The following is a 175,282-nucleotide window of genomic DNA, read 5'->3' as shown; positions in this document are numbered from 1 at the left end:
TGCTGCCGAAGCTGCCCGGGAAGTTCCCGATCGGCATGCTGGCCCGGTAGATCTTGCCGTTGTCCCCGGCGAAGAACAGGTACATGTTCGTACCGTCGCCGATGAGAGTCTGATCGATCGGGCCGGTACCGGAACCGGTGATGCTTCCGGTGAACAGCGTCTGCGCCGCGGACCACCCGTTCGGGTTGGTCGGGTCACTGGAGGTCCGATACGAGAACGCCGTACCACCCCACTGATAGGCCAACACCCAGATGTTTTTCGGCGCGAAGTAGAACAACGACGGCGCCACAGTCGCCGAGTTCATCGCGTTCTGACTGGCCGACGCCATCTCCGAGTAGTTCGTGAACAGGCCGAAGTTCATCGAACCCCACCTGGTCCCGAAGTCGTGCGTCGTCGCGTAGACCAATTGCTTGCCGTTGTACGGGGCGACGGTGAAGTCCTTGAGCGACACCCAACCCGACCTCGGGGTCGCCAGCACGCCCGTCGACGACCACCGGTACGTCGAGGGAAGGTTGCACGTGCCACCGGGCGGCGGGGTCGTGGGAGGTGGAGTTGTCGGCGGCGGGGTCGTCGGGGGTGGCGTGGTCGGCGTCGTGTCGCCGGTGCACGTCACGCCGTTCAGAGCGAAGCTCGTCGGCGCCGGGTTGCTGCCCGTCCACGAACCGTTGAAGCCGAACGACACCGTGCCGTTGGTCGCGACCGCTCCGTTGTAGCTGACGTTTGTGGCCGTCACCGCCGAACCGCTCTGCGTCAACGACGTGTTCCAGGCCTGCGTCACCGTCTGCCCGGCGCTGTACGACCAGGTCAACGCCCAACTGGTCAGCGGGTCACCCAGGTTCGTGACCGACACGTTGGCGCCGAAGCCGCCCTGCCACTGCGACGACACGGCGTAGGTCACCGAACAGCCCGCAGCCGTGGCGCCGGCCGGTAACGCAGCCACGACCGTCGACGACACCAGTAAGGCGACGCCGGCCGACACCAGACCGACATTGGTGGCTCTGGATCTGGTCATATAGCACCCTCCTGACGGGATGGCGGCCCATGCATTGGTGGTGGTCGCTGCAAGTGGGGGCTTGTGAGCGTTAACAGGCCGCGTCAGGTATGTTACGGGAGCGCTCCCACAGCATCAACCACAAGTAGATGCAGGTCAATTGATCGTCGGGGTGGCGGCACCGACCTGATTGCCAGAGCGGGTCAGTCTCCGCTGGACCCGCCGGTCTCGACGATCGAGACCGGAGAGCCAAGCTCGACGGTACGGGAGACCGTGCAGAGTCGATCGTGCGACTGTTGCAGCGAACGGGGCAGCGCCTCGCGTGCCCGGTCGCCGTCCGCGCCCTCCGGGAACGTCACGGTGAACTCGACTCGGATGTTCTGCATCCGGTTGCCTCCGGTCTCGTCCCGGATCTTGTCGCCGGTGACCTCGACGGAGAACTGGGTCGGCTCGGCACGGCGGCTGGTGATGTAGTCCACGTCGACCGCGGTGCAGCCGGCGATGGCGGCCAGCAGCAACTCCACCGGCGTGAAGCTGGTGTCCTCCCCCGTGCCCAACGACATCGACCCGCCGCGGACGTTGCGTGCGACGTAGTTTCCCACGCTGGTGCGCTCGATCTGCACCGAGCGGAAGCTGTCCTCACTCATGACAGGAAAACTACCCACGCCGTCCCGGGGGCGTACACCGGATCCGGATCAGGTGTCGGCTTCGAGGGCGAAGGTGTTGCCGTCCGGATCCTGGAACCAGGCGATGCGGCCACCACCGGCCCGAGGCGTGATCCCCTTGGCGTCGTGTTCCAGCTGCTCGTAGCGGATGAACTCGACACCGGAGGCGACGAGTTCGTCGACGGTCTGGTCGAGATCGTCGACGTACCAGGTCGCCAGCGTCGCCGGGGTCTTCCCGGCGGTGGCCGACTGGTAGACGTTGAGTGCCGGCCCGCCGCCAGAACCATAGACGCGGCTGCCGCCGGCGACATGGGCGCTGGGACCGGACTGCAGCACCGGCAGGCCGAGTGTGCCTTCGTAGAACCCGACGGCCCGCTCGATGTCCGAGACGGCGATCGAAGCTCTGAGGTGATACCTGCTCAGCGGCATGAACCACTGTGGCACGCTGCGGCGTCGCCGGTCGTCGCCGACACGACCCGCGGGCTCGGTCAGCCACCCCGTCCGCAGCCGATGAAGTCCCGACGCACTAGCATTGCCGCCGTCCACGACGGCTCTGCTGAAACGAGGCGACATGCGTTGGCTCCGGCGGTTGCTGGGCGGTAGGCGGGTCCAGCTCGACCCTGGACGACAGCAGGCGCTGCTCCGCGACGTCCAGTCCCGGTACGGCACCCACGCACAGGTCCGGTTCCCCGAGCAGGTCGAGGCGCTGACCGCGGCGCTCAACAGCGACGACGGCCTGGTGGTGGCGGCCCGGATCGTGAGCCAGGTCGCCGACGAGGCCCACGCGGACCTCCAGGCCCAGGCCCAGGAGATCCACCGGCGGACCGGCCGGCGACTGCTGGTGCACCGCCGCAACTACCGGCCGCTGTGGATGGAGGCCGGCCACGCCCTGCGCTGGCCACTGTTCGCGTTGCCGTGCGGCTTCCACCCGTACGCCCAGGTGGCTGCCGCTGTCGCGGTGGTCGGCAGCCAGGCGCCCCGGCTGGACCGGGTGACCGACCCGAACCCGTTGCTGACGCGCGTGTTCGAGGTGCTCGACCTCACCACCGCGGCCTGGGAGTATGGACGGGTGCGGGTGGACACCGACGCGGCGGCCCTGGCCGATCGACTGATCCTGAGCGCCGGGCAGGTCATCGCGGCGATGGACGACCCGCCCCGGCTGCCGCCCGCGGTCCGTGAGCTGATGCGGCGCAACAACACCGTCAGCGTGCACGACCCTGCCGGGCCCCGCGCTGTCGGTGGCATCAATCTGGGCGCGAGGATGCGAGAGAGCTTCCTGGTCTGAACGCCCACTGGCGTTACTGCTCGGTGCGCCGACGCGCGAGATGCACGACGATGTCGGCGGAAAGCTCGACCGTCTCGGGCAGGATCCGCATGATCTGGCCGAAGACCTGCTCCTGCTCCGAGGTCGGCAGTTCGAGATACGCCGAGATCGTCGACAGGTGCCCGACGTAGTCGCGCGCACTCATCGTCAGGCGACGCTCGACCACGATCTGCTGGACGTCGGCGAACCAATCGGAGCGTTGGAGTTCGCTGCCCGGCCACTGCATGGCATGCCCCGGGGGCGTGCCATCGGGAGATGGGACCTCGTCGCTCTCCAGGAAGGGCGCCCGGGCGGCGCGGACCGCGTCCGCCACCGCCGGATCAGCCAGCTGGGTTGGCCCGCCGAACGAGGCGAACACGCCGCCGGGTTCCAGCAACGCGGCCATGCTCGACCATCGGCCCTCCGGCTTCGTCCAGTGCAGTGCCGCCGCCGCGTAGACCAGGTCGTACCGCTCCCCCGGCCGCAGGTCCTCGAAGGCGGCCTGCATGGTCCGGACGCCTGCTGGCACGTGCTTGCGCAGCTCGGCGAGCATGGCGCCGTCCGGCTCGGTCGCGGTGACCGTCACCTCCCGTCCGGTGAACAGACGGGTCGCCTTGCCCGTCCCGGCACCAATCTCCAGGGCCGTTCGAATCGGCCGACCCGCGTACGTCAGCACCAGGTCGAGAAGCTCGGCAGGGTAACCGGGCCGGTACCGCTCGTATTGTTCCGCCACCATCCCGAAGCTCAGTGCGCGAGCAGACATGCCGACAATCCTGTCACGACTCACGTCGGCGATGCTCGATCTTCCCCCCGCAAACCGGTCGTATTCCACCACTTCCGGGGTCGGGGGCAGGGGTGGGCGGGGTGCGTCGGCGCCCAACGGGCCGGGCCCGTCCCGGTTGGGACGGGCCCGCTCCCCCGATGCGGGATCCGGCGCCGTCAGAGCCCTCGATGCGGGATCCGGTGCCCTCAGCCGCCGATCGCGATGGCGAAGATGTGCATGGTCGGCACGTTGGCCGCGGGCCGCGCGCTGATGTTGGGCAACACGACCGAAGCCACCGCCTTGCTCTGCAGCGCGACACCCACGTAGTAGATGCAGGCGGCGGTGTTCTGCCGCTGGTTGTTGGGCCGGTTCTGGTATGCGGACACGATGGCGGCGGTCCCCCCGGAGTGCGGCCCGCCGTACCAGTCGGGTGTGCTCAGCGTGAACGTCTGGCGGGTGCCGTCGGCGTACACCACAGTGCCGGTCCCCGACACCGTGCCGTAGGTGCCGGTCAGCAGGAAGCCGAGCGTGCTGCCGGTGCCGGTCACGCCAATGGACTGGCCCGAGGCGATGGCGTTGTCGGCGGCCCCGGAGCTGACGTTGGGCCAGCGGAAGGTGACCCCGTTGCGGCTGACCGTGCCGCCCGGGCTGGCGCCGGCCTGCGCCAGGGCCTGCGCGGAGAGCGAGGCCCCGCCACCGTCGAAGTTCCCGACGTTGGTGTTGCTGTCACTCGTGATGCCGACGTTGCTGAAGCTCTGTTCCAGCGTGGGCGTGGCCACGCCGGAGCTGGTGACCCGGTAGGTGCGCCCCGCCTGCACCGTGATCTCGATCAGGTCGGACTCGATCCGGGTGACCCGCGCCGCCGTACCGTCGCCGGTGTCGACAACGGTGACGGTGCCGGTGAGGATCCGGGCGCGCAGGCGGACGGTGCCGGCGCGGTCCGGTCGGATGAGGATCTCGGTGGCCTGACCGTTGCTCCACGTGATGCCGACCGTGTGCCCGCCCCGACCCCGCAGACCGGAGACTCGCCCGCCCGGCCAGGCCGGCGGCAGCGCGGGCATGATGTGCAGTTCCCCGACGTGGCTCTGCAGCAGCATCTCGGCGATGCCGGCGGTGGCACCGAAATTGCCGTCGATCTGGAACGGCGGGTGCAGGTCGAACATGTTGGGGGCGAGCCGGGCGGTGGTGGCGAGGTAGCGGATCAGGTCGTGGGCCCGCTTGCCCTCCTCCATCCGCGCCCAGAAGTTGATTTTCCAGGCCAGCGACCAGCCCGTTCCGTCGTCGCCGCGCAGCGCCAGGGTCCGACGGGCCGCCTCGAACAGCTGTGGGGTGCCCCGCTTGGTGATCTGGTTGCTGGGTGCCAGCCCGTACAGGTGCGAGATGTGTCGGTGGTTGGGCTCGGTCTCCACCCAGTCGTAGAGCCACTCCATGATGTTGCCGCGCGAGCCGATCTTCATGGATGGGAGCCGGTCCCGGGTGGCCCGAACCTGGGCCCGGAAGGTGCTGTCCACGTTGAGGATCTCGCTGGCCCGCGCGCAGCCGTCGAAGAGGTCCCGCAGGATCTGGTTGTCCATGGTGGGGCCGGCGCACACGCTGGCGTTCGCGTGGTGGCTGAGCTCCGGTGAGTTCGACGGGTTGGTCACCAGGTAGCCGAGGGTCGGCTCGGTCACGAGGGTGTTGAGGAAGAACTGCGCCGCGCCCTTCATGGCTGGATAGTTCGCCCGCAGGAACTCGATGTCACCGTTGAACAGGTAGTGGTCCCAGATCATCGTGGCCAACCACGCGCCGCCGGTCTGCCACATGCCCCAGAACGCGCCGTCCACCACCGCGGTGGCCCGCCACGCGTCGGTGTTGTGATGGGTGACCCAGCCGCCGACGCCGTACTGCACCTGGGCGGTCCGCGCCCCGGCCACGGACAGATCGTTGATCATGGCAAACACCGGGTTGTGGCACTCGGCGAGGTTGGTCGTGTTGGCCGGCCAGTAGTTCATCGGCAGGTTGGCGTTGATCGTGTACTTCGAGTCCCACGACGGGGCCAGCGAGTCGTTCCAGATGCCCTGGAGGTTGGCCGGCTGGGTGCCGGGCCGCGACGACGAGATCAGCAGGTACCGGCCGTACTGGAACAGCAGCGCCGAGAACTGCGGGTCGTTGACGCTGTTGTGCTGGGCGATCCGGACATCCGTCGTCTGGTCGGCGGCGGACGTGCGGCCCAGATCCAGGCTGACCCGGTTGAACAGCGCCTGGTAGTCGGCCACGTGCCGGCTGCGCAGCTGGTCGTAGCTGCTCCCCCGCGCGGCACTGAGGCGCTGCCGTGCGATGCCCCCGTAGTCGCCGCCGACGTTGCGGTAGTTGACGTAGCTGGAGCCGATGGAGAGCAGCAAGACCACGCTGGTGGCGTTCGTGACCCGCAGGGTGCCACCGGAGCTGGACACCGAACCGCCGGTGACGGTGGCGTTGGCCAGGGCGAGGAAGCGGACCGCGCCGGTGATGCCCTCCATGTTGCCGGAGACACCGTCGAGGCCGATCGTGCTGCCGTCCGGACTGGACACCGTCGTGCGTTGCGGGCTGTCGAAGGTGGCGGTGAAGCTGATCGATCCGCTGCGGTCGGCGGTCAGTCGCATCGCGATGACCTGGTCGGGCGCGCTGGCGAAGACCTCGCGCTGGTATCGGACGCCGTTGAGCACGTACGTCGTGGTGACGGTGGCGGTGGTGAGATCGAGCGTCCGGTCGTACTGGGACGCCCCGCTGGCGGATCCGAAGGCGAGCCGGAGGTTGCCGACGGTCTGGTAGGCCAACTGGCCGCCGGGGTTTCCCATCATGGTCTGGTTGATCAGATCCTGGGCCTGGGTCCACTGGTTCGCGTTGACCAGCCGCCGGATCTCCGCCAGCGCCCCGGCGCCCCTGGGGTTGCTGGGGTCGTGCGGCCCACCGGCCCAGACGGTGTCCTCGTTGAGCTGGAGTCGTTCCGTGTCCACGTTGCCGAAGACCATGGCGCCGAGCCGCCCGTTGCCGATCGGCAGCGCCCGTAGCCAGTCGGTGCCGGCACCCTCGTCGTACCAGAGTGCGAGGTCCCCGGCGGCCAGCACCTGCGGAGGCGCGGCCGAGTCTGCTCGGGCCACGGCGGTCCAGGGCAACGGCAGCAGAGCGCCACCCGCGCCGGCCGCGCCGACTTTGAGGGCCTGCCGTCGGGTCAGGTCGGACATCGATCCTCCAAAACGCCTTAGACAGTCAGACATCCGATGTGTTTCGCGAAGGTTACTCCGAGGCGACGGAATAGGCAATGGTCGATCGATGGGTGGAATCGGCAGCGTCTGCGCCCATCGGCAGGGCTCCGAGCAGCGCGTCGAGAACGGGTCCGTCAGTGGTTGGCAGGCGCGGACCAGCCCGGAAAGGCCACTTCAACCGCACATACATCAGATGTACGCCGAGTGTCGGCGCGGTGGTGTTCGTGCGTCGCGCGGGGCTCTGCCGTCGCCGCAGCGGCCGAGAAACTGGACCGGGTGCCGGGCACGCGGGTACGCCTGCTCGGCAGCCGACAGGGTCGAGAAAAAACCCGACACTCGGACCGGCAGTCGGCCGCAACCATGACCGACCGCAGGGCGTCTAGCGGGAGACCCATCCCTGCTGGACTGGAGGACCTGATGACACCGACAGCGCTGCGTGCCCTGGTGCCGATCACCGTACTGGCGGGCCTGGCGGCCTGCACCACCACCTCGCCCGCTCCGCTGGCCAGCGGAAACACCACACCGCCCGGCTCCTCCGCCGCGTCGCCGACCGGCAGCGCGTCGCCCGCGACACCCACCTCCCGGGCTGCCTGTCCGGTGAGCGCGGCCACCCTGCACCGGGCGTCAGGGCTGGGCGACACCCACCGGATCGACCCGGATCACATCAAGTGCGCAAGTCGGTGGGCGACCGCCGGGGTGATCGCTGTCGACCCGAGAATGCAGGGCGACGGTGTGCTGGTGTTCGAGTACACGGGCGGTGGGTGGAAGAAGCTGGGCGAGGGCAGCGCGCTCGAATGCAGCCCGTTCGGCATCCCGAACGAGCTCGGCGACCAGCTCGGCTGTCGTGACCAGTGAGCGCACGGGCTGCCCGGCGCGCCGCGGGAACCGGAGGTGGACGCGGGTGGCGCGACTAGACTCGGCACCGGCGTCGATCGGGGGAGCGTGCGCAGGTGAGTTCGTCCCAGCTTCTCGTCGCACTGGACCGCGCCAGTTCGGTGCCGTTGCAGCAGCAGCTCTGCGACCAGATCAGCGGGTCCGTCCGGACGGGTCGGCTGCGCCCCGGCGACCCGGTGCCGCCGAGCCGTGAGCTGGCGCACCAGCTCAGGGTCTCCCGGACCGTGGTGACCCGGGCGTACGAACTGCTGCGGGCCAACGGGGTGCTCACCTCGCGGCGCGGATCCGGCACGCGGGTCAGTGACGCGCTGGCGGACACGCCGCCACCCGCCAAACGCGCCGCCACCCACGCGCACCTGTGGCCGGAGCCCCCGCTGGCCACCGACGCGGGCAGCCCACTGTGGAAGCCCTGGGAGCCAGCGCCGATGCACCGGCCGGACGGGACGTACGACTTCCGGCACGGCACCCCGGCGCTGGCCAGCTTCCCGGTGACCCGGTGGCGACAGTCGCTCACCGAGGCGGTGAGTCGGGCCGACGCGGTGGCGCTGGGATACGGCCCGGCCGAGGGCTCCCCGACGCTGCGTGCCCAGATCAGCGCGCTGCTGCGGCGCAGCCGGGCACTCGACGCCCCGCGTGAACACACGGTCGTGACCAGCGGCGCCACCCAGGCCATGGACATCCTGGTCCGGTTGCTCGTCGGCCCCGACGACGTGGTGATCATCGAGGACCCGAGCCACACGGTGCTGCGGCAGATCTTCGGCTACTCACGGGCCGCTGTGGTGCCGGTCGCTGTCGACGAGGAGGGCCTACGGGTCGACGACATCGATTCCCAGGTCCGCGCGCACGGCCTCGACCCGGCCCGGGTACGCCTGATCTACGTCACTCCGTCGCACCAGTTTCCGACCGGGTTCATCATGTCCGAGCGGCGGCGACGAGCGCTGCTGCGCTGGGCCCGCGAACACGCGGCCACGGTGCTGGAGGACGACTACCACAACGAGTTCACCTTCGCCGAGGAGCGGCTGCCGTCGCTGGCCGCCGACCCGCAGGACGCGGACGTCGTCTACGTCGGCAGCTTCAGTAAGACCCTCTTCCCCTCGCTGCGCATCGGCTACGCGGTGCTGCCGCCGCACCTCGTCCGACCCTTCCTCGGCGTCAAGTGGATCACCGACCGGCTGACCGCGACGCTGACCCAGGAGGCACTGGCCGAGTTCATCTCCTCCGGCGCGTACGCCCGGCACATCGGCCGGATGGACCGCCTCTACCGGCAGCGACGCGCCCGGCTGCTGGAGGCGCTCTACGAACACTTCGGCGCGGGGGTGCGGATCTCCGGCACGGCGGCCGGACTGCACGTGCTGGTGACCCTGGGCGGCGCGCCCGACGCCGACGAGGCGGCGATCGTGCGCGCCGCCGCCGCGCGGGGCGTCCGGATCTACCCGGCCTCGGGCTACTTCGTCACCCTGTCGCCGGCCGAGCCGACCTTCCTGATCGGGTACGCGGCGCTGCCCACCGCCCGGATCACCGAAGGTGTGGCGCTGCTGGCCGCCGCGGTGCGGGAAGTGACGGCTCGGTGAACCGGGGCCGCTGGAACCGGGCGCGCTGGGCGTACGGCACTGTGCAGTCGAAGACCGCCTTCGCCGTCCGACCGTCGGCCGAGAGCGACGGGGAGTAGCCGGTGTGCTGGCTCGGGTCGAGGGGGAAACCCTCCCGGTCCGGCAGCACGTGCAGGTCCTGGTCGGCCTGGAAGCGGGTGACCATCGCCCACCACAGGTCCTGATCGGACTCGATGTCGACGTCGTCGCCCACGCACAGCACCAGCTTGGCCATCCGGAACTGCTCCAGCACGGCCTCGGCGGCGACGCGTACCGCCGCGTCGTCCTCCGGGCCGCGCTTCGCCGGCCACTGGAGCACCACCATGAGCTGACCGCCACCTGCGGTGTGACAGTGCGCGGCCAGCGCCGGCGTGCCCCGGCGGCGCAACAGGTCCAGCACCGCGGCCTCCATCCCGAAGCCGAGCAGCACCGACTGCTCGTGCCCGGGGCCGGACACCGCCTGCAGGATCGGGCTCTCCCGGGCGGTGATCCCGGTGACCCGGATCAACGGCAACGAGGGGTGCGCCCGGCCCTGGTAGCCGAGGAACTCCGGTGTGGCGACAGTGCCGTGCCGGCTCTCGGGTGCCCGGTCGGCCAGCAGCTCCCCCTCGATGACGTACTCGGCGTGCGCGATGAACTCGGTGTCCACAGTGCGGCAGGGCAGCAGCTCCACCGGCTGCCCGGCGAGAGCACCGGCCACCGCCAGCTCGTCGAGGTCCGGTGGCACCAGTGAGGTCGGGCAGCAGGAGGAGAGCAGCACCGCCGGGCACAGGCCGAGGTGGATGGCCACCGGCAACGGGCTCCCCCGGCGCAGCGCGGCCTGGTGCGCGAGCTCCAGGTCCCGTCCGGGCACCATCCAGATGGTCAGCGTGTCCGGACCCTGCACGCACATCCGGTGCACGGACAGGTTGCGGACCCCGGTGTCCGGGTCGGTGGCGAGCACCGCGCCGAGGGTCAGGTAGGGCCCGGCGTCCTCATCGGTGAGCACCGGCACCGGCAGCGCGGTCAGGTCCACCGGCAGCGTCTCGCGAGGCCAGCGGGCCGGGTCGGGTGCGGGCACCGGCGGGCGGGGCGCGGCGACCGCGTCGAGCAGCCGGTGCGGCAACTCGGCCGGTGTGCAGCCGAGCAGGCCGGCGGCGCGTCTGCGGGTGCCGTACAGGCCCATCAGCACCGCCCGGGTCGGGCCGTGGTCGGGGCGTACCCGGTCGAAGAGCACCGCCGGGCCGGCGCCGGTGGGCGGGGCGGCGGGCGCGCCGGCCCAGCGCGCGTAGTGGGCGGAGACGCCGTAGCGGGCCGGCAGCTCCGTGGCGACCCGGACCAGCTCGCCGGGGAGCGGGTCGAGGGTGGCCAGGGCGTGCCGCAGGTCGACGGGCGGGCGGCTCATCGCTCGTCCACCAGCGGCGCCGCCGCACGACGGGCGGCCAGCATGTCGAGCTGCATCCGGGTCAGCTCGTCGATGAGGGCACGGTAGGTGCCGACCGCCACCTCGGGCGGCATGCCGTGCCGGCTGGCCAGGTCGTGCACCCGGTCGAGCACCTGCCGCACCCGGTCGGGTGACCGGACGGTCGCCTCGTCCGTCTTGTGCGCGGTCAGCTCCTGTACCACCCGGGTGCGCTCGGCCAGCAGGGCGATGATCCGCTGGTCGAGCCCGTCGATGGCACCGCGCAGCTCGGCGATCCGGGCCGGGCCGTCGGCGGCGCCGGCCGGCGGGGAGCCGGCCGGCGCGGTGATCCGGTGCTGGTCGCTCACGGTTGGGGAACCTGGTCGACCACGAAGACGACTGTGGGCTCGGCGTCGCTGCCCTGGGACCGGTGCTCCTCGTCGTCGGGGATGACGAAGCCCATCCCGGGGCGGCACGGCACCGACCGGTCCCGGAAGTGGATGGTGAACTCGCCCTGCAGGACGTAACCGGTGTGCCCCCGCAGGCACCAGTGCTGCTCGTCGAAGCCGGGCGGCAGTTCCAGCAGGCGCAGGCGCTGCCCACCGACGTACGAGATCTTGACACGCCCCTCGGCCCCCGGCTTGTCCCACCTCTCCCACTCGGTGGCCGGGAAGTCGATGCCGACCGGCGCGGCAACCTGCTCAGTGGACATTCTCGATATCTCCTCTGGTCTGGACGGATTCGTTGCGGCGGGGCCGCGGAACGCGCTCGTTGCGGTCCCGGCGCGGAAGCACCGGGTCGCCGTCGACCCGCTGGTGTCGCTTGAGCAGCTGCACCATGTCGAGCATCCGGTGCACCATCCGCTCCAACGCGTCGATGCCCTCGGGGTCGGTCAGGCCGGGCGTGCCGGTGGTGTTGCGCAGCAGGACGGGGAACCCGCTGCCCACCAAGATCATCCGGTTGAGCAGCAGGTTGTTGACGATCTGGTTGTGTACGGAGGAGTCGCTGTAGCGCCGTCCGGTGACGATGATGCCGCCCACCTTGTCCGCCAGCGGACGGGTGAACCGCAGGTAGCCGACGCCCGCACGCTCGATGAAGACCTGCATGAGGTGGGCCAGGCCGAAGCCGTGCACCGGGGCCGCGTAGATCAGCCCGTCGGCGTTGGTCATCTGCTCCACCAGGGCGGGGACGTCGTCGTCCAGCTGGCAGGGCACTGTACGGCTGTTGCAGTCGCCGCACGGGCTGCACGGCGAGATCCGGTGCTCACGTAGCTGGATGGTGCGCAGGATCGCACCGCGCTCGGCGATCAGCCGACCCGCGTACGCGATGGCGTGGTCGGTGTTGCCGCCGACCCGTTCCGATCCGTTGATGGCGAGGATGGTCCCTGCTTCGCTGTGCACATTAACCCCCGGTGCGAGGCAGGGGGTGAGCGCCGCACGGCGCCCACCCCCTGCGAGGTCAGTCCGTCAGCTTTCCGGCGAAGTAGTCGATGTAGGCCTGCATGTCGAAGTGGCCGTGCCCGGACAGGGAGAAGACGATCGCCTTCGACTCTCCCGTCTCCCGGCAGTGGATCGCCTCGTCCACCGCCACCCGGACCGCGTGGGTGGACTCCGGCGCCGGCACGATCCCCTCGCTGCGGGCGAACAGCACGCCCGCCTCGAAGCACGCGGTCTGCGGCACCGCCCGCGCCTCGATCAGGTCGATCTCCCGTAGCGCGCTCACGATCGGCGCCATGCCGTGGTAGCGCAGCCCGCCGGCGTGGATCGCCGGCGGGTGGAAGTCGTGGCCCAGGGTGTGCATCTTGGTCAGCGGGGTGAGCCCGGCGGTGTCGCCGAAGTCGTAGTCGTAACTGCCCTGGGTCAAAGACGGGCAGGAGGCCGGCTCCGCCGCGATGAACCGCACCGTCGGTCCGCCGCCCCACTGCCGGCGCAGGATCGGCAGGGCCAACCCGGCGAAGTTGGAGCCACCGCCGGCCGCGCCGATCACGATGTCCGGGTAGTCGTCGGCCATCGCCAACTGGAGCAGCGCCTCCTGGCCGATGATCGTCTGGTGCATCAGCACCAGGTTGAGCACCGAACCGAGGGCGTACTTGGCGGCGCCGCCGCTGTGCATCGCCGCCTCCACCGCCTCGGAGATGGCCAGGCCGAGGCTGCCACTGGACTCCGGGTCGGCGGCGAGGGCCGCCCGGCCCGCACCGGTACGGTCGCTCGGGCTCGCGGTGACCGACGCGCCGAACGTCTCCATCAGGCCCCGCCGGTACGGCTTCTGGTCGTAGCTGACCCGCACCATGAAGACCTCGCAGTCGAGGCCGAAGTATGCGCAGGCCATCGACAGCGAGCTGCCCCACTGGCCGGCGCCGGTCTCCGTGGTAAGCCGCTGCACGCCGTCCTGCTTGCTGTAGTACGCCTGCGGGACCGCGGTGTTCGGTTTGTGGCTGCCGGCGGGGCTGACCCCCTCGTACTTGAAGTAGATCCGGGCCGGCGTGCCGAGGGCCTGCTCCAGGCGACGGGCCCGCACGAGCGGGCTGGGCCGCCACTGCCGGTAGATGTCGAGCACCGGCCCGGGGATGTCCACTTCCCGCTCGGTGGAGAACTCCTGCTCGATCATGCCGCTGGCGAAGAGCGGTTCGAGGTCCGCCGGCGTGATCGGCTCCCGGGTGCCGGGGTGGAGCATCGGGGGCAGACCCTTGGGCAGATCGGGGACCACGTTGTACCAGGTCGTCGGGATGTCACTGTCGGGCAGCACGAACTTCGTCGCGGTCATGGCCTCTTCCAGGGATGGGTGTCAGGAACTGGCGGTGGCCGGCTCGGCGGGCGTCGGCACGGGCCGGGCAGCCGGTCGGATCCGCAGCACTGCGAACGCGACCACGCCGACCACCGGGGTCAGCAGGAGCAGGAAAAGGACGGGGCGGTGCCCACCGGCCTGCCAGACGAAGCCGAGGCCCATCGGCACGACCAGCCGGGCGGAGCTGAGCACGAAACCGTTCAGCGCCATGAAGCTGCCGACCCGGTGCTCCTGGACGTGGTCGGCGATGTAGGTCGGAATCACCACCGAGGCGATGATCTCCCCGAGGGTCCAGACCACTGTCGACAGCAGCACGGCGGGCAGCGAGAACGCGAAGACCAGGATGGCCATCCCGATCGACCAGAGCAGGCCCGCCGTGATCAGCAGGGCCCGGGTCGAGTACGCCTTCATCCGCTTCTCGATCAGCAGACTGGCACTGACCACGACCACGCTGTTGATGGTGTAGACGGCACCGACCACCGCCACCGACGAGTGCAGCACTGTGGTGACCGCCAGGGGCAGCGTGTATTCCAGGCCGATCAGCGGCGCGACGAAACAGATCGAGACCACCACCAGCACCGCCACGTCGATGTCCCGCAGCAGGCCGGCCCGACGGGTGGCGCCGGCCGGCGAGGCCGTTGGCACCCGCCGGGTGTCCGCCGGTACGAAGAGCCAGATGGTGGCCGCCGCGAGCAGGCCGAGCAGGATGTTCCCGGCGAACATCAGCTGGTAGGAGTAGGCCGCCGCGAACCCGCCGAGCAGCGGGCCGACGCCCATGCCGAGATTGTTGGCCAGGTAGCTGACCGTGTACGCGAAGGGGCGCTGTTCGGGTTGGGTCAGGTCGGCGATCAGCGTGTTCGCCGCCGGGGCGAACATCCCCATTCCGACCAGCGCGACGAAGAGCAGTGCCGCGTACGTCCAGGTCGGACCGTCGAGCACTGCGAGGCCCAGGTAGCCGACCGCGTTGAGCAGCAGGCTCGACACCAGCGCGGCACGTCGACCGGCCCGGGCGCAGACCGGGCCGCTGAGCAGGCTGCCGGCGAGCAGGCCGGTGCTGCCCACGGAGATCAGCACACCCGCCTCGCCGGTGCTGAGGTGCCGGCTCTGCACCAGGTAGACCGCGAGCAGCGGGAAGACGAACATCCCGGCCCGGTTGATGAACGAGGCGTAGACCAGCATCCGCAGGGGGCGCGGCAGGGCCCGGAACCTGCTCAGCCACATGACGGATCACCGGCCGGCTCGGTGAGCACCTCGAAGGCGTCCCGGATGACCTTGAACCGGGCGCGTACGTCGTCGAAGTCGCGGCCCTCGCAGACGTACCAGCCGAGCACGTCGTTGGAGGCGGTCGGCACGGCGAGCACGTCCCCGACGGTCTTCCACACGTCCGCGTCGAGCACCGAGTCGAGCGCCCGCAACTCCTCGGCGGTGGTGATCGCGGTGATCCGGCCGTACCGGTCGGAGCAGAGGTATTCGGTGCCGATCTCCGGGCCGAGGGTGGTCGCCGGCACGTGCCCCGGGTCCAGCTCCAGCCGGCACCACTCCCCCGCCAGGTTGATGCCCCGCCCGGCCTGGATGGCGGGGACGATCGAGCCGCCGCCGGCCCGGGCGGCCGCCTCGCCGAACACCAGCTCGCCGTCGTCGCGCAGGAAGAACTCCACGTGCGCCACCCCGGTACGCATCCCGAAGCCGCGCAGCACCGTGGCGCTGGCGGTCAGGATGCGCCGCTCCGCCGGGGTCAGGTCGTGCTTGCGGGAGACAGTGCCGCCGGGCTCGTCGCGGAACTCCAGCACCGAGTACGTGTAGCGGGACAGCTGCTCGAAGACCACCTCGCCGTCGCGCAGCAGCGAGTCGACGTGGTATTCGGCGCCCCGGACGTACTCCTCCACCCGGTAGTCGTGCCGGTCGTCGGCGACCAGCGGCCAGACCCGGGCCAGGTCCTCGGTGGAGTCCACCCGGTGGGTGTCCCCGCAGGCCCAGCCCGCGTACGGCTTGATGACCACCGGCCAGCCCACCTCGGCGGCGAACTCGGCGACCGCGCCCACCGTCTCGGGGCGGCACGAGCGGGCCACCGGCACGCCCAGCTCGACGGCCCGGCGGTGCATCACGTTCTTGTCCCGGAAGGCCAGCGCCTGCTCCGGGTCGAGCCCTCCGATGCCGTGGTCACGGCGGCAGCGCGCGGCGGTGAGCACGTCGCCTTCGAAGAGCGGGAAGATGCGCTCCACCGGGTGCGCGGCGAGGATCGTCGTGACAGCCGAGCGGACAGCCTCGGAGTCGTCGAGGTCGGCGTGATAGCAGGGCAGACCAGCGGCTTCGGCGGCCGGCTGCCCGGTCGGCAGCAGCGCGACGGTCGCCACGCCCAGCTCGGTGGCGGCGGCGACCACGCTGCGGAACTGGGCCGCGTACCGGCCTGCCGCCGGTCGGTAGATCACCAGGATCGCGCGGTTCACGATCGGCTCCCACTGTCGCTGGCGACCGGGCCCGCGGTGCGCAGGACGGCGCTGGTCGTCGCGCCGTCGAGCACCGCCTCCTGCCGCGTGCCGTCGGACAGCTCGTCGAGGGCGGCGGTGAGCCGGGCCAGCGCGTCCGTCACCTCGGCCCGGCCTCCGGGGTGGGCCGACTCGACGGTGAGCAGCAGCCGGTGCCGGCCCAGATCGGTGCGGACCAGGTGGCCCTGCCGCCAGTTCCAGCGGCGCGAGTGGGCCCGCCCGTCGGCGTCGGCGTAGACGACCTCGCCCGGCTCGGGCCGCTCCGGCGCCTCGGGCGTGCCGAGCGGGAGGTAGGTCTCGGTGCCGTCGGCCGGCCGGACGACGAGCTCGGCGAGGCCGTCGACAGCGCACGAGGCCACCGGCAGCGCCGCACCGAGCGACACCGCGTTGCAGAGGTCGACCAGGGCGTTGATCCGGGGCAGCCGGTCACCCTTGGCGACCCGCCGGGCGATCGACTCGGCGGCGCACGGGAACCGGTTGGGGTTCACCCCCACCGCCCGGTACGCCTCCCGCCACGCGGCGATGCCCGGCAGCTCCGCCACCCCCGCCTTGTCCAGGCCTGCCGCGTGCAGCGCGTCCTCGGCGGCGGTCAGCAGTGCCGACACGGCGGGAGGCGCCGGGGCGACCTCGATCGCCGGTATGGCGATCACGCCGAGCACGTAGTCCGGCACTGCGGTCAGCACCCGGTCGTCGATGCGCACGGTGAGGGTGTCCACACCGTCGCTGAGCTGGGTCATCGTGATCCTCGCGTGGTTCGGGTCCGATTGTCGGTCCGACCGTACGCAGCGCGACGACCACCAGGTGTGGCCAATCCGGGGTGATCCGGTGAGGCCAATCCGGCTGTCGGAGGCTGGTCGTCGCGACGGCCGGCACGGGCCCGGGCACCGAGCAGCGTGGTGCCCAGCGCCAGCACGCAGAGTGCCGCGCCGACCGGCCCGAGCAGGTCGAGGGCGTCCGTGCCGCCGTGTCGCAGCAGCCGGTTGCCGAGGAAGCCGCCGAGGGCGATGCCCACGAACGTGGCCGACGAGTTGAGGGAGAGCAGCAGCGGCCCGGAGCTGGGCGCGACAGTGAAGAGCCGGTGTTGCTGGGCCGGCTGGGTGGCCATCGCCGTGATGCCCCACGCCGCCATGGCCAGCGCGGCCGGCAGCAGCGCCTGCCGGGTCAGTGGCAGCGTCACCAGGACCAGGGCGAGCCCGGTGACCGAGACGAGCAGCACCGGCACGCCACCCCACCGGTCGGTGGCCCGTCCGCCGAGCACGGTGCCGGCGACCGCCGGCACACCGAAGACCAGCAGCAGCACCGCGAGCAGGGTTCCGTCGCCGTCGGTGGCCGGCGCGAGCAGCGCCCCGACGTACGTCAGCGCGAGGTAGCCGCCGGTCATGAAGAGCGCAGTGGTGAGCACCGCCAACCCGACCCCACGGTCGCGTGCCGGGGCGAGCCGGGCGGCCAGCGACGGGCTGGGCGGCAGGGTCAGCGCCGGCAGGCCGACGGTCACCGCGACCGCGCAGGCGGCACCGATGGCGGCGAGCAGCCAGAAGGTGGCGCGCCACTGAAGGTCGGCGGCGAGCCAGGTGCCGAACGGCACCCCGGCCACGGTGGCCGCGGAGAGGCCGCCGAGCACGACGGCCATGGCCCGGCCGCGCCGCTCGGGCGGGGCCAGCGCGGCCGCCGACGCGGTGGCGGCGGGGATGTAGAGCGCGGCGCTGACCGCCGTGAGGACCCGGGCCAGCAGCAGCAGCGGCAGGTCGGGCGCCAGCGCGGAGCCGACGTTGCCCACTGTGAACCCGACCAGCGAGACCACCAGCACGGTACGCCGCTCCAGCCGACCGGTCAGGGCGCCGAGCACCGGAGCGGCGACCGCGTACGCCAGGGCGAAGACGGTGCTCACCCAGCCGGCGGAGGCGACGCTGACCCGCAGCGTACGGGCCACCTCGGGGAGCACACCGGCGACGACGAAGGTGTCGGTGCCGATGGCGAAGGCGCCCACGGCGAGCAGCGGGACGACCGGCACGCTCCGGCGCATCACGCCACTCCCGCCCGCTGCCCGGCGCGGTAACGGGTGGCGTCCCCGGCGACCACCCTGCCGCCCAGCAGCACCAGCTCGATCGCCTCCGGCCGGCCCAGCACCGTGATGTCCTCGGCCGGGTCCCCGTCGGTGACCACCAGGTCGGCCAGCCGCCCCGGCTGCACCGTGCCCGCGTCGTCGCCGCGACCCGCGAGCCGTGCGCCGTTGGCGGTGGCCCAGGTCAGCACCACCGGGGCGGGAATGCCGGCCATGGTCACGTACGTCTCCAGCTCCTCGGCGTAGCGGCCGTGCGGGGTCCACGCGAAGCCGAAGTCGTCGCCGGCCACGATCGGGATGCCCATCTGCACCATCAGCGGCAGGATGCGCAGGGTGTTCTCCACCTCGGCCTGGAATTCGAGGGTCTCCAGGTATTCCGGGGTCTTGCCGTACCGGGTGCCGGTGGTGAGCAGCCGGTGCGGCTGATGCAGGCTCGGCACCACGAAGATGCCCCGTTCGGCGATCGCCTCCAGGGCCGCGTCGTCGGCGTACGTGGCGTGGTCGATCACGTCGACCCCGGCGGCGATGGCGTTGCGGATGCCGGCCAGCCCCCGCGAGTGCGCCCGGATCCGGACTCCCCGCCGGTGCGCCGCCCGGGCCGCGATGACCAGTTCCTCGGCGGTGAAGAGCAGCTCGTGCGATCGACCGTTGGGGAAGGTGTCGTCGCCGGTGGAGAAGACCTTGATGATCTCCGCGCCCTGGGCGACCTCGGTGTCGACGTACTCGATCAGCTCTTCCGGGGTGTCGGCCAGCCGCATCAGGTCGCTCGGGATGCGTTGCTTGACCCCGGGGTTGCGGCGCTCCGGCGGGCCGGACACCATCAGGTCCCGGCTGCACGGGGTGATCCGCGGGCCGGGCAGCCGGCCGGCGTCGATCGCCCGGCGCAGGGCCATGTCGATGCCGGCCACCGAGCCCGCACCGACGAAGGCGGTGTAGCCCAGCCGGAGCATGTCGGCCGCGTTGGCGGCGGCGCCGAGGGTGACCTCCGGGATCGTGTACTTGAAGAGCATCTCCCGACCGTCGAGCACGTTCAGGTACGCGATGTGGGTGTGGCCCAGCGTCATGCCCGGCATGACCGTCCGGCCGTCGAGGTCGAGGACGTCCACGTCCGGGTCATGCAGTGGGGCCTGCGCCTCGGGCAGCACCGCGACGATCCGCTCGCCGTCGAGCAGCACGCTGTGGTGCGGGCGGGACGCCACCCCCAGTCCTTCCTGGACCGTGGCGCGGTGCAGCAACGTACGTCGGGACACGACGATCACTCCGGTTCTCTCGGTGTCGGGGCAGGAGAGCCGACGGTGGCTCTAGCAGCGGCCGAACAGGGTCCACACGATCTCGGCGCCCGGGCGGCGGGCCACCCACCGCAAGGCGTGGCGGTGGACCCCGGGCGCGTTGGTCACCGCCAGGTCGGCGCCGCCGGCGGCGAGGATCTCCGCGGCGTGCTGGGTGGAGTCGGCGTCGACCCACCGCATCGGGCGGTCCCGCAGGGCGGGTGGCGCGAGGTCGGTGAAGAGCCGCCGGACCTCCCAGAGTGCGGCCACCGCGAGCTGACCGGCGGCCGGCTCGCGGTCCGGGTCGGCCGCGATGCCGTACTCCGGTGTGGCCTGCGCGAAGTACGCATCCAGCCGCAGGTCGCGGTGCCAGTGGAAGCGGGTGAGCCCCTGGTACGCGCTCGGCACGAGGGCCTGGTCGACCCGGCGGTCCACAAGCGCCGCGAGCACCGCGTCGAAGGTGTCGGACAGCTCGACGCGCAGCCCGTGCCGCTCGGCGAGGAAGGCCGCCGTCAGGTGGCTGGACGTCCCGGGCGGGCCCAGGGTGGCCAGCGTCGTGCCGGGCCGGCTCGCCCACCGGTCCACCACGGCGCGCCAGCGCCGCCCGTACGCCTCGGCGAGCGGGCCGGGCAGCGCCGGCACCCACTCGTCCGCGGCCGTCTCAGGTGGTGTAGCCACGGTTGCCCGCCATCCGCTGCGCCACCCGGGTCTCGTGGTCGACCTCGACGCGCCGGTCGACGATCCGGGCGGCCTTCCAACTCACGAAGGCGCCGGTGCTCGTGATCGGGTCGAGCCCGTCGGTCAGCTCCACCTCGACCGGTACGCCGAGCGCGGCGGCGGTCCGCTGCCGGACGCCGTCGGCGATCCCGCCGGGGTCGTCGACGAGGTCCTTGAGCAGTTCCAGGCGGACCGTCAGCCGGTCGCCGCCGCTCGGGTCGTGGTCGATCACCACCTGGTATCCGCCCGAGCCGACGACCCCGGTCAGGACGGCCATCTCGATCTGCCCGGCGGTGAAACGTCGACCGCCCAGCTCGATCCGGTCCAGGGTGCGGCCCACGATCTGCACCAGGTCGCCGGCCATCTCGCAGTCGCAGTCCGACGACTCGATGATCACCGCGTCGCCCGTGCGGTAACGGACCAGCGGCTTCACCCCGTCGATCAGCATGGTGACGGTGAGTTCCCCGCTGCCGCGCGAGCCGTGCGACACGCCGGTCTCCGGGTCCACCACCTCGATGAGGTAGTTGGTCTGGGAGAGGTGCATCCGCTTGTTGCGGCAGGCGGTGGCGATGACGAACGCCTCCTGCGAGCCGTACAGGATGTTGTAGACGTCCGCGCCCCAGACGGACTCCAGGTTGCGGGCCAGCGCCGGGGTGCACATCTCGCCGGTGACGAAGAGCAGCTTGACGGCGAAGTCCTCGCGCAGCCGGTAGCCGTAGTGTTCGGCCGCCTTGGCGAGCATCATGGCCACGCCCGGCGTGCAGCAGATGACCTCCAGCTCAAGATCCTTCATGAGCTGCAACGCCTTGGCGAACCCGATCACCGGCGAGTACGGCCAGATCTTCGCGCTCAGCGAGCCGACGTTGCGCGCGACGTCACCGAGGGTGTCGCCGAAGGAGTGCACCTCGGTCGGCCCCATCAACCCGATCCGGGGCGCGCGGTCGCCGAAGTGGTGCCGGAAGATCGACGCCCAGGACTCGGTGACGTGCGCGTTACTGGCCACCACCTCCCGGCCGTCGCGGGGACACGGGGTCGCCCGGCCGGTCGTGCCGGTCGTCTCGTAGAAGAAGACGCCCTCGGACAGCGGCCGGCTGAGCACGTCGAGCATCTCCTGGCGCAGGTGCGTCTTCGTGGTGAAGGGCAGCCGGTCGAGGGTCGCCGGGGTGATCGTGGCGAGGTCGACGTCGGCCAGGTGACGGGCGTAGAACGGCGAGCCGGTGGACACCTGGTCGAGCACCGTGCGCAGCTGTCGTGCCCGCCAGGCCTCCAGGTCGGCGGCGTCGAGGGTGCGGTCGTAGAAGGCCTGGTGCAGGGCCAGGTAGTCGGCGGCGAAGTCCGCCGCCGGGCCGGTGGTCGGAAGCCACATGGTCGGATCCTCTCCAGGGGTGAGCCGGCTGCGGTGCTGTCGCCGCCAGCCGTGGCGCAGGTCAGTGCAGGCCACCGTTGACGTCCAGAACCGAGGCGGTGACGTAGCTGCTCTCCGGGCCGGCCAGCCACGCGACGGCCGCGGCGATCTCAGCCGGCGAGCCGAAGCGGCCGACCGGAATCCTGGCCCGGTAGTCGTCCCGGCGCTCCACCGGGATCCGGGCGGCCATCGGGGTGTCGACCAGGCCGGGAGCGACCGCGTTGACCCGGATGCGGTGCTCGGCGAGCGCCCGGCCGAGGCTGCGGGTCAACGCGATGCACGCACCCTTCGACGCCCCGTACGCCGCGTCCGGGCTGCCGGACTGCCCGCTGATCGAGGCCACGTTGACCACAGTGCCGGGCCGGCCGGCGTCGACCAGGCCACGGGCGAACGCCTGGGTGCAGAAGAACGCGGCGCCCAGGTTGACGTCGAGCACCTGCGCGTACGTCTTCGGGTCGTAGTCGAGGAAGTCCCGGGCGTGGTAGACGCCGGCGTTGTTCACCAGCACCGTGGGCTGGCCGTACCGCTCGTGGATCCGTGCGAAGAGCTGCTCCACCTGCTCCGGCACTGCCACGTCGGCGACCAGCGAGGCGTACGCCACCGGGTCACCGGCCGGGTCGACGTCGATGCCGAGCACCCGGTGCCCGGACCCGGTCAGCGCGACGGTCACGGCCCGGCCGATGCCGCCCGCCGCGCCGGTGACCACGGCGAGCGGGACTGACTGGTCGGTCATGGCGACCCCACCGCCCCGGCGCCGGCTGCCGGCACTGCCGCCGACGCGCGGCCCAGGAAGTTGTCGAACAGGCGCAGCCCGTCCTCGGTGAGCACGCTCTCCGGGTGGAACTGCACCCCCTCCACCGGCAGGGTCAGGTGTCGTACCCCCATCACGTAGCCGTCGTCGGACGAGCGCGCGGTGATCTCCAGGGCCGGCGGGGCCGGGTCCGCGACGATCAGCGAGTGGTAGCGGGTGACGGTGAGCGGGGCGGGCGCGCCGGCGAAGACACCTCGGCCGTCGTGGGCGACCACGCTCGTCTTGCCGTGCATCAGGTGCCGGGCGACGGTGACCGTTCCCCCGTACGCGAGGCCGATCGCCTGATGGCCGAGGCAGACGCCGAGCAGCGGCACCTGGCCGGCGAAGGCGTGCACCAGCTCCACGTGCCCGGACTCGGCGGGGTGCCCCGGCCCGGGGCCGAGCACCACCGCGTCCGGCCGCAGGGCGGCGAGCTGCTCGGTGGACCGCGACCGGGAACGGACCACCACGGTCCGCGCGCCGAGGGTTCGCAGGTACTGGTCGATGATGTGGGTGAAACTGTCGTACGCGTCGACGAGCAGGACCTTCACGGCAGCAGCTCCGTACCGGTCAGGGCCCAGAACGTGGCGCTCATCTTGGCCAGCGTCTCCCGCCACTCGGCCCCGGGTGTGGAGTCGGCCACGACCCCGGCGGAGGCCTGGGTGCGGTAGCGGCGACCGTCGTGCACGGCGGTGCGGATGCAGAGCGCCAGCACCGCGTACCCGCGTACGTCGACGAGGCCGATCGAGCCGGCGTAGACGCCCCGGGGTTCGTCCTCCAACCCGTCGATGATCTCCATGGAGCGCAGCTTCGGCGCGCCGGTCATGGTGCCGGCCGGGAAGGCGGCGCAGATCGCCGCCCAGACGTCGGCGTCGTCGGCGAGCTGCCCGGAGACGGTGGACACCAGGTGGTGCACGTACGCGAACGGCTCGACGTCGAACATCGCGTCCACGCTGAGCGTGCCCGGTACGCAGACCCGACCGATGTCGTTGCGGCAGAGGTCGACCAGCATGACGTGCTCGGCCCGCTCCTTCTCGCTGGCCGTCAGCTCGGCCACCAGCCGGCGGTCGGTCTCCGGGTCGGCGCTGCGGGCAGCGGTGCCCGCGATCGGGCGCATGGACAGCCGGCCCTCATCGACGCGGAGGAACAGCTCGGGGCTCGCCCCGATGACGGTCCCGCCGGCCCAGGGCGTCAGGTACATGTACGGCGAAGGGTTGCGGTGCCGCAGCCGCCGGTAGACCTCCAGCGGGGTGAGAGCCGTCTCCACGTCGATCCGGTGGCCGATCTGGATCTGGTAGCTGTCCCCCACCTCGATGTGCCGCAGGCACTGCTTGACCCGGGCGGCGAACGTCTCCTCGTCGACGGTGTCCCGCACCAGGGTGGGCGGTGGGGCGACCGGCACCGCCGCGTGATCGTCGGGAAGCCCGGCGAGCAGCTCCGACAGCCGGGGAGCGCCGCTGTCGGGTGGCAGGTGCGGGCCGCTGGCGGTGAGCTGCCGCACGGTGCCGGCGCGCAGGTCCCACCAGACGGTGTGCCGGAACAGCACGAGGGTGCAGCGTGGGATGTCGTCGACCACCCGGTCGACGGAGAGCTCGTCCATGTCCCGCGCGGCCTCGTACGCCAGGGTGGTGAGGAAGCCGAAGGCGAAGCTGTCAGCGGGGGCGGTGGTCCGCACCGCGAAGGCCCGCTGCACGGCCCGGACCGCCGCCCAGACCTCGGGTGGCCCGGAAACCGACCAGACCCGCTCCGGCGCGCGGTGCCGGGCCGGCTCGCCCAGGACCGCCGTGAGCACGGCGGACAGGGCGTCGCCGAGCGGACCGTCGCAGATCACCTCAAGCCGGTCGGCGATGAACCGCAACTCGGCGAGAGTGTCCCAGCCGACTGCCGCCGCATAGCGATCCTGAGCCGGGCCGTCTAGGCTTTCGAAGAGATACAGATCGTCGTGCGGACGACATTCGGAGAGTGCCGTGTAGAGCGACAATGGATTGATTGCCGACAGTGTGACGGATGTCACCTCTATTGGAATTGAGTTGGCCAGTGGCGTAGGCCGCATCGCCACAGAATGCGACCGAATGGGCCACGTGGCGGTCTTGGTTGACAATGAGGACACTGCGAAACCCCCTCTGAGCAGCCCGATTTCCGCGCCACCGTTGGCGCTGACCCCGCCGCGTGACACGGCAGATCGGACTTTCCCCCCGCACAAAAGGACTCGCACGACCGGCCCGCGCCGGCACCAGGGACGTTAGTGAGGTCCATATTGGACAACTCGGAACGTACGCCCTGATTCGCCGGTCGCTGGACGGTTGCGCGTCCGGACAACACTTTCCTCAAGTACAGATCGCGCTGTCCATACCACTTCGACTACGCCGGAGCGGACCACTTGTTGTTGAATCTAAACCTGTCAATAGATGGTCAGTCGCGTGAAACGCTGGCAGTGCAGCTCCGTAACGCATTTCGTACGCAGATCGAGGAGGGCGTGCTGCGTCCCGGCACCCGCCTGCCGTCGAGCCGGCAGCTCGCCGCCGACCTCGGGGTGTCCCGCAGTGTGGTCGTCGAGGCGTACGAGCAGCTCTGCGCCGAGGGCTACTTCGTCTCCCAACACGGCTCGGGCACCTCGGTGGCGGCGGCGGCACGCGACGAGATCGGCTCGGCGCTCACTCCCGGCGACCGCGCACCGACGGCGGCACTCCGGGACCTGCGCACCGGCGGCCTGCACGCCTCCACCTTCCCCGGGCAGGACTGGATCCGGGCGGTCAGCGCGGTGGTCACCTCGGCCGGCCTCCGCGAGCTGGGATACGCCCCGCCGTCCGGCCTGCCGGTCGTCCGGCACACCCTCGCCGGCTACCTCGGCCGAGTGCGCGGCGTGCGTACCAGACCCGACCACCTCATGATCACGTCCGGCTTCGCCCAGGGCCTCGCGCTGCTGTGCCGGGAGCTGCGCGACCGGGGCCACGACACGGTCGGCGTGGAGGACCCGGGTCACCCGGGCGAGTGGGAGTTCATCGCCGACGCCGGCCTGCGTCCGGTGGGCCTACCGGTGGACGCCGACGGCATCCGGGTCGACGCCCTGGCCGCGAGCGGGGTCCGCGCCGTGCTCGTCACCCCGGCCAGCCAGTTCCCGACCGGGGCCACGCTCAGCGCGCAGCGCCGGGAGCAGCTCGTCGCCTGGGCCGAGGCGGTCGACGGCTACATCGTCGAGGACGACTTCGATGCCGCCTTCGTCGCCCCGGCGCAGCGGATGCCGGCGTTGCAGAGCCTCGCCCCGGACCGGGTGATCTACGCCGGCAGCGCCAGCAAGGTGCTCGCCCCGGCGCTCCGCCTCGGTTGGCTGGCCACCCCGGCCACACTGACCGCGCCGATCGAGCGCCTGCGCGCCGGCTGGGACCTCGGCTGCTCCAGCCTGGAGCAGCTCGCCTTCGCCCGGCTCATCGACACCGGGGCGTTCGACCGGCACCTGCGGCGACTCACCGCCGACATCCAGAAACGCCGTCAGGTGGTCCACCAGTTCGTCGCCCGCGAGCTGCCCGGCACCACCCTGCGCAACGGGCACGGCGGGTTGCAGGCGTACCTGGAACTGCCCACCTGGTGCGCCGAGGAGGCGCTGGTGCAGGCCGCCCGACGCCACTCGGTCCTGGTCCGTGGCGGTCGCTTCTACGCCCTGCGCGCCGACGACCGGCCGCCGGCACTGGTCGTCGGCTACGCCGGGTTGCGCGGCACCGAGCTGGGCCGCGGCCTGGCCGGGATCGCCGGGGCGTTCCGGGAGACGATGGGCCGCACCGGGTCCAGAGCCCCTCGGGTGACTCCGACGGCCGAACCGAGTGGCACCGGGGTCCGCGGTGGACGGTGAGCGCGACCGGTGACCCCTGTCGTCCCGGCGCCGTCACCCTGGGCGGGCTCGCGTCCCAGGCCAAGCTAGGGGTGTCGGCTGCTCCCACGGGCGCGTTACGGTCCGGCCGTGCCCGTACCGCGATGCGCGCGCGGGTCACTTGAGAATCGTCGTCTGTCGAAGCGTCAGGCGTCGGGGGAGGGGTCGACCGGTGTTCAGGCGTATCGCGATCATCAATCGGGGAGAAGCCGCGATGCGGCTGATCCATGCCGTACGGGACCTGTCGGCGGAGTCGGGTGACCACGTCGAGACGGTCGCCCTGTTCACCGACGAGGACCGTACCGCGACGTTCGTCCGGGCGGCCGACCTGACGTATCCGCTGGGTGCCGCGGCCACCCGCCCGTACCTCAACCACGAGCTGCTGGAACGCGCCCTGGTCGAGACCGGCGCCGACGCGGCCTGGGTCGGCTGGGGATTCGTCGCGGAGGACCCGGCGTTCGCCGAGCTGTGCGAGCGGATCGGGGTCACGTTCGTGGGGCCGAGCGCGGAGGCGATGCGCAAGCTCGGCGACAAGATCGGCTCGAAGCTGATCGCCGAGGAGGTCGGCGTCCCGGTCGCCCCGTGGAGCCGGGGCGAGGTGGCGACCCTCCAGGACGCTCTTCGCGCGGGCGACCAGATCGGCTACCCGTTGATGCTCAAGGCGACCGCCGGCGGTGGTGGGCGTGGCATCCGGCGGGTCGACTCGCCGGTGGACCTCACCGACGCCTATGAGCGCACCAGCCAGGAGGCGTTGCGGGCCTTCGGCTCCGGCGTGGTCTTCCTGGAACGCCTGGTGACCGGCGCCCGGCACGTCGAGGTGCAGATGATCGCCGACGGGCAGGGTGGCGCCTGGGCGCTCGGGGTGCGGGACTGCTCGGTGCAGCGCCGCAACCAGAAGATCATCGAGGAGTCCGCGTCGCCGGTGCTGGCGGCGGAACAGGTCGCCGAGGTGAAGGCCGCCGCGGTGCGGCTCGCACTGGCGGTGGGTTACCGGGGCGCCGGCACTGTCGAGTTCCTGTACCACCCGGCCCAGAAGCTGTTCGCCTTCCTGGAGGTCAACACGCGGCTCCAGGTCGAGCACCCGATCACCGAGATCACCACCGGCACCGACCTGGTCAAACTCCAACTGCACGTGGCCGGCGGTGGCCGGCTCGACGGTCCGGCACCGGTGGAGGCGGGTCACGCGGTCGAGGCCCGACTCAACGCCGAGGACCCGGACCGCGACTTCGCACCCTCCCCCGGCCGGATCGTCCGGCTCGCGCTGCCGGCCGGCCCGGGCATCCGGGTCGACACCGGTGTCAGTGAGGGCGACAGCATCCCGGCGGCCTTCGACTCGATGATCGCCAAGATCATCGCGTACGGCCGGGACCGTGACGAGGCGCTCGGCCGTCTGCGTCGCGCCATGGCCGAGACCACCGTCATCATCGAGGGTGGCGCCACCAACAAGAGCTTCGTGCTGGACCTGCTCGACCAGTCCGAGGTGATCGACGGCTCCGCCGACACCGGCTGGATCGACCGCGTCCGCTCCGAGGGCCGCCTCGTCACCCACCGCCACTCCGCGATCGCCCTCGCCGCGGCCGCCATCGAGGCCTACCAGGACGAGGAGGAGGTCAGCCGGCAGCGCCTGTTCACCACCGCGCACGGCGGCCGCCCGCAGGTGCGCCACGAGACCGGCCGCCCGCTCGACCTGAAATTGCGCGGCGTCGCCTACCGGGTGGCGGTGTCCCGCGTGAGCCGCAGGTGTTTCCGCATCGGCCTGTCGGCCGGCGGGGACGTCCACCGCGTCGACGTGCAGATGGAACGGTTCGACGAGCACCGCGGGCAGATGCTGGTCAACGGCAACCGCTTCCGGTTGGTGACCGCGACCCACGGGCCGATCCACACGATCGAGGTCGACGGCGTCACCCACCGGGTCAGCAGGGACGAGGGCGGCGTGGTCCGCTCCCCCGCGCCGGCCCTCGTCGTCGCGACTCCCCTGACCGTCGGTGACGAGGTCGAGGCCGGCGCGCCGATCCTGGTGCTGGAGAGCATGAAGATGGAAAACGTGCTCCGGGCCCCGTTCAAGGCCCGCGTGCGCGAGTGCCCCGTCGCCGTCGGCAGCCAGGTCGAGACGGGCACCCCCCTGATGCGCCTCGAACCACTGGCCGACACCACCACCGAGGAGAGGACCACTTCGGCCGAGGTCGTCGAGATCGACCTGCCGGCGGCACCGGCCGGGCCGTCGGCGGAGCAGGTCCTGGACGATCTGCGCGCGCTGCTGCTCGGCTACGACGTCGCCCCGGGCGAGATCGGGCGTTGCCCAGCCGTGCGTACCGGGGCGCCGGCCGGTCACCTCGACCTTCTGACGATCTTCGCGAACCTGGCGGAGCTGGCCCGCAACAAGCCGCGTCGGACCGCCGACGCCCAGCCGGGCAGCGCCGTGCACACCCCGCGCGAGTTCTTCCACAGCTACCTGCAGAGCCTCGACGCCGAACGGGCCGGCGTCTCCCCCGGGTTCGTGGCACGCCTGGAACGGGTCCTCGCCCACTACGGCGTGACCGGGCTGGACCGCACACCGGAACTGGAGGACGCCGTCTTCCGGATCTTCCTGGCCCAGCAACGGATGGCCGCCGCGACGCCGGTCGTCTCCGAGGTGCTGCGCCAACTGCTCGCCGGGCCCGCACCCGTCGGCGACCTGCGTGAACCCGCCGGTGTCGTCCTCGAGCGCCTGATCGAGGCGACCCAGGTCCGCTTCCCGGTGATCGCCGACCTGGCACGTGGTCTGGTCTTCCGCTGGTACGCCCAGCCCCTGCTGCGCCGCACCCGCGCCGAGGTCTATGCCGAGGTCCGTGCCGACCTGCGCCACCTCGATGAGCACCCGGACGCCCCGGACCGGGCCGACCGCATCCAACGCATGGTCTCCTGTCGACAACCCCTCGTGCGGATCATCGGTCAGCGCATCCGACGCCCCGGCCACACCGAGCACGGCCCGCTGCTGGAGGTGCTCACCCGCCGCTACTACGGCAACCGGGGCCTGACCGCGGTGACCGCGCGGGGCGGGTTCCTCACCGCCGAGCACGGCACGACCCACATCGTGGCGGGCGCCACCGACATCGCCCGTCTTCCCGGCACCCTCACCGCGCTCGCCGAGCTGGCCGCCGACGCCCCGGCCCCACTGGTCGCCGACCTGTACGTCGCGGTGCAGGACCAACCCGACGACGACGCCGTCGCGGTACGCCTCGCTGAGCTGTTCGCGGCACACCCGCTGCCGTCGACCGTCCAGCGGGTCACCGCGACCGTCGCCAGCTCCAACGGCGCCGTCATGCACCACTACTTCACCTTCCGGCCCGGCGAGGCCGGCTTCACCGAGGACCGGCTGATCCGTGGGCTGCACCCGCAGATCGCCCAGCGCCTGCAACTGGAGCGGCTGCGCGAGTTCGACCTGACCCGGCTGCCCTCGGCCGACGAGGAGATCTACCTCTTCAAGGCCGTGGCGCGCAGCAACCCCGCCGACGAACGGCTCATCGCCATGGGCCAGGTCCGCGACCTGACCCCGCTGCGGGAGACCGACGGACGCCTGGTCGCGCTGCCCGCCCTGGAGGAGGCCACCACCCTGGCCCTGGACGCGATCCGCGACATCCAGGCGCGGCGGCCGCAGGACAAGCGGTTCGACACCAACCGGATCCTGATGTACGTCTGGCCGCCCACCAACCTGTCGCTCGACGAGCTGAACGCGCTGGTCCAGCGGATCCTGCCCACCTCGACCGGGGCCGGGCTGGAAGAGGTGCAGTTCATCGCCCGGCAGCCGCACTCGGCCGGGGACGTGGCGGTGACGATCACCCTGGACCCGGGCAACGGCGCTCACCTCAACGTGGGCGCGCCGTCCACCGAGCCGGTGCGACCGCTCGACGACTACCGGCAGAAGGTGCTGCGTGCCGCACGTCGGGGCACCACCTACCCGTACGAGCTGACCGGGCTGCTGGGCCGCTTCACCGAGTACGACCTCGACCCGTCCGGGACGCTCGTACCCGTCGAACGGCCGAAGGGGAAGAACTCGGCGGCCATCGTGGCCGGCGTGGTGACCACCCCGACCGAGCGCTACCCGGAGGGCGTCACCCGCGTGGTGCTGCTCGGCGACCCGACCAAGGCGCTGGGCGCGCTCTCCGAACCGGAGTGCGCCCGCGTCATCGCCGCCCTCGACCTGGCCGAGACCATGCGGGTGCCCCTGGAGTGGTTCGCCCTGTCGGCGGGCGCCCGCATCTCGATGAGTTCCGGAACCGAGAACATGGACTGGGTCGCCGCGGCGCTCAAGCGCGTCGTGACGTTCACCCAGGCCGGCGGTGAGATCAACATCGTGGTGGCCGGCATCAACGTCGGCGCCCAGCCATACTGGAACGCCGAGGCCACGATGCTCATGCACACCAAGGGCATCCTGGTGATGACCCCGGACTCGGCGATGGTGCTCACCGGCAAGCACTCGCTGGACTTCTCCGGTGGTGTGTCGGCCGAGGACAACTTCGGCATCGGCGGCTACGACCGGGTCATGGGTCCGAACGGGCAGGCGCAGTACTGGGCACCCAGCCTGCCGGCGGCACGGGACGTGCTCATGGCCCACTACGACCACACCTACGTCGTACCCGGGGAGACCGGGCCGCGGCGGGCCGACACCGATGACCCGGTCGACCGGGACGTCTCCGACTACCCGCACCTCGTCGACGGCAGCGACTTCACCACCGTCGGGCAGATCTTCTCGGCGAGCCACAACCCGGACCGCAAGAAGGCCTTCGACATCCGTACGGTCATGCGCGCCCTGTCCGACCAGGATCACCCCGTCCTCGAACGCTGGGCCGGGATGGCCGACGCCGACACGTCCGTGGTCCAGGACGCCCACGTCGGTGGCTATCCCGTCTGCCTGATCGGCATCGAGTCGCGCCCGGTCCCCCGGCGCGGGTTCCCGCCCACCGACGGGCCGGACACCTACACGGCAGGCACCCTGTTCCCCCGCTCGTCGAAGAAGACGGCACGGGCGATCAACGCGGCCTCCGGCAACCGCCCGCTCGTCGTGCTGGCGAACCTGTCCGGCTTCGACGGATCCCCCGAGTCGATGCGCAACCTCCAGTTGGAGTACGGCGCCGAGATCGGCCGGGCGATCGTCAACTTCGAGGGCCCGATCGTCTTCACGGTGATCTCCCGCTACCACGGCGGCGCGTTCGTGGTCTTCTCCAAGGCCCTCAACCCGAACATGTCCGTGCTCGCTTTGGAGGGCTCGTTCGCCTCGGTGCTCGGCGGCGCCCCGGCCGCAGCCGTCGTCTTCTCCGGTGAGGTCACCAACCGCACCGCGAAGGACCCCCGCGTCGCCGAGCTGCACGCGCAGGTCGCGGGCGCGACCGGCGCGGAACGGGCGTCCCTCAACGTCCTCCTCGCCGAGGTGCGCTCGTCCGTCCGCGCGGAGAAGCTGGGCGAGGTGGCCGCGGAGTTCGACCGGGTGCACAGCATCCAGCGAGCCGTCCAGGTCGGCTCGGTCGACGCCATCGTCAGCACCGCCGAGCTGCGGCCCCGCATCATCGAGGCGATCGAGCACGGCCTGAAGAGGTGACGCCCTCCCCGCCCTGGCATCGGGGTGCTAGGGGTCTGTGTCGGCACCGGCGACGCCCCCATGCTGAAGTCGGAGCGACGAGGCTCCGTGGCAGAGAGGACCGATCCGATGCCTCAGTACCTGACACTCGACCCGCCGGCCCTGGCACCGTCCGAGCCCGTGCTGGTGTTCCTCCAGGGTGGACCTGCCGACATCCCCCGCACGGTGGTGGCCAGCGTCGAGCAGCTGGTCTACGGAAAGATCAAAGTGCCCTACCTGGCCGGTTACGAGCACTTCGAGCGCCGTTTCGGCGACGGCTCCCCGCTGTTGTTCACCTGGACCGCGCGGACCAAGATCGCGGAATGACGCGGGACGGATCGCGGGTCGCACTCTGGGCGTCGGCGCCGGGGCGGCGGCCCGCGATCGGAGGCCCACCGACTGCCCGGGCCCCTAGCCGGGAAGGGCGATCCCTTAGCTGCGCGAGCGCGGCCCGTGAAAGCCGCAGCGTTCGTTCCCTACGGCTACCAGCGTCGATACTGTTGAAGCGTGACCAATGCCAGCCGTGCCCGTGCACTGCCGCCCGAGGGCGTCAGGTCGGCCACCGCTGACTCCGGAACCGTTTCTCCGGCGCGGAGGAAGCCATGATCGAGTCCATCCTTCCCGGCGCCGTGACGGCCGTCGACACCTTCGTGGACCCGCCCGGCGCCGACCTCTTCCCCGAGGAGGAGGCCGTCGTCCGCAAGGCCGTGGACAAGCGCCGCCGCGAGTTCACCACCGCCCGCTGGTGCGCACGCCAGGCGATGCGCCAGATCGGGATCGCTCCCGCGCCGGTCCTGCCCGGCACCCGCGGCGAGCCCCAGTGGCCCTTCGGAATGGTCGGCAGCATCACCCACTGCGCCGGCTACCGCGCCGCAGTCCTCGCCGAGCAGGAGAAGGTCACCACTGTCGGCATCGACGCCGAACCCAACGAGGCTCTCGCCAACGGTGTGCTCGAAGCCGTCTCCCTGGCCGAGGAACGGGACCGCATCGCCGTCCTGCTGCGCGACCATCCCGGTGTCGCCTGGGACCGGATGCTGTTCAGCGCGAAGGAATCGGTCTACAAGGCCTGGTTCCCGCTGACCGCACGGTGGCTCGACTTCGAGGACGCGAACATCGTCATCGACCCGCTGAACGGCACCTTCAACGCCACGCTGCTGGTGACCGGGCCGTGGGTGCACGGGCGGCGGCTCAGCGGGTTCAGCGGCAGGTGGCTCGTCGAGCAGGGCCTCGTCGTCACCGCCATCACCGTCCTCGCGCCGGTGGTCCCGAAGACCCGGCCCGTCGGCCGCCTCGCCGCGCACCGCTGAGCCCGGTCGGCGCTGTCGCGGCCGGTCCCGGCGGGCGTCACCGCCGAGCGGTACGACCAGCTGATCAAGTACGCGCCCGCGATCCGGGCAGCATCCATAGTCAGGTACGGCTGATTCATGTCCGACCATGGCCCGGGCGCGGGTGTCTTGGAATCAGGTCGTGTGGCGGATGATCGAGTCGGCGATCCGCTCGGTGAGCCCCGGCGCGAAGAACGGGTGGTGGCCCATTCCCCGCACGATCTCCAGGCGGGCCGCCGGGATCTGCGCCGCGAGGGCTTCACCGTGGGCTTGGGGGAACAGCGGGTCATCGCTGCCATGCAAGACCAACGTGGCGGCGGCGATACGAGACAAGGAGGCCCGCCGGTCGTCCTCCCAACGCCGACCGGCCAGATCGTGGTTCAAGGCGGCAGCGAGGTTGTCAGCCCTGGCGTAGCACTGTTCGACGAACCGCCGCGCGGCGGGCTCATCGAAGGGCAGGACATCGCCGTTGAGCACCCGCCAGGTCTGTACGTCGGCGGCCCTGCGCTGCTGGGCCGTCGTGCGAGGTGCCGTCGCGGAGGCCATCAGGTGGTTGAGGAACTGTGCCGTCGGAGGTGGAAGTTCGCCGGCCTCAGCCGGTTGGCCTGCCATTGCCCTGGCCCAGGCCGGGCCCGGATTGTTCCCCATCGGAGAGGATGCCATTGCCGTCAGCGTGCGGACGCGGGCTGGCTGATGCACAGCGAGCCACTGCCCGATCGCCGCGCCCAGCGACGTCCCGACGATGTGCGCGGCCGTGACGACGTAACCGTCCAGAACGGCTGCCGTGTCGGCTGCCATGTCGGCGAGCGCGTACGGATGCGTTGTGAAGTCGACGGAGTCGGAACGGCCGGTGTCACGGTGATCGAACCGGATCACCTGCCGGCCGCTGCCCACGAGAGCTTCCACAAGCTCATCGGGCCAGCCGATGCCCTGCGTAGAGGTGCCCATGACCAACAAGACGGTGGGGTCATCGGGGCGACCGAATCTCTCGGTCCACAACCGAACCTGCCCGGAACGAACGAACTTCTCCTCACCAGTAAGCATGCCGGGCACCGTAGCGGTCACCGGATAGACCGGAAGCGGCTACCCGTTGTAGCCGAAAAAGGTGCTCGTGAGATAATGAACAGGAAGGCGAGAGCGTGTCGAGCCTCCACGCACAGCAGCGGCTTCCTCAGCGAATGACCAGCACAAGTCCCACTTATGGCCGCCCGGAAGCGCTCGACAATCAGCCCGCACAGCACGGTGGCCGCCTCCCGAGTGGGAGGCGGCCACCGTGTCGTCCGGGGTCAGCCCGCGACCGTACTCATCGCTGAAGCCGTTCCAACAGGTCCACCGCGGCCTCGGCGAGGACAGTGCCGGGCGGGAAGACCGCCGAGGCGCCAGCCCGGCGCAGCGCGGCGATGTCACCGGGCGGCACCACCCCACCGACCACGATCATGATGTCCGCGCGGCCCAGGGCTGTCAGCGCCGCTCGCAGCGCGGGCACCAGGGTGAGGTGGCCGGCGGCGAGCGAGTTGACGCCGACGATGTGCACGTCCGCGTCGGCCGCCTGCCGGGCGACCTCGTCCGGGGTCTGGAACAGCGGACCCACCTCGACGTCGAACCCCAGGTCGGCGAAGGCCGTGGCGACCACCTTCTGACCACGGTCGTGACCGTCCTGGCCCATCTTTGCGACCAGGATGCGGGGACGGACCCCGCGTCGGTCGGCGAACGCGTCGGCGGCGTCGCGGGCCCGGGCGACGCCGGGATCGGTGCCCGCCTCGTCGCGGTACACGCCCTCGGTCGTACGGATGTGGGCGACGTGCCGGCCGAACGCCGTCTCCAGGGCCGTGGAGATCTCCCCGACGGTGGCGTGCGCCCGGGCGGCGGTGACCGCCAGGTCGAGCAGGTTGGCCGCCGGGTCGGTGGCGCCCCGGGTGAGGGCGGCCAGGGCGGCGTCGCAGGCCGGCTGGTCGCGTTCGGCCCGCAGGCGGCGCAGCTTGGCCACCTGCTCGGCGCGCACCGCCGTGTTGTCCACCTTGCGCACCTCGATCGGGTCCTCCACGACCGGTCGGTGCCGGTTCACACCGATCACCGGCTGCCGACCGGAGTCGATCCGCGCCTGCGTACGCGCGGCGGCCTCCTCGATCCGCAGCTTGGGCAGCCCCTGCTCGATGGCGCGGGCCATGCCGCCGGCCTGCTCGACCTCCCGGATGTGACCCCACGCCCGCTGGGCCAGGTCGTGGGTGAGCCGCTCCAGGTAGGCGCTGCCGCCCCACGGGTCGATCACCTGGGTGGTGCCCGACTCCTGCTGGAGCAGCAGTTGGGTGTTGCGGGCGATCCGGGCGGAGAAGTCGGTCGGCAGTGCCAACGCCTCGTCCAGCGCGTTCGTGTGCAGCGACTGCGTGTGGCCCTGGGTCGCCGCCATCGCCTCGACGCAGGTGCGCACCACGTTGTTGTACGGGTCCTGCGCGGTCAACGACCAGCCGGACGTCTGGCAGTGGGTACGCAGCGACAGCGACTTCGGGTCGGTCGCGCCGGCGTCGCGCAGCAGCCGTGCCCACAGCAGGCGGCCGGCCCGCAGCTTCGCCACCTCCATGAAGAAGTGCATGCCGACCGCCCAGAAGAACGACAGCCGGGGGGCGAACGCGTCGACGTCGAGCCCGGCGGTCTTGCCGGCGCGCACGTACTCGGCGCCGTCGGCGAGGGTGTACGCCAACTCCAGGTCGGCGGTCGCCCCCGCCTCGTGCATGTGGTAGCCGGAGATCGAGATCGAGTTGAACCGCGGCATCCGCTGCGAGATGTAGGCGAAGATGTCCGCCACGATCCGCATCGACGGCTCCGGCGGATAGATGTACGTGTTGCGGACCATGAACTCCTTGAGGATGTCGTTCTGGATGGTCCCCGCCAGCTGCTCGGGCGTGACCCCCTGCTCCTCGGCGGCGACGATGTAGAGGGCGAGGATCGGCAGCACCGCGCCGTTCATGGTCATCGACACGCTGATCCGGTCCAGCGGGATGCCGGCGAACAGCTCCCGCATGTCGAGGATCGAGTCGATCGCCACGCCGGCCATGCCCACGTCACCGGCCACCCGGGGGTGGTCGGAGTCGTAACCACGGTGGGTGGCCAGGTCGAACGCCACAGACAGTCCCTTCTGCCCGCCGGCCAGGTTGCGCCGGTAGAAGGCGTTGGACTCCTGCGCGGTGGAGAAGCCCGCGTACTGGCGGACCGTCCACGGGCGGGTGGCGTACATGGTCGGGTAGGGACCACGCACGAACGGGGCGATGCCCGGCAGCGAGTCGAGGAAGTCCACACCGGCCAGGTCGTCGGCGGTGTAGAACCGCTTGACGCCGATCCCCTCCGGGGTCTGCCACACATCTGTCGACTCCGGGGCGGGGCCGCTCGGTGCGGGTGGGGTGCCGAGCTCGACGTCGGCGTACGAGGGGATCATCGCGGGACTCCGAGGTCGTCGAGGGTGGTCTCCAGCACGCGGACGGCGTCGCACCCGGCGTACAGGTGGTCGTCGACGCCCGCCTGGCCGCCCGGCCGCCCGGCCAGCCAGATCTTCGCGGCGCCGGCCTGCCGGAGCGCGGCCGTGACCGACGCGGCCTGCTCGGCGTAGAGACGGTTGGACGAGCAGACGCACGCCACGGCACCGGGCGGGACCGGCTCGTCGGCAGCGGTCGTCACGGTGCGGATGCCGCCGGCCGCGAACAGGTTCGCGGCGAAGGCGACCCGGGCGCCGTGGTCGGACGCCCGGCCGATCGTGACCAGGTGCACCACCGGCGCCGTGGTCGCGCCGTCGGCCCGTCGGCGCAGCTCCTCGAACCGTTCCGCGTAACGGTGGCGGGGCAGACCGCCCACCGGAGCCGGTGGCACGGCGTGGCGGGCCGGGACCTGCTCGTCGAGATCGGGGAACTCGCTGACCCCGGTGATCGCGTCCTGGCGGCGGGCCACACGCGTCGCCCGACGCTCCCAGGTCGCGGCCAGCCGGTCCGCGACCAGACCGCTGCGCAGCGCCGTCCCGATGCCGCCCGCCCTCTCGATCGTGGTGAACCACTCCCACGCCACCCGGGCCAGCTCGTCGGTGCGCGACTCGACGTACCAGGACCCGCCGGCCGGATCGGTGACCCGGTGCAGGTGCGCCTCGTCCAGCAGGATGAGCTGGGTGTTGCGGGCGATCCGCTGGGCCGACTCGTCGGGCCGACCCAGGGCCACGTCGAACGGCTGCACGGTGATCGCCCCGGCGCCGCCGACGCCCGCGCCGAAACAGGCGAGCGTGGTGCGCAGCAGGTTGCTCCACGGGTCCCGGGCGGTCATCATCGCGCCCGAGGTGACGGCGTGCTGCCGCTGCGCCGACTGTCGGTTCGCGCCAGCGACCTCGGTGACCCGGTGCCAGAGCCGGCGGGCCGCCCGGAGCTTGGCGATCGTGGCGAACTGGTCGGCGGTCGCGGCGTAGCGGAACTCGAGTTGGTCGAGCGACCTGGTGAGCGGGATCCCCCGGTCGCTCATCGCCCGCAGGTACGCGACACCGGTGGCCAACGCGCAGCCCAGTTCCTCGGCGTCGCTGCCGCCCGCGTCGTGATACGTGGTCACGTCCACGGTCAGCGCCCGCAGCTCGGGGTGTGCCGTCACCGACTGGGCCGCCAGGTCCGCGGCGACGCCGAGTTCCGGTTCGATGCCGGTTGCCGCGAACGCGCCGTACGGGTCGGCGCCGAGGTTCCCCCGCAACACGCGGGGCTCGATGGTCTGCCGAGCGGCCACGTCCAGCAGGGCGGCGGTGGCCTTGTCGGTCTCGGTGCCGGCGTCGAGCACGATGCCGGTGCGGTCCAGCGGGATACCGCTGAGCAGCTCGCCCAACTGCTCGGGGGCGGCAGCCCGCAGCCACAGCGAGGTCGCCCCGCCGTGCAGGTCGGCCCGGGCCGCCGCGGCGGTGCGTACCGGGTCGGGGTCGGTGTGCACGGTACGCACGTCCCACCGGCCGGCGACGCCGCCGCCCCGGGTGAACGGCGCCTGCCCGGGAAGCCCGTCGGGCGCTGTGGTGTCCCGCGAGGTGTAGAGCGGCGCCAGCGGGAACCCGTCGTACGTGGTGGTGGCCAGCAGGTCGGCGGCGTCGCCCGCGGCGGTGTTCTCGTCCGCTCTTCCGGACCTGCGCAGCACGCTGAGGGTGAGCCGCTGCCAGTCCTCGATGGCGGGCACCGGGAAGTCGCGTGTCATGAGTGTGTTCCTCCTTGTCCCGGCGCGTTCAGGCGCGACCGAGCTCACTGCGGATGAAGGCGAACAGTTCCTCGTCGCTGGCTTCTTCGAGCGGTGGTGCCTCCTCGGTGACCGGCTCGACGACGTCGTTGAGGCGGTTGATGAAGGCCTGGAGTCGCAGGACCGTCCGGCTGCGGGTGGTGTTGTCCGGTGTGGACACGGCGAGGCCCGCTTCGAGACGGTCCAGTTCGGCGAAGAGCCCGCCGGTCAGGTCCAGACCATCGCCGATGACCGTGTGCCGGATATGACCGGCGAGGGCCAGCGCGGTCGGGTGGTCGAATGCGGCCGTGGGCGGCAGGTTGAGGCCGGTGACCCGGCCGAGCCGGTTGCGCAGCTCGACCGCGGTGAGCGAGTCGAAGCCGAGTTCGGTGAAGGCCCGGGTAGGTGGGACGGCTTCCAGGGTGCCGTGCCCCAGGACGGCGGCGACGGTGCCGCGTACCAGGTCGAGGGCCGCCCGATCCTGTTCCGGTTCGGTCAGGGCGCGCCACGCGTCGCGTAGCGCGGCGGTGGCTCCGGCGTCCCCGGCCGGGGCCTGCTCTGCCGCCGAGACGGGCACCTCGGGCAGGTCGGTGAGCAGCCGGCTGGGCCGGGTGCCGGTGAAGGCGAGTGCGAACCGGGGCCAGTCGACGTCGGCGAGGACGACCCGGCCGGCCGTGGCTGCCGCTGCCGCCATCGCGTCGAGGGCGGCGTGCGGTGCAAGTGCGGCCAGGCCGTGGCGGCGCAGGCGTTCGTCGCTCCCGGTCCACGGTCCCCAGGCGATCGCGGTGCCGCCGGCCCGCTGGGCGAGCGCTTCCACTGTGGTGGCGGCCACCGCCGCGGCGGCCTGTAGACCGCCGCCCCAGGTGCCGGCGACCGAGGTGAAGACGACGAACGCGTCCAGGTCCTCGTGGATCAGGTCGGTCAGGTGCCGGGCCCGGCGTACCGCCGGGGTGTCCCAGGCGTCGGGGTCGGTGTCGGTCAGGGGCGTGGGGGCGGGCTCGGAGCGGTCGGCGAGGACGACAGCCGTCAGCGCGACGCCGTCGGCCCGGACGCGGGTCAGCAGGTCGGCCAGGTCGGCGCGGTCGTTGCCGGTGCAGGTTTCCAGGGTGACCACGCCGTGGTCCACCTCGGTGATGCTCTCGGTGACGATCACCCGGTCGGCGCCCTCGGCCGCCGCCCAGCGGGCGATGTCGCCGCTGGTGTCGCCGACTACCAGGACCGTGCCGCGCGGGCGCCACCGGCCGACGGGCGCGGGAGCGTGCCGCAGGCGCCGGGCGAGCACCCGGTCGCCGCGAATGGCGAGCTGGTCCTCACCGCCACCGAGCGCGGCGGCGAGGTGCTCGCCGGCCCAGTCGGCGGGTACGTCCAGGAGGCCACCCCAGCGGTGCGGCAGTTCCAGGGCGGCGACCCGGCCCAGCCCCCACACCGCCGCGGCGGACGGGTCGAGCGGGTCACCGGGGTCGGTGGCGACGGCCTCGGTGGTCACCATCCAGAGCGGCGCGTCGACAGCGGCGTCGGCGTACGCCTGGACGAGGACGAGCGCGGCCTCGGGGGTGCCAGCGGACGCGACGGCCCCGGCGATCGGGCCGCCGGCGTCGGCCAGGCGGAGCTGGTCGGCCACGGCGGCGCGGTCCAGGCCGAGGACCGGGACGCCACGCACCTCGGCGCCGGACGCGGCGAGGGCTTCAGCGGCGGCAGTCGGGTACGCGTCGGCGCCGAGCACCAGCCACGCCCCGCTGACCGTCGTGGCGGTCGGGGTCGTCGGGGTCCACGCCTCCTCGTAGCGCCACGAGTCACGGGCTCGGGTGGCCCGCCGTTCCTGACGCCACGCGGTCAGGGCGGGCAACAGGTCGCTGACGTCTCCGGTGATACCCAGCGGGCTGAGGTCACCCTCCTCGACGGCCTGCCAGAACTCGCTGTCCACCGGGTCGACGGAGGCCCGCTCGACCGGGGACGGCCAGAAGCGGACGCGCTGGAAGGGGTAGGTGGGCAGGTCGACGCGCCGGCCGCCGGGGCTGCACGTGTCCCAGTCGACGGCGATCCCGCGGACGAAGGCGCCGGCCAGAGCCGTCAGGAAGGTGGTGGGCTGGTCCCGGTCGGCGCGTTGCGCCGGCACAAAGGCGGCATCGGTCACGCAGTCCGCGCCCATCGCCGACAGGACCCCGTCCGGGCCGATCTCCACGAACGTGGCGACACCCAGGCCCTCCAGGGTGGCGATGCCGTCGGCAAACCGCACCGACTCCCGCACGTGCCGCACCCAGTACGCGGCGTCCTGCGTCTCACCAACCTGCCCCGTCACGTTGGACACGACCGGAATCCGCGGAGACGCGTAGGTCAACGTCTCCGCAACCTGTGCGAACTCCCCCAGCATCGGCTCCATCAACACCGAGTGGAACGCGTGAGAAACCTGGAGCCGCTTCGACTTCTCGAACTGGGCGGCCACGGATGCCACCTCGTCGGCGGCACCGGACAGCACCACCGAGCGCGGACCGTTGACCGCCGCGACCGACACGCCGCCGGTCAACAGCGGCAGCACCTCGGCCTCGGTGGCCCGCACCGCGACCATGACACCACCGGCGGGCAACGCCTGCATCAACCGACCGCGCGCCGCGACCAGCTTCGCCGCGTCGGCCAGCGACAGCACCCCGGCGACGTGCGCGGCGGCGATCTCCCCGATCGAGTGCCCCACCAGGAAGTCCGGCGTCACACCGAACGACTCGACCAGCCGGAACAGTGCCACCTCGACCGCGAACAGGGCGGTCTGCGTGTAGACGGTCTGGTCCAGCTCGCCGCCGTCGGCGATCACCGCCCGCAGCGGACGGTCGAGGTGACGATCCAGTTCGGCGCAGGCCGCGTCGAACGCCTCGGCGAACACGGGGTACGTGGCGGCGAGTTCCAGGCCCATGCCCGGGCGCTGCGACCCCTGCCCGGAGAAGACGAAGGCCGTCCGTCCACGCACCGCCGATCCGGTGACCAGCGCGGCGTGGTCGCCGCCAGCGACCAGGGTGTCGAGCGCCGCGACCAGGGCGTCGGTGTCGGCGCCGACCACCACCGCCCGCTCCTCCAGGACACTCCGGGTGGTGGCGATCGAGTGGATCACGTCCTTCGGATCGGCCCCCGCCGAGAGCCGCTGCCGCAGCCGCGCACCCTGCTCACGCAGCGCGGGCTCGGTACGCGCCGACAGCGGCAGCGCCATCACCGGCGCCTGCTGCGGCTCGGGCTCGGCGGCAACCGACGGCTGCGGGGTTGGCGGTTCCTCCAGCACGGCGTGCGCGTTGGTGCCGCTGAACCCGAACGACGAGATCGCCGCCCGACGCGGCCGGTCGCCGGTCCGCGCCCACGGCTGCTCCTCGGTGAGCAGCGCCACCGCTCCCGCGCTCCAGTCCACGTGAGGGCTGGGCTGGTCGGCGTGCAGCGTACGCGGCAGGGTCTCGTGCCGCATCGCCTCGACCATCTTGATGATGCCGGCGACACCGGCCGCCGCCTGGGTGTGACCGATGTTCGACTTCACCGACCCCAGCCACAGCGGCTGGTCGGTGGACCGGCCCTGCCCGTACGTCGCCAGCAGCGCCTGCGCCTCGATCGGGTCGCCGAGTTTCGTTCCGGTGCCGTGCGCCTCCACCACGTCGACGTCGGCGGCCGACACACCCGCGTTGGCCAGGGCCGCCCGGATCACCCGTTGCTGCGACGGTCCGTTCGGGGCGGTCAGCCCGTTCGACGCGCCGTCCTGGTTGACAGCGCTTCCCCGGACCACCGCGAGCACCGGGTGCCCGTTGGCGACGGCGTCGCTGAGCCGTTCCAGCAGGAGCATGCCGACGCCCTCGCCCCAAATCGTCCCGTCCGCGCCAGCGGAGAAGGCCCGGCACCGGGCCGTGGCGGACAGGCCACGCTGGCGGCTGAACTCGATGAACGCGCCCGGGGTCGACATCACTGTGACACCGCCGGCCAGGGCAAGGTCGCACTCGCCCTGCCGCAGGGCCTGACTCGCCCAGTGCAAGGCGACCAGCGACGACGAGCAGGCGGTGTCCACAGTGACCGCAGGGCCCTCCAGCCCGAAGGTGTAGGAGATCCGCCCGGAGACGACGCTCGCCGCGTTGCCGGTGCTCACGTACCCCTCGGCGGCTTCCTGCTCACCGGTGAGCAGCGGAGCGTAGTCGAGGTTGTTGGTGCCGACGAACACCCCGGTCTGGCTTCCGCGCAGCGCGTCGGTCGGCACACCGCCGCGCTCGAACGCCTCCCACGCGGTCTCCAGCAGCAGCCGCTGCTGCGGATCCATGGCCAGCGCCTCCCGGGGCGAGATGCCGAAGAACCCGGCATCGAACTCGGTGGCCCCGGCCAGGAAGCCACCCTCGCGGACGTAGGTGGTGCCGACGGCGTCCGGGTCCGGGTCGTAGAGGGCGTCCAGGTCCCAGCCCCGGTCGGTGGGGAAGGCGCCGATGGCGTCACCACCGTCGGCGAGCAACCGCCACAGCTCCTCGGGCGAGCCGATGCCGCCGGGGAAGCGGCAGGACATCGCCACGATCGCGATCGGCTCGTCGGTGCGGCCCGCGACGGCGGCGGCCGGCGTCGTGTCGGTCACCCCGGCAACCTCGTTCTCGAGGTACGCGGCGAGCGCCTCCGGCGTCGGCTGATCGAAGATCAGCGTGGTGGGCAGCCGCAGCCCGGTGGTGGTGCCGAGCCGGTTGCGCAGCTCGACGCCGGTCAGCGAGTCGAAGCCGATCTCGGTGAACGAACGGCCGGGGTCCACCGCGTGCGCCGACCCCAGCCGGAGCACCTCCGCGACGTGTGTCCGCACGGTCTCCAGCACCGCGTGTGTCCGCTCGGTCCCGGTGAGGGCCAGCAGCTCGGTCCGCCAGCCGTCGTCCGTCTCGGATTCCGGCTGGGCGGTGAGGGCGTGGACCTCCGGAACACCGTCGAGCAGCGGGCTTGGCCGGACGGCGATGAACGCCGGGGCGAACGTCGCCCAGTCGACGTCGGCGACGACGACACTCGTACGGTCGTCGGTGACCGCCGAGCGCAGCCCGCGCAGGGCCCGTTCGGGGGCCATCGGGCGCAGGCCGCGTCGGCGCAGTTGCTCGTCCACGGCGTTGTCGGCGGCCATGCCGCCGTCCGCCCAGGGGCCCCAGCCGATCGAGGTAGCGGTGAGCCCTCGGGAGCGGCGCTGTTCGGCGACCGCGTCCAGTGCCGCGTTGGCGGCCGCGTAGGCGGCGTGGTCTCCGCTGCCCCAGACACCGGCGATGGACGAGAACAGCACGAAGGCGTCCAGCGGCGTGTCGCGGAACAGCTCGTCCAGCTGCGTCGCGCCGAGCACCTTGGCGGCCATGACGTCGGCGATGGCGTCGGCGGTCAGCTTCGCGAGCGGGGCCTGGGTGGCGACGCCTGCGGTGTGCAGCACCGCGGTGACGGTGTCACCCGCAGCGTTCAGATCCGCGACGACCGCACCGAGAGCGTCCCGGTCGGCCAGGTCGACGGCGCTGATCGTGACGCGCGCCCCGGCGGCGGCGAGTTCGTCGCGCAGGTCGAGGGCCCCGGGTGCCCCCTCCCCCCGGCGGCTGAGCAGGACCAGGTGGTCGGCGCCGTGGCCGGCGGCCCACCGGGCAGCGTGCGCGCCCAGTGCGCCGGTGCCGCCGGTGATCAGGACGGTGCCGCGCGGCTGCCAGGGTCGACCCGTACCGGCCGACGGGACGAGTCGCCGGCCGAGCAGCCCGTCACGGACGGCGATCTGGTCCTCGCCCCCGGAGCCGGTCAGCGCGGCGGCGAGCAACCGTCCGTCGACCGGGCCGGCGGGCAGGTCGACGACGCCGCCCCACCCACGGCGGAGTTCCAGGGCGGCGACTCGGCCGAGACCCCAGACGGCTGCGGCGGGCGGGGTGGGCGCCGGGTCGTGCGGGCCGGTGGCCACGGCGCCGCTGGTGATCAGCCAGAGCGGGCTGTCGGTGCGCAGGGACTGGTGGGTCTGCACGGCGTGCAGGGCCTGCGCGGGGTCGTCCACCACGGCGGCCACGCCGGTGACGTCCCGCATCGTGGCCTCGTCCGGGGTGCCGCGCCGCAGGTCCAGGCCGGCTGCCGCGAGGGCGTCCGAGACGCGGGTGTCATCGGCCGGTTCGGCGATCAGCCAGGTCCCGGTGGGTGCGGCGGTCGACGGCAGCGGGGCCCAGTCGATGCCGTAGCGGCCGAGCGCCCCGGCGGTGTTGTCGCGGCGCCAGGAGGCCAGGGCCGGCAGCAGTGGGGTGAGGGCGGCGCTGTCGTCGAGTTTCAGGGTCGCGGTGAGGGCGTCGAGGTCCGCCCGTTCGACGGCGTCCCAGAAGGCGGCGTCGGTGGGGTCCGTCGCCCGGGTGCCGGGCGTCGGCCAGTAGCGCTGGTGTTGGAAGGCGTAGGTGGGCAGGTCGACGCGCCGCGCGCCGGGGTAGAACCGGGTCCAGTCGACCGCGATGCCGCGCACGAAGACGTGGGCGAGGGCGGTGAGCAGGGCGGTCGGTTGGTCGCGGTCAGAGCGTTGCACGGGTACGAACACCGCGTCGGTGACGCAGTCCGCGCCCATCGCGGAGAGGACCCCGTCGGGGCCGATCTCGACGAACGTGCTGACACTCAGGTTCTCCAGGGTGGCGATGCCGTCGGCGAACCGGACCGCCTCCCGCACGTGCCGCACCCAGTAGCCGGCGTCCTGCGTCTCCGCGAGCTGCCCGGTCACGTTGGACACGACCGGGATCCGGGGCTGCGCGTAGGTCAACGTTTCGGCGATCTGTGCGAATTCGGCGAGCATGGGCTCCATCAGCACCGAGTGGAACGCGTGACTGACCCGCAGCCGCTTGGACTTCTTGAAGTTCGCCGCCACTGCGGCGACCTCGTCGGCGGCGCCGGACAGCACCACCGAGCGCGGGCCGTTGATGGCCGCGACGGACACGCCGTCGGTCAGCAGCGGCAGCACCTCCGCCTCGGTGGCCCGCACCGCGACCATCACCCCACCGGTCGGTAGGGCCTGCATCAGCCGACCCCGGGCGGCAACCAGCTTCGCCGCGTCGGCGAGGGACAGCACCCCGGACACGTGCGCGGCGGCGATCTCACCGATCGAGTGCCCCACCAGGTAGTCCGGGGTGACACCGAACGACTCGACCAGCCGGAACAGGGCCACCTCAACCGCGAACAACGCCGTCTGCGTGTAGACGGTCTGATCCAGGTCGCCGCCCTCGGCGATCACCTCGCGCAGCGGACGGTCGAGGTGACGGTCCAGTTCAGCGCAGGCCGCGTCGAACGCTTCCGCGTACACCGGGAACGTGTCGTAGAGGTCCAGACCCATGCCCGGCCGCTGTGACCCCTGACCGGAGAACACGAACGCCGCCTTGCCACGCACCACCGACCCGACGACCGGACCCAACTCACCAGCGGCAACCGCCGCCAACTCCTCCGACCTGAACACCACCGCCCGATGCGCGTGCAACGACCGCGACGACACCAACGAGAACCCGACATCCACCGGATCCACACCCGCCACCGACGCCAACCGCGACGCCTGACCCCGCAAACCCTCCGGCGACCGGGCCGACAACACCCACGGCACCATCTCGTTGGTCGGGGGCCTCTCCTGGGCCGGGGCCGCTGTCGAGGGGGGTTCCTCCAGGATGACGTGGGCGTTGGTGCCGGAGATCCCGAAGGACGACACCCCCGCCCGACGTGGGCGCCCGTCGGCGGACCACGGCTGGGCTTCGGTCAACAGCCGGACCGCACCGGCCGACCAATCCACCTGCGACGTCGGCGCATCCACATGCAACGTGCGCGGCAACACCCCATGCCGCATCGCCTCAACCATCTTGATGATCCCCGCAACACCCGCGGCGGCCTGGGTGTGGCCCACGTTCGACTTGATCGAACCGAGCCACAACGGCCGGTCGTCGGGCCGACCCTGACCGTAGGTGGCGAGCAGTGCCTGCGCCTCGATCGGATCACCCAACGTCGTCGCCGTCCCATGCGCCTCCACCGCGTCGACATCGACGCTGCCCAGGCCCGCGTTTGCAAGAGCGGCCCGAATCACCCGCTGCTGAGACGGACCATTCGGCGCCGTCAAACCATTCGACGCACCATCCTGATTAACCGCACTCCCCCGCACCACCGCCAAAACCCGATGCCCACCCCGCACCGCATCCGACAACCGCTCCACCAACAACACACCCACACCCTCAGACCAACCCGTCCCCTCCGCACCCTCCGCAAACGACCGACACCGACCATCCACCGACAACCCACGCTGCCGCGAAAACTCCACAAAAGCCGACGGCGTCGCCATCACCGTCACCCCACCAGCCAACGCCAACGAACACTCACCACCACGCAACGCCTGCACCGCCAAATGCAACGCCACCAACGACGACGAACACGCCGTATCCACCGTCACCGCCGGACCCTCAAACCCAAACGAATACGAAACCCGACCCGACACCACACTCCCCGAATTACCCGTCCCCAAAAAACCCTCGAGGCCGTCCGGGCTCTGCTGTGCGAATGGCCCGTAGTCGTGATACATCAAGCCGGCGAACACTCCGGTGTCGGATCCGCGCAGGGAATGCGGGTCGATTCCGGCCCGTTCCACGGCTTCCCAGCTCGCCTCCAGCAACAACCGCTGCTGCGGGTCCATGGCCAACGCCTCACGCGGTGAGATCCCGAAGAACTCCGCGTCGAACTCGGCGGCGGTGGAGAGGAAGCCACCCCGGCGCGTGTACGAGGTGTCTGTCCGAGACTCGTCCGGGTCGAACAGCGTCTCCAGGTCCCAGCCGCGATCGGTCGGGAAGTCGCCTGTCCCCTCACCGTCGGACTCGACCATCCGCCAGAGGCTCTCGGGGGAATCCACCCCGCCCGGGAAACGGCAGGCCATCCCGACGATCGCGATCGGCTCATCCACAGCCACCGCCGCCGTCATCGACGCGACCGGAGCAACCGTCCCGACCAACTCCCCCACCAGATGATCAACAAGCGCATCCGGAGTCGGATAGTCGAACACCGTCGTCGCCGACAACCGCAACCCGGTCACCGCCGACAACCCATTCCGAAACTCCACCGCCGTCAACGAATCAAAACCCAACTCACCAAACGCCTGACCACCATCCACCGACCACCCCTGCGGATGACCCAAGACCACCGCCACCCGCGACGACACCACATCCAAAAGAACAGACCGACGAGCCTCATGGTCAAGGTTGGCGAGCCGGGCTCGCAGCGACGACGTGTCGGTCGCGGCGGCGGCCACCCTGCGCGCGGGCCGGACCAGGCGCCGCAGGAGGGCGGGCACGCTGCCGGACGCGGCGACCGCCGCGAGGTCCAGGAGGATCGGCACGCTGACCGGCGGTGACGACACACAGCCGGCGTCAAGCAGGGCGAGTCCCTGCTCGGCGGTCAGCGGGAGCACCCCGCCACGGCCGAGGCGCCGCTGGTCGGCGTTCGCGCTCAGGTCGCTGGCGTCGGCCCAGAGCCCCCAGGCGAGAGAGATCGCTGGGAGTCCCAGCCCGTGGCGGTGCTGTGCGAGGGCGTCGAGGAACGCGTTGCCGGCCGCGTACGCGCCCTGGCCCGCGTTGCCGAACACCCCCGCAGCCGACGAGAACAACACGAACGCCGACAACTCCCGATCGCGCGTCAACTCGTGCAGATACCACCCCGCATCCACCTTCGCCTGCAACACCGCCGACAACCGCTCCGCGGACAGCCCGGTGACGACGCCGTCGTCGAGCACACCGGCGAGGTGTACGACGCCGGTCAGCTCCGGTGCCTCGGCGATGGCCTGGGACAGTGCGGTCCGATCGGTCGCGTCCGCGGCCACCAGCCGGGCGGACGCACCGAGCCCTGCGAGGTCCGCCAGGAACTCGGTCGCTCCGGGGGATTCCGCGCCGCGACGGCTGACCAGCAACAGGTCGCGCACACCGTGGGTGGTGATCAGGTGTCGCACCACGAGTCGGCCGAGCGTGCCCAACGCGCCGGTGACCAGCACCGTCCCGGTGCCAAAGGAGAACGGGCGCGGTTCCTCGGCCGGCGGTCGGACGAGTCGCGGCACGCTGACCACTCCGCCGCGGATCGCCAGCTGCGGCTCACCGCAGTGCGCGGCGGCGGGGAGCAGCGCAACGGACCCGGGCCCGTCGTCGATGTCGACCAGCACGAACCGGTCCGGGTGTTCGGCCTGGGCGCTGCGCACCAACCCGTGCACGGCGGCACCGGCGAGATCGGTCAACGGCTCGTCGCCGGTCTGCACGGCGTGCCGGGTCGCGACGACCAGCCGCACACCGGCGAGCCGCTCGTCGGCCACCCAGGACTGCAGCACCTCCAGGGCGCGGGTGGTGGCGGCGTGCGCGGCGATCACGGGGTCGGCGGCGGGGCCGGGCTCGGCGTACCAGAGGACAGGGCCGGCCGGCACGCGGCCGGCGGCCAGCGTCGCGGCCAGATCCGCGTGGTCGGTGAGCAGTGTCGCGGGGACGTCGAGCTGGGGGATCGGCGTCCATTCCATCCGGTACGGGCGCAGCGTCGCGCCCGTCGTCGGCGTGTAGGGGCGGAGCATGAGCCGGTCCACCGTGGCGACGGGCCGGTTCTCGGCGTCGCGCAGATCGAGGGTGACCGCGTCGGTGCCGGCCCGGCTGATCCGTACCCGGGCCGCGCGCGCCCCGGTGGCGTGCACGGTGACGCCGGTCCAGGAGAACGGGAGGCCGGTCGTGTCGCCGTCGAGGACACCGAGGGCGAGGCCGTGCAGGGCGGCGTCGAGGAGCGCGGGGTGCAGCAGGAAACCGTCCGGGGTGAGGTCGTCGGCGAGGGCCACGTCGGCGAGCAGCTCACCGTCGCGGCGCCACGCACCGTGCAGGCCCCGCAGGTGCGGCCCGTAGTCGAACCCGACCTCCGCGAAGCCGGGGTAGACGCCGTCGACCGGCACCTCGTCGGTTGCTCCCGGAGTCCAGTGACCCGGGGTGTCGACCGCCTCGACGGTGGTGAGGGTGCCGGAGGCGTGTCGCTGCCATTCGCCGGTGTCGTCCGGGCGGGCGTAGAGCGTGATGTCGCGCCGTTCGCCGTTCGCGGCCGGGTTGTCCCCGGTGAGCGGGCCGACCAGGGCGCGGATGGTCAGGGTGCCGCCGCTGGTGGGCAGCACCATCGGGGCTTCGATGGTGAGTTCGTCGAGGTGGTTCAGGCCGGCGTGGTCGCCGGCGGCCAGGGCGAGGTCGACCAGCGCGGCACCGGGCACCAGCAGTGCGCCGCCGATCACGTGGTCGGCCAGCCAGGGCTGGGCGCGGGCGGAGAGGCGGCCGGTGAGCAGCAGGCTGTCCTGCTCGGGCAGGTCGGCGGCGGCGGCCCAGAACGGGTGGTCGACGGTCGCGAGTCCGATGCCGGCCGCGTCGGTGGCGGTGTCGGGCGCGGTCGGCCAGTAGCGCTGGTGTTGGAAGGCGTAGGTGGGCAGGTCGATCAGTTGTCCGCCGGTCAGGCACTGCGTCCAGTCCACCGCGACGCCGCGCACGAAGACCTGCGCCAGGGCGGTGAGCAGCGTGGTCGGTTGGTCGCGGTCAGAGCGTTGCACGGGTACGAACACCGCGTCGGTCACACAGTCCGCGCCCATGGCGGACAGGACCCCGTCGGGGCCGATCTCCACGAACGTGCTGACACCTGCGGACTCCAGGGTGGCGATGCCGTCGGCGAAGCGGACCGCTTCCCGCACGTGCCGCACCCAGTAGCCGGCGTCCTGCCTTTCGGCTACCTGCCCGGTCAGGTTCGACACGACCGGAATGCGCGGCTGCCCGTAGGTCAACGATGCCGCTACCTGTGCGAACTCGGCCAGCATGGGCTCCATCAGCACCGAGTGGAACGCGTGACTGACCCGCAACCGCTTCGACTTCTCGAAGTGGGCGGCGACTGCAGCGACCTCACCTTCCACGCCAGAGAGCACCACGGAACGCGGACCGTTCACCGCCGCGACGGACACGCCGTCGGTCAGCAGCGGCAGCACCTCAGCCTCGGTGGCCCGAACCGCGACCATCACCCCACCGGTCGGAAGGGCCTGCATCAGCCGACCCCGGGCCGCAACCAGCTTCGCCGCGTCGGGCAGGGACAGCACCCCGGACACCTGCGCCGCCGCGATCTCACCGATCGAGTGCCCCACCAGGTAATCCGGGGTGACGCCGAACGACTCGACCAGGCGGAACAGGGCGACCTCGACCGCGAACAGGGCGGTCTGGGTGTAGACGGTCTGATCCAGTTCGGTTCCCTCGGCGACCACGTCGCGGATCGGCCGGTCGAGGTGGAGGTCCAGCTCGGCGCAGGCCGCATTGAACGCCTCCGCGAACACCGGGAACGACGACGCCAACTCCAGACCCATGCCCGGCCGCTGTGACCCCTGACCGGAGAACACGAACGCCGTCTTCCCACGCACCACCGACCCGGTGACCGGACCCAACTCACCAGCGGCCAGCGCCGCCAACTCCTCCGACCCGAACACCACCGCCCGATGGGCGTGCGTCGTGCGGTGTGCGGCCAGGGTGAACCCGACATCCACCCGGTCCGCCTCCACCGACACGAGCCGGGAGGCCTGCCCCCGCAACGCCTCCGGTGACCGGGCCGACAGCACCCACGGCACCACCTCGGGTGCTTCCGGCTTCGCCTCGGAGGAGACGTCGACCGTGGGCGGCTCTTCGATGATGATGTGTGCGTTGGTGCCGGAGATCCCGAACGACGACACCCCCGCCCGGCGTGGACGCCCGTCAGCCGACCACGGCTGGGCCTCGGTCAACAACCGGACCGCACCGGCCGACCAATCCACCTGCGACGTCGGCGCATCCACATGCAACGTGCGCGGCAACACCCCATGCCGCATCGCCTCAACCATCTTGATGATCCCCGCAACACCCGCGGCGGCCTGGGTGTGGCCCACGTTCGACTTGATCGAACCGAGCCACAACGGCCGGTCGTCGGGCCGACCCTGACCGTAGGTGGCGAGCAGTGCCTGCGCCTCGATCGGATCACCCAACGTCGTCGCCGTCCCATGCGCCTCCACCGCGTCGACATCGACGCTGCCCAGGCCCGCGTTTGCAAGAGCGGCCCGAATCACCCGCTGCTGAGACGGACCATTCGGCGCCGTCAAACCATTCGACGCACCATCCTGATTAACCGCACTCCCCCGCACCACCGCCAAAACCCGATGCCCACCCCGCACCGCATCCGACAACCGCTCCACCAACAACACACCCACACCCTCAGACCAACCCGTCCCCTCCGCACCCTCCGCAAACGACCGACACCGACCATCCACCGACAACCCACGCTGCCGCGAAAACTCCACAAAAGCCGACGGCGTCGCCATCACCGTCACCCCACCAGCCAACGCCAACGAACACTCACCACCACGCAACGCCTGCACCGCCAAATGCAACGCCACCAACGACGACGAACACGCCGTATCCACCGTCACCGCCGGACCCTCAAACCCAAACGAATACGAAACCCGACCCGACACCACACTCCCCGAATTACCCGTCCCCAAAAAACCCTCGAGGCCGTCCGGGCTCTGCTGGGCCAGGCCGGCGTAGTCGTGGTACATCAAGCCGGCGAACACTCCCGTGTCCGATCCGCGCAAGGAGGACGGCTCAATTCCGGCGCGCTCCAACGCCTCCCAACTCGCCTCCAGCAACAACCGCTGCTGCGGGTCCATGGCCAACGCCTCACGGGGCGAAATGCCAAAGAACTCGGCGTCGAAATCGGCCGCGTTCGGCAGGAAACCGCCCCGGCCGGTCAGGGACGTCTCCGCCAATGTCTCCAGGTCCCAACCGCGATCGGTCGGGAAGTCGCCTGTCCCCTCACCGTCGGACTCGACCAACCGCCAGAGACTCTCGGGGGAATCCACGCCACCCGGGAAACGGCAGGCCATCCCGACGATCGCGATCGGCTCATCCACAGCCACCGCCGCCGCCGCAACCGGAACAACCGCAGCCGCCCCGACCAGTTCACTTATCAGGTGGTCCACCAGCGCATCCGGAGTCGGATAGTCGAACACCGTCGTCGCCGACAACCGCAACCCGGTCACCGCCGCCAACCCATTCCGAAACTCCACCGCCGTCAACGAATCAAAACCCAACTCACCAAACGCCTGACCACCATCCACCGACCACCCCGGCGAATGACCCAAAACCACCGCCACCCGCGACGACACCACATCCAAAAGCACAGCCCGACGAGCCTCATGATCGAGGTTGGCGAGGCGGTCACGCAGCGGCGCGGAGGCCGCAGCGGTACGACGGACGCGTACCAGGTGCTGGAGGACGGCCGGGACGGCCCCGGCGGCCCGGATCGCCCGCAGGTCGAGCCGCACCGGCACGGTGACGGCCGTGTCCTCGGCAGCCGCCCGGTCGAAGAGCGCGAGGCCCTGCTCCGCGGTGAGTTCCCGGGCGCCGCCCCGGAGGAGGCGTTCCCGGTCGGCGGCGTCGATGCCGGCCGCCATGCCGACGTCCCAAGGCCCCCAGGCCAGCGAGGTGGCCGGCAGTCCGAGCCCGTGGCGGTACTGTGCGAGGGCGTCGAGGAACGCGTTGCCGGCCGCGTACGCGCCCTGGCCCGCGTTGCCGAACACCCCCGCAGCCGACGAGAACAACACGAACGCCGACAACTCGCGATCCCGCGTCAACTCGTGCAGATACCAACCCGCATCCACCTTCGCCCGCAACACCGCCGACAACCGCTCGGGCGAGAGCCCGGTGACGACGCCGTCGTCGAGCACACCGGCAGCGTGCACCACACCGGACAGCTCCGGGGCGTCGGCGACCACCTCGGCCAGTGCCGCCCGGTCGGCCACGTCCACCGCGACCAGCCGCGCGGACGCCCCCAGCTCGGACAACTCCGCCAGGAGTTCCGCCGCACCCGGTGCGTCAGCGCCACGGCGGCTCAGCAGCAGCAGGTCACGTACGCCATGCGCCGTGACCAGGTGCCGCGCCACGTACCGGCCGAGCTGCCCGGTGGCGCCGGTGACCAGCACCCTGCCGTCGGCCAGATCGAGAGCCCGCGGCTCGCTGCCGGACGGTGGTCGGGTGAGCCGCGGCGTGGTCGCGTCGCCGTCGCGCAACGCGGCCTGCGGCTCCCCGGTGGCGAGCAGCCCCGGCAGTGCCGCCTCGGACTCGTCCGTGCCGTCGACGTCGACCAGGACGAAGCGACCGGGGTGCTCGGACTGAGCCGCCCGGACGAGTCCCCAGACGGCTGCGGCCCCGGGGTCGGTGACCGGCTCGCCGGCAGTGGCGACCGCGCCGGTCGTGACGACGACCAGCCGCTCGCCTTCCTGCGGCCCGGCGCCCAGCCAGGACTGGAGGGTTTCCAGGACGGCGGCGGCGCGGTCGTGGGTGCCGGTGACGACGTCGTCGCCGGCGGGGTCGACCCGGTGGATCACCACCGGGCCGGTGACGCTCGCGGCGGACGGCGCCAGCGGAAGCCAGCCGAGGTGCAGCAGCGCGTCGGCGGTGGCGGCGGCGGCGGTCGGGGTGGTGAGCGGGCGCAGGACGAGACGGTCGACGGTGAGGACCGGCTGGCCGGTGGCGTCGGCGAGGTCCAGTCGGACGGCGTCGGCGCCGAGGGAGCGGATCCGGGCGCGGACGGCGGCGCCGCCGATCGCGTGCAGTGTGACGCCGGTCCAGCTGAAGGGCACGCTGGCGCCGTCGGCGTGGGCGGGCAGCAGGTCACCGGCGCCGATGGCGTGCAGGGCGGCGTCGAGGGCAGCCGGGTGCAGCTGGAAGCCTTCGGTCTGCACGGTGTCGTCGAGGGCGATGTCCGCGTACACCTGCTCGTGGTCACGCCACGCGGCGCGCAGCGCGCGGAAGGTCGGGCCGTAGACCAGGCCGCGGTCGGCGAAGGCCTCGTAGAGGCCGTCCAGGGCGACGGCGGCCGCGCCGGACGGCGGCCAGGTGGTCGGCGGCGGGTTCGCCGAGCCACGGTCAGGCATGAGTACGCCGGCGGCGTGCTCGACCCACGACTCCCCGTCGGGGCTCGCGTGGATGCCGACGGCACGACGCCCGTCGGTGTCGGCGGGTCCGACCCGGACCTGGACGTGCACGGCGTCGCTGCCGAGGGTGAGCGGTGTTCCGGTGGTGAGTTCCTCGACCCGGTCGCAGCCGACCCGGTCGCCGGCGGCGAGGGCCAGGTCGACGAGGGCCGCTCCGGGGACGACGACCGTCCCGGAGAGGGCGTGGTCGGCGAGCCAGGGCTGGGTGGCGAGAGTCCACCGGCCGGTGACGACGAGTTCGTCCGCGCCGGCGAGGGTGATGGCGGTGTCCAGCATCGGGTGGCCGGTGCCGCCGCTGCCGGTGGGCGTGCCGGTGCCGACCGGCCAGAAACGCTGGTGGTGGAAGGCGTAGGTGGGCAGGTCGACGCGCCGCGCGCCGGGGTAGCAACCGGTCCAGTCGACCGCGACACCGCGCACGAAGGCCTGGGCGAGGGCGGTCAGCAGCGTGGTCGGTTGGTCGCGGTCAGAGCGTTGCACGGGTACGAACACCGCGTCGCTGACGCAGTCCGCGCCCATGGCCGACAGGACCCCGTCCGGGCCGATCTCGACGAACGTCGCGACGCCCAGGCCCTCCAGGGTGGCGATGCCGTCGGCGAAGCGGACCGCTTCCCGCACGTGCCGCACCCAGTACGCCGCATCCTGCGCCTCCGCGACCTGCCCGGTCACGTTGGACACGACCGGGATCCGCGGCTGCGCGTAGGTCAACGTTGCCGCGACCTGAGCGAACTCGGCCAGCATCGGCTCCATCAATACCGAGTGGAACGCGTGACTGACCCGCAGCCGCTTCGACTTCTCGAAGTTCGCCGCCACCGCGGCCAACTCATCGGCGGCGCCGGACAGCACCACCGAGCGGGGACCGTTGATGGCGGCGATGGACACCCCGTCGGTCAGCAGCGGCAGCACCTCAGCCTCGGCGGCCCGAACCGCCACCATCACCCCACCCGACGGCAATGCCTGCATCAGGCGACCCCGGGCGGCGACCAGCTTCGCGGCGTCGGCGAGGGACAGCACCCCGGACACGTGCGCGGCGGCGATCTCACCGATCGAATGACCGACCAGGTAGTCCGGGGTGACACCGAACGACTCGACGAGGCGGAACAGCGCCACCTCGACGGCGAACAGGGCGGTCTGCGTGTAGACGGTCTGATCCAGGTCATCGCCCTCGGCGATCACCTCGCGCAACGGACGGTCGAGATGACGGTCCAGCTCCGCGCAGGCCGCGTCGAACGCCTCCGCGAACACCGGGAACGTGGACGCCAACTCCAGGCCCATACCCGGCCGCTGCGACCCCTGACCGGAGAACACGAACGCCGTCTTCCCGCGCACCACCGACCCGATGATCGGCCCCGGCTCACCGTTGGCCAGCGCCGCCAGTTCCTCCGGCCCGAACACCACCGCGCGCTGCGGGTGTGCCGTGCGGTGCGCGGCCAGGGTGAACCCGACATCCACCGGGTCGGCCTCCACCGGCACGAGCCGGGCGGCCTGCCCGCGCAACGCCTCCGGGGAGCGCGCCGAGATCACCCATGGCACCACCCCGCCGGCCGGGGGCCGCTCCCCCGCCGGGACGGCGGCCGGCGCGGGCTCTTCGAGGATGATGTGGGCGTTGGTGCCGGACACGCCGAACGAGGAGACACCCGCGCGGCGGGGTCCGGGGCGTTGCGGCCACGGCTGGGGCTCGGCGGCGACGCGGACCGCTCCGGCGGTCCAGTCGACGTGCGTGGACGGCTGGTCGGCGTGCAGGCTGCGGGGAATCCGGCCGTGGCGCATCGCCATGACCATCTTGATGATGCCGGCGACACCGGCGGCGGCCTGGGTGTGGCCGATGTTCGACTTGACCGAGCCGAGCCACAGCGGCTGGTCGGCCGGACGGTCCTGACCGTAGGTGGCCAGCAGCGCCTGCGCCTCGATCGGGTCGCCCAGCGTCGTGCCGGTGCCGTGGGCCTCGACCGCGTCGACGTCGGCGGTGCCCAGGCCGGCGTTGGTCAGCGCGGCCCGGATGACGCGTTGCTGCGACGGCCCGTTCGGGGCGGTCAGGCCGTTCGAGGCGCCGTCCTGGTTGACCGCGCTCCCCCGCACCACGGCGAGCACCGGGTGCCCGTTGCGGACCGCGTCGGAGAGCCGCTCCACCAGCAGCATGCCGACGCCTTCACCCCAACCGGTTCCGTCGGCGTCGTCGGAGAACGGCTTGCAGCGGCCGTCCGGGGCGAGGCCCCGCTGGCGGGAGAAGGCCAGGAACGCACCGGGGGTGGCCATCACCGTAACGCCGCCGGCCAGCGCGAGGTCACACTCACCCTGGCGCAGCGCCTGGGCGGCCAGGTGCAAGGCGACCAGGGACGACGAGCAGGCGGTGTCGACGGTGACGGCGGTGCCCTCAAGGCCGAACGTGTAGGCGATCCGGCCGGACGCGATGCTGCCGGTGCTGCCGGTGCCCAGCGAACCCTCAGCGGAGTCGCCCAGCTCGCCGACCAGCGCGGCATAGTCGTGGTACATCACCCCGGTGAAGACCCCGGTCCGGCTGCCCTTGAGGGCGACCGGGTCGACCCCGGCGCGCTCGAAGGCCTCCCAGGACGTCTCCAGCAGCAGGCGCTGCTGCGCGTCGGTGGCCAGCGCCTCCCGAGGTGAGATGCCGAAGAACGCGGGGTCGAAGTCACCGGCGTCGTGCAGGAAGCCACCGTGCCTGGTGTACGACGTACCGGGGTGGTCCGGGTCGGGGTGGTAGAGCTTCTCCACCTCCCAGCCGCGTTCGGCGGGGAACTCCCCGATGGCGTCGACACCCGAGTCGACGAGCTGCCACAGCGACTCCGGGGAGTCCACGCCACCGGGGAACCGGCAGCTCATGGCGATGATGGCGATCGGCTCGCGGTGCCGGGCCTCCACTTCCTGCAACCGCTCGCTGGTCTCGTGCAGTTCGGCGGTGACGCGCTTGAGGTATTCGCGGAGCCGATCTTCGTTCGCCATGGGAATCACCTGTCCGAGAGAGTGTGCGAGCCGGTCAGGACGCGCCGAGGCGGCGGTCGATGAACGCGAAGAGCTCGTCGTCGCTGGCTTCGTCGAGCGTTTCGGTAACCGGTGCGGCCGCTCCGGTCACCTCGGCCCACTGGCCGGTGAGTGCTTTCAGCCGGGCCGCGACGCCGTCGCGTACGGCCAGTTCGGCGACCTCGTCCGGCAGGAGGGCGGTGAACGCCTGCTCCAGCCGGGCCAGTTCGTCGAGCAGACGCGGCGTACGGGCCGGGGCGAGCGTGCTCAGCAGGTGGTCGGCGAGAGCGCGCGGCGTCGGGTAGTCGAAGGTGAGCGTCGCCGGCAGGCTGAGCCCGGTGGCGGCGTTGAGGCCGTTGCGCAGTTCGACGGCCGCGAGCGAGGTGAACCCGAGGCCGGTGAACTCCAGGTCCGGGTCGACGGTGTGCGCCGCCCCGTCGCCGATCGTGGCGGCGACCTGGGTGAGGACCACGTTCAGCGCCGCCTCGCTGCGGCCGGCGGGGTCGGTCGCAGCGAGCTGCTCGGCGAGCGTACGGTCCGGTCCGCGCCGGCTGGCCCGGCGCTTCGGTGCCTCCCGCAGCAGGCCGCGCAGCACCGCCGGCACACTGGCCGGGGTGGCTGTCGGGTCGAGCCGCAGCGGCACCAGGGCCGGTTCCGCGGCGCCGAGGCTCAGGTCGAACGCGGTCAGGGCCTGGGTCTCGGTCATCGGCAGGATGCCCGTGCGGGCCATCCGGGCCAGGTCGGCCCCGGCGAGGGTGGCGGCCATGCCGGCCGCCCACGGTCCCCAGGCCAGGGAGGTGCCGGGCAGGCCGGCACGCCGGCGGTGGGCGGCGAGGGCGTCGAGGAACGCGTTGGCGGCGGCGTAGTTGCCCTGCCCCGGGCCACCCACGACGCCGGCCGCCGAGGAGAACAGCACGAACGCGGTCAGGTGCCGGTCCCGGGTCAGCTCGTGCAGGTGCCAGGCGGCCTCGGCCTTGGGGCGCAGGACCGTGGCGACGCGCTCGTCGGTCAGCGCGGTGACTACGCCGTCGTCGAGCATCCCGGCGAGGTGCACGACACCGGTCAGGTCGGGGAGGCCGTCGAGCACCTTGGCGAGCGCGGCGCGATCGGCGGCGTCGCAGGCCACCACTGTGGCGGTGGCTCCGGCGGCGGCGAGGTCGCGGACGAGAGCGTCGGCGCCCGGTGCGTCGGGGCCCTGGCGGCTGAGCAGCACCAGGTCGGTGACGCCGTGCCGGGTGACCAGGTGGTGGGCGATGACAGGGCCGAGCCCACCGAGGGCACCGGTGATCAGCACGGTGCCGGTGCCCGGGCCGGCGGCCTCGTCGCCGCTCGCCACGTACGGCGTGAGGACGGGGGTGAAGACGCCGTCCACACCGATGGCGATCTGGGACTGTTCGGCTGCCGCCGCGGCACGGATCTCCTCCTCGCCGGTGCCGGGTTCGGCGTCGACCAGGGTGAACCGGCCGGGGTGCTCCGACTGGGCGGCGCGGACGAGCCCCCAGACGGCGGCTCCGGAGAGGTGGGTGACGTCGCGGCCGGTGGCGCCGGCGGTGACCACGGTGAGGCGGGTGTCGTTCGCGATGGCCGACTGGAGGGCGCTGAGCGTCCGGGCGGTCGCGGTGCGGGTGGCGGCCAGGGGGTCGCCGCCGTCCGCCGCGATCCGCAGGATCACGGTCTCGGTGTCGCCGGTGTCGGGCAGGTCGATCGGCGTCCAGTCGAGGCGATGCAGCACCGACGGCGGCGCGTACGCCCGCAGTCGCAGGGCGGCCACGGAGGCGACCGGGTCGCCGACGGCGTCCGCCAGCGTGACCTGGACCGCGTCGCCGACGCTCAGGCGGACCTGGGCGGCGGTGGCGCCGGGCTGGTGGACGGTGACCCCGGACCACGCGAACGGCACCTTGGCGGCACCGTCGCCGGTGTGCTCGCCGAGGCCGAGGGTGTGCAGGGCCGCGTCGAGCAGGGCCGGGTGGATGCCGTAGCCGCCGGTGTCCACCTCGTCCGGCAGGACGACGTCAGCGTGCAGGGTGCCGTCGGTGTCGCGCCAGGCGGTCCGGACCCCCTGGAACGCCGGGCCGTAGTCGAGGCCGCGTCGGAACAGCTCGTCGTAGAGTCCGTCCACGTTCAGCGGTGCCGCGGCGGCCGAGCGGCCCACCGGGAGGGCCAATGCGTCGTCGGTGGGAGCGAGGGTGCCGGTGGCGTGGGCGGTCCAGGTGGTGCCGTCGGTGCTGGAGTGGATGGTGACCGGGCGGCGGCCCTCGTCGGTGGCCGCGCCGACCCGTACCTGGATCTGGGCGCCACCCTCGTCCAGGATGAGCGGGGCGGCGAGGACCAGGTCGTCGAGGCGGTCGCCGGTGCCGGCGGCGAGGGCGGCTTCCACCAGCGCGGTTCCGGGCACCAGGAGGGCGCCGTCGACCCGGTGGTCGGCGAGCCACGGCACTGTGGCGACCGACCAGTGGCCGGTGAGGACTCGTTCCCCGCCCGCCTCGGCGAGGGTGACGGCGGTGTCGAAGAGCGGGTGGCCGGTGCGGTCGCGGCGCGCGGCGGCGGCCGGGCCGGCGGGCCAGTAGCGGCGGTGCTGGAAGGCGTAGGTGGGCAGCTCGATGAGGCGTCCGCCGGGGTGGCACTGTGCCCAGTTCACCGCGACGCCGCGCACGAAGGCCTGGGCCAGGGCGGTGAGCAGCGAGGTCGGCTGGTCCCGGTCGGAGCGTTGCACGGGTACGAACACCGCGTCCGCCACACAGTCAACGCCCATCGCGGACAGGACCCCGTCCGGGCCGATCTCCACGAACGTGCTGACACCTGCGGACTCCAGGGTGGCGATGCCGTCGGCGAACCGCACGGCCTCCCGCACGTGCCGCACCCAGTAGCCGGCGTCCTGCGCCTCCGCGACCTGCCCGGTCACGTTCGACACCACCGGGATCCGGGGTTCGGCGTAGGTCAACCTTGCCGCTACCTGAGCGAACTCGGCGAGCATCGGCTCCATCAGCACCGAGTGGAACGCGTGGCTGACCCGCAGCCGCTTCGACTTCTTGAAGTTCGCCGCCACCGCGGCGACCTCGTCGGCGGCCCCGGACAACACCACCGAACGCGGACCGTTGATCGCCGCGACCGACACCCCGTCGGTCAGCAGCGGCAGCACCTCAGCCTCGGTGGCCCGCACCGCGACCATCACCCCACCGGACGGCAGGGCCTGCATCAGACGACCTCGGGCGGCGACCAGCTTCGCCGCGTCGGGCAGGGACAGCACCCCGGCCACGTGCGCCGCGGCGATCTCACCGATCGAGTGCCCCACCAGGTAGTCCGGGGTGACGCCGAACGACTCGACCAGCCGGAACAGGGCGACCTCGACCGCGAACAGCGCCGCCTGCGTATAGGCCGTCTGGTCCAGGGCCTGCGCGTCGTCGGCGATCACGTCGCGGATCGGGCGGTCGAGATGACGGTCCAGCTCCGCGCAGGCCGCGTCGAACGCCTCGGCGAACGCCGGGAACGACGACGCCAACTCCAGACCCATACCCGGCCGCTGCGACCCCTGGCCGGAGAACACGAACGCGAGCTTGCCGTCGACCACGTCACCGGTCACCAGGCCGGGATCCGTCCTTCCCTCGGCGGCTGCGTCGAGGGCGTCCCGCCCGAGCACCACCGCCCGATGGGGGAAGGTGCCGCGCGTGCTGAGGGTGTGCCCGATGTCGGCGGGGTCCAGTCCGGGATGGCTCGTCAGGTGGGCCAGCAGCCGGGTCGCCTGGTCGCGTACACCGTCGGTGGTGGTCGCGGTGAGCGGCCAGATCGTCGGCCCGGTGTGCGGCTGCCGGGGTGCCGGGGTGGGCTCGGGAGCGGCTTCGAGGATGACGTGGGCGTTGGTGCCGGAGACACCGAACGACGAGACGGCGGCGCGGCGGGGACGGCCGTCCACCGTCCACGGCCGTTCCTCGGTGAGCAGTGCGACGGCGCCAGCGGACCAGTCGATGTGCGGGGACGCATCGTCGGCGTGCAGGGTGCGCGGCAGGACGCCGTGCCGCATCGCCTCGATCATCTTGATGATGCCGGCGACACCGGCGGCGGCCTGGGTGTGGCCCATGTTCGACTTGATCGAGCCGAGCCACAGTGGTCGGTCGTCGGGGCGGTCCTGACCATAGGTGGCGAGCAGGGCCTGCGCCTCGATCGGGTCACCGAGCACCGTGCCGGTGCCGTGCGCCTCGACGGTGTCGACGTCGGCGGCGGCCAGGCCGGCGCTGGCCAGTGCGGCCCGGATGACCCGCTGCTGGGCGGGACCGTTCGGGGCCGTCAGACCGTTGGAGGCGCCGTCGGAGTTGACGGCGCTGCCGCGGATGACGGCGAGGACCGGGTGGCCGTTGCGGCGGGCGTCGGAGAGGCGTTCGACCACGAGCATGCCGACGCCCTCGGACCAGCCGGTGCCGTCGGCTCCGGCGCCGAAGGACTTGCAGCGACCGTCGGCGGAGAGCCCACGCTGGCGGGAGAACTCGATGAAGGTGCCCGGGGTGGCCATCACGGTGACCCCACCGGCGAGCGCCATCGTGCACTCGCCGCTGCGGATCGCCTGGATGGCCAGGTGGAGCGCCACCAGGGAGGACGAGCAGGCGGTGTCGACGGTGACCGCCGGGCCTTCCAACCCGAAGGTGTACGCGATCCGGCCGGAGATGACGCTGCCCGCGTTGCCGATGCCGAGCAGACCCTCGACGGCGTCGCCGTCGGGGTCCAGGCGGGACACGTAGTCGTGGTACATCACTCCGGCGAAGACGCCGGTGCGGCTGCCGCGTACGGTCGCCGGGTCGATGCCGCTCCGCTCGAAGGCCTCCCACGAGGTTTCCAGCAGCAACCGCTGCTGGGGGTCGGTGGCGAGGGCCTCGCGTGGGCCGAGCCCGAAGAACGGGGCGTCGAAGTCGGCTGCGTCGGCGAGGAAGCCACCGGAGCGGGTGTACGAGGTTCCGGGGTGGTCCGGGTCGGCGTGGTAGAGGCGGTCCACGTCCCAGCCCCGGTCGGCGGGAAAGTCACCGATCGCGTCGCTGCCGGACTCGACGAGGCGCCACAGGTCCTCGGGTGAGCTGATCCCGCCGGGATAGCGGCAGGCCATACCGACGATGGCGATGGGCTCGTCGGCCCGGACGGGCGCGGTGACCTCCGGGGTGCCGGTCAGGTCGGCGCCGAACAGCGTCTCGTGCAGGTGGGCGGCGAGAGCGGCCGGGCTCGGGTGGTCGAAGACGAGGGTGGCCGGCAGCCGCAGGCCGGTTGCCGCGTTCAGGCCGTTGCGCAGCTCGACGGCGGCGAGGGAGTCGAACCCGGTCTCCTGGAACGCCTTGCCTGGGGCGACGGCCTGACCCGAGCCGTGGCCGAGCACGCTCGCGACGTGGGTGCGGACCAGGTCGAGGAGCGCTTCGCGCTGCTCGGCCGGGCGTAGGGCGCCCAGCCGCTGGACCAGGGAGGCATCACCGGTGGCGGCCCGGGCGGTGCCACGCCGCCCGGCCCGGACCAGGTTGCGTAGGAGCGGGTGGACGGTGGTCGGCGCGGTCCGCCCGGAGGTGAGCCGCAGCGGAACGACAGCGGTGCGCTGACCGGCCGCGTCGAGGAGGCCGAGGCCGTCCTCGGGTGTGATCAGGGCCAGTCCGCCACGGCTGATCCGCTGGACGGCGTCCGGGTCCAGGTCGGCGGCCATGCCGGCGGCCCAGGGTCCCCAGGCGAGCGAGGAGGCCGGGAGCCCGGCGCGGTTGCGCAGGTCGGCCAGGGCGTCGAGGAAGGCGTTCGCGGCCGCGTAATTGGCCTGGCCGGGGCTGCCGAGCAGACCGGCCGCCGAGGAGAACATCACGAACGCGGTCAGCGGGTGCCCGGCGGTGAGTTCGTGCAGGTGCCAGGCGGCGTCGACCTTTGGTCGGAGCACCGCGCCGAGTCGCTCCGGCGTTAGTGCGGTGACCACACCGTCGTCGATCACGCCGGCGATGTGGACGACCCCGGTCAGGCTGCCCGCGCTGCCGATCACCGCGGCGAGAGCGTCGCGGTCGGCCAGGTCACACGCCAGGACGGTGCTGGTCGCGCCGAGCGCGGCGAGTTCCGCGGTGAGGTCGGCGGCTTCCGGGGCGTCCGGGCCGCGGCGGCTGAGCAGCAGCAGGTCGGTGACGCCGTGACGGGTGACCAGGTGTCGGGTGACCAGCCGGCCGAGGGTGCCGAACGCGCCGGTGACCAGGACCGTGCCGGTGCCGAAGTCGTGGCTGGCGGCGGGTTCGGTGACCCGGGCCAGTCGGGGTGCGCGCAGGGCGCCGTCCCGGATCGCGATCTGCTCCTCGCCGGTGGCGAGCACCGCGCCCAGTTGTTCGTCGCCGTCGGTGTCGATGAGCAGGAACCGGCCGGGGTTCTCGGTCTGGGCGCTGCGGACCAGGCCCCAGACGGCTGCGGCGGCCAGATCGGTGACCGGGTCGCCGGGAGCGCAGCCGACCGCGCCGCTGGTGACGATCGCGAGCCGGGTGTCCCGTTCGACGGCGTCGCGCAGCGCGGCCAGGACGGCGGCGGTGGTGGCATGGGTGGCGGTGACCGGGTCGGTGGGGTCGGTGGGGGGTACGCGCAGCACCTCGGTTCCGGTGCGGTCGGACGTGCCGGGCGCCTCGACCGGGATCCAGTCGAGGTGGTGCAGGCCGTCGGTGCTGGCGGTGCGCTCGGCGTAACGGCGCAGCACGAGGGAGTCGGCGGTCAGAAGTGTCCGGCCGACGGTGTCGGTGAGGTGGACACTGACGGCGTCGGTGCCGACGTCGGCCAGCCGGACCCGGGCGGTGACCGCGCCGGCAGCCCGCAGGCTGACGCCGGACCACGCGAACGGCACCCGGGCCTGACCGTCGTCGCTGCCCAGGACGCCGAGGCCGAGCGGGTGCAGGGCGGTGTCCAGCAGCGCCGGGTGCACGCCGTAGCGGCTGCCGTCCACCGTGTCGGGCAGCTCCACCTCCGCGTACACGGCGCCGTCGGTGCCCAACCACGCCTGGCGCAGCCCGCGGAATGCGGGCCCGTAGTCGAGGCCCCGGCGGCGCAGGGCGTCGTAGAGGCCGGTGGTGTCGATCGCCTCGGCCCCGGCGGGCGGCCAGGTGGTCGGCGTGGTGTCGTCGGCGCGCCCGGCGGTGCTGAGGGTGCCGGTGGCGTGGGTGGTCCACCGGTCGCCGTCGGAGCTGGCGTGGATGGTGACGGCGCGGTGGCCGGAGTTGTCCGCCGCGCCGGTGCGTACCTGGACCTCCACCCGTTGCTCGCCGAGGATCAGCGGGGCGGCGAGGACGAGATCGTCGACCTGGTCGCAGCCGACCTCGGCACCGGCGGCGAGGGCGAGTTCGAGCAGTGCGGTGCCCGGGACGACGACGTCGCCGGCGACCTGGTGGTCGCCGAGCCACGGCAGAGCGGTGCGCGACCAGCGGCCGGTGAAGATCCGTTCGTCGCCGTCGCCAGCGAGGGTGAGCATGCCGCCCAGCAGCGGGTGGTCGACCGCGTCGCCGTTGCCGGTGACCGTGGCCGCGGGCCAGTAGCGCTGGTGTTGGAAGGCGTAGGTCGGCAGGTCGATCAGGCGTCCGCCGGTCAGGCACTGCGTCCAGTCGACCGCGACGCCGCGCACGAAGACGTGGGCGAGGGCGGTGAGCAGGGCGGTCGGTTGGTCGCGGTCAGAGCGTTGCACGGGTACGAACACCGCGTCCGTGACGCAGTCAGCGCCCATGGCCGACAGGACCCCGTCGGGGCCGATCTCCACGAACGTGGTGACACCTGCGGCCTCCAGGGTGGCGATGCCCTCGGCGAACCGCACGGCCTCTCGCACGTGTCGCACCCAGTAGCCGGCGTCCTGAGACTCCGCGATCTCCCCGGTCACATTGGACACGACCGGGATCCGGGGCTGCGCGTAGGTCAACGTTTCGGCGACCTGGGCGAACTCGGCGAGCATCGGCTCCATCAGCACCGAGTGGAACGCGTGGCTGACCCGCAGCCGCCTGGACTTGTCGAAGTGGGCGGCGACTGCGGCGACCTCGCCTTCCACGCCGGAGAGCACCACGGAACGCGGGCCGTTCACGGCCGCGACCGACACCCCATCGGTCAACAGCGGCAGCACCTCCGCTTCCGTGGCCCGCACCGCCACCATCACGCCACCGGCCGGCAGGGCCTGCATCAACCGACCTCGGGCGGCGACCAGCTTCGCCGCGTCCGACAGGGACAACACCCCGGAAACGTGCGCCGCCGCGATCTCACCGATCGAATGCCCCACCAGGTAATCCGGAGTCACACCGAACGACTCGACCAGCCGGAACAACGCCACCTCGACCGCGAACAGCGCCGCCTGCGTGTAGACGGTCTGGTCCAAGGCCTCCGCGTCGTCGGCGATCACCTCGCGCAACGGACGGTCGAGATGACGGTCCAGCTCCGCGCAGGCCGCGTCGAACGCCTCCGCGAACACCGGGAACGACGACGCCAACTCCAGACCCATGCCCGGCCGCTGCGACCCCTGGCCGGAGAAGACGAACGCCAGCCTGCCGTCGACCACGTCACCGGTCACCAGGCCGGGATCGGTCAGCCCGCCGGCCGCCGCGTTGAGAGCGTCCCGCCCGAACACCACCGCCCGGTGCGGGAACGAACCGCGCCGGGTGAGTGAGTGACCGACGTCGACCGGATTCGCGTCGAGGTACGGCAGCAGCCGCCCGGCCTGTGCGCTCAGCGCGGCCGGCTCGGCGGCGCCGAACGTCCACGGCACCGGCACCGGCAGCGTCGCCGGCACGAGCACGGCCTGCGGCTCTGGGGCGACCTGCGGCTCCGGCGTCGGGGGCGCTTCCAGGATCGCGTGGGCGTTCGTGCCGCTGATGCCGAAGGAAGAGACCGCGGCGCGGGCCGGACGGTCCACGCCGGGCCACGGCTGGGCCTCCGTGAGCAGGGACACCGCCCCGGAGGACCAGTCGACGTGCGGGGTGGGTGCGTCCACGTGCAGCGTGCGCGGCAGCACCCGGTGCCGCATCGCCATGACCATCTTGATGATTCCGGCGACACCGGCCGCCGCGACGGTGTGCCCGATGTTCGACTTGACCGAGCCGAGCCACAGCGGTCGACCGGTCGGGCGGTCCTGGCCGTACGCGCTGAGCAGGGCCTGCGCCTCGATCGGGTCGCCGAGCCGGGTGCCGGTGCCGTGCGCCTCGACCGCGTCCACGTCGGCCGGGGTGAGGCCGGCGTCGGCCAGTGCCGCCCGGATGACCCGCTGCTGGGCGGGGCCGTTCGGGGCGGTCAGACCGTTGGAGGCGCCGTCCTGGTTCACGGCGGTGCCCCGGACCACGGCGAGGACGCGGTGACCCTTGCGGACCGCGTCGGAGAGCCGTTCGACCAGCAGGAGCCCGGCGCCCTCGGACCAGCCGGTGCCGTCCGCGCCCGCCGCGAACGACTTGCAGCGCCCGTCGGCGGACAGACCCCGCTGGCGGGAGAACTCCACGAACGCGTCCGGGCTGGCCATCACCGTGACGCCGCCGGCCAGGGCCAGGGAGCACTCGCCGGACCGCAGCGAGCGGACCGCCAGGTGCAGCGCCACCAACGACGACGAGCAGGCGGTGTCCACTGTGACGGCCGGGCCCTCCCAGCCGAGGGTGTACGCGATGCGGCCGGAGGTGACGCTGGCCGCCGTTCCGGTGAGCCGGTAGCCCTCGACGCCGTCGGCGATCTGGTCACCGGTGCCGTAGCCGGAGAAGGACGCCCCGACGAAGACACCGGCGGGCTCGCCACGCAGGCCGGCGGGGTCGATTCCGGCCCGCTCGACCGCCTCCCACGCGGTCTCCATCAGCAGCCGCTGCTGCGGGTCCATGGCCAGTGCCTCGCGCGGTGAGATGCCGAAGAAGGCCGCGTCGAAGCCGGCGACGTCGGCGACGAAGCCGCCGGCCCGGGTGTAGGAGGCGCCGGGCTGGTCCGGGTCCGGGTCGTAGAGGGAGTCCAGGTCCCAGCCACGGCCGGTGGGGAAACCGACGATCGCGTCGGTGCCGGACTCGACGAGCCGCCACAGGTCCTCGGGTGAACCGACGTCGCCCGGGTAGCGGCAGGCCATCCCGATGATGGCGATCGGTTCGTCGGAGACGCCGACGGCCGGCGCGACGGTGTTCGCGGTGCGATCCGCGCCGGACAGCAGGGCGTCCAGCTCGGCGGCCAGGACGGCGGCGTACGGGTAGTCGAAGGCGACGGTGGTGGGCAGGCGCAGGCCGGTCGCGGCGGCGAGGCGGCTGCGCAGTTCCACGGCGGTCAGCGAGTCGAAGCCGAGTTCCCGGAACGGGCGGTCGGCCGGGACCGCGTCGGCGGACTCGTGGCCGAGGACCGCGGCGGCCTCGCTGCGCACCAGGTGCAGCAGGTACGCGCGGCGCTCCTCGACGGTGCGGCCGGCCAGGAGATCAGCGGCCGGACCGCTGGGCTGTGCCTCGTCCGGCGCGCTGGCGAGCAGCGGCGTGAGCAGAGGGCTGTCGCGTCGTACCGTGAAGGCGGGTCCGAAGCGCGACCAGTCCACGTCGGCGACCACGACAGTGGCGTCGCCGGCGGAGACGGCGTGGGCCAGCGCGGCGATGGCGCGGGTCGGGTGCATGGCGGTGATGCCGCGCCGGGCGAGGTGGGCGGAGACGTCGGCGTCGGCCATGCCGCCGCCGGCCCACGGACCCCAGGCGATCGCGGTGGCGGGCCGACCGTGGGCGGCGCGGCGGGCGGCGAGGGCGTCGAGGTACGCGTTCGCGGCGGCGTATCCGCCCTGGTCGCCGCTGCCCCACACGCCCGCGATCGACGAGAAGAGCACGAAGGCGTCCAGGTCGTCGCCGAGGATCTCATCGAGGTGTCGGGCACCGAGCACCTTCGCGGCGCCGAGTTCGCTGATGTCGGCGGGGCTCAGGCCGGTGAGCGGGGTCAGGTGGGCGACACCGGCGGTGTGCACGACCGAACGGACCGGTGTGCCGTCCGCGCGGAGCGTCGCGACGAGGGCGGCGAGGGCGTCGCGGTCGGTGACGTCGCAGGCTGCGGCGGTGATCTGGCACCCGGTTTCGGCCAGTTCGGTGGTCAGGGCGTCGAGGCCGGGCGCGTCCGGGCCACGGCGGCTGACCAGGACGACCCGGTCGGCGCCGGAGTGCGCGGCCCAGCGGGCGACGTGGGCGCCGAGCGCCCCGGTCCCGCCGGTGACCAGGACGGTGCCGGTCGGCTGCCAGGGTTCGGCGGCGGTGGCGGGTGCGCGGTCGATGCGGCGGGCGTGCAGGCCGTCGGCGCGGACCGCGATCTGGTCCTCGCCGGTGGTGCCGGTCAGGACCGCGACGAGCTGGTCGGTGACGTCCCCGGCCAGGTCGACGAGACCGCCCCAGGTGTCCGGGACTTCGAGGGCGGCCACCCGGCCGAGGCCCCAGAGCGCGGCCTGGGCGGGGTCGGGCGCGATGCCGTCGGTTCCCGTGGTGACGGCGCCGGTGGTGACGGTCCAGATCGGTGCGGTGCTGCCGGCGGTGGCCGCCGCGCTGATGAGGGTGAGCAGGCTGGCCGTGGCGTCAAGGTCGCCGGTGCGGGAGGGCACGTGCAGGATGCCGGCCAGCCCGTCGGTGATCTCCGGGGCGATGCCGATGTCCGGGGTGGCGCCGTGCCGGGTCAGCAGGTCGTGCAGCTGCTGGGCGGTCGGGTCCGCCGGGTCGGCGACAATGCCCCACCGCCCGGCGAGGGCCTCGGTGGGCGCGACGTCGACGGGCTGCCAGCTCTCCCGGTAGCGCCACTCGTCGGGCGTGCCGCTCACGGGTTTCGGCAGGTCGGGCCAGAAGTAGCGGCGCTGGAAGGCGTAGGTGGGGAGATCCACAGTGCGAGCGCCGGGGTGGCACGGCGTCCAGTCCACCGGTACGCCGCGCACGAAGACCTGGGCCAGCGCGGTGAGCAGCGCAGTCGGTTGGTCCCGGTCGGAGCGTTGCACAGGTACGAACACCGCGTCCGCCACACAGTCCGCGCCCATGGCGGACAGGACCCCGTCGGGGCCGATCTCCACGAACGTGCTGACCCCCAGGCCTTCCAGGGTGGCGATGCCGTCAGCGAACCGCACGGCCTCCCGGACGTGCCGCACCCAGTAGGCCGCGTCCTGCACGTCGACGATCTGCCCGGTCAGGTTGGACACCACCGGAATGTGCGGCTGCGCGTAGGTCAACGTCTCCGCCACCTGTGCGAATTCGGCGAGCATCGGCTCCATCAGCACCGAGTGGAACGCGTGACTGACCCGCAGCCGCTTCGACTTCTCGAACTGGGCGGCGACGGCGGCGACCTCGCCTTCCACGCCGGACAGCACCACCGAGCGCGGACCGTTGACGGCTGCGACGGACACCCCGTTGGTCAGCAGCGGCAGCACCTCGGCCTCGGTGGCCCGTACGGCCACCATGACGCCACCGGCCGGCAGGGCCTGCATCAGGCGACCCCGGGCCGCAACCAGCTTCGCCGCGTCGGGCAGGGACAGCACCCCGGCGACATGCGCGGCGGCGATCTCACCGATCGAGTGCCCGACCAGGTAATCCGGAGTGACGCCAAACGACTCGACCAGCCGGAACAGGGCGACCTCGACAGCGAACAGGGCGGTCTGCGTGTAGACGGTCTGATCCAGTTCGGTTCCCTCGGCGATCACGTCGCGGATCGGCCGGTCGAGGAGACGATCCAGCTCCGCGCAGGCCGCGTCGAACGCTTCCGCGTACACCGGGAACGTGTCGTGGAGATCCAGACCCATGCCGGGCCGCTGCGACCCCTGACCGGAGAACACGAACGCGAGCGGGCCGCGCGTGACGGTGTCCCGCACGGCGCCGGCCGTGCCGCGTCCCTCGGCGAGCGCCGTCAGCGCGGCGAGCCGTTCCGCGGGGTCGGTCGTGGTGATCGCGGCGCGGTGCCGCAGACCGGCGCGGGTGGTGGCCAGCGAGTGCGCGACGTCACCGGGGTCGGCGTCGCGGTCGGTGAGGTGGCGGGCGAGGCGGGCCGCCTGGGCGTACAGGGCGGCGTCGTCGTGGCCGGAGAGCAGCAGCGGCGCCGGGACGGTGACCGCCTCGCGGGACGGCTCCTCGTCCCCGGGAGGGGCCTGCTCGACGATGACGTGGGCGTTGGTGCCGGAGACGCCGAACGCGGACACCCCGGCCCGGGCCGGGTGGTCGCCGGACGGCCAGGGACGGGCCTCGGTGAGCAGCTCCACCGCACCGGTCGACCAGTCGACATGCGGGGTGGGCGCATCGACGGACAACGTCTGCGGCAGGGTGCGGTGCCGCATCGCCATGACCATCTTGATGATCCCGGCGACACCGGCGGCGGCCTGGGTGTGGCCGATGTTCGACTTGACCGAGCCGAGCCAGAGCGGGTCGCCCGCTACCCGGTCCCGGCCGTAGGTGGCGAGCAGCGCCTGCGCCTCGATCGGGTCGCCGAGCACGGTGCCGGTGCCGTGCGCCTCGACCGCGTCCACGTCGGCGCCGGTGAGCCCGGCGTTCTCCAGGGCTGCGCGGATGACCCGCTGCTGGGACGGGCCGTTCGGGGCGGTGAGGCCGTTGGACGCGCCGTCCTGGTTGACAGCGGTGCCGCGGATGACGGCGAGGACCGGGTGGCCCAGCCGGCGGGCGTCGCTGAGCCGTTCCACCAGCAGCAGCCCGACTCCCTCACCCCAGCCGGTGCCGTCGGCAGCAGCGGCGAACGACTTGCAGCGGCCGTCCGCGGCGAGCCCGCCCTGTCGTTCGAACTCCTCGAACGCGCCGGTGGTGCACATGACGGTCGCCCCGCCGGCCAGCGCCATCGTGCATTCGCCCTGCCGCAACGACTGGACCGCCAGGTGCAGCGCGACCAGAGACGACGAGCAGGCGGTGTCGACGGTGATGGCCGGGCCCTCAAGGCCGAAGAAGTACGACAGGCGGCCGGAGACCACGGCGGCCGCGTTTCCGGTGAGCAGGTGCCCCTCGTCGGCGATCGGCGTACGCATCAGCACCGACGCGTAGTCCTGCGTGTTGGAGCCGACGAAGACGCCGACCTGGCGGCCCCGCAGCGAGAGCGGGTCGACGCCGCCGCGCTCCAGGGCCTCCCAGGCCGTCTCCATGAGCAGCCGCTGCTGCGGGTCCATGGCGACGGCCTCGCGCGGCGAGATGCCGAACAGCGCCGCGTCGAACTCACCCGCCGCGTCCAGGAAGCCGGCCGGGCGGGCGTACGAGGCGGCCGGGTCCCAGCCGCGGTCGTCCGGGAAGTCGGACAGGGCCCCGGCGCCGTCGGCAACGAGTCGCCAGAGGGCCTCGGGCGAGTCGACGCCGCCGGGGTACCGGCAGGCCATTCCGACGACGGCGATGGGTTCCCGCTGCGCCTCGGTGAGTCGGCGGTGCTGGTGGCGCAGACGCTCGTTCTCCTTGAGGGAGGAGCGCAGTGCCTCGACGAGCTTGTCGTTGGAGGTGGCCATCATGAGCTCCGCACGTCGGTGGTTCAGCGAGAGGAATCGAGTGCCAGCCGGATGAGGTCGTCCTCATCCAGTCCGTCGAGGTCGGTGCCGTCGGGCTCCCCGGCGGTTGGTTCGGCGTCGTCACCGGTGCCGTCGGCGAGGCGCAGCAGGGCGTCCAGCAACCCGGCGGCCCGCAGCCGGGCCGGGGAGATCTCGGCGAGCGCCTGCCGGATGCGGGCGTCGTCGTCGAGCTCGTCCGGCCCGAACAGCTCGTCGTGCAGGTGCTCGGCGAGGACCAGGGCGTTGGGGTAGTCGAAGATGAGGGTGGTGCTGAGCCGCAGGCCGGTGCTCGCGTTGAGCCGGTTGCGCATCTCGATGGCGGTCGCCGAGTCGAAGCCCAGCTCCCGGAACGCCCGCTCCGGCTCGACGAACTCGGCCGACGGGTGGCCGAGGACGGCGGCGGCCTCCGCCCGTACCGTCTGGAGCAGGGCCCGGTGCCGCTCGCCGCGGGACAGGTCGCGCAGTCGGGTGTGGAGCGCGGACGCCCCCTGGCCGCTGATGGCGGCCTGGTCGGCCTCACGGATCCGGCGCACCTGCGGCAGTTCGTGCAGCAGCGGCCGGGGTCGGGCCGACTCGTAGGCGGGCGCGAACCGCTGCCAGTCGACGTCGGCGATGGCGACGAAGGTCTCGTCGTGGTCCAGGGTCCTGGCCATGGCGGCGATGGCCAGGTCGGGTGCCATCGCGGCGAGGCCGCGTCGGCGCAACTGCTCGACGATCGCGGCGTCGGACATGCCGCCGCCGTCCCACACCCCCCAGGCGATCGAGGTGGCACGCAGGCCGCGGGCCCGGCGACGGGCCGCGAGGGCGTCGAGGTACGCGTTGGCCGCCGCGTACGCGCCCTGCCCGCCACCGCCCCAGACACCGGAGTTGGAGGAGAACAGGACGAACGCGCTCACGTCTCCGACGAGGTCGTCGAGCAGCGCGGCGCCTGCCGCCTTGCCGTCGACCACGTCGGCGAACTCGTCCAGGCCGGTGTCGGCGAGCGACGCCGAGCGGGCGACACCGGCGGCGTGGAAGACGGCGGTGAGGTTGTCGATGCCGTCAAGCACGCCGCTGAGCCCGTCGCGGTCGGCCGTGTCGCAGGCGGCGATGGTCACGCGGGCGCCGAGGTGTTCCAACTCGGTGCGCAGGTCGTCTGCGCCGGGGGCGTCGGGGCCTCGGCGGCTGGTGAGCACCAGGTGTTCGGCGCCGCGTCCGGCCAGCCAGCGGGCCACGTGTGCGCCGATCGCGCCGGTGCCACCAGTGATCAGTGTGGTGCCGGTCGGCGTCCAACCGGTCGTCGGTGCCGGACCGCTGAGGGGGGCGGGGCGCAGGCGTCGGGCGTGGACGCCGTTGTCGCGTACCGCGATCTGGTCCTCATCGTCGATGCCGGCGACGGCGGCCTGGAAGCGGGTGAGCGCGGCGTTGTCGAGCCGGGCCGGCAGGTCGATCAGCGCGCCCCAGCGGTCCGGCTGCTCCAGGCCGAACACCCGGCCGGTGGCCCAGACCTGGGCGGGCCCGGTCAGTGGCGGCTCGTCGGTGGCGGTGACGGTGACCGCGCCGCGGGTGACGATCCGGAGCCGTCCGGGGATCCCGGCGTCGGCCAGGGCCTGGATCAGCAGCACGGTCGCGGTCAGGCAGGGCGGGACGGCGCCGTCGGTGTCCGGGGCGACCGCCAGCAGGGAGAGCACACCCGAGATGGCGGGTTCCGGGCCGGTCGCCGCGCTCAGTTGTGCGGTCAGGGTGGCCCGGTCGGTCGTCGCTGGGTCGACCTCGACGATGACGGCGGTGCCGCCGGCCTGCTCGATCGCGGCGGTGGCGAACTCGGTCTCCATCCGCGCGATGGGGGTGGTGAGCAACAGCCAGGTGCCGGTGAGCAACGCGTCGGTCGGCTCGGGCAGCGCGGTCCAGCCGACGGTGTAGCGCCAGGTGTCGGTGGTGCCGCGTTCCTTGCGGGTACGCCGCCAGGCGGTCAGGGCGGGCAGCAGGTCGGTGCCGTCGTCGGTGATGCCGAGTGGGGTGAGGTCGCCGTTCTCCACGGCCTGCCAGAACTCGCTGTCCATCGGGTCCACGACCGGAACTGGCGCATCGCCGACCGGCCAGAAACGCTGGTGCTGGAAGGGGTAGGTGGGCAGGTCGACGGTCCGGGTCGCCGGGATGACGGTGGTCCAGTCGACGGGTGCGCCGCAGACCCATGCCTCGGCCAGCGACCGGACCAGTTGCCCGGGGCCGCCCTCACCGCGACGCAACGTGCCTACCGTGGCCACGTCGGCGGTGTCGGCGATCGCGCCGGTGAGCACCGGGTGCGCGCTGACCTCGATGAAGATCCGGTGCCCGGCCGCGTATGCCGCTTCGACCGCCAGGTCCAGGCGCACCGGCTGACGCAGATTGCGATACCAGTAGTCGGCGTCCATCACGCCGCCGTCCTCGACCGTGGAGAACACGGGCACCGCACCGGGCTGCGGTTGCACCCCGTCGAGCAGACGGGCCAGCTCCGCCTCCACGGGCTCGACCAGAGCGCAGTGCGAGGCGTAGTCGACCTTCACCCGCCTGGCCCGCACGCCGGCCGCCTCGGCGGCCGCCAGGAACGCATCCAGATCGGCACCGGCCACGGCGACGCTGGTCGGGCCGTTGACCACCGCAACACTGACCCCGTCGGTCAACAGGGGTGTGACCACGTCCAGGCCGGCGTTGACCGACACCATCCCACCAGTGCCCGACAGCGCGAGCAGCGCTTGGCTACGCAACGCGACGACCTTGGCCGCGTCACTGAGCGACAGCACCCCAGCCACACACGCCGCAGCGATCTCACCCTGCGAATGGCCGATCACCGCGTCCGGGGTCACACCCCTGGCCCGCCACACCTCGGCGAGGGACACGTGCACCGCCCACAGGACCGGCTGCACCACATCCACCCGCTCCAACGGATCGTCCGAGCGCAACACCTCCAACAGATTCCAGTCCACGAACGGATCCAACGCCGCCGCGCACTCCGCGATCCGCGCCGCGAACACCGGCTCCGCATCCAACAACTCAGTGGCCATGCCGACCCACTGCGAACCCTGACCCGGGAACACGAACACCACACCGGCCGTACGCGCCGCACCGGAGATCACCGTGCTGGACGGCAGCCCGTCGGCCAGGGCCGCGAGGCCACTGCTGTGGTCCGGACCGAGCACGACCGCGCGGTGGTCGAACGCCGCCCGCGACACCGCCAGCGAGTACGCCACCTCTCCGGCAGCGCCACCCCACTCGACGAGCCGCTGCGCCTGACCAGCGACCGCCTTCGGGCTGCGCCCGGACAACAACCACGGCACACCCGACTCGGTCACCACCGACTCGACCACAGGTGCGGCCGGCGGCTCCTCGATGATCACGTGAGCGTTGGTGCCGGAGACCCCGAACGACGACACCCCGGCCCGGCGCGGGCGCTGCCCCGCCGGCCACGGCCGCGCGTCCACGAGCAGCTGCACCGCACCCGCCGACCAATCGACGTGCCCGGTGGGCCGCTCGACGTGGACGGTCCGCGGCATGGTGTCGTGCCGCATCGCCTCGATCATCTTGATGATGCCGGCGACACCCGCGGCGGCCTGGGTGTGACCGATGTTCGACTTGATCGAGCCCAACCACAGCGGCTCGTCGGTGGGCCGGTCCTGACCGTAGGTGGCCAGCAGTGCCTGCGCCTCGATCGGGTCACCCAGCCGGGTGCCGGTGCCGTGCGCCTCGACCGCGTCGACGTCGGCGGTGCTCAGGCCGGCGTCCGCGAGGGCGGCCCGGATGACGCGTTGCTGCGACGGCCCGTTCGGGGCGGTCAGCCCGTTCGACGCGCCGTCCTGGTTGACAGCGGTCCCCCGCACCACGGCGAGCACGCGGTGACCGTTGCGCACCGCGTCGGAGAGCCGTTCCACCAGCAGCACGCCCGCGCCCTCGGCCCAGCCGGTCCCGTCGGCGTCGTCGGAGAAGGACTTGCACCGACCGTCCGGCGCCAGGCCCCGCTGCCGGGAGAAGTCGACGAACGTACCCGGGGTGGCCATCACTGTCACACCGCCGGCGAGCGCCATGGCGCACTCGCCGTTGCGCAACGCCCGTACGGCGAGGTGCAGGGCGACGAGGGAGGACGAGCACGCGGTGTCCACTGTGACCGCCGGGCCCTCCAGGCCGAAGGTGTACGCCACCCGGCCGGAGACGACACTGCCGGCGTTGCCGACGCCCAGCAGACCCTCGACTCCGTCAGCCGCCCCGAGACGGCTGACGTAGTCGTGGTACATCACCCCAGCGAACACACCCACCTGCGCTCCCCGTACGACCGCCGGGTCGATCCCGGCCCGCTCGAACGCCTCCCAGGAGGTTTCCAACAGCAGCCGCTGCTGCGGATCCATGGCGAGAGCCTCCCGTGGCGAGATCCCGAAGAATCCCGCGTCGAAGTCGCCCGCGTCGTAGAGGAAACCGCCCTCCTTGGTGTACGTGGTCCCAGGATTGTCAGGATCGGGATCGAACAACACCCCTACATCCCAGCCCCGGTCAGGGGGGAACTCCCCGATCGCGTCACCGCCGGCGTCGACCAGCCGCCACAGGTCCTCCGGCGTGGTCACACCGCCCGGGTAGCGGCAGGCCATGCCGACGATGGCGATCGGCTCGTCGGCGGTGGCCGCCCTGGTCACACCGGCGGTGGGGCTCTCGTCGGAGCCGCCGAGCGCGGTGTTCAGGTGCTCGGCCAGGGCCACTGGGGTCGGGTAGTCGAAGACCAGGGTGGCGGCCAGTCGCAACCCGGTCGCGGAGTTCAACCCGTTGCGCAGCTCGACGGCGGCGAGGGAGTCGAAGCCGAACTCGCTGAACGGGCGGTCGGCGACGACGGCCCGCCCGGAGCCGTGGCCGAGCACTCCGGCCACGTGGGTGCGTACCAGATCAAGCAGTTGGTCCCGGCGCGCCGCCGGCGCCAGACCGGCGAGCCGGCGCACCAGGGCCTCGTCGCCGGACGCGCGGCCCGCGCGCTGCCGGGGGATCGCGCGGATCATGCCGCGCAGCACGCCGGGAACGTGCGACGGGGTCGCCGACGGGTCGAGCCGGACCGGTACGAGAAGCGCCTGGTTGTCGGCGCAGGCCTGGTCGAGCGCGGTAAGCGCCACGTCGGTGGACAGTGGCAGCACACCGGAGCGGGCCATCCGGTCCAGTTCGGCCGGGGCGAGACCGGCCGCCATGCCGTCCGCCCATGGTCCCCACGCGAGTGAGGTGGCGGCCAGTCCGGCGGAGCGGCGGTGCGCCGCGAGAGCGTCGAGGAAGGCGTTGGCCGCCGCGTAGTTGCCCTGCCCCGGCCCGCCGAAGACCCCGGCCGCGGAGGAGAACAGCACGAACGCGGAGAGGTTCCGGTCGCGGGTGAGGTCGTGCAGGTGCCAGGCGGCGTCGACCTTGGGGCGCAGGACGGCGGCGACGCGGTCCGGGGTGAGACCGTCGACCGTACCGTCGTCGAGGACCCCGGCGACGTGCACGACAGCGGTCAGGTCGGGTGCTCCGGCGAGGACGGCCGCGAGGGCGTCCCGGTCGGCCGCGTCGGCGGCGACCACGGTCGCGGTGGCGCCGAGCGCCGTCAGGTCGGCGACCAGCTCGGCGGCACCGGGGGTGTCGATGCCACGGCGGCCGAGCAGGATCAGGTCGGTGCTGCCGTGCCGGGTCACCAGGTGTCGGGTGACGATCCCGCCGAGGGCGCCCAGGGCACCCGTGACCAGGACGGTTCCGGTGCCGAAGGCCGGGCCGTCGCCTGTCGCGCGGTGAGGAACGAGCCGAGGTACGAGGACAGCACCCCCGCGTACCGCGACCTGATCCTCTCCGGCTGCGGTGATGGCCGCCAGCCGGGCGTCGTCCAGGTCGTCGCCGGGTTCGGTGTCGGCCAGCAGGAAGCGGCCCGGGTGCTCGGACTGGGCGCTGCGGATCAGGCCCCAGACCGCGGCGCCGGCCGGGTTCGGGACGGCGTCGTCCGGGGTCGCCGCCACCGCGCCGGTGGTGAGGACGAGCAGACGAGTGTCGTCCTGCGCGAGGACGGCCTGCGCGGCGGCGAGCACCTGCACGGCCAGGGTGTGCGCGGCGGCGGCCTGGTCGCCCGGGACCTGCGGGACGCGCAGCACGGTCAGGTCGTGCGTGGTCGACCCCACGGGCACCGGGATCGGCGACCACGTCAGCGTGTGCAGCACCGAGGGCGGGGCGTACGGCCGGAGCAGCAGGGATTCCACTGTGACAGTGGGCCGGCCGAGGTCGTCGGCCAGCTCGATCCGGACGGTGTCCGTCGCGGTCACTGTCAGTCGGGCCCGGGCCGCGCTGCCGGTCTGACCGTGCCGGGTGACGCCGGTCCACGAGAACGGCACCTTGGCGTCCCGGCCGGCGTCACCGGTCAGGCCGAGGACGTGCAGTGCGGCGTCCAGCAGCGCCGGATGCGCCGCATATCCGTCGGCGTCACCGTCGAGGGCCAGGTCGGCGTGCAGGCTGCCGTCGGAGGCACGCCACGCCGCGCGTAGCCCACGGAAGACGGGACCGTAGTCGAGGCCTCGGTCGGCCAGGTCGGCGTAGAGGTCGCCGACGTCGAGCGGGGTCGCGCCGCGCGGAGGCCACTCGCCGGCCGCCGGGGCCGACAGGGTGGCAGGGCTGACCGTACCGGTGGCGTGCGCCGCCCACCGTACGCCGTCGGTGGTGGCGTGCACCGCGACCGGGCGGCGGCCGGCGTCGTCCGCCGGGCCGACCCGGACCTGGAGCTGCACGCCGCGTTCGCCGGCCACCACGGGAGCGGAGAGGACGAGGTCGTCGACGTGCTCGCAGCCGGCCTCGGTGCCGGCGGCGAGGACCAGTTCGAGCAGCGCGGTGCCGGGCACGACGACCGATCCGGCGATGCGGTGGTCGGCCAGCCAGGGCACCGAACCGGTGGTCCAGTGGCCGGTGTGCACCCGCTCGTCGTCGCTGCCGGCCAGCGGGACCATCGCGCCGAGCAGCGGGTGCCCGCCGGTGCCGGTTTCGCCGACGGCGGCGGCCGGCCAGTAGCGGCGGCGCTGGAAGGCGTAGGTGGGCAGGTCGATGAGGCGTCCACCGGGGTAGCACGGCGTCCAGTCGACCGCGACGCCGCGCACGAAGACGTGGGCCAGGGCGGTGAGCAGCGTGGTCGGTTGGTCGCGGTCAGAGCGTTGCACGGGTACGAACACCGCGTCGCTGACGCAGTCCGCGCCCATCGCGGACAGGACCCCGTCGGGGCCGATCTCCACGAACGTGCTGACGCCTGCGGCTTCCAGGGTGGCGATGCCGTCGGCGAACCGGACCGCTTCCCGCACGTGCCGCACCCAGTACGCCGCGTCCTGTATCCCGGCGATCTGCCCGGTCAGGTTCGACACCACCGGGATCCGGGGTTCGGCGTAGGTCAACTTTGCCGCTACCTGGGCGAACTCGGCCAGCATCGGCTCCATCAACACCGAGTGGAACGCGTGACTGACCCGCAACCGCTTCGACTTCTCGAAGTTCGCCGCCACCGCGGCGACCTCATCGGCCACACCGGACAACACCACCGAGCGCGGACCGTTCACCGCCGCGACCGACACCCCGTCGGTCAGCAGCGGCAGCACCTCCGCCTCGGTGGCCCGCACCGCGACCATCACCCCACCGGACGGCAGGGCCTGCATCAGCCGACCCCGGGCGGCGACCAGCTTCGCCGCATCCGACAGGGACAGCACCCCGGACACGTGCGCGGCCGCGATCTCACCGATCGAGTGCCCCACCAGGTAGTCCGGGGTGACACCGAACGACTCAACGAGGCGGAACAACGCCACCTCGACCGCGAACAGCGCCGTCTGCGTGTAGACGGTCTGATCCAGGTCATCGCCCTCGGCGATCACCTCGCGCAACGGCCGGTCGAGGTGGACGTCCAACTCCGCGCACGCCGCGTCGAACGCCTCCGCGAACACCGGGAACGACGACGCCAACTCCAGACCCATTCCGGGCCGCTGTGACCCCTGGCCCGAGAACACGAACGCCGTCCGGCCGGGCACCGATGTGCCGGTGACCAGGGCGGGGGCCGCCTGACCGGCGGCGAGGGCTTCCAGCGCGGCACGGCCGAACGCCACCGCCCGGTGCGGGAGGCGGGCCCGGCCGGCGAGGGTGTGCGCGACGTCGGCCAGATCTCGGTCACCGTCGGTCAGCAGCCGGGCGGCCTGCGCGGTCAGCGCCTGCGGGCTGCGGGCGGTGAGCACCAGCGGTACGTCGTCAGCGGCGTCCGCCCGCTCGCTGCCCCGGACCGGGTCCGGGTCGGGTGCGGCTTCGAGGATGACGTGCGCGTTGGTGCCGGAGACACCGAACGAGGAGACCGCCGACCGGCGAGGACGCCCGTCACCCGTCCACTCGCGGGCCTCGGCGAGCAGGGCGACCGAACCCGACGACCAATCGACGTGGGTGGTCGGCTCGTCCGCGTGCAGGGTGCGGGGCATCAGGCCGGCCCGCATCGCCATGACCATCTTGATGATGCCGCCGACCCCGGCGGCGGCCTGCGCGTGACCCAGGTTCGACTTGATCGAGCCGAGCCACAACGGCCGGTCGGCGGCGCGGCCCTGGCCGTACGTGGCGAGCAGCGCCTGCGCCTCGATCGGGTCACCCAGCACCGTTCCGGTGCCGTGGGCCTCCACCACGTCGACGTCGGCGGTGGACAGACCGGCGTCGGCCAGCGCGGCCCGGATCACCCGCTGCTGGGCGGGCCCGTTCGGGGCGGTCAGACCGTTGGACGCGCCGTCCTGGTTGACGGCCGTGCCACGGACCAGCGCGAGCACCGGGTGACCGCGCCGGACCGCTGTGGACAGCCGCTCGACCAGCAGCACACCGACGCCCTCGGACCAGCCGGTGCCGTCGGCGCCCGCCCCGAACGCCTTGCAGCGCCCGTCGGCGGCGAGCCCGCCCTGTCGGGAGAACTCCAGGAACATGGTGGGCGTGGCCATCACCACGGCGCCGCCGGCGACGGCCATCGCACACTCGCCGTTGCGGATCGCCCGGATCGCCAGGTGCAGCGCGACCAGCGACGCCGAGCAGGCCGTGTCCACAGTGACGGCCGGGCCCTCGAAGCCGAACGTGTACGCGAGCCGGCCGGAGATGACGCTGGCGGCGGTGCCGGTGAGCAGGTAGCCGGCGCTGGCGTCGCGGCCCTGGAGCAGGGTGTCGTACCCCTGGGCCGATGCGCCGACGAACACGCCGACCGGCTCGCCGCGGACCGTCTCCGGGTCGATGCCGGCGCGTTCCAGAGCCTCCCAGGTGGATTCCAGCAGCAGCCGCTGCTGGGGGTCCATCGCCAGGGCCTCGCGGGGCGAGATGCCGAAGAAGTCCGCGTCGAAGTCGGCGGCGTCGTGCAGGAAGCCCCCACGGTCGGTGGCCGAGCCGCCGTCCCGTCCGGTGTCGAAGAGGTCGGCCCGCCACCCACGGTCCGTCGGGACGGCGGTGATGCCCTCGGCGCCGTCGGCGACCAGCCGCCACAACTCCTCCGGATTGCTGATGCCACCCGGGTAGCGGCAGGCCATCGCGACGATCGCGATCGGGTCGTCGTCGTCCCCGGCGACCTCGGCAGACGGTTGCGGTGCCTCCGGGATCGCGCCGCCGAGCAGTTCGTCGCGCAGGCGGGCGACGAGCGCCAGCGGGCTCGGATGGTCGAAGGCGAGGGTCGCGGACAGCCGGAGCCCGGTCGCCGCGCCGAGCCGGTTGCGGAGTTCGACGGCGGTCAGCGAGTCGAACCCGAGCTCCTTGAAGGCACGACCAGCGACGATGCCGGACGGGTCGTGCCCGAGGACCGCCGCGACGTCCGCCACGACGATCTCCAGGAGGATCCGTTCGACCTCGGCGGGGGCGGCGGCCAGGCGACGGCGCAGCGCGGTCGCCGCGTCGGCCGGTCCGGCGGTGCCAGCCGGGCGGGTGGCGCCGCGGACCAGACCGCGGAGCAGCGGCGGTGGGGTGGTGCCGGCCGCGACCGTGCGGGCCAGCCGCACCGGCACGCTCAACGACTCGTCGATGCCGAGCGCCGCGTCGAGCAACGCCAGTCCCTCGGCGGTGCTGAAGCCGAGCACACCGGTGCGGTCCATCCGCCGCGTGTCGGTGTCGTCGAGCCGCCCGGCCATGCTGGTCGTGGCGGTCCAGGGACCCCAGGCGAGCGAGATCGCCGGCTGGCCCTGGGCGCGCCGGTGCGCGGCGAGCCCGTCCAGGAACGCGTTCGCGGCCGCGTAGTTGGCCTGGCCCGCAGCGCCGAGCAGCCCGGACAGCGACGAGAAGAGCACGAACGCGGCGAGTGGCTGATCCCTGGTGAGGTCGTGCAGGTGCCAGGCGGCGTCGGCCTTGGGGCGCAGCACGCCGGCCAGCCGGTCGGGTGTCATCGCGTCGAGCACGCCGTCGTCGAGGACACCGGCCAGGTGGACGACAGCGGTCAGCGGCCGGTCGGCGGTGCTGGCCGCGACCAGGGCCGCGGCGGCGCTGCGGTCGGCGACGTCACAGGCGGCCACTGTCACGCTCGCGCCCAGGCCGCGCAGTTCGTCGGCGAGGTCGGCGGCGCCGGGCGCGTCCGGGCCACGACGGCCCGCCAGCACCAGGTGCCGGGCGCCATGGGTGGTGACCAGGTGCCGGGCGACGGCCGCGCCGATCGCGCCGGTGCCGCCGGTGAGCAGGACGACACCATCCGGGTCCAGGGCGGGCGGGACGGTGAGGACCACCTTGCCGACGTGGGCGGCCTGGCTGACGTGCCGGAACGCAGCGCCGGCCGAGCGGACGTCCCAGGTGGTCACCGGCAGCGGTCGCAGTGCTCCGGCCTCGAAGAGATCGACCAGGGCGCGCAACATCTGCTGGATCCGGTCCGGTCCGGCCTCGATCGTGTCGAAGGCCTGATAGCTGATGCCGTACGCCGCCGTGATCGCGGCGGGGTCGCGGACGTCGTTCTTGCCCATCTCGGCGAACCGACCGCCAGCGGCCAGCAGCCGCAGCGAGGCGTCGACGTGTTCGCCGGTGAGCGAGTTGAGCACCACGTCGACCCCGTGGTCGCCGGTCGCGGCGCGGAACCTCTCCTCGAACCCGGTGGTCCGGGACGAGGCGATCCGGTCGCCGGCAACACCCAGACCGCGCAGCGTGTCCCACTTCGCGGGGCTGGCCGTGCCGTAGACGGTGGCGCCGAGATGGTGGGCCAGCTGCACGGCGGCCATGCCGACGCCACCGGTGGCGGCGTGCACCAGCAGCGACTCCCCGGCACGCAGGCCGGTCAGGTCGACCAGGGCGTAGTAGGCGGTGAGGAAGACGATCGGCACGGCGGCGGCCTGCTCGAACGTCCAGCCCGCCGGGATTGGCGTGATCAGCCGGTGGTCGGTGACGGTCACCGGGCCGAACGCGCCGTAGAACATGCCCATCACCGCGTCGCCGACCCGCACCCCGTCGACGCCGGGGCCGATGGCGGTGACGACACCGGCGCCCTCGCTGCCGAGCTGGGCGACGTCGGGGTACATGTCCAGGGCGATCAGGACATCGCGGAAGTTGAGGCCGGTGGCGCGGACAGCGATCCGGACCTGGCCCGGGCCGAGCGGTTCGTCGACCTCGGGGCACGGGACCAGGGCGAGGTTGTCCAGGGTGCCCTTCACCGGGACGTCGAGGCGCCAGGGGACGCCGGCCGGCGGGATCAGGGCGGGGCCGGTCGCGGCGCGGGCCAGGCGGGGGGCGAACAGGGCGCCGTTGCGGGCGGCGATCTGCGGTTCCCCGGTGGCGAGCGCGGCGGCGAGCGACGTGTCGTCGTCGTGGCCGTCCAGGTCGACCAGGACGAAGCGGTCCGGGTTCTCCGTCTGGGCGGTCCGGACCAGACCCCAGACCGCCGCCCCGGCCAGGTCGGGTACGTCCTCGTCGGGCGAGGTCGCCACCGCACCGGAGGTGACCACGGCGAGGCGGCTGCCCGCGTCGGTGGTGTCGCGCAGGAACCGCTGGAGCAGGTCGAGCGCGGCGGCGGTCGCGGTGTGCACCGTGGCCACCGGATCGTCACCGGCGGTCTCCGGGCGCCAGACCTGCGCCGGGACGGTGGCCGTTCCAGCGGCGGGCGGCGAGGCGACGATCGGGGCCCACGCGACGCGGTGCAGGGCCTCGGCAACCGGGAGTGCCTTCGGGGTGGGCGGGGCGTACGGGCGGAGCACCAGGGAACCGACAGTGGCGACCGGCTGCCCCGTGGTGTCCCAGACGTCCAGGGCGACGGTCCCGGTGCCGCGCAGCCGGACCCTGATCGTGTCGGCGCCGACCGCGTGCAGGGTGACGCCGTTCCAGGCGAACGGGACGGCGGCCGGTTCGTCGCCGGTGCCCGTGCAGCCGAGGGCGTGCAGGGCGGCGTCGAGGAGCGCTGGGTGCAGCCCGAAACCTGTGGAGTCGATGCTCTCGGGGGCGCGTACCTCGGCGAACGTGTCCCCCAGCGGGCCGCGCCAGACGGCTTCCAGGCCACGGAACGCGGGCCCGTAGGCCAGACCGCGTTCGACCAGCGCGGGATAGAGGTCGGTGAGGTCGACGGGTTCGGCGCCCGGCGGCGGCCACTCGGCCGGGGCGGGCGCCGCGCTGCCGGTGACGGCGAGGGTGCCGGAGGCGTGCACGGTCCACGTCTCGCCGTCACCGCTGTGCACGCTGACGCTGCGGCGGCCGTCGGCGTCCGGGGCGCCGATCCGGACCTGCACCTGCACGCCAGTGGGCGGCAGTACGAGCGGGGTGGCGAGGACCAGGTCCTCGACCGTCTCGCAGCCGATCTCCGCGCCGGCCGCGAGGACCGCCTCGAGCTGGGCGGTGCCGGGGACGACGAGGTCCCCGGCGACCTGGTGGTCGGCGAGCCACGGGTGCCCGGCGGCGGACCAGTGGCCGGTGAAGAGGTGTTCGTCGGCGCCGGCCAGGGAGACGGAGGCGCCGAGCAGCGGGTGGTCGACACCGGTGAGGCCGAGGCCCCGGGTGTCCCCGGCCGACGCGACGCCGGTGGCGGGCCAGTACCGCTGCTGCTGGAACGCGTACGTGGGCAGGTCGACACGGCTGCCGCCGGTGGCCAGCACGGTCCAGTCCACCGCGGCGCCCCGCACGTACGCCTCGGCCAGCCCGGTGATCAGGGAGGTCACCTCGGGGCGGCCCCGGCGCAGCAGGGGCAGGTAGGCGGCTTCGGTGTCGTCGCTCTCCCGTGCCATCGCGGTGAGGACGCCGTCCGGGCCGATCTCCAGGAACCGGGTGACGCCGCGGCCCCGCAGCCAGGCGATGCCGTCGGCGAACCGGACCGCGTCGCGTACGTGCCGGACCCAGTAGTCGGCGTCCTGCGTGCCGGCGAGCTGCCCGGTGAGGTTGGAGACCACCGGGATGACCGGGGCGTGGTAGGTCAGGGTGGTCGCCACCTGCGCGAACTCGGCCAGCATCGGCTCCATCAGCGCCGAATGGAACGCGTGACTGACAGTCAGCGGCTTGGACTTCTCGAAGTGGGCGACGACCGCCGCCACCGCGTCGGGGGCACCGGACAGCACCACCGACCGGGGACCGTTGACCGCGGCGATGTCCACGCCCTCGGTCACCAGCGGCAGCACCTCGGCCTCGGTCGCCCGGACCGCCACCATCACCCCGCCGGCCGGCAGCGCCTGCATCAGTCGGCCCCGCGCCGCCACCAGCGTCGCGGCGTCGGCGAGGGACAGCACGCCGGCGACGTGCGCGGCGGCGAGCTCACCGATCGAGTGCCCCACCAGGTAGTCCGGTGTGACCCCGAACGACTCGACCAGCCGGAACAGGGCGACCTCCACCGCGAACAGGGCGGCCTGCGTGTAGGCGGTCTGTTCCAGGTCGACCCCGTCGGCGATCACCTCGCGCAGCGGACGGTCGAGGTGCGGGTCCAGTTCCGCGCAGACCAGGTCGAGTGCCTGCGCGTACGCCGGGAAGCGCGCGGCGAGCTCAAGGCCCATACCGTGGCGCTGGGAGCCCTGACCGGAGAACAGGAACGCGGTGCGGCCGTCCTGGACCGAGCCGGTGACGGCCCCGGCGGTGGCGACGCCGTCGGCCAGGGCCGCCAGGGCACCCGGCAGGTCGGTGCCGGTGACCACGGCCCGGACCGGCAGCGGTGAGCGGGTCGCGGCGAGCGAGTAGGCGATGTCGGCGTGGGTCGCCGTGGCGGTGGCCGCGAAGGCGCTCAGACGGGCGGCCTGGGCCCGCAGCGCCTCCGGGGTGTGGCCGCTGAGCACCCAGACCGGGTCGGTGCCGGCCGGTGGTGGCGTCGTCGGGGCGTCCGCCGCCGGGGCCTCCTCGATGATCGCGTGGGCGTTGGTGCCGCTGATGCCGAACGCGGAGACCGCCGCACGACGTGGTCGCTCCCCCGGCGCCCACTGGCGCTCGGCGGTGAGCAGTTGGACGTTGCCGGCCGTCCAGTCCACGTGCGGGGTGGGCTCGTCGACGTGCAGGGTGCGCGGCATGACGCCGGCCCGCAGGGCGAGCACCGTCTTCATCACGCCACCGACACCGGCAGCGGCCTGGGTGTGGCCGAGGTTGGACTTGAGCGAGCCGAGCCAGAGCGGTTCGCCGTCCGGACGGCTCTGGCCGTACGTGGCGAGCAACGCCTGCGCCTCGATCGGGTCGCCGAGCCGGGTGCCGGTGCCGTGTGCCTCCACCAGGTCGACGTCGGCCGCGGTGAGTCGGGCGTTGGCGAGCGCGGCCCGGATGACGCGCTGCTGCGCGGGCCCGTTGGGGGCGGTGAGACCGTTGGAGGCGCCGTCCTGGTTGACCGCGGTGCCCCGGATGACGGCGAGCACCGGGTGGCCGTTGCGGCGGGCGTCGGAGAGACGCTCCAGCAGGAGCAGTGCGGCGCCCTCGGACCAGCCGGTGCCGTCGGCCGCGGCGGCGAACGGCTTGCAGCGGCCGTCCGGGGCGAGGCCACGCTGACGGCTGAACTCGACGAACGCCTCCGGGGTGGCGAGCACTGTGGCGCCACCGGCGAGGGCCAGGGAGCACTCCTGCTGCCGCAGGGACTGGACCGCCAGATGCAGCGCGACCAGTGAGGCCGAGCAGGCGGTGTCGATGGTGACCGCCGGACCCTCCAGGCCGAACTGGTACGCGATCCGCCCGGAGAGCACGCTGGCCGCGCTGCCGGTCAGCCGGTAGCCCTCGATGCCGTCCTGGGTGTGCCGCTGCAGCAGGGTGTCGTAGTCGCGGCCGCTGATCCCGACGAACACGCCGGTCCGGCTGCCCCGCACGCTGTCGCTGGGGATACCGGCCCGCTCGAACGCCTCCCAGGCGGTCTCCAACAGCAGGCGCTGCTGCGGGTCCATGGCCAGGGCCTCGCGCGGCGAGATACCGAACAGCGCCGGGTCGAAGTCGGCCGCCTCGGCGAGGAACCCACCCTCGCGGGCGTAGCTCTTGCCCTTGGCGTCCGGGTCGGGGTCGTAGAGCCCGTCGACGTCCCACCCACGGTCGTCCGGAAAGTCACCGATCGCGTCCCCGCCGGCGGCGACCAGCTCCCAGAGCTGCTCGGGCGTGCTGACCCGGCCCGGGTAGCGGCAGGTCATCGCGACGATCGCGACGGGCTCGCCGGCCGCCGTCTCCACCTCTTCGAGCCGTCGCTTGCTGCGTCGCAGCTCGGCGGTCATCCACTTGAGGTGGTCGAGCAGCTTCTCGTCGTTCGCCATGACACGTACCCCGTTCCCGCTGCGCGGATCAAGATCTGCCGAATTCGTTCTGGATGATCTGGAGCAGTTCGTCGGCGGTCGCGTCGCCAATTTCGTCGCCGCCCGCCTCCGCCGGTTCCTCGGCGGTGGCCCAGCGGTGTGCGAGCGCCTGTAGGCGGGCCACCAGGGCCGGCCGGTCGGCGTCGTCGACCGGCGTGGCGGCGAGGGCCGCCTCAAGGTCGTCGAGCCGGCCCACCACTGTCGGCGCGGTCGGACGGTGCTCGCGCATCAGAAGCGTGTCCAGGTGCGCGGCGAGCACCGCCGGGGTCGGGTGGTCGAACACCAGGGTGGCCGGGAGGCTGAGCCCGGTGACAGTGGTGAGCCGGTTGCGCATCTCGACAGCGGTCAGGGAGTCGAAGCCGAGTTCGCGGAAGGCGCGGTTCGCCTCGAAGCCGCCGCCCGGGCCGAGGACCGCGGCCGTCTCGGTCCGGACCAGGTCGAGCAGCAGGTGCCCGCGTTCGGCCTCGGGCAGGTCGGTGAGCCCGTCGATCGGCCCGGCGGCCTGGACCTGCGCGACCGGTTCGGCGACCGCCGCGCGCACCTCCGGGACTCCGTCGAGCAGTGGGCTGGGACGGGCGGCGGTGAAGGCGGGGGCGAAGCGGGCCCAGTCCACGTCGGCGACCGCGACGGTGATGTCGCCGTGGTCGAGGCTGCGGGCGAAGGCGTCGACAGCTGCCGACGGCACCAGCGGGGTGAGCCCGTGGCGCCGCAGGTGCTCCTCGGTGCCGGTGTCGGCGACCATGCCGCCCTCACCCCACGGCCCCCAGGCGATCGCGCTGCCGGCCAGGCCTCTCGCGCGGCGTCGTTCGGCGAACGCGTCGAGGAAGGCGTTGCCCGCGGCGTAGGCGGCCTGCCCGCCACTGCCCCAGACCCCCGAGATGGAGGAGAAGCAGACGAACGCGTCCAGGTCACGGTCACCGAGGAGGTCCTCCAGGTGCCGGGCGCCGCCGATCTTCGCCGCCACGATGCCGGCGAGCAGCTCCGGGGTGGTCTCGGCGAGCGGGGCCGAGTCGCCGATGCCGGCGGTGTGCACCACGGCGCGCAGCGGCAACGCGTCGGCGTCGGCCCGGCGGAGCAGCTCGGCGACGTCGTCGGTGTCGGTCAGGTCGCAGGCCACCACTGTGACCCGGGCGCCGAGCGCAGTCAGCGCTGCGGTCAGGTCGTCCGCGCCGGGGGCGTCGCCACCTCGGCGGCTGGCCAGGACCAGGTGACCGGCGCCGTCCTGGGCGAGCCGGCGGGCCACGTGCCCGGCGAGCGCGCCGGTGCCGCCGGTGATCAGGACGGTGTCGCGCGGTGTCCACGGGTTGGCTGTGGTGGTCGGCAGTGGTGCGCGGACCAGGCGGCGGACGAACGTGCCGGCGTCGCGCAGGGCCACCTGGTCCTCGCCGCCGTCGGCGAGCACCCGGCAGAGCGCGGGGCCGTCGACGCGTTCCGGCAGGTCGATCAGACCACCCCAGCGGGCGGTGTGTTCCAGGGCGGCGACCCGGCCGAGGCCCCAGACGGCGTTCTGCGCGGGGTCGGTGACCTCGGCGGTGGCGGAGACGGCACCCCGGGTGACTGCCCACAGCGGCGCGTCGAGGTGGGCGTCGCCGGCCGCCTGGATCAGGGCCAGGGTCGCGGCCAGCCCGTTGGGCACCCCGGGGTGGCCGGGCAGCTCCCGGTCGTCCAGGGCGAGCAGCGACAGGATGCCGGAGACCTCGTCGGCCGTGGCCAGTTCGGCGACGATCGTCGCGCGGTCGCGGCCGTCCAGCACCATCGGCCGGGTGCGGGCGCCGGCCTCGGTCAGGGCCTCGATGACGGTACGGGCGTATGCGTCGACCGGGCCGGGAAGAGCGACCAGCCAGGTCCCGGTCAGACGGGCGGTCCCGTGCATGGCGACCGGTTCCCACTGGGCCCGGTAGCGCCTGCGGTCGGCGGAGCCACGGGCCAGGCGGCCACGGTGCCAGTCGGCCAGGACCGGCAGCGCCGGTGCCACCTCGCCGACCCGGGCGTCGCCGAGCATCGTGCCCAGCGTCTCCAGGTCGTTGTGCTCCACCGCGGACCAGAACGGGTCGTCCGACGGATCAGCGGCGGTGCCGCCGGCCGGGGCCGGGGCGATCCAGAACCGGCGGCGTTGGAACGGGTAGGTCGGCAGCGGCACGGTCCCGGTGCCGGGCAGCGCTGTCGACCAGTCGATCGGCACGCCGCCGACGTGCAGGCCGGCCACCGCCTCGGCGACGGCGGTGGGTTCACTCCGATCGCCGCGCAGCGCGGCGACCAGGACGGCGTCCACCTGCTTCGCGGCGGGCAGGCAGTCCCGGGCCAGCGCGGTCAGCACCCCACCCGGGCCGACCTCGCAGTACGCGGTGACACCCCGGGCGTCCAGGGCGGTGACTCCGTCGGCGAAGCGCACCGCCTCGCGTACGTGCCGCACCCAGTAGTCGGCGTCCGGCTGGCCGATCGGCTCGCCGGTCAGGTCGGAGATCAGCGGGATGCTCGGCGGCGCGTACGTGAGCCCGGCCGCGATCCGCCCGAACTCGTCGAGCATCGCGTCCATCTGGGCGGAGTGGAATGCGTGGCTGACGGTGAGCCGCTTGGCCCGTCGCCCGTCGGCGCGCCAGCGCTCGGCGATGAGGTCGATGGTGTCCGCGTCGCCGGAGACGACCACCGAGTCGGGTCCGTTGACCGCGGCGATCGACACGTCGCCGGTGAGCAGCGGCCGGATTTCCGCCTCCGTGCCCTGCATGGCCAGCATCGCGCCGCCGGACGGGAGCGCCTGCATCAACCGGCCCCGCGCGGCGACCAGCTGCGCGGCGTCGGGCAGGGACAGCACACCGGCGACGTGGGCGGCGGCGAGCTCACCGATGGAGTGGCCGAGCAGGTAGTCGGGTGTCACTCCGCGTGCTTCGAGGAGGCGGTACAGGGCCACTTCGAGGGCGAAGAGCGCCGGCTGGGTGAACTCGGTCCGGTCCAGCACTGCCGCTTCGGGGGTGCCCGGATCGGCGAACATGACGTCGAGCAGTGGGCGGTCGAGGTACGGGTCGAAGGCGGCCCGGATCTCGTCGAGCGCGACGGCGAAGACCGGCTCGGTGGCGTACAGGTCCCGGCCCACGCCCGCGCGTTGGCTGCCCTGGCCGGTGAAGAGGAAGGCGAGCTTGCCGGTGGCGGTCGCGGCGTCACCGATCACCGACGGGCTGGTTTCGCCGGTCGCGACGGCGTGCAGGCCGTCGCGCAGGGTGGCGGCGTCGGCGGCCAGGACGACCGCCCGGTGGTCGAGGGCGGAGCGGGTGGTGGCCAGGGAACGGGCGAGGGTCACGCCGGCGCCGGCCTCGACGTGCCGGTCCACGCCGGCCGCGAGGAGTCGCTCCGCCTGCTCCCGCAGCGCCCGGTCCGACCGTCCGGACAGGACGTAGGGCAAGTGCTTCGGCGGTGAGACCGCGTCCGGAGCGGTCACCGGCTGCGCGGCGGGTTCCGGGTGTTCGAGGATGACGTGGGCGTTGGTGCCGCTGACCCCGAATGCCGAGACGGCGGCACGACGGGCGCGTCCGGTCTCCGGCCACGGCTGGGCCGAGGTCAGCAGCCGCACCGCCCCGGCCGTCCAGTCCACGTGGGGGGTCGGCTCGTCCACGTGCAGGGTCCGCGGCGCGAGGCCGTACCGCATCGCCTGGATCATCTTGATGATCCCGCCGATGCCGGCGGCCGCCTGGGCGTGCCCGATGTTCGACTTGAGCGAGCCCAGCAGCAGCGGTTGGTCGGCCGCCCGACCCTGCCCGTACGTGGCCAGCAGCGCCTGCGCCTCGATCGGGTCGCCGAGCGTGGTGCCGGTGCCGTGCGCCTCGACCACGTCGACGTCCGCTGTGGACAGACCGGCGTCGGCCAGCGCCTCGGCGATCACCCGCTGCTGCGCGGGACCGTTCGGGGCGGTCAGGCCGTTGGAGGCGCCGTCCTGGTTGACGGCGCTGCCGCGCAGCACCGCGAGTACGTGGTGCCCGTTGGCCAGCGCGTCCGACATCCGCTCCAGGACCACGAAGCCGGCGCCCTCGGCCCAGCCGGTGCCGTCGGCCCCAGCGGCGAACGCCTTGCACCGGCCGTCCGGGGCGAGCCCGCCCTGCCGGCTGAACTCGACGAAGACCGCCGGGCTCGACATGACCGCGACCCCGCCGGCCAGGGCGAGCGTGCACTCCCCCTGCCGCAGCGCGCGGGCCGCCCAGTGCAGGGCGACCAGCGACGACGAGCACGCCGAGTCGATGGTGACGGCCGGTCCCTCGAAGCCGAACGTGTAGGCGACGCGGCCGGACATCACGCTGGTGGCGTTGCCGGTGAGGCGGTAGCCCTCGACTCCGGGTGGTGGTTCCGCGCCCTCCCCGTACCCGAGGTGGGCGCCGCCGACGAAGACGCCGGTCCGGCGTCCACGCTGGCCGCGTGGTGGCAGGCCGGCGTTCTCCAGCGCCTGCCAGGCGGTCTCCAGCAGGAGCCGCTGTTGCGGGTCCATGGCCAGGGCCTCGCGGCCGTTCACCCCGAACAGGTCGGCGTCGAAGTCGGCCGCGTCGTGCAGGAAGCCGCCGGAGCGGGTGTACGCGGTGCCCTGGTGGTCGGGGTCCGGGTGGTAGAGCGCGTCCAGGGCCCAGCCACGGTCGGCGGGGAAGCCGGAGACGACGTCGGCCTCGTCGGCGACCAGTCGCCACAGGTCGTCGGGCCCCTGCACCCCGCCGGGGAACCGGCAGGACATGCCGACCACGACGATCGGGTCGTCGTCGGGTGCCACAGCCAGCGCCGGGACCGGCGCCGGTGCGGCGGCGGGCTGGTCGAGCAGCCGGTCGCGCAGGTAGCGGGCGACCGCGAGCGGGTTGGGGTGGTCGAAGACGAGGGTGGCGGGCGGTGCGAAGCCGACCTCGCGTCGCAGCCGGTCGCGCAGGTCCACGCCGGTGAGCGAGTCGACGCCCATCTCCCGGAACGCCTGTTCGGCGCCGACCGCGTCCGGCCCGTCGTGGCCGAGCACGGCGGCGGTGACAACCCGGACCAGGGTGAGCAGGTGATGTTCCTGTTCGGCCGGCGCCAGCGCGGCCAGCGTGTCGGCCAGCGGCGTGGCGGTGTCCTCCACGGTCTGGGCGGTCAGCGCCCGCACCTGCGGCAGGTCGGCGATCAGCGGCCGGGGCCGGGCGGCGCAGAAGATGGGTGCGAAACGGGACCAGTCGACGTCGGCGACCGCCACGTAGGTCTCGTCAGCGTCCAGTGCCTGCCGCAGCGCGGCGACAGCGGTTTCCGGATCGAGAACCGGCAGGCCACGGCGGAACAGCAGCGTTTCCGTGCCGGCGTCGACCATGCCACCGTCGCCCCACGGACCCCACGCGATCGAGGTGGCGGTCAGACCACGGGACCGCCGGTCGTCGGCGAGGGCGTCCAGGTAGGCGTTGGCGGCGGCGTAGCCGCTCTGCTCGCCGCTGCCCCAGAGCGCGGCGATCGAGCTGAACAGCACGAACGCGTCGAGCGGGGTGTCGCCGAGCAGCCGGTCCAGGTTGGCGGCGCCGGCCACCTTGGCCGCCGCGACCGAGGCGAGCCCGGCCGGGTCGTCGTCGAGCACCCCGGCGAACCGCAGGGCGCCGGCGGTGTGGAAGACGGCGCTCAGGTCCCCGACGGTGGCGAGCAGGTCGGCGAGGGTGTCGGCGTCGGCCACGTCGCAGGCGGCGATGGTGACCCGGGCGCCGAGCGCGGTCAGTTCGGCGTGGAGTCGGTCGGCGCCTGGTGCGTCCGCGCCGGCCCGGCTGGTCAGCACCAGGTGCGGGGCACCGGCGCCGGCGAGCCAGCGGGCCACGTGCGCGCCGAGCGCGCCGGTGCCGCCGGTGATCAGGATGCTGCCGCGCGGTGACCAGGGCCGTGGCGTCGCGGGCGGGGCGGCCGGTACGACGCGGCGGACGTGCACACCGGTGTGCCGGATCGCGACCTGGTCCTCGGTGCCGGTGCCGCGCACGACCGCCCAGAGTTGGGCGAGTGCCTCGGCGCCGGGGTTCTCGGGCAGGTCGGCGAGGCCGGCCCAGGTGCCGGGGAGTTCGAGGGCGGCGACCCGGCCGTACCCCCACACGGTGGCCTGGTGCGGGCTGATCCGAGCTTCGTCGCCGACCCGCACGGCGCCGCTGGTCACGGCCCAGAGCGGCGTGCCCGGCGGGAGGTCGCGGAGCAGCGCCGCCGTGCCGGTCAGCCCTCGGGACAGGTGCGGGTGGTCCGGGTCGGGGCGCTCGTCCAGGGCGAGCAGGGACAGCACCCCGGCGACCTCGTCCGGGTCGATGGCGGGCAGGTCGCCGGCCGGCACCGCGACCACGTCGGGACCGCCCGCAGTCAGGATGTTCGCGGCCACCGGCAGGTCGAGGCTGGGGACGACGACCAGCCAGCGGCCCGGGCGGGCGGCGGTGGCCGGAACGTCGCGGACCGGCCAGTTGAGGCGGTAACGCAGGCCAAGGTCGGTGCCCTGCCGACGCCAGGCGCGCAGCGCGGGCAGGATCTCGTCGAGGGGCCGGTCGGCGGCCACGCCGAGCAGGTCCGCCAGGTCTCCACTGTCGACGGCCCGCCAGAACGGGGTGTCGGGGGTGTCGCCGGCGCTGTCGTCCTCGAACCAGTAGCGCTGCCGCTGGAAGGCGTAGGTGGGCAGGTCGACGACGCGACCACCGGTCAGGCACGGCGTCCAGTCGACGGCGACGCCGCGCACGAACACGCGGGCGAGGGCCGTCTGGAGGGCGGCGGTCTGGTCCCGGTCGGCGCGTTGCACGGGTACGAACACGGCGTCGCTGACGCACTCGGCGCCCATCCCCGAGAGGACCCCGTCCGGGCCGATCTCGACGAACGTGTTGACACCCAGGCCCTCCAGTGTGGAAATGCCGTCGGCGAACCGGACGGCCTCCCGCACGTGCCGCACCCAGTAGCCGGCGTCCTGCGTCTCCGCGACCTGCCCGGTCACGTTCGACACCACCGGGATCCGCGGCGACGAGTAGATCAACGTCTCCGCTACCTGTGCGAACTCGGCCAGCATCGGCTCCATCAGCACCGAGTGGAACGCGTGACTGACCCGCAACCGCTTCGACTTCTCGAACTGGGCGGCGACGGCGGTCACCTCGTCGGCGGCACCGGACAGCACCACCGAACGAGGGCCGTTGATCGCGGCGATGGACACGCCGTCGGTCAGCAGCGGCAGCACGTCGGCCTCGGTGGCGCGAACCGCCACCATGACGCCACCGGCGGGCAGGGCCTGCATCAGGCGGCCTCGGGCCGCGACCAGCTTCGCCGCATCCGACAGGGACAGCACCCCGGCCACATGAGCGGCGGCGATCTCACCGATCGAATGCCCGACCAGGTAGTCCGGCGTCATGCCGAACGACTCGACCAGGCGGAACAACGCCACCTCGACGGCGAACAGGGCGGTCTGCGTGTAGAGCGTCTGGTCCAGGTCGTCGCCCTCGGCGATCACCTCGCGCAACGGGCGGTCCAGGTGCAGGTCCAGCTCCGCGCAGGCCGCGTCGAACGCCTCGGCGAACACCGGGAACGACGCCGCCAACTCCAGGCCCATACCGGGTCGCTGCGATCCCTGGCCGGAGAAGACGAAGGCCAGACCTCCCGCTCGTACGCCATCGGTGTGGATGCTCGTGTGGTCCCGGCCCGCCGCCAGCTCGCGCAGCGCACCCACCGCGTCGCTTTCGCTGGTGAGCAGCACCGCGCGGTGGGCGAACGTGGCCCGGGCGGTGGCCAGGGTCCAGCCGGTGTCGCGAAGCGAGGGCGCGCTCGGCCCGGTCAGCCGGTCCGCGAGGCGGCCAGCCTGCGCGCGCAGCGCCTCGGCGGACTGCCCGCTGAGCACCAGCGGCACCACCCCGCACGGCTCACCGTCGGCGGTCGGAGAGGCGTCGGGTGGCGCTGCGGCTGCGGCCGGCGCCTCCAGGATCACGTGGGCGTTCGTGCCGCTGATGCCGAACGACGACACGGCGGCCCGGCGCGGCAGATCCGCCGGCCACGGTTGGGGCGCATCGAGCAGTCGCAGCGGGCTGTCCGCCCAGTCGACGTGCGGGCTCGGGGTCCCGGCGTGCAGGGTGCGGGGCAGCACCTCGTGCCGCATCGCCTCGACCATCTTGATGATCCCGGCGACACCGGCGGCGGCCTGGGTGTGCCCCAGGTTCGACTTGACCGAGCCGAGCCACAACGGCCGCTGCGACGGGCGGTCCGGGCCGTAGGTCGCCCCCAACGCCTGCGCCTCGATCGGGTCGCCCAGCGGGGTGCCGGTGCCGTGCGCCTCCACCACGTCGATGTCGGCGGGCGCCAGGGCCGCGTCGGCGAGCGCGGCCCGGATCACCCGCTGCTGGGCGGGGCCGTTCGGGGCGGTGAGACCGTTCGACGCGCCGTCGGAGTTGACCGCGGTGCCACGGACCACGGCGAGGACCGGGTGGCCGTGCCGTTGCGCGTCGGAGAGACGTTCGACCAGCAGCATGCCGACGCCCTCGGCGGAGCCGAAGCCGTCGGCGTCGGCGGAGAAGGGCTTGCAGCGGCCGTCCGGGGCGAGACCACGCTGGCGGCTGAACTCCACGAACATGTGCGGGGTGGACATGATGGCGACGCCACCGGCCAGGGCCAGGTCGCACTCGCCGGCCCGCAGGGCCCGCACGGCCAGGTGCAGCGCGACCAGCGACGACGAGCAGGCGGTGTCCACGGTGACGGCCGGTCCGTCGAGGCCGAAGGCGTACGCGATCCGGCCGGAGGCGACGCTCGCGGTGCTGCCGGTGAGCAGGTAGCCCTCCAGGTCGGCGGGCGCCTGCCGGACCCGCGACGCGTAGTCCTGGTAGGTGAGGCCGACGTAGACCCCGGCGTGCCGGCCGCGCAGCGTCGCGGGGTCGATGCCGGCCCGTTCGAACGCCTCCCACGAGGTCTCCAGCAGGAGCCGCTGCTGCGGGTCCATAGCCAGTGCCTCCCGTGGCGAGATGCCGAACGGGGTCGGGTCGAAGTCGGCGACGTCGTAGAGGAACCCGCCGTGCCGGGTGGTCGAGGTGCCCGGGTGGTCCGGGTCCGGGTGGTAGAGGTGGGTCAGGTCCCACCCACGGTCCACGGGGAAGCCGCCGATCGCGTCACCGCCGTCGTCCAGCAGTCGCCACAGGTCGGCGGGCGAGGTGACGTTCCCGGGGTAGCGGCACGCCATCGCCACGATCGCAATGGGCTCGTCGGGTCCTCGTACGGTGGCGGGGTCGTCGGTGGGCCGGGCCGGCAGCGTGCCGGTCAGCTCGTCGTGCAGGTGCGCTGCGAGCACGGCCGGGGTGGGGTGGTCGAAGACCAGGGTGGTCGACAGGCGCAGGCCCGTGACGGTGCGAAGCCGGTTGCGCAGCTCGACACCGGCGAGCGAGTCGAACCCCAGCTCGCGGAACGGGCGGTTCGGGTCGACCGCGTCCGGGCCGGCGTGGCCGAGCACGAGCGCCGCCTGCTCGCGCACCAGGCCGATCAGGGCCCGCTCGCGGGCCGCCTCGGGCAGCGCGGCGAGCGCGGTGGCCAGGCTCTCGGCGGGACCGCCGGCGGCGAGGGGGCCGGATGCGGCGACCGCGCCGGCACCGATGGCGCGCTGCACCTCCGGCAGGTCCTCGATCAGCGGGCGGCGACGCCCGGCGGTGAGCGCGAGGGCGAGCCGGTCCCAGTCGAGGTCGGCGACGGTGAGGGTGGTGGCGTCGTCGTCCAGGGCCTGTTGCAGGGCGGCGAGCGCGATCTGCGGGTCCATCGGGGTGATGCCGTGGCGCTGCATGAGGTCGCCGACCGCGGCGTCGGCGGCCATGCCGCCGCCGGCCCACGGGCCCCAGGCGATCGAGGTGGCGGCCAGGCCGTCGGCGCGGCGCTGCTCCGCCAGGGCGTCGAGGTACGCGTTGCCCGGCGCGTAGTTGCCCTGCCCCGGGATGCCGATGCTCGCCGCGATCGACGAGAACAGGACGAACGCGCTGAGGTCCCGGTCCCGGGTGAGCTCGTCGAGGTGACGGGCGGCGGCGACCTTCGCGGCCAGCACCCGGTCGACCTGGTCGGTGGTGAGGGTGTCGACGGTGCCGTCGTCGAGCAGCCCGGCGGCGTGTACGACAGCGCGCACCGGGTGCTCGGCGAGCACTGCCGCGAGGGCGTCGCGGTCGCCGGCGTCGCAGGCCACCACCGAGGCGGTGGCGCCGAGTTCGGCCAGTTCGGTGACCAGGTCGGCGGCGCCGGGCGCGTCCGGGCCGCGGCGGCTGAGCAGGATCAGGTGCGGCGCGCCGCGTTCGGCGAGCCAGCGGGCGACAGTGGCGCCGAGGGCACCCGTGCCGCCGGTGATGAGCACCGGCCCGTCCGGGCGCAGGCCGCCGGCCACCCGGGTCGGGCGGGGGGCGTGGCCGAGCCGGCGCAGGTAGCGGCCGTCGACCCGGATGGCCACCTGGTCCTCGTCGTCCTCGCCGGTGACCGCGGCGAGCAACCGCTCGGCGGCCCGCTCGTCGACATCGGTGGGCAGGTCGACCAGGCCGCCCCAGCGGTCGGCGTGTTCCAGGGCGACGATCCGGCCGAGGCCCCAGATCAGGGCCTGCTCGGGGTCGTCGACCCGGTCCGCGGGCCCGGTGTCGACCCCACCTCGGGTGACCAGCCAGAGCGGGGCGTCGGCGCCGGCGTCACCGAGCGCCTGGGTGAGGGTCAGCGTGCGGCGAAGGCCCTCGCCGAGGGGTCCTTCCGCGAAGGCGAGCAGGGAGAGGACACCGTCGGCACGCGCCGCGAGCCGCTCGGCGAGGGTGGCCCGGTCGGCGTCGGCCGCCACGACGACCACGTCGAGGGTGAGCCCGGCGTCGCCGAGGGCGTGCAGGACGGCCGTGGTGGTGGGGTCGTAGCCGGCGACGGCGACGATCCAGTGCCCGTCGGCGGCGACGGTGGAGTCCGGCTGCGGCTTCCACTCGACGACGTAGCGCCAACCGGCGGCACCGGCACGGATTCGCTGCTCGCGACGCCAGGCGGCCAGCACCGGCACGATCTCGTCCAGGGTGCCCGGCGCCAGGGCCAGGTCGGCGGCGAGCGCGGCGGCGTCCCCGCGCTCCACAGTCGCCCAGAAGGGGTCGTTGGCCGGGTCGTCGGCGCTGCCCGGCACGGCCGGGTGATGCCAGAAGTGCTCCCGCTCGAAGGAGTAGGTGGGCAGGGCCACCAGCGAACCGTCCGGGGTCAGGTCCGTCCAGTCGACAGCGAGCCCTCGCGCGTACGCCTCGGCCAGCGCGACCCGGAAGCGGGCCGGACCGCCGTCGTGGCGTCGCAACGTCCGCAGCACTGCGGCGTCCACTCCGGCCTGCTCGGCCGAGTCCTGCACGGCGGCGACGAGCACCGGGTGCGGGCTGGCCTCGACGAAGGCCCGGTACCCGTCGGACAGCAGCACGTCGACCGTCTCGGCGAAGCGGACGGGGCGGCGCAGGTTGGTGTACCAGTAGTCGGCGCCCAGCTCGGTGGTGTCCACCCGGGAGCCGTAGACAGTGGAGTAGAACGGGATCTCGGCGACGCGCGGTTCGACCCCGGCGAGCGCGTCGAGCAGGTCCTCGCGGATCACCTCGACGTGGGCGGAGTGCGAGGCGTAGTCGACCTTGATGCGCTTCGCCTCGATGCCGGCGGCGGCCAGCGCCGGTTCGAGGTCGTCCAGGTCGGCGGGCTCCCCGGCGACCACCACGGCGGTCGGTCCGTTGACGGCGGCCATGCTGATCCGGCCACCCCAGCGGGCCAGGATCGGCTCCACTGTGGCGGCGGACGCCTGCACCGCGACCATTCCGCCCCGCCCGGCCAGCGCGACGATGGCCTGGCTGCGGCGGGCCGTGATCCGGGCGGCGTCGTCCAGGGTGAGGGCGCCGGCGATGTGCGCGGCCGCGACCTCGCCCTGGCTGTGCCCGATCACCGCGGCCGGTCGGACGCCCGCGGCCTGCCAGAGCCGGGCCAGGGAGACCATCACCGCCCACAGCGCGGGCTGGACCACGTCGACCCGGTCCAGCGACGGCGCGTCGTCGTCGCGCAGCGCGGCGAGCAGATCCCAACCGGTGTACGGGAGCAGCGCCTCCCCGCAGGCCGTCAGGTGGTCATGGAACACCGGCTCGGCCTCGGCCAGTTCGACCGCCATGCCCAGCCACTGGGAGCCCTGTCCCGGAAACACGAACGCGATCCGGCCCGGCTCGGCCGGGTGTGCGGTGACGACGTTCCCCGCCGACCGGTCGTCGGCCAGGGCGGCCAGACCGTCGCGCAGGTCGTCCAGGCCCTCGGCGAGGACGACCGCGCGGTGCGCGAACCGGGTCCGGGTGACGTTCAGGGTGTACGCGATGTCGGCGAGGTGGGTGTCGTTCTCCCCGATCCGGTCGCGCAGCCGGGCGGCCTGCCGTCGCAGGGCCTGCGGGGTACGCGCGGACATCAGCACCGGCACGGTTCGCCGCACGTCGGGGCGGGCCGGGGCGTCGGCTTGGGGTGCCTCTTCGAGCACCAGGGTGGCGACCGGTGCCTCTTCGAGCACCAGGTGGGCATTCGTGCCGCTGATGCCGAAGGAGGAGACGCCGGCCCGGCGGGGCTGCTCGGAGGGCCGCCAGTCCTGGGGCTCGGTGAGCAGTTGGACGGTGCCGGCGGACCAGTCGACGTGCGGTGACGGCTCGTCGGCGTGCAGGGTGCGGGGCAGCACCTCGGCCCGCAGCGCGAGGATCATCTTGATCACGCCACCGACACCGGCGGCTGCCTGGGTGTGGCCGATGTTGGACTTGAGCGAGCCCAGCCACAGCGGGGCGTCCCCGTGCCGGTCGGCGCCGTAGGTCGCGATGAGCGCCTGCGCCTCGATCGGGTCGCCCAGGGTGGTGCCGGTGCCGTGGGCCTCGACCACGTCGACGTCGGCGGCGGTGAGCCCGGCGTCGGCGAGGGCGGCCCGGATGACCCGCTGCTGGGCGGGGCCGCTCGGGGCGGAGAGGCCGTTGGACGCGCCATCCTGGTTGATCGCGCTGCCGCGGATCACGGCGAGGACCTGGTGGCCGTTCGCCTGCGCGTCGCTGAGCCGTTCCAGGACCAGCACCCCGACGCCCTCGCCCCAGCCGGTGCCGTCGGCGCCCGCGCCGAAGGCTTTGCACCGGCCGTCGCCGGCGAGACCCCGCTGGCGGCTGAACTCGACGAACATACCGGGGCCCGCCATCACCGTGGCACCGCCGGCCAGGGCCAGTTCGCACTCACCCCGGCGCAGCGACTGGGCGGCCAGGTGCAGGGCGACCAGCGACGACGAGCAGGCGGTGTCGACGGTCAGCGCCGGCCCTTCGAGGCCGAGCACGTACGAGATGCGGCCGGAGGCGACACTCATCGTGCTGCCGGTCAGCACGTAGCCGTCGAGACCGTCGGCGGGTTCGGCGAGGCGTGCCCCGTACTCGTGGGAGGTGGCGCCCACGAAGACGCCGGTGCGGCTGCCGCGCAGCGCGCCCGGCACGATGCCGGCCCGCTCCACCGCCTCCCAGGAGGCCTGCAACAGCAGTCGCTGCTGCGGGTCCATGGCCAGCGCCTCGCGCGGCGAGATGCCGAAGAAGCCCGGGTCGAACTCGGCGGCGTCGTGCAGGAATCCGCCGGAGCGGGTGTAGCTGGTGCCCGGGTGGCCGGGGTTCGGGTGGTAGAGGGCGGTCAGGTCCCAGCCCCGGTCGGTGGGGAAGCCGGTGATGGCGTCACCGCCGCCGGACACCAGGTGCCAGAGCTCGTCCGGTTCGGTGATGCCACCGGGGTAACGGCAGGCCATGGCGACGACCGCGATCGGCTCGTCGGCGCCGGCCCGCACCGGCTGCCCGGGCTGCTCGACGACCGAGGGTCGGAGACCTTCCGACGCGGTGTGCAGCCACCGGGCGAGCGCCACCGGGTCGGGGCTGTCGTAGAGCAGCGTGGCCGGCAGCGCCAGGTCGAGGGCGGCGCCGAGCCGGTCGCGCAGTTCGACGGCGGTCAGCGAGTCGAACCCGAGTTGCTTGAAGGAGTGGGTGGGGTCGAGGGTGAACGGGTCCGGGTGGCCGAGGACGGCGGCGGCGTGCGTCCGTACCAGATCGAGGAGCTCGTCCTCGGAGCGCGCAGCGCTGGGCGCGGCCGGTGCCACGGCGGCGTCGGCGGACAGCCAGTAGGACTCCCGCTGGAAGGCGTACGTGGGCAGCGGGACGCGGATCCCGCCGGTCAGCGACGGCGTCCAGTCGACGGGGACGCCGCGGCCGTGCAACTGGGCCAGGGCGGCGACGAAGGTCTCCGCCTGCGGGCGGTCCGGGCGCTGGGCCGGGACGAACGCACCGGCCGGAACGCAGTGGGCGCCCATCGCGCTGAGCACACCGTCCGGGCCGATCTCGACGAACGTGTTGACGCCTTCGCTCTCCAGGGTCGCGAGGCCGTCGGCGAACCGGACCGCCTCCCGGACGTGCCGCACCCAGTAGGCCGCGTCCTGCGTCTCGGCGATCCGCCCCGTCACGTTGGAGATGACGGGAATGATCGGTGACGAATAGGTCAGCGTCTCCGCAACCGCGGCGAATTCCGCCAGCATCGGCTCCATCAGGGCCGAATGGAACGCGTGACTGACCCGCAACTGCTTGGTCTTCTCGAACTCTGACGCGACCGCCGCGACCGGGTCCGCGGCACCGGACAGCACGACGGACCGGGGGCCGTTGACCGCCGCGATGTCGACGCCCTCGGTGAGGTGTGGCACCACGTCGGCCTCGGACGCCTGCACCGCGACCATCACGCCGCCGGCCGGCAGCTCCTGCATCAGCCGGCCGCGGGCGGTGACCAGCTTCGCCGCGTCGGGCAGGGACAGCACCCCGGCGACATGCGCGGCGGCGATCTCCCCGATCGAGTGCCCGACCAGGTAGTTCGGGGTGACCCCGAACGACTCGACCAGCCGGAACAACGCCACCTCGAAGGCGAACAGGGCGGCCTGGGTGTAGACGGTCCGATCCAGCTCCGTCCCCTCCGCGATGATCTCGCGCAGCGGGCGGTCCAGGTGCACGTCGAGTGCGGCGCAGGTGTGGTCGAGGGCGTCTGCGAACACCGGGTAGGTGTCCGCGAGATCGAGGCCCATCCCGGCCCGCTGTGAGCCCTGACCGGCGAACAGGAACGCCACCGGGCCATCGCCGACCCGCTGCACCGGCGACTCACCGTCGGCCAGTGCGGTCAGTCGCTCCTTCAGGGTGGCCAGGTCCGCGCCGACCACGGCCGCCCGGTGGTCGAAGTCGCTCCGGTGCCGGGCCAGCGAGTACGCCACGTCCACCGGCCGCGCGTCCTGCGCGAGCGTGTCACGCAACTGAGCGGCCTGCGCCCGCACGGCGGCCGGGGTACGCCCCGACAGCAGCCACGCCACCGGCCCACCGGACGCGGGGCCGGCCACCGGTCCGGCCACGGACGGCCAGGCCGGCGCCGAGGACAGCACGACATGACAGTTCGTGCCGCCCATGCCGAACGAACTCACCCCGGCGACCAGGGGACGGTCCGTCTCCGGCCACGCCCCGTGGGTCGTACGCACCCGCAGCCGCAGCTCGTCGAACGGGATCTGCGGGTTTGGCGTGGCGAAGTTCAGGCTCGGTGGCAGCTCCCGGTGATGCAGCGCCAGGACGGTCTTGAGCAGCCCGACCACACCCGCCGCACCCTCCAGGTGCCCGACGTTGGTCTTCGCCGAGCCGACCAGCAACGGCTGCCGCCGGCCGGACGCCACCCCGAGGACCGCACCGAGCGCGTCGGCCTCCACCGGGTCACCGACCCGGGTGCCGGTGCCGTGCAGCTCCACGTACTGGACCACGGACGGGTCCACCCCGGCCTGCCGGTACGCCTCGCGCAGCACGTCGGTCTGGCCGTCGCTGGTGGGCGTGGTGAGGCTGTCGCCGCCACCGTCGTTGTTGACCGCGCTGCCGCGTACCACGCCATAGATCTGGTCGCCGTCGGTGAGCGCGTCGGTGAGCAGCTTGAGGGTGAGCACCACACCGCCCTCGCCGCGGACGTAACCGTTGGCCCGGGCGTCGAAGGTGTAGCAGCGCCCGTCGGGCGACAGGCCACCGAACGCGGCGGCGGTGAGGGTGCTCTCCGGGACCAGGTTGAGGCTGACGCCGCCGGCCAGGGCGACCTTGCAACGGCCGTCGCGCAGGCTCTCCGCAGCCAGGTGGACGGCGACCAGCGAGGAGGCCTGGGCCGCGTCCACGGTGAGGCTGGGGCCGCGCAGCCCGAGCACGTAGGACAGTCGGTTGGCGATGATGCCCCGGTTGGTGCCGGTCAGGGTCCACGGGGTGATGCCGTCGGTGCCGAGGCCGCGCAACAGGGTGGCGTAGTCGTCCCCGATCGCGCCGACGAAGACGCCGGCCCGCGTGCCGGCGAGGGCGTTCGGGACGATGCCCGCGTCCTCCAGGGCCTCCCAGCCGAGCTCCAGCATGAGGCGTTGCTGGGGGTCCATGGTGGCTGCCTCGCGCGGGGCGATTCCGAAGAAGCCCGGGTCGAAGCCGTCGACGCGGTCCAGGAAGCCGCCGCGTGGGCGATCTCCCGCGCTCCCCCAGCGGTGCGCCGGTGCTTCGGTGACCGCGTCGCGGCCGTCCGCCAGCAGGCGCCAGAAAGCGCCAGGATCGTCTGCGCCGGGCAGTCGGCACGCGATACCCACAATGGCGACGCCGTCAAATTCCGCATTTCCATCGGTGAATGCTGATTCGCTCTTCATGACGATCCGCGGCCCCCACTCGTCCACACGACCCGATGGCGCGTTCGGTTCGGACGGTAATGAGCGTCAGAGGAGGCCGGACACCCCTAAGCGATCGAGTGCACCCCGGGGGAAGGCCATTCGGGCGGGACCCCTACTCCCCTGGATCGACCCCCGATCCGGATCGGGGCGCATTTCCTGACGGCACGTTCCACCTAACGTGGAGACAATGTCCATGCGGAAATGAGTGGTGACGATGACCAGTGCGACGCAACATCCCGCCCCGGCCGGATCGGGCACCGGGGAGCCAGCTCCGCTGCCCCGACAGCGCGGCAAGTGTCCGTTCTCCCCACCCGACGAACTCCTCCAGCGCGCCGAGGAGCACCCGGTCAGTCCGCTGATCATGGCCGACGGTTCGGTCGGCTGGCTGGTCACCCGGGCCGAGGACGTCCGCGCGGTGCTCGCCGACAACCGGTTCAGCGCGGACATCCTCAAGGCGTCCAACCCGATCCAGGTGATACCGGAGGAGGCCAAGCAGCTTCCGCCGGACCCGGCGTTCTTCATCCACGTCGACCCGCCGCACCACACGCGCTACCGCAAGATGCTGATGGGCCAGTTCACGATGCGCCGGGTCCGCGCCCTGGAGCCGCGGATCGCGGAGATCGTGACCGAGCGCCTCGACGCGATCGAGGCCGCCGGCGCGCCTGCCGACCTGGTCCGGGACTTCGCCCTGCCGATCCCCTCGCTGGTCATCTGCGAGCTGCTCGGCGTCCCCTACGCCGAGCGCGCCCAGTTCCAGACGCTGACCGCGGCGATGCTGCGCACCGACGCCACCCCGATGGAGATCGGGATGTCCGCCTGGAACCTGCGCCAGTATCTGGCCGCCCTGGTCGCCACCAAACACGACGAGCCGGACGGCGCCCTGATCTCCGGCCTGATCCACGACTCGGACGACGACCCGCTCACCGACGAGGAGCTGACCAGCATCGCCATGCTGCTGCTCGTCGGCGGCCACGAGACCACCGCCAACCAGCTCAGCCTCGGCGTGTTCGCGCTGCTCAGCAACCCCGAGCAGCTGGCCGTCCTGCGCGCCGACCTGGACCGGGTCCCGGACGCCGTCGAGGAGCTGCTCCGCTATCTGCCGACCTTCCAGTTCGGCGTGACCCGCCTCGCCACCGAGGACGTGCCGGTGGGCGGGCAGCTCATCCGCGCCGGCGAGAGCGTCAGCCTCTCGCTGTCCGCCGCCAACCGCGACCCGTCCCGCTATGCCGATCCCGGCGTCCTCGACGTGACCCGGACCGGCAACCAGCACCTCGCCTTCGGCCACGGCGTGCACCTCTGCATCGGCCAGCAGCTCGCCCGCGCGGAACTCAGGATCGCTCTGCGGGCCCTGTTCACCCGCTTTCCCGGCCTGCGCCTGCACGGGTCGATCGAGGACGTTCCGCTGCGCTCCGAGTCCCTGATCTACGGTGTCCGCGAGCTGCCCATCACCTGGTGACGCTCCAGGCACGCGAATGGGGCTCGGCCACCACGGTGGCCGAGCCCCATTTCCGTCCGGTCAGTGGTTCAGCTCGTCCACCTTCTCGGGTTGGCGGGTCACCACCGGAGCGTGGCCGGCCCGGTCCACAGTGGCCTGGCGGCTCTCCGCACGGGCCACCCGCAGCTGGTGGAAGCCGACGGCGATGAGACCCAGGCCGAGCACGACCATGACGCTGACGACCGGCCAGTGCAGCGCCTCGGGGACGAGGCGGGCCACGAACCAGGAGTCGCGGTCGGGGTCGCTGTATTTCAGGAAGGCCGGAACGACGCCCTGTGCGACCAGCGGGACCCAGCAGACGGTGAAGCACACGTAGATGACGGCGCGGCGGGCCGGTGACGCCTTGTCGATGCCGAGGCGGCTCTCACCGAGATCCACCCCGCCGAGGGAGGCGGTGATCTGGTCCCAGTCGACGTCGCCGCTGAGGTTGCTCTTGCGGGAAGTGGAGGCCCGCATGGTGGCGAGCAGGTCGGGGCCGGTCGCTTCCAGGTGCTTGGCGGCCAGATCGCCGAGCAGCCAGGCCAGCAGGATGCCGGTGACCAGGCCGACACCGGCGCCCGCCCAATCGGGTCCGTAGCGGACGGTGAGATAGGCGGGGGCCGCGGTGGCGGCGACCAGCACCAGCATGAGCAGCACCTGGGTGAAGTCGGTGCCGTTCTCCAGGAGGTTGCCGCTGCGCTTGTGCGGGTCGGTCATCGGCACCGGGCGCAGCACCGAGATCAGCACGATGACGCCGGCGCCGCCGCCGATGAGGGCCGGCACCAGGGCGGCCAGCCACGGCCAGGCCCACGTCTGCCCACTGAGCACTGTCGGCACGACGCTGAGGACCACGACCGCGGGGGCGGTCAGCAGCAACCAGGCGAGCTGACGACCGCGGACGTCCTTGCGGGCGGCCCCGGGGGTGAGCACTGTCTGCCAGATCACCGTGCCGTCCTCGCCGTACAGGTTGGCGGAGATGGCCGCGGCCCAGATGCCGAACGCGACACCGATGAACGGCACGAAGATCGGCAGGTCGACCAGGAGCGGCAGCAGGCAGAACGCCAGCGCGTAGACCAGGGAGAAGACCAGGTAGTGAAAGCGCATCAGGTCCCGGGACGCGGTGCGCAGCTCACGACCGACGACGGCTCGCACGCCGCCACCGCGGATCTGCTGCGCGGCGGTGCGGCCACGGGCCGGGCGGCCGCTTGCGCCCCGGTGGCTGAGCCGGCGGACCAGCAGCGCGGACCAACCGAGCATGGCCAGCACGCTGAGTACGGCGAGACCGGCCGGCGCGGCGAGGGCGAGCAGCCAGTCACCCCGGCCGGCGGCCTCCACCGCGACGATGCCCCAGCCGGACGGCAGGCGGCGCACCCAGTCCGCCAGGTTCTCCGGGAAACCGGCGGTGAGGGCGTACTGGATGGTGGGTTTGAGCACCCAACCGGTGTGCGTGAGCGCCAGGATGCCGCCGCTGATCACGGCGGCCAGGACCGCACCGATCTTGGCGCGCATCAGCGTGCTGAGCGCGGCGGTGACGAACCGGGAGGCGAGCACCACGAACAGCAGCTGGAGGAAGACCACCGGCACCGCGATCAGGGCGGCGGCACCGCCGACCGGGAGAGCGACGACGATCAGCGCGGTGAAGGCCACCAGGCTGACCACCGGGGCGACGCCGACGAACGCGACGGCGAGCAGACCGGTGGCGAGCCGGCGCGGCGGGATCGGCAGCAGGGCCAGGTGCTCCGGGCGCAGCGTCTCGTCGCCCCCACCGAACAGAACCGGGCCGAACAGCCAGCCGATCATCCAGATGGCGAACGCCGCGCCGACCAGGTCCAGCGGCAGGCCGTCGACCGGCCAGTCGTGCAGGGCCAGCCAGATCGTGCCGCCGGCGAGGACCAGGCCCAGCACGCCGCCACCGATCATGTCGGCGGCACGCTGCCCGGTCATCGAGTGCCGTAGAACGGCCAGCTTCATCCGGATCAGGATGCCAACCATGACAGCTCCCCCGCGCTCACCGGCTGGCCGCCGACCAGGTCGACGAACCGGCTCTCCAGGGAGCTGCCGCCGCGGACCTCGTCGAGCGGGCCGGAGGCGACCACCCGGCCGTCGGTGACGACCGCGACGTGGTCGCAGAGCTGCTCGACGACCGGCATGACGTGACTGGAGAAGACCACCGAGCCGCCGGCGGCGACGAAGCGCTGGAGGATCACCTTGATCGTCGCCGCCGAGACGGGGTCGACGGCCTCCAGAGGCTCGTCGAGCACCAGCAGCTTCGGTGCGTGCAGCAGGGCCGTGGCCAGGCCGATCTTCTTGCGCATGCCGGTCGAGTATTCGAGGACCAGGGTGCTGTCGGCCCGGTCGAGTTCGAGGACCTCCAGCAGCTCCTGGCTGCGCTTGGCGACCGCCTCGGGCTCCATGCCCCGCAGCAGACCCAGGTAGCTGAGCACCTCCCGGCCGGTGAGCCGCTCGGGCATGCCGAGGCCGTCGGGCAGGACGCCGATCAGTTCCTTGGCTCGGACCGGGTCGGCCCAGACGTCCACGCCGAAGATCTCGGCGCGACCGCTGTCGGGGCGCAGCAGCCCGACCGCCATGGACAGCGATGTGGTCTTGCCGGCCCCGTTGGGACCGACCAGCCCGAAGAACGAGCCGCCCGGAACCTCCAGATCGACGTGATCGACGGCACGCTTGTCACCGAATGCCTTGGACAGCCCGATGAGCCGCAGAGCCGGCGTGGGTGTCGGGGTTGTCACTGGTACCTCCGGAAGTCTCGGACTGGTCGGGCCGCCGTTGCCGTCAGCCTGCCGTCAGGCGATCCACAATGGTCTCCAGTATGTCCGTCTGGTGGTTGTTCAGGTAGAAGTGACCACCCCTATAAACTTTCATGGCGTAGGGGCCCGTCGTGTGCGTCCGCCAGGAGTCGGCCTCGTCCACGGTGACCTTCGGGTCCGAATCGCCGGTCATCACCGTGATCGGGCAGGACAGCGGCGGGCCGGGTCGGTACACATAGGTCTCCGCGGCCTTGTAGTCGTTGCGGATCGCCCCGATGATCATGCGGATCAGCTCGTCGTCGTCGAGCAGCTTGCCCTCGGTGCCGTTGAGCCGGCGCATCTCCGCGATCAGGCCGTTGTCACCCAGCTGGTGGATGTGCTCGTCGCGGTGCCGCGAGGGCGCACGCCGCCCGGAGGCGAACAGGTGCTTCAGGACGATGCCGTCCTCCTCGAGGAGCCGGGCCACCTCGAAGGCGACCGAGGCGCCCATGCTGTGGCCGAACAGGGCGATCGGGCGGTCGGCGAGCGTGGCGACCTGCTCGGCGACCCTGGCGGCCAGGCCGTGGACGGTGTCGATGCAGGGCTCGGCGCGACGGTCCTGCCGGCCGGGGTACTGCACCGCGAACACCTCGACGCCGGTCAGGGCGCGCGAGACCGGGTGATAGTAACTGGCCGAGCCGCCGGCGTGCGGTAGGCAGACCAGACGCACCGGCGCGTCCGGCGCCGGGTGGAACCGGCGCAGCCACAGGCTGGTGTCGACAGTGCTGGTCGTCGTGATGGTCATGTCGGGTCTCCGTTCACGAAAGTCAGGTCAGAGGGTCGCGGTCAGCCAGTCGTGCACTGTCTGCGCGGTGCGGTCGACCTGGTCGCCGACCATGGTGAAGTGGTTGCCGGTGGCGTCGGCCACCGTGTGCGGGTGCTGCCAGGACGGCCGCCAGTCGCGGTCGTCCGGCACCGTGCCGAGGGGCTCACCGGCGCGGACCAGCAGGGTCGGTGCGCTGGTGGGCAGCGGCTCGAAGTCACCGTAGTGACGCACGTAGGACGCCCAGGCGAGATACCGCTGATCGGCCACGCCGGCGTCGTCCAGGTCCAGGCCGTCGAGCAGTTCGGGTATCCACCGGCCGAGCACCGCGTCGGCCGGCGGGTAGGAGTCGAGCAGCACCACGGCGGCCGGACCGACGCCCTCGGCCTCCAGCTCGGCGGCGAGGGCGTTGGCGACCAGGCCGCCGGCCGAGTGTCCGAGCAGGATGAACGGCTCGACGCCGACGTCCGCGCGGATCGCCCGGACCTGGAGGCGCAGTGCGGCGGCCAGGTCGGCGGGGGCCGGCTCATCCTCCTGGTAACCCGGGTTGACCAGGGCGGAGATCTGGTACCGGCCGCGCAGGGCGCCGGCCAGCCGGGCGTACTCCTGCGGCCCGGCCATCAGCGAGGTGGTGCAGCAGGCGATGATCCGTGGGCCGCCGCCGTCCTCGGCCAGGCGCGCCAGAGCGGGTACGGCCACCCGCCCCTCGTCCACGTCGGCCGCGGTGAAGCTCGGCCGGTACCCGGCCAGACGCATCAGCAGTGTCGTGAACTCGTGCAGGTCGTCGCGGTGCCGCGCCTGCCGGAACATCACGTCCAGCGTGGGGGCCGGCGAGGCCGCCGTCGTCCCGGCCATCTCCGCCATCAGGTGCCGGGCCAGCCGGTCCGGGTCCTGGTGGGCGAAGAGCAGACCGGGGGCCAGGGTGAGACCGGTGGCGGCGCTGAGACGGTGGCGGATCTCCTGCGCGATCACCGAGTCGACACCGAGTTCGAGGAAGTCTCGCCCGGGCCGGATGGACTCGATGCCGGAGTAGCCGAGCATCTCGGCGGTCTCCTGCCGGATGAGGTCGCGGACCTCCTCGAACGCGGAGTCCCGCGACAGGACCGGCGCCGACGAGACGGCCGGTGGCAGCTCGGCGGGTGCTGCGGCGGTCGGCATGGCGACGGGCTCCAGCGCCGGCCAGTAGTGCTGCCGCTGGAACGGGTAGGTGGGCAGGTCGACCCGCGTGGTCCCGGGCAGCAGCGCCGCCCAGTCCAGTCGTACGCCCCGGCAGTGCAGTCGGGCGAGCGCGGTGACCAGGGCCTCGACCCCGTCGCGTGACTGGGCGGCGACGAACAGCGGGGCGTTGTCCCGGTCGGCGCCCTCGACGCAGTCGGCGCCCAGTGGGGTGAGCACCGCGTCCGGGCCGATCTCCAGGTAGGCGCTGACGCCCCGCTCGTGCAGAGCCCGGATGCCGTCCGCGAAGCGCACGGTGGCGCGGATCTGGTCCACCCAGTAGTCGGTGCCGAACTCGGCGACGTCGCCGGTGACCGTGGAGATGACCGGGATGCGGGCGGGCGCGTGGGTCAGCCCGCCGATGGCCTGGGCGAAGTCCGCGGTCATCGGCGCCATCAGCGGCGAGTGCAGGGCGTGACCCACGTCCAGCGTCCGGGTCTTGCCGAACCGGGCGACGACCTGCTCGACCGCCTCCGCCGCGCCGGCAACCACCACCGACTTCGGCCCGTTCACCGCGGCGACGGACACCACCGCCTCGTGGCCGGCGAGCGCCTCGCGGACCTCCGCCTCAGTCGCCCGGACCGCGACCATCACGCCACCGGTCGGGAGTGCCTGGATGAGCCGCCCCCGTGCCGCGACGAGCGCCGCCGCGTCGGGCAGCGACAGCACCCCGGCCACGTGCGCCGCCGCGATCTCCCCGGTGGAGTGGCCGATGAGCTGATCCGGGACCACTCCGAACGACGTGACCAGGCGGTACAGCGCGACCTCGACGGCGAACAGCGCCGCCTGGGCGTACCCGGTCCGCTCCAGCGCCGCCTCGTCGTCGAGGATCACCTCCCGGATCGGCCGGTCCAGGTGGACGTCGAGTTCGGCGCACACCGCGTCGAACGCCTCGGCGTACACCGGGAAGGTGCCGTACAGGTCCCGGCCCGTACCGGCCCGCTGGGCGCCCTGGCCGGAGAAGACGAAGGCCACCTGCGGCCGGGCGGTAGCGAGGTCGCCCGGGTCGGTCCCGTCGGCGATCCGGGTCAGCGCCGCGGTCAGGCTGTCCGTTTCGGTGCCGAGCGCCACCGCCCGGTACTCGAAGTGCGACCGGGTGACAGCGAGCGAGCCGGCCACGTCGGCCGGGTCCAGGCCGGGGTGCTCCCGCAGGTGGTCGAGCAGTTGTGCCGCCTGGGCCCGGAGCCCGGCGGGCTCGCGGGCCGATACCGGCCAGGCCAGGACGTCGTGCGTCGCACGGGTCCCCGGGGTGGCGAGCCGGTCCTCTTCCTCCGCGGGCTGTTCGAGGATCACGTGGGCATTGGTGCCGCTGACCCCGAACGAGGAGACGGCGGCGCGACGCGGCCGACCCGTGGTGGGCCACGGGCGCGCCGAGGTGAGCAGTTCGACGGCTCCGGCGGACCAGTCCACCTGCGGGGTGGGCCGATCGACGTGCAGGGTGGCCGGCAGCACGCCGTGCCGCATCGCCTGGACCATCTTGATGATGCCGGTGACCCCGGCGGCGGCCTGGGTGTGGCCGATGTTGGACTTGATCGAGCCGAGCCACACCGGCTGGTCGGCCGGCCGGTCCTGGCCGTACGTGGCGAGCAGCGCCTGCGCCTCGATCGGGTCACCGAGCCGGGTGCCGGTGCCGTGCGCCTCCACCACGTCGACGTCGGCCGCGGTGAGCCGGGCGTTCGCCAGCGCGGTCCGGATCACCCGCTGCTGGGCAGGGCCGTTCGGGGCGGTCAGGCCACTGGACGCGCCATCCTGGTTGACAGCGCTGCCGCGCAGCACGGCGAGCACCGGATGGCCGTTGCGGCGGGCGTCGGACAACCGTTCCAGCAGCACCATCGCGGCGCCCTCGCCCCAACCGGTGCCGTCGGCGGCGGCGGCGAACGACTTGCAGCGGCCGTTGGTGGCGAGCCCACCCTGCCGGGAGAACTCGACGAAGACCGACGGGGTGGCCATCACCGCGACGCCGCCGGCCAGCGCCAGACTGCACTCGCCGTCGCGCAGGGACTGGGCGGCGAGATGCACCGCGACCAGTGACGACGAGCAGGCGGTGTCCACTGTGAGCGCTGGCCCCTCCAGGCCGAACGTGTACGAGATCCGCCCGGAGACCACGCTCGCCGAGTTGCCGGTGCCGAGGTGCCCGTCGAAACCCTGCGCCAGGGCGGCGACCAGCACGCCGGTGTAGTCCTGGTTGTTGGTGCCGGCGAAGACGCCGGTGCGGCTGCCCCGGGCGGTGGCCCGGTCGATCCCGGCCCGCTCGAAGGTCTCCCACGCGGTCTCCAGGAGCAGCCGCTGCTGCGGGTCCATGGCGATCGCCTCGCGCGGCGAGATACCGAAGAAGCCGGGATCGAAGTCACCCGCCTCGTAGAGGAACGCGCCGGCGCCGGCGGTGCTGAGCTCGGACAGGGCACCCAGGTCCCAGCCCCGGTCGGGCGGGAACTCGCCGATCGCGTCCCGCCCGTCGGTCACCAGGTCCCAGAGTTGCTCGGGGCCGCGGATCCCGCCGGGCAGCCGGCAGCCCATCGAGACGATCGCGATCGGCTCGGGCGCGGGCGGGGCCGCCGGGACGGCGTTGCGCTGCTTCAGCCGCTTGTTGTCGGCGAGCGCCGCACGCAGCGCCGCCACCACCTCGTCGTAACTCGTGGCCATCGTTTACTCCCCGTCAGCTCTCGGTGCCGTCGAGGGCGAGGCGGACCAGCTCGCTGACATCGAGCTCGGCCAGGTCCTCACCGTCGTCATCGGTGGCCGGCGGCGCATCCGGCGCCTCCGGCCCGGTCTGTGCCAGGCCGAGCAGGGTGTCCAGCAGACCGGCCGCGCGCAGCCGCTCCACCGGGATCCGGGACAGGACCTGTCGGACCTGCTGCTCCTCCGGGTCCCCGCCCGCCTCCGGGCCGGCCAACTGGTCGAGGACGTATTCGGCCAGGACCAGCGGTGACGGGTAGTCGAAGATCAGCGTCGCGGGCAACGGCAGGCCGAGTTCGGCGGAGAGCGCGTTGCGCAGCTCCACCCCGGTCAGCGAGTCGAAGCCGAGCTCCAGGAACCCGCGGTCGACGTCGACGCCGCCGGGGGCGGTGTGCCCCAGCACGGTGGCCGCGTTCTTGCGGATCAGGTCGAGCACGACCCGTTCCCGCTCGGCTGGCGGTAGGCCGGTCAGGCTGCGGCGTAGCGCGTCGGCGTCGGCCGCGCTCTCGGCGCCCGGCGCGGCGGCGGTGAGCGCCGCCCGCGCCTCGTCGATCTCGTCCAGCAGCCGGCCGGAGCGGACCGCCTGGAACGGCAACGCGAACCGGGCCCAGTCGACGTCGGCGACGGCGAGCGCCACCTCACGGTCGTCGATGGCGGCGGCGAGCGCCTCGATCGCCGACTCCGGGTTCATCACCGGCAGGCCACGGCGGCGCAACTGCTCCTGGGCTGGCCCTTCGGCCATGCCACCGTCGCCCCACGGACCCCAGGCCACCGCGGTACCGGCGAGGCCGCGACCCCGCCGGGCCTCGGCGAGGGCATCGAGGTACGCGTTGGCGGCCGCGTACGCACCCTGGCCGCCGCTGCCCCAGATCCCCGCGATGGAGGAGAAGAGCACGAACGCGTCGAGCGGCCGTTCGCCGAGCAGCGCGTCCAGGTGCACCGCACCGGCGATCTTGGCGCGGACCACGGAGGCGAACTCGTCCAGATCGGTGTCCCGCAGCGATCCGGGGGTGCCGATGCCGGCGGCGTGCACCACAGCGGTCAGCGGCAGGTCGGCGGGGACGCGGTCGAGCACCCCGGCCAGCGCGTCCCGGTCCGCCACGTCGCAGGCCTCGACGGTGACCCGGGCGCCGAGCGCGGTCAGCTCGCCGGTCAGGTCGGCCACCCCGGGTGCGTCGGCGCCCCGGCGACTGAGCAGGAGCAGGTGCTCGGCTCCTCGTTCGGCGAGCAGCCGCGCGACCCGCCCGCCCAGCGCTCCGGTGCCACCGGTGATCAGGACCGTGCCGCGCGGGCGCCACTGCGGACCCGGTGTCGTGCTGCGCGGGTGGCGGACCAGTCGGCGACCGAAGATCGCCGAGGCGCGGACCGCCACCTGGTCCTCACCGCCTCCGGCGCCGGCACCGGCCAGCACGGCGCAGAGCCGTGAGCCGGCGCGGTCGTCGAGCAGGGGTGGCAGGTCGACCAGACCGGCCCACAGCCGGGGCTGTTCCAGGGCGGCGACCCGGCCGAGGCCCCAGACCTGCGCCTGGGCGGGCGCGGCGACCCGCTCCGAGCCGCCGATCGCGACAGCGCCGCGGGTCACGCTCCACACCGGAGCGGTGGCGCCGAGCTGGTCGAGGGCCTGGACCAGCGTCACCGTGCCGGCGACGCCTCTGGTGAGGATCGGGTGCGTGGGATGCGGCTCCTGGTCGAGGGCGAGCAGGGACAGGATGCCGTGCACCGGGCCGTGTTCGTCGAGGGCCGCGCCGAGCCGCGCGGCGGTGCCGGCCCGGGTCAGGTCGGCCGGCGTCAGCGTGACGGTTCCGGTCGCCGCGCCGTGTCGGCGCAGCACGGCGGCGAGTTCCGCCGTGGGGTGCTCCGGGGTGCTGACCAGCAGCCAGGTGCCGGTCAGGGTGGGCGTCCCGGTCGAGGACAGGGGCCGCCAGCGTACGCCGTAGCGCCACCCGTCGATCGTGGAGCTGCGCCGGGCCTGCCGCCGCCAGTCGGAGAGTGCCCGGACGACCGCCGGAAGGGTGGCGTCGGGCGGCAGGGCGAGTTCGGCGCCGATGCCGTCGAGGTCCGCGCGTTCGATGCGGTCCCACAGGTGCTCGTCGTTGTCGGCGGTGGGCCGGGCCCAGGAGACCGAACCGGGCCAGTAGTGCTGCCGTTGGAAGGCGTAGGTGGGCAGGTCGACGCGGCGCGCTCCGGGGTGCAGAGCGGCCCAGTCCACCGCGACGCCCCGGACGTGAAGCTGGGCGAGCGCGGTGCGCAGGGCGGTGGGCTGGTCCCGGTCGGCGCGTTGCACCGGCACGAAGACCGCGTCGGTCACGCAGTCCGCGCCCATCGCCGACAGGACCCCGTCCGGGCCGATCTCCACGAACGTGGCGACACCCGCGCCCTCCAGGGTGGCGATGCCGTCGGCGAAGCGCACCGCCTCCCGCACGTGCCGCACCCAGTACGCCGCGTCCTGCGTCTCACCAACCTGCCCGGTCACGTTCGAGACGACCGGAATCCGCGGAGACGCGTAGGTCAACGTCTCCGCAACCTGTGCGAACTCCACCAGCATCGGCTCCATCAACACCGAGTGGAACGCGTGAGAAACCGTGAGCCGCTTGGACTTCTCGAACTGGGCGGCCACGGATGCCACCTCGTCGGCGGCACCGGACAGCACCACCGAGCGCGGACCGTTGACCGCCGCCACGGACACCCCGTCGACCAGCAAAGGCAGCACCTCGGCCTCGGTGGCCCGCACCGCGACCATGACCCCACCGGCCGGCAACGCCTGCATCAACCGACCGCGCGCCGCGACCAGCTTCGCCGCATCGGCCAGCGACAACACCCCGGCCACATGGGCGGCGGCGATCTCACCGATCGAGTGCCCCACCAGATAGTCGGGGGTGGCACCCACCAGCCGGTAGAGCGCGACCTCAACAGCGAACAACGCGGCCTGCGTGTAGACCGTCTGGTCCAGCTCCCCGCCGTCGGCGATCACCGCGCGCAACGGCCGGTCCAGATGCAGATCCAGTTCCGCGCAGGCCGCGTCGAACGCCTCGGCGAACACGGGGTACGTGGCGGCCAGTTCCAGGCCCATGCCCGGGCGCTGCGAACCCTGCCCGGAGAACACGAACGCCGTCCTGCCCCGCACCACCGAACCGGTGATCGGAGCCGGTGATCCGGCGGCCACCGCCGCCAGCTCGGCACGGCCGAACACCGCGGCCCGGTGCCGGTGCTGGGTACGGGTGGTGGCGAGGGAGAAACCGACGTCGTACGGGTCCAGCCCCGGGTGCTCGTCCAGGTGGGCGAGCAACCGCCCGGCCTGGTCGCGCAACCCCTCCTCGGTCCGCGAGCTGAGCAGCCACGTGACGGGGCGCTCCGGGTTCGTGGCGGGGGCGGCGGTCGTCGGGGCCGGGTCGCCCTCCAGCACGACGTGGGCGTTGGTGCCGCTGATGCCGAACGACGACACCGCGGCCCGGCGCGGCCCGGCGCCCTCCCACGGCAGGGACCGGTCGAGCAGCGCTACCGCACCGGACTCCCAGTCCACCTCGGCGCTCGGCTGGTCCACGTGCAGCGTCCGGGGCAGCACCCCGTACCGCATCGCCTGGATCACCTTGATCACACCGGCGACACCGGCTGCGGCCTGAGTGTGGCCGATGTTCGACTTGATCGAGCCGAGCCGCAGCGGGCGGTCCGCCGGTCGGTGCTGCCCGTACGTGGCGAGCAGCGCCTGGGCCTCGATCGGGTCGCCGAGCCGGGTGCCGGTGCCGTGCGCCTCCACCAGGTCCACCTCGGAGGGTCGCAGGCCCGCGTCGGCGAGAGCAGCCCGGATCACCCGTTGCTGGGCGGGGCCGTTGGGGGCGGTCAATCCGTTCGACGCGCCGTCCTGGTTGATCGCGCTGCCGCGTACCGTGGCGAGGATCTGGTGGCCCGCGGTCAGCGCCGCGGATCGGCGCTCGAGCAGCAGCATGCCCGCGCCCTCGCCCCAGCCGGTGCCGTCGGCGCCGTCGGCGAACGCCTTGCAGCGGCCGTCGGCGGCGAGCCCGCGCTGACGGCTGAACTCGACGAACCGGCCCGGGGTGGCCATCACCGTGACACCGCCGGCCAGCGCCTGGCGGCACTCGCCCTGGCGCAGCGACTGGGCGGCGAGGTGCAGCGCGACCAGGGACGACGAGCAGGCGGTGTCGATGGTGACGGCCGGTCCCTCCAGGCCGAGCGCGTAGGAGATCCGGCCGGACGCGACACTGCCGGCGTTGCCGGTCATGGTGTGCCCCTCGACGCCCTCCGTGGAGCCGTAGAGCAGCGCGCCGTAGTCCTGGCCGTTCGAGCCGACGAAGACGCCGACCTGCTCCCCGCGGGCGGTCGACGGGTCGATGCCGGCGTGCTCGAAGGCCTCCCAGGCGGTCTCCAGCAGGAGCCGCTGCTGCGGGTCCATGGCCAGGGCCTCACGCGGTGAGATGCCGAAGAACTCCGGGTCGAACGCGGCGGCGCCGTAGAAGAAGCCGCCCTCGCGCACGTAGCTGGTGCCGGCGTTGTCCGGGTCGGCGTCGTAGACGCTGTCGACGTCCCAGCCGCGGTCGGCGGGGAACGTGGAGATCGCGTCCACCTCGTCGTGCACGAGCTGCCACAGCTGGTCGGGGTTGTCCGCACCGCCGGGGAAGCGGCACGACATGCCCACCACGACGATCGGGTCGTCCTGGTCGGCGGCGGTGGAGGCGTCCGGGCCGGCATCCGGCTCGGCGTCACCGTCGGTCCCTCCGGCGAGCAGACCGCCGAGGTGGGAGCCGAGGGCGAGGGCGGTCGGATGGTCGAAGATCAGGGTGGCGGGCAGCCGCAGGCCGATGGCCGCGCCGAGCGCGTTGCGCAGTTCGACAGCGGTGAGCGAGTCGAACCCGAGGTCACGGAAGGCGCGCTCCGGTTCCACGCCGTCCGCGCCGGAGTGGCCGAGGACCGCCGCGGCGTGCCCGCGGACCAGCTCGACCAGGGCTGCGGAGCGGTCCCGGGCGGTCATCGACAGCAGCCGCCGGGTCAGGTCGCCGGACGGGTCGGTGCCGGTGCTCCCGGCGGCTTCCCAGAGGGTGGCGAGGGTGGGGTTGGGGCGTACCGCGGTGAAGGTGGGGGCGAACCGCTCCCAGTCCACGTCGGTCAGGGCGAGGGCCGGCTCACCGGCGCCGATCGCGCTGGCGAGGCCGGTGAGGGCCAGCGCCGGGTCCATGGCGCCCAGGCCGCCGCGGCTGAGCCGCTCCCGGCGTACGGCCTCCTCGGCGAGGCCTCCGTCGCCCCAGCGGCCCCAGGCGATCGAGGTGGCCGGCAGGCCGGCGGCGGCCCGCTGCTCGGCCAGGGCGTCGAGGTACGCGTTCGCGGCGGCGTACGCGCCCTGCCCGGCGTTACCGAGGGTGCCGGACAGCGACGAGAACAGCACGAACGCGGTCAGGTCCCGGTCCCGGGTGAGGTCGTGCAGGTGCTGGGCGGCGACGGCCTTCGGGGCGAGCACCCGCTCGATCCGGTCCCGGTCGAGGCTGCCGAGCGTGCCGTCGTCCAGGACGGCGGCGGTGTGGAAGACGGAGGTCAGGTCCGGCAGGCCGTCGATCAGGGTGCGCAGGGCGTCCCGGTCGACGATGTCGCAGGCGGTGATGGTGACGCGGGCGCCGGCCTGCTCCAACTCGGCGCGCAGGTCGTCGGCGCCAGGGGCGTCCGGGCCTCGGCGGCTGGTGAGCACCAGGTGCTCGGCGCCGTTGCGGGCCAGCCAGCGGGCCGTGTGCGCGCCGATCGCGCCGGTGCCGCCGGTGACCAGTGCGGTGCCCGACGGCGACCACCCGGGAGTGGTGCCCTGCAGGGCGCGGGTCAGCCGGCGGGTGTAGAGGCCCGAGGCGCGGACGGCGAACTGGTCCTCGTCGTCGCCGGCGGTGAGTGCCGCGACGAGCCGGGCGGCCGACCGGGGGTCGGGCTGCGCCGGCAGGTCGATGAGGCCACCCCAGCGGTGCGGCTCTTCCAGTGCGACGACCCGGCCGAAGCCCCAGAGCGCTGCCTGCGTGGGTGCCGGGGCGGCGTCGGAACGGCCGACCCGGACTCCGGAGCGGGTGGCGAGCCAGAGCGGGGCGGTGACGCCCGCGTCCGCGAGACCGTGCAGCACCGTGGACGCGTCGTGCACCGCGCCAGCGGCCTCGGCGGCGGGCAGGGAGAACAGGGACAGCACTCCGTCGACGGGTGTCGCGCCGATGGAGGCGTTGACCGCGTCGGTGAGGGCGCTCCGGTCGATCGGGCCGGGAGCGATGGCCACCGGTACGACCCGGGCGCCGGCCTGCGCGAGGGCGTCCTCGGCGGCGTCCGACCAGGGTTCGCCGGTTGGACGCAGGACCAGCCAGGTGCCGGTGAGGGTGTTCTCGGTCGGGGTGGTCCTGGTCTGCCAGGTGACCCGGTACCGCCAGTCGTCGAGGGTGTGGTGCTCGCGCTTGCGGCGGCGCCAGGCGGTGAGGGCGGGCAGCAGCTCGCCACCGTCGCCGGTGATGCCCAGCGGGGTGAGGTCGCCGTTCTCGACGGCCTGCCAGAACTCGCTGTCCACCGGGTCGGCCGCGCTGATCGCGCTGCCACGGGTGGGCCAGTAACGCTCGTGCTGGAACGGGTACGTCGGCAGGTCCACGACCCGGGTGGCCGCGATGATGGTGCTCCAGTCGACCGGCGCGCCCCGCACCCACGCCTCGGCCAACGACCGTACGACCTGCTGGGGGCCGCCCGCGTCACGGCGCAGCGTGCCGATGGTGGTGGCCTCGATCGCACCGGCGAGCACCGGGTGAGCGCTGACCTCGATGAAGATCCGGTGCCCGGCCGCCTGCGCCGCCGCGACGGCCAGGTCCAGGCGCACCGGCTGGCGCAGATTGCGATACCAGTAGCCGGCGTCCATCTGACCGCCGTCCTCCACTGTGGAGAACACGGGCACCTCGCCGGCCAGCGGTTGCACACCGTCCAGGACACGGGCCAGCTCCGCCTCCACGGGCTCGACCAGAGCGCAGTGTGAGGCGTAGTCGACCTTGACCCGCTTCGCCCGCACCCCGGCCGCCTCCGCAGCAGCCAGGAACGGATCCAGGTCGGCGCCGGCGACGGCGACGCTGGTCGGGCCGTTGACCACGGCGACACTGACCCCGTCGGTCAGCAGGGGTGTGACCACGTCCAGGCCGGCGTTGACCGACACCATCCCACCGCTGCCCGCAATCGACAGCAGCGCCTTGCTCCGCAACGCCACGACCCTCGCCGCATCGCTGAGCGACAGCACCCCGGCCACACAGGCCGCCGCGATTTCCCCCTGCGAATGGCCAATCACCGCGTCCGGGGTCACACCCTTGGCCCGCCACACCTCGGCGAGAGAGACGTGCACCGCCCACAACACCGGTTGCACCACGTCCACCCGCTCCAACGGATCGTCCGAGCGCAACACCTCCAACAGATTCCAGTCCACCAACGGATCCAACGCCGCCGCGCACTCCGCGATCCGCGCCGCGAACACCGGCTCCGCATCCAACAGCCCCGCAGCCATGCCGACCCACTGCGAACCCTGACCCGGGAACACGAACACCACGCCCGAGTCCGGGTGGGCCGCACCGGAGACCACCGAGCCCGACGGCAGGCCGTCCCGGAGGGCGGACAGGCCCGCGGAGTGGTCCGGGCCGAGCACGACCGCCCGGTGGCTCAGCACCGACCGGGTGGACAGCAGCGAGTACGCCACCGCGCCCGGATCCGCCGTCACCCGCGACAACCGATCCGCCTGCCCGCGCAGCGCCTCCGGCGCGGCCGCCGACAACAGCCACGGCACATCCGGCGCCGTCCCGACCGGCTCGTCCACCGGCGCGGCCGGTGCCTCCTCGATGATCACGTGGGCGTTCGTGCCGGACACCCCGAACGACGACACCCCGGCCCGGCGGGGACGCTCCCCCGCCGCCCACGGGCGCGGTGCCGTCAGCAGCTCCACCGCACCGTCGGACCAGTCCACCTGCGGCGTCGGCTCGTCCACGTGCAGGGTCCGCGGCAACGTCTCATGACGCAGCGCCTCGACCATCTTGATGATCCCGGCGACGCCGGCGGCGGCCTGTGTGTGCCCGATGTTCGACTTCACCGACCCCAACCACAACGGCTGGTCCGCCGGGCGCTCCCGGCCGTAGGTGGCCAGCAGGGCCTGCGCCTCGATCGGGTCGCCCAGCCGGGTGCCGGTCCCGTGCGCCTCCACCACGTCGACGTCCGCCGCCGAGAGCCGGGCGTCGACCAGCGCCGCCTGGATCACCCGCTGCTGCGACGGCCCGTTCGGGGCGGTCAGCCCGTTGGACGCACCGTCCTGGTTGACAGCGCTGCCGCGTACCACGGCGAGGACCGGATGCCCGTTGCGCTGGGCCTCGGACAGCCGCTCCAACAGCAGCACACCCGCGCCCTCGGCGAAGCCGGTGCCGTCGGCGGCACCGGCGAAGGCCTTGCAACGGCCGTCGGCGGCCAGGCCACGCTGACGGGAGAAGCCGACGAACAGCGACGGGGTCGCCATCACTGTCACACCGCCCGCCAGCGCGAGCGAGCACTCACCGGCCCGCAGCGCCTGCGCCGCCAGGTGCAGCGCGACCAGCGACGACGAGCAGGCCGTGTCGACGGTGACCGCCGGCCCCTCCAGGCCCAGCGAGTACGACACCCGGCCGGAGATCACCGCACCCGCGTTGCCGGTGGCGAGGTAACCCTCCAGGCCCTCGGACGCACCCATCAGCATCGCCGCGTAGTCCGAGCCGTTGGTGCCCGCGAACACGCCGGTCGGCGACCCGGACAGCGACGCCGGGTCGATGCCGGCCCGCTCGATCGCCTCCCACGACACCTCCAGCAGGAGCCGCTGCGCCGGGTCCATCGCCAGTGCCTCGCGCGGGCTGATGCCGAAGAAGCCGGCGTCGAAGTCACCCGCCCCGCTGAGGAACCCACCCTCGGCGGCGTACGACGTCCCGGGGTTGTCCGGGTCGGGGTCAAACAGCGCCTCGGTGTCCCAGCCCCGGTCGGCCGGGAACGGCGTGATGCCGTCGCCGTCCGCCGCAACCAGGTTCCACAGTGACTCCGGGGAGTCCACGCCACCGGGGAACCGGCAGCCCACACCGATGATCGCGATCGGTTCGTCGGCGCGTACCTCCAGGTGCCGGATACGCTCCTGGGCGGTTTCCAGGTCGGCGGTGACCCGCTTGAGGAAGTAGCGCAACCGCTCTTCGTTGGCCATCGGTGGTCTCCCCTTGTGAGCGTGCGGGTCAGGCGATGCCGAACTTCTTGCCGAGGAGTTCGAACATCTCCTCGTCGGTGGCGTCGGCCAGGGCTTCGCCCGCGGTCTCCACCGGCTCGGCGCGGCCGTGCTTCCAGTCGGCGACGAGCGCCTGCATGCGGGTCATCAGCCGGACGTACGTGACGTCGTCCGGTTCGAGGCCGTCCAGGGCCGCTTCCAGCCGGTCCAGGTCGTCCAGCGCGGAACTGTCGTCGGCGCCGCCGCACAGACTGTCCAGGAAGGCGGCGAGCGTGACCGGGTTCGGATAGTCGAAGACGAGCGTGACGGGCAGCCGCAGCCCGGTGGCGGCGCCCAGGCGGTTGCGCAGCTCCACGGCGGTCACCGAGTCGAAGCCGAGCTCCTGGAACGCCTTCTTCGGCGGCACCTCGTCGGCCGAGGCGTAACCGAGCACCGTGGACACCTGTGCCCGTACCGTGTCCAGCAGGACCTTGGCCCGCTCGGCCGGCGGCAGGCCCGCCAGGCGCGCCGTGGCGCTCTCGCCGCCGCCGTCCCCGTCGCGGGCGATCGCCGCGAGCACCTGCTGTGCCTCCGGGATCGCGCTGACCAGCGGGCTGGGTCGGGTCGCGGTGACCGCGACGAAGAACCGCTCCCACCGGATGTCGGCGACGGTGAGGAACGGCTCGCCGTGCTCCACCGCCTGGCGCAGCGTGGTGATCGCCAGCTCGGGTGCCATCTCGGCGACGCCGTGGCGGGTCAGCAGCTCACCGAAGTCGCCGTCGGCCATGCCACCGCCACCCCAGGCGCCCCAGGCGATCGCGGTGCCCGGCAGGCCGAGCGACCGGCGGTGCTGCACCAGGGCGTCCAGGTAGGCGTTGGCGGGGGCGTAGTTGCCGACGCCGGAGCTGGCCACCGTGCCGGCGAACGAGGAGAACGTGATGAACGCGTCCAGGTCCAGGCCCAGGGTCAGCTCGTGCAGGTGGCGGGCGGAGTCCACCTTGGCGCGCAGGACACCGTCGAGGCGGTGTGTCTCCAGCGCGTCGATCACGCAGTCGTCGAGGACGGCGGCGCTGTGCACGACAGTGGTCAGCGGGGTCTTCGCGGGGATCGCGTCGATCAGCGCGGCCAGGGCGTCCCGGTCGGCGGCGTCGCAGGCGGCGAGAGTGACTGTCGCACCCAGCGCGGTGAGGTCGTCGCGCAGCCGGTCCGCGCCGGGCGCGTCCGGGCCTCTGCGGCTGACCAGCAGCAGGTGCTCGGCGCCGTGCTCGGCCAGCCAGCGGGCCAGTTGGGACCCGAGGCCGCCGGTGCCGCCCAGGATGAGGGTGGTGCCGCGCGGCTGCCAGCTCCGCGCCGGGCTGCGGTCACCGACCGGGGCGCGCATCAGGCGCCGGCCGAGGAGACCGGGTGGACGGATCGCGGCCTGGTCCTCGCCGGTCGCGCCGGAGAGCAGGGCGCAGAGCAGGCCGGAGCCGCGCTCGTCGAGCGTCCCGGGCAGGTCCACGAGGCCACCCCAGCGTTCCGGGTGTTCGAGCGCGGCCACCCGGCCGAAGCCCCAGAGCAGCGCCTGGACCGGGTTGGCCAGGGGGTCGCCCGGCCCGGTGCCGACCGCGCCGTGCGACGCGCACCAGAGGGGGGCGCCGACGCCGAGGTCGCCGAGGGCCTGCACCAGTACGACGGTGGCGGCGAAGCCGCGCGGGGTGGAGCGGTGCCCGTCCAGGACCCGTTCGTCCAGGGCTAGCAGGGACAGCACCCCGTCGGGGCGGTCGCAGCCGGCCGCGTCGAGCGCCAGGGTGAGCTGGGCGGCCAGGGCGGTGCGCTGGACGTCGACCGGGTCGATCTCCAGCGGCACCACCTGCGCGCCGCCGGCCCGCAGGGCTCCGCTGACCTGGGCGGGCAGCGGGGAGTCGAGACCAGCCGGTACGGCGACCAGCCAGGTGCCGGTGAGACGGGCCGGCTGGTCGGGAACGCGGACCCACTCGTCGCGGTAGCGCCAACTGTCCAGCGTCGAGCCGGTCTGCCGCTGCCGCCGCCACGACGACAACGCCGGGAGCAGGTCCCCCACGGCCGCCGGGTCGGCGCCGATGGTCTCAGCGAGCACGTTCGCGTCCTGCCGCTCGACGGCGTTCCAGAAGACCGCGTCGTCGGTGCCCGGGGCCGCAGCGGCGGGAGCCGGAGGCCGCTGGCCGCCCAGCCAGTACGGCCGGCGCTGGAAGGCGAAGGTCGGCAGCGGCACGATGCGCCCCTGCGGCTGGACCGTCGCGAAGTCGACAGCGGCACCGTGCACGTACGCCGCGGCCAGTGACTGGGTGAACCGGCGGAGCCCTCCGTCGCCGCGGCGCAGCGTGCCGAGAACCACGGCGTCGCCGCCGGTCTCCTCGGCGAGGCCGGTGAGCCCGGCGATCAGCACCGGGTGCGGGCTGATCTCGACGATCAGGGCGTGACCGGCGCCCAGGGCGGTGCGGACCGCCCGGTCGAGGCGGACCGGGTTGCGCAGGTTGTCGTACCAGTAGCCGGCGTTCATCGCGGTGCCGTCGATCGGCTCGCCGGTGACCGTGGAGATGATCGGCACGGTGCCGGCGGTCGGCGTGATCCCGTCCAGGAGTCGGGCCAGCTCGTCCTCGATCGGCTCGACCTGGGCGCAGTGCGAGGCGTAGTCCACCTGGACCTGCCGGGCGCGGACACCGGCCGCCTGGGCCGCGGCCAGGAAGCCTGCGACGTCGGCGCCGGCCACGACCACGCTGGACGGGCCGTTCACGGCGGCGACGGCGATGCCGTCGGTGAGCAGCGGTTCTACCGCCGAGAGCGGGGCGTTGACCGACACCATGCCGCCGGTGCCGGACAGGGCCAGCAGCGCGCGGCTGCGCAGGGCGACCACCTTGGCGGCGTTGGTCAGCGACAGCGCGCCGGCCACACAGGCGGCGGCGATCTCGCCCTGGGAGTGGCCGATGACCGCGCCGGGTCGTACGCCACGGGAGATCCAGGTTTCGGCGAGCGACACCATCACCGCCCAGAGCGCGGGCTGCACCACGTCGACCCGGTTCAACGCGGCCGGGTCGGTGGAGCGCAGCACGTCGAGCAGCGACCAGTCGACGTACGGGTCGAGGGCGGCGGCACACTCGGCGATCCGGGCGGCGAAGACCGGCTCCTGGTCGAGCAGTTCGGTCGCCATGCCGAGCCACTGCGAGCCCTGGCCGGGGAAGACGAAGAGTGGCCTGGCGCCGAGCTGCCGGTCGGCCCGGGGGGCGCTGCCGTCGGGGAACTCGGCGAGGGTCTGCAGCATCTCCCTGCGGTTGGAGCCGACGACGACGGCGCGGTGGTCGAAGGTGGCCCGGGTCTTCCACAACGAGTGGCCGACGTCCGTCGGTGTGAGCGAGGGGTGCCGGGTCAGGTGGTCGTGCAGGCGGCGGGCCTGCTCGACGAGGCCGGCCTCGGTACGTGCCGAGATCGGCCACGCGGCGAGCTGGTCGTCGCTGCCGTCGGTGGCGTCGACAGGGGTCTCGGCCGGTGGCTCCTCCAGGATGATGTGCCCGTTCGTGCCGGAGACGCCGAACGACGACACCCCGGCCCGGCGCGGGTGCCCGGTCTCCGGCCACGGGATCGTCTCGGTGAGCACCTGCGCGGCGCCCGCCGACCAGTCCACGTGCGAGGTGGGCGCGTCGACGTTGAGTGTCTTCGGCAGGACCCCGTGCTGGATGGAGAGCACCGCCTTGATCAGCCCGGCGATGCCGGCCGCCGACTGGGTGTGCCCGATGTTCGACTTGACCGAGGTGATCCAGAGCGGGTGCTCCGCCGGACGGCCCCGGCCGTACGTCTCCAGCAGCGCCTGCGCCTCGATCGGGTCGCCGAGGGTGGTGCCGGTGCCGTGTGACTCGACGGTGTCGACCTGGTCCGGGGTGAGCCGCGCGTTGGCGAGCGCGGCGCGGATGACCCGCTCCTGGGCCGGCCCGTTCGGCGCGGTCAGGCCGTTGGAGGCACCGTCCTGGTTGGTCGCGCTGCCGCGCACGATCGCCAGGATCGGGTGGCCGTTGCGCTGCGCGTCGGAGAGCCGCTCGGCCATGATGATGCCGACGCCCTCCCCCCAGGCGGTGCCGTCGGCGGCCTCGGCGAAGGGCTTGCACCGGCCGTCCGCGGCCAGCCCCTTCTGCCTGCTGAACAGGATGAACGCACCCGGCGCCGCCATGATCGTGACGCCGCCGACCAGGGCCAGGTCACACTCGCGCGACCGCAGCGACTGGACCGCCCAGTGCATCGCGACCAGCGACGACGAGCAGGCCGTGTCCACCGTGACGGCCGGGCCACCGAAGCCCAGGCTGTACGCGATCCGGCCGGACGCGACGCTGGTGGTGGTGCCGGTGCCGAGGTACATGTCGACGCCCTCGGGCGCCTCGTGCAGCGCGGTGCCGTAGTTCTGCTGGGTGATGCCGACGAACACGCCGGTCTGGCTGCCGCGCAGGCTCTGCGGGTTGACACCGGCCCGCTCGATCGCCTCCCAGGACGCCTCCAGCAGCAGCCGCTGCTGTGGGTCCATGGCGAGCGCCTCGTGCGGGCTGATCCCGAAGAACGCGGCGTCGAAGTCGGCGGCGTCGGTCAGGAACGAGCCCTCCCGGACGTAGCTCTGGCCGGGTGCGTCCGCGTCCGGGCTGTAGAGCGACTCCAGGTCCCAGCCACGGTCGGCGGGGAGCGGGCCGAGCGCGTCGCGCCCGCCGACCAGCATCTGCCAGAGGTCTTCCGGCCCGCGTACGCCTCCGGGGAACCGGCAGCTCATCGAGACGATCGCGATCGGCTCCCGGTCACGGTTCTCGGCCTCGTGCAGCTGCTGCCGGGTCTCCTGAAGGCTGGTGGTGACCTTCTTGAGGAAATGGCGAAGCTTCTCGTCGTCTGCCATCACGACACTCCGAACTCTCGGGTGATGAACTCGAACATTTCGTCGTCGGTGGCCGACTCGAGGTCCTGCGCCACGTCCGCGGCGCCGGTGGGCTCCAGCCCGGCCAGCAGGTCCCGCAGGCGACTGGTCACCTGCTCGCGGACCGGTCCGTCGCCGGGCAGCGTGGCCACGGCGGCTTCGATCCGACTCAACTCGGCCAGCAGCGGCTCGGCCGCCCCGACCTCGTCCGGCACCACCTGCGCCCGCAGGTACGCGGCGAGCGAGTGGGCGTTCGGGTAGTCGAAGACGAGGGTGGCGCGCAGCCGCAGGCCGGTCGCGACGTTGAGCCGGTTGCGCAGCTCGACGGCGGTCAGCGAGTCGAAGCCCAGCTCCTTGAACGGCAGGGTCGGGTCCACCTCGTCCGGGCTCGGGTAGCCGAGGACAGCGGCGACGTTGGCGCGTACCACCTGGAGGACCAGGGCGTCGGCGTCCTCGTCGGCGAGACCGGCGAGCCGCTGGGCCAGGCCCACGACCGACGGGCCACCGGCCGGTTCGGCGACCGGCCGGGTGGCGCCACGGACGAGTCCGCGCAGCAGCGCCGGCACTGTCTCCACCGGCTGGTTGCGCAGCCCGGCCAGGTCCAGGTCGGCGGGGATCAGCAACGGCTCGTCCAGCACACCTGCCGTGTCGAACAGGGCGAGCGCCCGGGCGGTCGGCAGTCGCCGGACCCCGCCGCGCGCCACCCGGCGCAGGTCGGCGCCGTCCAGGTGCCCGGTCATGCCGCTGGCCTGCTCCCACAGGCCCCAGGCCAGGGATTCGGCGGGCAGGCCGCGCGCTCTGCGGTGGCGGGCCAGCTCGTCGAGGAAGGCGTTTGCCGCCGCGTAGTTGCCCTGCCCCGCGCCGCCCAGCACGCCGGCCGCCGAGGAGAAGAGCACGAACCGGGCGATCTTGCGGTCTCGGGTCAGCACGTGCAGGTTCCACGCGGCGTCGGTCTTCGGCGCCAGTACGGTGTCGATACGCTCCGGGGTCAGCGCGGTGACGACACCGTCGTCGAGTGCGCCCGCGGCGTGCACGACGGTCAGTGGCCGGTCAGCCGGTATCCGGTCCAGGACCGCCGCGAGGGCGTCCCGGTCGGTGGCATCGCAGGCCTCCACTGTGACCTCGGCGCCGAGGTCGGTCAGGTCGGTGACCAGGTCGTCCACCCCGTCGGCGGAGCGTCCGCGACGTCCGGTCAGCACCAGCCGCCGGGCGCCGTGCTCGGTGACGAGATGCCGGGCGAGCAACCCGCCGAGGGTGCCGGTGCCGCCGGTGATCAGCACGGTGCCGTCCGGGTCGCCGGGGGTGATGTCCGCGCGCGGTTCCGGGGCGACCGGGACCGGCGCCAGGCGTGGTGCCAGCGGGCGGCCGGCGCGGACGACCACCTGCGGCTCGCCGGAGGCGACCGCCGGGACGGCCACCGCGAGTGAGGTGGGATCGTCGTCGAGGTCGAGCAGGACGAACCGGTCCGGGTTCTCGGCCTGGGCGGTGCGGATCAGGCCCCACGCGGCGGCCGCAGCCAGGTCACCGGCCGCATCGTCGGTGTTCGCCGCGACCGCGCCGCGGGTGACGACGACCAGGCGCGACGCGCCGAAGGCCGGCTCCGCGAGCCATCGCTGCACCAGGTCGAGCGCGAGCGTGGTGCTGTGCCGGGCGCCGACGCCGGGTTCGGCCGTCCGCAGTGGATCCGCTTCGAGCGTCACGAAGACCAGCTCGGGTACGGCCGGCGCGTTCGCCAGCGCGGCCAGGTCCGGGTACCCGGTCCCGGCGACACCGGTGAGCTGGTACGGGTCGGCGCCGACGACGGCGGTGGCCGGCGCGGTTGCGGGCAGCACCGGAGTCCAGTCCAGCCGGTACAGCGACTCGTGGTCGCCGCCACGGGCACTGGCCAGCCGGTCCGCCGAGACCGGCCGCATGATCAGCGAGTCGATCTCGGCGACCGGGGCGCCGGTGCTGTCGGCGACGGTGAACGAGACACCGACCGCGCCGGCCGGCTTGAGCCGGATCCGGAAGCTGGAGGAGCCGGTGGCGTGCAGCGAGATGCCACTCCAGACGAACGGCAAGCGGCTCCGTTCGGCGGGTTCACCGTCGCCCATCCGGGTCAGGAAGTTGTTGAGCGACATGGCCTGGAGCCCGGCGTCGAGCAGGGCCGGGTGCATGCCGTACGCGCCTGCGGCGGCCCGGCCCGACTCGGGCAGGGACAGTTCCGCGTAGACGTCGTCCTCGGTGACCCAGGCGGCGCGCAGGCCCTGGAACATCGGCCCGTAGTCGAACGCGGTCCGGCTGACGGCCTCGTAGAACTCGGTGAGGTCGACCGGCCGGGCGCCGGGCGGTGGCCAGGTGGTGAGGTCGGCCGGTGCGGCCGGATCGGCGGCGGTGCTGATCGCGCCGGTGGCGTGGTGGATCCAGCCGGTGGGGCTGAGCGCGTCGGCGGGCTCCCCGTCGTCGGAGCGGGAGCGGACGTTGAAGGCACGTCGGCCGTTGCCGTCCGGTGGGCCCACCCAGAGCTGTAGTTGGCGGGCGCCGCGCTCGGGCACGATCAGCGGGGTGAGCAGGGTGAGTTCTTCCAGCCGCCGGCATCCGGTCTGATTGGCGACGTGCAGGGCGAGTTCGACGAAGGCGGTGCCGGGCATGACGTTGGCGCCCATCACCTTGTGCTCGCCGAGCCACGGGTGGGCCTCGACGGAGAGCAGGCCGGTGAAGAGGACCCCGTCGGAGTCGAGCAGCGGGATGGCGGCGCCGAGCATCGGGTGGTTGGCGGCGCTGAGTCCGGCGGTGGCGATGTCGGCGGTGACCGGGAGGTTGACCTCGTCGACCCAGAACCGCTGGTGCTGGAACGGGTAGGTGGGCAGGTCGACGGTCCGGGTCGGCGGGACGACGGTGCTCCAGTCGACGGGGGCGCCCTGCACCCAGGCCTCGGCGAGGGCCCGCACCACCTGCCGGGGGCCGCCTTCGCCTCGGCGTAGCGTGCCGACGGCGGGAACGTCGGCGGTGTCGGCGATCGCGCCGGTGAGCACGGGGTGAGCGCTGACCTCGATGAAGATCCGGTGCCCGGCGGTGTACGCGGCCTGCACGGCCTGGTCGAGCCGCACCGGTTGACGCAGATTCTGATACCAGTAGCCGGCGTCCATCTGACCGCCGCCCTCGACGGTCGAGAACACCGGCACCGTCCCGGGTTGCGCTCGCACCCCGTCGAGCAGACGCGCCAGTTCCCCTTCCACGGGCTCGACCAGATCGCAGTGCGAGGCGTAATCCACCTTCACCCGCCTCGCCCGCACCCCGGCCGCCTCCGCAGCAGCCAGGAACGGATCCAGGTCGGCGCCGGCGACGGCGACGCTGGTCGGGCCGTTGACCACCGCGACACTGACCCCGTCGGTCAACAACGGGGTGACCACGTCCAGGCCGGCGTTGACCGACACCATCCCACCAGTGCCCGACAGCGCGAGGAGAGCTTGACTGCGCAACGCGACGACCTTGGCCGCGTCACTGAGCGACAGCACCCGGGCCACACAGGCCGCCGCGATTTCCCCCTGCGAATGACCGATCACCGCATCCGGCATCACACCCCTGGCCCGCCACACCTCGGCGAGAGAGACGTGCACCGCCCACAACACCGGCTGCACCACGTCGACACGCTCCAACGGATCGTCCGAGCGCAACACCTCCAGCAGATTCCAGTCCACGAACGGGTCCAGCGCCGCCGCGCACTCCGCGATCCGCGCCGCGAACACCGGCTCCGCATCCAACAACTCCACTGCCATACCAACCCACTGCGAACCCTGACCCGGGAACACGAACACCACACCGGCCGGGCGCGCCGCACCGGAGATCACCGTGCTGGACGGCAACCCGTCGGCCAAGGCCACGACGCCACTGCGGTGATCCGGACCGAGCACCACCGCCCGCTGGACGAACTGGGATCGGGCCACCAGCGAGTGAGCGATCTCGGCCGGGGCCGAACCAAGGTCGGTGAGCCGGCGGGCCTGGTCGGCGACAGCCTTGGCGGTACGCCCGGACAGCACCCACGGCACGTCCTGCGACACCACGGCCGGCTCGTCGACCGGCGCGGCCGGCGCCTCCTCGATGATCACGTGCGCGTTGGTGCCGGAAACACCGAACGACGAGACGCCGGCCCGGCGCGGACGCCCGTACGCCTCCCACGGCCGGGCGTCGGTGAGCAACTCGACCGCGCCTGCCGACCAGTCCACCTCGGGGGTGGGCTCGTCCACGTGCAGGGTGCGCGGCATCGTCTCGTTGCGGATCGCCGCGACCATCTTGATGATCCCGGCGACGCCGGCGGCGGCCTGCGCGTGCCCGATGTTCGACTTGATCGACCCGAGCCGCAGCGGCCGGTCCGCGGGCCGGCCCTGACCGTAGGTGGCGAGCAGCGCCTGTGCCTCGATCGGGTCGCCCAGCACCGTCCCGGTGCCGTGCGCCTCGACCACGTCGACGTCGGCGGTGCCCAGACCCGCGTTGGCCAGGGCAGCCCGGATGACGCGCTGCTGAGAGGGGCCGTTCGGGGCGGTCAGCCCGTTGGAGGCGCCGTCCTGGTTGATCGCGCTGCCCCGGACCACGGCGAGGACCTGGTGGCCGTTGCGCCGCGCGTCGGAGAGCCGTTCGACCACCAGGACGCCGGCGCCCTCGGCCCAGCCGATCCCGTCGGCGGACCCGGCGAACGACTTGCACCGACCGTCTGGGGCCAGCCCGCGCTGCTGGCTGAACGCGACGAACGCGGCCGGGGTCGCCATCACCATCACGCCACCGACCAGCGCGAGGGAGCACTCCCCCTGCCGCAGCGCCTGGGCCGCGAGGTGCAGGGCGACCAGCGACGAGGAGCAGGCGGTGTCCACCGACAGCGACGGCCCCTCCAACCCGAGCGCGTACGAGACACGACCGGAGATAACGCTGGCGGTGGTGCTGGTCAGGCCGAAACCGCCCACGCTGGACGGGTCACGGCCGAGCACGCCGCCGTAGTCCTGGCCGCTGGTGCCGGCGAACACGCCGGTCCGGCTGCCCCGCAACGACACCGGGTCGATGCCGGCCCGCTCGATCGCCTCCCAGGAGACCTCCAGGAGCACCCGCTGCTGCGGGTCCATCGCGACGGCCTCGCGGGGGCTGATCCCGAAGAACGCGGCGTCGAAGTCGGTGGCCCCGTCGAGGAAGCCGCCCTCCCGGACGTAGAAGCCACCCGGCCGGTCCGCGTCCGGGTCGTAGAGACCCGCGATGTCCCAGCCCCGGTCCTCCGGAACCCCGGTGATCCCGTCGCTGCCCAGGTCGACCAGCTGCCACAGGTCCTCGGGCGTCCGCACACCGCCGGGGTAGCGGCAGGCCATGCCGACGATGGCGATCGGCTCGTCCGCGGCGATCGCGGCCTCGGGGCTCGCCGGTGTCGGCGCCTCGATGCCGATCAGCTGGTCGTGCAGGTATCCGGCGAGAGCCTGCGGGGTCGGGTAGTCGAAGATGAGGGTGGCCGGCAGGCGCAGCCCGGTCGCACCGCCCAACTGGTTGCGGATCTCCACGGCGGTCAGCGAGTCGACGCCGAGTTCGGAGAGGGGTTGCTGCGGCGGGACGGCCGCCGGACCGGAGTGGCCCAGGACGGCGGCTGCCTGTCCGCGTACGAGATCGAGCAGTGCGCGCTCCCGGTCCGCCTCGGCGAGGGCGGCGAGGTGGGTGAGGAACGCGTTGCCGGCGCGGGTCTTGGTGCCCGGCCTGCCACCCGGCAGCCGGACCAGACCGCGCAGCAGCACCGGGACGCCGCCCTGGGCGGCCTGCGCGCGCAGCGCGGCGAAGTCCAGCCGGGCCGGCGCGACCACCGGTACGGAGGCGGCGATCGCCCTGTCGAAGAGCGCGAGCGCGTCGTCGGACGGCATCGAGACGATGCCGCCGCGGGCGATGCGGGAGAAGTGGGTGTCGTCCAGGTGCTCGGACATGCCACTGCGGGCGTCCCACAGGCCCCAGACCAGCGACACCGCGGGCAGCCCGGCGGCCCGCCGGTGCTGGGCGAGTGCGTCCAGGTAGGCGTTCGCCGCCGCGTAGTTGCCCTGCCCGCCGCCGCCGAGGGTCGCGGCGAGCGAGGAGAACAGGACGAACGCGCTGAGGTCCGCGTCCCGGGTCAGCTCGTGCAGGTGGTGGGCGGCATCGACCTTGGGCCGCAGCACCGCGCCGACCCGGTCCGGGGTGAGCGCGCTGACCACGCCGTCGTCGGAGACCCCGGCGACGTGCACCACGGCGGTCAGGGGATGCTCGGCGGGCACCGAGGCGAGCAGCGCGGCGACCGCGTCCCGGTCGGCGGTGTCGCAGGCCTCCAGGGTCACCGCGGCGCCCAGCCTGGTCAGTTCGGCGCACAGCTCGGCGGTGCCTTCGGCGGCGCCGCCACGGCGGCTGGTGAGCAGCAGGTGCCGCGCGCCGTGCCGGGTGACGAGGTGCCGGGCGAGCAGGCCGCCCAGGGTGCCGGTGGCACCGGTGATCAGAACGGTGCCGTCCGGGTCGAGCGGGCGCTGCGGCTCGCGGGCCGGGGCGAGCCGGGCCAGCCGGGGCACCCGTACCGTACCGCGCCGGACGGCGATCTGCGGTTCGCCGGAGGTGACCGCCTCGATCAGCCGGCCCGCGCTCTCCGGGTGCGCGTCCAGGTCGGCCAGGACGAAGCGCTCCGGGTTCTCCGACTGCGCCGAGCGGATCAGGCCCCAGACCGGGGCGGCGGACAGGTCGGTGACGTCCTCGTCCGGGCCTGCGGCGATCGCCCCGTGGGTGACCAGGACCAGCCGGGCCCCGTCGAAGGCCGGGTCGTCCAGCCAGTGCTGCGCGGTGACCAGCGCGGCGATGGTGGTGGTGTGGGTGGATCGCGGGTCCGGGTCCGTCCCGGAGCAGCCGGCCAGGACCAGGTCCGGGCGGTCGGCCCCACCGGCCACTGCGACACCGAGGGCCGCGAGGTCCGGGTAGCGGTCGACGCCGCGAGCGTCGAGTTCGGGCAGATCGTCGCCGAGGATCACGATCCGGCCCGGGTCGACGGCGGTGGTCGTGACGGCCGGCCAGTCGACGTGGAAGAGCGTGTCGTCGGTGGTGGCGAGTTGTTCGGCGGAGATGGGCCGCAGCGTGAGCACCCGCACCTCGGCGACCGGTGCGCCGGTGGCGTCCGCGACGGCGACGCTCACGTCGGCGTTCTCCGCGATCCGCACCCGGACCCGCAGGTCGGTGGCGCCGGCCGAGTGCAGGGCGACGTCGTTCCAGGCGAACGGAAGCCGGTTGCCCTGCTCGGTGGTGCGGGCCGGCAGCAGTCCGGTGGCGTGCATGGCCGCGTCGAGCAGCGCCGGGTGCAGACCGAAGTCCGCCGGGTCGGTGCCGCTGCCGTCCGGGATACGCACCTCGGCGTACGCGTACTCGCCGGCCACCCAGGCCCGCTGGAGCGCCTGGAACGCGGGTCCGTAGGTGAACCCCTGCGCGGCGAGCCTGTCGTAGAAGCCGGTCAGGTCGGCGGGGTGCGCCCCGGCCGGCGGCCAGTTGGCGAAGTCCCGCCAGTCTGTGGTGGACGCCTCGACGGCTTGGACCACACCGGCGGCGTGGCAGGTCCACGGCTTGTCCGGGTCGGTGACGTCGACCGCTCGGGAGTGGACGGTCACCGCGCGGGAGCCGTCGTCCTCGGCCGGGCCGACCCACACCTGAAGTTCGGTGTCGCCGCGCTCGGCCAGCACCAGCGGCGCCTGGAGGGTGAGTTCCCGCAGATGACCGCAGCCGACCTGCTCACCGGCGCGCAGCGCGAGTTCCACGAAACCGGTGCCGGGCACCAGCACGGTGCCCTGCACGGCGTGGTCGGCGAGCCAGGAGTGCTGCTCCAGGCTGAGACGGCCGGTGTAGAGGAAGCCGCCGCCGTCGGCGAGCGCGACGGCCGCGCCGAGCAGCGGGTGCCCGGCCGGGCGTACGCCCACGTTGGTCAGGTCGCCGGTCCATCGGCGGGAGGTGTCCGGCCAGTAGCGCTCGTGTTGGAAGGCGTAGGTGGGCAGGTGCACCGGCCGGCCGGCGGGGAGCACGGCACGCCAGTCCGGGGACACACCGTGCACGTGCAGGCGGCCGACCGCGGCGAGCAGGGCAACCGGTTCGGGGCGGTCCTTGCGCAGCGCGGCGACCACCACCTGACCGTCGGTCAGGCAGTCCTCGGCCAGAGCGGTGAGGGCGCCGCCCGGGCCGATCTCCAGCAGGGTGGTGACGCCGGCGTCCGCCAGCGCGGTGATGCCGTCGGCGAAGCGGACCGCGTCCCGGACGTGCCGCACCCAGTAGGCGGCGTCCTGTCGCTCGTCGAGCCGGCCGGTGACGTTGGAGACGATCGGGATTCGCGGTTCGTGATAGGTGATGCTCTCGGCGACCCGGCGGAAGTCGTCGAGCATCGGCTCCATCAGTGCCGAGTGGAAGGCGTGGCTCACGGTCAGCCGCTTGGCCTTGCCGAAGTGCGCGGCGACGGCCTCGACCGCGTCCTGCCGGCCGGAGAGCACGATCGAGCGCGGGCCGTTGACCGCAGCGATCGACACGCCCTCGGTCAGCAGCGGCAGCACCTCGGCCTCGGTGGCCCGAACCGCGATCATCGCCCCGCCCGAGGGCAGCGCCTGCATCAGCGTGCCGCGAGCGGCGACCAGGGTCGCGGCGTCGGCCAGGGACAGCACCCCCGCGACGTGCGCCGCGGCCAGCTCACCGACGGAGTGACCGATCAGGTGGTCGGGGACGATGCCCCAGGACTCGATCAGCCGGTACAACGCCACCTCGACGGCGAAGAGACCGGCCTGGGTGTAGGCGGTCTGGTCCAGCAGGCCGTCGGGGTTCTCCGCGATCACCTGGCGCAGCGGCTGCTCCAGGTGCGGCTGGAGCGCGTCGCAGACCTCGTCGAACGCCGCCGCGAAGACGGGGTACGCGGCGGCCAGCTCGGTGCCCATGCCGGCGCGCTGGGAGCCCTGGCCGGCGAAGAGAAAGGCGGTACGCGCGGTCCCCCGCTGGCCGACGAGCACTCCGGTGTCGAGGCGCCCCTCCGCCAGCGCCGCGAGCCGGTGCACCAGGTCGGCGCGGTCACCGGGCAGGAGCACAGCCCGGTGGTCGAACGTGCCGCGGGCGGTCGTCAGGGCGTACGCCAGGTCGCGCAGGTCGACCCGGTCGTCGCCGGCCACCCGGGCGAGCAGTTTCGCCGCCTGCGCCCGCAGTGCCCGTTCGGTACGCCCGGACAGCAACCACGGTCCGTCCGGCGTCGAGCTGACCGCCGGTGCGGGCGCGGTATCGTCCGCGACCTCCGGGGCCTGTTCGAGGACGACGTGCACGTTGGTGCCGCTGACCCCGAACGAGGAGACCGCCGAGCGGCGGGGCTCCCCGGTCCGCGGCCACGGTCGCCGGCTGGTGAGCAGCTCGACGGCGCCCTCGGACCAGTCGACCTGCGGGGTCGGCTCGTCCACGTGCAGCGTCTGCGGCAGGACACCGGCGCGCATCGCCAGGACCATCTTGATGATGCCGGCGACCCCGGCGGCGGCCTGGGTGTGCCCGAGGTTGGACTTGATCGAGCCGAGCCACAGCGGACGCTCCGGGTCGCGGTCCTTCCCGTAGGTGGCGATGAGGGCCTGCGCCTCGATGGGGTCGCCGAGGCTGGTGCCGGTGCCGTGCGCCTCGACCGTGTCGATCTGTGCCGGGGTGAGGCCGGCGTTGGCCAGTGCCCGTTGGATGACGCGCTGCTGCGCCGGGCCGTTCGGCGCGCTGAGCCCGTTGGATGCGCCGTCCTGGTTGACCGCCGAGCCGCGGATCACGGCGAGGATCGGGTGGCCGTTGCGTTGCGCGTCACTGAGCCGCTCCAGGACGAGCACGCCGGCGCCCTCCGCCCAGCCGGTGCCGTCGGCCGCGGCGGCGAACGCCTTGCACCGCCCGTCGCCGGACAGCCCGCCCTGGCGGGAGAACTCCAGGAACGCGCCGGGGGTGGCCATCACGGTGGCGCCGCCGGCCAACGCGAGCCCGCATTCCTGCTGGCGCAGGGCCTGTGCGGCGAGGTGCAGCGCCACCAGCGACGACGAGCACGCGGTGTCGACGGTGACCGCCGGGCCTTCCAGCCCGAGGCAGTACGAGACCCGGCCGGAGACCACAGCGGCGGCGTTGCCGGTGAGCAGGTGCCCTTCCAGTCCTTCGGAGGCGCCCAGCAGCAGCGTGCCGTAGTCCTGACCGGCGGTGCCGGCGAAGACACCGGTCTGGCTGCCCTTCAGCGTCGACGGGTCGATCCCGGCGTCCTCCAGGGCCTCCCAGGTGACCTCCAGCAGCATCCGCTGCTGCGGGTCCATGGCGGTGGCCTCGCGCGGCGAGATGCCGAAGAAGGCCGCGTCGAAGTCGGCCGCGTCGTAGACAAAGCCGGCCTGGCGGGCGTCGGAGGTGCCCGCCGCCCCGTCGCCGAACAGCGCGTCCAGGTCCCAGCCCCGGTCGTCCGGGAACTCGGCCATCGCGTCGCGTCCGTCGAGCAGCAGTTGCCACAGGTCCTCGGGGGCACGCACGTCGCCGGGGAAGCGGCAGCCCATGCCGATGATGGCGATGGGCTCCTGCTCGCCCGCCTCGACCTCGCGCAGCCGTTGCCGCGTCTGGTGCAGATCGGCGGTGACCCGCTTCAGATAGTCGAGGAGCTTGTCTTCAGTCAGCATCGCTTGCCAACCCCTCCGGATGCGCGCATCGTTCGGTCAGGACACCGAAAGTTGCGTGTCGATGAAGTCGAAGATCTCGTCGGCGCTGGCCGACTGGAGCTTCTCGGTGACGGTGTCGCCGCTGTGTTCGGTGGTTCCGTGCAGGTCGGCCAGGAGTGTCTGGAGCCGCGCGGTGAGCTGCGACCGCGCGCCCTTGTCGAGGGTTCGCCCGGCGATCAGCCCGGCGAGCCGGTCCACCTCGGCCAGCAGCGGCAGCTCGGCAGCCGAGTCACCGACGATCCGGCCCACCAGGTGTGCGGTGAGGGCCCGGGCGTTGGGGTGGTCGAAGGCCAGCGTCGCCGGGAGCTTGACGCCGGTCGCCACGCTGATCTGGTTGCGCAGCTGCACCGCCGTCAGCGAGTCGAAGCCCAGTTCCTTGAACGCCCGGTCCGGCTCTACCGCCGTGCTGTCCGGGTGGCCGAGCACCGAGGCCGCCTGGGCGCGGACCAGGTCGAGCAGGACGGCGTCCCGCTCGGCCGGGTCCAGACCGTCGATCCGGCGCAGCCAGGGCGCGCTCGACGGGTCGCCGGTGCCGGCGGCCACCGCGGCACGCACCGCGGGCAGGTCGCTGACCAGGCGCGGCGGGCCGGCCGGGTGCTGTTCGGTGAAGCGGTCCCAGGCGATGTCGGCCAGCACGATCCGGGTGTCGGCGTGATCGAGGACCTGACCCAGCGCGGTCAGGGCGGCCGGGGTGGGCAGCGGGGTGGTCGCGGGGCCGTCGGTGGCCTCGCTCTGCGCCCATCCGCTCCAGGCGATCGAGGTGGCGGGAAGGCCGGCGGCGGTGCGCCGGTCGGCCAGGGCGTCGAGGTACGCGTTCGTGGCGGCGTACGCGCCCTGCCCGGTGCTGCCGAGCGTCCCGGCGAGCGCCGAGAACAGCACGAACGCGGTCAGGTCGTGATCGCGGGTCAGCTCGTGCAGGTGACGGGCGCCGGTCGCCCGGCCGGCGGCGACGGCGGCCAGACGCGCACCGGTGAGTCCGGTCAGCAGGCCCGAGTCGCGGGTCCCCGCGAGGTGGAAGACGGCGGTCAGGTCGTCGATGCCGTCGAGCAGTCCGCGTACCGCGTCGCGGTCGGCGACGTCGCAGGCGGCGATGGTCACCCGGGCGCCGAGCTGTTCCAACTCGGTGCGCAGGTCACCGGCACCCGGGGCGTCCGGGCCTCGGCGGCTGGCCAGCACCAGGTGCTCGGCGCCGCGTCCGGCCAGCCAGCGGGCCACCTGTGCGCCGATCGCGCCGGTGCCACCGGTGATCAGTGTGGTGCCGGTCGGTGCCCATCCGGTCGTCGGCGCCGGGGCGTTGAGCGGCGCCGGTCGCAGGCGGCGGGCGACCGCCCCCGCGGACCGGATGGCCACCTGGTTCTCGCCGGTTGAACCCGGCTCGCCGCGAAGGGTGACGGCGAGCCGGGTTCCGGCCACCGGGTCGAGAGTGTCGGGCAGATCGATCAGCCCGCCGAAGCGCTGCGGGTCCTCGGCCTCGAGTACGGGTCCAAGGCCCCAGAGCATCGCCTGGGCCGGATGCGGCACGTCCTCGCCGGGGGCGACGGCAACCGCCCCACGGGTGACGCACCACAGTTTCGCCGGGGAACCGATGTCGCCGAGCGTCTGCAGCAGCGTCAGCGTGGCGGTCGTCCCGGTGGTGATCTGCTGGTTCTCTCGATCCGGACGTTGGTCGAGCGCGAGCAGCGACAGGACGCCGGCGAGCGGGATGTCGATGTCGGAGAGCCGGTTGAGCAGACTGGCCAGCTCGGCGCGCTCGGTGGTGGCGGGTGCGATCTCCAGGACCTCCGCGCCGTGCTCGCGCAGGGCGGCGGCGCAGTCGGTGGCGATCCGGTGTTGGTCGGTGGTGTCCGGTACGACGAGCAGCCAGGTGCCGTCGAGCCGGGGCGGTGTGCCGGCGTCCGGGATGGGGGTCCAGCCGACGGTGTGGCGCCAGGTGTCGGTGGTGTCCCTCTCCCTGCGGGCGCGCCGCCAGGTGGCGAGCGCGGGCAGCAGGTCGCCGCCGTCGCCGGTGATGCCCAGTGGGCTGAGGTCGCCGTCCTCGACGGCCTTCCAGAACTCGCTGTCCACCGGGTCGATGGCGCTCATCGCGCCTCCGCCAGAGGGCCAGTAGCGCTGGTGCTGGAACGGGTAGGTGGGCAGGTCGACGACCCGGGTGGCCGGGATGACGGTGCTCCAGTCGACCGGGGCTCCCTGCACCCAGGCCTCGGCCAGCGACCGTACGACCTGGTCGGTGCCACCGGCGTCGCGGCGCAGGGTGCCGATCGTGGCCGCGTCCACAGTGTCGGCGATCGCGCCGGTGAGCACCGGGTGGGCGCTGACCTCGATGAAGATCCGGTGACCGGCGGCGTACGCGGCCTCGACGGCCAGGTCCAGGCGCACCGGCTGGCGTAGGTTGCGGTACCAGTAGGCGGCGTCCATCGTGGCGCCGTCCTGAACGGTGGAGAACACCGGCAGCGCACCGGCCAGTGGCGTGACACCGTCGAGCAGGCGGGCCAGCTCGGCCTCGACCGGCTCGACCAGGGCGCAGTGCGAGGCGTAGTCGACCTTCACCCGCCTGGCGCGTACGCCGGCTGCCTCCGCGACGGCCAGGAAGACATCGAGGCTGTCCGGAACCCCGGCGACGACCACGCTGGTGGGGCCGTTGACGGCCGCGACGCTCACGCCGTCAGGAAGCAACCTGGTGACCACGTCCAGGCCGGCGTTGACCGAGACCATGCCGCCCGTGCCGGCGATCGTCAGCAGCGCCCTGCTGCGCAGCGCGACCACCTTGGCGGCATCGCCGAGGGAGAGGACCCCGGCGACACAGGCCGCCGCGATCTCACCCTGCGAGTGACCGATCACCGCGTCCGGCACGACACCCCTGGCCCGCCAGACGTCGGCGAGGGCGACGTTGACCGCCCAGAGGACGGGCTGCACGACGTCCACCCGCTCCAGCCACCGCGGGTCGTCGGAGCGCAGGACGTCGAGCAGGTTCCAGTCGACGAACGCGTCCAGGGCCGCGGCGCACTCGGCGATCCGGGCCGCGAAGACCGGCTCGGCGTCGAGCAGGCCCACCGCCATGCCGATCCACTGTGAACCCTGGCCGGGGAAGACGAAGACGACCTCCGCGTCGGGGTACGTCGACCCGGAGATAACCGAGCTGGACGGCAGACCGTTGACCAGCGCGTCCAGACCGGGCGCGTGGTCCGGGCCGAGCACGACGGCCCGCTGGCTGAACGCCGAGCGGGTCGCGGCCAGCGAGTAGGCCACCTCTCCGGGTGCGGCGTCCAGCGCGGCGAGCCGCTGGGCCTGGTCGGCGATCGCCTTCGCGGTGCGCCCGGTCAGCAACCACGGCACGTCCGACGTCGTCGCGGTGACCTCGTCGGCGTCCACGGCCGGCGCTTCCTCGATGATCACGTGAGCGTTGGTGCCGGAGACGCCGAACGAGGAGACACCGGCCCGACGCGGGCGCTCGCCCGCACTCCACGGCCGCGCCTCGGTGAGCAGCTCCACCGCGCCGTCGGACCAGTCCACCTGCGGCGTCGGCTCGTCCACGTGCAGAGTCCGCGGCAGGGTCCCGTGGCGCAGCGCCTCGACTATCTTGATGATGCCGGCGACACCGGCGGCGGCCTGGGTGTGCCCGATGTTCGACTTGACCGACCCGAGCCACAGCGGCTGGTCGGCGGGACGTTCCTGACCGTAGGTGGCGAGCAGCGCCTGGGCCTCGATCGGGTCGCCGAGCCGGGTGCCGGTGCCGTGCGCCTCGACCACGTCGACATCTGCGGCGGACAATCCGGAATTGGCGAGAGCGGCCCGGATGACGCGTTGTTGGGAGGGCCCGTTCGGCGCGGTCAGACCATTCGAGGCACCGTCCTGATTGACAGCGGAACCGCGGACCACAGCGAGTACGCGGTGACCGTTTCGGCGCGCGTCGGAAAGCCTCTCCACGAGAAGCATTCCGACGCCCTCGGAGAATCCGGTGCCGTCGGCGGCACCCGCGAAGGCCTTGCAGCGCCCGTCGGCGGCCAGGCCCCGCTGACGGGAGAAACCGACGAACAACGACGGGGTGGCCATCACTGTCACACCACCGGCCAGGGCGAGATCGCACTCGCCGCTGCGCAGGGCCTGCGCAGCGAGATGCAGCGCCACCAGCGACGACGAGCAGGCCGTGTCGACGGTGACCGCAGGGCCCTCCAGGCCCAGGACGTAGGACACCCGGCCGGACAGGACCGCGCCGGCGTTGCCGGTGGCCAGGTAGCCCTCCAAGCCTTCGGAGGCGCCGAACAGCACGGCCGAATAGTCGGAGCCGTTGGTGCCGGCGAAGACGCCCGTACGCGAACCGGCGAGTGCCGCCGGGTCGATTCCGGCGCGCTCGACGGCCTCCCACGAGGCTTCCAACAACAGCCGCTGCTGAGGATCCATCGCTAATGCCTCACGCGGATTGACACCAAAGAATTCGGCATCGAACTCACCTACGTCGTAGAGGAACCCGCCATTCCGGGTGTATGTGGTCCCAGCGTTGTCGGGATCGGGATCGAACAACACCCCTAAATCCCAGCCCCGATCCGTAGGAAACGCGCCCATGCCGTCGCCGTCCGCGCTGACCAGCCGCCACAGGTCCTCCGGCGAGCCGACGCCGCCCGGGTAGCGGCAGCTCATGCCGACGATGGCGATCGGCTCGTCGACCGCCACCGGGGTCGTCGGGGTCGGGGTGGCTGGTCCCGGGTCGGTGTCCACTAGCTGTTCCCGCAGACGGGCGCTGAGGGCGTGCGGCGACGGGTGGTCGAAGACCATGGTGGCCGGCAGGCGCAGGCCGGTGGCGCGGGCCAGCCGGTTGCGCAGCTCGACGCCGGTCACCGAGTCGAAGCCGAGTTCCTGGAAGGTGCGGCGCGGCTCGACCGCCTCCGGTGACGGGTAGCTGAGCACCGCGGCCACCTGGGCGCGGACCAGGTCGAGCAGCGTGCGCCGCTGGTCCGCCTCGGACTGGCCGGCGAGCTGCCGGGCGTACCCGTTGGTGGGTGTCGCGGCCGGGTCGTCGGCCGCGGTCGTCGCGGCGCGCGACAGCAGTTCCCGCACCTCGGGCACCACGTCGAGCAGCGGGGCCGCCCGGGTGGCGGTGAAGGCGACGAAGTACCGCTCCCAGGCGATGTCGGCGATGGTCAGGTACGTCTCGTCGTGGTCGACCGCGCCGCGCAGCGCCTCGATGGCGAGCGATGGTTGCATGCCGGGCATCCCGTGCCGGTCGAGCAGGTCGCCGAATCGGCCGTCGGCGAGGCCGCCGCCGTCCCAGGCGCCCCAGGCCACCGAGAGGGCGTGCCGGCCGGTGGCGCGACGCTGCTGGGCGAGCGCGTCGAGGTAGGCGTTGGCCGGGGCGTAGTTGCCCACGCCGGAGCTGGCGAGGGTGCCGGCCACCGACGAGCAGAGCATGAAGACGGCGAGGTCCAGCTCACGGGTCAGCTCGTCCAGGTTTGTCGCGGCGGTCATCTTGGCGTGCAGGGCACGCGACATCCGGTCGACGTCGAGGGCGTCGACGACGGTGTCGTCGATGGCGGCGGCGGTGTGCACGACGGCGGTCAACGGGTGCGCGGCCGGCACGTCCGCGAGGACCCGGGCCAGCGCGTCCCGGTCGCCGGCGTCGCAGGCCACCACGGAGACCGTGGTGCCCAGTCCGGTGAGTTCGGCGGCGAGGTCGGCGGCGCCCGGCGCGTCCGGTCCACGGCGGCTGAGCAGCAGCAGGTGCCCGGCTCCGGAGCGGGCCAGCCAGCGGGCGATGTGGCCACCCAGCGCGCCGGTGCCGCCGGTGATCAGGACGGTGCCCTCGGGGTTCCAGCGGCGGGTCGGGGTCGTCTCGGCGAGCGGCGCGCGGACCAGGCGGCGGCCGAAGACGCCGCTGCTGCGCAGTGCAACCTGGTCCTCGCCGGTGGCGCCGGAGACGACTGTGGCGAGCAGTCGTCGGGTGCGGTCGTCCAGTTCGGCCGGGACGTCGACGAGCCCACCCCACCGGTCCGGGTGCTCCAGCGCGGCGACCCGCCCGAAGCCCCAGACCAGGGCCTGGGCCGGGTTGGTGACCGGGTCGGTACGACCGACCGACACCGCCCCCGAGGTGGCGCACCACAGGGGCGCACCGAGGTCGGCGATCCCGAGTGCCTGGGTGAGCGCGACAGTGGCGGCGAAGCCGGCCGGCACGTCCGGGTGGTCCGGCAGCGGTTGCTCGTCCAGGGCGAGCAGGGAGAGGATGCCTCCGGGCTGCGCGCCGCGCAGGGTGTCGGCCAGCGAGTCCCGGTCGGCGGTGCGGGTGTCGAGCTCGACGGCGATGACCCCGGCGGCGTGCTGGCCGAGGGCGTCGAGGGCCGCGGTGACCCGGTCGTCGTCGCGCCGCCCGGCGGGCACCAGGACCAGCCAGGTGCCGGCGGGGGCGCCATCGGCGCCTCCCGGGTGCGGGCGCCACGCGATGTGGTACCGCCAGGAGTCGACGGTCGCCTGGTCGCGACTGCCCCGGTGCCACGAGGTGAGGCTGGGCAGGATCGGCTCGACCACCTCACCTCCGACCCCGAGGGTGGCGGTGAGCGCGTCGACGTCGGCCCGATCCACGGCCGCCCAGAAGCCGGCCTCGGCCGGGGTGCCGCTGCCGGTGCCGGTGCTCGGGTCGGCGGCGCCGAACTCCACCTCCAGCCAGAAGCGCTGGTGCTGGAACGGGTAGGTGGGCAGGGCGACGGTACGCGCGCCGGGGAACACCGCCGGCCAGTCCAGTCGGACGCCGTGCACGTGGGCCTCGGCCAGTGACCGGGTGAAACGGTCGAGGCCGCCCTCGTCCCGTCGCAGGCTGCCGATGACCGCGGCGGCGTCGTCGTCCGTGCCGCCGAGCAGTTCGGTGAGCCCGCCGGTCAGGACGGGGTGCGGGCTGCACTCGATGAAGACGGTGTGCCCGTCGGCGCGCAGGCGTTCCACGGTCTGCGCGAAGAGGACCTGCTGGCGCAGGTTGCGGAACCAGTAGTCGCCGTCCACAGTCGTGGTGTCCAGCGGCTCGCCGGTGACAGTGGAGTAGAAGGGGATGACCGCCGGGCCGGGCGTGAGCCCTTCCAGGGCGGCCAGCACGGCGTCGCGGATCCGCTCCACGTGGGCGGAGTGCGAGGCGTAGTCCACGTTGATCCGCCGGGCTCGTACGCCGTCGCGCTCGCACTCGGCGAGCAGCTCGTCCAGGGCGTCCGCGTCGCCGGCGACGACCACCGACGCCGGCCCGTTGACCGCGGCGACGCTGATCCGACCGGGGTAGGTCTCCAGTCGTCGCCGCACCGCCTCGGCGGGGGCCGCGACCGAGACCATGCCGCCGAGCCCGGACAGCGCCGACAGGGCCTGGCTGCGCAGCGCGACGACCTTTGCGCCGTCCTCCAGGGACAGTGCGCCGGCGACGACCGCGGCGGCGATCTCGCCCTGGGAGTGGCCGACGACCGCGGCCGGGGTGACACCGTACGAGCGCCACAGCTCGGCGAGCGAGACCATGACCGCCCAGAGCGCGGGCTGCACCACGTCGACAGGCTTCAGCACGGCCGGGTCGGTGGAGCGCAGCACGTCGAGCAGGGACCACTCGGTGTGCGGCCGCAGAGCCGCGGCGCACTGCTCGATCCGCGCGGCGAACACCGGCGCGTTGTCCATCAGCTCGGCGGCCATCCCCACCCACTGGGAGCCCTGGCCGGGGAAGACCAGCACCGCGCCGGTTGCCTCACCCCGGGAGGCGTACGCGTCCGCGGTGTCCGGCCCCTGGTCGGCGAGCGCGTCCAGGCGCTGGCGCAGGCTCGCCAGGTCGCGGCCGACCAGCACGGCCCGGTGTTCCAGGGCGGCCCGGGTGGTGGCCAGGGAGAAACCGACGTCCGCCGGATCGACGGGTCCGGCGGTGTCCAGGTGGGTGGCGAGGCGGCGGGCCTGGTCGCGCAACGCCGCCTCGGTACGCCCGGACAGCACCCAGGGCAGGGCCCCTCCGGCCGGCACCGGGGTCACCGGCTCCGACGACGGGGCGGGGGCCTCCTCCAGGATCACGTGCGCGTTGGTGCCGCTGACCCCGAAGGCCGACACACCACCGCGCCGGGGCAGCCCGGTGTCCGGCCACGGCAGGCGTTCGGTGGCCAGCGCGACAGTGCCCGCCGACCAGTCGACCTGCGGGGTGGGCTCGTCGACGTGCAGGGTGGGCGGGACCACGCCGTGCTGGATGGCCAACGCCATCTTCATCATGCCGGCGATGCCGGCGGCGGCCTGGGTGTGGCCGATGTTCGACTTGACCGATCCGATCAGCAGGGGCCGCTCGGCGGCGCGCTGCTTGCCGTAGGTGGCGATCAGGGCCTGCGCCTCGATCGGGTCGCCGAGGGTGGTGCCGGTGCCGTGGGTCTCGACCACGTCGACCTGCGCTGCGGTCAGCTTCGCGTCGGCGAGCGCCTGACGGATCATGCGCTGCTGGGCGGGGCCGTTCGGGGCGGTGAGACCGTTGGACGCGCCGTCCTGGTTGAGGGCGCTGCCGCGGACCACAGCGATGACCGGGTGGCCCCGGCGCTGCGCGTCGGAGAGCTTCTCCAGCAGCACCAGGCCGACGCCCTCGGCCCAGCCGGTGCCGTCGGCGGACGCGGCGAACGGCTTGCAGCGGCCGTCGCGGGCCAGGCCACGCTGCCGGCTGAACTCCACGAACGGGGTCGGCGTCGACATGATCGCGACGCCACCGGCGAGGGCCAGGGAACACTCGTCTCGGCGCAGCGCCTGGGCCGCCAGGTGCACGGCGACCAGCGACGACGAGCAGGCGGTGTCGATCGTGACGGCCGGCCCCTCCAGGCCGAGGGAGTACGCGATCCGCCCGGACACCACGCTGGTCGAGCTGCCGGTGAGCAACTGCCCCTCGATGGCGTCCGGCGCGCTCATCAGCACCCGGGCGCTGTAGTCCTGCATGGTGACGCCCGCGTAGACACCGGTGCTGGTGCCGCGCAGCGACAGCGGGTCGATCCCGGCGCGTTCGAAGGTCTCCCACGCCGACTCGAGCAGCAGTCGCTGCTGCGGGTCCATGGTGAGCGCCTCGCGCGGCGAGATCCCGAAGAACGCGGCGTCGAACTCGCCGACCTCGTCGATGAACCCGCCATGCCTGGTGTACGTGGTGCCGCGGTGCTCCGGGTCGGGGTCGTAGAGCTCCTCCACGTTCCATCCCCGGTCGGCGGGGAACTCGGTGATGCCGTCCCGACCGTCGGCGAGCATCCGCCACAGCTGTTCCGGGCTGTTCACACCGCCCGGGAAGCGGCAGCTCATCGCGACGATCGCGATGGGCTCCTGGTCGCGTGACTCGACGGCCTGCAGCTGACGCTTGGTGCGCCGCAGATCAGCGGTGACCTTCTTGAGGTAGTCGAGAAGCTGCTGCTCATCGGCCATCGTTCGGCCCTCCCCTAGGACGGAAGTGGTGGATCACGGGAATTCGAGTTCGTTGTCGATCAGGTCGAAGATGTCCTCGGCGGAGGCGCTGTCGAGGTCGGCGTCGTCGGACGTCGCCGCGGCGGGCACGGCCGAGGCCGGTTCCACGGCGGCGAGAAGTTCCCGCAGCCGGGCCGTGATGCCGGTGCCGGCCAGCGCCTCGGCGTCCAGCGCCGAGATGGCGCCGGTCAGTCGGTCGAACGCGACGTGCACGGCGTTGCCGTCCGGCTCGGCGCCGGTGGTGAGTTCCTTGCCCAGGTGCTCGGCGAGCGCCTGCGCGTTCGGGTAGTCGAAGACGAGCGTGGCGGGCAGCCGCAGCCCGGTCGCGCCGTTGAGCCGGTTACGCAGCTCGACGGCGGTCAGCGAGTCGAAGCCGAGTTCCTTGAAGGCGCGGGTGGCTTCGATCGGCTCCGAGGCGGGGCGGCCGAGGACCACTGTGGCGTGCCCGCGTACCAGATCGAGCAGGATCCGCTGCTGGTCCGCCGCGCCCAGCCCGGCCAGCCGCCGACCCAGGTCGTCGCCGGTCTCGACGGCGGCGGCCGCTGCCCGGCGGGCCGGGGCCCGCACCAGGCCACGCAGCAGTGGCGCCACGGCGCCGCCCTGCCCGCGCAGGATCCCGGTGTCGATGTTCGCCGGGACCAGGATCGCCTCGTCGTGCCGTAGTGCCGCGTCCAGCAGGGCGAGCCCCTGCCCGGCGGTGAGCGGGGCCATCCCACCGCGGGCCATCCGGGCGTGGTCGGTCGCGTCCAGGTGACCGGTCATTCCACTGGCGTCGGCCCACAGGCCCCAGGCCAGCGCCACCGCGGGTAGTCCCTGGTCGCGCCGGTGCTGGGCGAGGGCGTCGAGGAACGTGTTCGCCGCCGCGTAGTTGGCCTGCCCGGCGCCGCCGAACGTGCCGGCGCCGGCGGAGAAGAGGACGAACTCGGCGACCGGCGCCGTGCGGGTCAGCTCGTGCAGATGCCAGGCGGCGTCCACCTTGGGCCGCATCACCTCGTCCAGGCGCTCCGGTGTCAGCGAGCCGACCACACCGTCGGCGAGGACGCCGGCCGCGTGCACCACAGTGCTGAGCGGGTGCTCGGGCGGGATGTCAGCGAGCAGCCCGGCCAGGGCGTCCCGGTCGGCGGTGTCGCAGGCGACGACCCGGGCCTGGGCGCCCAGCTCGGCGAGTTCCGCGCACAGCTCGGCGGCGCCGGGAGCCTGCGGACCGCGCCGGCTGGTGAGCAGCAGGTGCCGGCGGCCCTGTCGGGCGAAGTGCCGGGCCATCAGGGCGCCGAGCGTGCCGGTGCCGCCAGTGATCAGCACGGTGCCCTCGGGGTTCGGCCGGGGCGGCAGGGTGAGGGCGATCTTGCCAATGTGCCGGGCCTGGCTGAGGAAGCGGAACGCCTCCGGCGCGCGACGCAGGTCCCAGGTGCGCAGCGGCATCGGGCGCAGGTGCCCGGCCGCGAAGAGTGCGATCAGGTCGGTCCAGATCTCGCGGATCCGCTCGCCGCCGGCCTCGATGAGGTCGAACGCCTGGTAGCCGACGCCGGGGTGCTCGGCGGCCACGGTGTCGGCGTTGCGGATGTCGGTCTTGCCCATCTCGACGAACCGCCCCCCGCGGGGCAGCAGCCGCAGCGACGCGTCGATGAACTCACCGGCCAGGGAGTCGAGGACCACGTCGACGCCGCGACCGTCGGTCGCCGCGAGGATGCGCTGCTCGAAGTCTAGGCTGCGCGACGAGGCGATCCGGTCGTCGGCGAAGCCGTTGGCGCGCAGCACGTCCCACTTGCCGGGGCTGGCGGTGCCGAACACGTCGGCGCCGAAGTGCCGGGCGAGTTGAACGGCGGCCATGCCGACGCCGCCGGTCGCGGCGTGCACCAGCACCGACTGCCCGGCACGGAGGTGGCCGGCGTCGACCAGGCCGTAGTAGGCGGTGAGGAACGCGACCGGCACGGTGGCGGCGACCGGGTACGACCAGTCGTCGGGGACCTTGGCGATCATCCGGTGGTCGGTGACGCCGATCGGTGCCATCGAGCCGGAGAAGAGGCCCATCACGCGGTCGCCGACGGCGTAGCCGCTCACACCCGGCCCCACCTCGACGATCTCACCGGCCGCCTCGTTGCCGAGCACCTGCTGGTCGGGAACCATGCCGAGGGTCAGCACCACGTCCCGGAAGTTCAGGCCGCTGGCGTGGATGCGGACGCGCACGTGACCGTCCGGCAGGTCCCAGCCGATCTCCGGGCAGGGCAGCAGCTCCAGGTTGTCGAAGGTGCCCCGCTCGCGTACGTCGAGGCGCCACGGCTCGTCGCCGTCCGGCAGGACCAGGGCGGAGGTGGTCGCGGCGCGGGCCAGCCGCAGCGCGTGCGCGGTGCCACCCCGCAGCGCGACCTGCGGTTCCCCGGTGCCGGTCGCGGTGACCAGCGCGGCCGCCGAGGCGGCATCGCCGTCCAGGTCGGCGAGCTGGAGCCGGTCCGGGTTCTCCGCCTGCGCGGCGCGGATCAGACCCCACAGGGGGGCGTGCACCAGGTCCTCGATCGGGTCCTCGGGGCCGGTCGACACGGCATGGCGGGTCACCACCACGAGCCGTGCGTCCGGGCCGGCGAGCCAGTCCTGCAACAGGGCGAGGAAGGAGTGCGTCGCGCTGGTCGCGGCCGTGGCGACGGCACCCGCGGTGCCGCCCGGGCCGAGGGGCGCGATGACCAGGTCGGGGCGCCGGCTCCCGTCGTCGGCGACATCGGCGTACGCCACGACGTCGTGCCCGGCCTCCGCGAGGGCAGCGGACACGCCGATCTCGTCGGCGCCGAGGATCGCGACGAGGGCCGGAGCACTGTCGGCGGGAAGGGTCAGCGGGGTCCAGTCGAGACGGAACAGCGAGTCCCGGGCCGGGTCGTCGGCCGCCTCCAGGGCGCCTGAGGCGATCGGGCGCAGCACGAGCGAGGCGATCGACAGGACCGGGCTGCCGGTCTGGTCGGCGGCGAGCACCGAGACGGTGTCGGCGCCCAGCGGACGCAGCCGGACGCGCAGCACCTCCGCACCGGAGGCGAACAGGTCCACGTCGGTCCAGGAGAACGGCAGCAGCCCGCCCTGTTCCGGGCCGGCCGGTCCGAGGGCCAGGCCGATCGGGTGCAGTGCCGCGTCGAGCAGCGCCGGGTGCAGCCCGTACGCGTCGGCGTCGGTCCCCCGGGGCAGGGCGACCTCGGCGTACACGTCGTCGTCGGAGCGCCAGATCGCCCGCAGTCCCTGGAACGCCGGGCCGTAGCCGTAGCCACGGGCTTCCAGGTCCGGATAGAAGCTGTCCACCGGCACGGCTTGCGCGCCGGCCGGCGGCCAGACCGGGAGAGGTTCCGGGGCTTCCGGTCGGGTGGTGCTGAGCAGACCTGTCGCATGCCGGGTCCACTGCTGTTCGGCGTCGGCGGTGTCCGGCCGGGCGTAGAGGGTGAACGTGCGGTCCGGCCCGTCCCCGGCGGCGTCGACCACCGCCTGTAGTGCCACACCGGCCTGGTCGGGCACGATCAGCGGCCGTTCCAGGGTGAGGTCGGCGACGATCGCGCAGCCGAGCTGGTCGCCGATCCGGATGGCCAGGTCGAGCAGCGCGGTGCCGGGGACCACCAGGCGGCCGGAGACGCGGTGGTCGGCGAGCCACGGGTGCGTGGTGAGGGATAGCCGCCCGGCGAAGATCGTGCCGTCGGCCCCGGCGAGTCCGAGGGCCGCGCCGAGGACCGGGTGGGTGACGGGGGCCAGGCCGAAGGCCGAGGCGTCGCCGTGCGGCCGGGTGCTGGGGCGCGGCCAGTAGCGCTGGGTCTGGAAGGCGTACGTGGGCAGTTCCACGACGGGGGCTGCCGGGATGACGGTGTGCCAGTCGACGGGTGCGCCGCGCACCCACGCCTCGGCCAACGACCGGACGACCTGCTCGGGCCCACCCTCGCCACGACGCAAGGTGCCTACTGTGGCCACCTCGGCGGTGTCGGCGATCGCTCCGGTGAGCACCGGGTGCGCGCTGACCTCGATGAAGATCCGGTGCCCCGCCGCATAGGCCGCCGCGACCGCCAGATCCAGGCGCACCGGCTGACGCAGATTGCGGTACCAGTAGCCGGCGTCCATCTGACCGCCGTCCTCGACCGTGGAGAACACCGGCACCGCACCGGGCTGAGGTTGCACCCCGTCCAGGACACGGGCCAACTCCGCCTCCACCGGCTCCACCAGAGCGCAGTGCGAGGCGTAGTCCACCTTGACCCGCCTCGCCCGCACCCCGGCCGCCTCCGCGGCGGCCAGGAACGCATCCAGGTCAGCACCCGCCACGGCGACACTGGTCGGACCATTGACCACCGCGACGCTCACACCCTCGGTCAACAGAGGTGTGACCACGTCCAGGCCGGCGTTGACCGACACCATCCCACCAGTGCCCGACAACGCGAGCAGCGCTTGGCTGCGCAACGCGACGACCTTGGCCGCGTCACTGAGTGACAGCACCCCGGCCACACAGGCCGCCGCGATCTCACCCTGCGAATGACCGATCACCGCATCCGGCATCACACCCCTGGCCCGCCACACCTCCGCGAGGGACACGTGCACCGCCCACAGGACCGGCTGCACCACATCCACCCGCTCCAACGGATCGTCGGACCGCAACACCTCCAGCAGGTTCCAGTCCACGAACGGATCCAAGGCCGCCGCGCACTCCGCGATCCGCGCCGCGAACACCGGCTCCGCATCCAACAACCCCGTGGCCATGCCGACCCACTGCGAACCCTGACCCGGGAACACGAACACCACACCCGAGTCCGGGTGGGCCGAACCGGAGACGACCGAGCCCGACGGGACACCATCCGCCAGCGCCTGCGCCCCACCGGTGACGTCCGGACCCAGCACCACCGCCCGGTGATCGAACACCGACCGGGACGACAGCAACGAATACGCCACCGACGACGCGTCCGCCGCCACTGTCGACAACCGCGCGGCCTGATCAGCGACCGCAGCCGCCGTACGCCCCGACAGCAGCCACGGCGCACCCGACCCCGTCACCTCTACCGGTGCGACAGTCGGCGCGGCCGGCGGCTCCTCGATGATCACGTGGGCGTTGGTGCCGGACATGCCGAACGACGACACCCCGGCCCGGCGCGGGCGCTCCCCCGCCGGCCACGGCCGCGCGTCCACCAGCAGCTCCACCGCACCCGCCGACCAGTCCACGTCGGGCGTCGGCTCGTCGACGTGCAGGGTGCGCGGCATCGTCTCGTGCCGCATGGCGTGGACGACCTTGATGATGCCGGCGACACCGGCGGCGGCCTGCGCGTGACCCATGTTCGACTTGATCGAGCCGAGCCACAGCGGTTGGTCGGCGGCCCGCTCCTGACCGTAGGTCGCCAGCAGCGCCTGGGCCTCGATCGGGTCACCGAGGGTGGTGCCGGTGCCGTGCGCCTCCACCATGTCCACGTCGGCCGCGGAGAGCCCGGCGGCGGCGAGTGCCTGGAGGATCACCCGTTCCTGGGCGGGCCCGTTGGGCGCGGTCAGTCCGTTCGAGGCGCCGTCCTGGTTGACCGCGGTGCCCCGGACCACGGCGAGCACCCGGTGCCCGTTGCGGACCGCGTCGGAGAGTCGCTCCACCAGCAGCATGCCGGCGCCCTCGGCCCAGCCGGTGCCGTCGGCGGCGGCGGCGAACGCCTTGCACCGACCGTCACCGGCGAGGCCGCCCTGGCGGGAGAACTCGACGAACGTGCCGGGGGTGGCCATCACGACCGCGCCGCCGGCCAGCGCGAGGGTGCACTCACCACGTCGCAGTGCCTGTGCGGCCAGGTGCAGTGCCACCAGCGACGACGAGCAGGCCGTGTCGACGGTGACCGCCGGCCCTTCCAGGCCCAGCGTGTAGGCGACCCGCCCGGACGCGACGCTGGCCGCGTTGCCGGTGGCCAGGTAACCGTCGAGGCCGTCGTCGGCGGCGCCCATCAGCAGCGTCGAGTAGTCGTGTGAGTTGGTGCCCGCGAACACACCGGTCCGCGACCCGGACAGCGACGCCGGGTCGATGCCGGCCCGCTCGATGGCCTCCCACGACACCTCCAGCAGGAGCCGCTGCTGCGGGTCCATCGCCAGGGCCTCGCGAGGGCTGATCCCGAAGAACGCGGCGTCGAAGTCGGCGACGGCGTCGACGAACCCGCCCTGCGCGGTGTGCGAAGAGCCCCGGTCGTCCGGGTCGCCGGCCAGGGCGGCCAGGTCCCAGCCACGGTCGTCGGGCAGCCCGGAGACCACGTCGGCGCCGTCGGCGACGATCCGCCAGAGGTCCGCCGGGGTGCTGATCCCGCCCGGGTAGCGGCAGGCCATCCCGACGATCGCGATCGGCTCGCGGTCCGCGGCTTCGAGGTCGCGCACCTGGTCGCGGGTGCGCTGCAGTTCGTTGATCACCTTTTTGAGGGATTCGCGCAGGCGTAGTTCGTCCGCCATCAGAACGCTCCTTGATCGGGCCGGCGGGGCAGGATGTCCGGCGTTACAGACCGAGGTCGTTGTCGACCAGGTCAAACAACTCGTCGTCGGAGGCGTCGGCGAGGGCGTCCGGGACGCCGTCGGTCTCGGCCCCGCCGGTGTTCAGCTTCGCCAGCAGGCTCTGCAGGCGCAGGACGATGCGGGCTCGGCCGCTGTCGTCGCCGTCGCGGCTGGTCAGCGCCAGTTCGAGCCGGTCGAGTTCGGCCGCGGTGGGCAGGATCGTCGCGGTGTCGGGCAGGAGTTCGTTCTTGAGGTACCGCGCGAGCACGGTCGCGGTGGGCCGGTCGAAGACCAGCGTGGCGGGCAGTTTGAGGCCGGTTTCCCGGCTCAGGTGGTTGCGGACCTCGACGGCGGCGAGCGAGTCGAAGCCGAGTTCCCGGAACGCCCGGGTCGGCGGGATGCTGTCCGCCGAGGAGTGGCCGAGCACTGTCGCCGCCGCCGTGCGTACCAGTTCCAGCAGGTGCTTCTCCCGGTCCTGCTCGCCCAGGGCCGTGAGGTGGTCGCGCAAGGCCGTCACCGTGTCGGTGCCCGCCTGCGGGCCGTCGCCGTCCGCGTCGGCCAGGGCGTCGCGGGCCTCCGGCAGGTCGGCGAGCAGGCTGCTGTGCCGGGCCATGGTGTACGCCGGGGTGAACTTCGCCCAGTCGACGTCGGCGACAGTGGTGGTGGCGTCCGTGCCACCGACCGCCCGGGCCAGGGCCGCGATCGCCGCCTCCGGGTCGAGTGGCAGCAGTCCGCGTCGGCGCAGGCGGTCCTCGACCGCGGGGTCGTCGGCCATGCCCGCCCCGGCCCAGGGCCCCCAGGAGACCGCGGTGGCCGGGAGCCCGGTCGCGCGCCGGTGCTCGGCGAGCGCGTCCAGGTAGGAGTTGGCCGCCGCGTAGCCGCTCTGACCGCCGCTGCCCCAGATCCCGGCGATCGAGGAGAACAGCACGAACGCGTCGAGGTCGTGGCCGGCGAGCAGCTCGTCGAGGTGGGTCGCGCCGTCCACCTTCACGCGGGTGACCGCCGCGAACTCCTCGGCGGTGCAGTCGTCCAGCGAGGTGGGGTGGTCGACGCCGGCCGCGTGCACGACGGCCCGCAGCGGGGTGGGATCGGCGTGCACTTCGAGGAGCAGGTCGGCGACCGCGGACCGGTCGGTGACGTCGACCGCCGCGATGGTCACCCGGGCACCGAGGCTCTGGAGTTCGGCGGAGAGTTCCGCGGCGCCGGGCGCCGCTGTTCCGCGCCGGCTGGTCAGGACCAGGTGTTCCGCGCCGGACCGGGCGGCCCAGCGGGCGACGTGCGCGCCGAGACCGCCGGTGCCGCCGGTGATCAGGACGGTGCCGGTCGGCTGCCAGGAGGTGCCGTCGGCGTCGGAGGTGACCCGGACGAGGCGGCGTCCGTGCGTTCCGGTGCGGCGGATGGCCACCTGGTCCTCGCCGCCGGCGGCGAGGACCGCGACCAGGTCCCCGGCGGTACGCTCGTCGATCTGCTCGGGCAGGTCGACGAGCCCTCCCCAACGTCGTGGGTGGTCGAGGGCGACGGCCCGGCCGAAGCCCCAGACGGTCGCCTGGGACGGCCGCCGCAGCGGGTCGGTGCGGTCGACGGTGACCGCGCCCCGGGTCAGGCACCAGAGTGGGGCGCCGGCACCGCCGCTGTCGCCGAGTGCCTGCAGCAGGCGCAACGTCGACAGTGCGGGGTCGGTGCCGTTGTCGCCGAGGGCCTGGAGGGAGACGACACCGGCCAGGTCGGGGGTCTCCGAGACGATCTGCCAGAGCTGGTCGGTGAGCACGCCCCGGTCGGTGAGGGTGTCGTCGACGGTCGTGGTGATGACGTGCGCGCCGTGCTCCTCCAGGGCGGTGCGCACCCATCGGGTGTCGTCGGTGGGCGACACCAGGAGCCAGGTGCCGGTGAGGGCGGGTGCCGCGCCGGAGGTGAGCGGCTTCCAGGTGACCCGGTAGCGCCAGTTGCGGACGGTGTCGTGCTGCCTGCTGCGCTGCCGCCAGGTGGAGAGGACCGGCAGGGCGGCGTCGAGCGCCTCGCGGGCCGCATTGTCGAGGTCACCGGCGATCAGGTCGAGGTCGGCGCGTTCGACGGCGTCCCAGAAGCGGGCGTCGGTGGGGTGCTCGTCGCGGGTTGTGGGCCGCACGGTGTCCGGCCAGTAACGCTCGTGCTGGAAGGCGTAGGTGGGCAGGTCGACGCGCCGCGCACCGGGGTAGCACCGGGTCCAGTCGACCGCGACGCCGCACACGAAGACCTGGGCCAGGGCGGTAAGCAGCGTGGTCGGTTGGTCGCGGTCAGAGCGTTGCACGGGTACGAACACCGCGTCGGAAACGCAGTCGGCGCCCATCGCCGACAGGACTCCATCCGGGCCGATCTCCACAAACGTGCTGACACCTGCGGACTCCAGGGTGGCGATGCCGTCGGCGAACCGGACGGCCTCCCGCACGTGCCGCACCCAGTAGCCGGCGTCCAGCATCCCGGCGATCTGCCCGCTCACGTTGGACACCACCGGGATCCGGGGCTGCGCGTAGGTCAACGCTTCGGCGACCTGGGCGAACTCGGCGAGCATCGGCTCCATCAGTACCGAGTGGAACGCGTGGCTGACCCGCAGACGCTTCGACTTCTCGAAGTGGGCGGCAACAGCGGAAACCTCGTCCTCCGTGCCGGACAGCACCACCGAACGCGGACCGTTGATCGCCGCGACCGACACCCCGTCAGTCAGCAGCGGCAGCACCTCGGCCTCGGTGGCGCGAACCGCCACCATGACGCCACCGGCCGGCAGTGCCTGCATCAGTCGACCCCGCGCCGCGACCAGCTTCGCGGCGTCAGCCAGGGACAGCACCCCGGACACGTGCGCCGCCGCGATCTCACCGATCGAGTGCCCCACCAGGTAATCGGGGGTGACACCGAACGACTCGACCAGGCGGAACAACGCCACCTCGACCGCGAACAACGCCGCCTGCGTGTGGACCGTCTGGTCCAAGGCCTGCGCGTCGTCGGCGATCACGTCGCGGATCGGCCGGTCGAGGTGGAGGTCCAGCTCGGCGCAGGCCGCGTCGAACGCGTCCGCGTACACCGGGAAGCCCTCGACCAGGTCCAGGCCCATGCCGGGCCGCTGCGACCCCTGACCGGAGAAGACGAACGCCAGCTTGCCGTCGGAGATCTCGCCGGTCACCAGGCCGGCGGCCGGCTTACCGGCCGCTGCCGCCGCCAGGGCCTCGCCGTGCTGGGGGCCGAGAACCACCAGGCGTTCGGTCAGCGCCGCGCGGGTGGTGGCCAGCGAGTGCCCGACGTCGATCACGTCCGGCTGCTCCCCGCCGGTGACCCAGGTCAGCAGGCGCGCGGCCTGGTCGCGCAGCGCGCCGGGGCTGCGTGCGGAGAGCGTCCACGGGACGATGCCCGCCTGCGGCCGGTGCCGGGCCGGCGGATCGGCGTCGACGGCCGGTGGCTCCTCGATGATCACGTGAGCGTTGGTGCCGGACATGCCGAACGAGGAGATGGCGGCGCGGCGCGGGTGGTCGCCGGCCGGCCACGGTCGCGCTTCGGTGAGGAGTTCCACCGAGCCGGCGGACCAGTCCACGTGCGGGGTCGGCTCGTCCACGTGCAGGGTTCGCGGGAGGGTCCCGTGTCGCATCGCCTCGACCATCTTGATGATCCCGGCGACGCCCGCGGCGGCCTGCGAGTGGCCGATGTTCGACTTGATCGAGCCGAGCCAGAGCGGCTGGTCCTTCGGGCGGTCCTGGCCGTAGGTGGCGAGCAGCGCCTGTGCCTCGATCGGGTCGCCGAGCACGGTGCCGGTGCCGTGTGCCTCCACCGCGTCGACGTCGGCGGTCGTGAGGTCGGCGGCGGCGAGAGCCGCCCGGATCACCCGTTGTTGCGCGGGGCCGTTCGGGGCGGTCAGGCCGTTGGAGGCGCCGTCCTGGTTGATTGCACTGCCGCGGACCAGGGCGAGGACCTGATGGCCGTTGCGTCGGGCGTCGGAGAGGCGTTCCACCAGCAGGACGCCCACGCCCTCGGCCCAGCCGGTGCCGTCGGCGCCCGCCGCGAACGACTTGCACCGGCCGTCGGCGGCGAGGCCACGCTGGCGGGAGAACTCGGTGAACGTGCCCGGTGTGGCCATCACGATCGCGCCGCCGGCGAGGGCGAGATCGCACTCACCGGACCGCAGTGCCTGCGCGGCCAGGTGCAACGCGACGAGCGACGACGAGCAGGCGGTGTCCACCGAGACGGACGGCCCTTCCAGACCCAGCGCGTAGGACACCCGGCCGGAGATGACGCTGGCGGCGTTGCCGGTGGCCAGGTAGCCCTCCACGGCGTCCGGCGCCGCCATCAGCAGGGTCGGGTAGTCGTGGCTGTTGGTGCCGGTGAAGACGCCGGTGTGGGTGCCGCGCAGGGCGACCGGGTCGATGCCGGCCCGCTCCACCGCCTCCCAGGACGTCTCCAGCAGCAGGCGCTGCTGCGGGTCCATGGCGAGCGCCTCGCGGGGCGAGATGCCGAAGAACCGGGCGTCGAAGTCGGCCACACCGTCGAGGAAGCCGCCGGCTGCGGCGTACGAGGTGCCGCGGGCGTCGGGGTCGGCGTCGTAGAGGGCGTCCAGGTCCCAGCCTCGGTCGGCGGGCAGACTCGAAACGGCGTCGGTGCCGGTGTCGACCAGTCGCCACAGGTCCTCCGGCGAACCGACCCCGCCGGGGTAGCGGCAGGCCATGCCGACGATGGCGATCGGTTCGTTGGCGGCGGCCGTCACCCGCGTCTCCGGGGTGGCACCGTCGTCGGAGCCGAGCAGGGCGGCCAGGTGGCCGGCGAGCGTTGCGGCGTTCGGGTAGTCGAAGACGACGCTGGACGGCAGGTGCAGACCGGTCGTGGTGACCAACCGGTTGCGGAGTTCCACAGCGGTGAGTGAGTCGAAGCCGAGTTCGCGGAAGGGTCGGTCGGTGCCGATGTCGGCGACGCCGCCCAACCCGAGGACCGCGGCCGCTTCGGTGCGCACGACGTCCAGGAGTCGCTTCGCGCGTTCGGTGGCACTGAGCCCGTCGAGGAAGGTGCTCTGCGCTGCGGTCACGTCCTCGACCGGGTTGTACACCTCATCGAGCAACGGACGCGGCCTGGCCGAGGTGAACGACGCGCCGAACCGCTCCCACTCGACGTCGGCGATCGTGACCGCACGCTCCCCCGAGCCCACCACCTGCGCGAACGCGGCCATCGCCAACTCCGCCGGCATCGGCGGCAACCCCCGACGACGCAACTGCACGTCATCCCCGGCCGCCGCGACCATTCCGCCGCCAGCCCACGGACCCCACGACAGCGCCGTACCCACCACGCCACGAGCCCGACGCGCCGCGATCAACCCATCCAGGAACGCATTCGCCGCCGCATAGGCACCCTGACCACCCGAACCCCAAATACCGGAGATCGACGAGAACACCACGAACGCGTCCAGGTCATCACCCAACAACTCATCCAGATGAACCGCACCGGCGACCTTCCCACTGACCACCTCGTCCCACACCTGAGGCGTGAGTTCCGTCAGCAACGCCGACCGCTCCACACCTGCGGCGTGCACCACGGCTCGCGCCGGAGTGTCCAGGTTCTGCAACAGCGCGGCGACCGCGTCCCGATCGGTCATGTCACAGGCGACGACCGTGGCACGCGCTCCGGCCGCCTCGACGGCGGCGACGACGTCCGCCGCGCCAGCAGCCTGCGGACCTCGCCGCGACACCAGCACGAGGTGCTCGGCACCCTGCTCGGCGGCCCAGACCGCGACCCGACCACCCAGCGATCCCGTACCGCCGGTCACCAGGACCGTCCCCGACGGCACCCAACCCGGCTGCTCACCGGTCACGGCGGCCGAGCGGACCAACCGCCGCACGTACACACCCGAGGACCGCACCGCCACCTGATCCTCGGCACCGAAACCACCGGCCAGCACCCGCACCAGTCGGGCACCCACCCGCGCATCCCAACTGGCCGGGACATCGACCAGACCACCCCACAGGTGCGGCAACTCCAGACCCACCACCCGACCGACGCCCCACACCGCCGACGCCTCCGGGGTGACGGTGTCGGCGCGGCCCACGGGTGCACCACCGGTGGTCACCACCCACAGCGGAGCGACAACGCCAGCCCGCACCAGCTCCTGCACCAGGGCGAGGGTGAGTTCGGCCGGGTCGGTGAGTCCGGTCTCCAGGGCGAAGAGTGAGACGACGCCGGTCAGGTCCTCCGGCAGGTCGCCGAGGACGGCGGCGATGACGGCCCGGTCGGCGGTCGGGGCCAGTTCGACGCTGATGACGTCCGCTCCGGCGCCCGTCAGGCTGGTGGTGATGCCCGCGCCGGTGCCGGTGGGGCCGATGACCAGCCATGAGCCGGTCAGGGCGACCGCTGTGTCCCCGGTCGCCGAGCGCCACTCGACGCGGTAGCGCCGGTCGTCGAGGAGGTGGCCGTCCTGGCGCTTGCGGTGCCACTCGACCAGGGCCGGGAGCAGGTCACCGGCGCTGTCCACGGTGATGCCGATCCGGTCCAGGTCGCCGTCCTGGACGGCTGCCCAGAAGTCGTCGTCGTGCACGCTGGCGCCGGACGCCCCGCCGTCGACGCCGGAGAAGACGTCGGCCAGGGTGGCGCTCGGCCAGTAGTCGCGGTGCCGGAAGGCGTAGGTGGGCAGGTCGATGAGGCGACCGCCGGGGTAGCACTGCGCCCAGTCCACCGGGACACCGCGAACGAAGGCTTTGGCCAGGCCGCTGAGGAAGGTCAGCACCTGGTCGGCGGTCGCGCGCTGAAGGGGGACGAGCGCGGCCCCGGTCACGCAGTCCGCTCCCATGGCGGCGAGTACGCCGTCCGGGCCGATTTCGAGGAAGGTGGTGACGCCGTCGGCCTCCAGCGTCGCGATGCCGTCGGCGAAGCGCACCGCCTCGCGGACGTGCCGCACCCAGTAGTCCGCGTCCTGCGCCGTCGCGACCTGTCCGGTGATGTTGGAGACGACGGGGATGCGCGGCGGGTGGTAGGTCAGTCCGCCGGCCACCTGGGCGAAGGCGCCCAGCATGGGCTCCATCAGCGAGGAGTGGAAGGCGTGGCTGACCCGCAGTCGCTTGGACTTCTCGAAGTGGGCGGCAACTGCGTCGACCTCGCCTTCCACCCCGGACAGCACCACCGAGCGGGGTCCGTTGATCGCGGCGATGTCCACGCCCTCGGTCAGCAGCGGCAGCACCTCGGCCTCGGTGGCCCGTACGGCGACCATGACGCCGCCGGCCGGCAGCTCCTGCATCAGGCGGCCTCGGGCCGCGACCAACGTCGTCGCGTCGGCGAGGGACAGCACCCCGGCGACGTGCGCGGCGGCGATCTCCCCGATCGAGTGCCCCACCAGGTGGTCCGGGGTGACACCGAACGACTCGACCAGGCGGTAGAGGGCGACCTCGTAGGCGAACAGCGCCGTCTGGGTGTAGAGGGTCTGGTCGAGCTCGACGCCGTCGGTGATCACGTCGCGCAGCGGGCGGTCCAGGTGGATGTCGAGTTCGGCGCAGGCCGCGTCGAATGCCTCGGCGAAGACCGGGTAGGTCTCGGCCAGTTCCAGGCCCATGCCGGGTCGCTGTGAGCCCTGGCCGGAGAAGACGAACGCGAGCTTGCCGTCGGAGACCTCGCCGACGACCAGACCGGCCGCGGAATCGCCGGCCGCGAGCGCGTCGAGGGCGTCGCGGTGGTCGGCGCCGAGCGACACAGCCCGGTACGGCAGGGCGGCGCGGTGCGTCGCGAGGGTGTGACCGACGTCGACGGGGTTGGCCGTGGGGTGTCTGTCGAGGTGGTCGGTGAGTCGGGTTGCCTGTGCCCGCAGGGCGTCGTCGCTGCGGGCGGAGATGAGCCACGGGACTACCGGGTGCGGTGCGCCGGCCGGCTGGTCGGTGGGTTCGGTGGTCGGGGGTTCTTCCAGAATGAGGTGGGCGTTGGTGCCGGAGAATCCGAATGAGGACACACCCGCGCGCCGTGGCCGGTCGGTCTGGGGGTGCCAGGGGCGGGTCTCGGTGAGCAACCGCACCGCACCGGCCGACCAGTCGACCTGCGGGGTCGGCTCGTCCACATGCAACGTCGCTGGCAACACATTGTGCTTCAGGGCCTGGACCATCTTGATGACACCCGCCACACCCGCGGCGGCCTGGGTGTGACCGATGTTCGACTTCACCGACCCCAACCACAACGGCTCACCACCAGCACGGTCCTGCCCATAGGTGGCCAACAACGCCTGCGCCTCGATCGGATCACCCAACCTGGTGCCCGTGCCATGCGCCTCCACCACATCAACATCAGCAACACCCAGGCCAGCGCTGCCCAACGCCGAACGAATCACCCGCTGCTGCGACGGACCATTCGGCGCCGTCAAACCATTCGACGCACCATCCTGATTGACCGCACTCCCCGCCACCACCGCCAACACCGGATGCCCAAGACGCACCGCATCCGACAACCGCTCCACCACCAGAACACCAACACCCTCACCCCACGCCGTGCCATCCGCCGCCGCCGCGAACGCCTTACACCGCCCATCACCGGCCAACCCCCGCTGCCGCGAAAACTCAATAAACGTCCCCGGCGTCGACATCACCGTCACACCACCAGCCAGAGCCAAACCACACTCCCCCGACCGCAACGCCTGCACCGCCAAATGCAACGCCACCAACGACGACGAACACGCCGTATCAACAGTGACCGCCGGGCCCTCCACCCCAAGAACATAAGAAACACGACCCGACAACACACTCGCCGCGTTACCCGTCCCCAGGAAACCATCAGCCTCCCGCGGCACCGCCAACAACAACGTCGAATAATCCTGACCATTGGTCCCCGTGAACACACCAACCGGAGAACCCCGCAAACCCAACGGATCCACACCCGCCGACTCCAACGCCTCCCACGACACCTCCAACAACAAACGCTGCTGCGGATCCATCGCCAAAGCCTCACGCGGCGACACCCCGAAAAACGACGCGTCGAACCCCGCTACACCCTCCAAAAACCCACCCGACGACACATACGACGTCCCGAACGACTCCCCATCACCGACCAACCCCGACAGATCCCAACCCCGATCCGACGGAAACTCCACCACCCCATCACCACCAGAAACCACAAAATCCCACAACTCATCCGGCGAACCCACACCACCCGGAAAACGACACGCCATCCCCACAATCGCCACCGGCTCATCCACCACCGAACCCGCGACCACCTCCGCAACAACACCCTCATCCCCACCCAACAACGACCCCAAAAACCCCGCCAACACACCCGCCGACGGATAATCAAAAACAACACTCGACGGCAACGACAAACCCGTCGCAGCGGCCAACCGGTTGCGGAGTTCCACCGCGGTCAGTGAGTCGAAGCCCAGTTCGCGGAAGGGTCGGTCGGTGCCGATGTCGGCGACGCCACCCAACCCGAGGACCGCGGCCGCTTCGGTGCGGACCACGTCCAGGAGTCGCTTCGCGCGTTCGGTGGCACTGAGCCCGTCGAGGAAGGTGCTCTGCGCTGCGGTCACGTCCTCGACCGGGTTGTACACCTCATCGAGCAACGGACGCGACCTGGCCGAGGTGAACGACGCGCCGAACCGCTCCCACTCGACGTCGGCGATCGTGACCGCACGCTCCCCCGACCCCACCACCTGCGCGAACGCGGCCATCGCCAACCCCGCCGGCATCGGCGGCAACCCCCGACGACGCAACTGCACGTCATCCCCAGCCGCCGCGACCATCCCCCCACCAGCCCACGGACCCCACGACAACGCCGTACCCACCACACCACGAGCCCGACGCGCCGCGATCAACCCATCCAGGAACGCATTCGCCGCCGCATAGGCACCCTGACCACCCGAACCCCAGATACCCGAGATCGACGAGAACACCACGAACGCGTCCAGGTCATCACCCAACAACTCATCCAGATGAACCGCACCCGCGACCTTCCCGCCGACCACCTCGTCCCACAGGTCGGGGGTGGTGTCGGTCAGCCGCGCGGACCGCTCCACACCGGCGGCGTGCACCACGGCCCGCACCGGACTGTCCAGACTGTCGAGCAGGCCACGAACCGCGTCCCGATCGGTCATGTCACAGGCGGCGACCGTCACCTGCGCACCCGCCGCCTCGACCGCGGCGACAACATCGGCCGCGCCCGCGGCTTGGGCACCCCGCCGCGACACCAGCACCACGTGCTCGGCACCCTGCTCGGCGGCCCAGACCGCGACCCGACCGCCCAGCGATCCCGTACCGCCGGTCACCAGGACCGTCCCCGACGGCACCCAACCCGGCTGGTCACCGACTGCGGCGGCCGAGCGGACCAACCGCCGCACGTACACACCGGAGGACCGCACCGCCACCTGATCCTCGGCACCAAAACCACCGGCCAACACCCGCACCAACCGGGCGCCCACCCGCGCATCCCAGCCGGCGGGGACATCGACCAGACCACCCCACAGGTGCGGCAACTCCAGACCCACCACGCGACCGACGCCCCAGACCGCCGACGCTTCCGGGGCGATGGTGTCGGCGCGGCCCACGGGTGCACCGCCGGTGGTCACCACCCACAGCGGGGCGGTCACGCTCGCGACAGTCAGCTGTTGCACCAGGGCGAGCAGTTCGGCTCCGGTGTCGGGCGAGGCGACGATGCCGGCGATCGGTGCGGGCAGGTCGCCCAGCTCGGTCGAGCTGTGCGCGCGGAGCACCTCGGCTCCGGCTTCGGTCAGGGTCCTCGCGAGGGAACCGACAAGGCTCTCGTCGGCCCGATCAGCGCCGACGATCAGCCAGCGGCCGTCGAGGGTGTCGGCGGCCTCGCTGGTGACCGGCCGCCAGGTGGCCCGGTAGCGCCAGCCGTCGACAACTTCGGCGTCCTGGCGCTTGCGGCGCCACTCGACCAGGGCCGGGAGCAGGTCACCGGCGCTGTCCACGGTGATACCGAGCCGGGCCAGGTCACCGTCCTCGACAGCAGCCCAGAAGTCGGCGTCGGCCGGCTCGCCCGCGTCGGTGACGGCCACCGGCTCGGGAACGCTCGGCCAGTAACGCTCGTGCTGGAAGGCGTAGGTGGGCAGGTCGACGAGGCGTCCGCCGGTCAGGCACGAAGTCCAGTTCACCGCGACGCCGCGCACGAAGACGTGGGCGAGGGCGGTGAGCAGGGTGGTCGGTTGGTCGCGGTCAGAGCGTTGCACGGGTACGAACACCGCGTCGGTGACGCAGTCCGCGCCCATGGCGGACAGGACGCCGTCGGGGCCGATCTCGACGAACGTGCTGACGCCTGCGGCCTCCAGGGTGGCGATGCCGTCGGCGAACCGGACTGCTTCCCGTACGTGCCGCACCCAGTAGTCGGCGTCCTGCGCTTCGGCGACCTGCCCGGTCACGTTCGACACCACCGGAATCCGCGGCTGCGCGTAGGTCAACGTTTCGGCAACCTGAGCGAACTCGGCCAGCATCGGCTCCATCAGCACCGAGTGGAAGGCATGGCTGACCCGCAGACGCTTCGACTTCTTGAAGTTCGCCGCCACCGCGGCGACCTCGTCGGCCACACCGGACAGCACCACCGAGCGGGGACCGTTGATCGCCGCGACCGACACCCCGTCGGTCAGCAGCGGCAGCACCTCGGCCTCGGTGGCCCGAACCGCGACCATCACCCCACCCGACGGTAGGGCCTGCATCAGGCGGCCCCGGGCGGCGACCAGCTTCGCGGCGTCGGCGAGGGACAGCACCCCGGACACGTGCGCGGCGGCGATCTCACCGATCGAATGACCGACCAGGTAGTGCGGGGTGACCCCGAACGACTCGACGAGACGGAACAACGCCACCTCGACCGCGAACAGCGCCGCCTGCGTGTAGACGGTCTGGTCCAGGGCCTTGGCGTCGTCGGCGATCACGTCGCGGATCGGCCGGTCGAGGTGACGGTCGAGCTCGGCGCAGGCCGCATCGAACGCGTCCGCGTACACCGGGTAGGTCTCGGCCAGTTCCAGGCCCATGCCGGGTCGCTGTGAGCCCTGACCAGAGAAGACGAAGGCGGTGCGCCCGCCCTGCGCGGTGCCGGTGACCAGACCGGGAGCCGCAGCTCCGGCGGCGAGGGCGCTCAACGCGGCCTGCCGATCCTCGGCCAGGACGACAGCCCGGTGCGCGAGGGTGGCGCGAGCGGCCAGCGAACGACCGACGTCTGCCGGCTCGGTTTCGGGTCGCCTGTCGAGGTGGTTGGTGAGTCGGGTTGCCTGTGCCCGCAGGGCGTCGTCGCTGCGAGCGGAGATGAGCCACGGCACCACCGGGTGCGGTGCGCCGGCCGGCTGGTCGGTCACGGCCTCGACGGTCGGGGGTTCTTCCAGAATGAGGTGGGCGTTGGTGCCGGAGAATCCGAATGAGGACACACCCGCGCGCCGTGGCCGGTCGGTCTGGGGGTGCCAGGGGCGGGTCTCGGTGAGCAACCGCACCGCACCGGCCGACCAGTCGACCTGCGGGGTCGGCTCGTCCACATGCAACGTCGCTGGCAACACATTGTGCTTCAGGGCCTGGACCATCTTGATGACACCCGCCACACCCGCGGCGGCCTGGGTGTGACCGATGTTCGACTTCACCGACCCCAACCACAACGGCTCACCACCAGCACGGTCCTGCCCATAGGTGGCCAACAACGCCTGCGCCTCGATCGGATCACCCAACCTGGTGCCCGTGCCATGCGCCTCCACCACATCAACATCAGCAACACCCAGGCCAGCGCTGCCCAACGCCGAACGAATCACCCGCTGCTGCGACGGACCATTCGGCGCCGTCAAACCATTCGACGCACCATCCTGATTGACCGCACTCCCCGCCACCACCGCCAACACCGGATGCCCAAGACGCACCGCATCCGACAACCGCTCCACCACCAGAACACCAACACCCTCACCCCACGCCGTGCCATCCGCCGCCGCCGCGAACGCCTTACACCGCCCATCACCGGCCAACCCCCGCTGCCGCGAAAACTCAATAAACGTCCCCGGCGTCGACATCACCGTCACACCACCAGCCAGAGCCAAACCACACTCCCCCGACCGCAACGCCTGCACCGCCAAATGCAACGCCACCAACGACGACGAACACGCCGTATCAACAGTGACCGCCGGGCCCTCCACCCCAAGAACATAAGAAACACGACCCGACAACACACTCGCCGCGTTACCCGTCCCCAGGAAACCATCAGCCTCCCGCGGCACCGCCAACAACAACGTCGAATAATCCTGACCATTGGTCCCCGTGAACACACCAACCGGAGAACCCCGCAAACCCAACGGATCCACACCCGCCGACTCCAACGCCTCCCACGACACCTCCAACAACAAACGCTGCTGCGGATCCATCGCCAAAGCCTCACGCGGCGACACCCCGAAAAACGACGCGTCGAACCCCGCTACACCCTCCAAAAACCCACCCGACGACACATACGACGTCCCGAACGACTCCCCATCACCGACCAACCCCGACAGATCCCAACCCCGATCCGACGGAAACTCCACCACCCCATCACCACCAGAAACCACAAAATCCCACAACTCATCCGGCGAACCCACACCACCCGGAAAACGACACGCCATCCCCACAATCGCCACCGGCTCATCCACCACCGAACCCGCGACCACCTCCGCAACAACACCCTCATCCCCACCCAACAACGACCCCAAAAACCCCGCCAACACACCCGCCGACGGATAATCAAAAACAACACTCGACGGCAACGACAAACCCGTCGCAGCGGCCAACCGGTTGCGGAGTTCCACCGCGGTCAGTGAGTCGAAGCCCAGTTCCTTGAACGGTTGGTCGGCGTCGATCAGGCCGGCGCCGGCGTGCCCGAGGACGGCGGCAGCGCTGGTGACCACCAGGTCGAGCAGCTCGCGGGACCGCTCCTCGGCGCTCATCGCGGCGTACCGGCCGGCGGCCGGCGCAGCCGGCTCCGCGGTGGCGGCCTGGAGGCGAAGGTGGTCGGGCAGCGCGCTGACCAGGGGGCGGACGCGGGCCGACGCGTACATCGGGAGGAAGCGGTCCCAGTCGACGTCGGCGATGGTCACGCAGGTCTCGTCGTGGTCGAGGACCGACTGGAGGCCGGAGAGAGCCAGCTCCGGGTCGAGGGTGAGCAGGCCACGCCGGCGTAGCTGCTCGGTGATGTCCGGGTCGTCGGCCATGCCACCGCCGGCCCAGACGCCCCAGGCGACCGAGGTGGCTGCGGCACCACGGGCGCGGCGCCACTGGGCGAACGCGTCGAGGAAGGCGTTGCCCGCCGAGTACGCGGCCTGTCCGCCACTGCCCCAGACGCCGGAGATCGAGGAGAACAGGACGAAGGTGCTGGGTTCGTCGCCGAGCGCGGCGTCCAGGTTGATCGCACCGGCGACCTTGGCGGCCAGGACCGCGTCGAGGTCGGCGTCGGTGGCGGTGGCAAGGTCGGTGTGGTGGTCGACGCCGGCGGCGTGCACCACGGTGCCGATCCGCTCGCCGTCCGCCCGCAGTCGTTCTACCAGCCGGTTCACCTCTGCGGGGTCGGCGACGTCGCAGGCGGTGACGGTCACCCGGGCGCCGTGGCGGCGTACCTCGGCGGCCACCAGATCGGCGTCGGGGGCGTGGATGCCCCGGCGGCTGACCAGGACCACGTGTTCGGCGCCGCGGACCGCGACCCAGCTAGCCACCCGGGCACCGAGGCCGCCGGTTCCGCCGGTGATCAGGACGGTGCCGCGCGGCAGCCACGCGTCGCGGGGCGCGGCGGCGGTGTGCGGGTCACGCAGCAGGCGACGTACGTAGGTGCCGGAGCCGCGTACCGCGATCTCGTCCTCGCCGCTGCCGTGCAGCGCGGCGACGACCCGTTCGGCGGCGCGCTGGTCCAGCTTCTCCGGCAGGTCGATGAGGCCGCCCCAGAGATGGGGGCGTTCCAGGCCGAGGACACGGCCGAGACCCCAGGCCAGGGCCTGGCGGGGGGCGTCGAGGTGGTCGGCGCGGCCGGTGGAGACGGCGCCCCGGGTGGCGGCCCAGAGTGGTGCTTCAAGGCCCGCGTCGGCGCAGGCCTGCGCGACGGTCAGGAGGGTCGCCGCCGGGTCGAGCGCGGGGTCCAGGGCGAGCAGGGACAGGATGCCGTCGGTGGGCCTGGCGGCGCGCAGTCGCTCGGCGAGAGCGCCGCGCTCCGGTGTCACGGTGAGCACTGTGGTGTCGCCGAGGGCGCTCAGCAGCGGCGCGTCGACGTCGACGTCGGCGCTGGTGAGCACGAGCCAGCGACCGGTGGCCGGCGTGCGGGGTGAGCCGGTCAGCGGCTCCCAGCCGATCCGGTAGCGCAGCGTGTCGAGCACCGCGTGGGTGTGCCGTCGCCGCCGCCACGCTGAGAACGCCGGCAGCAGCGCTTCCAGGGTCTCGCGGTCCTCGTCGGAGCCGAGGCCAAGGGTTTCCGCGAGGAAGGCGGTGTCCTGGCGCTCGATGGCCGACCAGAAGTGCCCGTCGGCCGGATCGCCGGCCGTTTCCGTGCGCTCGGCGGGCGGCGAGGTGAGCCAGTACTGCTGCCGCTGGAAGGCGTAGGTGGGCAGGTCGATGAGGCGTCCGCCGGTCAGGCACTGCGTCCAGTCCACCGCGACGCCGCGCACGAAGACCTGGGCCAGGGCGGTGAGCAGCGAGGTCGGTTGGTCCCGGTCAGAGCGTTGCACGGGTACGAACACCGCGTCCGCGACACAGTCCGCGCCCATCGCCGACAGCACCCCGTCCGGGCCGATCTCCACGAACGTGCTGACCCCCAGGCCTTCCAGGGTGGCGATGCCCTCGGCGAACCGGACCGCTTCCCGCACGTGCCGCACCCAGTAGCCGGCGTCCTGCGCCTCCGCGATCTGCCCAGTCAGGTTCGACACCACCGGGATCCGCGGCGACTCGTAGGTCAATGTCTCCGCGACCTGTGCGAACTCGGCCAGCATGGGCTCCATCAGCACCGAGTGGAACGCGTGGCTGACCCGCAACCGCTTCGACTTCTCGAACTGGGCGGCAACAGCCGCGACCTCGTCGGCCACCCCGGACAGCACCACCGAGCGGGGGCCGTTCACCGCCGCGATGGACACCCCGTCGGTCAGCAGCGGCAGCACCTCGGCCTCGGTGGCCCGTACGGCCACCATCACGCCACCGGTCGGCAGTGCCTGCATGAGGCGGCCTCGGGCGGCGACCAGCTTCGCGGCGTCGGCGAGAGACAGCACCCCGGACACGTGCGCGGCCGCGATCTCACCGATCGAATGCCCCACCAGGAAGTCCGGGGTGACACCGAACGACTCGACCAGCCGGAACAGGGCGACCTCTACCGCGAACAACGCCGCCTGCGTGTGGACAGTCTGGTCCAGGGCCTCCGCGTCGTCTGAGATCACCTCGCGGATCGGGCGGTCGAGATGACGATCCAGCTCCGCGCAGGCCGCGTCGAACGCGTCCGCGAACACCGGGAACGACGCCGCCAACCCCAGACCCATACCCGGCCGCTGCGACCCCTGCCCCGAGAACACGAACGCCGTCTTCCCACGCACCACCGACCCGACGACCGGACCCAACTCACCAGCGGCAACCGCCGCCAACTCCTCCGACCCGAACACCACCGCCCGATGCGCGTGCAACGACCGCGACGACACCAACGAGAACCCGACATCCACCGGATCCACACCCGCCACCGCCGCCAACCGCGACGCCTGACCCCGCAAACCCTCCGGCGACCGGGCCGACAACACCCACGGCACCCGTGCCGGCAGGACGGCCGCGCCCCGCTGCGGGACGTCGGCGGCCGGCGGTTCCTCGATGATGACGTGCGCGTTGGTGCCGGAGACCCCGAACGACGACACACCCGCCCGGCGCGGCCGGTCCTCGGTGCCGGGCCACGGCCGGGCCGTGGTGAGCAGTTCGACAGCGCCCGCCGACCAGTCCACCTGTGGCGTCGGCTCGTCCACGTGCAGCGTTCGCGGCATGGTCCGGTGCCGCATCGCCATCAGCATCTTGATGATGCCGGCGACACCGGCGGCGGCCTGGGTGTGCCCGATGTTCGACTTGATCGACCCCAGCCACAGCGGCTCGTCGGCAGAGCGGTCCTGGCCGTAGGTGGCGATCAGGGCCTGCGCCTCGATCGGGTCCCCCAGGGTGGTGCCGGTGCCGTGCGCCTCGACGAGGTCGACGTGTTCGGCGGGGACCCGGGCGTTGGCCAGGGCGCTGCGGATGACGCGCTGCTGGGCTGGGCCGTTCGGGGCGGTCAGGGCGCTGCTGGCGCCGTCCTGGTTGACTGCGGTGCCCCGGACGACGCCGAGGACACGGTGGCCGTTGCGGACCGCGTCGGAGAGCCGTTCCAGGAGGAGCATGCCGGCGCCCTCGGCCCAGCCGGTGCCGTCGGCGGCGGCGGCGAACGACTTGCACCGGCCGTTGGTGGAGAGGCCGCGCTGCTTGCTGAAGTCGACGAACACGACCGGGGTGGCCATCACGGCGACGCCGCCGGCCAGGGCGAGGGAGCATTCCCCCTGACGCAGCGACTGGACCGCCAGGTGCAGGGCGACCAGCGACGACGAGCAGGCCGTGTCGACGGTGACCGCCGGCCCCTCCAGCCCCAGGGTGTACGCGACCCGCCCGGAGGCGACACTGCCGGAGTTGCCGGTGCCGAGGTAGCCGGCGACGTCGTCCGGAATGCTGCTCAGGTTGACCGCGTAGTCGTGGTACATGACGCCGGCGAACACCCCGGTACGGCTGCCGCGCAACCCGGTCGGGTCGATGCCGGCCCGCTCGAAGGTCTCCCAGGACGTCTCCAGCAGCAGGCGCTGCTGCGGGTCCATGGCGATGGCCTCGCGGGGTGAGATGCCGAAGAAGGCCGGGTCGAACTGGCCCGCCTCGTGCAGGAAGCCACCCTCGTGGGTGTACGACGTCCCGGGGTGGTCGGGGTCCGGGTGGTAGAGCGACTCCAGGTCCCAGCCGCGGTCGACGGGGAACTCGGTGATGCCGTCCCGCTCGTCGGCGACCAGGCGCCACAGGTCCTCGGGCGTCTCCACACCGCCGGGGTAGCGGCAGGCCATGCCGATGATCGCGATCGGCTCGCGATCGCGCTCCTCCATCTCGCGCAACCGCTGACGGGTGTCGCGCAGGTCGCTGGTGGCGCGCTTGAGGTAGTCCAGGAGCTTGGCTTCGTCGGCCATCAGAACGTCACTCCCCGTCGGTGTTTCATGCGGTCAGGCAATGCCGAGTTCGTCGTCGAGGAGGTCGAACAGCTCCTCGGCGGTGGCGCCGTGCAGGGCGCCGCTGTCGTGTGCCGGGTTGGCGCCGGCCCAGGCGTCGAGCAGGCTGTGCAGGCGGGCGGCGACCTTGGACCGGTCCGGGTCGTCGGCGCTGACGGCGGCCAGGCCCGCTTCGAGGCGGTCCAGTTCGCCGAGCACCGACAGGGCGGAGGCGGCGCGTTCGTCGAGCAGTTCGTCCTGCAGATAGCGGGCCAGCGCCGCGGGCGTCGGCTGGTCGAAGACGATCGTGGCGGGCAGTCGCAGACCTGCGGCGGCGGCGAGCCGGTTGCGCAGGTCGACGGCGGCGAGGGAGTCGAGGCCGCACTCGACCAGCCCGCGGTCGGGCTGGATGGCGTCGGCGGAGGCGTGGCCGAGGACCGCGGCGACCTGGGTCTGCACCATCTCGAGCAGGATCCGCGGCCGGTCGGCGGGTGCCGCGCCGACGAGTCGCCGTTTGAGCGCCGCACCGGGCTCGGCGGCGTCGGCGGAGTTCTCCGCGACCCGGCGGGCGGGTCGACGGACCAGGTTGCGCAGCAGCGGCGGCACCGGGCCGTTGCCGGCCGCGACGGCCGGCTGCAACCCGATCGGCAGGACGACGGGAGTGCCGGCGCCCACCGCCGCGTCGAACGCGGCGAGGCCGGTCTCGGCGGTGAAGGGGGTGATGCCGAAGCTGGTCATCCGGCTGATGTCGGCGTCGCTGAGCTGCCCGGCCATTCCACCGCCGACCGCCCACGGCCCCCAGGCGAGGGAGATCGCGGCGAGGCCGTGGTGGCGGCGGTGCCGGGCGAGTGCGTCCAGGTAGGCGTTGGCCGCGGCGTAGTTGCCCTGTCCCGGGCCGCCGAAGCTGCCGGCCGAGGAGGAGAACAGGACGAACGCGGTCAGGTCCCGGTCCTGGGTGAGCTGGTCCAGGTTGCGGGCGGCGTCGGCCTTGGCGGCCAGGACCGCGGCGACCCGCTGCGGGGTCAGGGAGGCGAGGACACCGTCGTCGACGATGCCGGCGGCGTGCACGACGGCGGTGAGCGGGTGCTCGGCCGCGACGGCGTCGAGGGTGTGGGCGAGCTGTTCGGCATCGGCGGTGTCGCAGGCCGCCACGGTGACGGTCGCGCCGAGCCCGGTCAGCTGCCCGGTCAGTTCGGCGACACCGGGCGCGTCCGGTCCACGTCGGCTGGTCAGCAGCAGGTGCCGTACCCCGTGGGTGGTGACCAGGTGCCGGGCCAGCAGGCCGCCGAGGGCGCCGGTGCCGCCGGTGACCAGGACCGTGCTGTCCGGGTCGATGCCCAGGTCGGCGGGCGCGGCGGTGGCCCGGGTGAGCCGCGGCGCGTAGGCGCGGCCGTCGCGGACCGCTAGTTGCGGTTCGCCGCCGGCGAGAACACCGGGCAGGCTGGCCGCGGAGAGCGGCGAGTCGTCGACGTCGGCGAGCACGATCCGGTCCGGGTCCTCCGACTGCGCGGAGCGGATCAGGCCCCAGGCGGCGGCGTACGCCAGGTCGGGGGCGTCGACGGCGGGGTCCGGGTCGACCGCGCCGCGGCTGAGCAGGATCAGTCGTGCCCCGGCGAAGGCGGGGTCGGCGAGCCAGCGTTGGGCGAGCGCCAGCCAGGCGTCGACCGCCGGGCCGGGTGCGGCCCCGCCGGCCTGCGCCGGGACGAAGACCAGGTCCGGTACGGCGCCCGAGGCGGCCAGCGCGTCCAGGTCCGGGTAGTCGTCGACGAGGGATCCGACGGCGGCCGCGGCGTCGGCCACGAACCCCTCGGGTGCGCCGATGACGGCGTACCGGCCGCCGGTGGGGGCGGCCTGCGGTTCGACGGGTGTCCAGTCCACTGTGAACAGCGGGGCCTCGTCGGTCGGCTGCCGCAGCTGGTTGACCGAGACCGGCCGCAACACCAGCTTGCCGATCGTGGCGACCGGCTGCCCGGTCTGGTCGGCGAGGTCGATGCGGACCCCGTCGTCGCCGTTGGGGACGATCCGCACCCGGGCCACAGCGGCGCCGGTGGCGTGCAGGCCGATGCCGGTCCAGGAGAACGGCATCCGGCTCTGGGTGGGGCTCAGGCCCTGCTGCGCCTCGGCCGCCATGCCGAGGCCCATGGCGTGGGTGGCGGCGTCGAGCAGCGCCGGGTGCACGCCGTAGCGGGTGGCTTCGGTGGCGGTCGGCTCGGCCAGGGCGACCTCGGCATAGATCTCCTCGCCGCGTTGCCAGGCCGCCCGCAGGCCCTGGAAGGCCAGGCCGTACCCGTATCCGAGCTGGGGCAGGAAGTCGTAGAGGAAGTCGACAGCGACCGGGGTGGCGTCGGTGGGCGGCCAGGTCTCGTCCGCGTCGGGTTCTGCGACCGGCACCGAGGAGGCGGTGCCGGCGGCGTGCCGGGTCCACGGACCGTTGTCGTCCCGGTCCGGGCGGGAGTGCACGCTGAGGGTGCGTCGGCCGTCGGCGTCGGCCGGGCCGACGCGGACCTGTAGCCGGGTTCCGGAGTCGTCCGGGATGACCAGCGGCGCTTCCAGGGTGAGTTCCTCGACCTGGCCGCAGCCGGCGTGGTCGGCGGCGTGTGCCGCCATCTCGACGAAGGCGGTGCCGGGCAGGATCGCGGTGCCGAGCACGGTGTGGTCGGTGAGCCAGGGTTGCAGGGCGGTGGCCAGTCGGCCGGTGAACAGCACCTCACCGGTGTCGGCGAGCGTCGTGACGGTGTGCAGCAGCGGGTGGCCGGTGCCGCTGTCGGCGGGATCGGCCGGGTCCGGACGCAGCCAGTAGGGCTGGTGTTGGAAGGCGTACGTGGGTAGCGGGATGCGGCGTGCGTCGGAGCCGGCGTAGACCGCTGTCCAGTCCGGGTCGGCGCCGCGGGTCTGCAGCCGGGCGAGTGCGGTCAGGACGGTGACCGGCTCCGGGTGTCCGGTGCGCAGCGCGGCGACGGCGACCGCCGCCCGGCCGGGCTGCTCGGCGAGGGTTTCCTCGGCCATCGCGGCCAGCACCGGGTCCGGGCCGAGTTCGAGCAGCGTACGGACCTGGCGCTGGTGGAGTGCGAGGACCGCGTCCGCGAAGCGGACCGTCTCCCGGGCGTGCCGCACCCAGTAGTCGGGCGAGGTGAGCTCGGCAGTGGTGGCGAGTTCGCCGGTCAGGGTGGAGACGATGGGGATCTGCGGCGGGTGGTAGGTCACCGCGGTCGCGGCCCGCCGGAACTCGCCGAGCATCGGGTCCAGGTGCGGCGAGTGGAAGGCGTGGCTGACCTGGAGGCGCTTGGCCCGTCGCCCGGTGTCGCGCCAGTGCGTCACGAGCTGCTCGACCGAGGCTTCGTCGCCGGAGACCACAGTGGAGGTCGGTCCGTTGACGGCGGCGACGGTGATCCGGCCGTCCACCCCGTCGAGTGCGGCGAGCACCTCCGCCTCGCCGGCCTGGAGGGCGGCCATCGCACCGCCGTCGGGCAGCGCCTGCATGAGTCGGCTGCGGGCTGCGACCAGGGCGGCCGCGTCGGCCAGGTCGA

General features: G+C 73.0%; 45 protein-coding genes and 1 pseudogene (1 of these 46 cut by a window edge). 8 read left to right on the top strand and 38 right to left on the bottom strand.

Going from position 1 to position 175,282, the window contains the following annotated elements:
* The 3 genes from KBX46_RS13725 to KBX46_RS13715 form a co-directional block, all read right to left on the bottom strand.
* The coding region (locus KBX46_RS13725; RefSeq protein ID WP_210792777.1) for a non-reducing end alpha-L-arabinofuranosidase family hydrolase at positions 1-1,012 on the bottom strand (1,012 nt) is incomplete at its 3' end.
* Positions 1,013-1,194: 182 nt separating this feature from the next.
* On the bottom strand, positions 1,195-1,638 hold the full coding sequence (locus KBX46_RS13720; RefSeq protein WP_088947750.1) for an OsmC family protein: 444 nt from the start codon (positions 1,636-1,638) through the stop codon (positions 1,195-1,197).
* A gap of 48 nt (positions 1,639-1,686) precedes the next feature.
* Complete coding sequence (locus tag KBX46_RS13715) at positions 1,687-2,229, bottom strand: VOC family protein (RefSeq protein ID WP_247667467.1); 543 nt, start codon at positions 2,227-2,229, stop codon at positions 1,687-1,689.
* Between KBX46_RS13715 and KBX46_RS13710 the strand changes: the two genes are divergently transcribed.
* A complete protein-coding gene (locus KBX46_RS13710; protein ID WP_210792776.1) occupies positions 2,228-2,941 on the top strand; it encodes a hypothetical protein in 714 nt (237 codons plus the stop codon). The genes KBX46_RS13715 and KBX46_RS13710 overlap by 2 nt on opposite strands.
* Positions 2,942-2,954: 13 nt before the next feature.
* Here the strand turns inward: KBX46_RS13710 and KBX46_RS13705 are convergent, their stop codons facing one another.
* Positions 2,955-3,722 (bottom strand): trans-aconitate 2-methyltransferase, encoded by a 768-nt coding sequence (locus KBX46_RS13705; RefSeq protein WP_210792775.1) that lies wholly within the window; start codon positions 3,720-3,722, stop codon positions 2,955-2,957.
* 206 nt (positions 3,723-3,928) lie between these two features.
* Positions 3,929-6,925, bottom strand: coding sequence for a glycoside hydrolase N-terminal domain-containing protein (locus tag KBX46_RS13700; RefSeq protein WP_210792774.1), 2,997 nt, complete (start codon positions 6,923-6,925; stop codon positions 3,929-3,931).
* A 438-nt stretch (positions 6,926-7,363) separates the two neighbouring features.
* On the opposite strand from KBX46_RS13700, the gene KBX46_RS13695 reads away from it, so the two are divergent.
* Together KBX46_RS13695 and KBX46_RS13690 are read left to right on the top strand one after the other, a co-directional pair.
* Positions 7,364-7,801 (top strand): hypothetical protein, encoded by a 438-nt coding sequence (locus tag KBX46_RS13695; RefSeq protein ID WP_210792773.1) that lies wholly within the window; start codon positions 7,364-7,366, stop codon positions 7,799-7,801.
* A gap of 95 nt (positions 7,802-7,896) precedes the next feature.
* Positions 7,897-9,411, top strand: coding sequence for a PLP-dependent aminotransferase family protein (locus tag KBX46_RS13690; RefSeq protein ID WP_210792772.1), 1,515 nt, complete (start codon positions 7,897-7,899; stop codon positions 9,409-9,411).
* Here the strand turns inward: KBX46_RS13690 and KBX46_RS13685 are convergent.
* The 15 genes from KBX46_RS13685 to KBX46_RS13615 all read right to left on the bottom strand — a co-directional run bounded on the left by KBX46_RS13685 (position 9,356) and on the right by KBX46_RS13615 (position 24,180).
* A complete protein-coding gene (locus KBX46_RS13685; protein ID WP_210792771.1) occupies positions 9,356-10,813 on the bottom strand; it encodes a UbiD family decarboxylase in 1,458 nt (485 codons plus the stop codon). The genes KBX46_RS13690 and KBX46_RS13685 overlap by 56 nt on opposite strands.
* Entirely contained in the window at positions 10,810-11,178 is a 369-nt protein-coding gene (locus KBX46_RS13680) for a chorismate mutase (protein WP_210792770.1), read from the bottom strand. The genes KBX46_RS13685 and KBX46_RS13680 overlap by 4 nt, the downstream gene beginning before the upstream one ends.
* Positions 11,175-11,522, bottom strand: coding sequence for a cupin domain-containing protein (locus KBX46_RS13675; RefSeq protein ID WP_088947742.1), 348 nt, complete (start codon positions 11,520-11,522; stop codon positions 11,175-11,177). The genes KBX46_RS13680 and KBX46_RS13675 overlap by 4 nt, the downstream gene beginning before the upstream one ends.
* Positions 11,512-12,210 (bottom strand): flavodoxin family protein, encoded by a 699-nt coding sequence (locus tag KBX46_RS13670; RefSeq protein ID WP_099852523.1) that lies wholly within the window; start codon positions 12,208-12,210, stop codon positions 11,512-11,514. The genes KBX46_RS13675 and KBX46_RS13670 overlap by 11 nt, the downstream gene beginning before the upstream one ends.
* 58 nt (positions 12,211-12,268) lie before the next feature.
* The gene (locus KBX46_RS13665; RefSeq protein ID WP_088947740.1) at positions 12,269-13,573 is read right to left on the bottom strand and encodes a TrpB-like pyridoxal phosphate-dependent enzyme; all 1,305 of its coding nucleotides are present in this window, start codon (positions 13,571-13,573) and stop codon (positions 12,269-12,271) included.
* Positions 13,574-13,594: 21 nt separating this feature from the next.
* Positions 13,595-14,815 (bottom strand): MFS transporter, encoded by a 1,221-nt coding sequence (locus KBX46_RS13660; protein ID WP_210792769.1) that lies wholly within the window; start codon positions 14,813-14,815, stop codon positions 13,595-13,597.
* The gene (locus tag KBX46_RS13655; RefSeq protein WP_099852519.1) at positions 14,806-16,041 is read right to left on the bottom strand and encodes an ATP-grasp domain-containing protein; all 1,236 of its coding nucleotides are present in this window, start codon (positions 16,039-16,041) and stop codon (positions 14,806-14,808) included. Before KBX46_RS13655 ends, KBX46_RS13660 begins: the two co-directional genes overlap by 10 nt.
* Positions 16,038-16,817, bottom strand: a complete 780-nt coding sequence (locus tag KBX46_RS13650) for a B3/4 domain-containing protein (protein ID WP_210792768.1) — start codon at positions 16,815-16,817, stop codon at positions 16,038-16,040. The genes KBX46_RS13655 and KBX46_RS13650 overlap by 4 nt, the downstream gene beginning before the upstream one ends.
* Positions 16,814-18,103, bottom strand: coding sequence for an MFS transporter (locus KBX46_RS13645; protein WP_210792767.1), 1,290 nt, complete (start codon positions 18,101-18,103; stop codon positions 16,814-16,816). The genes KBX46_RS13650 and KBX46_RS13645 overlap by 4 nt, the downstream gene beginning before the upstream one ends.
* Positions 18,103-19,392, bottom strand: coding sequence for an amidohydrolase family protein (locus KBX46_RS13640; RefSeq protein ID WP_308159499.1), 1,290 nt, complete (start codon positions 19,390-19,392; stop codon positions 18,103-18,105). Before KBX46_RS13640 ends, KBX46_RS13645 begins: the two co-directional genes overlap by 1 nt.
* A 51-nt stretch (positions 19,393-19,443) precedes the next feature.
* Positions 19,444-20,088 carry a prephenate dehydratase gene (locus tag KBX46_RS13635; protein WP_308159497.1) on the bottom strand — a complete coding sequence of 215 codons (645 nt, stop codon included), beginning with the start codon at positions 20,086-20,088 and terminating at the stop codon, positions 19,444-19,446.
* Positions 20,072-21,493 (bottom strand): phenylacetate--CoA ligase family protein, encoded by a 1,422-nt coding sequence (locus KBX46_RS13630; RefSeq protein ID WP_210792765.1) that lies wholly within the window; start codon positions 21,491-21,493, stop codon positions 20,072-20,074. Before KBX46_RS13630 ends, KBX46_RS13635 begins: the two co-directional genes overlap by 17 nt.
* 61 nt (positions 21,494-21,554) lie before the next feature.
* The gene (locus KBX46_RS13625) at positions 21,555-22,265 is read right to left on the bottom strand and encodes an SDR family NAD(P)-dependent oxidoreductase (RefSeq protein ID WP_210792764.1); all 711 of its coding nucleotides are present in this window, start codon (positions 22,263-22,265) and stop codon (positions 21,555-21,557) included.
* Complete coding sequence (locus KBX46_RS13620; protein ID WP_210792763.1) at positions 22,262-22,873, bottom strand: aminodeoxychorismate/anthranilate synthase component II; 612 nt, start codon at positions 22,871-22,873, stop codon at positions 22,262-22,264. The genes KBX46_RS13625 and KBX46_RS13620 overlap by 4 nt, the downstream gene beginning before the upstream one ends.
* Entirely contained in the window at positions 22,870-24,180 is a 1,311-nt protein-coding gene (locus KBX46_RS13615) for an anthranilate synthase component I family protein (protein ID WP_247667466.1), read from the bottom strand. The genes KBX46_RS13620 and KBX46_RS13615 overlap by 4 nt, the downstream gene beginning before the upstream one ends.
* Before the next feature lie 522 nt (positions 24,181-24,702).
* Here KBX46_RS13615 and KBX46_RS13610 point away from each other — a divergent pair.
* From KBX46_RS13610 to KBX46_RS13595, 4 genes are all read left to right on the top strand, one after another.
* Entirely contained in the window at positions 24,703-26,169 is a 1,467-nt protein-coding gene (locus KBX46_RS13610) for a PLP-dependent aminotransferase family protein (protein ID WP_210792761.1), read from the top strand.
* A 190-nt stretch (positions 26,170-26,359) separates the two neighbouring features.
* Complete coding sequence (locus KBX46_RS13605) at positions 26,360-31,762, top strand: carboxyl transferase domain-containing protein (RefSeq protein ID WP_210792760.1); 5,403 nt, start codon at positions 26,360-26,362, stop codon at positions 31,760-31,762.
* A 108-nt stretch (positions 31,763-31,870) separates the two neighbouring features.
* Complete coding sequence (locus tag KBX46_RS13600) at positions 31,871-32,107, top strand: DUF5988 family protein (protein WP_088947727.1); 237 nt, start codon at positions 31,871-31,873, stop codon at positions 32,105-32,107.
* A gap of 275 nt (positions 32,108-32,382) precedes the next feature.
* A complete protein-coding gene (locus KBX46_RS13595) occupies positions 32,383-33,087 on the top strand; it encodes a 4'-phosphopantetheinyl transferase (protein ID WP_210792759.1) in 705 nt (234 codons plus the stop codon).
* 153 nt (positions 33,088-33,240) lie between these two features.
* On the opposite strand, the gene KBX46_RS13590 is transcribed toward KBX46_RS13595, so the two are convergent.
* The 7 genes from KBX46_RS13590 to KBX46_RS13465 form a co-directional block, all read right to left on the bottom strand.
* On the bottom strand, positions 33,241-34,149 hold the full coding sequence (locus KBX46_RS13590; protein ID WP_210792758.1) for an alpha/beta fold hydrolase: 909 nt from the start codon (positions 34,147-34,149) through the stop codon (positions 33,241-33,243).
* Between the two features lie 259 nt (positions 34,150-34,408).
* Positions 34,409-36,535, bottom strand: coding sequence for a methylmalonyl-CoA mutase (scpA, locus tag KBX46_RS13585; RefSeq protein WP_210792757.1), 2,127 nt, complete (start codon positions 36,533-36,535; stop codon positions 34,409-34,411).
* The gene (locus KBX46_RS13580; RefSeq protein WP_210792756.1) at positions 36,532-38,301 is read right to left on the bottom strand and encodes a methylmalonyl-CoA mutase subunit beta; all 1,770 of its coding nucleotides are present in this window, start codon (positions 38,299-38,301) and stop codon (positions 36,532-36,534) included. Before KBX46_RS13580 ends, scpA begins: the two co-directional genes overlap by 4 nt.
* Positions 38,302-38,329: 28 nt before the next feature.
* Positions 38,330-57,274, bottom strand: a complete 18,945-nt coding sequence (locus KBX46_RS13575; protein WP_374224967.1) for a type I polyketide synthase — start codon at positions 57,272-57,274, stop codon at positions 38,330-38,332.
* 25 nt (positions 57,275-57,299) lie between these two features.
* A complete protein-coding gene (locus KBX46_RS32520) occupies positions 57,300-71,678 on the bottom strand; it encodes a type I polyketide synthase (RefSeq protein WP_247667464.1) in 14,379 nt (4,792 codons plus the stop codon).
* A gap of 23 nt (positions 71,679-71,701) precedes the next feature.
* Positions 71,702-87,337, bottom strand: a complete 15,636-nt coding sequence (locus tag KBX46_RS32515; RefSeq protein ID WP_247667463.1) for a type I polyketide synthase — start codon at positions 87,335-87,337, stop codon at positions 71,702-71,704.
* Positions 87,338-87,365: 28 nt separating this feature from the next.
* Positions 87,366-104,018 carry a type I polyketide synthase gene (locus KBX46_RS13465; protein ID WP_210792754.1) on the bottom strand — a complete coding sequence of 5,551 codons (16,653 nt, stop codon included), beginning with the start codon at positions 104,016-104,018 and terminating at the stop codon, positions 87,366-87,368.
* A gap of 235 nt (positions 104,019-104,253) precedes the next feature.
* Here KBX46_RS13465 and KBX46_RS13460 point away from each other — a divergent pair, with 235 nt between their 5' ends.
* Positions 104,254-105,495: a cytochrome P450 gene (locus tag KBX46_RS13460; RefSeq protein ID WP_210792753.1), complete on the top strand. Its 1,242-nt coding sequence runs from the start codon at positions 104,254-104,256 to the stop codon at positions 105,493-105,495.
* A 60-nt stretch (positions 105,496-105,555) separates the two neighbouring features.
* Here KBX46_RS13460 and KBX46_RS13455 read toward each other — a convergent pair whose 3' ends face one another.
* The 11 genes and pseudogenes from KBX46_RS13455 to KBX46_RS13405 all read right to left on the bottom strand — a co-directional run.
* On the bottom strand, positions 105,556-107,505 hold the full coding sequence (locus KBX46_RS13455; protein WP_210792752.1) for a hypothetical protein: 1,950 nt from the start codon (positions 107,503-107,505) through the stop codon (positions 105,556-105,558).
* The gene (locus KBX46_RS13450; protein WP_210792751.1) at positions 107,490-108,260 is read right to left on the bottom strand and encodes an ABC transporter ATP-binding protein; all 771 of its coding nucleotides are present in this window, start codon (positions 108,258-108,260) and stop codon (positions 107,490-107,492) included. Before KBX46_RS13450 ends, KBX46_RS13455 begins: the two co-directional genes overlap by 16 nt.
* 43 nt (positions 108,261-108,303) lie before the next feature.
* Entirely contained in the window at positions 108,304-109,062 is a 759-nt protein-coding gene (locus KBX46_RS13445) for a thioesterase II family protein (RefSeq protein WP_274529313.1), read from the bottom strand.
* Positions 109,063-109,089: 27 nt separating this feature from the next.
* Positions 109,090-112,938, bottom strand: coding sequence for a type I polyketide synthase (locus KBX46_RS13440; RefSeq protein WP_210792750.1), 3,849 nt, complete (start codon positions 112,936-112,938; stop codon positions 109,090-109,092).
* Positions 112,939-112,951: 13 nt separating this feature from the next.
* Positions 112,952-122,155 (bottom strand): type I polyketide synthase, encoded by a 9,204-nt coding sequence (locus KBX46_RS13435; protein ID WP_374224973.1) that lies wholly within the window; start codon positions 122,153-122,155, stop codon positions 112,952-112,954.
* Positions 122,156-122,201: 46 nt separating this feature from the next.
* Positions 122,202-127,832, bottom strand: coding sequence for a type I polyketide synthase (locus KBX46_RS13430; RefSeq protein WP_374224966.1), 5,631 nt, complete (start codon positions 127,830-127,832; stop codon positions 122,202-122,204).
* Between the two features lie 5 nt (positions 127,833-127,837).
* Positions 127,838-137,713 (bottom strand): annotated as a pseudogene (locus KBX46_RS13425) (SDR family NAD(P)-dependent oxidoreductase); the annotation flags it as partial.
* A gap of 36 nt (positions 137,714-137,749) precedes the next feature.
* On the bottom strand, positions 137,750-147,127 hold the full coding sequence (locus KBX46_RS13420) for a type I polyketide synthase (RefSeq protein ID WP_210792746.1): 9,378 nt from the start codon (positions 147,125-147,127) through the stop codon (positions 137,750-137,752).
* Positions 147,128-147,160: 33 nt separating this feature from the next.
* Positions 147,161-153,538 (bottom strand): type I polyketide synthase, encoded by a 6,378-nt coding sequence (locus KBX46_RS13415; RefSeq protein ID WP_374224972.1) that lies wholly within the window; start codon positions 153,536-153,538, stop codon positions 147,161-147,163.
* 82 nt (positions 153,539-153,620) lie between these two features.
* Complete coding sequence (locus KBX46_RS13410) at positions 153,621-171,740, bottom strand: type I polyketide synthase (RefSeq protein ID WP_374224971.1); 18,120 nt, start codon at positions 171,738-171,740, stop codon at positions 153,621-153,623.
* Between the two features lie 30 nt (positions 171,741-171,770).
* A protein-coding gene (locus tag KBX46_RS13405) for a type I polyketide synthase (protein ID WP_210792743.1) crosses the window boundary here: on the bottom strand, positions 171,771-175,282 show its end. The gene runs 6,544 nt beyond the window's last position; the window shows 3,512 of its 10,056 coding nt (coding positions 6,545-10,056); the start codon falls outside the window, past its right edge; its stop codon occupies positions 171,771-171,773.

It is taken from the genome of Micromonospora sp. C81, from assembly GCF_018070425.1.
Lineage (GTDB): Bacteria > Actinomycetota > Actinomycetes > Mycobacteriales > Micromonosporaceae > Micromonospora > Micromonospora zamorensis.
Note: the sequence above shows the minus strand (reverse complement) of the source record. Positions and strands in the feature narration are given on the sequence as shown.

What these genes read in the sequence shown, in the direction of transcription:
- KBX46_RS13720 (WP_088947750.1), bottom strand. Translation starts at nt 1,638, where the DNA reads ATGAGTGAGGACAGCTTCCGCTCGGTGCAGATCGAGCGCACCAGCGTG.
- KBX46_RS13710 (WP_210792776.1), top strand. Translation starts at nt 2,228, where the DNA reads ATGCGTTGGCTCCGGCGGTTGCTGGGCGGTAGGCGGGTCCAGCTCGAC.
- KBX46_RS13715 (WP_247667467.1), bottom strand. Translation starts at nt 2,229, where the DNA reads ATGTCGCCTCGTTTCAGCAGAGCCGTCGTGGACGGCGGCAATGCTAGT.
- KBX46_RS13705 (WP_210792775.1), bottom strand. Translation starts at nt 3,722, where the DNA reads ATGTCTGCTCGCGCACTGAGCTTCGGGATGGTGGCGGAACAATACGAG.
- KBX46_RS13700 (WP_210792774.1), bottom strand. Translation starts at nt 6,925, where the DNA reads ATGTCCGACCTGACCCGACGGCAGGCCCTCAAAGTCGGCGCGGCCGGC.
- KBX46_RS13695 (WP_210792773.1), top strand. Translation starts at nt 7,364, where the DNA reads ATGACACCGACAGCGCTGCGTGCCCTGGTGCCGATCACCGTACTGGCG.
- KBX46_RS13685 (WP_210792771.1), bottom strand. Translation starts at nt 10,813, where the DNA reads ATGAGCCGCCCGCCCGTCGACCTGCGGCACGCCCTGGCCACCCTCGAC.
- KBX46_RS13675 (WP_088947742.1), bottom strand. Translation starts at nt 11,522, where the DNA reads ATGTCCACTGAGCAGGTTGCCGCGCCGGTCGGCATCGACTTCCCGGCC.
- KBX46_RS13665 (WP_088947740.1), bottom strand. Translation starts at nt 13,573, where the DNA reads ATGACCGCGACGAAGTTCGTGCTGCCCGACAGTGACATCCCGACGACC.
- KBX46_RS13660 (WP_210792769.1), bottom strand. Translation starts at nt 14,815, where the DNA reads ATGTGGCTGAGCAGGTTCCGGGCCCTGCCGCGCCCCCTGCGGATGCTG.
- KBX46_RS13650 (WP_210792768.1), bottom strand. Translation starts at nt 16,817, where the DNA reads ATGACCCAGCTCAGCGACGGTGTGGACACCCTCACCGTGCGCATCGAC.
- KBX46_RS13645 (WP_210792767.1), bottom strand. Translation starts at nt 18,103, where the DNA reads ATGCGCCGGAGCGTGCCGGTCGTCCCGCTGCTCGCCGTGGGCGCCTTC.
- KBX46_RS13630 (WP_210792765.1), bottom strand. Translation starts at nt 21,493, where the DNA reads ATGTGGCTTCCGACCACCGGCCCGGCGGCGGACTTCGCCGCCGACTAC.
- KBX46_RS13625 (WP_210792764.1), bottom strand. Translation starts at nt 22,265, where the DNA reads ATGACCGACCAGTCAGTCCCGCTCGCCGTGGTCACCGGCGCGGCGGGC.
- KBX46_RS13600 (WP_088947727.1), top strand. Translation starts at nt 31,871, where the DNA reads ATGCCTCAGTACCTGACACTCGACCCGCCGGCCCTGGCACCGTCCGAG.
- KBX46_RS13595 (WP_210792759.1), top strand. Translation starts at nt 32,383, where the DNA reads ATGATCGAGTCCATCCTTCCCGGCGCCGTGACGGCCGTCGACACCTTC.
- KBX46_RS13590 (WP_210792758.1), bottom strand. Translation starts at nt 34,149, where the DNA reads ATGCTTACTGGTGAGGAGAAGTTCGTTCGTTCCGGGCAGGTTCGGTTG.
- scpA (WP_210792757.1), bottom strand. Translation starts at nt 36,535, where the DNA reads ATGATCCCCTCGTACGCCGACGTCGAGCTCGGCACCCCACCCGCACCG.
- KBX46_RS13580 (WP_210792756.1), bottom strand. Translation starts at nt 38,301, where the DNA reads ATGACACGCGACTTCCCGGTGCCCGCCATCGAGGACTGGCAGCGGCTC.
- KBX46_RS32520 (WP_247667464.1), bottom strand. Translation starts at nt 71,678, where the DNA reads ATGGCCACCTCCAACGACAAGCTCGTCGAGGCACTGCGCTCCTCCCTC.
- KBX46_RS32515 (WP_247667463.1), bottom strand. Translation starts at nt 87,337, where the DNA reads ATGGCGAACGACGAGAAGCTGCTCGACCACCTCAAGTGGATGACCGCC.
- KBX46_RS13465 (WP_210792754.1), bottom strand. Translation starts at nt 104,018, where the DNA reads ATGAAGAGCGAATCAGCATTCACCGATGGAAATGCGGAATTTGACGGC.
- KBX46_RS13460 (WP_210792753.1), top strand. Translation starts at nt 104,254, where the DNA reads ATGACCAGTGCGACGCAACATCCCGCCCCGGCCGGATCGGGCACCGGG.
- KBX46_RS13455 (WP_210792752.1), bottom strand. Translation starts at nt 107,505, where the DNA reads ATGGTTGGCATCCTGATCCGGATGAAGCTGGCCGTTCTACGGCACTCG.
- KBX46_RS13445 (WP_274529313.1), bottom strand. Translation starts at nt 109,062, where the DNA reads ATGACCATCACGACGACCAGCACTGTCGACACCAGCCTGTGGCTGCGC.
- KBX46_RS13440 (WP_210792750.1), bottom strand. Translation starts at nt 112,938, where the DNA reads ATGGCCACGAGTTACGACGAGGTGGTGGCGGCGCTGCGTGCGGCGCTC.
- KBX46_RS13420 (WP_210792746.1), bottom strand. Translation starts at nt 147,127, where the DNA reads ATGGCCGATGAGCAGCAGCTTCTCGACTACCTCAAGAAGGTCACCGCT.